The sequence below is a fragment of the Subtercola boreus genome (genome assembly GCF_003399635.1).
Taxonomy (GTDB): domain Bacteria; phylum Actinomycetota; class Actinomycetes; order Actinomycetales; family Microbacteriaceae; genus Subtercola; species Subtercola boreus_B.
Map to the genome: position 1 here is coordinate 56,388 of NZ_NBXB01000011.1, position 230,686 is coordinate 287,073.

A 230,686-nucleotide genomic window follows, 5' to 3' on the forward strand; every position below is an offset into this window, starting at 1 on the left:
GCATCGCGCCGTACACGATCACCGCGGCCATGGTCGAGCTGGAGTGCGAGCTCGGAAAGCTCAGTCTGCTCTTCGCTGCGGCGTGCACGAGAACCGGGCCCGCGGTGCTGCGCGGATACCCTCCGGGGCCGCTCAGCACGAAGGAACCGTCCGGATTCGCCACGGCCCCCGGGCGCGGACGGCGGACGAGCCGTTTGATGCCGGTCGAGGCGAACTGGGCGACGAGCACCGCGAGGGCGCTGAGCAGCCACAGCGCGGAGCGCGACGGATCCAGCACGGCCCCGAGGCCGCCGAGCAGCACCCAGCCGACAGAGTTCTCGCCGAAGAAGCCGTAGAGCCTGGCCGGGCCCACCAGCACACGGGCGAGCCGGGTGCGTTGCACCGCCGCGATGACAGCTATCTCGCGAGCACGGAGGGAGGGCATCCGATCACCTTATCTGCTGGCCTCCGGTGCTCAGACTGCCTAGGATGGGCACGGTGTGTCTCCAGCCCCATTCTGGGGGTGTGGCCGGGGCGCCGAAGGGAACCGATGTCTCTCGTTCTACCCACCGATGTCGAGGGTGTGCTGACCGGCCGCGCCCTCGGACGTTCGGCGATCTGGGTCAGCAGCGTCTTCCTCATGTCCACTTTCATTCTGGTGCTCGCCTCCGGTATCGCCGTACCCCAGTCCGGCGTGCCGCTCGCGCTCACCGGTCTCGCCGTGGCGGGGCTCGCCGTGGCGTGGGCGCTGCTCGTCTCCCACCCGTGGGCTGTGCTCGGGCTCATGTTGGTCGCCGGCCTCGGACTCTTCGTCTTCGCCTTTCAGGTCTCGCTCGATCTCGGTCCGTTCTGGAGATCCGATTCCATCGTCTTCACGATGCCGAAGATCGCCATCACGGTCGTGGGGGTCGCCGGCCGTTCGCTCCTCGCGAGCCTGCTGCGTTCGACCATAGGATTCGTACTCGCCTCGGCGGCGGTGCAGGTCGCCACCCGGATGAACGGGCTGGTGTTCGCGTTCGACCTGCCCTCCATCTGCATCTGGCTCGGGATCGTGGTGCTGATCGCGATGCTCTGGTATGGGCGGAGCCGCGCCACCCGAGGGGTCGGCACGATGCAGGCGGCCGCGGCCGTGGAGGAGCGCATCGCGGAGCGGAGCAGAGTGGCCGCCGAGGCGTCGGCTGTGCTCCGCGACACCGTGCACGACGATCTCCTGGCGCTGTCGCAGTCACCATCGGGCGCGCTTGTCGACGAGCACCGGGCGTTCCTGGCGAAGGACATCGCCTCCCTCGCCCACCCCGGTCTTCTCGTCGACGAGGTGATGAACCGGGGCATCGGCGACGCGGAGGCGCTCGAGGCGAGCGGGCTCACCCCGATCATCCGGTCCGCCGGCAACCGGGGGCTCCAGGTGGTCGTGAGCGGAGAGCCCCGCCTGCTGCTCGAACTCGATCCCCGGGTACGGGGCGAGATCCTCGGCGCCGCCGACCAGGCCCTCAGCAATGTGAGTCGTCATGCGGGTACCCTGTTCGCCGAGGTGGCCGTCGCTTCGGGCAGAGACAGTATCAACCTCGTCGTCACGGATTCGGGTCGTGGGTTCGCCGCCCGCGCGCGGAGCGGAACGCCGGGGCGCCCTGAGCTCTCGCTCCGGCGTCGCATAGAAGATGTCGACGGCACGGTTCAGGTCTGGTCGACACCGGGGCACGGGACATCCGTGCTGATGAGCGTTCCCCGGGCGCGCTGCGGCGCGGGCGGGTGAGTGCGTGGGGCGGAACCGCCCAGGAGATCGATCCGCTGAGTGGCATCACAGCACGGATCTTCGCGATGGCAGTCGGCTGTGTCGCTGTGATCTCGGCGACCGTGCTGACGGCTCTGAACCCGCAGGAGATCGGCTCACCGACCCTCATGCTGATGGGGTTCGCGGCCCTGGTCGCCGGATTCGCTCACCTCGTGTGGGCGGCCGACCCCTACCGCCGCACCGTCACGCGCGTGCGCTACCTCATCACCTATGGACTTGTGCTGGTGGCCGCCGTACTCGAGTCCTTCGCCCAGCTAGGGAGTGACACCGATGTGCGGAACGACTGGGGCCCGATCGTCGTCGCGCTCGTTCTGTTGGTCTCGGGTTCCTATCGGAGGCCGACCGAGATCGTGGTGTGCACGGTCCTTGCTGCACTCGTGGTCGCCGGTACGACGATCCAGCACTCGGGCACCGTCAGCCTGGGCGGGCTCATCGGTGCGACGACGATGTCGGGCACGCTCGTTGTGGCCCTCGGTGGTGGCGCGGCGATCTTCGCCGCTTCGCTCATCGCGGGTCTCCGGGTGGATCGTCGCCGCTCAGACGATGTGCGGCGCAATCGCAATGCGCGGGACCGCCGCCGAGCCATCGAGGAGTTCCTCGGCACCGACATCGAAGCGCTCCGGCGGGAGGTGCTGCCCTTCTTCCGAGACCTGAAGGTCAGGGATGCCCTGACTGATGGCGACCGCGCGCGAGCGGCCGAGCTCGCCCGCCTGCTGCGCTCCTCCCTGGCTCGCGGCCTCGCAGATGAGCCGCTGGAAGGACTCGTGGGGATGTTCGATGATCCCCTCCTGGTTGCGGCAGCGCTCAGCACCGAGCAGCGCACAGCTCTCCGCACCGTGCTCCTTCATTTCGCCAGCCAGCCCGGGCGGAGTGCGGGCGACCTCTCGCTGGTGCTCGGCCGCGGGGGAGCGGCAGGGGAAGCTGCAGGCGGCGCAGCAGGGGACGCAGCCGATCTGCCGGGCGAAGGGATGACCGGGGAACTCGTCGCCGCCTTCGGGGTCGAGCGCGGCCCGAGCACGGGAATCGCGCCCTTCGTGGGGCTCATGCAGCTCGCATTCCCGCGCGTCGACGCTCATCCGGCGCGAGACGCGATCGTGATCCGGTTCGACTTCTGATCGATTGGTGGGACCCTGGTGCGTGACGCCCGATTGCACACACGCCGTAGGCTTGAACTCGTCGATGACCGCTACTGTGAGGCTGAATTGTGACAACTCTCTCCATCCTGACCGTCTGTTCGGGCAACATCTGCCGTTCTCCCCTCGCCGAAGGACTGCTCCGGGAAGGGCTCCGCACGATCGACGGCGTGGAAATCGCCAGCGCCGGGAGCATCGCGCGGGACGGCGATGAGGTGACCCCCCAGATCCTCGAAATCGGCAACGATCACGGCATCGACCTGTCCGGGCACCTCGCACGGTACATGATCGAACCGTTCGTGGCTGAGGCCGACCTCCTCTTCGCGATGTCGCGTTCGCACCGTCGTTCAATCGTCGAGATGGTTCCGCGCAAGGTGGCGTCGACGTTCACGCTCCGCGAGTTCGCTCGGCTCGCCCAGCAGATCCCCGACGAAGAAGTGCTGGCTGTCGCCTCCCGCGAATCGTCGGTGCGGAATCGCCTGCGTGCCGCCATCACGCTCGCGGCTTCACGCCGTGGCCAGTCCGATCCGCCGCTGCACCCCGACGACGACGACATCGTCGACCCCTACCGGCGCGACGACGAGACCTACGCCCTCTCGGCCAGCCAACTGGTGCCGGCGGTCGACGCCGTGGCGCGATACCTGACGCTCGCCTCCCGGTCGTGACCGCCGGACGGGTAGCCGGTCTGTAACGAAACAGAAACACGCACGAGACTGGCGCGACGTTCTGCTGTGTCATCATTGGTCTCGAATGAGTGACCATTAAGGGTCACAATTTTTTCGAAAGGCTGACCACGTGGACCTTCGCGACTATCTCCGGGTTCTGCGAAAAGGCTGGATCATCATCCTTGCGCTCGTCCTGATGGGCGTAGCTCTGGGTTCGGTGTTCTCGCTGCTGAGCACGCCCATGTACCTGGCCTCGAGCAAGGTCTTCGTGTCCGTCCAGTCCGCCGGAACCGTGAGCGAACTCACCCAGGGCAGCAATTTCACCCAGAACCAGGTGAAGAGCTACGCCGACATCATCACCACACCAGCCGTGCTGCAGCCGGTCATCACCCAGCTGCAACTGCCCATCACCGCCGAGACACTGGCCAGCAGGGTCACCGCGAGCACCGCCACCGGCACCGTTGTCGTCGACATCGGCGTGAGCGACGGTTCGCCCCAGAGTGCCGCCGACATCGCCAACGCGATCGCTTCGAGCTTCGAGAAGGTCGTCAGTTCGATCGTGCCCGTCGATGCGACCGGCACGAGCCCCGTCAAGATCACCGTGCTGCAGCAGGCCCTGGTGCCCCTCGAACCCGCGACGCCCAACACGCGCCTGAACATCATCCTCGGCGGCGTCATCGGCCTCGTGCTCGGCCTGGTCGTATCGGTGCTCCGGCAGACCCTCGACACCAAGGTGCGGAACGAGCACGACGTCGAAGGCATCACCTCCGCGCCGATCCTCGGAGGCATCGCATTCGACCCGCGAACCGTCGAGCGGCCGTTGGTGGTGCAGGATGATCCGCGGAGCCCGCGCGCCGAGTCCTTCCGCACCCTCCGCACGAACCTGCAGTTCCTCGTGGCCCTCGACCGCCCGAAGAGCTACGTCATCACGTCATCGATCCCCGGTGAGGGCAAGAGCACGTCGTCGGCCAACCTCGCGATCGTCACCGCCTCGGCCGGAACCCGCACCATCATCATCGATGCCGACCTCCGGAAGCCCAAACTCGCGGAGTACCTCGGCCTCGAGGGCGGCGCGGGGTTGACCGACGTGCTGGTCGGTCGTGCGGAGGTGAGCGACGTCATGCAGCGCTGGGGGTCGCACGACCTCTTCGTCCTGCCTGCCGGCCGCATTCCGCCGAATCCGAGCGAACTGCTCGGCTCCAATGCGATGATCGCGCTCATCCAGAAGCTCGAGGCAGAGTTCGACCTGGTGCTCTTCGACGCGCCGCCCCTGCTGCCGGTGACCGATGCAGCGATCCTGGCCAAGCACACCGGGGGTGCGCTGCTCATGGTGGGCGCCGGGCGCGTGCACAAGGGGCAACTGAAAGGCGCCGTCGCGGCCCTCACCAATGTCGGATCGGGACTCGCAGGCATCGTCATGACGATGCTGCCCACCAAGGGGCCGGACTCCTACGGGTACGGTCGGTATGGGTACGGCTACGGTTATGGCTACGGTTTGGAGTTCGAGACGACGCCCGGTTCCGAGCGGAAGCGCCGGAAGGGCGCGGTCGCCCCACGTCACGAAGAGGGGTTCCTGCCGGTCAAGTGAACCTGACGGCCATCCGATCAGTGCGGTAGATTGGTTGCCGAAGAAGACTGCTGCGACACAACGATTTCCAGCCCGTGGGGGAGCATGATTTCCGAAGAAGTGCCGAGAGTGTCAGAGAGGGCGGAGAGGCCTCCCCGCGACTGGCGGATGGTCTATGCCTCGCGTCTGATCGTCAACGACCTGGTCGTGGTCATTGTCGCGGTCTTCGGTACCCAGGTGCTGTGGTTCGGTGCGAACCTGGTCAAGCCGACCGTGGTCGGCACCGCCAGCCTGGTGCTCAGCTACACCATCGTCTCGCTCGTGCTCATCGTGGCCTGGATGATGGTTCTCAGCATCTACGGCACCCGGGAATACCGGATCGTGGGAACCGGCTCCACCGAGTACAAGCAGATCGCCGACGCGACGCTCCGGCTGTTCGGTCTCGTCGCCATCGCCGCCTTCCTCACGCAGGTCGAGCTGGCGCGCGGCTACATCATCCTCTCCCTTCCCCTCGGGCTCTTCCTGCTGGTGCTGTCGCGGAGCATCTGGCGGCGCTGGCTCAGCCGGCAGCGCAAGGTCGGCCTGTTCAGTTCGAAGGTGCTCCTGGTGGGTTCCAGTGCGAGCGCCCTGCACATCGCGAGGGAACTCGCCCGCCAGCCCCAGGCCGGCTATCTGGTCGTCGGAGCCTGCGTGCCGAGCGGCCTGGTCGCCGACTACCTGCCGAACACCGACATCCCTGTCTTCGGGAACATCGACCACCTGAAGGCGGCGATGCTCACCTGCGGCGCCGACACCGTGGTGATCACCTCGAGCGACGAGTTGGCGCCGGAGAAGATCCGGGAACTCAGCTGGAGCCTCGAGCCGGGCAAACAGCACCTCGTCGTGGCGCCCTCCCTGACCGACATCGGTGGTCCGCGCATCCACACCCGTCCTGTGGCCGGGCTCCCCCTGATCCACGTCGAGACGCCGCGCTACCAGGGCGGCAAGCGATTCACGAAGCGCGCGACCGACATCGTGCTGTCATCCGTGCTCATTCTGGTTCTCTCACCGCTGCTGTTCGTCGTGGCCATGGGCGTGCGGTTGAGCACTCCGGGAGACGTCTTCTTCCGGCAGGAGCGGATCGGGCTGAACGGTGCTCCGTTCAAGATGCTCAAGTTCCGGTCGATGGTCGTCGATGCCGAATCGCGGTTGGCGGGGCTTGCGAGTGAGACGCGGACCGAGGGGAACAGCATCCTGTTCAAGATGGCCAACGATCCCCGGGTGACTCCGATCGGTCGATTCCTCCGGCGTTTCAGTCTCGACGAACTGCCCCAGCTCTTCAACGTCTTCGGCGGCAGCATGTCGGTCGTCGGCCCCCGGCCCCCGCTCCAGCGCGAAGTGGAACAGTACGAGAGCCACGTTCACCGGCGCTTCCTGGTCAAACCCGGGATCACCGGGCTCTGGCAGGTGAGCGGCCGCTCCGACCTCTCGTGGGAGGACTCGGTGCGGCTCGACCTCTACTACGTCGAGAACTGGTCCATGACGGGCGACCTGCTCATCCTGTGGAAGACCGCGCGGGCCGTACTGGCTTCTGAGGGAGCCTACTGAGCAGGCAGACGCCTGCTTCCACACTCACCCGCGCCACGTCGGTACCTCCAACTTCTCCACGACAACTCTGCTCACTACAATCGGGATGCCCACCTCGTGCTCCCAACGACGAAGGATATGTATATGAAGATGTCTGTTATCGGCTGCGGCTACCTGGGAGCGGTGCACGCCGCATGCATGGCGGAGCTCGGCCACGAGGTGGTCGGAATCGACGTCGACCAGTCGAAGATCGATGCGCTCGCCGCAGGCCAGGCCCCGTTCTTCGAACCGGGACTGCCCGAACTGCTGCGCTCGGCCACGGCCACGGGCCGTCTCTCCTTCTCGACGGATCCGGCTGCGGCCAAGGGATCGCAGGTCCACTTCGTGGCCGTCGGCACCCCGCAGAAGAAGGGTGAGAACGCCGCAGACCTGACGTACGTCGATGCTGCGGTCGATGGGCTCATCCCCTTCCTGTCGGAGGGTGACCTGGTCGTCGGCAAGTCGACGGTTCCGGTGGGCACGGCTGCTCGCCTGGCGGCGAAGGTGAAGGCGGGCGCTCCCGGCGCCGACCTCGCCTGGAACCCGGAGTTCCTCCGCGAGGGCTTTGCCGTCAAGGACACGATCTCGCCCGACCGCCTGGTCTACGGCCTGCCGGGCGGGGAGGGCCACGCGCACGCCAAGGCGCTGCTCGACGAGGTCTATGCGATCGCCCTCGGGAACGACACCCCTCTCGTCGTGACGGACTACGCCACGGCCGAACTGGTCAAGGTCTCCGCGAACGCCTTCTTGGCGACGAAGATCTCGTTCATCAACGCGATGGCCGAGATCGCGGAAGTGACAGGGGCAGACGTCACCCAGCTCGCCGATGCCATCGGTTTCGATTCGAGGATCGGCCGCAAGTTCCTGAACGCAGGCGTCGGCTTCGGCGGTGGATGCCTGCCCAAGGACATCCGGGCGTTCACGGCTCGCGCAGAGGAGCTCGGACGCGGAGAATCTGTCGCCTTCCTGAAGGAGGTCGACGCCATCAACCTCCGCCGTCGCCAGCGAGTGGTCGACCTCGTCGTCGAGTCTCTCGGCGGAAGCGTCTTCCAGAAGAAGGTCGCCGTGCTCGGCCTGTCGTTCAAGCCCGACTCGGATGACGTGCGCGACTCTCCCGCGCTCGATGTGGCCGTACAGCTGAACGGGCTCGGCGCCGATGTCATCGCCACCGATCCGGAATCGATCCGGAACGCCCAACGGCTTCACCCACAGCTCTCCTTCACCGAGAACACGGCCGACGCCCTCGCCGGTGCAGAAGCGGTTGTCATTCTGACCGAGTGGAAGGAATTCCGCGAGTTGGATCCGGCATGGGCCTTCGGCCTCGTCGAGAACGCGATCGTCATCGACGGCCGCAACTGCCTCGACATGGCTGCCTGGCGGGAGGCGGGCTGGACCTATCAGGGTCTTGGCCGCCCGTAGGCGGCAGGTGCGTCATGGCGCTGGTGCATTGAGCACGCGGAGAGTCAGGCCCCAGCGCCTCGGGCGAGGTCTGCGGGCGTGGCTGGCGATCATCTTCGCGGGGCTCCTGACAGTGGTCACCGGATGCTCGGGGTCGACGTTCATCATGCCTACCCCGACGGCGAGCGCCGGCGACACGGCCTACCTTCGCGGCGTGAACGTCTTCAGCCTCTACGCGAGCCGGTTCCAGAGCACGGACAGCGACTCGATCGGTGAACCCCAGTCGAGCTACGACTACCTGGCGTCCCGCGGGATCAAGCTCATCCGGCTCGCTGTGCCGTGGGAGAGGCTCCAGCCGATCAAGGGCTACAAGCTCGGTGCCGACGAGACGTTGACCCGTGAGCAACTCCTGGCCTCGCTCAAGGCGCCGATCGACAAGGTGTACCTGGCCAAGGTCGTCGACGAGGTCGAGAAGATCCAGACGGCCGGGATGGTGGCGATCGTCGACCTCCACGCGGGGTGCAAGTATCCCTCGAACCAGCGGAGCAACGCGAACAACCCGATCCTCCGCTGCGGCGACGGCATCACCACGGCCCAACTGAGTTCCGTCTGGAAGTCGCTCTCGACAGCGCTGAAAGACGAGCGCGGGGTGTTGGGCTACGACCTGGTCAACGAACCGAACACGAGCGAACTGCCCGGAGGCCTCCCCGCCTATGAGGCTCTCGCGCAGGCGCTTATCACGGTCATCCGTGACAACGGCGACTCGAAGATCATCTGGGTGCAGTCACCCGTCAACTCCAGCGACGCGATCACGGCCACCACCAAGGGGCCGACGGTCGTCGACCCCCTGAATGCCCTGGTCTTCTCCCAGCACTTCTACCCGTACGGCACAGCGCTCAAAGACCTCGCCTACACCCCTGAGTTCGACGCGTCGACCCTCAAACGCATCGACGGTTTCGGCATGTGGTGCAACACCTGGAAGGTGCGGTGCTCGATCGGGGAGATCGGCTGGCCCGGGGAGGACTCGGCTCCGACGGGCGGCGAGCTCGCCGGGTGGAACAGTCTCGGCGACAGGATGTACCAGCTCGCCGACTACTACCAGATGGATGTCACCTACTTCGAGGCGATGTCGTCGTACCACGAGCACCTCGTCGCCTACGACAGCGTGCACAACGACGACACGGACAAGCGGTTGTTCCCGCTTCCCGGCATCAACCAGGCCCACTCGCAGGCGGAGGTCATCGAAAGGCATCCGACCACCGGTGACATCGACCAGCAGCGGCTCGGTCGCCCGAACCTCAGCCCGATCAAGTAGCGGAACCGGGCCCTCGGGGGGCGTCTTCAGGCCTGCATGTCGGGCTTGAAGCCGGACTGAACCTCGCGGGTCGTGGGCCAGGTGGCGGCGATGCGTGCGGAGAGGTCGTCGTACGACCCGATGATCCGCGCCGGGTTGCCGCCGACGATCGAGCCCGCCGGAACCGACTTCGCCACGACCGAACCGGCCGCGACCACGCTTCGCGCCCCGATCTTCACGCCGGGGAGGATCGTCACGCGTGCGCCGATGAACACATCGTCACCGATCTCGATCCGAGCCAGCCAGAAGTGCCTCCTGCCCGCCTCGTTCCGCACCAGCCAGCCCGTTCCGTCATGGGTGATGAACAGCACACCGCTGCTGACGGTCACGCGGCTGCCAATCGTGATCAGCTCGTACTCCGAGCTGACCTCCATGGAGAGGATGCGGCACCCTTCCCCGATCTGCACGCCCATCTTCCTGCTGGCGTAGACCGGGCCGCGTGCCGCTGAGTAGAGGCGCCAGCGCCAGCGCTCGGTAACGCTCAGCTTCACGTCAGCACCTTCCGATCCCGGGAGTTCGCCGTCCAGGCGAGGGCCCCGATCACCGGCCACAGCACCGCGGGCGCGCCCTGGTTGGTGAAGTACGGGGCGATGAACGAGGCGATGACGAGTCCGATGAGAAGGGCGAGCAGGGGGATCGCGGCGCGGCCGAGGTCGCTCTTGCGTGCGCGGACCACGGAGGTGAAGAATCCGCCCAGCAGCAGCATGAGCAGGATGAAGCCGACCACTCCCGAGGCCGCCAGGGCTTTGATCCACTCCGACTCGGGAGCCGCCCAGGTCATCGAAGCAGGGAGGGTGGGCCAGGACGCGGAATCGTGCCACAGCCCCTGCCCCCAGCCGAAGACGGGCTGCTGGAGCCAGGTGGGGATGCCTTCGTTGAACCAGAGCACCAACCGGAACCCGATGGTCTGGGGGAGCCAGGCGAGTTCAGGCGGGATGTTCGCCGTCGTCGTCGCCTGTTTCTCGAGGCGGTCGGTGATCAGGGTGCCGAACACGCCCCAGGCGATTCCCGAACCGATCGTCAGCAGCACGATCAGTCGGCCACCGATACCGGCGACGTAGCCGGTGACGAGCACGACGACAGCCACGACCATGATCGAGGCGAAGGTCACCGTCGAGACGATTCCGAGCGAACCGATCGCGATGGTGATGAGAGCGAAGGGAGACAGCCGTCCCCGCTGGTTCTTGTCGATCACCAGCACCACACAGGCGACCGCGACGATGCAGCAGAGGTAGGCGCCGAGCGCCGTCCAGTGCCCGATCGTGCTCGTCGCCCGCACGGCCGCCCCGAGTTCGGTGCGGTTGATCAGCGCCGAACTGTTCGTCTGGGTCAGCAGGAAGTCCGACACCGGCTGGAAACCGGCCAGCTGGAGCACGCCGAGGATGGCGACCGGGATACCGGGCCAGGCGATTCCGATGAGAAGCCGGCGGAGACCGGCCAGGTTGTGGATGGCCAGACGTGCGGCGAGGTAGGCCGCGAAGTAGTAGAGGGCCGAGTTGGAGTACGCGGGGCTCGGATCGTGCCGCAGGGTGCTGGCATCGATGTTCTCGATCACCACCATCATCACCGCGTAGCCGAGGGCGATCCAGTCGAAGGCGCGGATCCGGAAGGTGCCGAGGGTGCCGGTCGGAATGATCAGGAACGCCAGCACCAGCGCCGCGACGAGGAACGCGCTGGACAGGTTCAGAGGGCCGACCTGCCAGATCAGCCCGACGGACGCGGCCGAGAGCCCGAGCAGGGATCCCAGGATGAGGGCGCCCGTCATCCTCGGTTCGACGGCGGGAGGCGGCGAAACCTCGCTCTGATTCATCCGCTGTTCGGAAGCTACGCTGATGTGGATCCCCCCTCACGAATCGGCCGGAGACCGGCACGCCCAGTGTATCAATGCCATCGACCGCCTGCGGCTAGGATGAACCGACGGAAACGGAGCGACATGGGGCTACCCCAAACAGCGGCACGAGGCGCGCTTGTGACACTGGTCGGGCAACTCTTCAAGTTCGTCGTGCAGATGGCGACGCTGGTCATCCTGGCGCGGCTGCTCACACCGGGCGACTACGGCGTGATCACCATGATCACCGCCATCACGGGCATCGCCCTGATCCTCGGCGACTTCGGGCTCTCGATGGCGGCCGTGCAAGCGAAGTCGCTGTCCCAGAAGCAGAAGAGCAACCTGTTCTGGATCAACTCCTCGATCGGGCTCCTCTCGGCGACCGCCGTCTTCTTCCTGGCCGGGCCGATCGCCGCCTTCTACAACGAGCCGGCCCTGGTCGGGCTCTCCCGGTTCCTGGCCATCACGTTCCTGATGAACGGTCTCACCACGCAGTTCAAGGCCGAACTGACCCGCAATCTCCGCTTCAAGGTGCTGTCGCTGGCCGAGGTGTCGGCCCAGGCCATCGGGCTGGCCGTCGCGGTCGTCTCCGCCCTGGCCGGGCTCGCGTACTGGGCCCTGGCGTTCCAGCAGGTGAGCATCGCGCTCGCGATCCTTGTCATCGTCGGCATCATGAGCAGGTGGCGTCCGAGCCTTCCCGCCCGCCGCTCCGAGATGCGGGGGCTGCTGAGCTTCGGCGCGAACACCATGGGTGTGCAGCTGATCACCTACATCAGTTCCAACGTCGACTCCGTGTCGCTCGGGCGTTTTTGGGGGTCGGTGGTGCTCGGACTCTACAACCGTGCCTTCCAGATCTTCGCGCTCCCGATGCAGCAGCTCGCCGCCCCCATGACGCGCGTGGCGCTCCCCGTGCTCTCGCGGATCGACAACCAGGACCAGTACCGCCGTTACGTCGAGCGGGCGCAGCTCATCTTGTCGTACGTGCTCATCGGGGCCTTCATGATGCTGGCGTCCCTCGGCTATCCGCTCTTCAGCATCCTCTTCGGCCCGCAATGGGTCTCCGCGGTGCCGATCTTCCAGATCCTGGCTCTCGGAGGCATCTTCCAGGCTCTCGCGTATGTCTACTACTGGATCTTCCTGTCGAAGGGCCTGACCTGGTTGCAGCTGCGGTTCAGCCTGATCGGGCGGGGAGTCATGGTCGTGCTGATCCTGCTGGGCGTGCCGTGGGGCGGCATCGGTGTGGCGGTCGGATATTCGCTCGGCCTCGTCGTGATCTGGGGCCTCTACTCGATCTTCGCCATCCGCCACGCCGACCTCAAGACAGGCCCGCTCATCCTCATCGCGGCCCGACCGGTGGCTGCCTTCACCGTGATGCTCGTGGCCGCGCAGACGGTGCAGTTCTTCTTCGGCAGCGAGTGGAACAGCTGGCTACTGCTCGGCGCAGAGATCGCCGTCTGTCTCCTGGTGATCGGAGCTGCGTGCCTCATCCCCGCCTACCGTCGAGACGTGATGACGCTCGCCAGCACCGCGCGCCTGCTCCGTGCCGACACGCGATGAGCCGACACCCGATGAGAGGAGGGGCCCTGAGGTGACGCGTGTTCTCCTGTCTGTGCACCACCCGTCCAGGAACCCGTACATCGGCCAGCTGGCCGATGAGATCGACGCGCTCGGCCAGGTGTACTACTTCAGCTGGGCCCGGGCGCTCTTCGGGCGGTTCGACGTGTTCCACGTGCACTGGGCCGAGTCCCTCTACACCTCGGGCGGGCGGGCGTCACGATTCCTGAAGCGCCTCCTCGTGCGGGCGTTCCTCCTCCGTCTGCGGATTCTGCGACGACCCGTCGTGACGACGATGCACAACCGCGGACTCCACGACGACCTCGCGCCCGCCGATCTGAGGATCTACGACCTGTTGCAGCGGAGCGTCACGCTCCGCATCTTCATGAACCCGGACGGCTCCGAACAGTGGCCGCTGACCGCGGTCATCCCGCACGGGGACTACCGGGTGCATCTGGGGTTTCCCTACAGCCCCCCGGTGGATTCTGGCACGACGGTTCTGCTCCAATGTGGTCAGCTCCGGCCGTACAAGAACATCTCCGAACTGGTCACGGCCTTCGGCGAGACGGACGACGAGCACCTCCGGCTGCTGATCGCCGGATCCGCGAGACCGAAATCGTACGCGGCGGAGCTCCAGGAGCTCGCCCAGGGCGACCCGAGGATCGCCATCGAGGAGGGATTCCTCGACGAACCTGTTCTCGCAGAGACCATCGCCTCGAGCGATCTCGTGGTTCTGCCCTACCCCGATCCCTACAACTCGGGTGCGCTCTTCATGGTGTTGTCCGTCGGGCGCCCCGTGCTCATCCGGTCGACGCCGGAGACGAGGCGGTTGGCCGCCGAGTTCGGTGAGGAGTGGGTGCTCACGTTCGAGGGCGGTCTCACCGGCAGCACCCTGGAGGAGGCGGCGCGGTCGGTTCGCGGGCACACCTACTCCACCTGGCCCGACATGTCCGGCCGGGCCTGGCCCGAGATCGGACGAGCCCACATGGCCGCCTACGAGAAGGCCCTGAACCGGCTCAGACCTGCACGAGCGAGAAGAGGACCTGCTTCATGACGACGCGTATCTTTGCGTGGAATCCCCGACCGTTCATCTTCAACGGCCGCCTCCGAAAGGTGCTGCCGCTCAAGCGCAAGAACCACGTGAACAACTTTGGAGACCTGCTCGGCCCGCTGATCGTCTCCGGGCTGCTCAAGGCTCGCGGCATGGGCGACCGGGTGGCAGCGGGCCGGGATCTGACCCTGTTCAGCATCGGTTCGGTGCTGCACTTCGCCCGTACGGGAGACGTCGTCTGGGGAACCGGTGTGAATGGCAAGGTCGAGCCGGGCGCGCACACCTTCACCGACCTCGATGTGCGCGCCGTCCGGGGTCCGTTGACGCGGTCGTTCCTTCTGGAGCGCGGGATCGACTGCCCTCCGGTGTACGGGGATCCGGGCCTTCTCGTTCCGAAGGTCATGCCGCACCTGGTCGAATTGGCGGGGGACAAGAAGTACGCCCTCACGGTCATCCCGAACCTCAACGATCTGCCGAGCTACGAGGCATCCGACAGCCTGGTGAGTCCGATCCTCCCCGTCGAGGCCGTTCTCGAGCGCATCGCCCAGAGCGAGCTCGTCGTCGGCTCGTCGCTTCACGCCATCATCGTGGCCGAGGCGCTCGGGGTTCCTGCCCGGCTTGTGGCGACCAGCCGGGAGAGCCCGTTCAAGTACGAGGACTACTACCGGGGTTCCGGTCGTACCGAGTTCGAGATGGCGGCCACCGTGGCCGACGCGGTGCGGCTCGGCGGGGAACAGCCGCTCGATTTCGACCCCGATCCGCTGATGCAGGCGTTCCCCTACGACCTCTGGGAGTGAGGCACGCCGGGCCCGCTCAGAGCTGTCGCCAGCCGGCACCGAGCCAGATCAGCTGCATGACCTTGCCGGGCGTCAGTGTGACGTCGGCGCCCGTGAGGGTGATCGTGTTGTAGCCAGAGACCCCGTTCTTCACGATGAGGTTCTTGCCGATCGTCGAGAGGTTTACGAGCACGAGCTGTTGGCCGAGATAGCGGCCGTTCCGCAGTTTGAAGAGCGTCGATTGGAACTCCACGGCGAACGAGATCACGATCGTCTGGTCGGGCGCGCGGGTGAAGGCGCCCGAGACGTAGTTCGCCCCGTTCGGTTCGTTCGTCGTCGTGCTCGTGTTCCAGAGGTAGTGGCCGCTGCTGTAGCCCTTCGACTCGTCTGTCGAATGCCAGCCGATCGTCGTCGTGCCGTCGAACCCGGTCGGGTTGAAGACGGGCCCCGCGTTGATCGGGCCGGGCGCGTAGTCCATCAACAGGTCGGGTATCACTGCCTTGCAGAGCGCCGTGGTGTTGGCGGCCCGGATGAAGTAGGCCAGGCGGTTCGCTGTCGCTGTCGATCCGGCCACGAGCGACACGCCCTGCGCCCGGAGAATGCAGCCGTTGCTCAGCGTGATCGGGATCAGCCTGGCTCCGGAGGTGTTCCTCCGAAAGTCGAAGAAGAGCCCCTGCACCGTCACGTCGCTGGCGTTGGCGATCAGGACGGCTCCGTCGTCGCTCACGGCGGGAGGCGCCCGGAACGTGATGGCGGTCATCTCCAACGTCACGAACTTCGCATAGAGCAGTTGCCCGCAGCCGTCTGTCTGCACATTCCGGATCGTGGTTCCGCGGGTCTCGGCTTTGTTCATCGTCGCGTTGATCGCTGTGCTCTTTATATTGCGGAGGGTCAGCCCATCCACAACATGCCCCCAGCTGTCGGTGACGGAGTCCTCTGTGTAGATCAGGATGCCGTCGTTGGTGCCCACGGCCTCGCCCGAGGTGACCCGGTGCTTTCTGCCCCGAAGACCGAAGCCCGCCGGCCCCGAGCCCGTCGCTGTGCAGTTCAGGAACTCCACCCCCTGCGAGGCCGAGTGCGTGTCCCACGTGATTCCCGAGGTGCCGTGACCGTGCGAATCGTGGATCTTGGTCTTGTAGGTGCGCCCGTACGCACCGACGTCGGTCGCACCGACGGCGACTCTCGCAGTGTCGTCTGTGTAGGCGTGCCGCACGTTCCGCATGATCGTGTTCGAAATGAACCCGAACGAACACGAGTTGTCGAGCACGCCGTAGCCGAGCCGGTTGGCATCGGGGTTGTTGGGCGCGTAGTCGAGCGTGCAGCCGTCGACCTGGTAGCCGTAGCAGCCCATCAGCTGGATGTGCTGGTTGGTGGCCAGAGAGACCTCGAGACCCGTGATGGTGGGCCTCACCATGTCCTTGAAGAGAACGGCCGTGGTGACCCAGGTGGTCAGTTTGCTGGCGTCGACGGTGATCCGGCCGCCGATGACGTGGCACGTGACCGGGTTCAGCAGGGACACCCTGAGGTTCTTCGAAAAGGTGTCGATGAGCTCTTCGCAGAGGGTGGTGATGGTCGTTCCGGATACGGACTCGACGACCAGGAACTGGCCCACCCGTGACTCGAGGCCGCCGCTGCCCGGGCGGGCGCCCGCGATGAGGTCGTCGGCGATGAGCTTGATCACATCGCCCTTCTGGTATGGCGCGGTTCCCGATCCGAGCACGACCTGCACCGTCCGCAATTCGCGGCCATCGATCGTCACGGTACCCGTCGTCGCGGAGGCGACCGGGTAGGTCGTGCCCCAGGAACCGCGGAAGTCGATGGCTCCCTCGGGCGGCGTCCCGTCGGGCTTCGCCACCAGCTGCAGCACGGCTGTCGTCAGGTCGAGGGTGATGGACTTGTTCCTGAGGTCGAGTCGGGTGTCCAGGAGGTAGGTGCCCGACGGCACGACCACCGTGGCCCCGTCGGGCGCGGCGTTGATCGCGCGCTTCAGGCCGAGGGAGCTGGAGGTCTTGCCCGTCGGATCGATGCCGACGAAGTTGTCGGGTGTGGCCAGCACGACGTGGTTGCGGAGCCGCGCCTCCGACGCGGCTCCGACGCTGTCCGCGGTGAGCGTGACGGCTCCGGTCAGCCCGTTGACGCTCGTCACGGTCGTCGCGGCTTCGGCGGTGGTCGACGGTGTGAGGACGGATCCGGCCGCTCCCGCCAGTCCGAGGCCACCCAGCGTCAGGATGGCGCGCCGTGATCGTGCGACGGTCACGTCGCCGGTAGTGCCTGATTCGTCTGTTCGGCGCATCTGCATACGGCGTCGGTCTGGTGAAGAGCGTGACGCCGCCCCCTTATGGGGGATAGCATACGCGGGAATGCGACAGGCCTTCTACCTGACTGACCCCAATGCTGCAACGAGGGCCGCCCCGCTGTACTCGGGCGAGAAATGGTGGAGCCAGTCGGTGAGCTCGACGGGCACCGGCACCGCGGCGGCCAGCTGCACCCCGTCGGCCAGATCGGAGACGCTCTGGCCGATGCAGAGCATCCCGGTGATGCCCGGCACGATCGCATCGGCCAGGCCCAGCGCCTTCGAGGAGGCGACGCTCGGGATGCCGACGGCAGCAGCTTCCACGAAGACGTTCCCGAAGCCCTCTGAGACCGACGGGAGCAGCACGACCGCATCGTCGGCGGCGCTGTCGTACCACGTCTCGACCCAGCCGTGCAGCACGAGCGGGATGCCCAGCTCCTCGGCCCGTTTCGAGATCGCGTCCCGCAGGGGACCATCACCGAAGTACTCTACGGCCACCGCGATGCCGCGCCTCCGCAGCTCGTCGGCGACCAGCAGAACGACCTCAGGCCTCTTCTGGTCGACGATCCTGGCCGGCACGGCGAGCGTCAGGCGTTTCGACCGGTCCAGCATCCCTCGTGATTCGCGAAGCGCCCGGCTCTTGTCGAGGTCGAGCTTTCCCGCGGCCGGGTTCGGAACCACGAAGACCCGGTCCGGATCCAGGCCGTAGCCGGCGATCGCCTCGGCGGCGACGGGATGGGAGATCGCGATGTAGCCGTCCGCACGGCGGTACAGATGCTTGGCCAGGAAGAGCTCCCGGCGGTACGACGCGCTGAGTGTGGTCCGGAGACCCGACTCGATGTTGCGCCCGCTGATCATCACGCGGGGCTTCTGGCGGAGAGTTGCCACCGCCAGCAGCGCGAGGATGTTCCAGTGCGGCATCAGGGAGATGATGGTGTCGAATCGCTCGCGCTCGATCAGGGAGCGGAACGCTGTGACGCGGGAGGGAAATGACCCGCTCGTGAGGCGCTCGACCCGATACGGCGTCGTCTCCGCACCCGTGGCGGCGGACTGGTGCGTGGTGACGACGGTCACGTCACAGTCGTGGTCGGTGAGGTAGGCCGCCCACTGGGTTGCAACGAACTCGGCCCCACCGCCGTGCAGCCGGGGAATGAGAATGGCGATCTTCGTGGGCACGTGGCTCTCCAGGTGTTCAGCTGCTGTAGGGCGGGAACCATTCGGGCATCGACGACGCCGATCCCCGTTCGGCGATGACTTTCGCGGGCGCTCCGGCCACGGTCACGCTGCTCGGCACGTCCTCGGTCACGACGGCATTGGCGCCGACGACCACCGAATCACCGACCGTGATGGCGCCGAACAGAACCGCTCCCGGACCGATGTAGACGTGGCTGCCGAGCTCGGGAACACCGCCCCGGTTCACCCCGATGTTCGTGCCGGAGTGGATGCGGCACCACGCCCCGACGCGGGCCCTGTCATTGACGACGATGCTGCCGAAATGGGCGATGGAGAGCCCGGGGCCGAAGACGCCTGGGGGGATGCTGATGCCCGTGTGCACGCTCAGTCTGGCCAGCCGCACCCGTTGGATCGAGTATCTGATCTTTCCTACGATCCCCGGCAGGGTGCGCAGGTATTCGGTGCGACGGAGTACCCGTTGGTAGTGCAGTTCCGGGTACTGGGGCACCAGGTAGAAGCGCCAGCGGTTCAGCCCGTGCGCCCGCAGGTCCCATTCGAGGAACCGGAGATAGTCCTGCCGTGACCGGATGGCGTTAGGCAGCTCGCTCTGCGACACGGTGAGCGTCAGAGCACCGGAGCCGCGAACGCGACCCGGGCCCACTCGTACTGGCGACGAAGTCCCTCTTCGAGGGGGACGGATGCCTTCCAGCCCAGCACCTCTTCGATGCTGTCCGTGCTGCCGCCGGTTCGGAACACGTCTCCGGCCACTCCGTCGATGTACTTCACATCGAGCGGCTTCTCGCTGATGGTTCCGAGAAGCGCGAGCACATTGTTCACGGAGATGTTGCTGCCACCCGCGACATTGAAGACGGATCCCTTCGGGGAGTCGACCAGTGCGGCCTTGACGTTCGCTTCGACGATGTCGTCGACGAAGGTGAAGTCCCTGATCTGCTCGCCGGTACCGAAGATCGTGATCTGCTCACCGCGCACGGCCGCCCGCACGAAGCGGGTGAAGGCCATGTCGGTGCGCTGCCGCGGACCGTAGACGGTGAAGTAGCGAAGCGACACCGTCGGAATGCCGAAGTTCTCCGCGTAGAGCGAGCAGAGGTGCTCCGCGGCGAGCTTCGTGACACCGTACGGGCTCATCGGCCGCGGCCGGTCCATCTCCAGCGTGGGGTAGCGCTCGGCGTTGCCGTAGACGGAGGAGGAGGAGGCGTAGACGAAACGCTTCAGCCCGCCGTTCTTCCGCGCCGCTTCGAGCAGTTTCTGGGTGGCCTCGATGTTGGCCGAGAGGTAGATCGAGAAGTCCGACCCCCACGATTTCCGTACCCCCGGCTGCCCGGCCTGGTGGAAGACGACGTCGATGCCCTCAAGGAGGTGATCGAGGTCGGCCACATTCAGGTCTTCCTCGATGAACGTGAAGCCGGGCGACTCCAGGGACTCGAGGTTCGCGCGCTTGATCTCGATCTCGTAGTAGTCCGAGAGGCAGTCGATGCCGACGACCTCGTGGCCCTCGGCGAGGAGCCGCTTTGCGAGGGTGCTTCCGACGAATCCGGCAACACCGGTGATGAACATCCTCATAGAGCATTCTCCTTGTCGAGAGTCGTCGAGCTGGTCGCCTTGCTGAAGAAGGTCTTCGCGATCAGGGTCGGGGCATCCTTGCCGGCCACGGCCGCGATAACGGTGTCGCGGTCGAGCCCGGCAGCGGCGATCACCTTCTCGGCGATCTGTAAAGGATCCCGTCCCGTGGTGAAGCCCGTGACACCGTCCTTGACCAGCGCCCCTGTGTCGCTGCCGTCTGTGACGACGGCCGGCAGGCCCGAGGCCATCGCCTCGACGAGCACGCGCGGGTAGCCTTCGTACCCGGCATGGGAGGTCATCAGGAAGAGCCCAGCGTGCGAGAGACGCTCGGCGACGTCATCGGGCGCCACCCGGCCGACCAGGGTGACCCGTTCGGCGACCTCGGCCGGAAGCGCGGCGATCACCGCCGTCACGTCGGCTTCGAGCGTTCCGGAACCCAGCAGGTCGAGGCGCCATGGCTCGTCCGGGTCGCGTTCGGCCAGGGCGGCCAGCACTCCGACAGCGAGGGCCGGGTCTTTGGGGACTTCGAGCCGGCCGACCCAGAGCAGGGTCTTCTCGTTCTCGTGGGTGCCGTTCTTCCTGATCAGCGCGGGGTCGTACCAGGTCGGGGAGAATACGGTGCGCGGGTTCCAGCGGTGCACGACCGCGGCGTACTCCTCGTTGAAGACGATCACCTTCGAAGCGTTCCGCACGACGGACTGCTCGAACTTCTTGTGGGCGGTGCCGAGAAAACGCCAGAACGAATCCGAGGTGCCGCCCGTCAAGCCGTCCTCTTGGGTGTGCACGCAGTAGGTCTGCGGGCCAGGCAGCAGCGAGCGCAGAACAAGGGCCGAATCCATCCGGTGCACCTGCACCATGTCCCGCTTCGGCAGGCGCCTGCGGTGACGGATGATCCCGGCGATGAGACGTACGGAGTGCGGGATCCGGCGGGCCTGGTCGGCGGGATCGAGCGAGACCACCGGAAGGAACCAGAACTCCTGCTCGCCGACCCGGTGACGTTCCCAGCGGCCGTTCTGCCGGCCGGCCGGCCCGTGGCCGGTGTCCACGCCGACGATGGCGACGATCTCGCCGACGGGGAGATACCGGCAGATCCCGCGGAGGCAGGTGTCGATGCCGCCGGGGGACGGGCGGGCGGGGTCGAACTGGTGCACGATCACCCGGTCGACGCGGGCGGGAGGTGCTGCGAAGTCTTGGAATGCCATGGCTCTGAGCTCCTACGGTCTGGATGGGGTCGTCGGTGAGACGCCGATAGTCGAGGCGGTTTCGAAGTTCTGTTCGTTCGAGCCCGAGAAGTCGAGGAGCCGGGCGAGCCCCCTGTCGGCCATTTCGACCGCGATCTGCGACTGGTGGTCGTCGACATGCTCCCCGTGCCGGGAGGAGCGCACAGCGAGAACGGGGAGTTTGCCGAGTTCGAGCATCTGCAGCAGAGATCCCACGCCGGCGTGGGAGACGACGACGTCGGCCTCGGAGGCCAACTGGGTCAGTTCGTGGAAGCCGAGCTCCGAATGGACATCGCCCGGGAGGTCGTCCCGCGTGGTCGCACCCAGTTGCCAGACCACGTCGTCTCCGGCGCGGAGGGAACGGAGGACAGCATCCACGGCACGGTCGAACCGGTACGGACGGATGGTTCCCAGTGTCACGAGGATCTTGCGACCGCCGTCCTGGCTCGTGCGGGTCTCGTGCGGTTCCCAGCCGTCGACGATGGAACCCTGGAAGGGCCACGACGTGGTGGCCCACGATTCGTACTGGCTGAGGGTGCGCACCCGGGGCGCCGCCCGCATGATGCGTCCGGTTGCAGACGGCCCTGTCGCCCGCGCCAGGCTCTCCACGAAGAAGGCCGGAGTTCCCCGCAGCGCGACATAGGGGAGAGCGAACGCCGCCACCGCGGCCCCGGTGCTGATGCAGGCGTCGAATTTCTCGGTCTTCAGGATCTCCCGCACCCGGCGCCAGGCGACGATGCTGCCGGCCACATCCCGGGGTGCGACGTAGTCGACGAAGCTCACGCGGCGATCGGCGAGCAGGGATTGGGCCTGGGGGGTGTCGAAGGTCACCCAGAGAGAATCCTCGTGGGAGGAGATGGCGTCATCGATCTTCAGAACCTCTGACAGATGGCCCCCAGCCGATGTCACCCACAGAATCTTCGAACGCCTTGGCAACGATTCAAAAATGCGAGACATCCTTTCCCCAGTGCCGCAATCGACAGATTCGTTCCTCGCCACACAATCTACCGTGCCGCACGCGGGAATGATTCGCAGGCGAATGGCAAGCCTGGCCCGATCGGCCGCCACGGCCATCCGGGGTATTAAGCTGTATAGGTGACTGACTCACCGAAACCTACGGACGTCGTACTGATCGGCGGCGGCATCATGAGCGCCACCCTGGGCGCCCTCCTCAAACTGCTCCAGCCCGACTGGTCCATCGCCGTGTACGAGAAGCTCGGCCATGTCGCCCTGGAGAGTTCCAATCCGTGGAACAACGCCGGCACCGGCCATGCCGCGCTCTGCGAGCTGAACTACATGCCACAGGCGGCAGACGGATCGGTCGAGACATCGAAGGCCGTCGCGATCAACGAACAGTTCCAGGTGAGCCGCCAGCTCTGGTCGTTCCTGGTCACGCAGGGGCTCATCAAAGACCCCGAGACGTTCATCAACGCGACGCCGCACATGACGTTCGTGCGCGGCGAGGACAACGTCGACTACCTCCGCCGGCGCTACGAGGCGCTGCTCAGCGAGCCGCTCTTCGCCGGCATCGAGTACAGCGACGATCCACAGGTGGTCTACGGCTGGGCGCCGCTGCTCATGCGCGACCGACGAAAAGACGAGCGGGTCGCCGCAACGCGGGTTCCCGCGGGCACCGACGTGGACTTCGGTTCCCTCACGCAGCAGTTGTTCGACTACATCACGGCCAATGGTGCGACGCTCAACACCGAGCACCAGGTGACCGGACTGAAGAAGCAGAAGGACGGCACCTGGAAGGTGGCGGTGCGTCACCTTGTCGGGGGAACCCCGAGCATCGTCAACGCCCGGTTCGTCTTCGTGGGCGCCGGCGGCGGCGCGCTGAACCTGCTGCAGAAGGCGGGCATCCCCGAGATCAGGGGCTTCGGGGGCTTCCCCATCAGCGGTGAGTTCCTGCGCACAGACAACCCGGCCGTCGTGCGTGAGCACCAGGCGAAGGTGTACGGCAAGGCGTCGGTCGGAGCCCCGCCCATGTCGGTTCCCCACCTCGACAAGCGCGTCGTCGACGGCGAGGCCTCCCTGCTGTTCGGCCCCTACGCCGGGTTCAGCCCGAAGTTCCTCAAGTCGGGCTCCTGGCTCGATCTGCCGCGCTCGATCCGCCTGCACAACCTCGGGCCGATGCTGGCCGTCGCCCGCGACAACCTCGATCTCATGAAGTACCTGATCGGTGAGGTGTTCGCGAGCCGCGCCAAGAAGATGGAGGCGCTCAGGGAGTTCATGCCGACCGCCGATCCAAAGGACTGGTACCTGATCACCGCCGGCCAGCGCGTACAGGTGATGAAGAAGGACGCGAAGAAGGGTGGGGTGCTGCAGTTCGGCACCGAGGTCATCACCGCCGCCGACGGCAGTATCGCCGGCCTCCTCGGAGCGTCGCCGGGTGCTTCGACAGCTGTGCCGATCATGCTCGACCTGATCGAGCGCTGCTTCCCCGCCGAGTACGCGGGCTGGGTTCCGCACCTGAAGAAGATGATTCCCTCCCTCGGCACCCTCCTGAACACCGCTCCGGCAAAGGCCGAGAAGGAGATCTCGGCGACGGCCGAGGTCCTGGGTATCTCCGTCTGACGACAGATTCCCGTCTGACCCAGTGTCCCCGTCTGGCGACACCCGCACCCTAGTTGCGCTCCGGATTGAGCCACGCCCCGAGATAGTGGGGTGAATCCGGGTCGGACTCGAGTTCGGCGGGGCAGGTTGCTGCCCGTTTCCGTAGCGCGAGCCAGCGGAGCCTCGGGTAGAGTTCCCGGGCGATCTCGTCGGGGAGCACGCCGAGCACGACCCGGTACGAGGTGTACCTGATCATCACCTGCACGACTCTGCGGCCGTCCTCCTTGGCAACGACCAGGCGGGCCCGCGCCATGCCCCCGAAGGTGCGTTGCGCATCGGCGATGCCCTCGATGCCGGGGATGTTGCGGGTGGCCGGAACGAAGATCGGACCCATGTCGTCCAGAATGGGCAGGCTCACCTGGGTGAGGTGCTGTCTGAGAGCCAAAGTGCCTCCAACGGTTGTCAGTCGTTTTCGCAGGAGGATTTGTGGCGCGTCAACCGCTGCGATCGGCTGACACCCCAAGGCTAGAGCTGCAAGGTTTCGTGAACGTGTCGTCGCGATGACAGTTTTCGCAGAATCCGCCCGAGCGGTCAGGATCGAGCGGCCTCGTTCTCGACCAGCCCGGCTCTGAGGAGGTCTTCGAGGAACGCCTCGACCTCCGGCGCGATCACGGAAGCGTCGACTTCGTGTCCGGCGGCGATCTCCTCGACCAGGCCGCGAGCCGATCGTGGACCCCGCCCGAGGCTCCGCCAGATGCCGACGCCCCCGCCGGTGAGTTCGAAGGGTCTGCAGTCCGGAGAGTCGAGGAGCAGCACGACGACGCCGGTGTTGTGCTCGACCTCCGCCGTGCCGGCCGCCCTCCGGAGCACCGTGTCGGCGGTGAGGGGAGGAACGGTCATCCGCGGGCCTTCCGGCGGGGGAGACCGGAGCGCCGGATCGTCGTGACGGCGCGCGGAACCTCGGACAGGCCCGTGCGCCAGCGCCGGAACCAACCGAGCATGACACCGTGCGGCCCGGGGGGGAGCTCGGGGTGCTGCGCGCGGAGGTCACTCGGCGCGGGAAGGAGTGCGCGCTGGGCGATCCTCACCCGCTGGGCGCCGTGGGCGTTGCGGAAGTCGAGCAGCCACGCTCCGACATTGCCGCTGGTGCTGGATTTGACGCGCCAGAGGGTCAACTCGTCACTCGGGTCGGCATCGGGAGCGATCTCCGCCCCGAGCAGGCGCAGGAAGGGTGCGGCGGTCTGCACGGCACCGAGTTCGGCGGCCCGGGCCACAAGGGTCTCGCACGCTGACGGAGACAGCGTCGCCACAGCGGCCTGCCGCAGACTCTCCAGCGTGTCGACGCGACCGGAGTGTTGGGTGAGCGGGTTCCGGAGCGAATGGAGCACGAGGATCAGGATGCCCGCCGCGATCCCGGGCGCGGCAACCGGCGCGTTCGCCTGCGACAGTTCGAGACGGTCGCTCCAGAGCGAATCGAACACCGCAGCCGGCTCACCGAGGAAACCCGGCCAGAACGAATGCAGATCCAGGTCGATGGGCCAGTCGTCGTGGATCATGGAGACGGAATGCGCCTCGACGATGCGCGGAACACGTCCAGCGGGCCGCTCGTACCAGCCGAAATGGGAGAGGTGCGCCGTCAGCTCGTCGAGCCGCCCCGGTTCGATCAGGAGATCCGCATCGGCAGAGACGCGTTCGGCCCGGAGCCCCAGCCGGCCGGCCAGCGGACCCTTGATAACCAGGGCACGAATACCGAGCGCGCGCGCGTGATGGCTCACCCAGGCCGAGGCGAGATCGACAGCGCTGGCGTTGTCGAGGGTGCTGACGACGCTCATAGGTCACGCGCGGACGCGGTCGATGCCCTCGGAGTCGATGGCCCAGCCGATGAAGTTGTGCACGATCTGCGATGTGGACAGGCTGATCTTCTGCGCGACGGCCTCGTGCACGGCGGTGGACTGCCGGAACGGGTCGGTGATGTCGTCGCCGGGGACGAGCCTGGCGACGCTCCGGATGCGGGAGAAGTCCTTCGTGCGGTCGCGGAGCATCCGCGCGATGTGCGGCGAACGACTGGTCAGGCTCTCGGCGACCTGGCGGTCGGTCGTGGCGAGGTCGTCGATGGTCTCCGGGAGGTCGACACTGGAGGTGGCCAGGAGCTTCGAGAACTCGGTCAGCGTGAAGGTGCGTTGCAGGGCTCGCGGGTATCGCTGCACGACCTCGTCCCGCTGGTCCCTGGTCATCGTCAGGATCAGGTCGCTGCTCGCGACGATGCCCGTGCGCAACTGGCGCGCCCGGAAGTCGTCGGGTGCTCCTCGATACCGGCGGGCCATCTGGGCGGCCGTCGCATCCATCGGCGACCCCACCACAGCGCCGAGGCCTCCGCTCGAGACCGCGACCGCACGGTGCAGGCCCGCTTCGCCGAGTCGTGACCTCGTCAGTACTTCGGCGAGGGGTGAGCGGCAGATGTTGCCCTGGCACACCATCACGATGTGGAACGGTTCGAATGCGAGGGTCGCGGATTCCGGTTCCGTCATGGCGCGGTGTTGTGTTCAGTCAGCTCGGACCGCGCGGCGCGGGGCGAGTCCGACTCGGAGACGGCGGGACCGGCCGGTCGGGCCGTGCTCTCGTCGTCGCCCTGCCGGCGTTCGAGGGGCGCGCCGCGGCGGGACTTCGACCGCACGGCGTCTGCGTACTCGGGTATGACGTGGGGGGCGCGGTCCTCGCCTGTCGCGTTCGACGAGTAGTAGTCGCCCTTGTACTGGTAGCCGTAGTACCCGTTCGCCGAACCCTTCCGGGGAACGCGGTTGAGGATCACTCCCAACGTGCGGCCATTCACCTTCTCGATGTTCTGCAGGGACTTGCGGAGGGCATCGATCGAAGTCTTGCCCACCGAGGCGACGATCAGGGCACCGTCGGTTCGCGCCGTGAGGATCGCGGCGTCGGTGACGGGAATGAGTGGAGGCGCATCGATCAGCACCATGGCATCGCGGGCGAGTTCGTTCAGCAGGGTGCGCATCGCCTTCGATCCGAGCAGTTCGCTCGGGTTCGGCGGGATGACGCCCGCACCCATGACGAACAGGTTGCCGGATTCCCCCCAGGGCTGAAGCACGTCTTCGATCTCGGCCCGGCCGACCAGCACGTCGGTCAGGCCGACCCCCGGCAGCAGGTCGAACGACTTGGCGACCGTCGGGCGACGGAGGTCGCCATCCACGACCACGACGCGCTGGCCGGATGCGGCGATGGTCGTCGCGAGGTTGGCGGTGATGGTCGACTTGCCGTCTCCGGCGAGGGAGCTGGTGACGACGATGATGCGCGGGGGATTGTCCACATCCATGAACTGCAGGTTGGTGCGGAGCTCCCGCATCGCTTCGGAGACGGCGTCGTCGTCGGTGCGCTTCGCCGTATAGTCTGACACGTTCATCTGGCTGACCAGGCGGTTCGTGTCGGTGAAGTTGCGGTCGAAGGGAACGGTTCCGACGACGGGCAGACCGAATTCCTTCTCGACGGCCGTGACCGAACGGATGCGGCGGTCGAGCGTGTTGCGGGTGAGCGCGTAGGCGATGCCGAGCGCGAAGCCGCCGAGGAGGCCGAGAAGGATGGCGAGCCGCGTGTCGGGTGATGTCGGAGACGTGGGGAGCACGGCGGAGTCGAGTGTCTGCAGGGTGACGATCGACGGACCGCTCGTCGTCGGGGCCGGAGCCGTCGTGCTCGGTTCGGCGGCGACTCCCGAGTTCTCGAGCGCCTTGACCTGCTCGATCATGCCGTCGACCCAGGTTTCGGCCAGGTCGCGGGCCTTCGCGGGAGTCGGGCCCTGGGCGGAGATCTGCAGCACGGCCGTGTCGCGGGGGTTGGTCACGGTGATGCTCGAGATCAGCGACTCGGGCGACGTCGTGAGCCCGAGCTTGTCGATGGCATAGGTCGCGACGGCGCGGGACTTCGCCACATTGAGATAGGACTTCACCCGCGATTTGGCGTAGTTGTCACCGACGAGCGCCGATCCGAGGTCAGTGCTCACACCGGTCGTGATGATGCCGCTCGCGTCTGCGGTGTAGACGCGAGGTTGGATGATCGCCCAGCCCGCACCGGCCCCGGCGCCCACGGCGATCAGCAGGACGATGCCGATCCAGTGGTTCCGCACGATCCGCAGATACGACGTCAATTCCATGGTGTCCCCTTGGACTGGTGTGGCCTGTGATGATCGAGATGATACACGCCCCTTCGGGGGGCTGCCTCCGGCATCGCCCTTCCTGCGCCCTCTCCTTTCGCTACTCCACTTCCGACAACACAACGTGCTGGCCGACGTCGTGCTGCTCGACAACGAACTCGGCAACGGCACCCGACCCCTGCGAAGGTCAGTTCGCTCGTGCCGCATGGAACGGGCATCGTCGTGCTGGGCAGCACGACCTACGCCCCGGCCATCCGGCGGGTCATGAACGCGGGAGCGCACTCCTTCGTTCTGAACGAGGACTCCCCGGAGACGATCGCCGAAGCGGTGGCGGCCGCGTCCCGCAACGAAGTCTTCGTTCCGGCGGCGGATGATCCGCGACGGTTGGATCCTGCCGTTGCGTTCCGGAGCCCTCGATCGAAACCCAGCCCTCTGCCGTCATACTGTGACTCATGACCGATGCCTTCCTGAGCCTGAACATCGTCAACGCCCCCGTCATCGTGACGATGACGGTCATCAGCATCGCCCTCGTGCTCTACCTGCTGATCCGCCGCCCGACCACGCGTTGGGTGCTCACGGCGTGCATCGGCGCCGTCTCCGGTGCACTGATCGGCGCCGTCACGATCCTCGTGACGGTCAACGTGATGGACCTCTTCGGAACTCGCCTCTCGCCGGTGGTCGACTGCTGGATCATCCTGACCTTCGCGGCCGTGGCGATCGCCATCGTGAACCTCTGGCTGACGCGCTGGTGGCGGAAGGTCATCGCCGCCGTCTCCATCCTCATCTTCGTGCTGACGGGCACGCTCGGCGTGAACGCGGCGTTCGGGCTCGACAAGACCGTGGCGGCGTTCCTCGGGGTGACGAACGCGAAACCGCTCGACACCGGCGCATCGTCGACCGGCAGGCCGACCGCCGACCCGAGCATCGATCCGGGCCTGCCGCTCTACGAGACGTGGAAGGCCCCGGCCGACCTCCCCGCGGCCGGTTCGCTCGGAACCGTCGACATCCCTAACACGGTCTCGGGGTTCCCCGCCCGCACGGCGCTCGCCTACGTGCCTCCGGCGGGACTGGTCGCGGCCAAGCCGAAACTGCCGGTGATCATCCAGTTGAACGGCCAGCCGGGAAGCCCTGGCCTCGACGACCCGAAGGTCATCCTCGACAAGCTCGCGGCAGCCGACAATGGACTCGGGCCGATCGTTGTGAACCCCGACCAGCTCGCCGACGATTCGAAGGACCCGATGTGCCTCGACACGTCGATGGGCAATGTCGAGACCTACATCATGAAGGATGTCGTGCCCTGGGTGAAGTCACACTTCGTTGTCTCGGACGACCCGAAGGACTGGACCATCCTGGGGTTCTCGAACGGTGGGATGTGCGCCGCCTACTTCGGCGCGAAGTACCCGCAGGTGTTCGGCAACTTCGTCGACATCTCGGGCGACGAATACCAGGGAGTGGATGACCGGTCGACCCTCTCGCGGGTCTTCAACGGTGACCAGGCCGCCTACGGGGCCGTCTGGCCGAAGACGATCATGTCGAAAACGACCTACCCGGATTCCGTCGGTGTCTTCGCCGTGGGCGCGAACGACCAGGAGGCGCTTGGCGGCGTCAAGAGAACCTACGACGCGGCCGTCGCTGCGGGCATCCACGCCACCTACACAGAGATCCCCGGCAGCAGCCACGACAACGTCGCGCTCGACGGCGGGCTGAGCCGCGGTTATGACGTGCTGTATCCGCGCTGGGGGCTCACGAAGCCCAGTTCGTAGCCGGGTGGCGGTGCGATAGCGTGTGAGCATGACGCACCTCGTCGAACTGACCTGCCTCGAGGTGCCGTTCGTGCTCCGCTTCGAGGGACTCGAGGCGCGCGACGCCCAGAGGGTGGCCGAAGTGTGGGAGTGGTGCGGGGGTTCGGTCGTCGAGACCGCTTCCCCCGGCCGCCAGAATGTGCGCGTGGTGCTCGACCCGGGGGGCCGGGCAGGGGCGGCCGGGCCGACTCGGGTTCCCCAGCCGGTTCCGGATGATCGACCCGACCTGGTCGCCCAGACCCTCCCGGAGCTCGAAGACCAGCTCGCCGGGCTCGTGACGCGCCTGGCGATCGACGCGCGGCGGAACGACCTCGTCATGCTGCACGCCGGGGCCGTCGCCGACCTGCAGACAGGCCGCGTGATCGCCTTCGTCGGGCCGTCCGGTCGGGGCAAGACGACCGCATCGATCGCGCTCGGCCGGGTCTTCGGCTACGTCACAGATGAGACTCTCGGCATCAACGACGACCTCACCGTTCTGCCCTACGGCAAACCCCTCTCGGTGAAGCAGCCGGCCCCCGCGCGCTGGAAGACCCAGGTCTCGCCGACCGCACTCGGCCTGCAGGCTCTCACCCGGCGGCCGCTGAGACTCGTCGGGGTCGTGATGCTCGATCGCCGGCCAGCCGAGCCCGGCGAGGTGCCGCCCGCCGTCCGCCCCCTCGGGTTCGCCGAGTCCGTGGGTGAACTCGTGCCCCAGGTGAGCTATCTCGCGGAGCGTGGTCGGCCGTTGCAACGACTGCGGTCGATCCTCGACAGCTGCGGCGGTCTCCGGCAGGTGAGTTACAGCGAGGCGGACACGCTCCCTGAGGTGTTCCGGCGGCTCTTCGCCGAGGCCGGACCGGAGACTCCTGCCTCGCCGACCGTCTTCCACACCGTGTTCGACGACGCGGTCAGGGACGGCGATTCGCTCGTGGTGCTGAAGGACCGCGTGGTGCGCGTGCTGAGCGGCATCGCCCCAACGCTCTTCGAGAACGCGATCGCGGGCTCGACGATAGAAGAACTGACCCGAGCGGTGGTCGACAGCCATGGCCTGCCGCCGTCGGGTGACGCCGACGAGCTTGTGGCGGCAGCGTTCGACGAGCTCGTCTCGGTCGGCCTGCTGCGGGCTGCGGGCAACCGGTGAGCGCCGAGTGAGCGCCCGGTGAGCGCCGAGACGCCGCAACCGGTCGGGTCGGCCGGGCCTGCCAGGCGAGGCCGTTCCGCCAGACCGTCCCGACCGGCGCGCTCGGGCATCCGGCGCATCACCGGCAGCTTCTGGTTCAACCTGCTCGCGGCCTTCGTGGTGCTCGCACTTGTGCAGGCGTTCCTCGTCAAGGTCTACTACGTGCCGTCCGGGTCGATGCAGCAGACGCTCTCGATCGGGGACAGGCTGCTGGTGGATCGGGTTTCGCTCGACTTCTCCGACCCGAAAGACGGCGACATCGTCGTGTTCACGGCATCGGATCTCTGGGGTGAGACCCCGGAGCAGCCCTCGAATCCGCTCCTCTACGCCGTGCGCTGGCTCGGCGGAATCGTCGGGGTGGGTCCCAACCTCGACCACACGCTGGTGAAACGGGTGATCGCCGGCCCCGGCCAGACGGTCTCGTGCTGCGACGCAGAGGGGCATCTGCTCGTCGACGGGCTGGCGGTCGACGAGCCGTACGTCTACGCCGACTATCCCTTCGCTCCGGGAAGCTTCGACTGCGGCAGCACTCCCGTCTCGATGCGCTGCTTCGGCGAGCTCACGGTGCCGGCGGGGCAGTACTTCGTGCTCGGCGACCACCGCTCGAACTCGAACGACTCGATCTTCGCGTGCCGGGGGCGGGATCCGACCAGCGCGTGCCTGAAGATGGTCGGCCGCGGGGACATCGTGGGCCGGGTGGCGGCCATCGTCTTCCCGCCGTCGGACTGGCGCGGCTTCTAGCTCGTGCTCGGCAGGCCGAGGTCGAAGGTGGCGGATGGCGTGGCCGGTACCCGTTTGCCGAACGAGAGCCCGAACCGGCTCGCCAGAGCCGCGATCCTGTCCGGAACGGCCTTGGGCTCGTCGAAGACTCGGAAATCGTCGCCAGCGGCAGTCTCCGGTGCCGGTTCGCGTCGGAATGGCAGCTCGAAGTTCGCCGCAGGGGCTCCGGCGTCGACGCTCGCCTCCGCCAGCGGGCTGAAAACGAGGTCGAGGCTCGTGGCCGACCCGCTTTCGACCTGCTTGAGAGGTGAGACGGGCGAGAGACCGAGCGTGAAGTCGGAGCCGGCCCCGGGCCGCGTGACGACAGCACCTGGTGCGGCTGCCCACGGCAGCACGAAGCCGGCCGCGATCGAGGCACCGGACGGTGCGCGCTCGGCCAACCCCGTGGCCATGCCCGGGCGGGTCGTCAGAGGGCCGCGGCTGCTGGGCGTCGACGGCGTGCGTCGGCTGCCGGGGAACGACTGCGTGCGGAGCCGGCGGAGGCGCCAGCGGGTGAAGACATAGGTGGCCACACCGAGCAGCAGGACCAATCCGGCGGCAACCCCCGCGATCACGTAGGGGAAGACGTCGCGCACGGCACCGGCCGACGGCGGCGGGTAGAAGGGCAGCTCGATGACGGGAGCGGGAGCGGCCGTCGCCGTGATCACGGGCGCGGGGGCCGGCGTCGGGGTCTCGGTCGGAACAGGGGTCGCCTCGCCAGAGTCCGACTCATCGGAGCCGGAGCCGGAGCCGGAGCCGGAGTCCGAGTTCGAGCCGGAGTCGGATTCGACGGGCGCCGGCGCCGGCTCCTGGGCCGGTGCCTCGGAGGGAACAGGATCGACGGGCACGGGCACGTCCGTCGCCGGGGCCGGCTCCTCGGTGGGAACCGGGTCCGTGGTCGGCACAGGATCGGTGGTCGGCACGGGGTCGGGTGTCGGCTCCGGGTCCGTGGTCGGCACGGGGTCCGGTGTCGGTGTGGGATCCCTGGTCGGCACGGGATCCGGAACCACCGGCGGAACCAGCACGGGGCCGGTCGTGTCGTCGGCGAGCGAGAAAGATGTGGGCACTGCCTGGGCCGTGGCGGCGGCGCCCCCCAGGATCAGGGCCGGGGAGAGTGCGCAGACGACCGCCGTGACCGCGGCCAGAGTGGCGGCGCGGCGGAGGGAAGAGTGACGGCGCATAGGTCCACCTTCCCATAGGTTCCTGTTGTCAATTGTAACTTTCTCAGACACCTGACATAGAATTCTCGCGCCGGGAGACCGTTTCTCGGCTCGCGCTGGCCAGGGGAAGCTGCCGGCTTCACCAGGAGAGGGCACCAGCCTGTGACTTTAGAGGGTTATTTTCGCGTCATCCGTAAAGGATGGGTGTTCATCGTCATCTTCGCTTTGCTCGGCATCGGTGCCGGCGCTGCGTTGGCAATCATCGCGACCCCCCAGTACCGCACCACGACGACGATGTATGTCTCGGTCGCTGTTTCGGACACACCGACGGCCGGCGATCTGACCTCGGGCAACAACTATGCCCAGGCAAAGGTCAAATCGTACGTGAGCATCATCACGAGCGCCTCCGTTCTCGACAAGGTCATCGCCGAGCTGAACCTCGACACGACGAGCAAGAGCCTCGCCGACCACCTGTCGGCAGCGTCTCCCGTCGGAACGGTGATCATCGAACTCACCGCGACGGACTCCGACCCGCAGACAGCGGCGAATCTGGCCAACGCCACCGCGCAGAGCTTCTCCGACGCCGTGGTGAACGAACTCGAGAAGCCTGCGGGCGGCGGGGCAAGCCTTGTCAAGGTGCGCGTGGTCGACCCCGCGCTCGTGCCCACGAGCCCCTCCAGCCCGAATGTGCCGCTCAACATCGCGCTCGGCCTGCTGGTCGGCCTCGTGCTCGGCCTCGGCGCCGCGTTCCTCCGCACGGCTCTCGACACCCGCGTTCACGGAGCACACGATGTCTCCAGCGTGACCGACGCACCCCTTCTCGGCGGGATCAGCTTCGACCCCGAGTCGAACAAGCACCCCCTGCTCGTGCACAGTGATCCGAGGAACCCGCGTGCAGAAGCCTTCCGGGCGCTCCGCACCAACCTCCGCTTCGTCAGCGCCGGATCTGCCAACCACTGTTTCGTCGTCACCTCCTCCATTGCCGGTGAGGGCAAGAGCACGACGGCGGCGAACCTCGCCCTCGCGCTGGCCGAGACCGGCGTGCGCGTCGTCATCATCGACGGCGACCTCCGAAAGCCCAAACTGGCGGAGTACATGGGCCTCGAAGGGGCAGTCGGCCTCACCGACGTTCTGATCGGCACCGTCCCGCTTGCCGACGTGCTGCAGCGCTGGGGCAACCGTGAGCTGTATGTGCTTCCGGCGGGCCGCGTTCCCCCGAACCCCAGTGAGCTGCTCGGCAGCGACGCGATGCACAACCTGCTCGAAGCGTTGAACGAGCAAGTCGACTACGTGATCATCGACGCCCCGCCGCTCCTCCCCGTCACCGACGGTGCCATCATCAGCAGCATGACCGCCGGTGCCGTCGTCGTTGCGGGATCGGGCAAGGTCAAGCGCACCGAGCTGGCCCGGGCGCTCAACTCGCTCACGAGCATCGACAGCAAGGTCGTGGGCGTCGTTCTCACGATGCTGCCGAACAAGGGACCGGACTCCTACAACAACGAGAAGTACGGCTACTACGGCGCAGGCCCCGTCGAGGAGGAGTCGGAGAACGCTCCGGCCCGCCGTCGTCGCGGTCGCAAGTAGGCCCATTCTGCACAAAATAGACTGGCTGGTGTGAACACACGGCCGGCTCGCGTCCTCCGCGGGCTGGCCGCCGCCATCTTCGCGGTGTTCGTCGCCATGCTCTCGCACCTCGCCGGTGGGGGCGGGTCTCCCGGTGCTGTCGGTGCCGCGCTGGCCCTCGCGTTCTCCGGCGTCGTCTGCGTGGCCCTCGCCGGTCAGTCGCTCTCCCTGCTGCGGCTCTCGATCTCGGTCGTGTGGAGCCAGGTCATCCTGCACACCCTGTTCACCGTCGGTGCAGCAAGCGGAGCGACGGTCGCCATGGGCACGATGCGGCACCATGGCGGGGGGTTGCTGATCGTCTCTGACGCCACCGGCGGTATCTCTGACGCCACCGGCGGTGCAATGGCGGGTGGCCGGGAACCGATGCTGCTGGGAGCCCTGGCTGCACAGCTGTGCTCCGGCATGTGGATCGCGCATCTCGGCGCCGCCCTCGTCACCATTCTGGCGCTGAGGCGGGGTGAGAGCGCCTTCTGGGGCCTCGTGGGCATCGCCGGCCTCCGTTTTCGGCGTCTGCTTCGACCTCTCTTCGTGGAACCGACTCCCGTCACAAGCGTCGACGGCACAGGGTCGTCGACTGCGCGCGATCACCACCGCGACCTGGGCGTGTTCCTGCAGAGCGTCTGGCGGCGTGGTCCTCCCGTGTGTGTGCATATCGCCCACTGATTCCACACGCAGAACATCGGTTGCGCCACGCGTTGCCGAGGAGAAGAAACCACGCATGAAGAAGATGTTCGTCCTGCGCGCCGGAACGGCTGCAGCAGCACTCCTGGTCGCGGTCGGGCTGGCCGCACTCCCCGCCGGCAGTGCCTCGGCGCACGACTTTCTCGTCAGCAGTTCGCCTGCTGCGGGTTCGACCGTCACGGCGCCACCCAGCAGCGTGAGCCTGACGTTCAACGACCTAGTGCTCGATCTGTCGGGTGACGGGTCGTCGTCGATCGTCGAAGTGACGGGGCCCGGTGCCACGACCACTCACTTCGAGACGGGATGCGCGAGCATCCTGGGCCGGACGGTGAGCGTGCCGGTTGCTCTGGGAGGTGCCGGGGTATACGCGCTGAGTTGGCAGATCGTCTCCTCCGACGGGCACCCGGTGAGCAATTCGATCACGTTCACGTATGCGCCGCCGGCGGGCGCGGTGGCGGCTGCGGGCACGGCGGCGGCGCCGGACTGCGGGCGTGCGGGCACCAGCACGCTCGGTGCGCTTCCATCGACGACCACCAGTGAGAGTGATGGCGCGGCAGGCTGGCTGATCCTCGCTGTCGCCGGAGGAATCGTGGTGCTTGCTGTGCTCGCGGTCGGCGCCGTGCTCCTCGTTGCGCGGCGCAGAGGGAAGTCGGAAGAAAAGTCGTGACCGGGGCAATCCGGTCTCACGGAGGCTCCGAATAACGTGCTGTAGGGCATCCGGTGACCAACTGCGATGGAAACCACCGCCCTGCATTTTCAGAGGCTGAGCGTTCTCTGCGGTCGACACCCCTCACCGCAGAGGGCGCTTAGTTTCGTTAACGGCTCTGCCGTGGTTCTGCAGCTTGCCAAAAATTCGAATGTATGTTCGACTGTTCCCATGAGATGGAGCGGCCAGCAACTCGGTGTCGAAAGCACCTCTGCGCTGCCCGGTCTGGCCCAGCTCGACAACCTGGTGCGCACCGTGACGACGCCCGAGTTCGCGGGAATCACGTTCCACGAGGTGATGGCGAAGTCGGCGCTGAACCAGGTACCCGGCCAGAGCCGCATGCCGTTCAGCTACACGATCAACCCCTACCGGGGCTGTACCCACGCGTGCACGTACTGCTTCGCGCGGCCGACCCACACGTACCTCGATCTCGACTCCGGGCAGGATTTCGACAACCAGATCGTCGTCAAGGTGAACGTCGCCGAGGTACTGGCCCGGGAGCTCGCGAAACCGTCCTGGGGGCGGCACCCCGTGGCGCTCGGAACGAACACCGATCCCTACCAGCGGGCGGAGGGGCGGTATCGGCTGATGCCCGGCATCATCCGCGCCCTCGCCGAATCGGGTACGCCGTTCTCGATCCTGACCAAGGGCACGTTGCTCCGGCGCGACCTTCCGCTGCTGGTCGAGGCCCAGCGCTCGGTGAGCGTCGACGTGGCGATGTCGATCGCCGTGTACGACGACGAGCTCCAGCAGTCCGTCGAGCCCGGCACCCCGTCGGCGAAGGCGCGGCTGGCCACCGTCCGCGCGGTTCGCGATGCCGGCATCGACTGTTCGGTCTTCGTGATGCCGGTGCTGCCCCACCTGACCGATACGACGACGCACCTCGACGGTGCACTGGCGCTGGTGAAGGAGGCGGGCGCGACGAGCGTGCTCCACTCTGCCCTGCACCTCAGGCCGGGCGTGAAGCCGTGGTTCCTCGAATGGCTGGGGCGCGAGCATCCGGAACTCATCGACTCCTACCGGTCGCTGTACCCCGGCACGAGCGCGTACGCACCCAAGGAGTACCGGCAGTGGCTCGGGCGACGCATCGCCCCGCTGGTGGCACGCCACGGGCTGGCACGAGGCGTGAAGGATCCGGCGACCGGCGGAGTGCGTTCGAAGGCCCTCGGGCTGCTGCCGCAGATGGATGACGAGCGCACGTTCGCGCCGCGGCGTCTTGGCGCCCCGGCAGCGGACGGCGCGGGGGCGGGTGCAGGCGCGGAGTCTGCCCCGACCCTGTTCTGACGACGCCTAAGGTGGTCTGGTGGCAAAACTCTACTTTCGGTACGGCGCGATGAACAGCGGCAAGAGCACGGCGCTGCTCCAGGCCGCCTACAACTACGAGGAGCGCGGACACCGCGTGCTCATTGCGAAACCGGCGGCCGACACGAAGGGTGACCTCTCGATCGTCTCGCGCCTGGGTGTCGTTCGCGACGTCGACTTCCTGGTGGCACCGCAGCAGGGTCTTCGCGATGTGTTCCTCGCGGAACGGGAGCGACTCCGTGAAGCCGGTGCGGGCGATGTCAGCTGCCTGCTGGTCGACGAGGCGCAGTTCCTCACGGCGGGGCAGGTCGACGACGCGCTCCGCATCGCCCTGATCGACGATGTGCCGGTGTTGGCGTACGGAATCCGTACCGACTTCCTGACGGCGGCCTTCCCGGGCAGCGGCCGGCTGCTCGAGGTCGCGCACAGCCTCGAAGAACTGAAGACGATCTGTCGCTGCGGTCGCAAGGCGACCTTCAATCCGAGGAAGGTCAACGGGCACTTCGTTTTCGACGGCGACCAAGTGGCGATCGACGGCGACGAGGTCACCTACGAGGCCCTCTGCGGCGTCTGCTACCTCGAGGAGAGCGACGGCCGCCTCTCGGCCTGACCCCCCGTCGGCCTGACCCGCCGCCGGCTTGCCACCCGGGTCGGACCCCGCGCCACAAATGAAAAGAGGAAGGCCCCGTGAGGTCTTCCTCTTTTCACTGTTTAGCAAATACTGCGGTCGGGGTAACAGGATTTGAACCTGCGACCTCGTCGTCCCGAACGACGCGCGCTACCAAGCTGCGCCATACCCCGATCGTCGCACTCACCGGCGTGAACCGGTTTGAACAACCTATCCAGAATAGCCGACTTTTCGAGGGTCCGCGACCTCGCTCAGCTGTCGGTGGCCGGCACCAGCGTCAGAAGGGTGGCTTCGGGCAGACAGGCGAAGCGCACAGGAGCGTAGATCGAGGTTCCGAGACCTGCGGAGACGTTCAGGAAGGCGGATCGCGCGCCGCGCCGCCAGACGCTCAACCCTTTCACCTGTTTGCGCGGGATGTCGCAGTTCGTCACCAGGGCGCCGAAGCCCGGCACGCAGACCTGGCCGCCGTGGGTGTGTCCGGCGAAAATCAGCTGGGCCCCGTTCGTCACGAACGAGTTGAGGATGCGCTGGTAGGGCGCATGCGCGACGCCGACGGTGAGTGTCGACGATCCGTCGGACGAATCGTCGTCGTTTTCGCGCAGACCCTCCAGCGAACCTGAGGCGGCTTCCAGCTTGTCGTACCCGCGGTGGGGGTCGTCGACTCCGAAGAACTCGATCCGGGTGCCGTTGACGGTCAGCGTCGTGGCGCTGTTGTCGAGATCGGCCCAGCCCAAGGAGGCGAACAGGGCGTGCTCGCGATCGATGTCGAGCCTCTGCACCTTATCGGGGCTCTTCGATGGGCCCACGAAGTAGCGGAGCGGATTCTTGAACGACGGCGCCCAGTAGTCGTTCGAGCCGTTGACGAAGACGCCGGGGACACCGCGGAACGGCTCCAGGGTGCCCGCCAGAGCGTCGTAGGCGTCGATGTGGCCCAGGTTGTCGCCCGTGTCGACGATCAGGTCTGGCTTCAGCCTCGCGAGGGCGCTCACCCACCGCTGCTTGCGGTGCTGGAACGGAGCGAGGTGGAGGTCGGAGAGGTGCAGCACCCGGATCGGGTCGGCACCCGGTGCGAGAACCGGCACGCTCACCCGTCGCAGGGTGAAGAGCTTCCGCTCTACCAGTGCGCCCCAGGCGACGGCGCCGAGGCCCGCGGCCGCGCCCAGGGCGAGGGCGGCCTTTACGGACATGCCACCAGCGTCACGTTCGTCGTGGACTGATTGTACGAACCCGCTCCCGGAGACTGGCTCACCACCGTGTTGGGTTTGCATGAAGCGTCGGTGCTCGCCTGCACCGTGACGTTCCAGCCCTGCCCCTTCAGCGCATTCGCGGCGGCTGCAGGAGCCTGGCCGGAGACGTCGGACAGAGGCTTCTGCTTGCCGTTGCTTGTGAACACGTCGATGACGGAGTTCTTCGAGGCGCTGCTGCCAGCCGCCGGATCGGTGCCGGAGACCTGCCCGGCCGTCTTGTCGGAGTCCTGCTGCCCGGCGTCGTTCGCGCTGAAGCCGGCGTTCTCGAGCTTCGAGATCGCTGCGTCGATGGAGAGGCCCGAGACATCCGGAACCGTCACCGTCTGAGCGTTGCTGAGGATGCGGGACGGTGCCGGGAAGGAATCTCCACCATACGAGTCACCAATCTGCTTGTAGAAGTCCTTCCACATGAACAGTCGCGACAGACCGCTGCCGACGTTGCCGCTGCCGGATCCTGCCACGGTCGTCTTCCGGATGGAGACGTCCCCGGTGACGTTGCCGACCCAGGATGCCGAGACCAGCTTGGTGGTGCCGCCGATCAGCCACACATCCTTCTCGTTCTCACTGGTACCGGTCTTGCCGAAGTGCGGGGTGCCGTCTAGCGGATTGCCGGGGGAGGCGGTTCCGTTCTGGATGACGGCCTGCATGGCATACAGGGCCGCAGACGCGATGGTCGGATCGATGGCCTGGGTGCAGCTCGTCTGCGGAGCCTGAACGTTGGCGCCGGTCGCATCCGTGATGCTCGTGATGGCGACCGGGGTGCAGAAGACACCCTTGTTGGCCACCCCGGCGTAGGCCGCGGCCATCGTCAGCGGGGCGATCTCGTTTCCACCGAGCACGATTCCGTAAGGACCGGTGATCAGCTCTCCGTCGTCAGCGCGGTGCACTCCCAGGGACTTCGCGACTTTGCCGATGTCACAGAGATCGAGTTTGGAGGCCATGTTCATGAACGCATTGTTGACGGAGTCCTGGAACTGGGAGAGCACGGTCGCACGCCCACCGGACTCGCCGGCGTCGTTACCCGCCACGTAGGGGCCGTCCAGCACCGGACCGCAGCTGTTCGTGAAGCTCCGCGACGTGAAGGTCTGGTTGTTGGCACCATTCACGATGTCGCCGAGGGAGTGCCCGGTCTGCAACCAGTCGATGATCGTGAACAGCTTGAACGACGAGCCGGGCTGGAAGCCCGTCGATCCGCCGTATTTGAAGTCGGTGTTGTAGTTGATCGCTGTCGACGTCGCCTGGTCGGAATTCGGGTCTTCGCTGTAGGTCTTGTTCTGCGCCATGGCGAGCACCTTGCCGGTGCCGGGTTCGACGGTCGTGAACGTGCCGCCGATGTCGAGCTTGTCGCTGGAGTACGGCACGTAGTTGTTCACCACGTCGAAGGCCTTCGATTGCAACTGCATGTCGAGGGTTGTGTAGATCTTGTAGCCGCCCGTGTTCAGGTTGTGCGAACGCTCCTCGGCGGTGGCCCCGAAGGTCGAATCCTGCTCGATGATGCGTTTGACATAATCGCAGAAGAACCCGGCGCCGTAGACGGCGGTCTGGCAGCCGGTCGACGGCTGGGTGATGTTCGGGGTGACCTCTGTGGCGACAGCCTCGTCGTATTGCGCCTGCGTGATCGTGTGCTCTTTGAGCATCGACGGCAGGATGTCCTTGTCGCGCCGCGCCTTGTTGTCTGCCGTGTGCGCTTCGTCGATGTCGATGCGGAGCGCCTCGGGCTCGTTCACGATCGCGATGAGGCTCGCGGCCTGCGGAAGCGTGAGGGCGTCGGCATTGACCCCGAAGTAGTACTGCGACGCGGCCTGGATCCCGTACACCCGCCCGCCGAACAGCGCGATGTTCATGTACCCGAGCAGGATGTCGTCTTTGCTGTACTCCTTCTCGAGGCCGATCGCGAGCTTAGCTTCCTTCAGCTTGCGGTCGGTCGTCTGGGCGGTGGCCTCTGCATAGGCGGCGGCCTGTGCGGCCGGATCCTGGATCGCCTCGGCCCGCTGCACGAGGATGTTCTTCACATACTGCTGCGAGATCGTCGAGGCGCCGGAACTGATGCCGCCGGACACAAAGTTGCCGACCAGGGCGCGGAAGGTGGACTGCACATCCACACCGCCGTGCACGTAGAACCGCGGATCCTCTGTCGAGACGAGGGCGTCCTTCGCGAACTGGGAGATCTGATTCCAGCCGACGGTCTGCCGGTTCTGCTCGTAGAACGAAGCGAGGAGCACATCGGAGCCGTCGGGGTTCTTCGCATAGACGCTGGAGGTCTGCGAGAGAGCATCGGGCTTGATGTAACTGGGGAGGTTCTCGAACACGCCGATAGAGTTGTTCGCGGCAAGACCGGTGATCGCGAGGGCCGGAGTGACCATGGCTGTGACGAGCACGCCGACCAGCGCGCTCATGCCCACAAGGCCAAGGAAGGCTCCGACCGCGCCGCTAACCTTACGTTTTGGGGCAGACATAGAGCGAAGCCTAAGTCACAAACCTGAGAAATTCGATATTGAGGAGATGCCCCGTGACCACATGGGAGTACGTGACCACCCCGCTGATGATCCACAACACAGCGGCCATTCTGAACAACTGGGGCTCTGACGGCTGGGAGCTCGTGCAGATCGTGACGAACGAACAGGGCGGCATCGTGGCGTACCTGAAGCGTCCGCTGCAGGGTTCGGAGCCCGCCGCTGCCGCCGCGTCGGCTGCCGCTGCGGCCGGATCGTGGAACGACGGCGCTGCATCCGGGCCCGACGGAACCGGCATTCCGGCCGCGCCCGGCCAGGACGAGACGGGTGCCGTTGGCTCGGGGGATGCCCGATGAGCGCGATCGCGGAACGCCTGGCCGAACTCGGCATCGAACTCCCCGCCGTGTCGCCGCCAGCAGGCGCGTACGTGCCGGCGGTCATCCACGGCGACCTCGTCTTCACGGCGGGCCAGCTGCCATTCGTCGACGGAGCGCTCGCTGTGACCGGTAAGGTCGGCGACGGCTCATCGCTGGTGGCACCGGATGTCGCCAAGTCCCTCGCCCGCACGGCGGCCATCAACGCGCTGGCGGCGGTGCAGAGCGTGCTCGGGTCGCTCGACCGGGTCACGCAGGTGGTGAAGGTGACCGGTTTCGTGTCGTCTGATCCGTCGTTCAGCGGCCAGCCCGGCGTGATCAACGGCGCATCGGAGCTGTTCGGCGAGGTCTTCGGCGACGCGGGCCTGCACGCGCGCTCCGCCGTGGGCGTGGCGGTGCTGCCGCTCGACTCGCCCGTCGAGGTGGAGCTCATCGTCGCGTTCGCGTAGCCCGCGCCCCGCCACCATCCCGGCCCGCGCCCGGCGCGCCACCTCGCCGGCCCGCGCCCGGCGCGCCACCTCGCCGGCCCGCGCCCGGCGCGCCGCCTCGGCACGGCGCGGTCATCCCGCCCGCGCTCTCCGTGTCGCAATTCAGGCACAGCGCGCCGCCGTCGACCATCTCGACGCCGGCCCCCCTTGTGCCTGAATTGGCGTAGGCCGGGTGGCCGGGCGGGCGACCCCTCCGGCGGCCGGTCATCCCACCAGGCGGTCAGCCCACCGGCCGGTCATCCCACCAGGCGGTCAGCCCGCGATGTTCGTGCTGATGATGGTCATTACTTGCGTGTCGGCGAGCGTCGTCGTGTCGCCGATCTCACGGCCTTCCGCAAGGTCGCGGAGCAGCCGCCGCATGATCTTGCCCGACCGGGTCTTCGGCAGCTCCGCCACGATGAACACCTGCTTCGGGCGGGCGATCGCGCCGATCTGCGAGGCCACGTGGCTCCGCAGCTCAGCAGCCAGGGCATCGGCCTCCTGCGCGAGATCGCCTATCTGCTCGACGCGCACGATCACGAACGCGACCACCGCCTGGCCGGTCGTCTCGTCGGCGGCCCCCACCACGGCGGCCTCTGCAACCCGTGGATGCGACACCAGCGACGACTCGATCTCCGCGGTGGAGAGCCGGTGGCCCGACACGTTCATCACGTCGTCCACGCGGCCGAGCAGCCAGATGTCGCCGTCCCTGTCGAGCCGGGCGCCGTCGCCCGCGAAGTACTTGCCCGGGAACGTGCTCCAGTACGTCTCGACGAAGCGGTCCGGGTCGCCCCAGATTCCGCGGAGCATCGCCGGCCACGGCTCGGAGACGACAAGAAGCCCACCGGAGTTCTTGCCGACAGGCGTGCCCGAATCATCCAGAACCTCGATGTGCAGCCCCGGCAACGGAACCTGTGCCGAACCCGGCTTCAACGTCGTGACGCCGGGCAGCGCAGAGACCATGATCGCTCCGGTCTCGGTCTGCCACCAGGTGTCGACCACGGGGGTCGTGCCGGCACCGATCACGTCGCGGTACCAGATCCAGGCCTCCGGATTGATCGGCTCGCCGACAGAACCGAGCAGGCGGAGGCTGGTCAGGTCGAACGCGTCGGGAATCTGCCGGCCGAGCTTCATGAAGGTGCGGATCGCCGTCGGTGCTGCATACAGGATGCTCACTTTGTACTTCTGGATGATCTCCCACCACCGGCCCGGGTGCGGGGCGTCGGGCGTGCCCTCGTAGACGACCTGCGTGGCGCCGTTCGCGAGCGGCCCGTAAACGACGTAGGTGTGGCCGGTGATCCATCCGACGTCGGCTGTCGACCAGTAGACGTCGCTCTCAGGGCGCAGGTCGAAGACGTTCTTGTGAGTGAAGGCTGCCTGCGTGAGGTAGCCACCGCTCGTGTGCAGGATGCCCTTCGGCTTGCCGGTGGTGCCGCTCGTGTAGAGGATGAACAGCGGTGTCTCTGCGGGGAACGGCTGCGCCACGTGTTCGGCGTCTGCTGCGGCGATCTCGTCGTGCCACCAAAGGTCTCGGCCCTCGAACCAGTCGATGTCGTTCTCGCCACGCTTGACGACGAGCACGTGTTCGACGGTGCTGGAACCGTCGCCGTCGATCGCGAGCGCGGCATCCACAGCAGGCTTGAGGGCTGAGACCTTGCCCTTCCGCCAGCCGCCGTCAGCGGTGATCACGAGTCGGGCGGCTGCGTCGTCGATACGGGCGCGGAGGCTCTCGGCGCTGAAGCCTCCGAAGACGACCGAGTGAATGGCGCCGATGCGCGCGACGGCGAGCATCGAGATGATGGCCTCGGGAATCATCGGCAGGTAGATCGCGACCCGGTCGCCTTCGCCGATGCCCAGGCTCTCCAGCGTATTGGCAGCCTTCTTGACCTCCGCGGTCAGTTCGGCGTAGGTGAACGTTCGGCTGTCGCCGGGTTCACCCTCCCAATTGAGAGCGATCCGGTCGCCATTGCCTGCTTCGACATGCCTGTCGAGGCAGTTGTGGGCGACGTTCAGCTCGCCGTCTTCGAACCAGGTCGCGAACGGCGCGTTGCTCCAGTCGAGCGTCTTGGTGAAGGGCTTATGCCAGTGCAACAGGTCGGCGGCCTGCTCGCCCCAGAAGGCGGGCCTGTCGCTGGATGCACGGTCGTAGAGCTCTGCCGACGCCACGGCGTTTTGGCGGAACGACTCGCTCGGCTCGAATCGTCTCGTTTCGTGCAGCAGATTGTCGATGCCGTTCGTCATGGTGCTCCTTTGCTCCGGGTACTCCTCGATTCTGTCGGAAAACGCGGATCGCGTCGCATCTCTTCCGCTTCGGAACAATTTTCGGCGTATTGCTGGGAATCGACTGAAACGGTTTGCGGCCATGTTTCGGTCGGGTAAACTTTTGTCTACCAAGCCGATTCTGACTTGGATGCAGCGCCATCATGATTCCCCCCAATCAGGCGCTGCTACGGCGGCACCTTTTCCCCCAATAGGTGCCGCCCCCTTCATTTAACCCGGGTGTTCGGAGCCGTTCGCGGTGCCGGATGTCTTGCACGCTCCCTCCACAGTGCGGTGGCGGAGGCAGTTGTCCACAGATCTCGCTGAATGCCGATCTGCCGGTTGCCGGTCTTTCTAGGATCGGCGCATGACAGTCACGACTGGGCGTTACATCGCCGCGAGAAGGGTGCGCCGCAGCGAGCATGCGGCGCCGGGCGCGGGTGGGCAGGCGGTTCCGGATGTCGCAACCGGGTCGTCCCTGCGGGCACCGTCTGCTGCTCCGGCGGTTCCGCGCGCCCGGGATTCCGCGGATCTCGCTGGGCCGGGTAGGCCGGGTGGGCCTGCCCGGTCTACCGTGTTGCTGACTCGATCCGGCACGGCGGCCAGCGCCGGGCCGCCGCTCGCCCGGGTCACGGAGGGTCTCGGTCCGCTGGAGAAGTTCGTGCGGGATCCCGAGGTGACCGACGTCTTCGTGAACGGTCCCGACGATCTCTGGATCGACAGGGGTGGAGGGCTGGTCAAGGTCGACGGGTGGTCGTGCCCGGGTGAACCCGAACTCCGCGAACTCGCCGTTCGCCTCGTAGCGCTCGGCGGGCGCCACATCGACGAGGCTTCCCCGTGCGTCGACGTGCGCCTCCACGACGGATTGCGCCTGCACGCCGTGCTGCCGCCGGTCTCCCCGCGCGGTACGCTCATCTCCCTGCGCATCCCCCGCACAGGTCTCCTGCACCTCGACGACCTCGCCGGAGCGGGATTCTTCACCCCGAACGGGGGTGCCGGCCCCGACTACCGGTCGATCGTCGACACCGCAGTCTGTGAACGCTCCAATGTTCTGGTCACCGGTGCGGGTGGTTCGGGCAAGACCACATTCCTCTCATCCCTGCTCGCTTCGGCGCCGCCCGAGGAACGAATCGTTGCCATCGAAGACGTCGCCGAGCTGAGGGTCGACCACCCTCACTTCGTGTCGCTCGAAGCGCGCCAGCCGAACCTCGAGGGAGCGGGCGGCATCAGCCTCGGACGACTGCTGCGAGAGGCACTCCGCATGCGGCCCGACAGGCTCGTGCTCGGTGAGTGTCGGGGGAGTGAGATCCGCGAGCTCCTGTCAGCGCTGAACACCGGCCACGACGGTGGTGCCGGCACGCTTCATGCGAACTCCCTGGCCGACGTGCCGGCCCGGCTCGAGGCGCTCGGCGCGCTCGCGGGGCTCACCCCGGAGGCGATGGCGCGCCAGGCGGTGAGCGCCATCGACGTGGTGCTGCACCTCGAACGAACGGGTGGCTACAGGCGCCTGGCTGAGGTCGGCGCCTTCATGCTCGATGATCGGGCTCGCCTCCAGGTGCGCCCCCTGGGCGGGGAATCGCTGGAGCGCTCGAAGCCCTTCGACGGTGTGGGGAACGGAGGCAGGCATGCCTGAGAGCGTTCGCCGGGCGCGATCCGCCGGCCGCGACCTGACCGCGGAAGTTGCGCAGGCTGTCCGGCCCGTCCGGCCTGGACGAGTTGCCCGTCGTGACCGGCCTGCGCTTGCCGCCCGACCTGACCGGCCTGCGCGGGCCGCCGTCCCTGATCGGCCCGAACGAGTTGCCCGACGTGACCGGCCTGCCAGGGCTGCCCAACGAGCCCGATCCGGTCGGCGATTCGGGTCGGCCGGCGCAAGCCACGTCGATGGAGTGGCCGCCGTCGTGCAGCGCCTGGCCGTGCTCCTCGAGGCGGGTGTCGCCCCGTCGAGTGCCTGGGGGTACCTGGTCGCCCCCGAGGGGTCGTCGGCCGGGAGGCCTGCGCCGGCTCGCTCGAAGACGGGAGCGCGGCACGCGATGGTGGTCCAGACGATCGCGCGAGCGGTGGGCCGTGGTGTGCCGGCTGACAGCGCGATCGCCGCGGCGGCCCGCGCAACAGATCCCCGCACCGCTCAGGCTTGGCTGGCGGTGGCCGCGGTCTGGCAAGTGGCGGCGGAATCTGGAGCCCCCATCGCACCCTGTCTTCGCGAAGTGGCATCGGCGCTCCGGGAGATCGGCGACAACCAGCGAGCCATAGAGGTCGCGCTCGCCGCCCCCGTGGCGACCGCCCGGCTCATGGGTGTGCTTCCGCTCGTCGCGCTCGGCCTCGGCGCCCTGCTCGGGTTCGACAGTCTCCGGATGCTCACAACGACCGTTCCCGGCCAGGTCTGTCTTGTCGCGGGCGTCGGCCTGCTCGTGATTTCCCGTGCATGGAATGCGCAGCTCGTCCGGGTCGCGGCGGCGAGACCGGTCGTGACCGGCCTCGCCGCGGAACTCACCGCCGTCGCAATGAGCGGAGGCGTGTCGGTCGATCGCGCCCAGCAGAGCGCAGGCGAGGCCCTCGAAGCGCATCGCCTGCTCGAACCCGGGGGCATGGCAGCCGTCGGCCAGGTGATCGAGCTCTCCCGGCGGGCAGGGGTTCCCGCGGCCGAACTGTTGCGGAGCGAAGCGCGGCACCAGAGGCGGGAGGCGCTGGCTCGGAGCCAGAAGGTCTCCGCCCGGCTGTCCGTGCGGCTCATGATCCCCCTGGGGCTGTGCGTCCTCCCCTCGTTCATGTTGCTCGGGGTCGCGCCGCTCCTGCTCGCGGTCGTCACCTCGACGTTCGGTTCGTGGTGAGCGTCGTGACATCGCGATACCGGTCCCCACCCCGCAGCCCACGCTCCACCTCGCCCACCTCGCCCGCCCCGCCCACCTCGCCCGCTCTCCCACCTCGCCCTCTCTCCCACACCCCCGACCCACTCACTTCCCCCGACCCACTCACTTCCCCCAGCCCATGCGCCACCCCATAACAAGAAAGAGGCATCCCATGCAACACACCACGATTCGCGAACCGCTCACTGGAGACAGTTCGACACCGGCGGGGGGCGGGTGGCGCCGACGACTGGCGCCAGTGCTCGACGACAGAGGATCGGCGACGGCCGAATACGCGATCGCCACCATGGCTGCCGTGGGATTCGCCGGCCTGCTGGTCGTCATCCTGCGGGGCGATGAGGTTCGATCGGCGCTCGCCGACATCATCCACCGGGCTCTCACTGTGGGGTCCTGACGTGAGCTGGGTTCCTGAGGTGCGCTGGGTTCCTGAGGTGCGCTGGGTTCCTGAGGTGCGCTGGCTCCGGGATGACCGGGGAACGGTCACCGCCGAGTTCGCGGTGGCGCTGCCCGCCGTGCTCCTGGTGCTGATGCTCGCTGTCGCTGCGCTCCAGGGCGCAGCCCTCCAGGTGCGCGTCGTCGATGCAGCGGCGGTCGCCGCTCGCACCCTCGCCCGGGGTGAAGCGGGCGGTGACGTCGAGGGCCGGCTGCACCAGCTTCTCGGGGAGTACTCCCTCGGCACCGTTAACGACGGGGACTTCGTGTGCGCCACGGTCTCGGCGCCCATCCGGTTCGGCGCGTTCGGGAGCGCTGGTTTCGAAGCGAGTGCCCGATCCTGCGCATTGGCGGGTGGCAAGTGAGAGCGGCGGCCAGACGCCTGATGGACGACGACCGCGGAGCAGGGTCGGCCCTGGCGCTCGCCGTCGTGGCCGCAGTGCTCGTGGTGACAGCGGGATTGATGGCCCTCGTGATCGCGTTCGCGGCCAGGCACCAGGCCCAGTCGGATGCCGATGCGTCGGCCCTGGCTGCGGCGGATGTCGCGTCGGGAGTGGTGGCCGGGGTGCCGTGCGAAGCTGCGGCGCGTGCTGCGGGCCTCGGTGGCAGCAGTCTTGTCGAATGCGCACTCACGGGCGGTGTCGCAACGGTTAGCGTCGGGAGGACAGTTCTGGGAGTCGAGGTGCGTGTGACGTCACGCGCAGGGCCGGGCCCCGTCGAGAGGCCGGGCCCTGCCGAGGGGCCGGGCCCGCTGCCTGCCGAGACCCGACCCCCGTGACGCCGAACGACGATCTAGGCGAAGACCGCCTGCACGAACCGGTACTCGACAGCGCTCGGGCGGCGGGTGGCTTCTGGGCCCTCGCCGAACTCGATTCCGCTTCCCCGGATATAGAGGTAGTGCTTCGAGGGGGAATCCGTCGGGATCTCGATCCTCGGCTGGGCCTCACCCCCCGGACTGAATTCCGTACTGATGGTCTTGCCTTCGAGCGGCCCGTCCACGAGCTTCGCTGTGTAGGTTCCGAATTGGGTTGCAGACACGATGGTCCACTCCTCTCCTTTGAGTTTCACCCTCCATACTCCTCCGCCGGGGCGCGGCCGCAAGGGGCAAGCTCACAGCCCCGTGCGCGATGAGCCCGAAGGGCAATTAGGTGAACACCGTCAGAGGGTGTGTATGGTGTGCCTGACGGGCCTCGTGTGCCCGTCGGCCACACGCTTCTTCTCACCAGAGACCCCGAAGCGTTGTCGGCAATCAGTTTCCAGTGTTCAGGGAGTGCCCGTGCCAGGCCCGAGAAAGCTCGTCATCGTCGAGTCGCCGACCAAAGTGAAGTCCATCGCCCAGTACCTCGGCGAGGGCTATGAGGTGCAGGCCTCCGTCGGTCACATCCGCGACCTCGTCGAGCCGAAGAACCTGCCGCCGGAGCTGAAGAAGGGCTCGCTCGGCAAATTCTCGGTCGACGTCGAGAACGGTTTCGCTCCGTACTACGTGGTCTCCGCCGAGAAGAAGAAGACGGTCGCCGAGCTGAAGAAAGCCCTGGCCAACGCCGACGAGCTCTACCTCGCAACTGATGAGGACCGCGAGGGCGAGGCCATCGCGTGGCACCTGCTCGAGGTGTTGAAGCCGAAGGTCCCCGTGCGGCGCATGGTGTTCCACGAGATCACCAAAGAGGCGATCGAGCACGCCCGCGACAACACGCGTGACATCGACGAGGCCCTCGTCGACGCGCAGGAGACCCGCCGCATCCTCGACCGCCTCTACGGCTACGAGATCTCGCCTGTACTCTGGCGGAAGGTCGGTCCGGGCCTCTCCGCGGGCCGCGTGCAGTCCGCCGCCACCCGCCTCGTCGTCGAGCGTGAGCGCGAGCGCCTGGCGTTCACTGCCGCGAGCTACTGGGACCTCAACGCCACTCTCGCCGACGCGGCATCCGGAGCAGGCGCGCAGTCCTTCGCCGCCCGGCTCGTGCGCGTCAACGGCGATCGCATCGCCACGGGCCGCGACTTCGACGAGTCCGGTCAGCTGAAGAGCAAGGCGACCATGCTGGGCGAGCCGCAGGCCCACGCTCTCGCCACTGCTCTCAAAGACCCGAGTGTGGGCATCCAGGTCGCCACCGTGGAGTCGAAGCCGTACACGCGCCGCCCCGCCGCGCCGTTCACGACCTCGACGTTGCAGCAGGAGGCCGCGCGAAAGCTCCGGTTCTCCGCCCGGCAGACCATGAGCGTTGCGCAGTCGCTCTACGAGAATGGCTACATCACCTACATGCGAACCGACTCACCGTCGCTGTCCCAGCAGGCGTTGAACGCGGCCCGCACGCAGGCGACGGCGCTGTATGGCGCGGAGACGGTTCCCGACAAGCCCCGGCTCTACTCCGGAAAGGGCAAGAACGCGCAGGAGGCCCACGAGGCCATCCGTCCGGCCGGCGAGACGTTCCGAACCCCGTCGCAGGTCGCGTCCACGCTCAGAGGCAACGACTTCAAGCTGTATGAACTCATCTGGAAGCGCACCGTCGCATCGCAGATGGCAGACGCCAAGGGTTCGACCGCTTCCGTGACGATCACGGCCGGCCCGACCCCTGTCGAAGGCCTCACCGCCTCGACGATCGCCGAATTCTCGGCCAGCGGCACCGTCATCACCTTCCGCGGCTTCATGCTCGCCTACGAGGAGAGTGTCGACGAGGAGCGGAACGCCTCCAACGAACCGACCGAGTCGAAGCTGCCGCCCCTCACTGCGGGCCAGACGCTGCGTGCGGTCGACGTCGAAGCCGCCGGGCACGAGACCAGTCCGCCTCCGCGCTACACGGAGGCGAGCCTCGTGAAGACGCTCGACGAACTCGGCATCGGCCGCCCCTCGACTTATGCGTCGATCATCTCGACCATCATCGACCGCGGCTACGTGACGCCGCGCGGCCAGGCGCTCGTTCCGAACTGGATCGCTTTTTCGGTGATCCGTCTGCTCGAGGAATTCTTCTCCGAGTTGGTGAACTATGAGTTCACGGCCGAACTCGAGAACGACCTCGACAAGATCGCGGGCGGGGAGGAAGACCGGGTCGATTGGCTCAACGGGTTCTACTTCGGCAACGACGACCACCGTGGCCTCCGCGACGTGATCGACAACCTGGGTGACATCGATGCCAAGGCGATCAACTCGATCGCCCTCTCCGACGAGATCACCCTCCGAATCGGAAAGTACGGCCCCTACCTCGAGGTTGCGGAGGATGACGGGGTCGACCTGGCCACGGGCGAGATCAAGACGCCGCGCCGCGTCAACATCCCGCCGGAGCTGGCGCCCGACGAGCTCACCCTCGACAAGGCCGAAGAACTCATCAACGCCCCCGTGGTGGTGGATCGCGTCATCGGTGTGAACCCGGAGAACGGCAAGAACGTCGTGGCAAAGGACGGCCGCTTCGGTCCCTACGTCACGGAGGTCGACCCCGAACTGACGGCCGAGCAGGAGGCTGCGGCCGCCGCGGAGTTGCTTGCTGCTGCCGCGCTTCTGGTGGAGCCCCCGGCGGCCGCCGCATCGACCGCCACGGCGGCTGCCGGCACGACGGCCAAGAAGACCGCCGCCAAGAAGACCGCCGCCAAGAAGACCGCCGTGAAGAAGGTCCCGGCCAAGGCCGCTGCAGTGAAGCCCCGCACGGCCTCGCTCTTCAAGTCGATGGACCTCGCAGCGATGGACATCGACACCGCCCTGAAGCTGCTGAGCCTGCCCCGCACGGTGGGCGAGGATCCGGAGTCGTCCGAACCGATCCTGGCCCAGAACGGCAAGTTCGGCCCCTACCTGAAGAAGGGTGTCGACACCCGCTCGCTCGACAACGAGGATCTGATCTTCGAGATCGACCTCCCCGGTGCGCTCGAGCTCTTCGCCCAGCCCAAATACGGGGCCAGGCGGGCATCCAGTGCCCTGAAGGACTTCGACGAGCCCGATCCCGAGAGCGGCAAGGCCATCAAGATCAAGGACGGCCGCTTCGGTGCCTACGTGACCGATGGGGTCACGAACGCCACCATTCCGAAGGCCGAATCGATCGAGGAGATCGACTTCGACCGCGCCGTGCAACTGCTCGCCGACAAGCGTGCGAAGGGGCCGGCGAAGCCGCGCACCACCACCAAGCGAGCGGCCAGCACGACCACCCGGAAGGCTCCCGCCCGAAAGGCTGCTCCCAAAAAGTGACCGATCTCGCCAAGCGCGGTCTTTTCGTCACCATCGAGGGTGGCGACGGGGCCGGCAAGTCCACCCAGGCGGCTCTGCTCGAGGAATGGATGGTCGCCGAAGGTCGTACGGTGCTCCGCACTCGCGAACCCGGCGGCACGGACTTCGGGCTCGAGGTGCGGGAGATCGTGCTGCACAGCCGCGGGCACATCACCGATCGCGCGGAGGCCCTGCTCTACGCTGCCGACCGGGCCCAGCACATCGCCACGAAGGTGCGGCCGGCGATCGAGCGAGGTGAGGTGGTCATCCAGGATCGCTACATCGACTCGTCGGTCGCCTACCAGGGAGCCGGCCGCGTGCTCGACGGCTCCGAGATCCGGCGGCTCTCCGAGTGGGCGACCGAGGGCCTGGCGCCCGATCTGACAATTCTCGTCGACCTCGACGAAGATCTGGCACGCGACCGGCTGAACATCGCGCAGAAACGATTCGACAGGCTCGAAGCGGAGAAGGACGACTTCCACAGGCGCGTCCGGGAGTCTTTCCTGTCGATCGCCAGGAAAGAGCCCGAACGGTTCCTCGTGGTTGACGGAGCCCTGCCCCCGCTCGAGATCTCAGCGCTGATCAGGGCCCGCCTTGCACCGCTTCTCTCCAGCCCCGGCAGGTAGGTTGTCTCTATGAGCGTGTGGGACGAACTGACCGGCCAGTCCGAGGCCATCGACGTGTTCCGCGATGCTGCCGGAAACGTCGGCGGGGCGATGACGCACTCCTGGCTCATCACCGGCCCGCCCGGTTCTGGCCGATCGAACCTCGCCTATGCCTTCGCCTCTGCGCTGCTCTGCCGCGACGGGGGCTGCGGCCACTGCCGCGACTGCCGGCAGGTCGCCGCGCGCACCCATCCCGATCTCGCAGTGCTCAGCACCGATCGCGTCATCATCTCGATCGAGGAGGTGCGCACCCTCGTGGCGAGTTCCCAGTTCTCACCGTCGGTCTCCCGATACCGGGTGATGGTCATCGAAGACGCCGACAGGATGGTCGAACGCACGTCGAACGTTCTGTTGAAGGCGCTCGAGGAGCCGCCCGAGCGCACGGTGTGGATTCTCTGCGCGCCGAGCGAGGCGGATCTGCTGCCGACCATTCGATCGCGGGTGCGTTCGGTGCGGCTGCGGGTGCCGAGCACCGACGATGTGGCTGCCCTCCTCGAACGGCGCGACGGCGTCACCCCGGAGACGGCAGAGCGCGCTGCCCGGGAGGCACAGAGCCACATCGGTATGGCGCATCGGCTCGCCACGAATGCAGACGCCCGCGCCAGGCGTGACGAGACGCTGTCGGTGGCCCTCGGCATCCAGAGCGTGCCCCAGGCCGTCATGGCTGCGGCTCGGCTGCTCGAGCTCGCGAAAGACGACGCGCTGGCCATCACCGACGAACGGGACGCCGAAGAACGCGAGAGCACGCTCCGGAGCCTCGGGGTCGAACCGGGCCAGGCCGTTCCATCCGGGCTCCGTTCACAGGTCAAACAGCTCGAAGACGACCAGAAGCGGCGAGCGACGAGAAGTCTCCGTGACGGGATCGACCGCATCCTCGTCGACCTGCTCTCGCTCTACCGAGACGTGCTGCTGCAACAGCTGGAGGCGCGGCTCGAGCCGATCAACGCGGCCATCCAGCGGGACATCGACGCGCTCGCGGCCCGCACCGAACCCGCCGACACGCTCGCCGTGATGGACGCCATCGCCGATGCGCGGCGCCGCATCACCCAGAACGTCACCCCCGCGCTCTCGCTCGAAGCGATGCTCATCACGGTCGCCCTGCCGGGCGCCGCACCACGAAAGGCCTACCCGTGACCGTTCTTCCCCGTGGCGTGCCAGGTGCCGCCCGCGCTCCGATCGCCCGTCGCTCCCGCCGCAGGCTGGTTGGCGTCATCGCTGTCGCCGCCTCTGCGGTCCTCGCTCTCTCGGGGTGCACCACGTGGTTCGCCGGATCGGCGAACACTGCAGACGGCGGCTCCGGTTCCGGTTTCTCGACCGGCGGCGCGTCGGCCGGTTCGTCGACGCCGACCGGTGAGCAGGTCGATGCCGACCTGAAGCCCTTCTACGACCAAGCTCTGGCCTGGAAATCGTGCGACAGCGGGTTCGAGTGCGCCACGGCGAGTGTTCCGATCGACTGGAGCAACCCGACCGGCGACACGATCGAGCTCGCCCTCATCAAACAGCCCGCCAAGAGCAGCACGCGCCAGGGCACCCTGTTCGTGAACCCGGGCGGCCCGGGGGTCTCCGCGCTCGACTTCGTGAAGGACAGCGTCGACTTCGCCGTCGACCCCGAAGTGCAGCAGCAGTACGACATCGTCGGATTCGATCCTCGCGGCGTCGGCGCTTCGAGCGCGGTGAAGTGCGTCACATCCGCCCAGATGGATTCGTACCTCTACGACATCGTGCCCGGAAAGCGCGGTTCTGCGGAATGGCTCTCCGGCGCGGCGGCGGTCGCCAAGAGCTTCGGATCGGGTTGCGCGTCGGACACCGGCGCACTCCTCGGGCACATCGACACGGAGAGCACAGTTCGCGATCTGGACGCGCTTCGCGCCTCGGTCGGCGACACCGGACTGAACTACCTCGGTTACTCCTACGGAACCTTCATCGGCAGTGAGTACGCGACGCTCTTTCCCGACAAGGTGCGTCGTATGACGATCGACGGGGTCGTCGACCCGACTTCGACCGGCTTCGCCTCGAGCATCGGACAGGCCAAGGGCTTCGAGGGCGCTCTCCGGGCGTACCTCGCCGACTGCCTTGACGGATCGAACTGTCCGTTCTCGGGATCGGTCGACACTGCGGCCAAGCAGGTTCAGACCCTGCTCAACGCCGTCGACACCACGCCCATCACGTCGTCTGACGGGCGAAAGCTCGGTTCGGCATCCCTGCTGACCGCGATCTTCTACCCGCTCTACACCCAGGACAGCTGGCCCTACCTCTCGCAGATGATCGCGCAGGTGAAGCAGGGCGACGCGACGCTCGCCTTCCAGCTGGCCGACGCCTACAACGGCCGGAAACCCGACGGCAGCTACCAGAACAACCAGACAGAAGCCTTCACGGCGATCAACTGCCTCGACTATCCGGCGGTGACGGATGCCGCCACCATCGCCTCGCAGAACGCCCAGCTCATCGCTGCCGCACCGACCTTCGGCCCCTGGTGGACCTATGGCGACGTCGGCTGCGCCAACTGGCCGGAGGCTGCGACGCGCACACCCGGCCCGGTGAGCTACGACGGATCCGCGACGATCCTCGTCGTCGGAACGACCGACGACCCCGCAACGCCCTACTCGGATGCGCTCGACGTGTCGAAGCAACTCGCGAAGTCGCAGCTCATCACCTACAAGGGTGAGGGCCATACCGCCTACGGAACATCCTCGTGCGTGCACGCGCTCGTCGACGACTACTTTCTGACCGGCACCGCGCCGACCAGCGACCCGCAGTGCACCACCTGACCCGGCGAAAAAGTTGCATTGTCTGCAATAATTGAGGGTGTGAGCACAATGACGAGTACAACAGAGGAGCCGGTCGAGCTGGGTCTTCGCGAGCGCAAACGGATCGCCACGAGCCGCAGCATCCAGCAGGCTGTTCTCGAACTCAGCCGGGACAGCGGTCTCGACAATGTGACCGTCGACGAGATCAGCAGGCGCGCCGACATCTCACCGCGCACGTTCTTCAACTACTTCTCGTCGAAGGAGGCAGCGGTTCTCGGCGAGTCCCCGTTCTCGCTCCCGCCGGCCGAGGTTGAGGCGTTCGTGCACGCCGGTCCCGAGGCGCCGATCTTCGAGGGCTTACTCGACATCATGCGTGCCATCGCGGACATCGACAGCCAGGACTTCGACATGCACCAGCTTCGAAAGCTGGTCATCCGTGACTATCCGCACCTGCTTGTGCAGAGAATCACGAGTATGCGCGAGTTCGAGATCGATCTCACCTCGGTGGTGGAACGGCGTTTGATCGAGGATGACCGGGTTGCTGCCTCGTCCGGTGAAAACCCTGATCAACAGCCGGTTGGTGAGCGTGCTCGGTTGATCGCCCTGGTGGCGATCGCCGCGATGCGGCACGCTTGGGCGTGGTGGGCGGAGAGCCCCGACGGGCAGACGATGTCGAGTCTGCTGAGTCGCTCGTTTCGCGAGTTGCGAACACTCCTATAAGCTTGCTTGCTGTGCCGGTGGAATCCGTCGGCCAGGCCGCCTTAGCTCAGTCGGTAGAGCGATTCACTCGTAATGAATAGGTCATCAGTTCGATTCTGATAGGCGGCCCCACGACGGAAGGCCCGGGAAACCGGGCCTTTTTCCGTCCGTGTAGATGTCGTCGCTGAAGATGAGGGAGAACGTGTGATGCCGAACGGACTGCGCTGGGGAATTCTTGCCACCGGGGGGATCGCTTCATCGTTCGCCACCGACCTGCAGGCGAACGGACTCCAGTTGACGGCGGTGGGCTCGCGCTCCCAACAGTCGGCGGACGAGTTCGCGGGTCGTTTCGGCGGTATCACGGCTCACGCGAGTTACGAACAACTCGTGGCCGACCCCGAGGTCGACGTGGTCTACGTGGCGACACCGCACCCGTTCCATGAGCAGAACGCATTGATGGCCATCGCCGCGGGCAAGCATGTGCTCGTCGAGAAGGCCTTCACCCTGAACGAACGGCAGGCCGAGACGATCGTCGAGGCCGCGCGCGAAGCAGGCGTCGTCGTGCTCGAAGCCATGTGGACCAGGTTCCTGCCGCACATGGTGCGCATCCGCGAAATCATCGCGGCCGGCACGCTCGGCGACGTGCGCACGGTGCTCGCCGACCACAATCAGAAGCTCCCCTCCGAACCGAACCACCGTCTGAACGCCCCGGAGCTCGGCGGTGGCGCACTGCTCGACCTTGCGATCTATCCGGTTTCGTTCGCCGTCGACGTGCTGGGTGTGCCGTCCGGCGTTCTGGCGAGCGCGAGCATGACGCCGACCGGCGTCGACCGACAGACTGCGATCATCCTCGAGCACGAAGGCGGGCGGCAGTCCGTGCTGCATGCCGCGCTCGACACGGCCGGACCGAACGTGGCCGCCGTGTTGGGAACGGACGCCCGGATCGAGATCGACCGCACGTGGTACATGCCGACGACCTTCCGCGTGATCGACCCGAAGCAGAACGTGCTCGAAGAGTTCGATCATCCTGTCACCAGCCGGGGCATGCAGTACCAGGCCTGGGAACTCGAGCGGGTGGTCGCCGCCGGTGAGCTCTCGAGCCCGCTTCTGCCGGGGTCGGAGAGTGTGGCGATCATGGGTGTGCTCGACGAGGTGCGTCGCCAGATCGGGCTGGTGTTCCCCGGGGAGTAGCCCCGCAGGGTGCGCTGATACAGTGACCGGATGCCGGGCCATTCCGCTTCGCAGAATCCGCGTCGGCGGCGGTGGCTTGTCGCCGGGGGGTGGAGCGCCCTCGTGGTGCTGGGCGCCGCATCGGTCGCGGGTGGAGCGGCTTTTGCTTCGGGTCGCGCCGATGTCTCCGTAACCGCTCCCGCCCTCTCTGGTGCGCCGACGCCAGCGCTGAGCCCGGTTCCCACGGCGACAGGGCCGGTTGTCGAGCGCCGGCCCCAGCCGACGACCGCTGCGGCGCCGGCCATCGTCCGCACGTGTTCCGTGGACGCTCTGGCTTCGGCTGGCGGCCTCGGCACGTTCCAGGGAACTGTTCGCGATGCATCAACCGGGAGCATCCTGTTCGATCGTGGTGGGGAGCAGTTCTCGCGCACAGCCAGCGTGATGAAGGTGCTGACCTCTGCGGCCGCGCTCGCCGTGCTCGGGCCGGATCATCGCGTCACGACCCGCGTGGTGCGGGGGGCCGCGGCGGGCGAAATCGTGCTGGTGGGCGGTGGCGACGTGACCCTCGCGAGCGGGGCCTCGAACATCTACAACGACAGCGCGTCGATGAATGACCTCGCAGCCCAGGTGAAGGCGGCCTGGTCGGATGACCCGTTGTCGAGTGGCAGCGCCATCTCCACGATCACCCTCGATGCCTCGATGTTCACCGGCGACACGTGGCAGCCGTCGTGGAACCGAATCGAGCAGACGGAGGGCTCCACCGCAGAAGTCGCTGCCCTCATGGTCGACGGTGATCGGGCCAACCCCTCGGCAGACACCTCGCCGCGGAGCGACGACCCGGTCGCGCGCGCCGGGCAGGCATTCCGGTCGGCGCTCGGCTCGCTCGCCTCCGGTGCACGGCTCACCGAAGGCACAGCGACCGCAGGAGCGACGACGCTCGGTTCGGTTCAGTCGGCTCCCGTGTCGACGATGGTGCAGGAGGCGGTGCTGCGCTCGGACAACACCGAGGCCGAGATGCTCGCCCGGCTGACTGCCATCACGCTGGGCGCCGGCTCGTCGTTCTCGGCTCTCCAGAGCGCGATTCCCGCTGCGCTCCGCGACGCGTACGGGCTCGATCCGGCGGGGCTCGTGATCGTGGACGGATCGGGCCTGAGCGACGACGACGCCGTGTCGACGCGGTACATCACGACGCTGATGGACAAGGTCAACGCACGGGAGGCCAACCTGGGCGTGCTTCTCGACGGGCTTCCCGTGGCGGACCAGACGGGCACGCTCTCCTACCGTTTCACGGGCGGGAACTCTGTGGTGAACGGCAAGGTGTTCGCCAAGACGGGCTCGATCGACTCGGGTAACATGCTCGCCGGAGTCGTCCACGCGGCCGACGGCTCGGTGCTCACGTTCGCCTTCTTCGCGCTCGGCAGCCAGCTCGGTTCGGGGCGGGAAGCCCTCGACGCACTCACGGTGGGCCTCTACACCTGCGGCAACGCTCTCTCGAACCACTGACCCGACCGCCATCCTGCGAACGGGGCACTGTGGGCGGGCCGGACGTAGGATTGTCTCGTCAACCAGCGGTGCACCTTCCCAGCTGCGCATCGCCCAGACGAGGAGTTCACCGTGACGAAAGCGCTGTTCATCATCGACGTGCAGAACGACTTCACCGAGGGCGGCGCGCTCGGTGTCGCCGGCGGGGGAGCGGTGGCCGCGCGTATCTCGGCGCTCCTGGCCGAGCATCCCCACACCTACGACCTGGTGATCGCCTCGCGTGACTGGCACGACGCCGACAATGACAACGGCGGCCACTTCGCGGCAACCGACGAACCCGACTTTGTGAACACCTGGCCCGTGCACTGCGTGGCGGGAACGCACGGCGCCGAGTACCACGGCGCCCTCACCGAGAAGTCGATCTCGTTCCACGTGCAAAAGGGCCAAGGGGAGCCGGCGTACTCGATCTACGAGGGCACCACCGAGGAGGGCGGCACCGTGCACCAGCTGCTCGACGAGCACGGAGTGACCGAGATCGACGTTGCCGGGCTCGCCACCGACTACTGCGTGCGTGCCTCTGCCCTCGACGCCATCGAGCACGGCCGCCATGTGCGCATCCTCACCGACCTGGTCGCGGGCGTCGACCCGCGCTCGAGCGAGGATGCTCTCGCGGAGCTCGGGCACGCGGGTGCCGAGCTCATCACCTCGGCATCGGTCGACGAGGAGTGAGTTCTTCAGGCATCCCGAACCTGATCGAGATCGACGACCTGGCTGACCTGCGGCTGGCCGACTACTCACACCAGACCGATGTGGCCCTCCGCAAGGCCCGGGGTGCTGAGCACGGCATCTACCTGGCCGAGTCGGCGCTGGTGCTGGAGCGCGCCGTACGCGCCGGACATGTGCCTCGTTCTGTTCTGGCCCTCGGAGGCTCGGTCGACGAAGCAGTGGCTGCGCTCGGACCGTTCGCCCAGACGACCCCGATCTTCGTAGGGCCGGGGGCACTGCTCGCCGAGCTGACCGGGTACATCCTGCACCGGGGAATCGTTGCGGCGATGAATCGCCCGCCGCTGGCCAGCGTGGACGACCTGCTGGCAGGTGCCGGGCTCGTTGTCGTTCTCGAAAACGTGGCAGACCCCACGAATGTGGGAGCGATCTTCCGCTCGGTGGCAGCCATCGGAGCTGACGCGGTTCTGGTGACCCCGCGCTGTTCCGACCCGTTCTATCGACGAGCGATCCGGGTGAGCATGGGCACCGTGCTGCAGGTGCCGTGGACACGCACAGGCGACTGGCCGGAACTCGGAGCGACCCTCCGCGGGGCAGGATTCGGTATCGCCGCCCTCGCTCTGGCCGAGGGTGCGGTCTCGCTCCGGGACTTCGCGGCACCGGATGCCCGGCCCGCCAGGCTCGCCCTGGTTCTCGGTGCCGAGGGAGACGGACTGACCGAGGAAGCGCTCGCTGCGGCAGACACTGTGGTGAGCATCCCCATGTCGCACGGTATCGACTCGCTGAACGTCGCCGCCGCCAGCGCGGTTGCACTCCGGGCGGTCTCCGGCTGATGCTCGTCGGGTTACCCCGGTGAAACCCGTTACCGTTAGAACGACCCATCTCGACCGAGGAGCCTGCCACACCATGGTGCCCGACCAGCCTGCGTTCGCCGACGCGCCGCCTGCCACGCCTGCCCCAGCGACCGACATCGCGCGCCCTACCGACATCGTGGGCGCTACCGACATCGGGCGCCTGACGATCCAGTGCGCCGACCAGCCGGGGATCGTCGCTGCGGTGGCCGGATTCCTCGCCGCCCACGGCGCCAACATCACAGAGCTCGGCCAGTTCTCGACCGACTCCGAGAACGGTGAATTCTTTCAGCGCACCGTCTTCCACTGCGAGAACGTGGCCGATCGCCTCGCCGAGTTCGACCGGGACTTCGCCGCGCAGGTCGGCAACCGGTTCGGTATGACCTACACCTTCACCAGCGTTGCTTCGCCGAAGCGTGTCGCCATCATGGTGTCGAAGTACGACCACTGCCTGCTCGAGCTGCTCTGGCGGAACAAGCGCGGCGACCTCGACATGGACATCACGCTGGTGATCTCGAATCATGAAGACCTCCGTGCCGACGCAGAGAGTTTCGGCGTTCCGTTCGTGCACATCCCGGTCTCACAGGCGACGAAGGCCGACGCGGAGGCCCGGCAGGTCGAGCTGCTTGCGGGCAACGTCGATCTTGTGGTCATGGCGCGATACATGCAGATCCTCTCTGCGGACTTTCTTGGCGCGGTCGGCTGCCCGGTCATCAACATCCACCATTCCTTTCTGCCCGCCTTCGCCGGTGCCGGCCCCTACCTCAAGGCGAAGGCGCGCGGGGTCAAGCTCATCGGGGCGACTGCCCACTACGCCACGGCCAACCTCGACGAGGGGCCGATCATCGAACAGGACGTGGTGAGGGTCAGCCACCGCGAGAGCGTGGGCGAGCTCGAACGGCGCGGCGCCGAGGTCGAACGGAGCGTTCTGGCCCGTGCTGTGCAGTGGCACTGTGAGGATCGCGTGATGACATACGGGAATTCCACCACCATCCTCTAGGCCTCCGGGTCGACGATGTTGCATCTGTGGAGAACTTCCAAGGAATCGTGAGTGTGAAGGAGAAGAACATGGCAGTAGCCGGAATCATCGACGGCCGGGCCGTGGCGGCACGGGTGCGCGAGCAGCTGAAGACCGACGTGGCGGAGTTCACGGCCCGCACGGGCATCCAGCCGGGCCTTGCCACCGTGCTGGTGGGCGGAGATCCCGCGTCCGAGGTATACGTGGCCAGCAAACGCAAGTCGTCGGCGGCGGCCGGCATGGCCGACCTCCACCAGCACCTGCCGGAGGATGCGACGCAGGCGGAGGTCGAGGAGTCGCTCAGGCAGCTCGCGGCGAATCACGCGGTGTCGGGCATCCTGCTGCAGCTGCCGGTGCCCGCCCATCTCGATGCAGCCTCGCTCATCGAGTTGATTCCGTTCGAGAAGGACGTCGACGGCCTGACCACGATGAGCGTCGGCCTCCTCGCCCAGGGGAAGCCCGGGCTTCGTCCGTGCACCCCCTCCGGCGTGATCGAGCTGCTGGACTCCTACGACGTGCCGATCGAGGGCGCGAGGGTCGTGGTGATCGGGCGTTCCGAGCTCGTCGGCCGGCCCGTCGCGCAGCTGCTGGTCAACCGCAACGCGACCGTGACGATCGCGCACTCGCGCACGAAAGATCTGGCGGCGGTGTGCCGCGAGGCGGACATCATCGTGGCGGCCGTCGGCGTGAAGGGCCTGGTCACGGGTGAGTTCGTGAAGCCCGGCGCGACCGTGATCGACGTGGGCATCCACCGCGGCGCTGAGGGACTGAGCGGCGACGCCGACTTCGCGTCGGTGTCGGAGGTGGCGGCACTGGTCACGCCCGTGCCCGGCGGTGTCGGCCCCATGACGATCGCTATGCTGCTCGCGAACACGCTCCGCGCGGCCGAGCTGCAGTACTCGCTCGCCGACTGACGCCTCGCTGCGCTCCGCCTCGCCGACTCGGCACCTGGTCTGCCCCACGGCCGTGGCGGCCGACGGGGGCGCACTGATTCAGGCAGGGAGGCCTGCCGCGTTCACATGTGGTCCGGCGGCCCGCGTCTCCTGAATTACGGCGCCTTGCGGGCGGCAGGGCAGCGGGGGATTGGATCGTGGCCGGGACCTCGGCTAGGTGCACCAATTCAGGCATGGAGGGTCACCGCGTTCGTATGCGGTCCGGCGGCTTGGATAACCTGAATTACTGTGCCGTGCGGGACCGGGCGGCGCGGGCGGCGCGGCGCGTCAGACGAGCAGCTGGCGTTTCGCGAGCTCGCGGTAGAGCGGCGTCGACTCCACGAGTTCGGAGTGGGTTCCCACGCCGACTACGCGGCCGTGGTCGAGCACGATGATGCGGTCGGAGTCCACGACCGTCGACAACCGGTGCGCGATCACGATCAGCGTGCGGTTCTCGGCCACCGCGTCGATGGCTTCGCGGAGCATCTGCTCGTTGAGACCGTCGAGGCTGGAGGTGGACTCGTCGAGCAGCAGGATCGGCGGCGCAGCCAGCAGGGCCCGCGCGATGGCGAGCCGCTGGCGTTCGCCGCCAGAGAGCATCACGCCCTCCTCCCCGACCGGGGCATCGAGCCCCTGTGGTGAGCGCTCGAGCACTTCGAGAAGGTTGACGGCGCCCAGCACCCGGATGCACTGCTCGTCGGTCGCGTCGGGCGTCGCGAGCAGAAGGTTCGAGCGGATGCTTCCAGCCAGCACGGGGGCATCCTGCTCGACGTAGCCGATCTGCGAGCGGAGTTCTTTGCGGTCGAGCGCCCGAATGTCCACCCCGCCGACGCGGATGACTCCCGCCGTCGCGTCGTAGAACCGCTCGATGAGCGCCAAGATGGTGCTCTTGCCGGCCCCCGACGGCCCGACGAGCGCAATGCGCTTGCCCCGGGGAACGCTGAAGCTCACCCCGCGCAGCACGGTCGTGCTCTGGATGCCCGGCGCGCCGGCCGCGCGCGAACCGAGGGTCGCGAGGGATTCCCGCGCACCGATCTCGCCCGCGACGGGTTCCCTCGCACCGAGTTCCCGCGCACTCAGCTCGCCCGTGGCGCCAGACGGGGCCGCCAGCTTGACGGTTCCCGGCCCGGAGAGCTCTCCCCGGGCATCCACCGCACCGTCGCCGGGCGCAGCGCGCTCTGCGTAGGAGAATTCGACACCCTCGAATTCGACGGCGAGCTCGACCGCCGACGGGTCGAACGCGCCAGCAGCCGCCCCCCGCACATGCAGTGGCACATCGTCGCGGTCGGTCTGGCCCTCGCCCGGCAGGTCGATGATCTCCTGGATGCGGCCAAGCGCGCCGAGCGCCGAGTTCACCGAGGTGAACGCCCCGAATGCCTGGCCGAGCGGCAGGATCATCAGGAACAGGAACAGGATGAACGACACCAGTGAGGCGATGGTGATGGCCCCGCTCGCCACCCGGTACCCGCCGACGCCGATCACGGTGAGGAAGGCGACCTGCATCGCGATGCCGGCGACAGGTACCACCAGGGCAGAGATCCTGGCGACCTGGATGCCCATCAGCCAGGCGCCCTCGGCGTCCTTCTCGACGGCGACCACCTCGCGCTCTGTGGCGTTGGCGGCGCGTACCGTGCGGACGGCGCTGATGGCCCGCTCGACGCTCGCAGCGAGGTCGCCGACCTTCTCCTGCGCCTTGCGGCTCGCGACCCGGATGCGGGCGGAGAGCAGCACTACCACCACGATCGACACACCGACGACGAGTACGGTCAGCCCGAGCAGAACCGGGTCGATGATCAGCATGGCGATCAGCGCCCCGACGAAGGTCAGGGAGCCGCCGATCGCCTCGACGAGACCCTGGGTGAGCACCGCGCGAAGCAGCGTGGTGTCAGACCCGACGCGGGAGACGAGGTCGCCGGTGCGTCGTACATCGAATTCGCGGATGGGCAGGTTGAGCATCCGCCGCACCAGCTTGCGCCTCGACGACAATACCACACCCTCACCGGTGCGCTGGAGGAGGTAGTGCTGGAAGCCGCTGATCAGCCCGGAGACGACGACGAGCGCGACCAACGCCCAGACCAGCCCCGAGAGGCTCTGGTTGTTCGTGACGAGGGTGATGACCTGGCTGACGAGGAGCGGTTGGGCGAGGCTCGCAGCCGCCCCCAGCACGCTCAGCACAATCACGAAGGCGAGCACCTTCTTGTGCTCGAAGAGGTAGGGGAGCAGGTCGCTGAACCGGGCCCGGGGGCCGTCGTCCTTGCTTCTGCGGCGGCCGCGGGGTTGTGCAGTATTCGTCATGGCTACTTTCGATCCCCTCAAGTTTAGGTCGCCCGCACGCAGAAGGGCGCCTCGGCCAGGGGATGACCGGGGCGCCCTTCGAGCGGTGAAGTGTGCGGGCTCAGCTCAGGTTGTCGTCGTACTCCACGTCGCGGGTCTCCTTGCTGAGGAACAGCGCGACCAGCGTGATCGCGGCCATCACTGCCAGGTACACCCCGACGAGCACCGGGCTCCCGGATGCTGCAGCCCACAGTGCCACGGCGACGAAGGGTGCGACGGCCGCACCGAGGATCGAGGCGAAGTTGTAGCTGATTGCCGAGCCGGTGTACCGCACGTTGGCGGGGAACAGCTCGGGCAGTACCGACGCCATCGGGCCGAACGTCAGCCCCATCAGGGTGAAGCCGATGATGAGGAGGGCCATCGTTCCGATGAAGCCGGCGCCGAAGAGCGGCACGAAGAGCAGGCCGAAGATGAGGATGCCGATCGTGGTGGCGATCAGCGTCAGGCGACGACCGTACTTCTCGGCCAGGGGCCCGGAGACGAGGGTGAAGATTCCGAAGAACACCACACCGACGATGAGCATGATCAGGAAGTCGGTGCGCGAGTATCCGAGACCGGGCGTAGCAGCGGTGGTGGCCGTGGTGCCGTAGGTGAGCGTGTACGTCGTCATCAGGTAGAAGAGCGTGTACGTGGCCAGCATGATGAACGTGCCGAGGATGAGCGGGCGCCAGCTCGACTTGAACACGCGGGCGACCGGGACCTTCGCGACCTCGCCGCTGTCGATGACCTTCTGGAAGGCCGGCGTCTCGACGAGCTTGAACCGCACGTAGAGGCCGACGATGACGAGCACAGCGCTGATCACGAAAGGGACGCGCCAGCCCCACGCGGCGAACGCGTCGGCCGACATGGTGAGGCTCAGCACGAGGAAGATGCCGTTGGCGAGGATGAAGCCGATCGGGGCGCCCATCTGCGGGAACGTTCCGTAGATCGCCCGCTTGCCCTTCGGGGCGTTCTCGGTGGCCAGCAGCGCAGCGCCGCTCCACTCGCCGCCGAGGCCGAGGCCCTGGGCGAAACGGAACAGCGTAAGGAGTAGCGGTGCCCAGATTCCGATCTGGGCATATGTCGGCAGAAGGCCGATCAGAACCGTCGCGATGCCCATGGTGAGGAGCGATGCGACCAGCGTCTTCTTGCGGCCGATCCGGTCACCGAAGTGCCCGAAGATGATCGAACCGATCGGCCGGGCGATGAACGCGATGCCGAATACGAGGAACGACGACAGGAGGCTGACGGTCGGGTTCGAGTTGTCGGGGAAGAACAGCTTCGGGAACACGAGCACCGCAGCCGTGCCGTACACATAGAAGTCGTAGAACTCGATCGAGGTTCCGATGAGGCTGGCGAGAATGACCCGGTTGCGAGTGTTGGCGGGGGCCGCGGGTGGGGCTGCGATCTGGGGCGAAGACATGACGGCTTTCAGACAGGGGAGACGGGGGCGCGTGCGCCGGGCACACGGAGATCACAGTGGGCGAGAGCGACGATCGGGCGCGAAGTCAACCACGGTGTGACGGGGAGTCGGTTGGTGAACCGCCCTCAAACCATACCGCGGTTGCGCCAACATGGCCTGCTGCCGTGAATCCTGCTCAGAGCGCGCGGAGCACCAGAGCGCGCGGATCACCAGAGCGCTCAGAGCGCTCAGAGCGCTCAGAGCGCGCGGAGCACCAGAGCGGTGGCGACCGCGGCCTCTGCGGCTTCGCGGCCCTTGTCCTCCTTCGAGCCGGGCAGTCCGGCTCTGTCGAGGCCCTGGGCCTCGTCGTCGAGGGTGAGAACGCCGAAGCCCACGGGCTTTCCCGTCAGCACGCTCACCTGCGTGAGGCCGCTGGTGGCGGCATCCGAAACGTATTCGAAGTGCGGTGTGCCGCCACGGATGATCACGCCGAGCGCCACGACCGCATCCGCTCCCGCCTCCAGCGCGGCGCGGCAGACGACCGGCAGCTCGAAGCTCCCGGGCACGTGGAGTTCGGTGACGTCGACCTTCGCCTCGGCGAGTGCGGCCCGTGCGCCGGCCAACAGGCCCTCGGTGATCTGCTGGTGCCAGCGGCCGGCGACGATGGTGACCTTGAGCCCTGTTCCGTCGAGGGGGGTGGTCGTGGGGGATCCGGCGCCGCTCATGGTCGGTGGCCTTTCTGTAGAGGAATGAGAGTGGGAGCGATGGTGCGACAGTAGCCGCGTCAGCCGCGTCAGCCTGGGAGGAGGTGTCCCATGCGATCACGCTTGGCGTCGAGGTAGCCGGCGTTCGATCCGCCGCGACCGACGATCAGCGGCTCGCGCTCCGCTACCGTGATGCCGAGCGCCTCGAGCTGGTGCACCTTGTCGGGGTTGTTGGTGAGCAGCCGCACGCGGTCGAGGCCGAGATCCAACAGGATCGCCGCCGCTGCGCCGTACTCGCGCCCGTCGACGGGCAGGCCCTGGGCGGTGTTGGCGTCGAGCGTGTCGAGGCCGTCCTCCTGCAGCCGGTAGGCCCGGAGTTTGTTGAGCAGCCCGATTCCCCGGCCTTCATGCCCGCGCAGGTATATGACGACCCCACCGCGTTCGGCGATCATGCTGAGTGCGGCATCCAGTTGCGGACCGCACTCGCACTTCAGCGAACCGAACGCTTCTCCGGTAAGGCACTCGGAGTGCACCCGGATGACGGCGCCCTCCGCCTGGGGATCCCCGGAGACGACAGCCAGATGATCCGTCTTCGTCTCGTTGTCGTGGTAAGCGCGGAACCGGAACGACCCGTGGATGGTCGGCACGACCGTCTCGACCTCGAACGTCACGCGGGCGAGCGCTGGCGCGACCAGGGCCGGCCCGATCTGATCGAGCCACTCGATGAGCGCCGCGATCGTGGTGACCGGCAGGCCTTCGCGTTCGCCGAGCTCCAGCAGTTCGGGCATCCGTGCCATCGAACCGTCATCGGAGACGATCTCGCCGATGACCCCTACGGGCACCAGCCCGGCGAGACGCAGCAGTTCGACCGACGCCTCCGTGTGCCCGGGACGCTGCCGCACGCCGCCGTCGACGGCAACGACGGGCAGCACGTGCCCGGGCCGGATGAAGCTCGCCGGCGTGGCCGCACCGTCAGCGAGCGCGCGGAGGGTGTGCGCACGATCGTGGGCGCTGATGCCCGTCGTCACACCCTCCGACGCGTCGACCGTGATCGCGTAGGCGGTGCGCCTGGCGTCCTGGTTCTGTTCGACCATGGGCGGCAGGCCGAGCTCTGCGGCGCGGGCGACGGTCATCGGCGCACAGAGGAAGCCGGAGGTGTGCCGCACCATCCAGGCGATCCACTCCGGAGTCGCCCGTTCGGCCGACAGGATCGCGTCGCCCTCGTTCTCCCGGTCTTCGTCGTCGGCGACGATCACGGGCCGGCCGGCGCGCAGCGCGTCGAGAACCTCGGGCATGCTCGACAGTGTCATCGTGCGCTCCTCACGGCCAGCAATCGCTCGACATGCCGGGCCAGGATGTCGGTCTCGATGTTCACGCGGTCGCCGACAGCGAGCGAGCCGAGGGTGGTCGCGGCCAGGGTCTCCGGGATGAGCGAGACCTCGAACCAGTGGTCGGCGGTGGGCTCCGGATGCCCGTGGGACCCATCGACGTTCGACACCGTGAGCGACACCCCCGCCACCGCGATCGACCCCTTGTCGACGACGAGAGCTGCGAGCTCATCGTCGAGGCTGAAGCGCAGCACGCTCCAGGACTCGCCGGGCGTGACCGCGAGCACGGTGCTCGTGCCGTCGATGTGGCCCTGCACGATATGCCCGCCGAGGCGGTCGCCGACCAGTGCAGCGCGTTCGAGATTCACCGTGTCGCCGGGCTGAAGGGCGCCGATCGTCGACATGTCGAGTGTCTGCTGCATCACGTCGGCGGTGAACGTCTCCGCGGTCTGCGCGACGACGGTGAGGCACACTCCGCTCACCGAGATGGAGTCGCCGTGCTTCGCGCCCTGCACGGCGAGGGGCGCCCGGAGAGTGATCCGGATGACGTCGGCGGAGGGTTCGAGGGCGAGCACTTCGCCCTTCTCTTCAATGATTCCGGTGAACACGGGTGGTCTCCTTCTGAGGGGCGGGCAGTGGTGGCGTGGGGGCGGGTGGGGTGCCGGGCGGTGCGGGCGGTGACAACTGTGCCGGCGGTGCGGGCGTGTCCGCCGGCGGTGCTGGTCGGGCGACGATCCGCACATCGGCACCGATCGTGTCGACGGAGTCGATGACCAGCCGCCGGGCATCCGGGAGCGACGGAACACCGAGGTCGCTGAGCGCGAGCCCGGGGCCACCGACCAGCACCGGCGCGAGGTAGACGACGAACTCGTCGACGAGCCCCGCCCGGACGAAGGCGCTGGCAAGGGTCGGGCCGCCCTCGACGAACACCGAGCGCACCCCGTTGTCGAAGAGGTCGTCGAGCACGGCGGGGAGGTCGTGGGTGTCGTAGTGCCGCAGGGGCTCCGGATGCCGCGCCAGCGCGCTCCCGGCGGGAATCGCCCTGGCGCCGATGACGACAGGCGCCGGTTGGTGGGGAAGCAGCGACCCGTCAGGGCTCCGCGCGGTGAGCTCCGGGTCGTCGGCCAGCACCGTTCCCGTGCCGACCACGATGGCGTCGACATGGCCCCGCCGCTTGTGCACGTCGTGCCGTGCATCCAAGCCGGTGATCCACTGGCTGGTGCCGTCGGCCGCCGCTGTTCGCCCGTCGAGGCTCGACGCCCACTTCAGGGTGACGAACGGCCTGCCGGTGCGAACGGCGCTCAGCCAGGGGCGGATGCTCTGCTCGACGTCGTCCTCGAGTAGGCCGGCGACGGCGCGTACCCCTCGGGATGCGAGAGAGGCGGCTCCGCCCGCGGAGGCGACCCCGGGGTCGCGGACCCCGAAGTACACCGCGGTCACGCCCGCGTCGGCTAGAGCCGTGCTGCACGGCCCCGTGCGACCGGTGTGGTTGCAGGGTTCCAGGGTGACGACGGCGGTGGCCCCGAGGGCGAGGCGCGGGTCGGCGAGGTTGGAGAGGGCATCCACCTCGGCGTGCGGTGTGCCCGCACCGCGGTGCCAGCCTTCGGCGAGGATCGTGCCGTCGGGAGCGAGCAGTACGGCGCCCACGCAGGGATTGACACCCCAGGCCGGCCCGTTCGCTGAGAGCAGGATGGCTCGGCGCATGGCGGCAGCCAGCACCGAGGCGGTCGGTGTCGCGGTCACGGGCGCCGCCGTGTGATCGGCCGGCGCCACCAGGCTGTCGGCCGCGCGCGCACCCGCACGCTCGGTGTCAGCTCGGCTCTCGCTCGGCAGGGGCATCCGGAATCCTCGTCAATGACGGTACCCGGGTGGCGCAGAACGCCCGTGAGTCGTCGGCAACGTCGACGACCACGCGTGCACCTCTCATCCGGACTCCTGGAGTCGCCGGCGAACCAGCAGCTCCATGACCGTCGGTTCCGGAATTACACCGGATCAGCACGGGACGGCCCCACGGTTGTGGTTTCGCTCTGCGCTCGCGGACTCTCACCGCCGGTTCGGATTCTCACCGACCCCGGGCACGATGATGGCAGTCTACTCCCCGCCTGCTGGGTGAGCCCCGGGAGGGTGCCGCCTGGGTCGGAGAGTTACAGCGTCGCGTCTTTGGGCGCGGCGAGCGCCTGGGACTTCGGGATGCGCCCGAGGCGGGAGGCGAACCCCCACGACGTGACCTTCGCCAGCGCCTCGATCACGATGCCGCTGGTCATCTTCGACTGGCCCTCGAGCCGCTCCACGAACGTGATCGGGAACTCCTTGACGTCGCCGCCCGAACGCTCCACGAGCCAGGCCAGCTCGATCTGGAAGCAGTAGCCCGCACTGTCGAGGCGCGAGAGGTCGAGGTTCCGAAGGGTCTCGGCGCTGAAACCCCGGTACCCCGAGGTGATGTCGTGCAGCTTCGACGAGAGCATGATGCGGGCATACGTCGTGCCCGAGCGGGAGATGAGCTTGCGGTACCACGGCCAGTTCTCGGTCTTGCCGCCCGGGATCCATCGTGCGCCGATGCCGAGGTTCGCCCCGTCGTCGAGGAGCTTCAGCAGGCGCGGCAATTCCTCGGGCTGATGGGAGCCGTCGGCATCCATCTCGATGATCTGCTCGTAGCCGTGCTCGAGCGCCCAGCCGAACCCGGCGACGTATGCCGTTCCGAGCCCGTTCTTGCCCGGGCGGTGCATGATGTTCACGCGCGGGTTGGTGGCCGCGATGGCGTCGACGATCTCCCCCGTACCGTCGGGCGAGTTGTCGTCGACCACGAGGATGTGCACCTCCGCGTCCGCGTTGAGGATGCGCTCGATCATCGCGGAGATGGTGTCTTTCTCGCGGTAGGTCGGCATGACGACGACAGCTCCAGGCAATGGGCTACCTTCCTTACGTGCTTCGCTCCGATCAGAGCAACCTCCCCACACTAACTCACCAGCATTGGCGCGGAAAATCCGGAGGAGGCCCTTCAATATACGACACAGCCTCCTAGTGTTGTGGTGTGAAGCCTGACAAATCCCTCCCATTGACAGGCGAGCGGCGACCGCGCGGTGCCGGTTCGGCCCGCGCTTCGGGCGGTACTCCGGGTGGATCCCCGGGTGGGTGGTGGGGCCGGTTCCGCGTGCGACGGATGAACGTGTCGGCGTTCTCGCCGGAGCGCTACGCCCGCCTCATTTTGTCGACCTCCCGCGTGCCCTTCCTGCAGGTCGTGAAGACGAGCGCCGCGGCCATCCTCGCGTGGATCGCGACGGCGCCCCTGCTGCAGGGGCAGATCCCGCTCTTCGCGGTGATCGCCGCGATTCTCGTGGTTCAGCCGAGCGTCAACCAGTCTTTCGGCAAGGCGCTGGAACGCTGCGTGGGCGTGGTCATCGGCGTCGTTCTCGCGTACTTCGTGGGGGTGGTATTCGGGTCGAATTCGTGGGCCGTGCTGCTGGCCGTCATCGTCGCCCTGATGCTCGCGTGGGCGCTCCGGCTGGGGCCGACCTCCTCGGTACAGATCCCGATCAGCGCGATGCTGGTGCTCGCGCTGGGGGCGACCGCGCCGGGATATGCCGTCAACCGCATCCTCGAGACCGTCATCGGGGCCCTCATCGGTGTGGGCGTGAACCTGCTCATCGTGCCACCGGTCGCTCTTCAGCCCGTGCACGAGGCTGTTGCGCGGCTGGGCAACGAGGTGAGCGGCATCCTGGACTCGCTCGCGCGCATCCTGAGCAGCCCGACCACTGCGAACGAGCGCACCACGATGCTGGTCGAGGCGCGGCTGCTGACACCGATGCGTGCCAAGGCGGCGGCGGCGCTCGCCGCGGGGGAGGAGAGCCTGAAGTACAACCCACGGCGTTCGGTGCACCGCGACCTGCTCGAGGCCGACGGCACGCTGCTGGCGATGCTCTCGATCCTCGTCACCCGCGTGGTGGGCATGGCCCGCGGAGTCGTCGACCACTACGACGAGAGCCTCCCCGAGGAGCCGCTCGTGGCGGAGGTGGTCTCCGAGTTGCGGCGCGCGTCGCACGACCTCCGGCTGGTCATCCAGAACGCGGACCTGCCGGGTGCAACGGGGCCATCGGTTCCGGTTCTGGATGATCTCCCCGCCCTCACCGCCCCGCTGACGATCGCCCGGCCGAGCAGCGAGCACTGGGTGCTGCTGGGGTTCCTGCTCGAAGACCTGCGCCGCATCCACGAGGAGCTGGTGGACGCGACGGCCGACGCGCCCCCCGAGGGCTGACGCCCCCCCGCCCCCGCCCCTCGCTCCCGAAGTCGGGCTGCCGGAGCGCATTCTGGAAGGCGCCCCCACATGGGACATCCGCGCGTGCGCGCCGGGGCGCGGAAGCGACAAACTGGCGCGAAACCGAAGTCGGGCGGGCGGGGCGCGTCAGGCGGGCGGGCGACGGTCGAACGACTTGAGGTGCGCGTCGGTCAGGGCCGCCATCTCCTCGTCGGTCAGGTCGTCGAGACCCTTCGCCTCCGTGCGGTCGTGCTTCGACCAGCGCACGAACAGCAGGATGAGGATGGGGATGTCCGCGATCTCGGCGATGAACCACAGCAGATCGCCCGAGAGCTGCTGGTCGCGGAGAGCGCTGGGGAACCAGCCGGGCACCGCCCCGAGCACCGGCCCGGCGTGGTCGAGGATCTGGTCGTTAAGCCGCAACAGGATGCCCGGGATGGCGTCGACGACCAGTTCGACGAAGGCCAGCATGAACTCGGCCGCGATGAAGAGGCTGGTGCGCACGACGACCAGCTCGGTGAGCGGCAGCACGAGGATCAGGCCGACCAGCGGCACCAGCACCGTGATGACGTCCTGCGCGACGGGGGAGGCCCGGAGACTTCCAGCGATGGGGGTCAGGAACACGGAGAAGGCGGCCAGGGCGAAGACGGGGCCGAACACCGCGTTGCCCATCACGCCGATGACCCGGGACTCCAGCACGCGTTCGAGCATCGCCCGGCCGCGCGGACTGCCGGCCAGGGCTTCACGGGCAAGGGCGACGGGCTTGCCGGTGGCGACGAGGCCGGGCACGGCGAACAGCAGCAGCGCGATGCGGGTCGTGAACGCGAACCGCAACTGCTGGGAGTAGACGCCGAGGAATCCGAACTCGATCACCGCGAACGATCCGAGTCCCAGCAGATAGAACCCGGCCGAACGCCGGAGCGACCAGTGCATCCCGCGCTTCGCGAGGCTCCGGATGCCCAGGCCGTACAGAACGCCCGCGATGACGATCACCGCCAGCCCGACAGGTTCGACCTGCCAGGCCGTCACGAAGTCAAGAATGTCAGGCGTGGCGTCTCCTCCGGTTCCCCCTCCATTATGCGCTCATCGAGACACCGAAAATTGTCGCTCTGAGGCGCGAATAGCGACAATTTTCGGGATCTCGATTGCCGAGGGAAGGGACGAGGCGGGATGGCGGCGGCGGGGCGGGAGGCGTGCGGGCGAGGCGGGGGTCAGACGAGGCGGTGGTCAGACGAGGCGGTAGCGCTGGCGGCGCAGGAAGCCGACACGGTCGTAGACCGTGGCGAGTGTCTGCTCGGCGACCTCGTTTGCACGGTCTGCCGCCGCCGAGAGGATGCGGTCGAGCTCGACCGGGTCGGCGAGCAGTTCGAGGGCCCGCTCCCGGATCGGCGACACGGTCTCGACGACCACCTCCGCGAGAGCCTTCTTCAGGTCACCGTAGCCGCGGCCCGCGTACTCGGCCTCCAGCGAGGCGATCGACTGGCCGCTGAGCACCGAGAAGACGGTCAAGAGGTTCGACACCCCGGGCTTCGCGGCCGGATCGAAGACGATCCCGCCGTCGGCGTCGGTCACGGCCCGCATGATCTTCTTCTTCGTCACCGACGGTTCGTCGAGCATCCAGATCACTCCGGCCTTCGACTCGGCCGACTTCGACATCTTCGAGCCCGGGTTTTGCAGGTCGAAGATCTTCGCGGTCTCTTTGAGGATGTAGGGCTCAGGCACAGCGAACGTGTCACCGAACCGGCCGTTGAAGCGGGTCGCGAGGTCGCGGGTGAGTTCGATGTGCTGACGCTGGTCTTCGCCCACCGGCACTTCGGCCGCCTGGTACAGCAGGATGTCGCCGGCCTGCAGGATCGGGTACGTGAACAACCCCACCGACGTCGTGTCGGTGCCCTGCTTGGCCGATTTGTCTTTGAACTGCGTCATGCGGGCAGCCTCGCCGAAGCCGGTGATCGTGTTCAGCACCCAGGCGAGCTCGGCGTGCGCGGGAACGTGCGACTGCACGAAGAGTGTCGAACGTGCCGGGTCGATTCCCGCCGCGATGTACTGCGCGACGGTGCGCCGCGTGTTCTCGCGAAGCTCTGCGGGATCCTGCGGCACCGTGATCGCGTGCAGGTCGGCGAGCATGTAGAAGGCTTCGTGCGACTCCTGCAGGGCCTTCCAGCTGAGCAGGGCGCCCACGTAGTTGCCGAGGTGGAGCGATTCGGCCGACGGCTGCATGCCGGACAGCAGGCGGGGCTTGGATGCCATGGGTTCAGTTCCTAACAAAGGGTTGGAGAAAGTCTAGGTGGCCCGCCGGATGGGACGGCAGGGTGTGCGCCGCAGCGGCGGGATGGGTGCTGCCGGTCGTGCGCCGCAGCGGCGGCGGCGCACCAGGGGTGTGCGGAGAAACGTGGTGCGCGGATCGCACCACATTCCGCAGCGCGGACCGCGTCAGATTGCGTAGTCAACGACGACAGGCGTGTGATCCGACCAGCGCTCGTCGTGCGCGGCAGCGCGGTCGACCGAGTAGTTCGTCACGCGGGCGGCGAGCTCGGGCGTCGCCATCTGGTAGTCGATGCGCCATCCGGTGTCGTTGTCGAAGGCCTGGCCGCGCCACGACCACCACGTGTAGGGGCCGTCGACCTCGCCGGCCTGCTCGCGCCCGATGTCGACCCAGCCGAGCCCTGGCCCGGTCGAGCCGTCGACGCCCTCGACGCTCGCGCCCGCCTCGCCGAAGAACCGGTCGAAGTACGCCCGCTCGCGAGGCAGGAAGCCGGCTCGCTTCACGTTGCCCTTCCAGTTGCGGATGTCGAGCGTCCTGTGGCCCACGTTCAGGTCGCCGACGACCACCGCGAGCGGCGAGTGCGCGGCGATCTCGGGCAGACGCGTCGCCATCCCGTCCAGGAACCGGTACTTCTCGACCTGCTTCGGCGTACCGTCTTCGCCCGAGTGCACGTAGGCGCTCACGACGGTGACGATCTGGCCGTTGACCTCGTAGTCGGCCTCGAGCCAGCGCCCGGCGCTGTCGAATTCGTCGTCGCCGATGGTGACCCGGTGGATGCTCGCAGCAGCCCTCGACGCGATGGCGACCCCTGCGCGACCCTTCGCCGTCGCGGCATCGTGCAGGATGTTCCACTCCGGCCCGAGCAGGCCCTCGATGTCCTCCGTGGCGGCGCGCACCTCCTGGATCGCGAGGATGTCGACGTCGCGGGCATCCAGCCACGCCCCCATGCCCTTGCGGAAAGCGGCCCGGATGCCATTGGTGTTGATCGACGCGATACGCAGATTTGTGGTGCCAGAACTCATACCCTCAGTTTAGAGGGAGCCCCCGACACGCTACTTTCGGGGCGGGGTGGCGGCCGCGGGGTCGATGGCGGGAGCGGCCTTCTCCGTGGCGAGTTCGCGGTCGATGTGCTTGAGCGACCGGCGGAGGTTCGTCTTGCGGAGCCCTCGAGCATCCGCAAGCTCCTCGGAGAGCTGCGCGTGCTTCGCCTCGAGCACCTGCCGGTGGGCATCCGCCTCCGTCTGCAGGGCCTCCTGCTCCTTCTGCTCAGGAGTCAGCTGCCGCGGGTCGATGCCGGCGTCGCTCATACTGATCGTGATCCACGAGGCCACGATCAGCACGACCTGGCAGATCAGGTTGAACCAGATCAGGATGCCGATGATCACGGCGAAGGAGGCCAGCAGCGGATTGGATGTCGCGCCGCCGAGCAGCGTCGAACCGAGCGCCTTCAGTATCCCCATCGCCGCGCCGCCGAGGGCCGCACCCGGCAGGAGCTGCCGGAACGGGATCGGCACGCCCGAGAGGATGCGGTAGATGCCGGCCAGCACGAGGGTGTCGAAGAAGAACACCACCACGAGGCCGATCACCCGGCCGACGATCTCGGCGAAGGGTGACGCGTGATCGAGTCCGACCAGGTCGTAGACGAACCCGAGCGCCGCCGTCGACGCGACGGTCATCGCCATGGAGACCAGCAGCACGACGGCGAACACGATCGCGAAGCCGAGATCCTTCACCTTCAGCAGGGCGAAGTTGGTGGTCGGCCCGGGCACGTTGAAGATCAGTCGGATCGCGCTCCGCATGGCACCCAGGAACCCGATGGCCGTGAAGATCAGCCCCGCGGCGGCGACAATCCCCGTCCAGCCGAGCACAGGAGACGCGGAGGTCAGCGCTTCCGGCTTGATCGCCCCGTTCTCGCCGATCAGCCCGGGAATGCCCGAATTGAGCTGGCTGATCAGGGCATCCTGCAAGCCGGGGTTGGAAGCCAGCGCGATGCCGAAGACCGAGAAGGTCACGGCCAATGCCGCGAAGATCGCGAAGACGGCCTGGTAGCTCATGCCCGACGCGAGCAGCGGACCGCCGTTGGTGCCGTAGTTCGTGAAGACCCGCACGGGCTTCGAGGCGACGATCTTCGCGATCAGACCAGCGATGCCGCCCTGCGGCTCCGAGGAGCGCCGGGCGGCATCATCCGTTGCGTCTTCGACGACGTCACTGGGCTTCGCGTCTTTCGTCGTGGTTGTGGTCACGAGCCCAGCCTAGATCGAATGGGTCAGCGCTTGCCGAACATGATGGCCTGCTTGACTTCTGCGATCGCCTGCGTGACCTGGATGCCGCGGGGGCAGGCCTCGGAGCAGTTGAAGGTGGTGCGGCAGCGCCACACACCCTCTTTGTCGTTCAGGATGTCGAGGCGCACGGAGGACGCCTCGTCGCGGGAGTCGAAGATGAAACGGTGCGCGTTCACGATCGCCGCGGGCCCGAAGTACTGCCCGTCGGTCCAGAACACTGGGCACGACGAGGTGCACGCGGCGCAGAGGATGCACTTCGTGGTGTCGTCGAAGCGCGCACGCTCGGTGGCCGACTGCAGGCGCTCCTTGTCGGGCTTCGACGAGGCCTGAAGGAACGGCTGCACTTCGCGGTAGGAGGCGAAGAACGGCTCCATGTCCACGACGAGGTCCTTCTCCAGAGGCAGGCCCTTGATGGCCTCCACGTAGATGGGCTTCGTGATGTCGAGGTCTTTCATCAGCGTCTTACAGGCGAGGCGGTTGCGGCCGTTGATGCGCATGGCATCCGATCCGCAGACGCCGTGCGCGCAGGAGCGACGGAAGGTCAGCGACCCGTCCTGTTCCCACTTGATCTTGTGCAGGGCATCCAGAACCCGGTCCGTCGGGTACAGCTCGACGTCGAAGTCCTGCCAGCGCGGCTCTTCGTCGACCTCGGGGTTGAACCGGCGCACCATCATGGTGACGGTGAAGGTGGGGATGGGCGCTTCGGCGGGTGCCGGAGGGGAATCCAGAGTTGCTGTACTCATCTTTTAGTACTTCCTCTCCATGGGCTGGTAGCGGGTGACCACTACCGGCTTGGTGTCCAGACGGATGTGGTCGCCGGCATCGGCGGAGTGCGCGTCACCGGTGAGGTAGGCCATCGTGTGCTTCATGTAGTTCTCGTCGTCGCGCAGCGGGTAGTCCTCGCGGAAGTGGCCGCCGCGGCTTTCCTTCCGAGACATTGCCGAGTAGACGGTGACCTCGGCGAGGTCGAGCAGGAACCCGAGCTCGATGGCCTCGAGGAGGTCGGTGTTGAACCGCTTCCCCTTGTCTTGCACCATGACGTTCTTGTAGCGCTCGCGGAGACCTGCGATCACCTTCGTGACCTCGATCAGGGAATCCTCGGTGCGGAACACCTGGGCGTTCCGGTCCATCGAGTCCTGCAGCTCTTTACGCATGTCGGACATGCGCTCGGTGCCGTCGGTGGTGCGGAGCATCTGCACCAGTTCGCGGATCGGCTTTGCGGGGTCATCCGGAAGCGGCACGAACTCCGCCGTCAGGGCGTACTCCACCGCGAAGTTGCCGGCGCGCTTGCCGAAGACGTTGATGTCGAGCAGGGAGTTGGTGCCGAGGCGGTTCGAGCCGTGAACCGAGACGCAGGCGCACTCGCCGGCAGCGTATAGTCCGGGAACCACGGTGGTGTTGTCGCTCAGAACCTCGGCCCTGACGTTGGTCGGGATGCCGCCCATCGCATAGTGCGCGGTGGGGAGCACCGGCACCGGCTCGGTGTATGGCTCGACGCCGAGGTAGGTGCGCGCGAACTCGGTGATGTCGGGCAGCTTGGCGTCGATGACAGCGGGCTCAAGGTGGGTGATGTCGAGGTAGACCCAGTCCTTGTTGGGGCCGCCGCCGCGGCCTTCGCGGATCTCGGTCGCCATGCACCGGGCGACGATGTCGCGGGGGGCGAGGTCTTTGATGGTGGGGGCGTAGCGCTCCATGAAGCGCTCGCCCTCGCTGTTGCGGAGGATCGCGCCCTCGCCGCGGGCCGCTTCGGAGAGCAGGATGCCGAGACCCGCCAGCCCCGTCGGGTGGAACTGGTAGAACTCCATGTCCTCCAGCGGCAGGCCCTTCCGCCAGATGATGCCGACCCCGTCACCGGTGAGGGTGTGGGCGTTCGAGGTGGTCTTGAAGATCTTGCCGAAGCCACCGGTCGCGAAGACGATCGACTTGCCCTGGAAGACGTGCAGCGCTCCGGTGGCGAGCTCGTAGGCGACCACACCGGCGGGACGCTTCTGGCCGTCGACGTCGACCATGATCAGGTCGAGCACGTAGTACTCGTTGAAGAAGTTGATGCCGTGCTTGACACAATTCTGGTAGAGCGTCTGGAGGATCATGTGACCGGTGCGGTCAGCCGCATAGCAGGCCCGGCGCACGGGGCTCTTGCCGTGGTCACGGGTATGGCCGCCGAAGCGGCGCTGGTCGATCTTGCCCTCCGGTGTGCGGTTGAAGGGCAGGCCCATGTTCTCGAGATCGTAGATCGCGTCGATGGCCTCCTTCGCCAGGATCTCGGCGGCATCCTGGTCGACCAGGTAGTCACCGCCCTTGACGGTGTCGAACGTGTGCCACTCCCAGTTGTCCTCTTCGACGTTGGCGAGGGCTGCAGCCATACCGCCCTGCGCCGCACCGGTGTGCGAGCGCGTGGGGTAGAGCTTCGAGATCACGGCCGTGTTCGCCTTGGGGCCGGCCTCGATGGCCGCGCGCATGCCTGCGCCGCCGGCGCCGACGATGACGACATCGTGCTGGTGGTAGGTGACGCCGTCAACGACGGTGCCGTCTGGGTAATCGGTCACTGGGATGCTTTCTGGTGGATCGTTACGGGACCGGGCAGAAGGAGAGAGCCTGGTCTGCCGGGATCAGAGTGCTGCAGGGGTCGAACGTGAAGACGACGAGCGTGCCGAGCACGATCAGCACGGCGGCTGCGACGAGCAGCGCACCGAGCAGGATGCGGCGGACCGTCGGGTTCGACGCGTAGTCGTTCACGATGGTGCGCATGCCGTTCGAGCCGTGGATCATGGCGAGCCAGAGCATCACGACGTCCCAGATCTGCCAGAACGGGGTGGCGTACTTGCCCGCGACGAAGGCGAAGTCGATGGCCTTAATGCCGTCGCCCTGCACGAGGTTCACGAACAGGTGGCCGAAGATCAGGATGATCAGCAGCACACCGGAGGCGCGCATGTAGATCCAGCCGTACTTTTCCCAGTTGACGCGGCCTTTCGAGGCGCGCTGCTGGGGCTGGCGGGGGGACTCGATGATCGTCGACATCAGTGGGGCTCCGTAAAGACGTTGTGGAGATGGATCGGGGCGAAGCCCAGTGTCCCGATGACCCAGACGGCGATGACGATCCAGAACATCAGGCGCTGGTACTTCGCGCCCTTGCTCCAGAAGTCGATGAGGATGATGCGGAGCCCGTTGAACGCGTGGAACATGATGGCGATCACCAGCGCGGTCTCACCGAGCCCCATGATCGGGTTCCTGTAGGTGCTCATGACCGCGTCGTAGGCGCCGGGCGAGACCCGGATCATCGCCGTGTCGAGCACGTGCACGAGCAGGAAGAAGTAGATGGCCACACCGGTGATCCGGTGGAGCACCCACGACCACATACCGGTGTTGCCGCGGTACAGGGTACCGGCCGGCCGTTTCGACGAGCTCCGGGCTGTGGTGAGCGTCGATACCGCTTCATTGGGCACGCGCAACCCCCTTTGGTTAAGGATGGGTTCGTGGCCCCGGGAACACTTCTGGAACGCACGAATTCTGTATCAGCATAATGTTCGCATCGTGAAATGTCTTGTTAGGAGAGCCTTACCCGACGCTGCGTAGTGGGTTCAAGTCTAGGCACGCCGATCACCGATTCGTAGTGCTTGACGAGCTCATCGCAGACGTTCGTCCACGTGCGGCCGAGCACGGCGCGCCGACCCGCCTCGCCGAAGCGCAGCCGCAGTGTCTCGCTCGCGACCAGATCCTCCACGAGCTGGCGGAGCTCTGCCGGATCCGCCGGGTCGTAGAGGTACCCGTCTGTGCCGTCGGCAACGAGGTCGATCGGCCCGCCGGCGCGGGGAGCGACCACCGGCAGACCGGCCGCGTGAGCCTCCTGCAGGGTCTGGCCGAACGTCTCCTCTGTACCGGTGTGCAGAAAGAGGTCGAAGGCCGCGTAGGCATCAGAGAGCGCCTCCCCGCCGAGCCGGCCGAGGAAGGTGACGGGCATCCCGTCTGTCGCCCGGGCGACGGATGCCTCGCTCGGACCGTCGCCGACGACGGCGAGATGGATGCCCGGCACCCCCCTGAGCTCGGCGAGCCGTTCCACCTGCTTCTCCGGTGCCAGGCGCCCGACGTATCCCACGACGACCTCGTCGCCGTTCGGGCGGAGCCGCTCCCGGAGCGCCACGGCCGAGGGCCGCGACCGGTTGTTCGGGTGGAACGCCTCGAGGTCGACACCACGGGCCCACCGCTTCAGTCTCGGAACGCCGATGCTCTGCAGATCATCCATCGACGCGCTTGAGGGCACGAGAGTGAGGTTCGCACCCTCGTGCACCCACTTCACGAACTTCCAGGTGAGCTTCGTCGCGGGCCCGAGATGGTTGCGTTTCGCGTAGCCGGCCATGTCGGTCTGGAAGATCGCCACCGAAGGGACGCCGAGCCGGTTCGCCGCGGCGATCGCCTGGGCGCCGAGGAAGAAGGGAGAGGCGGCGTGCACGACGTCCGGTTCGAACTGAGCGATGAGGCGCTGCACGAGCAGGTTCGGGAGCCCGACTGGGAAGCTGCGGTAGCGCGCGGCCGGCACCTCGAAGACCGGGAAGCCCCGGTAGTGCGACGGGGCGTGCGCCGCCGGGCAGATCACGATGGCGTCGTGGCCCTCCTGGGCGAGGTGATCGAGCACCTTGCAGACGCTGTTGGTTACTCCATTGACGGTGGGGAGGAAGCTTTCGGTCACGATTGCAACTCTCATGGCTTCCACGGTAGGAAGCGAGTGTGGCGTCCCCATGAATGCGGAGTGACTGCGGGGTGCACATGTGGCTATCGGTAAGGTGGGGCGCATGAGTGCACACAACGACCTGCTCGGGCGTTTCTACAGCGTCATCCCGGCCGGCGGAATCGGTTCGAGGCTCTGGCCGCTGTCGCGGGCGGATGCTCCCAAATTCCTGCACGACCTGAGCGGTTCGGGCCAGAGTCTGCTGCGCGACACCTGGGACCGGTTGGTGCCCCTCGCGGGCGAGCAGCGCATCATGGTCGTCACCGGCCGCGCCCACCGGGCCGCCGTAGAGCGGCAACTGCCCGCGCTCGCCGACGAGAATGTGGTGCTCGAGAGCGAACCCCGCGAGTCGACCGCGGCGATCGGACTGGCGGCGGCCATCCTGAACCGCCGGGAGCCGGGCGTGATCATCGGCTCGTTCGCGGCCGACCATGTGATCGGGCACCCCGAGCAGTTCCGCGACGTGGTGCGCGAGGCGATGATCACCGCCGACGCGGGCTACATCACCACCATCGGCATCATGCCCACCGAGCCCTCGATCGGGTTCGGCTACATCCACGCCGGCAAGCCGCTGGGTGTCGAGGGCGCCCCCGGGGCCATGTTCGTCGACAGCTTCGTCGAGAAGCCCGACCTGAAGACGGCCGAACGCTACGTCACGTCGGGCACGTACCTGTGGAACGCGGGGATGTTCATCTCCCGCGCCGATGTCCTGCTCGAGCAGATCGGCCGCTCACGGCCCGACATGCTCGCCGGCCTGATGGAGCTCGCAGAGGCCTGGGACACCCCGCGCCGAGGCGCCGTCGTCGACTACATCTGGCCGGAGCTCGAGAAGATCGCGATCGACTACACCGTCGCCGAGCCGAGTGCGAAGGAAGGCAAACTCGCCGTCGTGCCCGGAACGTTCAGCTGGGACGATGTGGGCGACTTCGCCTCGATCGCGAAGCTGCACTCGGGTGGCCGCAAGAGCGAGCTCGCCATCCTCGGCAAGAACGCGCGCATCCTCTCGGACTCCTCGAGCGGCGTCGTGGTCTCGAACAGCAACCGGGTCATCAGCCTGATCGGCGTGGAGGACATCATCGTGGTCGACACGCCCGATGCGCTGCTCGTCACCACGAGCGCACACGCGCAGCGGGTGAAGGCCGTCGTCGACGCGCTCCGCCTGTCGGGTTCGGGCGACGTGCTCTGACATTCCGATTGCGCAACGGCGCCGTCTGACGGCTTGGCCGACGGATAGGTTTGTTCCCATGAAGTCGACCACTCGCGCCGTTTCCGTTCTCGCCGTCGCTGCGTCTGTCGCCCTGGTGCTGGCCGGATGCTCGCCTGCCCCCGCGCCGTCGACCTCGTCGGCCAGCGCCTACTGCGCGCGCATGGTCACGAACTCGGGTGGTATCGATGACCGCTCGTTCAACCAGTCCAGCTGGGAGGGCCTCCAGAAAGCGGAGGCCGACCTCGGCATCACGGCCAAGGTGCTGGTGTCGACGAACGAGACCGACCTCGCTCCCAACGTGGAGCAGGCCGTGAACAGTGGCTGCGGCTTCGTGCTCACGGTGGGCTATGAACTCGCCGATGCGACGAGTGCCCAGGCGGCGTCGCATCCGTCGACCCACTTCGCGATCGTCGACGAGCAGGTGACCGCGCCGAACGTCAAATCGATCCTGTTCGACACGGCCGAGGCCTCCTACCTCGCGGGCTATCTCGCCGCCGGTGTGTCGAAGACGGGGAAGGTCGCGACCTTCGGCGGCGGCAACCAGCCGCCCGTCACTCTCTTCATGGACGGATTCGTCGACGGTGTCGCCGCCTACAACGCCGCACACGGAACGAGCGTGCTGGCCCTCGGCTGGGACAAGGCGGGCCAGGACGGCGTCTTCACCGGCGACTTCGAAGACGTCAACAAGGGCAAGACGGTGACACAGGCCTTCATCGACCAGGGCGCAGATGTGATCATGCCCGTCGCCGGCCAGGTCGGCGAGGGTGCCGCCGCAGCCGCTTCGGAGTCCGGCGGCGCCAAGATCATCTGGGTCGACAACGATGGGTACGACACCCTGCCGGCTGAGTACAAGCCGATTCTGCTCACGAGCGTCATGAAGAAGACCGGTGATGCTGTCGAACAGATCGTCGGAGACGACTCGAAGGGCACGTTCGACAGTGCCGCCTATATCGGCACCCTCGCCAACAGCGGCGTCGACCTCGCGCCCTACCACGACCTCGAGTCGAGCCTCCCGGCAGGGCTCGCCGACGAGGTGACTGCGTTGAAGGCGGACATCGTCTCGGGCAAAGTTGTTGTGACATCGCCCAGCCAGCCCCAGTAACGCGCGCCGAGGAGCGTTCCGCGCCTGATATCTGCGCCGAGCGCCAGATCCCGGCGTGAACATTTCAGCAGTATTAACGGGTCGCCACGTCTTTGTAACGCTTGCGCTCCAAAGCGACCCTGAGGCAAGACGGCGCTCATGACTTTGGGTAACGTGTATCCCCACAGCACCTGCGCCCCGTCCCGGGGCAACCTTTTGGAGGACATCTTGAGCAACACCAAACGCCGTCTGGTCTTCGGTGGCCTGGCCACCATCGCAACGGCAGCCCTGCTCGCCGGCTGCGCGTCGGCTCCGGCCACCTCGTCGTCGAGCGCACCGACCGCTTCGGCCGCCGCGAACTTCAAGCCCTGCATGGTCTCCGACCTCGGTGGCTTCGACGACAAGTCGTTCAACCAGCTGGGCGACGAGGGCCTGAAGGACGGCGCCGCAGCCGTCGGCGTGAAGGCGATCGAAGTGCAGTCGAACGCTGAGACCGACTACGCGCCGAACATCGACAGCTTGATCTCGCAGAACTGCACGCTCATCGTCACCGTCGGTTTTGCCCTCTCGGCTGCCACCGTGACGGCAGCGCTCGCGAACCCGACCGTCGACTTCGCCATCATCGACGACGCCGCCGACAACGACTTCAATGGCAAGACCGACGCGCCGAACATCAAGCCGATCCTCTTCAACACCGCACAGGCCGCCTTCCTCGCGGGCTACGCCTCGGCGAGCTACAGCAAGGCCGGCAAGGTCGCGACCTACGGCGGCATGAACTTCCCGACCGTCACCATCTTCATGGACGGCTTCGCCCAGGGCGTCGCGTACTACAACACGCAGAAGTCGAAGTCGATCCAGGTGCTCGGTTACGACCCGAAGAGCCCCGACTCGGCGACCTTCACCGGTGGCTTCGAGGCCAACGACACCGCCAAGACCACGGCGCAGAACTTCATCGACCAGGGTGCAGACGTCCTGCTGCCCGTGGGTGGACCCATCTTCCAGAGTGCCGGTGCCGCCATCACCGACTCCGGCAAGGATGTCGCCCTGCTCGGTGCCGACGCTGACGTGTTCGACACCTTCCCGACGTACGACAGCCTCTACTTCACCTCCGTGCTGAAGGGCATCAAGCAGGCCACCAGTGACGTCGTCAAGGCAGCGGCCACCGGCGGCACCTTCGACACCGCCGCCTACATCGGCGATCTGTCGAACGACGGTGTCGGCATCGCGCCGTTCCACAACTTCTCCAGCAAGGTCGACGGAGGCCTCCAGGGTGAACTCGACACCATCAAGGCAAGCATCATCTCGGGTTCCATTCCCGTGACGTCGTACCTCACCAAGTAGTACCCAGCCCGTTGCTGGCTCGGGTGGGGGAACCGGATACGTCCGGTTTCCCCACCCTCTTTTTAACCATCCGACCCACAGGTAGATTGAAACAATGAAGCTCGAACTGCGTGGTATCACAAAGCGTTTCGGTTCTCTCGTAGCCAACGACCACATCGACCTGGTGGTGAAGCCGGGGGAGATCCATGCCCTGCTCGGTGAGAACGGCGCGGGCAAGTCGACACTGATGAACGTGCTCTACGGCCTCTACCAAGCAGACGAGGGCGAGATCCTGCTCGACGACGTTGTGCAGCACTTCGCCGGCCCGGGCGATGCGATGGGCTCGGGCATCGGCATGGTGCACCAGCACTTCATGCTCATCCCCGTCTTCACGGTGGCCGAGAACGTGATGCTCGGCAACGAACAGACCAAGGCCGGCGGGCGGCTCGACCTCACAGCGGCCAGGGCCCGCGTGAAGGAGATCAGCGCGCGCTTCGGTTTCGACCTCGACCCCGACGCCCTGGTCGACGACCTCCCCGTCGGTGTCCAGCAGCGGGTCGAGATCATCAAGGCGCTCAGCCGCGACGCGAAGGTGCTGGTGTTCGACGAGCCGACTGCGGTGCTCACCCCGCAGGAGACCGACGAGTTGATGGTCATCATGGGCCAGCTCCGCGACGCGGGAACCTCGATCGTCTTCATCACCCACAAGCTCCGCGAGGTGCGGGAGATCGCGGATCGCATCACGATCATCCGGCTCGGCAAGGTGGTCGGCGAGGCCGAACCGACCGCGTCGAACGCCGAACTGGCCTCGCTCATGGTCGGCCGCGCAGTTGAGCTGACGGTGCACAAAGAACTCGCAAGGCCCGGCGACGCTGCCCTGGTCGTCGAGAACCTGTCGGTGGTGGATGCCGTCGGCCAGCTTGTGGTGAACAACGTCAGCTTCGAGGTGCACCGCGGAGAAGTCCTGGCGATCGCCGGTGTGCAGGGCAACGGCCAGACCGAGCTCAGCGAGGCGATCATCGGGCTGCAGGAGAAGGTGCTCGGCTCGATCACGCTCGACGGTCAGTCCCTCGTCGGCATGAGCGTCAACGGCGTGCTCGAGGCCGGGGTGGGCTTCGTTCCCGAAGACCGCAACCACGACGGTCTGGTCGGTGAGTTCACGATCGCCGAGAACCTGATGCTCGACCGGTCGAACACGGCACCGTTCGTGAAGCGCGGCACGCTGCAGCTGAACTATCTCAACCAGTTCGCCGAAGAGAAGACCCGCGAGTTCGATGTGCGTTCGCAGGGCATCCAGACCGCTGTCGGCCGCCTGTCGGGCGGGAACCAGCAGAAGGTCGTGCTCGCCCGGGAACTGAGCCGTGATCTCCGGCTGTTCGTGGCCGCCCAGCCGACCCGCGGCATCGACGTCGGCTCGATCGAATTCGTGCACAAGCGCATCGTCGAGACGCGCGACTCGGGAGTTCCCGTCATCGTCGTCTCGACCGAGCTCGACGAAGTCGTCGCGCTGGCCGACCGCATCGCGGTGATGTACCGCGGCAGCATCGTCGGGATCGTTCCCGGCAACACCTCACGCGACGTCCTCGGGCTGATGATGGCGGGCGAGGTACCCGATGTGATCACGACCGTCGAGACCGACACAATAGAAGGAGCGCTTCTGTGAGCGACACTGCAGTTGCCCCCACGCCGGCCCCCACCCCCGCGGCCGGCTCGTCGACCGGTTCCGCTCCGGCGCCGAAGTCGAACCAGGTCCTGCGGGACATCGCGGGTGGCAGCGTCGTCATCTCGATTCTCGCGGTGGTGCTGGCGCTGATCGTCGGCGGCATCCTGATCGCGCTGACCGACGAGAACGTCCAGGCGGCCTCCGGCTACTTCTTCTCCCGTCCCGGTGACACGATCAACGCCATCTGGGTGTCGGTCTCCGGAGCCTACGGCGCACTCTTCCAGGGCTCGGTCTACAACTTCGGGGCTCTCGACTTCGCCAAGGGCATCAAGCCGCTGACCGACACGCTCACCTTCGCGACGCCGCTGATCGTCGCCGGTCTCGGCGTGGGCCTCGCGTTCCGCGCGGGGATGTTCAACATCGGCGGCCAGGGGCAGATGCTCATCGCTGCGGCCGCCGCCGGCTGGGTGGGGTACTCCTTCCCGCTGCCCTACGGCCTCCACCTCGTGCTCGCCGTTCTGGCCGGCATCGCGGGTGGCGCGATCTGGGGCGGCATCGTCGGTCTGCTCAAGGCGCGAACGGGCGCGCACGAGGTGATCGTGACGATCATGCTGAACTACGTCGCCGTCTACCTCGTGTCATACATGCTCCGCACGCCCGGGCTGCTGCAGGCGCCGGGGTCGAACAACCCGAAGACGCCGGCGATGCTGCCGACGGCGGTGTACCCCGACCTGCTCGGGCCGGGCTACAACCTGCACGCGGGGCTGCTGGTCTCGATCGCCGCGACGGTGTTCGTCTGGTGGCTGCTCTCCCGTTCGAGCCTCGGCTTCAAGTTCCGTGCCGTCGGGATCAACCCGAACGCCGCGCGGGTCGCCGGTATCGACGTGAAGCGTTCCTACGTCACCGTGATGCTGCTCTCGGGTGGGCTGATCGGTCTTGCCGGTGTCGCCCAGGTGCTCGGCACCGTCACCACGGGGTTCTCCTCCGGCATCGACGCAGGGATCGGGTTCGACGCCATCACTGTGGCCTTGCTCGGGCGGTCCAAGCCGTGGGGCATCTTCGTGGCGGGCATCCTGTTCGGCGCGTTCAAAGCCGGCGGATTCTCGATGCAGGCCGGCCAGGGCATCCCCGTCGACATCGTGCTCGTCGTGCAGTCGCTCATCGTGCTGTTCATCGCCGCGCCGCCGCTCGTGCGGGCTGTCTTCCGGCTCCCGACGCCCGGCGTGGCAGTCAAGAAGAAACCGGTCGCACTCTCGAAGGCGGTGGCAGCGAAATGAGTTCACCCATCACCGGATCGGGCAACCTCGGAGTCGAAGTCGTGGACCCGGGCGCCGTCTCGTCGGCCACCCAGCACGAGCACCCCGACTCGTCGAAGGGCCTCGAAAAGACCATCGTGAAGAGTTGGAAGGCTCCGATCGGCTACGCCGTCTTCGCCCTGATCGCACTTCTGCTGTTCGTCATCCTCGGCCGAGACGGCTTGTCGACGTTTACGCTCTCGGGCGACAATGACCTCATTCAGTTGCCCGACGTGGTTGTGGTCGCTCGACCCACCGGTCTGATCGTGACCGTCCTGCTGGTTGTCATTGCGATCGTCGGCTTCCTGCTCGTCCGGGTCAATCGGCGCGTTCCGCTCTGGTTGACCGCCGTTCTCGGCGTGCTGTTCCTGTTCGGCTTCCTTGCCTGGGCCGACGCCGGGGCCTCGCTGCCGATCCAGGTGGCCGGGCTCCTCGTCGGATCGGTATCGCTCTCGGTACCTCTGATCTTCGGTGCACTGGGCGGAGTCATCTCCGAACGCGTGGGTGTGGTCAACGTCGCGATCGAAGGTCAGCTGCTCGCCGGCGCCTTCATGGCGGCAGTGGTCACGTCTGTCACCGGACTGCCGGTCCTGGGGCTCATCACAGCCGCGATAGCGGGCGCTCTCGTATCGTTCGTCCTGGCGGCATTCGCCATCAAGTACCTGGTCGACCAGGTCATCGTGGGTGTCGTGCTCAACGTGCTCGTGATCGGCCTCACGAACTTTCTCTTCTCGCAGGTGCTCTCGAAGAACGCCGAGATCTTGAACTCGCCGGTGCGTTTTGACCGCATCAACATCCCGTTGCTGAGCGAGATCCCGCTCATCGGTCCGACGCTGTTCCGGCAGACCATCATCGTCTACCTAATGTATATCGCTGTCGCTGTGGTGTTCTTCGCCTTATTCCACACCAAGTGGGGTCTGCGTGTGCGGGCAGTGGGCGAGCATCCACAGGCCGCCGACACTGTCGGCATCAACGTCAATGGAACACGCTTCTGGAATGTGATGCTCGCCGGTGCGATCACCGGGCTCGGTGGGGCATACTTCACCCTCGGCTCCGTGGGTGCATTCAACAAGGAGATGACGGCCGGCGCCGGCTACATCGCCCTCGCGGCGGTGATCTTCGGACAGTGGGACCCGATCAGAGCGACTCTTGCCGCGTTGCTGTTCGGTTTCGCCACCAACTTGCAGAGTTCGCTCGGCATCATCGGTTCGCCGGTGCCGTCGGAGTTCATGCTCATGCTTCCGTATGTGCTGACCATCTTCGCCGTGGCCGGGCTGGTGGGCCGCTCGCGGGGCCCTGCGGCATCCGGCAAACCCTACATAAAATCCTAGGAGCATCGTCATGTCCACAGCCCCGGTCGACTGGGATGCCCTGCGCGCCGTCGCGAACGAAGCAGCCATCCACGCCTACGTGCCGTACTCGCACTTCCCGGTCGGCGTGGCGGCGATCGTCGACGACGGGCGGATCATTTCCGGCGCGAACGTCGAGAACGCCTCCTACGGGCTGACACTCTGCGCCGAGTGCGCCTTGGTCTCGTCGCTGCACATGACCGGCGGCGGCAAGCTCGTCGCGTTCACCTGCGTCGACGGGCAGGGCGGCGCACTGATGCCGTGCGGCCGCTGCCGACAGCTGCTCTACGAACACTCGGCCGAGGGGATGCTGCTCGAGACGGTGTCGGGCATCCGCACCATCGACGAGGTGCTGCCCGATGCGTTCGGGCCGCGCACGCTGGTCGCGTACAGCGAGGCGACGGCCGGGTCCTGAGGCCGGCCCGTCCCGATCATCCACCACCACCCACACCTGGGAGCACCACATGAGCATCGAAGCCCACGACGTCGTCGACCTGATCCGCACCAAGCGTGACGGCGGGGCGTTGACGACCTCCCAGATCGACTGGATGATCGACGCCTACACCCGCGGCTACGTCGAAGACTCGCAGATGGCAGCCATGGCGATGGCGATCCTGCTGAACGGTATGGGGAGGTCGGAAATCCGCGACCTGACGCTGGCCATGATCGCGAGCGGCGAGACGATGAGTTTCGAGGGGCTCGGCAAGACCACCGTCGACAAGCACTCCACCGGCGGAGTGGGCGACAAGATCACCCTCCCGCTGATGCCGCTGGTGGCGTCGTTCGGGGTGGCGGTGCCGCAGCTCTCCGGTCGGGGCCTCGGGCACACCGGCGGAACGCTCGACAAGCTCGAGAGCATCCCGGGTTGGCGGGCAACGCTGTCGAACGAGGAGATGTTCGAGCAGTTGCGCTCGGTGGGTGGCGTCATCTGCGCGGCGGGCAGCGGCCTCGCGCCGGCCGACAAGAAGCTCTACGCCCTGCGGGACATCACGGGGACGGTCGAGGCGATACCGCTCATCGCGTCGTCGATCATGTCGAAGAAGATCGCCGAGGGGACCGCTGCGCTCGTTCTCGACGTGAAGTTCGGGTCGGGTGCGTTCATGCAGGACATCGTCAAATCGCGGGAACTCGCCCAGACAATGGTCGACCTCGGCAACGACGCCGGAGTGGTCACGTCGGCTCTGCTGACCGACATGCACCGGCCGCTCGGGCTGGCGATCGGCAACGCGAACGAGGTTCGCGAATCGGTCGAGGTGCTGGCCGGCGGCGGACCGGCCGACGTGGTGGAGCTGACGCTCGCGCTGGCCTCCGAGATGCTCGCTCTCGCCGGGCAGCCCGACGCGGATGTCGCGGGCGCGCTCGCCTCCGGGCAGGCGATGGACTCGTGGCGAGCCGTGATCCGCGCCCAGGGCGGGGATCCGGATGCCGCGCTGCCGGTCGCCCGCGAGACGCACACGGTGCTGGCTCCCACGTCGGGGGTGCTGCTCGAGCAGCTCGCGCTGCCGTTCGGTATCGCGGCCTGGCGGCTCGGCGCGGGGCGCGCCCGGGCCGAGGATCCCGTGCAGCACGCGGCGGGCATCGACCTGCACGCCAAGGCGGGCGACACCGTGGTGGCCGGTCAGCCCCTGTTCACGCTGAGCGCCGACGAGCCGTCCCGCTTCGAGCGGGCCCTCGAGGCGCTCGACGGCGCGTACGCCATCGGCCCTGCGTCGGAGTACGTGGACCGCGGCCCCCTCGTGGCGGAGCGCATCGCGCCCCGCTGACCCGCGGCGCTGCCGCGCCCCGGCGCCCGCGCCCGCGCAGCGTGCCTCACACTGACGAGCCATGGTGCGCCGTGCGCTACAACCTCTCGCTCGTCAATGACGCTGAGGTGAACGCCGCCACAGCCTCCCCCTCGCGCCCATACGGAGGGATCGAAGGGACGCAAATCGCGGCAATCCTCCACCTTTGGCGCGATATGGGTCCCTTCGCCCGGCTCGCGGGGGGCAGGCACGGGGGCGGCCGGGCGCAGGCTACTGCGCGGGGTCGCCGATGCGCTCGAGGGCCTCCGTCACGAGGGCCCAGAAGCGCGCGTGATCGAGTTTTACCGCGACCTGGGTGGTGCAGTCATCCGGAGCCGGCGCGCGGAAGTCCGCGACCGTCATGCCGAGCGTGAGCGTTCCGGTGAGTTCGATGTCGAGCGGCACGCGGCGGGTCGTCATGATGGTTGGGTCGATCACGTAGGCGACCGCGCACGGGTCGTGCACGGGGGGCGAGTCGAAGCCCTGGTGTTTGCGGTAGGTCTCGCCGAAGAACTCCAGCAGTTCGCCGACGAAGCGGGCCGGCGCGGTGTCGATGGCCGCGATGGCCGCCGCGACGGCCGGCGTTGCGAGCGCCTGGTGGGTGAGGTCAAGCCCCACCATCGTGAGCGGCCAGGCCTCGTTGAAGACGATGTGTGCGGCCTCCGGGTCGATGATGATGTTGAACTCGGAGGTCGCGCTCCAGTTGCCGCCCGCGTAGGCGCCGCCCATCAGCACGATCTCCCGCACGCGCGACGCGATGCGCGGCTCCTTCCGCACGGCCATCGCGATGTTCGTGAGGCCGGCGGTGGCCACGAGCGTGATCTCGCCGGACTCGTGCGCCATGATCGTGTCGATGATGAGGTCGATGGCGTGACGCGGGTCGAGGGTGATGGTCGGCTCGGGAAGTACGGGCCCGTCGAGCCCGGATTCGCCGTGGATGGTCTCGGCGACCTCGATCTTCCGCACGAGGGGCCGCGGGGCGCCGGCTGCGAACGGCACCCCGGTGATGCCGGCGACGCGCGCCACGGAGAGGGCGTTCCGCGTCACCTTGTCGAGCGTCTGGTTGCCGACGACCGTCGTGACGGCGACCAGTTCGACGTCAGGGTTGCCGTGCGCGAGCAGGATCGCAATGGCGTCGTCGTGCCCGGGGTCGCAGTCGAGGATGATCTTGCGCGGCATGGCTGGCCCTTCGGCATCGGGAAATGGATCTGGTCATCATATATGAAATGTGTCTTCATATATGAAAGGATGTGCGGCATGACCGATACGAGGAATGACGTCGACGCAGCATCCGGAGCCCGCAGAGTGGAGTGGATCCGGTCACGCATGCCCCTGCTCGCAAGGGCCCGGGAGGATTTCGCCCGAACCCGACCCTTCGAGGGCCACCGGATCGGGATGTCGCTGCACGTCGAGCCCAAGACGGCCGTTCTCGTCGAGACGCTTGCGGCGGGCGGTGCGGAGATCGTCGGCACCGGCAATCACGGCTCCACCCAGGACGACATCGTCGCCTACCTCAACGGCGTCGAGGTGGAGGGCCGCCGTCTTACGATCTTCGGCCGCCGCGACGACGACCTCGACGCGCACCACGCGAACGTCTCCCGTGTGCTCGACGCCCGGCCGAGCATCCTGCTCGACAACGGCGGGGATCTCGCGGCCGGGATCATCGCGCGCGGCGGCACCGCGAGCATCCTGGGTGGCACAGAGGAGACCACCTCGGGCGGCGACCGGCTGCGCACCGAACTCGCGGGCCAGGTGCCGTTCCCGGTGATCGTGATCAACGACAGCCTGCTGAAGCAGATCGGCGAGAACAAGCACGCGGTCGGCCAGTCGGTGGCGGAGAGCTTCATGCGCATCACGAACCTGATGGTGCCGGGGGCACGGTTCGTCGTGGTCGGTTACGGCTGGTGCGGGCGCGGAGTGGCGCATTACCTCCGTTCGCTCGGCGGCAAGGTGGCTGTCGCCGAGATCGACGAGTTGAAGGCGTTCGAGGCGGCGCTCGACGGGTTCCGGGTCTCGACGGCGGTCGATCTCGCGCCGTGGGCCGACGGGGTCATCACAGCGACAGGCCGCCCGGGCGTGGTCGGCGCGGAGGTCTTCGACCGGATGCACGACGGTGCGATCCTCGCCAACTGCGGCCACTTTCCGTGGGAGATCGACGTGCCGGCGCTCCTCGCGTCGAGCGTCTCGAGTCGCGCGGTCGACGAGGCGATCGACCGCATCGAGATGCCGGACGGACGTCACCTCGTGCTCCTCGCCCAGGGGCGCATGTTCAACCTGGCGGGGCGCTCGCCCAAGGGCAACTCGATCCAGTCCATGGATCTTGGCTTTCTGCTGCAGACCCTCTCGCTCGAGCGCATCGCCCTGGAAGCTGCTTCGGGGTCGCTCCCGGCGGGCGCCCAGCCGGTGCCGGATGACATCGAGCGCACGATTGCGCGCCGGATGCTCACCGCGATGTCGGCGTCGGAGTAGGGGAGGGCGGCGGATGCGCGGCACACGATCGCGCGCGGTGGATGACTCGGTGTCGGGCCCGGACTACGCTGTTCCGGCCCTCGACAAGGCGCTCGACGTTCTCGAGCTGCTGGCCGGCAGCGACACGGGGCTCAGCCAGGCGCAGATCGCCGCGGCGATCGGCCGGAGCGCCACGCAGATCTTCCGCGTGCTCACCCTGCTCGAGCGGCGCGGCTATCTCTACCGTGATGCGGGCTCGGGGCTCTATCTGCTCTCGACGATGCTGTTCGAGCTGGCGCACCGCCAGGAGCCTCTCCGCTCGCTGGTCGCCGCAGCCCTGCCCCCGATGCGGCGATTGGCCGACGAGACCCGCTCGTCGTGCAACCTCAGCGTTCTCGATGCCGGGCGGATGCGCGTGGTGGCGCAGGTCGTGAGCCCGAGCGACTTCGGGTTCCAGGTGCGTGTCGGGGCATTGTTCCCGGTCGAGACGACGGCGTCGGGGCTGGTTCAGCTCGCGTTCTCAAACGGGCGGGAAGCGGGCGCAGCCGCAAACGCAGCCGCAGCCGCAGCTGCAGACACTGTCTCCGGATCTCGGCCCGCTTTGGCCGAGATCCGGGCGAGAGGGTACCTCGAGCAGCCCGATGCGCTGCAGCCCGGCGTCACCGACATCGTGTTCCCGGTGTTCGGCAGTGCTCGCGCGTTCGGTCCCGCAGGCGGAGCTCTGCCGCGCCACGCGCTTGCCGTGCTCACCGTGCCCTACGTGGCGACGAGCTTCAGCGACCGCACCAGCGATTTCGTGCGGGAGCGTGCCGGCAACGCCGCCCGGGAGATCGCCGACTCCCTGCACGGCGGAGCCGCCTGATCCGTCGTTCCGTCGCCGCTGTCACACTGTTCCGATAGATTGTGTTCTGCTCGGTGCTCGCACCGGAACCGCAACGGGGCCTCACGCCTCGCACACCACAGGAGGAACCAGATGTCTGACAGAGGCGAAGAATATTTTCTGAGCGGAACCGACATCAGTATCAGTTCCCTGCCGAAGGTGTCGCTGCACGACCACCTCGATGGCGGCCTCCGCGCGGAGACGATCGTCGAGCTGGCCGACTCGATCGGTTTCGCCCTTCCGGCGTCCACTCCGGATGACCTGGCCGACTGGTTCGAGACGAGCGCGAGCTCGGGCTCGCTCGTCGACTATCTCAAGACGTTCGACGTGACGATCGCCGTCATGCAGAGCCGCGAGGGGCTCAGCCGGGTCGCCCGCGAATTCGTGCAGGATCTCGCCGCCGATGGCGTCGTCTACGGCGAGGTGCGCTGGGCTCCCGAGCAGCACCTCTCGACCGGGCTGACGCTCGACGAGACGGTCGAGGCGGTGCAGGCCGGCATCGAACAGGGCATCGACGATGCGCGGGCGGCCGGTCGAATCATCCGGATCGGGCAACTCGTGACCGCGATGCGCCACGCCGACCGTGCGATGGAGATCGCCGAGCTCGCCGTGCGGCACCGCGACCGCGGGGTCGTGGGCTTCGACATCGCCGGCGCCGAACTCGGCTTCCCCGCGGGCAACCACCGCGCTGCGTTCGACTACCTCGCCCAGCAGTTCTTCCCGGTGACGGTGCACGCCGGCGAGGCCGACGGGCTCGACAGCATCCGCGGTGCCCTGTTCGACGGGCGCGCGCTCCGGCTCGGGCACGGCGTGCGCCTCGCCGAAGACATCACCATCGAGCGTCAGGACGACGAGAGCACCTACGTGACGCTCGGCGGGCTCTCCCAGTGGGTGAAGGATCGCGAGATCGCGCTCGAGCTCTCGCCGTCGTCGAACCTGCAGACCGGAGCGGTGAGCCGCTGGGGCGACGACCTGGCCGATCATCCGTTCGACCTGCTCTACCAGCTCGGCTTCAAGGTGACGGTGAACACCGACAACAGGCTGATGAGCAACACGACAATCAGTCGTGAGCTGGCGCTCCTCTCAGACGTGTTCGACTACGACCTCACCGACCTCGAGACATTCCAGTTGAATGCTGCTGCGGCCACATTCCTTCCCCTCGAAGACCGTGAGGAGTTGGCTGACGTCATCTCCGAAGGTTTCGACGAAGCGTAGGCGTACCGGATGCTCGCCCTCCCCGACGCGGCAATCCTCCTCGGCCGAACAGCAGCCGACTGGAGAGGTGCTGTTCTGCTCGCGGGAGAGGCGTTGCAGGCCGCCGGCTTCGTGCAGCAGTCGTACGGGGCGCGGATGGTCGGCATGGTCGAGGAGTTCGGTGCCTACATCGTCATCGCGCCGGGGCTCGCCCTCGCTCATGCACGGCCCGGGCCCGACGTGCTGGCGTCGGGGATGTCGGTGGTGACGCTCGCGGAACCCGTGGTGTTCGGGCATCCGTACAACGACCCGGTGTCGATTGTGCTCGGGTTGGCCGTGATCACTGCCGATGAGCATGTGGCGGGTATCGCGGAACTGGCGAACGTGTTCAACGACCCGGCGGCTCTCGGCCGGCTCGGTGCGGCTCGGAGCGCGGCAGACGTGCGGGCGGTCTTCGAGGTTCCGGGAGTATCGTGACCGGTGGCAGACTCGACGAACACTGACGGAGAATGACATGAAGATCGTGGCGATCTGCGGGGCCGGCGTGGGTACGTCAGGGATTCTCAAGGTGAATGCCGAGCGGGCCCTGGCACGACTCGACATCGAGGCCGAGGTGACCGCCACCGATCTGGCCAGCGTCGCCGTCGCTGCGGCCGATGCGCAGGTGATCCTCACATCGCCGGAGTTCGTCGACCGGCTCGGCAAGACGAACGCCGATGTGATCGTGGTGCAGAACTACTTCGACCTCGACGAACTGACGGCGAAGCTCGAGGCCGCGCTCGGCTGACGGTCGCGGCGGGTCGCCTGCCGCACGGGCCGGCTGCGACAACGCGTCCCCATCGACCACCCGCGCAGCGACCGCTACCGGCCGAAACGCTCCGCCCGCTCGGCGAGCACGAGGTCGGCCGTGATCGCGCTCGCGGTGGCCTGGAGCGCTGGCAGGTACTTCTCGCGCACGGTGTCACTCGTGCCGGTCGACGCCGCCGTCGAGATGTTGATCGCCGCGACAACCGCGCCGCTCTCATCGCGGAGGGGCGCTGCGATCGAGCGGAGGCCCGGTTCGAGCTCCTGGTCGACCACTGTCCAGCCGGCGCTCCGCACCCTGTCGAGCTCCCTGATGAGGGCGCTCTCGGAGACGACGGTGCGTTCGGTCAGCGCCTGGAGCTTCACGTGGTGCAGGTAGTCGTCCAGGGCATCCGGTGCGAGACCGGCGAGCAGCACCCGGCCCATGGATGTCGCGTAGGCGGGCAGTCGTGTGCCGAGGTTGATGCCGACCGACATGATGCGGTGCGTCGGAACCCGCACCACGTAGACGATGTCGGCACCGTCGAGCACGGCCGCCGAAGTGGCTTCGCCGATCGCGTGGGAGAGTTCTTCGAGGTGCGGCTGGGCCACCTCGGGCAGCGTGATGCCCGAGAGGTAGCTGAAGCCGAGCTCGAGCACCTTCGCCGTGAGCGCGAAGTCCCGGCCGTCGCTTCGCACATAGCCGAGCTCGATCAGGGTCATCAGGAAGCGCCGGGTGGTCGCCCGGGTGAGCCCAGTGGCGCGGGAGATGTCGCTGAGCGTCATGCGCGGGGTGTCGCGGGAGAACACGCGGATGACACTCAGCCCCCGCGCGAGCGATTGTACGAATCCGCTGCTGGGGCCGGGGATTTCGTCTGTCACGAGACCAGCTCGCGCATGCCGGCCTCGAGGGCCCCGAGTCGGAGCGCCACAGACTTCTTGCGCTTCTCCAGCCTGCCCGAGGTGCTCGAGACGTCGATATAGACCTTGAGCTTCGGCTCTGTTCCGCTGGGGCGAACCATGATGCGCGATCCGTCGTCCATCCGGATGCGCAGGATGTCGCTCGGCGGAAGCTCCCCTGAACCCGCCGCAAGATCGTCGATGGCGGCCACGTCGATGCCGCCGATCGTCGTCGGCGGTACGGCGCGCAGCCGGCTCATCACGGTCTGGATGAGCGTGAGGTCGCTGACCCGCAGCGAGATCTGGGCCGAACCGAAGTGACCGAACTTCTCGCTGAAACGGTCGAGCTGGTCGTCGAGCGTGAAACCGTCGACTGCGAGGTCGCTCGCGAGAGCCAGCAGTGCCACAGCAGCGGAGATTCCGTCTTTGTCGCGAACGGTCTGCGGGTTGACGAGGTAGCCGAGGGCCTCCTCGTATCCGAAGATGAGCCCCGGCACGCGGGAGACCCACTTGAACCCGGTTAGCGTCTCCTGGAACCCCAGCCCATACGCCCGGGCGACGGCGGCGAGAGCGGGCGAGGAGACGACAGAGCAGGCCAGCGTGGGGCGCGGCATGTCACCGGGAGCCGACGACTTCCGGCCGCGCTCCGCCGCGTAGGCCTCGGCCGCCCGCCAGCCGAGAAGCGCTCCCACCTCGTTGCCGGTCAACCGGCGGAAGCCCGAGTCGGACCCCTTGTCGGGCATCGCGATGGCGAGCCGGTCGGCATCAGGGTCATTCGCGATGATGAGCTGCGCCCCGCCGGAACGAGCCGCCGCATACGCCAGGTCGAGGGCGCCGGGCTCCTCGGGGTTCGGGAATGCGACCGTGGGGAACCGGGCATCCGGCCGGATCTGCGCTGTCACAACGTCGGGCTCGATGTACCCTGCCGCACCGAGCACGCGCGAGAACGCCTCCCAGCCCACGCCGTGGAGCGCGGTGTAGACGACGCGCGGCTGCGCACCGATCTCCGCAGCCGGAAGCCAGCTCACAGCGGCTGTCTGGGTGACGTAGGCCTCGAAGACCGATTCCGGCGCGAGTTCGTACTCACTCGAACGGGGCAGCTCGGAGATCGGCCCGGCCGAGGCCACGCGCAGGATGTGGGCCTCGATCTCGGAGTCGACCGGCGCGATGATCTGCGACCCCTCGTCGGCGTCGCCGAGATACACCTTGTAGCCGTTGTCGTTCGGCGGATTGTGCGAGGCCGTGACCATGACGCCGGCACTCGTGCCCAGATGCCGCACGGCGAAGGCGACGAGCGGAGTCGGTAGCAGCCGCGGCAGCAGGATCGCCCGCACACCCGCCCCGGCGAGCAGCTCGGCGGAGTCGGTGGCGAAGACCTGGGAGTTCTTTCGCCCGTCGTAGCCCACCACCACCGACGGCACCTCACCCGGGGCTGCGCGTTCGAGCAGGAAGTCGGCGAGACCGCGCGCGGCCTGGGCCACGAGAACCCGGTTCATGCGGTTGGGGCCCGCCGCAATCGCACCGCGGAGCCCTGCCGTGCCGAAGGCCAGCCTGCCGTCGAAGCGGTCGGCGAGCTCGGCGACCGCCGTCTCGTCGCCGCCCTGCGCTGCCGTGACGAGCGCAGTCAGTTCGGCCCGGGTCTCCTCGTCGGGATCCTGCGCGATCCAGGCGTGTGCGGCGGTGGCGAGCTCGCCGCGCGCGCTCACAGGGCCGCCACGATGCGGGCGAGGAGGGCAGTGATGACCGGCTCGGCCTGCTGGCCGGCCTCGAGGACCTCTTTGTGCGAGAGCGGCGTCTTCTGGATGCCCGCCGCCAAGTTCGTGATCAGCGACATGCCGAGCACCTCCATGCCCGCCTCGCGGGCCGCGATCGCCTCGAGGGCGGTCGACATGCCCACGATGTGGCCGCCGATCGCCTTGGCCATCTGTACCTCGGCCGGGGTCTCGTAGTGGGGCCCGCGGAACTGCACGTAGACGCCCTCGTCGAGTTCGGCATCCACCGACCGGGCGACGTCGCGGAGGCGCTTCGAATAGAGATCGGTGAGGTCGATGAAGGTGGCGCCCTCGAGCGGCGAGTCGGCGGTGAGGTTGATGTGGTCGCTGATCAGCACCGGGCTGCCCGGCGTCCACGTCTCGCGGATTCCGCCGGCACCATTGGTGAGGATCATCACCTTCGCGCCCGTTGCTGCCGCCGTTCGCACGCTGTGCACCACCCGGCGGACGCCATGGCTCTCGTAGTAGTGGGTGCGCGCACCGATCACGAGTGCGTGCTTGCCGCCCGGCAGGCGCACCGATCGGAGCGAGCCGACGTGGCCGATCACGGCGGGCGCGCTGAAGCCGACGATCTCGGTGGCCGGGATCGTGGCGACGGTCTCACCGATGAGATCGGCCGCCTTCGCCCAGCCGCTGCCGAGCGTGAGGGCGATGTCGTGCTTCTCGATGCCGCTCTTCTCGGCGATCTGGCCGGCCGCCTCACGGGCGATGTCGAAGGGGCTCGAGTCCGGCTGGTCGAGGGGGTTCAGGGCTGCTGCAGAAGACATGTCTTTACTGTAGTTAACACAATCGTCATCTTCTGGGAGCAAACCGGAACCTGTGGAGTTTGTCGGCAGATGGGCGGCTGGGGAACAATGGACGCATGGCCTATGAATTCGAGCGCAAGCAGAGAATCACCGTTCTGGGCGGTGGGCCGGGCGGGTACGAAGCGGCCATCGCCGGAGCCCAGCTCGGTGGGGAAGTCACCCTGATCGAGCGGGTCGGGGTGGGCGGATCCGCCGTTCTCACCGACGTCGTGCCCTCGAAGACCCTGATCGCGACGGCCGAGGCAGCCAACGCGATCGGCGACGCGGCCGACCTAGGCGTGCAGTTCTTCGCCCGCACCGACGCGGGCCGGCCGATCCGTCCCGACGTCGCCGTGAACATCGCTGCCGTCAACAAGCGGCTGCTCGGGCTCGCGCGCCAGCAGTCCGAAGACATGAAGTCGACGCTCATCCGCTCGGGTGTGAAGATCGTGCAGGGCGAGGGCCGGCTCGATGGACCCGATGCCATCATCGTCTCGACCGGTGGCCCCGACGGTGTCGACTTCGATCGCATCGAGGGCGACACCACCGTGATCTCGGTGGGCGCCAGCCCGCGCCTGCTCGCGAGCGCCATGCCCGACGGCGAGCGCATCTTCACCTGGACGCAGCTCTACAACCTGCAGTCGATCCCCGAGCACCTCATCGTGGTCGGATCGGGCGTGACGGGCGCCGAGTTCGCCTCTGCCTACACCGCTCTCGGCTCCAAGGTGACCCTGATCTCGAGCCGCGACCAGGTGCTGCCGGGCGAGGATGCGGATGCCGCCGCGGTGATCGAGAACGTCTTCCGCCGGAACGGGATGACCGTGCTGTCGAAGTCGCGGGCCGACTCCGTGGTGCGTACGGAGAACGGCGTCATCGCGACGCTCTCCGACGGGCGTACCGTCGAAGGTTCGCACTGCCTGATGGCCGTCGGAGCGGTGCCCAACACAGCCGGTATCGGGCTCGAGGAGGCGGGCGTGCAGCTCACCGAGAGCGGACACATCCGCGTCAACCGAGTCGCCCGCACGAGCGTGCCGAGCATCTACGCGGCAGGGGACTGCACGACGTTCCTGCCGCTGGCCTCCGTCGCCTCGATGCAGGGGCGCACGGCGATGTTCCACGCGATGGGCGATGCGGTGAATCCGACCGAGATCAGGAACGTGGCGTCGAACATCTTCACGCAGCCCGAGATCGCGACCGTCGGCTGGACGCAGCGGCAGATCGAGGAGGGCATCGCGCAGGGCGACATCTACAAGCTGCCGCTCTCGGAGAACCCGCGGGCGAAGATGATGGGCATCAAGGACGGTTTCGTCAAGCTGTTCGCGCGCACCGGGTCGGGCACGGTCATCGGCGGCGTCATCGTGGCGCCCAAGGCCTCGGAGCTGATCTTCCCGATCGCGCTGGCCGTGGAGCACCGGCTCACGGTCGACCAGGTGTCGCGGGCGTTCACGGTCTACCCGTCGCTGACCGGGTCGATCACGGATGCCGCTCGCGCGATGCACATCGTTCTGTAGGGCTCCTCCGTCTTCTCGTCCACAGGGGCGGTGATGCCCGGGGTTGTGCACGCCGGTGGCGGGCGCGCTCTTTCGTGAACTATGCTCACGTTCGGGGGCGGGTGTCGTCGCCGTTCGACGGTCTGCATCGTCGAACGAAAGTCACCACGCCATGAAACTCCGGCTCCTCGCCGCCCTGCCCCTCGTCGCTGCTCTCCTCTCTGCGGGGATGCCCGCCGCCCAGGCTGCGCCCGACGTCACCGATCCGTTCGCCTCGCTTGCGGCGGGGTCGGAGCCCTCGCACATCCTCGTCGACGGCTCCGGCGACATCTACACGCTGAACACCGGCAACGAGTCGATCAGCAAGATCCACCCCGACGGTACGTTCGACGCGCACTTCCATGCTGAGTTCCCGTCGTTCTCGCAGCCGAACTCGTTCGCGACCGACGGCCACGGCTCCCTCTACGTGTCGAGCTACCTCGCGAGCACCGTCTGGCGGGTCGACGGCACAACGGGCACCATCAACGCTGCTTTCTCTGTGCGTCTCGGAACCGAACTCGACGGCCAACTTCCCCAATCCGTGACGGTCGACCTGTTCGGCAACATCTTCGTCGCCACCCACTCGCCCGCAGCTGTTGTGAAGCTCGCGCCCACCGGCGACGTGTTGGGGCGTTACGCGCTGGCCATCGGATCAGGGCCAGTCGACATCATGACCGACTGGGCAGGCTCGGTCTACACGGCGAACGCGGCCGACAGCACGATCTCCCGGGTCGCCTTCGACGGCGCCGGTGCCGCAACCGTGGACCGTCGCTTCGCCGTGCTCGACTCCGGGGCGATGCCGATCTCGGTCACCAGCAACAATCGGGGGCAGCTCTACACCGCGAATTCGGGAGACAACACGGTGAGCAGTATCGACCTCGCACTTCCGCCGGGCTCAGCTCCCGCGACGACGACACTGATGCCGCCGGATTCGTATCCCTACAACGTCACCTCCGACCGCCACGGGAATGTCTTCGTGACCAACCTCGGAACAGCCTCCGTCTCCCTGTTCGAGTCGACGGGTCGCTTCACCCCCGTCGTGGCACAGCTCTCGAGCGCCGAGACGCCGGAAGCAGCGGCCATCAGTGGATACGGCCAGCTCTACACGGCCAATGCGCTCTCGAGCACGGTCACCAGGTTCGGCCTGGGCCCGACCTTCGCCACGGCACCTGTCGCGTCGGCTCGGGTGGGAGACGCCTACAGCTCCGGTGTCACAGTCACCGGTCTCGATCCGATCACCTTCTCCGCCGTCGGCTTCCTCCCTCCCGGAATCGGGGTCGACGCAGGCACCGGCACCCTCGCCGGCACACCGACCACAGCCGGAACCTTCACCTTCGATCTCGTCGCTGCGAATGTTGCGGGTGCGACGGCTCAAACGGTATCGATCACGGTCGCGCCATCGCCCGGCAGCACAGGCTGCTGGTACTGGCGCGAGGCCTGCGGCCTCTAACGATCTGAATCGGCGGCCCCTTCGCCCGGTCGTCGAAGCCCCGGCCCAGGCTCACGCCCGTGCACAATTCAGGAGGAGAGCGCCACCGTCGAGCATGTGGGCCTGGCGGCGCAAATGTCCTGAATTGTGTGCGGGGCGGTCGCGCTACGCGAGCAGGCCGCGGATGTCATCCGCGGTAAGGGCGCTGCTGAAGACGGCGTCGTCGTCCATCACGGCGTCGAAGAGCTTCGACTTCTGCTCCTTCAGCGCCATGACCTTCTCCTCGATGGTGTCCTGGGCGACGAGGCGGTAGACGTTCACGCTCTTCGTCTGCCCGATGCGATGGGTGCGGTCGATCGCCTGCGACTCGGTGGCGGGATTCCACCAGGGGTCGAGCAGGAAGACGTAGTCGGCCTCGGTGAGGTTGAGTCCGAATCCGCCCGCCTTCAAGCTGATCAGGAAGACGGGGGCGGTACCCGATTTGAACGATTCGATGATCTTCGCGCGGTTGCGGGAGGAGCCGTCGAGATACTCGAAGGCGATGCCCGCTGCCGCCAGCCTCTCGGCGGCCAGCCCGAGGAACGAGGTGAACTGGCTGAAGATGAGGGCGCGGTGCCCCTCCGCCACGACATCGTCGAGCTGTTCGAGCAGGGCGTCGAGCTTGCTCGACGGGATCGACCGGTACTTCTCGTCGATGAGCGAGGCGTCGAGGCTCAGCATCCGGAGCAGAGTGAGCGAGCGGAACACGATGAACCGGTTCTTGTCGAGATCGTCCACCAGGCCGAGGAGTTTCTGTCGCTCCTTCTGAAAGAAGGTGTCGTAGAGCCGACGGTGCGCGGGGGAGAGGGCGATCTGAAGCACCTGCTCTTGCTTTGCCGGTAGCTCGGGGGCGACGAGCTGCTTGGTGCGCCGCATCATGAGCGGCCGGATGCGTCGCCGGAGCTTTGGCATCAGGGAGTCGTCGAGCATCCGTTCGATCGGGCGCACATACTCCTCCGTGAATCGGCTCGCCGCCGGGAAGAGCCCGGGTGCGACGATGTCGAAGAGCGACCACAGTTCCATCAGGTTGTTCTCGAGAGGAGTTCCCGTGATGGCCAACTTGAAGGGAGCGTCGAGTTCTTTGGCGCATTCGTGCAGCTTCGACATGTGGTTCTTGATGAACTGGGCCTCATCGAGGATCAGGCCCGACCATTCGACAGCGCGGTATGCGGAAGCGTCGAGCCGGAACAGCGTGTAGCTCGTCACAACGACGTGGGCTCCCACCGCGGCATCCGAAACGCTCTGCCGGCTCTTCGCCTGGGTCGACGTGATGCCCCGAACGAGCAGCCCCGGAGTGAAACGCGCGGCCTCGGCCAGCCAGTTGGACACGACAGACGTCGGCGCGACGACGAGAAAGGGCGGAGCATCCGGAGCCGCATTCCGCGCGTGCGCCAGCATCGCGAGCGTCTGGAGCGTCTTGCCGAGGCCCATGTCGTCGGCGAGCACGCCGCCGAGCCGCTGCTGCTCGAGGAACGCGAGCCACTGGAATCCCTCGACCTGGTAGGGGCGGAGTGTCGCCTGAACGCCCGGCGGCACTTCCGGCTTGGGGATGTCCGTCAGCTCGTTCAGCCCGGTGACCGCCTCCCGCCAGGCGACAGCCTGCACCGTGTCTTCGGCGAGTTCTTCAAACTCCGACCAGAGACTCGACTGGTAGCGGCTGATGCGCACGCCGGTCTCCCACTCGTCGAGGGTGTTCGCCTCGTCGAGCAGGTCGCGCAACCGGTCGAATACCGGATGATCGAGCGTCAGGTAGGTCTTGTCGACCATGAGGAGCTTCTTCTGGTTCTTCGCCAGCGCCTTGAAGAGCGGCCCGAACGGCACCTGGTAGCCGCCGACGTTCACCACGACGCCGAGGTCGAACCAGTCCCGCTTGTCGCTCTCGACGGTGGTGAACGTGAGCTCCGGCTCGCCCGTGAGTTCGCGATAGTCGGGCCGGCGTCCGACGACATCCACGCGCAGCCCGAGCAGGCCCTCCAGCCTCGGCAGAGTCTTGTCGGTGAAGATCGCCGCGTCGTAGCCGTGCAGCGCCAGACTGGGATTCAGCGGTTCGAGCGCGGCGACATCCAGGTCGCCGAACGCGTCGAGCGCCTCGATGGATGCGCCGTCGGGCTCGGCGGCGAGCACCTCCGTCACGCGGGCGAGCGTCTCGCGCTCCGTCGTGGGATCGCGAAGCACGGTGCTGGTGTCGTCGGGTCGGCTCTCACCGTCGGCATCCGGGTAGAGCGCCATCCGTGCCATCCGTGAACCCACCGCGTACTCCCAGCTCCAGTCGAGCGAGAGCACGTTCTTCGCGCGGAACCGTGCTGCAAGCACGAGCACCGGCGGAACCACCCCGGGCAGCTCCACAGAATCGTCGGGACTGTCGACGTCGATCGCGCGTCGCAGCCGCGGGAGAAAGTCTTCGACGAACTCCTCGACCTCATCGGGCGGCACCACGATGTCGGTGTTCCGGTCGAGCAGCCCCAGCGCCTGCTCGCTCAGCCCGTTCGGGACTGGCGCGATGTTCACGCGGAGCGCGGGCAGGAGCTCGTAGGTGTACACGCCGTGGGCGCCGATCGCCCCGACCGACTCGCGCGGCGATGCGCTGCCGTCGATCACGGCGACGGCGGCGAGCTGCAGCGCGCCCGCTGTTCCGCGGGTCGCGTCGAGTCGCACCGAGCCCTCGGATCCCCGGCTGATGACCGCGCTCTTCTTCGTGCCGAGAAGCGGAATCCCCAGCCTCGCGGCCTCGTCGAGTAGGTGCCAGAGCAGCGGGCTCGTGAACTCGTCGAGGTACAACCAGTCCGTCTCGTGCCCGGTGTAGAGCTCCCGCGTCGCCCGGTGCACCGCGGCGAACTGGGCGAACCAGCGCAGGTGCTCCGGCTCGAGGTTCAGCCGGTTCACTTGGTGCGTGAACGACGACCAAGTGACGTTCGCCTTGATGTATCCGCCGGAATCGGAGCGGATGACAGGCCGAACCCCCAGCCTCCGTGGCGGTTGCCCGATCGTGTCGTCGCGCGCCTTCGCCACCTGAGCGGGTCGCGACGCCGGCCCCCGCCACTGCTCCCGTGTGCGTGGGACGAATTCGCGCACCTCGAACTGCAGCCCCATGCGGGTGGGCGGTCTCGGTGTGCCGCCTCGCACGCGGCCCGCCGATCTGGTTCTGGATGTCGCGTCGGCACCGCCACCCGGCCGGCTCGCCGCACCCGCGGCACCGCCGACGATCGCGCGCCAATCCCCCTCGTCGACCTCGGGCTTGCGGATGACCGCGGGGGCCAGGCTCGGATACCACTCCGTCCCGCGATCCCATGCCATCGCGGCGTCGGCGTGACTCTCGACGTCGAGCAGCCCGGCGGTCGGCTCGGGCGAGGGATTCGGGGTCGGAGCCGAAGGCGATCCGCCTTCCTCCCCGTCGAGTGCGCGGAGTCGCCGGGCTCCGCCCTCGCCGACATCGGCCGGCAGGTGGGCCCGGGGTGCCGACAGCGCACCGTTCTCTGCATGGCCAAGGTCGCGGAGGTGTGCCTGGTTACTGCTCAACAGGGTCGCGGCGACGTGTTTGCAGTTGGTCTGCACCGGGCAGGAGCAGGTGGAGCTGAGCGGCAGCCAGTATCCGTTCGCCATGCGGGTGAGCCGCGCGCGGCAGAGGTACGGGAGGGGTCCGGTGCCCACGACCTCAGCTGCCAGGGCCCCGCCGCTGCCGGTGGGCGCTTCGTCGACAGCCTCTGGCGCTCTGCCGTCCTCCCCGGGCTCGGCGTCCGCACGGGCATCCGGTTTCCACCGCAGCCCGAGCACGGATTCGCCCCGTGCGTAGGCCCGGCCCCGGTCGTATGCTCCCCGGCCGACGAGTCGCACGATGTCGGCGGCGTCGACCAGCGGAAAGGCGGAAGACGGCATGTCCCCATGTTCTCACGCCCCGCCGACGCCGCCTCCTGCCTGCGGCTCACCGGTCAACTCACCACCACCCGTTCGGGCAGGGCGCAGGGGTGGGCGGCAGGGCGCGGGGGTGGTGGCAGCGCGTGAGGCGGGGGCTATGCCGCGCTGTCGGTGATCTCGAGCAGCCGGTGGCCCGACGAGACGGTCGCGCCGACCGCAGCATCGATCGACGTGACGGTGCCGTCTTTGTGGGCCTGGATGGGCTGCTCCATCTTCATCGCCTCGAGCACGAGGATCAGGTCGCCCTTGACGACCCTGTCGCCCTCGGCGACGGCGACCTTCACGATGGTGGCCTGCATGGGAGCCTTCACGGCGTTGCCGGTGGAGCTTCCACTCACCGACGAGCCCGCGCTCCGCCGGGGGGCGGCCCCGATGGTCTGGCTGCGGCCTCGCGATCCACCGGAGGCCGCTGCCATCAGGCGTTCGGGCAGCACGACTTCGATGCGCTTGCCGTCGACCTCGACCACGACCGTGTTGAGGGCGGGGGCAGGGGTGGCGGCATCCAGTGACCCGCTCCACGGCTCGATCGTGTTGTCGAACTCGGTCTCGATCCACCGGGTGTAGACGCCGAAGGGTGTGCCGGCGGCGGGTGCGAAGGCCGGGTCGCGCACGATGGCGCGGTGGAACGGCAGAACGGTGGGGAGCCCCGCGACCTCGAACTCGTCGAGCGCGCGCCGGGCGCGTTCGAGGGCCTCCTCGCGCGTGGCTCCCGTGACGATGAGCTTGGCGAGCAGCGAGTCGAACGAGCCGGAGATGACGTCGCCCGCCTGCACTCCGCTGTCGACGCGGATGCCCGGGCCGCCCGGCGCCTTGAAGACGTGCACCGGGCCGGGGCTCGGCAGGAATCCGCGACCGGCGTCTTCGCCGTTGATGCGGAACTCGAAGGAGTGCCCTCGGGGGGCGGGGTCGTCGTACCCGAGTACGCCGCCGGCGGCCAGCCGGAACTGCTCTCGCACGAGGTCGATGCCGGTGATCTCCTCGGAGACCGGATGCTCGACCTGCAGGCGCGTGTTCACCTCGAGGAACGAGACCGTGCCGTCGACCGCCACGAGGAACTCGCAGGTGCCTGCTCCGACGTAACCGACCTCCGTGAGGATCGCCTTCGAGGCGCGATACAACTCGGTGACCTGCGCCTCGCTGAGGAACGGCGCGGGGGCCTCCTCGACGAGCTTCTGGTGTCGCCGCTGCAGCGAGCAGTCGCGGGTCGACACGACCACGACGTTGCCGTGGGCGTCGGCGAGGCACTGGGTCTCGACGTGGCGCGGCCGGTCGAGGTACTTCTCGACGAAGCACTCGCCGCGGCCGAAGGCGGTGATCGCCTCGCGGGTCGCGGATTCGAAGAGCTCGGGGATCTCCTCGACGGTGCGCGCCACCTTCAGGCCGCGGCCGCCGCCGCCGAACGCAGCCTTGATGGCGACCGGCAGGCCGTGCTGGGCCACGAACTCGAGCACTTCGTCGGCTCCGGAGACCGGATCGAGCGTGCCGGGTGCGAGCGGTGCGCCGACGCGCTCGGCGATGTGCCGGGCCGACACCTTGTCGCCCAGCAGCTCGATGGCCGAGGGGGAGGGGCCGATCCAGATCAGCCCGGCGTCGATGACGGCCTGGGCGAAGGAGGCGTTCTCGGCGAGGAAGCCGTAGCCCGGATGCACGGCATCAGCGCCGGATCGCTTGGCGACCGAGAGGATCTTGTCGATCACGAGGTATGTTTCGGCGCTGGTGGTGCCACCGAGGGCATAGGCCTCGTCGGCGAGCTGCACGTGCAGGGCATCCCTGTCCTGGTCGGCGTAGACGGCGACGGAGCCGATTCCACTGTCTTTCGCTGCCCGGATCACGCGCACCGCGATCTCGCCGCGGTTGGCAATGAGGACTTTCGTAATTCGGGACATAGTCCCATAGCCTATTCGCCCGACGGGCTACCCCTTTGGCACGTGCCTACAAAAATGCGGGATCGAACGACGCGAACATCTACAACGAAGGTGCCGGCGGGGCGTTCCAGAGTTCTGTGATGCTGGTGTCGAACTGAGCCAGCAGGTCGCGAAGGGTCGGCAGCGACATCCCGATCACCGTCGACGGTGCGCCGCTGATGCTCCGGATGAACGGGGCGGCCATGCCGTCGATGGTGAAGGCCCCGGCGACCTCGAGTGGCTCCCCGGAGGCGACGTAGGCGTCGATCTCGGCGTCGGTGATGTCGGTGGCGAACTCGACGGTGGCGCTGGTGACGGCGCCCCGGCCGGGGACGGGCGCGATGGCCGCCGGGGCCGCCGCGACCGCCGGGGCCGCCGTCACTACCGGGGCATCTTGGGCCGCTGGGGCCGCTGTGCACAGCGACAGATCGCCGGAGAGTCGGTGGTCGATCATCCAGTGCCCGCTGTGCAGCACGCCGGAGCGTCCGCGCTGCCGTCGCCAGCGGTCGCGTGCGACATCGGGCAGGTGCGGCTTGCCGTAGATCACGCCGTCGAACTCGAAGGCCGAGTCCCCGCCCAGCACGAAGCCGTCGATCGGTTCTCCGCCGGGGGTCGCGCCCAGTACGGCCTCGGCCTTCAGCCGCGCAAGCAGCAGCACGAGCTCCTCTGCTTCCAGCGGGCGTCCCGAGGCCTCCTCGGCGGCCAGCACCGCGGCCTCCTCGTCGACGTGTGAGGGCAGAATGACCGGTTCGATGCCGATCTGGCGGAGGAGGGCGAGCCGGGCGGGCGAAGTCGAGGCGAGGTAGAGCCGCATGGATCGAGCCTAGCGACAGGTGCCCTGGCCTCGTGGCCGCTCCTCCACAGGGGCGTACCTCGTCGAGTTCTGCACAGGATGCCGCAGGCCAGCGACCGGCCAGTGTCATCTGTGTGACGCTTGATGCATGACAGACAAGCACAGCGCCGACGTCGAACTCGACGTCACGAACGTGGCCCACGGCGGGGTCTCCGTTGCACGGCTCGACGGCCGGGTGGTCTTCGTGGCCGACAGTCTTCCCGGCGAGCGGGTGCGGGCACGCATCTCCAGCGACGACCACTCCTCGTTCTGGCGGGCAGAGACCCTCGAGGTGCTCGAGGCCTCGCCGCACCGTCGTCCGCACATCTGGGCCGATGCCGCGCTCGATCGCGACCCGGCGAGGCGCGCCGGCGGAGCCGAGTTCGGCCACATCGCCCTGCCGTGGCAACGGGAGCTGAAGCGCCAGGTGCTGGTCGACTCGCTCGGCCGCTTCGGCAAGCTCGCCGACGACCACCCGGCTCGCGGCGTCGAGGTGGAAGCGATCGACGGCGACGACGCGGCGAACGGCCTCGGCTGGCGCACCCGCGTGAGCCTGCACGTCGATGACGACGGCATCGTCGGGCCCTACGCCGCGCGCTCCCACCGGGTCATCGCGGTCGACACCCTGCCTCTGGCGACCGCTGCCGTGGAGTACGCCTCGCCGCTGGATGAGCGGCTGCTCGGCGCCGAGCGCGTCGACGTGATCAGCGACGGGCGCCGCGGCGCGCGGGTCGTCGTGCGGGCGGAGGGCCGCACCGCGGGGGAAGGAACCCCGATCATCGAGCGGGTCGGCGACCGGGAGTTCCGGCTGGAGGAGCTCGGCTTCTGGCAGGTGCACCACGGAGCTGCCCAGACGCTCAGTGCGGGAGTCCGCGACCAGCTGTTCGAGGAGCTGTTCGACGCCGACGCCCCGAACCTCGACCTCTACGGCGGGGTGGGGCTGTTGGCGGCCGCTCTGGCACATCGGCCGGGAACCTCGACCCGGGTGGAGACTGTCGAGAGCGACCGCCGTGCCACCGCGAACGCCGAATTCAACCTGCGCGACCTGCCGAAGGCGACGGCGGTCACCGCGCGCGTCGAGCGTTATCTCACGGATCGCCTGAAGAACGCCTCATCGGCCGACCGGGCGGGCTTCAGCCGGGCCTCCGTGGTGCTCGACCCCCCGCGTGCCGGCGCCGGCAAGGCGGTCGTGCAGAGCCTGTTGCAGGTGCGGCCGGCCCAGTTGGTCTATGTGGCCTGCGACCCTGTCGCCTTCTCTCGGGATCTCGCACAGCTCACGGCGGGCGGGTACGAGCTCCGCAGTCTGCGGGCGTTCGACCTGTTCCCGCACACGCACCACGTCGAGGCACTCGCCGTGCTGACGCCAGCGTCATGAGCGGTGGGGCGGGGGCCTTCGGCGCTGGGTTCCCCTACGATTGCAGGAAACACGGGCAGCAGACGATGGCGACGAGGGGTGGGGCACGGTGAGTGATCCAGCGGCGCCCGTTCTGGTCGGAATCGTCGACGATCACGAGTCGGTGCTGCTCGGCATCCGGGCCGCCTGCCTCGACGAGGGCTACGACGTCGTCGGCTCCGGCGCGACGATGGATGCCCTCCTCGGCAGCCTCGCCGGAACCCGGGTAAACGTGGTCGTGATGGACCTGAGCCTCGGCGACGGCTCCAGCGTCACCGACAACGTTTTGCGCGCCCGGGCCGCCGGGGCCGCCGTGCTGGTGCACAGCATCGCCGACCGCACGGGGAGCATCCGCGAGGCGCTCGCCGCCGGTGCGGCGGGCGTGATCCCGAAGACCAGCGCGACGAAGATCGTGATGGCCGCCATTGCTAGCGTCGCGCGGGGCGAGGTTCTGAACAATCTCGAGTGGGCGAGCGCCATCGACGCCGACCGGGAGTTCGCCAAGGCCCAGCTCGGCCCGAGGGAGCAGCACGTGCTGCACCTCTACGCGTCGGGGCTGCCGCTCAAGGCCGTCGCCGCGCAACTCGGCATCGCCCCGTCGACCGCACGGGAGTACCTCGACAGGGTGCGGGCGAAGTACGTCGAGGTCGGGCGTCCGGCCCCGACGAAGGTCGACCTTCTGAGGCGGGCGGTCGAAGACGGGATCCTCGCCATCGACGATGTGAGCAATGTCGGTCGTTAGGGAGGCACCCGCCGCGCCGAAGGCCCCGGTTCTCCTCCGCGGTGCGATCAGCCGTGCGCGGGTCGAGTCCATCCTGGCCCGGGCGGCAGCGGTCTTCGCGCTACTCTTCGCGGTGCAGACGCTTCCCGCCGTCGGAGTGTCGTCGCAGTACCTGAGCCTCCCCTTCGCGATAAGCATCGCCGTCGTGCTCTTCGGCCTTCTTCTTGTCATCCTCGTCACCGCAGCGGTGAACGGGGCGAAGACGAACCCGACCCACATCGCCATGGGCATCTTCACGGTCGTCTACACGATCGCGCTCGCTCTGTGGCCGGCCGGCCTGCTGCGGGGAGCCTCGGAGCTCGCCGACCAGCCCTGGCTCTGGTATCTGATCACGATCGCGATGATCTTCGCCGACATCGTCTTCTCACCGCGCTGGGCCGCCCTCTTCATGGTGGATGTCACTGCGGTCTACGTGTTCATCCGCACCCAGCCGGCAGGCGGATCGGCTCCCGTCGCCCTGGCGTTGCTCGACGGTTTCTACGTCGTGCTGATCGGTGCATTTGCGCTGGCGACGATCACGGCGATCCGCGCTGCAGCCGACCGGGTCGATGCTGCGCAGGGGACCGCGATGGAGCAGTACACCCGCGCCGCCCGCAACCATGCGGCCGAGCTCGAACGGGCGAAGGTGGATGCCCTGGTACACGACACGGTGCTGAGCACCCTCATCGAGGCGGCGCGAGCGGAGACCCCCGCCCAGCGGCGTGCGGCCGTGCAGATGAGCCAGGCCGCCCTGGAGACACTGCAATCCGCGCCCGTCGCGTTCGATGTGGGCGTCGACGTGCCGGTGGCCCAGCTCTCGGAGCGGCTTGCCGACGCGGCGCGACTGCTGAGCCCGCGGATCGGCTTCCAGGTCATGCGCCTCGACGACGCCCACGTGCCGGGTGTGGTGGCCGAAGCGGTCTTCACCGCAGCCCAGCAGGCCCTGATCAACAGCCTCCAGCACGCTGGGGACGACGCCGACAACGTCATCCGCACGGTCGTTCTCGACAGCGACGTCTCGTCGGGCCTGACCGTGCAGATCTCGGACACCGGTCGCGGTTTCGACGGCTCCGTGGTGCCGGCCGCCCGCCTCGGCCTCCGCGTCTCCATCCGGGAGAGGATGCACACCGTGGGGGGACGGGTGCGGGTTCTCTCGGTGCCGGGCGGGGGAACCTCCATCGTGATCGAATGGGAGCCGTCGACGTGATCCTTCCCGCCCGCATCATCGTGCTCTCGCTGGCCGCCCTCTTCTCCGCGTACCACCTGGTGCTCGCCGTGTACTCGATCGGCACGCCGGCGTCACCGTGGCCGGTCGTGGCCGCGATGGTGCTCTACGCCGGCGTCACCGCGCTCAGTCTCTGGCCGACGGGCTCAGCTGTGATGCCGAGGTGGATGGCGGTGCTCTGCCTGGTCGTCGGCATCCTGATCACGGTGCTGGTGCTCTCCCAGCTCGACGGCGAGGTCACCAACGGGTATGCGACATGGTCCGTCGCGGCCGTGGGAACGCTGATGACCATCGTCACCGTTCGTCGCCGTGCCCTGTTCGGCTGGATCGGGATCGTCGTGCTCGGCGTCTCGATCCTGGCCTGGTCGGATCCCCTGCGGCTGACGACCACCGGGTGGATCGGGAGCGCTGTCTGGGTCGGTGTGGCCCACGCACTCACCCACGCGCTGAGCCGGGCATCCCGTGACACGACCCTGTTCGCCCGGGCCGAACTCGACGCTGCCGCCTGGCACGCGACACAGGAGGCCCAGCTGACGGAAGGCCGCCACCGCCTCGACAACATGAACCGCGTGGCGGGCCCCATGCTCCACCACATCGTCGACCTCGACGGCGTGATCAGCGCCGAGGACCGCCGGGAGTGTCTGCACCTGGAGGGGGCGATCCGTGACGAGATCCGGGGTCGGCACCTGCTGAACGAAGATGTGCGAACGGAGGTGCTCGCGGCGAGGCGACGCGGCATCGAGGTGACCCTGCTCGACGACGGGGGGCTCGAAGATCTCTCGGCGCGGGCGAGGGAACGCATCCACTCCCGGCTCGCCAACCAGATCTCCCGTTCACGGGCAGACCGACTCATCGTGCGAACCGGTGTCGATAGCACGACGGCGGCAGTGACGATCGTGGGGCTCCGGGTGGGCGACGACCCGGTTGCGGCAGTGCTCGGCAGCGATGGTGACGGCGACGAGGTGGCGGAGTGGCTCGAGATCCCAAAGGACGGACGAGAGAGGTGATGGAAGGGACGCTGCGACGTCCCGCCATCCAACCATGCGCCCCCCGGCGCCGGACAGGAATACTGGGGGCCGGCGAAACGCCAACCCCCAGCAGATTCCGAACCGCTGTCGTAACCCGAATACAACATCGGCTCGCCCCCAGACACTCGCCTACTTACCCTGAACGGCGAGCGCTGGCGGTGAAACTCGTAAGAGAAACACCAAGCACTTGTAATAGTGCCGCGGTGGCGTCTTCCTGCCTAGTCGGCACTTTGGGGGACAAGCATGGGGGACAACGGATGGACGGCCGGTGAACGACCGGGGGCGGCTCAGCCGTTCCAGCGACCGGGCCCCGGTTCCAGCTGGCTCCGGAGCGCGCGCTGGCTCCGCTGCCAGGCCGTCGTCCCGGCGGGCTCCTCCGTGCGGCGTGCTTCACCCTCCTCGGCGAGAAGCCCGCTCACCACGGCCGACACGGCCGCGATCTCGGCCGGGGTGGCGTTGCCGGTCGTCACGACGACGGGCGGGTTGCCGGCGGATTCCGGGGCGAGCCCCGTGTCGGGAGCCGCGCCACCCGGCTGCGGGTCGCTCACGAGCGAATCCCGTCGCCGAGGTCGGCACCCAGCAGGGCCGCTGCCGCCCTGGCCTGGAACACGGCCGTGTCGAGGTCGTCGCCCGTCACCGTGACGTGGCCGACCTTCCGGCCGGGCCGCGGCTCCTTGCCGTAGTTGTGGATCTTCGCCGACGGCTGGTCGGCGAGGGCGTGCGGGTACGCGTCTTCGAGCGTGCCGGTGACCGGCCCGCCGAGCACGTTCACCATGACGGTGACCGGTGCGCGGGTGCTCGTGTCGCCGAGTGGCAGGTCGAGCACCGCGCGGAGGTGCTGCTCGAACTGGCTGGTGACGCTTCCGTCGATCGACCAGTGCCCACTGTTGTGGGGGCGCATCGCGAGTTCGTTCACCAGGAGCCGGTCATCCGTCGTCTCGAACAGCTCGACGGCGAGCACGCCGGTCACGCCGAGCTCGGTGGAGATGAGGGTGGCGATGGATGCGGCGCTCTCCACCACTCGCGCACTCGCGCCCGGTGCCGGGGCGAACACTTCGCTGCAGACACCGCGGCGCTGCACCGTCTCGACGACAGGCCAGAGGGCGGTCTGCCCCGACGGGCGGCGCGCGACGAGCTGGGCGAGCTCGCGGCGGAAGTCGACGCGTTCCTCGGCGAGGAGCGCGCCCCCGCGGCCGTCTTCGCTCAGCGCGGTGAACCAGTCGGCGGCCTCGGCTGCATCAGCGACGAGGCGGACGCCCTTGCCGTCGTATCCACCGCGCGCCGTCTTGATGACGGCCTCGCCGCCGTGGTCGGCGATGAACTGGGCGAGTTCGTCTTCACTCCGCACCTCTGCCCAGTCGGGCATCGGTACGCCGAGTTCGCCGAGGCGCCTGCGCATCTGGAGTTTGTCCTGCGCGAAGCGCAGCGCATCCGGGCCGGGCTGCACAGAATGGCCCGCTGCGACGAGTTGTCTGAGAATCTGCTCAGGAACGTGCTCGTGGTCGAAAGTGACGACGTCGACGGACTCTGCGAACCGCAGAACGGTCGCAGCATCGCGGTAGTCGCCCACCTCCGTGGCCGCCAACCGGGCCGACGAGCCCTCTGTTTCCGCGAGAACGTCGAGTTCGAGGCCGAGATTCACCGCCGCCGGGATCATCATTCTGGCCAGCTGGCCCCCACCGATCACTCCTACGCGCACAGTCACCAGTCCACTGTACTGAAGCTGTGCACGTGGCGGGAGGTGACACAGAGTACCGGGTTTCCGAGAGGGCATCACCTATAGTTGTTAGCCAGAGACAATCATCGAAAAACAGCGGGCCGTTCGCATTCCTGACAGGGCGCCGCGGGAAAGCACACGGTTTGAACGGGTTGAAAAGACTGGTCGAGCGCGCCTGGAGCGGCTTCCTCACCTACGCCGTCAAGTTCGGCGTCGTCGGTTTCGCCGGCTTCCTCATCGACGTAGGGCTCTTCAACCTGCTGTTCCTCGGGGCGTTCGGCACCGGCCACTTCTTCGCGACCGCGATCGGCGCGAAGCTCATCAGCACCTCTGTCGCCATCGTCTTCAACTGGATCGGCAACCGGTACTGGACCTTCCGCGAGAACCGTCGGAAGAACGTCGGACTGGAGCTTGTCGAGTACGCCCTCGTCTCGATCGGCGGTCTCATCATCGCCGAAGCGTGCATCTGGTTCACTCACCATGTGCTCGGCCAGACGAGTGTGCTCGCCACCAACATCGCGGCGAACGTCGTGGGTCTCGCCCTCGGCACGGCCTTCCGTTTCGTGCTGTACCGCTACTGGGTGTATGGCGAACAACGGAGCGATGGCATGCAGAACCTGGCGGCGCTCGCCGCTGCCGAGCAGGAGAAGACCCTCGTCAACAGCTGAGCCGTCGTAGCTGAGCCGTCGTAGCTCAGCAGTCATAGCTCAGCAGTCGTAGCTCAGTCGCTGCCCCTCAGCCGAGCCCGTGGGCGTCGTCGCCGAGTTCGGTGAGCGCGCGAGCGACCAGGGCGGCGTCGGGCAGGTCGAGTGCGACCAGTGGATGTTCGGACCCTGAGTGGATCGTCACATCCCCCGACCGGAACAGAGCCTGCAGTCCGTGCCGGCGTACCGTGACATCGTGCCCGCGGAGCAGCGAGACCTCCTGCCGTTCGCGTGCCAGGAGCCCATGTACCCTGATCACCCGCCTCGTGGTGACAGTGGTGCGCCCGGTGAGCCAGCGGAGAGTCGGCAGCAGCCAGAAGAGCAGCGCCAGCAGGATCGCCGCCCCAAGCGCTCCGAGGTTCTGCCACTCCTCGGAGAAACGGCCGAGGAAGTAGCCGCACGCCCCCGCGAGGGCGATAAGTGCGAGTGACGGCCAGAACAGAGCCCTGCCGTGCCTGCGGTACCTCGCAACAACCCGTTCGGGCGGAGGCTCTGGGCGCAGCACCGCCGTGAAGTCGGCTGGAGGCTCCGCCTGCCACCGGTCTTCCGGCCATGAGGGCTGCGGGGGTTCCAGCCCTGCCGAGCCTGGCGGTTCCTTCCGGCGCACGGGGGTCAGTACCTCAGGTGGGTCACGTCGCCGGCGGAGACGACGAGGTCGCCGGATCCGTCGTCGCGCTTCACGATGAGGCGTCCGTTGACGTCGAGGGCGGTGGCGAGGCCGGTCTCGAAGACGCTGCCCGGGAGTTCGACCCGCACGGGCTGGCCGAGGGTGCCGCAGCGCGAGGCGACCACTGCGCCGATACCGCTGCCCGCAGCATCCCCGTTCGCGGCGGTGAGGGAACGGTAGAGGCGGATCAGCTCCGCGAGATAGGCCGACATCAAGTCGTCGCCCGTGAAGGCCGTCGTCGAGGCCCCGGCACCGATTCCCGCGGCGAGAGCGATCGAGGTCGCGGTGGGCACGGGCAGTTGCTCCTCCGTGAGAAAGAGGTTGACCCCCGCGCCGACAACCACGCCCGCGGCCCCCGGCAGCAGCTCCGACAGCACACCGCACACCTTCCGACCGTCGATGAGCACGTCGTTCGGCCACTTGACGACCGCGCGCGGGCCATCCACCACCGCGGCTCCCGCGCCGGCGCTCACCCCCGCGCGCGCCAGCAGGAGGTTCACGGCGCGGGCCATGGCGGCGCCGCCGAGGAGCGGAATCCAACCGAGCGATGACGGAGGCAGTGAACCCCCGGAGGCCAGCTCGGGGCGGAGCAGCACCGAGATCGCGAGGGACGTGCCGGGCGGGGCCGTCCACACGCGGCCAAGCCGCCCGCGACCCTCGGTCTGGTTGTCGGTGACGACCACGGAGAGGTCGGGGTAGGCCCTGGCATCCGCACCGCCCGCAGCGGCGACCAGCACCGAATTGGTCGAGCCAGCCTCGGCCAGCCAGTCGAGGCGGGGGACCAGCGCGCGACTGAGGGGAGCATCCATACTTCGACCCTAGGGCGCTCGGGGCAGGGAAACCTCTGGCAACACCGGGAGAATATGGAGGAATTCGTCAACGGCTCGCCCAAAGCGTTGGCCGGTAGAGTGAACTTCTGTGAGTGATGAAACAACTTCAGGGCCCGACATGTACACCACTGCCGGCAAACTGGTCGACCTCAAGAACCGCTACCACGAGGCCGTGACGCAGTCTGGCGAGGCCGCCATTGCCAAACAGCATGCCAAAGGCAAGAAGACGGCGCGCGAGCGGATCGAACAGTTGCTCGACCACGGTTCGTTCGTCGAGCTCGACGAGTTCGTGCGCCACCGTACGCACGCCTTCGGTATGGAGAAGAAACGCCCCTACGGTGACGCCGTCGTCACCGGCACCGGCACGATCCACGGCCGGCAGGTCGCCGTCTACGCACAGGACTTCACCATCTTCGGCGGGTCGCTCGGCGAGGTCGCCGGCGAGAAGATCATCAAGGTGATGGATCTCGCGCTGAAGACCGGTGTGCCGATCATCGGGATGCTCGACTCGGGTGGCGCGCGCATCCAGGAGGGTGTCGTGGCGCTCGGCAAGTACGGCGAGATCTTCCGGCGCAACACCCAGGCATCGGGCGTCATCCCGCAGATCTCGATCATCATGGGCCCGGCCGCGGGCGGCGCCGTGTACTCGCCCGCCCTCACCGACTTCGTGATCATGGTCGACAAGACCAGCCAGATGTTCGTCACCGGCCCCGACGTGATCAAGACCGTCACCGGCGAGGACGTCGGCATGGAGGAGCTCGGCGGCGCCCTGACGCACAACACCATCTCGGGCGTCTCGCACTACCTCGCGAGCGACGAGGACGACGCGCTCGACTACGTGCGCACGCTGCTCGGATTCCTGCCCGACAACAACCTGGCCGAGCTGCCGGTGTACGAGCACCTCGCGGAGCTCGAGATCACGGATGCCGACCACAAGCTGAACACGATCATCCCGGACAGCCCGAACCAGCCGTACGACATGCACACGATCATCGAGCACATCGTCGACAACGCGGACTTCCTCGAGGTTCAGCCGCTGTATGCGCCGAACATCCTGATCGGGTTCGCCCGGGTCGAGGGCCGCTCGGTTGGCATCATCGCGAACCAGCCGAACGCGATGGCGGGCACACTGAACATCGAGGCCGGCGAGAAGGCGGCCCGGTTCGTGCGCTTCTGCGACGCGTTCTCGATCCCGATCGTGACGCTGGTAGACGTTCCCGGATACCTCCCCGGAACCGACCAGGAGTGGACGGGCGTCATCCGCCGCGGCGCGAAGCTGCTCTACGCCTACGCCGAGGCGACCGTGCCGCTGATCACCGTGATCGTGCGGAAGGCGTACGGCGGGGCCTACATCGTGATGGGCTCGAAGCAGCTCGGCGCCGACCTCAACCTCGCCTGGCCCACGGCCGAGATCGCCGTGATGGGCGGGCAGGGTGCGGTGAACATCCTGTACCGCGGTGAGATCAAGCGTGCCGAGGATGCGGGCGAGGATGTCGCGGCGGTGCGAACCAAGCTCGCGAACGAGTACACCTACAACGTGGCATCGCCGTTCCTGGCGGCGGAGCGCGGCGAGCTCGACGGCGTGATCGAGCCTGCGGCCACCCGGGTCGCGATCGTGAAGGGCCTGCGGGCGCTCCGCACGAAGCGGGCGTCGCTGCCGGCGAAGAAGCACGGCAACATCCCGCTGTAACGGTTGCCGCAGGCGACAGGAGTCTCAGCATGACGTTCCAGGCGTACATCGACACGATCCGGGAGAAGACGGGCAAGGGTCCTGACGACTTCGTGGCCGAGGCCCGCGCGAAGGGGCTGCTCGACCCGTTCGCGAAGGCCAATGTCGTGCAGGCGTGGCTGGCCGAGGACTACGGGCTCGGCCCCGGCCACGGCATGGCGATCTACTCGGTGCTGCGGGATTCGCTGGCTCCCCGCCCGAGTGGCGACGAGCGTCTGGAAAAGGTCTTTGCGGGCACCAAGGCGCACTGGCGGCCGGTGTTCGACGCACTGGTCGCCCGGCTCGAAACGAGCGGGGCCCAGACATCCACGGCTGCGACCGACACGTATGTGAGCCTGTTGCGCGGCACGAAGAAGTTCGCTGTCGCCCAGTTCACGGCCCGCCGGTTCGATCTCGGGTTGAAGCTGAAGGGCGAGGAGGCGGGCGGCCGGTTCGAGGCATCCGGCTCGTGGAACTCGATGGTGACCCTGCGGGTGCGGCTCGCCTGCGCCGCAGAGCTCGACGACGAGGTCTTCGCGGCGCTCCGCCGCGCCTACGATGCGGCCTGAGCGCACGGGATCGGCCCGGTGGCGGCCCTGGGGGCGCGGTGGCGGCGGTGGGGCGCTGCCGGCGCGGCTCGGTAGGCTGGGAGCATGAGCAGTGAACAGCCCGTCGTCGGCGTCGTCATGGGGTCGGACTCCGACTTCTCGGTCATGGAAGGCGCCGTCGCCGTGCTGAAGGAGTTCGGCATCGCGCACGAGGTGCAGGTGGTCTCGGCCCACCGCACGCCCGAGAAGATGATCGACTACGGACGCACGGCGCGGGTGCGCGGGCTTCGGGTGATCATCGCCGGAGCCGGGGGCGCGGCGCACCTGCCCGGCATGCTCGCGGCCGTCACGACCCTGCCCGTGATCGGCGTGCCGGTGCCGCTGGCGCGGCTCGACGGAATGGATTCGCTGCTCTCGATCGTGCAGATGCCCGCCGGCATCCCCGTCGCCACAGTGTCGATCGGCGGGGCCACGAACGCGGGCCTCCTCGCGGTGCAGATCCTCGCGGCCGTCCCGTCGAGCGCGTCCGGCGGAGCCGCAACCCTCGTCGAGCGCCTCGACGCCTACCGCGCCACCCTCACGGCCACCGTCGAGCAGAAGAACGCCGCCCTCCAGTCCCGCCTGTAGCCTCGCGCCGGACGCCTCCGCCCTCACTCCGCTACGCCTCAGCTCACGTTTGTCGCTTCCGCGCCTGCGCGCGCACGCGCGGAAGCGACAATCGACAGCGAGAACGACAGCCCCCCGCGGACCCGCTGCCCTCGGCCGGCACCGCGCTCCAGTCCCGCCCCCTCACCCACCCCGCATCGATCGACTCGGGAGTTTCCGTCGCTCCGGGCGCCGGATGGCGACTGCAACTCCCCAGTCGATGACGTGAACGGGGCCGGGCAGAGCCGGGCGAGAGAGAGGAGCCGGTCAGAGGTCGGCGTGCAGCTGCCAGACCTTCTCGGCGGAGTCGCGCCAGCTGTAGGCGCGGGCGCGGTCGAGTCCGACGATGCGGAGGCGCCGGGCGAGGGCGTCGTCGGTCACCACGCGGCTGATCGCCTCGGCAAGGCGGGCAGGGAGGCCCGCCGCGTCATCCCGTGGCACGACGATGCTCGCGTCGTCGGCGACCTCGAGCAGGGCGGGCACGTCGGTGTGGATGACCGGGGTGCCGAAGTGCAGCGCCTCGATGATCGGCAGGCCGAAGCCCTCAGCCATGCTCGGGTACACGAAGACCGTGGCCCGCGAGATGACGAGTGCGAGGTCTTCGTCGCTCACGAAGCCGAGGATGTGCAACCGGTTCGCGGCCAGCCCCGCCGAGGCGGCGACGGCTTCGACATCCAGGTCGCCCCAGCCCTTCGGGCCCGCAATCACGAGCGGCAGATCCGGAGCGTCGTCCCTGGCGAGGGCCGCGATGAGGGAGGCGAGGCCCTTCCGCGGCTCGAGGGTGCCAACTGCCAGCACGTAGGAGTCGGGCAGTCCGAGGGCTGCCGCATGGGCATCCGCGTCGGCCGGCACGCGCAGGGAAGAACTCACGGCACCGCCGATGACCCGCACGCGCTCGCCGAAGTTCACGTAGCGGGCGAGTTCCTGGGCGACGGCGTGGGTGGGCACGACGACCGCGTCGGCGTACTTGCGCGCGCGCTTCGCCATCGCCTTGTGCCAGGCCACGCCATGGGAGGTGAGGGTCTGCGGATGCGTCCACGGAACCACATCGTGGATCGTGACGGCGATCTGGTCGCCGGGCTGGTGCAGTTGATCGTGTTTGGTGAGCGGGGCGAGCAGGGAGGTCGCGTGCACCATGCCGCGACTCTGGCCGGTGAGCATGCCGTGCTGCCAGGCCGCGGAGAGCTCGCGACGGCCGAGCGAGGTGCGCGTGACACCCGTGAGACCGGGCAAACGGGTCTTCAGCTCGTCGACCGAGGCGGGTGGATGCGCGGCTACGATGGCCTCGACGAAGCAGTCCCTCGGTGCCGTCGTGATGAGTTCCCGGGTGAGCTCTTCGGTGTAGCGGCCGATGCCACCGGGAACGGGGCTCAGGATCTGGTCGACGACGACCCGAAGCGTTGCCATGTGTCTCCAAAAGTTCCCGAAACCGCTGCAGCGTGCAGCGCCTCACCCCAACTCCGCATGGGTTCGATCCCCGCTCGGGACCACGCGTCGTGCCCGAGTACGGAATACGCGGGCCGCGGGGCGGGGCGAACAAACTGCGAACTGTCTGTCGGCTGAACCTTATCAGGGTCGATTCCGAGTTCCCCGAACAGAGCCTGTGTGAAAGCGAACCACGATGTCTCGCCGGAGTTCGTGGCGTGGTATATGCCCGGTTCGGCATGGGAACGCACCCCGGACTGCGCAGCGTCTGCGAGGCGAAGCAGGTGGGCTGCGACATCCACCGTCCAGGTCGGCTGGCCGAACTGGTCTGTCACCACGCTCACCGTGTCGCGCCCGGCGATCAGCTTCAGCATTGTCTTCGGGAAGTTCGAGCCGCTGCTGCCGTAGAGCCACGCCGTGCGCACCACGTAGCCGCCCGACGGATGCTCGTGGAGCACCCTCCGCTCGCCTTCGGCCTTGGTGCGACCGTACGCCGAGAGCGGGCTGTAGGGAGCGTCTTCCGGGTAGGGCGAGGTGGCCGACCCGTCGAATACGTAGTCGGTCGACACGTGGATGATCGTGGCTCCGCTCGCGCGGGCTGCAGCGGCGGCGTTGCCGGCGCCGATCGCGTTGACGTCGAACGCCTCGTGCTCGAACTCCTCCGCGTCGTCTACCCTGGTGTACGCGGCCAGGTTGAACACCACATCGTGGCCGGCCACCGCGCGGAGCACGGCGACGGCGTCGGTCACATCGAGATCGGCGCGACCGAGCGCTGTCACGTCGGCCCCGCGAGCGGCGAGCGCGGCCTGCAGGTCGAGGCCGAGCATCCCGCTCGCCCCGGTGATGAGGTAGCGCGGCCCAGCGGGGGCCGGCGCGGCTGCCGGTGCGGTTGCCGACGCGGCTGCGGTTGCGGTTGCCGACGCGGCTGCTGCTGCCGCTGCGGTTGCGGCTTCCGGCGCGGTCCCGCTCATCGAGCGAGTGCGGCGCGGGCCTTCAGCGGTTCCCACCAGGCGCGGTTGTTGCGGTACCAGGCGACGACGTCACCGAGGCCCTGCTCGAACGGGATGAGCGGCTCGTAGCCGAGCTCCCGGGAGATCTTCGAGCAGTCCACCGAGTAGCGGAGGTCGTGGCCCTTGCGGTCTTCGACATGGTCGACGTACGACCAGTCGGTGCCGGTCGCCTCGAGCAGCAGGTTCGTCAGCTCGACGTTCGAGAGCTCCGTTCCGCCGCCGATGTTGTAGATCTCGCCCGGGCGGCCGCCCACCAGCACCATCGCGATGGCGCGGGTGTGGTCGTCGACGTGCAGCCAGTCGCGGATGTTCTCACCGGTGCCGTAGAGCGGAACGTGCTTGCCGTCGATGAGGTTCGTGACGAAGAGCGGGATGACCTTCTCGGGAAAGTGGAAGGGCCCGTAGTTGTTCGAGCACCGCGTGATCGACACGTTCATGCCGTGTGTGCGGTAGTAGGACCGTACGAGCAGGTCACTGCCGGCCTTCGAGGCCGAGTACGGGGAGTTCGGTTCGAGGATGTTCGTCTCGGGCCAGGAGCCCTCGGGGATGGTGCCGTAGACCTCGTCGGTCGAGACGTGCACGAAGCGCGCCAGGCCGCTGCGGAGCCCGGCATCCAGCAGCTGCTGCGTGCCGAGCACGTTGGTCTCCACGAAGATCGAGGCGTTGTCGACGGAGCGGTCGACGTGCGACTCTGCGGCGAAGTGCACGACGGCGTCGATGCCGGGGAACAGCCGGTCGAGGAGGTCTGCGTCGCGGATATCGCCCTGCACGAACGAATAGCGCGGGGAGTCGCTCACCGACGCCAGGTTCTCGAGGTTTCCCGAGTACGTCAGGGCGTCGAGAACGACGACCTCCGCACCCTCCAACCCCGGATAGCTGTCTTTGAGGACGCGTCGAACGAAGTTCGAGCCGATGAATCCAGCACCGCCGGTTACGAGTATCTTCACGTCGGCATTCTATGGCAGCGGCTCGCCGTTAGAATTCCAAGGTGCAGATTCGAGAGCTCAGCATCCCCGATTCCTACGAGATAACCCCCGTGCAACACGCCGACGACCGTGGGCTGTTCTTCGAGTGGTACCGCTTCGATCGACTGGAGGAGACGATCGGTCACCCGCTCACCCTCCGGCAGGCGAATGTGTCCGTCTCGCGCAAGGGCGTGGTGCGCGGCATCCACTTCGCCGACGTGCCGCTCGGCCAGGCCAAGTTCGTCACGGCGACGCACGGCGCAGTGCTCGACTACGTGATCGACTTGCGCGTGGGTTCGCCGACGTTCGGACGCTGGGATGCGGTGCTGCTCGATTCCGAGCATCACCGTTCGGTCTATATCGCCGAGGGGCTGGGGCACGCCTTCGTGGCGCTGACGGATGACGCCACAGTGAGCTACCTGGTGACCGACACGTTCAACGCCCTGAAGGAGCACGCGATCAACCCCCTCGACCCCGACCTCGCCCTGGCATTCCCGCCCGAGGCCGGGGAGCCGGTGCTCTCGCCGAAGGATCTCCAGGCGCCGTCGCTGGCCGAGGCGCTGGCGAGCGGCCTCCTGACCAGCTACGACGATGCGAGGGCGCACTACGCGTCGCTCGGCAGGGCGGACGCCTGATGCGCGGCATCATCCTGGCGGGCGGTTCGGGTACCCGGCTCTGGCCGATCACCCGCGGCATCAGCAAGCAGCTCATGCCGATCTACGACAAACCGATGATCTACTACCCCCTCTCGACACTGATGCTCGCCGGCATCCGGGAGATCCTGATCATCACGACGCCGGAGTACTCCGACCAGTTCCGGTCGCTGCTCGGCGACGGCTCCGAACTCGGAATCCGCCTCGAATACGCGGTGCAGGAATCCCCCGACGGCCTCGCGCAGGCATTCCTCATAGGCGAGGAGTTCATCGGGGACGAGAGCGTGGCGCTCGTGCTCGGCGACAACATCTTCCACGGACAGGGGTTCGGCGAGTCGATGCGCGAGCACACCGACGTCGACGGTGCCCTCGTCTTCGCGGCGCACGTGTCGAACCCCCGGGCGTACGGCGTGGTCGAGTTCGACGACGACAACGTCGCGGTGTCGATCGAGGAGAAGCCCGAGCATCCGAAGTCCAACTTCGCTGTGCCCGGGCTCTACTTCTACGACAACACCATCGTGGAGGTCGCGCGTTCCATCCGCCCGAGCGCCCGCGGCGAGCTCGAGATCACGGCGGTCAACGCCCACTACCTCGACGCGGGAACCCTCCGCGTGCAGGTGCTCGACCGCAGCACGGCGTGGCTCGACACGGGCACATTCGAGTCGATGTTGCAGGCCACGGAGTTCGTGCGGGTCGTCGAAGACCGGCAGGGTTACAAGATCGGCTGCATCGAGGAGGTCGCCTGGAATGCCGGCTGGATCACCGACAGTGACCTGGCACGCCTGGCGCAGCCGCTCATGAAGAGCGGCTACGGCGTCTACCTGCAGAACCTGCTGACGCAGTAGCGCCGTCCGGCCGGCATCAGGGCACCGGCCGGGCACCCGGCCCGGCTGGCGCCTCGCGCGCTCAGGGCAGGGTCACCGGCGGCTGCCGGCGGGAGCCTTCCTTCAGGCGGATCTTGAGCAGGATCCAGAGCGCCTCGACGCCGTCCCACGCGGTGATCTTCTTGCCCTCGGCGCGCGTGCGGGCCTTGTAGGAGATCGGCACCTCGTAGGGGCGATAGCCGCGGGCCAGGAGCTTGCCGGTGATCTCCGCCTCCATGCCGAAACCGTTCGACGTGATCTTCAACGACCGGTAGAGCTCGGTCGGCATGAGCTTGTAGCAGGTCTCCACATCGCTGACGTACGCGTTGAAGATGACGTTCGTGAACAGGTTCACGCCGCGGTTGCCGATGACGTACCAGTAGGAGTAAGAGGTGTGGCTGCCGAAGGTGCGGGTGCCGTAGACGATCCTCGCCTCGCCGTCGAGGATCGGCTGGAGGAGCCCGGGGATCTCGGAGGGCCTGTACTCCTCGTCGGCGTCGCAGATAATCAGGTGGTCACCGGTCGCGAGCGAAGCGGCCTTGCGGATCGCCGCGCCCTTGCCCTGGTTCCGCGGCTGGTGGAAGACCGTCACGCGCTGATCGTCGATGGCGTCGAGGATCGAGGCGGTCAGGTCGACGCTGCCATCGTTCACGATGACGAATTCGACCTCGACGTCGGCCTGCCATTCGATGGCGAGCACCTTGTCGAGCACCTTCTGGAGGGTCGCCTGCTCGTTGTAGACAGGCATGAGCACAGAGAGTTTCACTTGGTGTTCCCGTGGGTTCTGAACCAGTCGATGGTTCGGGTGAGGCCCTCCACGACATCGACCCGCGGGTTCCAGGACAGGAGTTCCTGGGCCTTGGTGATGTCGGGTTGCCGACGCTCCGGGTCGTCGACAGGGCGTGGGTGGAATTCGATGGTGGAGGAACTGCCGGTGAGCTGGATGACCAGCTGGGCGATCTCGAGCAGGCTCTGTTCGTGCGGGTTGCCGATGTTGATCGGCCCCGTCTCGTGGCTCGCGGCCAGGGCCAGGATGCCGTCGACCTGATCGTCGATGAAGCAGAGCGACCGGGTCTGGAGGCCGTCGCCGTGAAGCGGAATGGGGGCGCCGGAGAGAGCGGCCTTCACGAAGGCGGGAACCGCGCGGCCGTCGTCGGGGTCCATCCGCGGACCGTAGGTGTTGAACAGCCGCACCACGCCGATGTCGACACCGTGCGTGCGGTGGAAGGCGAAGGAGATCGCCTCGGCGTAGCGCTTCGCCTCGTCGTAGACGCTCCGGGGCCCTGTCGAGGAGACATTGCCCCAGTACTCCTCGGTCTGCGGGTGAACCGACGGGTCGCCGTACACCTCGGAGGTGGAGGAGAGGATGAAGCGGGCTCCGTCGCGCTCCGCGATGCGGAGCAGCGCCTCGGTGACGATCGACCCGGCATGCATGGTCTCGATCGGATGCGCGAGGTACCGGGGCGGCGACGCGGGAGAGGCGAAGTGCAGCACGAGGTCGAACGTCGCGTCGATGGATCCGGCGTCTTCGGCCTTCATATGGAGGAAGGTCAGACGGGGGTGCTCTGCGAGGTGCGCGAGGTTGCTGTCGAAACCGGTGATCAGGTTGTCGACGACAGTGACTTCCCAGCCCTCGCTGAGCAACCTGTCGGTCAGGTGGGAGCCGACGAATCCGGCACCGCCCGCTATCAGGGCTTTGGAAGGCATGGGGAATGGCCCTTTCTCGAAGACGAATGACGGTAACGTGTCTACGGTTCCGCCAACCACCTAGAGGACTCTACCGTGCCGCCTGCCCCCTCGCGCGCTGCGCTCACACGTACGGCGATCGTCGGCCTGGCCGCGGTGATGTCCGGAATCGGCAGCTATGTGCTGCTGGTGCTGCTGCGCGACGCGAGCGACGCCGAGTACGCGAACTTCGCTGTCTTCTGGTCGATGACCGTCACGATCGGCCTGGGATTCTTCTATCCGGTGGAGCAGGAGACCTCCCGTTCGATCGCTGGCGCGACGCACGGCACGCGCGGCGGGATGGTGCGGCTGGTCTTCCTGGTGGGCGGCGGAGTCGCCGTGTTCACCTCGCTTGCCGCTCTCGCACTCTTCAGCCCGGCGGGCCTGTCGTACATCGGCAGCCCGTGGCTCGTGCTGGCCCTGATCGCGTCGTTCCTCGCCTACGCCGTGCAGTTCCCCGCACGTGGCCTCCTCTCCGGCAGCCACCTCACGACGCGGTACTCGGCGATCATCGCCGTCGAGGGTGTGCTTCGGGTCGGCCTCCCCGTTCTCATCGTCGCGCTCGGGATGGCCGGGGCGGTCTCCTTCGCGTTCGTCGTGCCGATCGCCACCCTCGTCTCCGTGCTGCCCGCCTTCATCAGGCGCCGCCACTCGTGGAAGGGGCTCGACCGGCTTCCCGTCGGCCAGTTCCTCGGCCGGCTGGCGCGGCTGATCGGCGCGGCCCTGTCGATCCAGCTGATCCTCAACAGCGGCCCACTGATCGCGAAGCTGGTCGGCGGCACCGACGCGATCGCCCTGACAGGCGAGATCCTCGTCTGCCTGTCGATCGCGCGCATCCCGGTCTTCGCCTACCAGGTGCTTCAGATCCTCTACCTGCCGCGGGTCGCCAGCGCCTGGCGGAACGGCGACACCCGGCAGGCCAGCCGCACGGTGCTGGTCGCGGTCGGTGCAGCGGTGGCGGCGGCGATCGTGCTGGTGCTCGGGATGCTGCTGCTCGGCCCGTTCATCCTGAACCTGTTCTTCGCGGGCAAGGTGCTCTCCTCGTTCGGCATCATCCTCGTCTCGGGAGGTGTGGGCATCTTCCTGATCGCCCTCGTCGTGTCTGACGGGTCGCTCGCGCTCGGTCGGCACACGCTCGTCATCCGCTCCTGGGTGATCGGTGCGGTCGCGGCCGTCGTGCCGGTGCTCCTCCTCAGCGATCCGCTCCTCCGCGTGACGAGCCCGCTGATCGTGGGATCGTTCGTGGCCGCGGTGCAGCTCGGGATCGGCCTGGCCCGCACGGTGCGCTCGAGCAGGGCCGACGGCCCACCGGCCGTACCGGCTGCAGCAGACGACCCGGTCGAACGGGTCGCCTGAGGCTCAGCCCCTCTGGATGCTCCCCAGGATGTCGAGCATCGTCGCGTGGATGCCTGCGGGAAGCGGGGTGAGCTCCCGCTCGTCGAGGTCGGCCCAGACCACCGAGCGGAGCCGCAGGTCGAGGGCCTGCATCGAGATGGTGGGGGAGCTGCCCAGCATGATGTGGGGCTTTCGCCGGGTGAGCGACTGGAAGTGACCGATCAGGGCGCCGACGGTCACGGCCTCACCGCTGGCGAGGATCTTGGTGATGTTCAGGGAGGGCGCGGGCGTGGATGCTGGTGCGCCGGGGCCCGATCCGGAGCCTGCGCCGAGTGCGACGAGCCGTTCGAGGGCGTCGAGGATGAGCTCGGCGCAGTCGTCGACGTAGATGTAGTCGCGCACGGTGTCGAGGGGAACGAAGATCGACGCGGGAGTGGGCGAGAACTGCGCCTTGGCGAGAACGGAGATCAGCCCCTGCATCTTGCTGAGCTTCTGGCCGGGCCCGTAGAGGTTGGCTATCCGGCCCTTCAGCACGGCCGTGCCGCTGCGCTCGTGGAAGGCGTCGAGGGCCCGCTCCATGGCCAGCTTCGTCTCGCCGTAGGGCGACAACGGCACCGGCAGCGTCTGTTCGGTGTAGGGCGGGGTTGCCGAGCCGCCGTAGAGACCGCCGGCCGACGATGCGAGGAACACCGACCCGCGGGACGCGACACCGTGCTCGGCGGCTGCCGAGGCGACCAGGTCGAGCACTGCTTCGAACTGGGCCAGCTCCGCCACGAACTGCTCCCGGGAGGTTCCGATGACGCCGGCGCCGGCCGCCCAGATGAGGCACCAGCCGTCGGTGCCGCCCCGGTCGTCGGCCAGAGCGCCGAACCACGAATCCAGCAACGCGGCGCTGGTCTCGCTCACGCCCTGCCGATCCGACCAGTCGAGCGACGGCGACGGTACGATCCGCCAGTCGGCCCGCGCCCCGGCAGCGGTGGTGAGGGCTCGGCCGAGCAGGCCTCCCGAGCCGACGATCCAGGTGGTGAGGGTCATTCCGGGAGACGCACGTGGCCCAGCGACTCCGTGGCTACCGCCCGGTGGGCCCGGCCCAGCGGGCCGAGCGCGGGATCCGTCGTGATGAGGTACGGCGGCTTTCCCATGGCCATGTTCACGTTGATGCCGATGTACTCCGCGATCACCCCGAGGGAGAACAGGATCGCTCCCGTGCCGAGCAGCACCACGACGATCGTCGAGGCCCAGCCATCGGGAACGGTGGAGGTCGTCAGCCTGGCGAGCAGGATGTAGACGGCCACGAAGATGCCGACGACCGCGAACAGCACCCCGAGGAAGCTCACGATGCGCAGGCCACGGGTGCCGCTGGTGAGCACCATGCGCCAGAAGTGGCCGAAGAGCCGGCGTGCGGAATAGCCGGAGGGGCGGTCGCCCTCGGCCCGCAGGGTGACCGGGGCTGTGCTGACCTTGCCGGCGATCCAGCTCATGGCGATGTCGAGGTAGACGCCCGAGCCCGAGTACGCCGCAACGCTCCGCGCGACACTGCCGAGGATGAGGCGGAAGCTCTGGAAGCTGCTGGCGTTGCCGCCCCCGGCGAGCCGGCTGAGCACGATCTTCGCCCCCACGGAGGCGGTGTTCCGAAGCCAGCCGTGCGGCGGCGGGTTGACCGGTTTGGCGTAGACGACCGAGGCCTGCTCGGTGAGAGCGGTGTCGAGCAGCACGGGGATGTCGGCGGGGTCGTGCTGCCCGTCTTCGTCGAGGGTCACGATCCACTCGCTGCCGGCCGAGGCCATGCCAGCGAGTGTTGCGGCGTGCTGGCCGGAGTTCTTGCTGAGCCAGACGGCACGGACGAACGGATGCTCGACGGTGAGATCGCGGATGACGGCGGCCGAGTCATCCGGACCGTTGTCGAAGACGAGGAGGGTCTCCTTCACGACCCAGGGGTAGCCGGCCGGGGAGACCTGCACGCTCGTGAGCGGGGCGATCTCGGCCATCAGCGCGGCAAGGGTGCGCTCCCCCTGGTAGACGGGGACGACGATCGAGATCTCGTGTGGCTTCTGGTCGCCGGATTCCGTCTCGTGTCTCACGGTGGATGACTTTATCACCGTTGCGCTCTCAGTCGCCGAGCAACGCCCCGACCGCCTGTTCCTCGATGCGGAGGTCGGAGAGACGCACGACGGGAGGCGCTGCAGCCGACCCGGCGGCGACCGTCACCTCGACGGGCTGGTCTCCCGGCTGCACCGTGAGGGACTGGGTGACGTCGACGGCGCCGTCCGGCCCCGCGACGACCGACTGCGAGCTTCCGTCGGGGAAGGAGACGACAGCGGTCGCGCCGGGCGCTGTGGGAAGGGTCAGCGTGAACGAGACGGTCACCGCACGGGCATCCGGCCGATCGTTCAGCAACGTGAAGCGCGGGGAGACCGTGTCGGCCTCGCCCGCGGTCAGGTCGGAGGTCGACGTGGGGCGGAAGCCCGGCAGCAGGCTGAGGTCGACGGGGTCGGTCACTCGGGCCTCGATCTCGGCCAGCTGGTCGGGCGTGTACTCGGCGGCCAGCGCCCGCCGCTCGGAGCGCAGGTCGAAGAACTGCCAGTGGCCGTCGGAACTGGTCGACTCGGGGGCTCCCAGGGTCGCCGACAGCTCGGCCGACAGCGCCGCGCCCTTGTCGTCGAAAGCCCAGGTGTCGATCAGGATGCCCGACATGCCGGAGGCGGCGGCGAGCTTCACCAGCTGGGGCCCGGGCTGCTCGGAGACGGCGTACGGCCAGTCCGACTGCGGCCGGCCCTTGATGCCGCCGGCGCTCCAGTTCAGCGTCGTCGTGTGCAGGAACGGGATGATCTCGTCGCTGGTGACCAGCCCGTTGCTCGCGAGGTTCTCGGGGAACGGGATGTACGGCAGCTGGAACACGTCCGAGCCGGCCGGCAGCTCCTGCTGGAGTGCGGAGAAGAAGGTCTCGTCCGCGGTGTAGCTCGCGGTGATGCCGGGGTAGTCGGAGGCCACGGCGGGGGTCTGGTCGTAGTAGCCGACGCCGAGCACGCCGACGGAGACGACCCCGACGGTGACGAAGGCGACGACCTTCGGGAACTTCAGCCGCCGGAACGCCCACGTGAGTAGGAGCTGGAGCGCCAACCCGAAGGCCACGAGGCAGAGGGCGGCGATGACGATCGACATCCGGTTCCAGCCGCGGAGCGCGGTGGTGAAGAACGAGATGAGCGTCGACAGGCCGCCGATGGTGGAGAAGAGGAAGGCGACCAGGGTGAGCAGCGAGACGTAGCGGATGGTCTCGACGTGGCCGGCTGCGATCGTGGCAGGCCCGGTGGGCTCGCCGGCCGTGCGGCGGCGGTGCGCGATGACCATGTAGGCCACCACGAGCAGCGAGATGACGAGGCCGAGAGCCCCGATGAGCCCCAGTGCGGGCTGCTCGGAGGGCAGCGGGAACGTGCGGTCGTAGAACGCCCGCAGGTCGCTGAGGGCGGTGATGCGATTGCCGGCCCAGGGCAGCAGCAGCTGCGAGAGTTTGAGGGCGTAGACCTCGGAGTCGTCGGCGTTTCGGAAGAAGCCGCCGGGGTTCGGACCGTTGACCCAGCCGAAGATTACATCGGGGGCCATGTTGATGAGCATCACGACGACGGTTACGACACCGATGCCGGCTGCGCCCATGAACCTTCGCCAGCTGTGGTCCCGCACGAGCACGAAGGCGGCGGTGAAGACCAGCAGGATGATGAAGAAGACGCCGTAATAGGTCGACGAGGTCGCCAGCAGTGCGACGGCCACCACCGCGAAGGCCCCCCGGCCGGTGAGGAAGCCGAGAAGGCGGTACCGGGAGGGGCGGGATGTCCAGAGCGATTCGCCGCGCAGCAGGAAGATGAGCAGTCCGAGCCCGAGCGGCACGCAGTAGTACGACGCCAGGAACAGGTGCGATTCGCCGCGGATGAAGTGGTACGGCGCGAGGGCGTACAGCACCGACAGCGCCACGGCGAGCGGTGGCCACATGCGGCAGACGCGGAAGAACCAGTACGCCGCGAGGGCGGCGAGGATGAAGCCGAGGAAGTAGTACATGTTCAGAACGACGGGCCAGTGGCCGGAGAACAGGCCGAGAACCTTCGCGGCGATCATGTGCAGGTTGTCGGCCACCGGGAAGTCGTTGTAGTTCTGGCCCCACGGAGCCCCGAGATTCGGGTTGTGCTCGTACCAGCCCTGCTCGAGCGTGGTCTTGAAGTGGTCGGCGGTGGCCAGGGCGTCACCGGTGTACAGCCACGGCACACCGAGTTTCGCGCGGCTGAGGTCGAGCGCGAAGTAGGTGAAGAACGCGGTGACGCCGGCGGTCAGCAGGTACCACGGCACAGCCGACTTCGAGAGCCAGGCCCACGCGGTGTCTCGTCTACTCATCGATCGTGTTCATCCTTCGGCGAAGCCACAGGTAGGCGAAGCGTCGGATGCGCGCCATCAGCCAGGCGCGGGCGTTGCCCACCGTGACGTCGAACGCGGAGATGACCGACGGATGCTCCGCCCGGAGCCAGCGGTGGAATCCCGCCGCCTGCGCCGACTGTTCATGCACCAGCCGCACGCTCCACTGCGAGTCACTGATGCGGAACGCCGCCAGCGGCTCCACCACGGCGCGGAAGTCGCCCTCGAGCAGCACCCGGGCATACGTGGTCTCGTCGATCAGGTAGGGGAACTGCGAATCCCAGAGGCCGACCTTCACGAGTGTCTCGCGGCGCACCAGCACGCAGGCCGGCTCGCCGAAGATGTTGCTGCCCACCACCACGGTGCGACGCACGGCCTCCGCCCCGCGAACGGTTCCGGTGATGCCCGCGAGGCCGCGGCGCGGAACCACGACGACGCCCCGGGCATCCACGATGTCCCTCGTCGACGCGACGAGGGTGACCTCCGGGTGCTCCTCGATGGCGGCGACCTGCACCTCGAGCGAGCGCGGGTACAGGATGTCGTCACCGCAGACGAGCTTCAGGTACTCCCCGCTCGCCGCCTCGGTGACGCGGTTCCAGTTGCGGAGGGCCCCGCCTCCTGCCTCGGTGTCGAGCACCGTGATGCGCGAGTCGGAGCTGTACTTCTCGATGATGGCCTTGGTGCCGTCTGTCGACGAGTGATCGGCGATGATCAGCTCGAAGTCGGTGAACGACTGGGCGAGGATCGATTCGATCGTCGCCGCGATGTAGTCCTCGTTGTTGTAGGCCGGCACGACCACAGATACTTTTGGTGACATTGGCTTCCACTATACGAGAGATCGTCGAGTCAGCCTGTGAACTCCAAGCGGCGCGGTGAGTCGGCCGGGCCGAACCCCCCGAGTGGGGCTAGCCTCGACGGTGACCTGCAGGGCCGGGGGCGATTCACGCTGCCCGGCGTGAGACGAGGGGACCGATCGGTATCGCTAACGGTGAACGTCGTTCGACGTGGTGGATCTGGGTCGTCGTGGCAATCGTGGTTCTGGCGGCGCTCGGCGGAACGGCCTGGCTGCTTCTGGCCCGGGGCGGAACGGATGTTGCGAGCCCGACCTCCTCGGCCACCCCGACAGTGACGCCCACTCCCACGAGCACTCCCACCCGCACCGCGCTGCCGACATCGACGCCGACACCGACGAGCACGCCCACCGTGACGCCGAGCCCCACCCCGACCCCCACACCCTCGGTCACGACGCCTCCCGCACCGCCGGCGCCGCCCGCGGCCACCCCGTTCATCTCCTTCGCCGCCTGGGACGTGCAGCAGAACGGGATCTCCGTGAGCGCCACCGTGCCGGGCCTCGTCGAAACAGGCGGAACGTGCACCATCACCGCCACGTTCCAGTCGCAGAGCGTCTCGCAGAGTTTCCCCGCCAGCCCCTCCGCCGATTCGACCGAGTGCGGGTCGAACATCCTGACGTCCCCGGAGTTCAGCACCGGCGCCTGGACCGTCGTCGTCGTGTACTCGTCGGCGGAATCGAGCGGCACCTCACCCGGCCAGGAGGTCGACGTTCCGTGAGTGACTCCCCGAGCATCCACCACCGAAGCCGCCTCAGGCGGGCTATCGGCACCCTCGTCACGGTGGTCGTGCTCGCCGCGGGCCTGACAGCTGTGGGGCAGACCCTGCAGCCGGAGTCGGCCGCGGCGCTCAGCGGGTCGTCGTTCGACCCCGGCAACATCATCAGCGACGCGACCTTCTTCGACTCGACCACGATGAGCGAGAGTGCGGTGCAGGGCTTCCTCACTGACCACGGATCGAGCTGCATCACGTCGGGCGGCTCGACCTGCCTGAAGGACTTCTCGAGCGCCACGAACTCGCGGGCCGCCTCTGCCTACTGCTCGGCCTACACCGGGCGGAGCTCCGAGACGGCCGCACAGATCATCGTGCGCGTGGGAGTGGCGTGCAGCATCAACCCGCAGGTGATCCTCGTCATGCTCCAGAAGGAGCAGGGGCTCGTCGACGCCCGGTCGACGACGGCCGGCCAGTACCGGTCGGCGCTCGGTTACGGCTGCCCCGACACGGCAGCCTGCGACGCCACCTACTACGGCTTCTTCAACCAGGTCTACTCGGCGGCCAGCCAGTTCCAGCGCTACGCGAAGAACAGCACCTCGTGGAGCTACCAGCCGGGCCGCACCAACAACATCCTCTACAACCCGAACGCCTCGTGCGGATCGGCGCCGGTGTTCATCCAGAACCAGGCGACGGCGAACCTCTACATCTACACGCCGTACCAGCCGAATGCCGCTGCCCTGGCGAATCTCGGCGGCACGGGCGACGCCTGTTCGGCCTACGGCAATCGCAACTTCTGGGTCTACTTCACCACGTGGTTCGGCGACCCGACGGGCGGCGGCCTCCGCTCGCCGTCGTTCGAGGGCGGCTCGGCCGGCTGGGGCCCCGGCAACGGCGCGGTGAACCAGGTCGCCTACAAGGATCCCGCCATCGCCCAGAACGGATCCTGGTTCTTCGCTTCGAACACGACCGTGCCGGGCCGCTCAATCGCCCAGAACGTGCAGCGCACGGTCGAGGTGGGTGGCCAGGCCACCGCCACCATCTGGCTGCGGTCGGCGACAAGTGAGGCGGCCACGGGCAGGGTGGCGCTCTGGGGGATCGGGGGAACGACAGAGGGCGGCTCCACGTCGTACTCCGTCGGGAACACCTGGCAACAGGTGACGGTGAAGCTCCCCGTTCGCCAGTCCGCCCACCAGACGGTGCGGCTCGAGGTCTACATGGACTCCACCTCGACGACCCTCTTCATGGACAACGCGACCCTGGTCTTCGGCCAGGCCCCTCCGCTGAAGGAGTTGCTCTCCGCACCCGGTTTCGAGAATTCCCTCGGCGGCTGGGTGAAGGGCAACGGCGAGATGAACCAGGCGATCTACAACGATCCGTCCGCCAGCCACTCCGGATCGTGGTTCGGGGCCGTGAACACAGGCACGCCGGGCCGCTCCATCGCCCAGCAGGTTCCCGTCGCCACCTCCGCAGGCGGGCGCTACACGTTCTCGATCTGGGTGCGCGCGGCCCTTCCCGGGTCGACGTACTCCGGACGCCTCGCGCTCTGGGGCCTCGGCGGATCGGCTCCCGTCGTCTCGACCCGGGACTTCATGGCGACCTCGAAGTGGACCAGGGTGTCGGTGACCACCGACATCCCCCCGAGCTCGGTCACCACGCTGAAGCCCGAGGTCTACCTGCAGCAGACCTCCAACACGCTCTACCTCGACGACGGATCGCTCAGCCGCAACATCCTGACCGCCGGATCGTTCGAGGACGGCTCGTTCAGCGGCTGGGGCGTGGGCAACGGCTCGATCAACACCGCGGTCTACAGCTCGGCGGCCTCGGGTGTCTCCGCGCAGAACGGCTCGTACTTCCTCGCTACCAACACCGGCACGGCCGGCAGCTCGCTGAAACAGGATGTCGCGCGGAACACCATCGTCGGTGACTCCTACACGGCCCAGGTCTGGGTGCGCCCGGCCGATCCCACGAAGACCTTCAGCGGCACCCTGGCGCTCTGGGGGCTCGGCGGCACCACGGAGGTCCAGGCATCCCCGTTCACGGCCAGCGGCTCGGGCTGGACGCACGTCTACGTCACGCTGCCGCTCGCGGCGGAGCACCAGAGCCTCCGCTTCGAGCTCTACGAGAACACGACGGGCGGAACGCTGTGGGTCGACGGAGCACTACTGTACTGACGATGACGATTCCCCTTCCCGCCCTGCCCGCCGGCCCTGTCTCCGGCCGACCCCTCCTCCGTCGCCCCGCGGCAGCGGTGGCGGTCGTGGGCGGCGTGGGCCTCCACATCTGGCTGCAATGGTCGTACCTCTTCGCGCAGGCCGACTTCGCCTGGAGCTCCTTCCGCAACTACTTCCCCGGCGACCAGCTCTCGTACATGTCGATGGTCACCAATGCCGCCGACGGCCGGCTCGCCGGCGTGGAGCCGTTCACCAACTCGGGCACCAACACCTATCCGCACCTCTATTACAACGTCATCGGCACCCTCGCGCGCCTGGTGGGGCTGAACCCGCTGCAGGCCTGGTCGGTCGGCGGTTTCCTGGTGCAGGCGATCCTGATTGCGGCGATCGGTACAGCGATCTATCTGGTCAGTCGGCGCTGGTGGCTTCCGCTGATCGCGCCGGTGCCGTTCGTGCTCGGCACCTTCGCGAATGCGATCTCGGCCGGCGGCTGGTACACGAACATGGCCTCCCACGCGGTGCTCTGGGGGCCCTTCGGCGTCTTCTACACGCTGAACGGCGAGACGGTCGCGCTCTCGCTAGGGGCCATCGGCATCCTCACTGCGCTCGTCACGTTTCTGCGGGTGCGTTCGCGCGTCGGCAGCGTGGTGCTCTACTCGGTGGCGGCCGCCTTCGTGGGGCTCACCGCGAACGTGCAGACCTACGGATTCCTCGCCAGCGCCTACCTCGCCCTGTTCGCCGTCTCGGCCTACGTGCTGGCCACACGCCGGCGGGTCTGGATGATCGCCCTCTCGCTGGCGCTCATCGTTCTGGTGTTCGCGGTGGGCACCTCGATCGCGTCGACGTTCGGGCCTCTGGCGACGCTGGCCTTCGGCGCAGTCCCTGCGCTGCCGGCGCTCGTCTCGCTCGTGGTGCGGTTCCGGTTCAGGGCACTCGTGCCGCTGCTTGCGCTCGCGGCCGCGGCGTCCCCACAGATCATCGCCACGATGCTCGGTATCGTCTCCAAAGACCCGTTCCTCACCTACCGGGTCGCCTCGTCGGTCGACCTGGGCGTGGATGCCCGGGGCATCCTCGGCGCGGGCGCGCTGCTGCTGCCGCTGCTGGGCATCCTGGCGGCGGGCATCCATCGGCGGAACGCGCTCTGGATCGCGTTCCCGGTGGCATCGATCGCAGCGTGGGCGCTCACCTCGACCAACGACATCTGGGGGGCGAACCAGGAACCGTACCGGTTCTGGCTCGACACGTTCTGCCTGGTCTCGTTCGTGACGGTGCCGATGGCCGCGATGGTGGGTGTCTCCTACCTGCGGTTGCCGAGACGGGGGGCCGTGGGTGTCGCCGCCTCTGCTGCCGCCGCCGCCCCTGCTGCCGCCGGGCTCCGCGCTCCGCGCTCCGCGGTCTCCGTCGTGGTCGCCGGAGTCGTCGTCATCGTCTGCATCGCCGCCGCGGGCATCTCCGCCGTCGACTTCCGCACCTTCCGGAACCTCGCGGGCCTCCACACCTTCATCGACTACAACACCCCGAGGTATCGCGCGATCGGGGAGCTGGGGCAGGAGGTGCCGAAGTCGGGCGCCGGCCTCGTGAATCCCGACGCCTGCATCGATGTGGAGGGTCTCAAGATCGTCTCCGACGGCGCCCCGGTCGCCACCTTCAACGAGGGCATGGCCTGGCCGACCGACTACGCGGCAGTACGGAACGTGAACGCCGACCGGGTGAACGGATTCCAGATCGCCACCGGCGCCACGGCTGCCGACGTGAAGTGGGTGCTGACCGACAGTGCATGCACCCCGTTCGACTGGGGCACCTACTACGCGAAGGAGCTGACGTTCGTCGACTCCCGCAGTTACCCCACGGCGGCCGGCGACGCCACGATCACGCTCTGGGCCTTCACGCCCTGACGCTTCACTCCCTGAGCATGATTCGCGACATCCACCCGGCTCACGCCGTGAAGTACTCCCACACCTCGTCGGCGTACGACTTCCACGACCGGTAGTCGTTGCCCGCGAGGTCGCGCTTCTTGCCCTCGAGCACCGAGGGATCGGTCAGCACCGAGTGCAGGGCGGCCTCGAGCGCTTCGTCGGAGTGCGGGTCGACACCGATGACGCCGCCGTAGTGCGCCGCGATCTCGGCCATGCTGCCGAGATCTGAAGCGATGACGGGCGTTCCCGCCCGGAGCGACTCCACGATGGGGAGCCCGAAGCCCTCGTGGAACGAGGTGAAGATCGACACCGTGGCCAGGCGATAGCTCGCCCCGAGGATGTGATCCGACGCGTTCGAGAGAACGGTCAGGGGCCAGCCCTCGTCCTGCAGGTGCTGGCTGAGTTGATCGAAGGGCGCGCTGTTCCACGAGCCCGCACCGATCATCACGAGCTGGAACTGTTCTCCACGGGTCCAGAGGGCGCGGGCCGCCTGCAGCACGGAGAGATGGTTCTTTCGTGGTTCGTGGCTGCCGACCACGAGCACGACCGGCAGGTCACTGAGTTCGAGTTCCGCCTTGACGGCGGCGAGGTCCACCTCCGAGGGAGCGGCGGAGTCGCCTCCCAGGAAGACGGTGCGAACATCCGGACCCGTGCGACCCGACGAGGGGAGCATCTTCTTCCAGGCGTCGAATTCGTCAGCGGTGGACTGGGAGATCGCGGCCACCCTGTCGGCGTAGGCGACAGCGTCCAGATAGAGCGGGAAGTGGGCGGCCATGGCGCCCGCGGCCGTCTCACCCGAGGTGAGCGGAACGCAGTCGTAGCCGATGAAGGCCAGCTTCGAGGAGGCGAACTCGCCGAGGGCGAGAAAACGCTCAGCGCGCTCGGAATCGGCGGAGAGCTCGGGGACGAACACCCTGCCGCCGTTCGGAATGACGATTCGTTCACGGGCGGGCGCGAGCGACACGATCGCCTCTTCGTCGTCTCCCCTCATCCGAGCCTCTTCGCGCGGGGTGAGGCGGCGGAGGCCCTTGCGGCTCTCTGTCCACGCCACGAGAACGACCTCGTGCTCCTGGGCCCACAGCCCCACGGTCTCCCGCACGACGCGCTGGATGCCCGACATGACGCGGGTGCTGCTCGTGTTGTGCACGTCGATGACGATGGCGTCGGTGAGGATCTCGACCTCGGCGCTCAGGCCGAAGATGCTCGAGTCCGCGCGTTCGCCAAGGCCGCGGAGTGCCTCGCCCGCGCCGTTCAGCGTCGCGTTCCGCTGGAAGACGACAAGCTCCTCCTCGGTGGGGAGTTCGCCGCGGAGGGTGCTCCAGACGAGCCACAGGTCGTCCCAGCGGCCGCCGGCGTCGATGGCTGCCTGGAGGGAGGCCGCGAGTGCGTCCTGCACCTCGCCGGCACTCGCCTCGGCGGGAGCAGGGGTACCGAGAGCCTCGAGCAGTGCCCGGAGGTTCGACGATTCTGAGAGTTTCACTTCTGTGTTCCTGTCGGCTTCTGTGCGGCGCCGGCCCATGCGGCTGGGGCCGATGCGGCGGGCGCCGAGACGACCTTCCAGACGTCTGCCGAGTACGCCTCCCAGGTGCTGTCGTCCCGCGCCTCGATCTCGTCGTGGAGGCGTTCGAGCAGGGCATCGTCGGTGAGGAGCGCGCGCATGCCGTCGACGATCGACCGGTCGTCGCGGGGGTCGGCGGTGACGCATCCACCGCCGGCGGCGATCTCTGCCGTGCTGCCGTACTCGGTGGCGAGGGCGGGTGTGCCGACCGCCAGGGATTCGGCGATGGGCAGGCCGTAGCCCTCCTGCAACGAGATGAACACGCTGAACCGGGCGCGCCGGTAGGCGGCGGCAAGTGCGTGCTCGTCGACATCGCGACGGAGCTCGATCTGCCGGCCCTGGTCGCGGAGCGCAGCGACGGCATCCGGGATGTCCGTGTAGAGCCTGTCGCCTCGGCCGCCGAGCAGCACGAGCGAGAACTCCAGCCCTTCGCGCCAGAGGATCTCGCTCGCGAAGATCACGGCGAGCTGGTTCTTGCGCGGCTCGTTGCTGCCGACCGAGAGCACAACGGGCAGCGAGGCCTCGGCAGGCGGTTCACCGTCGTCGGCCGGGATGTGCTCGATCGGCAGGTGCAGGGTGCTCACCTCGAACCCGGGCAGCCCCTGTGTGGCGAGGGCCTCGCTGAAGCCGATGAATTCCGATGCGGTCGCGTTCGAGATCGCGAGGATCTCGTCGACGTACTTGATCGTCGAGAGATAGGAGACGAAGAGCCCGCTGAGCCCACGGTGCACGAGATGCCCGCTCGAGACAGGGATGGTGTCGTAGCCGATGGCGACGGTGCGGTTCGGGGAGAATCTGGTGAGCGCGGCGAGCGAATCCGTTCCCCGGCCGACCGGCACCTCGGGGAAGAAGACCGTGGTCTGCCAGGGGACGACGAGCTCGGCGGCGGTCTCGTCGGGTTCTGTCTTCTCGTCGTCGCGGTGACGGTCGTCGTCGCCCTGCCAGTCGAGCACGCGTGCCGACTCCTCGGCCGACAGGGTGCGGAGTGCCGCGCCGTCGTCGGTCAGGGCGGCGAGCTGGAAGCGTTCGCGGCCGGCCCAGCGCGACACGGTCTGCCGGGTCACCCGCTGGATTCCCGAGTTGAAGCCGAACTTCGCCGTCTGGTCGGTGAAGACCACCGGTTCCGTGCTGACCAGCCTGATCGTACGGAGCTGGGCGTGGTAGCGGAGCGTCCACACGGCACTGTGGTTCAGGATGCGCTGGGCGGCAGAGGAGCCGCTCACACCCACGATGTCGCGGGCGAGCCCGAAGAGCATCTGCTGGTCGGGAAAGCATCCACTGACCGCGATGACCAGCAGCCACAGCTCGGCCTTCGAGCCGGAGCCCTGCACCTGTTGCACGAGCTCGCTCAGCACACGCTCGAGCGGCAGCGCCCGGAGCTCGGCCGCGCCCGAGTGCGGCAGGAGCGCCGGGGCGACGGTTCGCACGCGCTGCTCGAAGGCCTGCCGACCGTGGTCGACGCCCGACGTCACGCGCGCCTGCCGGGGGAAGAGGATTCTGCGCTGCTGGCGGAGGAGGGCAACCCGTTCCCGCGCACGCACAGCCCGGATGGGCCGGGTCACCCGCCAGCTGAAACTCGCCTGCAGTTCCTGGGCCGAGGGGCCGTCGAGATCGCCGGCCGCATGTAGCCCCTGGATCCAGGCGTCGACCTGGGAGGCGGCGATGAGGTGTGCTCCGCTGAGAGCGGAGGGGGAGGTGGCACTGGCCTGGTCTGTACTCGGCATATCGCAGTCATCCTATTACAAGGCTCCGGCGTCAGACTGCGCGTTCCGGGCGGTCTGGGGTCAGAACAGCGACCACGGATAGTACATCACGTCGAACGTGATCGGGAAGGTGTAGATGGCGTAACCGGCATGCACCGCACGAGTGAAAGGCGGTAGGTCGGTGGCGACTTGCATCCGTGTGTCGTTCTCGTTGTTCTCGAGCACAACCACCGTGATCTCGTCGCCCTGCAGGGCCCGTTGCTGGTAGGGCGGATACCGGTCGTTCGTCAGCCCGGCCGCCGTCACGCGCTCCTCGGTCGCCGCGGTCAGGGAGTAGGCGACCCAGTAGTCGGCGTAGACCGCGGCGAGGTTCTGGTCTTCGAGGTACTGCCCGAGCGATCGGATGTCGCCGACGATGTAGCGGCTCTGGGTTCCGAAGGAGAGGTTCGGGAACAGGCTCTCGACCTGCACGACGGTGAGCGTTGCCACGAGCAGCATCGCGGTGATCCCGGCCACGAGCCGGTACCGGATGCGCATCACGAGCCATGCAACGGCGACTGCCAGCGACGGCAGCACGAAGACGGTGTAGCGGTAGTCGCTCGGGCCGAGGGTCGTGCCCGCGCCGACGACCACCACGATGACGGCGAGCACCGTTCCGGCCAGCAGGGCGGCGACCCAGACGTTCCGGCCCAGCACCGCGAGCACAGCGAGCAGAGCGAGCAGGGCGAGGCAGATCGCAGCCGTCAGGTAGCCGACCACGGTGCCCTGGAGGCCGAAGATGCTCGGCATGGTGCTGGTGAACAGGGTGGCGAAGCTCCGAAGCCCGGGGTGAGTGCCGTCGCTCTTCGGGGCAAGCGCGTTGAGGGAGTTCGCGAACATCACCAGCCACGGCAGGGCACCGACGATCGCCGCGGCGATGCCGACCAGGATGCGGTACCAGTGCCGTCTGCTTCGCACCAGAAGGATGAGCACACCGGGTATTGCGAGAGCCGCCCCCATGGGCGACTGCCAGAAGGCGAGGCCCGCGGCGAGTCCCACGAGCGCCCACTGCAGCAGGGGTCGGCGTACCGGCTGCCGGAGCGCCAGTGCCGTGGCACCGAGGCCGAGAACGAGGCTCGGGCCATAGAAACCCGGTTCGCTGATCGAGATGCGCAGGGTGTAGAAGCCTGAGAACCAGTACAGGATGGCGGCGACATTCCCCACGAGCGGGCTGAACGCCTTCGTGGCGATGAACCGCAGCACCAGCACGCCTCCGACGAAGAAGAGCATCGCGACCACGGAGAGCACTTCGATGTGCGCCCCGACGATGGCCATCACGCCGCCCGCGACGAGTTGCAGCAGCGTTCCGCCGTAGGTCTGGCCCCAGAAGAAGAAGGTCAGGTCCCCATCGGAGATGTCCTTCGCCATCAGGTAGACGATGGCGTTGTCGGAGTCGACGTAGAAGGCGGGGGTGAAGACGAGGAGAAGGCGCAGCAGGAATCCGGCCGCGAGGAGCACCCAGAAGGCGATGCCCGCGATCCGCAGGCCGCGCTCGGCCACGGAGGGTGAACGCTCCGTCAGGCCACTCGTAGTCGTGTCACGCTCCGTCGCGTCACTCGTAGTCGTGACCCGCTCGGCCACGCCGTTCCCCGTCGATTCGGCCGTTGTGTCGCTCATCCTCGTATCCTTCCGGCAGCGGCGCGGGCACCGAGACCCACCCGGAGCGCCACCCGGAGCGGCAGCTGGTACCAGCGGTGGTACCGCTTCGCGAGATAGAGGTATGCGCTGTGGTGGTGCGCGCTCAGCATGGCAGCCGAGACCCGCTGGGTGCTGGTGCCTCCGGTGTGCTGGACGGTGGCGGTGGGGGCGTAGAGTACCCGGCGCCCCGCGTTGCCGAGGCGCTCACCGAGGTCGACGTCTTCGAAGTACATGAAGAAGCGGTCGTCGAACCCACCCACCTGTTCGAAGGCATCGCGACGCACCAGCATGCAGGATCCCGAGAGCCAGCCCGATTCGATCGGCTCTGTGCCGCTCGTCTTCGACTTGTCAGCCCGGAGGTACCGCTTCGACCAGGGGTTCTGGGGCCAGACCCGGTGGAACACCGCGTGGCCGGCGCCCGAGGTGAGCGAGGGCACATCGCGGGCCGACGGATAGATGCTGCCGTCGTCGTTCGTCACCCGGGGGCCGACGGCGCCGATCGTGTCGTCGGCCCGGATCACGGCGAGCAGCTCGTCGATGCTGCCCGGTTCGAAGACCACGTCGGGATTGGTGACGAGGATGAAGCGGGCCTCGGCCGCGAGGCTCTGGGCAGCGAAGTTGACCGCGCCGCCGTAGCCCAGGTTCCTGCCCGGGGAGAGGATCCGTGCGGCGGAGGGAGCGGTCGCCGTCGTCAGATCGTCGCCCGGGGCGTTGTTCACCACGATCAGGTCGAGAGGCTCCGAGCTCGCTGCAGAAGTCGAGGCGAGGCAGGTGAGCACGTCGTCTCCCGAGAAGTAGCTCACGGTCACGAGAGCCACCTGCGCCGCGGGCGAGGGGGAAGGCGAGGCGGCGGGCGAGGGGCGATCCGATGCGGTCCCTGAGGCGTTCACGAGGCCACCGCCACCCGGTACGCCTCGACATGCCGCGAGGCGCAGGCCGCCCAGGTGAACTCTGCCGCACGAGCTGCTCCCGCGACCGCCAGACGGGCGCGTTCCGCCGGGTCGGCGAGCAGCTGCCGGATGCCGCGGCCGATGCTCGCGGAGTCGACGTCCGTGTACCGCACGGCGTCTCCGCCCACTTCGGGCAGCGAGAGACGGCGGGTGGTGAGCACGGCCGATCCGCTCGCCATCGCCTCGAGCACGGGCAGGCCGAACCCCTCGCCGAGGCTCGGGTAGGCCGTCAGGAGGGAACCGCCGAGCAGGGCCCGGAGCTGTTCGAGGGTCAGGTAGCCGAGCATCCGCACGTCGACTCCGGCGGCGACCGCGTCGGAGACGGCGGCGGGAACGGAGTCGTCCCAGCCGCTGCCACCCGCGAGCAGGAGCGCGGGGCGGGACGCGGCCGGCGTGTCGCGCACAGCCTCCGTGAACCCCTGCACCAGCGCCCGCACGTTCTTCCGGGGTTCGAGGGTGCCGAGGAAGGCGACCCAGCCGGCGGCGACCGGCGGAACCAGGCTCGCCTCGAAGGCTTCCAACTCGGCGACTGCCGGTGGGTGGAAGATCGTGCTGTCGTAGCCGAGCGGCGCATCGACCACACTCCGGGGCGAGGCATGGGTGATCCGCAGGTACTCATCGGCGGTGGCGCGGCTCGGTGTGACGACGGTGACGCCCAGCAGGCGGGCCGCCCTGATCCAGCTGCGGAAGAAGACCCGCTTCACGCGGCCGTGCACCTCGGGGGCGGTGAAAAAGGTGAGGTCGTGCACCGTCACCACCCGCTTCCGCCTCGTGAAGAGGGGGAACGTGTAGTGCGGAGAGTGGATGATCGCCGCCCCTGCCCGGCGCGCGAGCCCGGGCAGCACCAGCTGTTCCCAGACGAGGCGACCGGATGCCCGCCCACCCCAGCCCGCGATCTCGATCACCCGCGTGACCCCGGCGGCCGCGAAGGCCGACCTGTCCCGCGGCTGGCAGACGACAGCGAGGGGCACGCCCGAGCGCACCAGTTCGACCACGACGTTCTCGACGTAACGGCCGACGCCCCCGCGATCGACGGGGATGGCTGTGGCATCGAAGAGCACACGGAGCGAGGCGGCGCCCGGCACGGAGGTCGTCACCCGGGTCACGCGTCGAGGAGCTCGAGGTCGTGCTCGACCATCCGCGCCACCAGGGTCTCGAAGTCGACCGACGGCGACCAGCCGAGGGCGTCCCGGGCACGGCTCGCATCGCCGAGCTGCTCGGCGGGGTCGACGGGACGAACGAACGCCGGGTTCACGCTGACGAGCGACGACCAGTCGTCGATGCCGACCCGGGCGAATGCGGCATCCAGAAAATCGGAGATCGTGTGCGAGACGCCGGTGGCGACGATGAAGTCGCCCGCCTCCGGTGCCGCCACGGCGAGCCGCATGGCCTCGACGTAGTCGGGTGCCCAGCCCCAGTCGCGCCGGGCGTCGAGGTTGCCCAGTTCGAGGCCCTCCTGCAGGCCCCGGCTGATCCGTGCCACGCTCGCCGTGATCTTCCGCGTGACGAACGCCTCGGGGCGGCGGGGTGACTCGTGGTTGTAGAGGATCGTGTTCGACGCATGCAGTCCCCGCCCGCGGAAGACGCCCACAGAGAGGTGCGCGTACGCCTTCGAGGCGCCGTAGGGAGAGGAGGGCCTGATCGCCGTGGTCTCCCGTTGCGGTGTCTCGGCGACCTGCCCGAAGATCTCGGCACTCGACGCGTGCAGTACCCGCACCGGATGCCCGTGCTCCTCCTGCAGGCGGTGAGCGGCGTCGAGCAACCGCACGACGACCTGCCCGTTGATCGCACCGGTCATCACCGGGTCGTTCCACGACGCGGCCACCGAGGAGACTGCGGCGAGCGAGTAGAGCTCGTCGGGCCTGACGTCACGAAGAAGGGACTCCAGGGCATCCGGGGCCAGCAGGTCGACGGAGTGCAGCCTCAGGTTCGCGGGGGAGCCGAGCGCCGCCAGGTTCTCCTCTGTGCTGTTCCTGACGATGCCGTGAACCTCGTACCCGTCGGCAAGCAGGGACTCGGCGAGGTACGAGCCGTCCTGCCCTGAGATTCCGGTGACGAGTGCGACGGGCACTTCGGCCTACAGCCCGGCGAGAGCTTTTTGCTCGACGACGTCGTTCTCGACCATCATCGTGACGAGCTCCGCGAAGCCGACCTTGGGCTTCCAGCCGAGCTTCGACTCCGCCTTGGCGCTCGACCCGATGAGCAGGTCGACCTCTGCCGGGCGCATGAACTCGGGGTTCTGCACGACGTACTTCTCCCAGTCGGTGATGCCGACGACGCTGAAGGCCTTCTCGAGCAGCTCCTTGATGGAGTGCGTCTCGCCGGTGGAGATGACGTAGTCGTCGGCCTCTTCCTGCTGGAGCATCAGCCACATCGCCTCGACGTAGTCGCCGGCGAAGCCCCAGTCGCGGCGCGCGTCGAGGTTGCCGAGCACGATGTTCTCCTGGAGGCCGAGCGAGATGCGGGCGACGGCCTGCGACACCTTGCGGGTGACGAACTCCGGGCCGCGACGGGGCGACTCGTGGTTGAACAGCACACCGGAGGAGGCGTGCATGCCGTACGACTCGCGGTAGTTGATGGTCATGTAGTGGCCGAAGACCTTGGCGACGCCGTAGGGCGAGCGCGGCCAGAGGAGGGTGTCCTCATCCTGCGGCACCTGCTGCACCTTGCCGAACATCTCGCTGGAGGAGGCCTGGTAGAAGCGCACCTTGCGGGGATCGTCACCCGAATAGAGGCGAACGGCCTCGAGCGCGTTCAGCACACCCTTCGCGGTGACCTCGGTGGTGAGCGACGCGTTCTCCCACGAATACGCGACGAACGAGATGGCGCCGAGGTTGTAGAACTCGTCGGGCTTCGCGGCCTCGAGGGCACGGATCAGGCTCGACAGGTCGGTGAGGTCACCGGTGAGCACCTTGATGCCGGGCAGCGTTGCCTCGACAAGGGCGCGCTTGGGGTTGTTCTGGCCCCGGATGAGGCCGTACACCTCGTACCCCTTCGACAGGAGGAGTTCTCCGAGGTAGAGGCCGTCCTGGCCGGTGATTCCGGTGATGAGAGCGCGGGGCATGTTTCCTCGTTGTTCGTTCGGGGGCGTCTGCGACAGCTCATAGTAGCGTCGCCGAGTCATCGACTAGTATTCCATGGTGCACCCAGACCCCGAGGCAGGCAGGCCGCCCTCCGGCGGCAGATCGGTGCCTGTGGGCACCCAGACCGCCGCTGTGGATGCCCGGCTGCGGCAGATCGCGCCACACCTCGGCCTCTCCTTCAGCCCGACCGATCCTCTGGCGGGCAGGACCCACCCGGCCGGCGAACTGGCCGCGGCAGTGGCCCAGGCCGTGCGAACCTCTCTGAAAGATGCCGATGTCTGGCTGGCGATCGTGGGGTTCACCGCGACCTTCCCGACGCTCGACGAGCACGCATCTGTGCGCCGGGCGCTGGCGCTCGCAGACCCCGGCGACGCCTTCGGAGTGCTCACAGCCCTGCTCGATGCGCTGGCGCCGATCATCCGCCGCACCCTCGCGCCGGAGGCCGAGATCGAGCTCGTCACCGACACGGTGCTCATTGATGCGAACTTCAGCGGGCGGAGCGACCACAACACCGGCGTGCAGCGGGTACTGCGGGAGACCGTCTCCCGGTGGAACCCCGAGCGCGAGCTGACCCTCGCCTGCTGGAACGAGCGCGGAACCGGGATGCGGCGCCTCGTCGGCCACGAGATCGACCGTGTTCTCGACTGGGCAACCCATTCGAGTCTCCCCGCGGCGGAGCGGGCCGCCCTGCACGCCGCCTCGGAGGGGTCGGCCGAGCACCGGGCCGCGCGCAGCGTGATCGTGGTTCCGCTCCGCTCGGTGATCGTCGAGATCGAGGTCTCCCAGCTCGAGACCGCCGCGCCGCTCGCGGCTCTCGCAGCCGTCTCGGGCAACCGGGTCGCGGTCGTCGGGCACGACGCGATCCCGATCGTGAGTGCCCAGAGCCAGCCCACCGGGGAGATCGAGCGCTTCGCCCGGTTCCTCACTGTGGTGAAGCATTCGAGTCGGGTGGCGGGCGTGAGCGCATCGGCGGCCACCGAGTACAGCGGCTTCGTCGATGCGGTACGCGCGCAGGGCATAGAGGGGCCGAGCGTCGTCGCCGTGCCGCTCGCGATGAACCCGCCGACAGCGGCCGCGCGGGCCGTGGCGCTCGAGCCCGCCGCCGGCTCCGCGGCAGATCTCACCGAGCTGCCGCTGGTTCTCGTCGTCGGCAGCCAGGAGCCACGCAAGAACCACAGTCCCATCGTGTTCGCGGCCGGGCGGCTGTGGGCCGAGGGCATCCGGTTCCGCATCCGGTTCATCGGTGGCGGCAGCGCGCCGGGCATCGCGAGACTCGACCGCGAGGTGCGGGCTGTCGAGCAGCTCGGTCTCAGCGTCGAGGTGCTGAGGGATGCGAGCGATGCCGTGCTGCTCGACTCCTACCGGGAAGCCCGCTTCACCGTGTTCCCCTCCCTCCACGAGGGGTTCGGTCTGCCCGTGGCCGAATCACTCGCCCTCGGCGTGCCCGTGATCACCTCGAACCACGGCAGCCTCGCGGAGATGGCGGAGGGTGGCGGCTGCCTCACGGTCGACCCCCGCGACGACGAGGCGATCGAGAACGCCATGAGGACGCTGCTCGTCGAGCAGGAGTTCTACGAGCGGTTGCGGCAGCAGGCGGTGTCGCGCACGTTCCGCAGCTGGAACGAGTACGCCGCCGAGCTCTGGCGGCAGCTGGTCGAGCCGGTGCAGCAGCAGCTCGCTGCCGATGCGGTGGCTCTGATTGATGCGGTGGCTCTGGATGATGCGGTGGCTCTGGATGCGCGGGCCACTGCCGCGCATCCAGAGACCGTCGACACCTCCGAGGTCTCACCGGCCGCGCTGCAGCTCGCCCTGGCGGGCTGGTTCCACGCGGTGCGGGCCGAACTCGCCGCCGAGAAGGCGCGGCAGAACTCCCCGGCCGCGAAGGTGCGGAAGGTCGGCGCGCTCGCCCGATTCTTCGTGGCCCGTTCCCGCGAGATGGGTGTCGCACCCGCCACGCGCGCCGCGGTGAAGATCGTCAGGCGCCGTCTCATTCGAGGCTGATTCCCCGGTTCGGCTTGCTACAGTGGGGCATTCGCGGGGGGAGCCGGTGCACTGCGCCCGAATCCACGCCCGCTGTGAACCTGCCAGCCGAGCACCAGGAGTGACCCATCACCGCATCTCTCGCGCCCTCCGCGCCGGGTGAGCGCCGTTCCCGGCGTCGCCGGAAGTGGTCGACCCGCCGCCGCGTCGTGGCCATCGTGCTCATCGTCCTGATCAGCCTCATCGTGGCGCTCGCCTGCATCGGTGGGTGGGTCGCCTACCAGGCCGTGCAGGCGAAGGACTCCCTCGAGCGGGCCCAGGGCACCGTGGCGACGCTGCAGACCGACCTCACCTCGCTCGACGTGGCGACTCTGGATGTCTCGGCGCTGACCGCCTCAGCCGACTCCTTCGCCTCCGACGTGAGCGAGGCGCGCCAGCACACCAACGACCCGCTGTTCAAGCTGGCCGAGAAGGTGCCGATGGTCGGCCCGAACCTCACCGCCGTGCGCCAGCTCACCGACTCGCTCGACCAGCTCAGCACCGATGCGCTGCTACCGATCGTCGATTTCGGCAAGACCCTGACCCCCGCTGCCCTGAAGCCCGTCAACGGAGCGTTCAACGTCGAGCTGCTGCGAAACGGCGACACCGCCCTCGCGAACGCCGACACGGCGATCTCCGCCGCCAGCGCGAGCCTCGCCTCCATCGACACGACCGACACCGTCGGCCAGATCGGTTCGGCCAAGACCACCCTCACCTCGGCGCTCGGCAAGGCGCAGGATCAGATCGTGAAGGCTCGCGGCACGCTGTCGACGGCTGAGGGCATCCTCGGCATGAACGGCACCCGGCACTACGTGCTGGCGTTCCTGAACAATGCCGAGTCGACCGGCCTGGGCGGTGGCCCGGCCTCGCTCTCCATGCTCACCGTAGACAACGGAGCGTTCGCGATCACCGACCAGGCCTCGAGCCGCGACTTCCCGCAGACCGACGGTCCGGTCATCCCGGTCGACGCCGGCCTCCGGGGAATCTACGGCCAGGGCATCAACGAGACTCTCAACTGGTCGACGAGCCGGCCCGACTTCCCGACCGCGGGCAACCTGATCAAGTCGTGGTGGGAGAAGTACCGGGGCGGAACCGTCGACGGAGTCATCTCCATCGATCCGATCGCCCTCTCCGACATGCTCGCTGTGACGGGGCCGGTGAAGCTGAAATCCGGTGAGGAGATCAATTCTGGGAACGCCGTCTCGCTCCTGCTGCACGACATCTACCTGCGTTTCGAGCCCTCGGAGATCCAGTCCGGCACCGATGCCTTCTTCAAGGAGGCCGCCACGACCATCTTCAGTGGCATCACGTCGACCTCGGCCGCACCCGATGTGCTGATCACCGGGGTCAACAAGGCCATCGATGCCGGCGACCTGATGGCGTGGAGCGCGAACCCCGACGAGCAGAAGCTGCTTGCGGGCGCGAAGATCTCGGGCGTGATGCCCACGGACAACACGAAGTCGACGCTGACCGGCACGTTCTTCCGGGATGTGACGGTGTCGAAGACCGACTACTGGCTCGAGACGACCGTGAACCTGCAGACCGATGTGTGCACGAACCCGAACAACCCCACGTTCACCCAGACGATCACCCTGCACTCGACGATTACCAAGGAGGAGGCCTCGACGATCGCCCCCTTCATCGTCGGCGACAACTTCGGCGGGCGGAAGTTCAGCACCGAGGTCTACGGCTACGGACCCGTCGGGGCCACCATCACCAACACGCAGGTGGGCGACTCGAGCGTGGGTGGCTCCGCGAGATCCTCCTCCGACGATCTCGGCCGACCGGTCGGGCGCGCCATCGTCGACCTGGCTCCGGGCCAGACGAACACGGTCACCTTCACCTACGCCGGCGCGGCAGGCACCTACGGCGCACCCGCCCTGCAGACCACGCCCATGATCAACGCCACCGCGGCCACGATCGACGCGGCCGGTTGCAAGTAGGATGTGCGAGTGACTGAGCCCACTTCGACCCAGACGGCTCCCCGGGGCAGGATCGCACGCCTGGCACACGCCTTCTGGGACAAACTGCTGCGCTACGCGCTGAAGTTCGGCGTCGTGGGCGGCATCGGCTTCGTCGTAGACTTCGCCATCTTCAACTGGTTGCGGGTCGGCGGACTCGGGGAGGCGCACTTCCTCTCCGGCCCCATCGGCGCCAAAGTGGCGGCTGTGGCTGTGGCGACCATCGTCACCTGGTTCGGCAACCGCTACTGGACGTTCCGGGAGCACCGCCGCAAGAACTACGTCCGCGAGCTGTTCGAGTTCGCCGTCGTGGCCGTCTCGGGTCTCCTGATCAACCTGCTCTGCCTCTGGGTCTCGCACTACGTGCTCGGCTTCACCTCGCTGCTCGCCGACAACATCTCGGGCAACTTCATCGGTACCGCTCTCGCGACGCTGTTCCGGTTCATGCTCTACCGCTACTGGGTGTTCGGGCATCACCGCTCGGGCACAGTCGTGGGTGCAGAGGAGCAGGCCCAGGCGGGAGCCTCGGCCCTCTTCGAGAGCGACGAGCTCGCAGCGGCCGACGCCCGCTCGAAGAAGCCGTGAGCACCGCCGCCCTCCTCGGTCGCCTCGATGCGCTCGCCGAAGCGATCGGCGCCACCGTGGCTGTCACAGGCGTCCCTGCCTACCTCGACGCAGTCTCCGAGGTCGTCGGCACCGATACCGAACTGCTCTGGCTGGCGCACACGGCGATCAGCGGGGAGTTCCCCGAGTCGGCCGCCTTCGAGGACTTCCGCCGGGCTGCACGCCTCACGGGAACGCGCCAGGCGCTGGATGCCGTGGTGACCCGTGCCGGCCGGAGGCTCGCACCCCACCGCGGCATCGCCATCCGGATCGTGCAGCACGCGGTCGTCGTCGACGTGCACCACACCGCACGCACCGGGCTCGCCACGGGCATCCAGCGCGTGGTGCGCCAGACGATCGTGGAGTGGTCGAAGCAGCGCGAGATCGAGCTGGTGGGCTGGGATGCCCGCTACCTCGGCCTTCGCGCGCTCACCGCGCCCGAGCGGCAGAACGCGCTGTACGGATCGGTTCCCGACATCCCGAAGTCCCGGGAGCGGGTGCTGACGATCCCGTTCCGGTGCACCTACATCCTTCCAGAGCTCGCGATCGAAGACGACCGCACCTCCCGCCTGTCGTGTTTCGCCGAGTTCTCGGGCAACACCACGAACGTCATCGGCTTCGACTGCGTGCCGCTCACCTCGTCGGAGACGGTGGGCGGTGGAATGTCTGCTGCCTTCGCGAAGAATCTCGCGGCCATCGCGCACTTCGACCGCATCTCCACCATCTCCCGCGCTGCGGCGACGGAATACGGAGGCTGGCGGCGGATGCTCGCTGGCGCCGGACTCCGGGGGCCCGAGATCGAACCCCTGCTGCTGCCGAGCGTCGCCGAGGAGGTCTCTCCGGCCGACTTCGAGCGCGCCCGCGCCGAGCTCCTGCGGGGTGACGCCCCCCTCGTGGTGTGCGTCGGGAGCCACGAACCGCGGAAGAACCACCTCGCCGTTCTCGCCGCCGCCGAGCGGCTCTGGCGGGACGGTGTGCGCTTCCAGCTGGTCTTCATCGGGGGCAACGGATGGCACGGGGAGGAGTTCAAGGCCGTGCTCGCCCGGCTCGCCGCATCCGGCCGACCCGTCAGGGCGATCTCCGCCATCTCGGATCCGCTCCTCTGGAGTGCCTACCGGCTGGCGCGGGTGACCGTGTTCCCGTCGCTGAACGAGGGTTTCGGGCTGCCCGTCGGGGAGTCGCTCTCGGCCGGCACCCCGGTGGTCACGAGCGAGTACGGAAGCATGAGGGAGATCGCCTCGGGCGGCGGGGCCATCTTCGTCGATCCCCGCGACGACGACGACGTCTGGCGCGGAATCAGGGCCGGACTCCTCGACGACGATCTGCACGCACGCCTGGTCGCCGACACGGCGCACCTCTCCGGCCGCGGCTGGTCGGACTATGCCGACGAGCTCTGGGATTTCTTCGTGCACACACCGGCCTGACCGGCCCTTTCCCCGGCAGGGCAACGCCCAGCCCCGAACGCGTAGTATTTACCGGTGGGATGCGCCTGACGTCCTGCGGTACGTGAGGAGATGTATGGCAACCCAAGCCGAAGTGAGGGCTCTGCGGCTGTCTGAGCTGCCCTTCGAGACGTCGGTCAACGCCGGCCCCAAGTACGTCGGCGGGTTCTTCACGGCCATCAAGGAGATCGCCTCCCACCGGGAGCTGCTCGATCTCCTGATCCGGCGCGAGTTGAAGTCGCGGTACAAGGACTCCTCGCTCGGCTTCGTCTGGAGCCTGATCAAGCCGCTCGTGCAGCTGCTCATCTACTACGTGTTCATCGGCCAGGTGCTCGGAGCCGCCAAGGGCGTGGCCGACTTTGCCATCTTCGTCTTCGCCGGTCTCACGCTCTGGGGGCTCTACAGTGAGACGATCGCCACCGGCACAGCGTCGATCGTCTCGAACGGCGGGCTGATCAAGAAGGTCTACCTGCCGCGGGAGATCTTCCCGCTGGCGGCGACAGGGTCGGCGATCTTCAACTTCCTGGTGCAGATGGTGGTGCTGCTCGCAGCGATCGTCGTGCTCGGGCAGTTCCCGATCTCGCTGAACCTGCTCTACGTGCCCGCTGCCTTCGTGATCGTGCTCATCTGGGGCGTGGCCTTCGCCGTGCTGCTGTCGGCGCTGAACGTGTACCTCCGTGACATCCAGTACTTGGTCGAGGTCGTGATGCTGCTGCTGTTCTGGGCCTCGCCGATCGTCTACTCATGGGGCTTCGTCGTCGCCGCGGTCAAGAACCACACCTGGTTGCTCGAGGTGTACCTGCTGAACCCGATCTCCCTGAGTATCCTCGCGTTCCAGCGCGGACTCTGGCAGGCCGGCAGCCAGACGCGGGTGCTCGAAGGCAAAGAGGTCCCCCCGCAGGACTGGCCCGCCTACATGGATCTCCGCCTCCTCGGGGCGGCCGTCGTGGGCCTCATCGTTCTGTTCATCGCCCAGCGCATCTTCTCCCGCCTGCAGGGCAACTTCGCCCAGGAGATCTGATGCCGTCACAATCCGATCCCCGCGTGCTCGCCAAGGCCCCCACCGTCGTTCGCGCGACCGGTGTCTCGAAGCGCTTCGTCATCCGCAAGGAGAAGTCGCTGAAGGAACGCATCGTGAACTTCGGGCGGTCGCAGAAGCACAAAGACGACTTCTGGGCCCTCCGCAACGTGTCCTTCGAGATCAAGGCCGGAACGACGATCGGGCTCGTCGGGGCCAACGGATCGGGTAAGAGCACACTGCTGAAGGTGCTCGGCGGAATCATCCAGCCGAACGACGGCACCGTCGAACGCCGCGGGCGGCTCGCCGCGCTGCTGGAGCTCGGCGCCGGATTCCACCCCGATCTCACCGGCCGGGAGAACGTCTACCTGAACAGCTCGATCCTCGGGCTCAGCCGCAAGCAGACCGACGAGTACTTCCAGTCGATCGTCGACTTCAGCGAGATCGAGGAGTTCATCGACACGCAGGTCAAGTTCTACTCCTCGGGCATGTACGTGCGGCTGGCCTTCGCCATCGCGGTGCATGTCGACCCCGACATCCTGCTGGTCGACGAGGTGCTGGCGGTCGGTGACGAGCCGTTCCAGGCGAAGTGCATGAACAAGATCCGCCAGTTCCAGGCCGAGGGTCGGACGATCATCCTGGTGAGCCACTCCGCGGGCCAGATCGAAGACCTCTGCGACCGGGTCGTCGTGCTCTCGCACGGCAACGTGGTGTTCGACGGGGATGCCGCCGGCGGGCTGCTGGCGCTCCGCGAGTCGTTCGAGCACTGAGGCACCGCGCCCCACCAGAACAGCGCGACGGGCTGTTCTGGGCAGGTGCGTCAGCTGCGGTGCAGGCGGGAGCGCACTCCGCGGAGCGGCTTCGTGACCCGCCAGGAGAGCGTCTGCTGCAGGTCGGCGACCAGTTGGCCGAGTTCTGCCTCGTGCTCGCGGCTGCGGGCGAGCTCCGCCTCGACGGTTGCGACCCGGGCGGCGGCCGCCGCCCGGCGCGTCGCCTCACTGTGCAGGCGCTCCGCCGTCGTCGCCACCTCGGCGAGCGCCTCGGCGAGGTCGTTCTGCAGATCCAGCTGCCGGATCGGCGTGTACGCGTCGAGGATGCCCGCCGGGTACTCGAGGTCGGCCTTCAGCTCCCCTGCACGCTCCGACGCCACGTAGAAGCGCGACAGTCCGTCGAAGAAGCAGAACTCGTAGCCGGCCCGCTCGACGATGCCGCTCCAGCCCTCGTGCACCCGTTTGGTGCTCATCGGCGCCGTGGCCTCGATCACCAGCACCCAGGGGCGGAAGCGGGTGAAGTCGAGGGAGGCGAGCACCTGGGCTTCGGCGCCCTCGGTGTCGATGCTCAGGAAGTGCAGGTCGCGCTCGGCCAGGCCGGCCTGCTCGATCGCGTGATCGAGCGAGATGACGGGCACCTCGATGTCCCGCACGGAGAAGCCCGACTGCGCATGGTCGGCGCTGATGCCGTCGATCAGTGTCGAGAGGCCCGTGCCTTCGATGAGGTGCAGCTGCATCGTCTCATCGGCGCTGTCGCTGGCGACGGCCTCGAAGACCGTGTCCCGGGGTCGTTCCGCCCGGAAGGCCGCCGCGTACGCGGGATTCGGCTCGACCGCGATGCCCGACCAGCCGGCGTCATAGAACTTCCGCGTGACCGAGTCGTCGGTCGGATCGTTCGCGCCGACATCCAGGTACACGCCTCCCTCGACGTGCCCGAGAGCCCTCCACAGCACGATGTCCTCGCCGTTCTGGGCGAATGACACGTTGAGATCTGGCACGGGGGTCCTTTCCGACGGCGGGCAACACTGAACGACGCCATCCGACCCTATCGGGTCGCGCCTCGGTGTCAGCGGAGCGCGCGCGGGGGAGGCCCGAGAGGCAGCGGATCGAGCTTCACCTTCGTGGCCAGCAGCGCCAGCAGCAGGAAGTTGCCCTCCAGGAGCAGACGGCTCTCGGTGAGGCTCTGGATGACCAGGGCCGTGAGCAGCAGCAGCGGCAGCAGCGAGATGGCCTGGAAGGGCGTCGGCGCTCCGACAACGGGCGACGGCGGATCCACGGCCATCCACCAGGAACGCACGGTCGTGGCGGCGATCAGGCAGCCGAACACGAACAGGCCGACGACGCCGAGTTGCAGGAAGATGTCGATCCACGCGTTGTGCGCCTGGAGGTACACCGTGCCGTCCTGCACGATCAGGTTCTTGAAGGGCTCGACCCAGGGCGCCCAATAGCTGATCCAGCCCCAGCCGCCCCACGGATGCTGCCACGCCAGATCGACGACCGTGTCCCAGATCGCGAGCCGGCCGGTGAGGTTGTCGCTTCGGCCGATCAGGGGGAAGAAGACGTCGGCCAGGCGGATGCTCAGAACGGCGAGGATCACCACCCCGGCGATTCCGAACGGGTAGACGACCAGCCGTCTCTCGACCGGCACCCGGCGGATGAGGAGGGCCACCACCAGCACGAAACCGACGGCGATCGTCGCCATCAGCACGGTCGCCGACCGGGTCAGCCCGTGTTCGAGCAGGGCGAGCGCGATCCAGACGGCCGAGGACACCGGTCGCCTGGTCTTCTCCACCCACTCGATCGCGAAGACGATCAGGGCGAGCAGCACGAGGAAGGCGAGCAGATTGCGGTTGCCCACGATGCCCTGGATGGGGCCGCCCCTAGCAGCGAGGAGGTGCTCCACTGAAAATCGGGTGGCACTCCCTGGCCGCCGGAGATCAGCCAGATGGCGCCGACCGGGTGCCCGACGAAGACGGCCACGAACAGCTCGAAGACGATCGAGAGGCCGAGCAGCCACCGGAGAGCCGTGCCGAGGGCCCGGAGGATCTCGAGCCAGGAGAGCGTGACGGCGATGAAGACCCCCGCCACGGCCGTCACGAGCTGCGCCGTGGCACCCAGGGCGGTCGCGCCGGTGTACTGCGACCAGACGATGCTCACCGCACAGAGCACGAGGAAGGCGGCGAGCGGCTTGGAGTACCGTATCCACGGAACAGCGCGGCCACGGGTCGTCCGCACCAGCACGACACCGCTCGCCACGGAGAGCCCGACGACGAGCACGATGAACGCCGGCCAGCCGAGCAGGCTCTGCCAGGCATCCGCTCCCAGCGCGGTGAAGAGCACGAAGCCCGCGAGTCGGATGCGGCCGACCGGAGAGGGTGCCGGGTCGACGACGACCGGCACCCGGTGGGTGGGCACTCCCTGCAGGGGATCGGTTCGGGGCGTCGAGGTCATCAGGCCCCAAGGTTAGCCAGCGACCTCCCGGCAAACTCCTGAGAAAGGGGCCTTACGGCCCCAATCGTTATCAGGCCGTCACCCAGGCCCGGGCCCGAGCGTCACACGAAGGCGGCGAACCCGGTGATCTTCCGGCCGACGATCAACGTGTTCATCTCGCGCGTGCCCTCGTAGGAGTAGAGCGCCTCCGCGTCGGCGAAATGGCGGGCCACGTCGTACTCGAGCACGATGCCGTTGCCGCCGAGGGCTTCACGGCACCACGCCACCGTCTCCCGCATGCGCGACGTGGCATATGCCTTGGCCAGCGCCGAATGCTCGTCGCGCTGGGTGCCGGCATCCAGCATCTTCGACACCTGCACGACCATGCCGAGGCTCGCCGTGATGTTGCCGAGGCTCTTCACGAGCAGGTCCTGCACGAGCTGGTGCGATCCGATCGGCTTGCCGAACTGCACCCGCTGCTTGGTGTAGCGCACGGCAGCGTCGTACGCGCCGATCGAGTTGCCGACCGCGGCCCAGGCCACCTCCGCGCGGGTCAGCCGCAGCACGGCCGCCGTGTCGCGGAAGCTGTTGCCGTTCTGCAGCCGCATCGACTCGGGCACCCGCACGTTCTCCAGGGTGATGTCGGCGTTCTGCACGATGCGGAGCGACTGCTTGCCCTCGATCTTCGTGGCGGTGTAGCCGGGTGTATCGGTCTTGACGATGAAGCCCTTCACCTGGCCGTCTTCGGCCGACTTCGCCCAGATGATCGTGATGTCGCTGAAGGTGGCGTTGCCGATCCAGCGCTTCGAGCCGTTCAGGATCCAGTCGCCCGTCGCCTCGTCGCGCGTCGCGACCGTTCGGAGTCCCTGGGCCGAGTCGGAGCCCGAGTCGGGCTCGGTCAGCCCGAACGCTCCGACGACGTCGCCCTTCGCCATCTGCGGCAGCCATTCGGCCTTCTGCTCCTCGGAGCCGGCGACGCTGATCGAGCCCATGGCGAGCCCGTTGTGCACGCCCACGTGGGTGGCGACCGACGCGTCGATGCGCGCCAGCTCGAGGGCGACGAAACCGCGGAAGACGGCGGAGTTCTCGAACGTCTTCGTCTCTTTCCACGCGAACTCGTAGAGCCCGAGCTCGGCGAGCCGCTTGATGACCTGGTGCGGGAACTCCGCCTTCTCCCAGAGGTCGTTCACGATCGGCTTGACCTCGGCCTCGAGATACTCGCGGAGGGCCGCGAGCCGCTCCTTCTCCTCGTCGCTGAGGGCGTCGGAGTAGCCGAAGAAGTCGCTGGCCAGAGGCTCGAAAGTCATCGTGTGATCATCCATTCGTGTTCATCGTACAGAGTCCACTTCACCGTGGAATCAGCCGCCAGCCTACGTCGGAGCCCGGCACCGTCAAACCCAGTTGGTAGTTTGGTCCAACACCTGAGTCGGAAGGCCACGCCATGTTCGTCCCCATCTCCAACACCCCCCGCGACTATGCCTGGGGCTCGGCGAGTGCGATCAGCGACCTCCTGGGCACCAGGCCGACGGGCCGACCCGAGGCCGAGCTCTGGCTCGGTGCGCATCCGTCGTCGCCGAGTGTGATCGACGAGCCCGCCCTCGCCGGCGGGGCCACGAACCTGGCCGAGTGGATCGCGAACGACCCGCACGGGTCATCCGGAGCCCACGGCCAGCTGCCCTACTTGCTGAAGATCCTCGCCGCCGGTGGGCCGCTCTCGCTCCAGGCGCACCCGACCCTGGCGCGCGCCAAGGAGGGTTTCGCCCGCGAGAACGCTGCCAGAGTGCCCCTCGACGCGCCGAACCGCAACTACAAAGATCCGCTGCACAAGCCCGAGGTCATCTACGCGCTGAGTGACACGTTCGAGGCGCTCTGCGGCTTTCGTTCGCTCGGCGAGATCCGCGCCATCGTCGCTGAGCTGCAGGCAGCGGATGCCGCGTCGGTCGTTCCCGAACCCGAACTGCTCGGCGCGCTCGTCTCTCGCCTCGGCGGTGACACGGCCGAGGCGCTCGAGACCAGCGTGGAATGGCTGCTGTCGGGCAGCGGTGAGGTGGCGGCGCTCGTCGACCACGTGACCGCGCTGGCCGGGAGTCTTCGGAGCGAGGCGTTCGGCCCGGCGTTCTCGACCGTGCGGGAGCTCGCTCTGGACTACCCGGGCGACCCCGGCGTCGTGCTGTCCCTGCTGCTGAACCGCGTCACGCTGGCGCGGGGCGAGGCGTTGTTCCTGCCGGCCGGCAACATCCACGCCTACCTCAAGGGGCTCGGGGTGGAGCTGATGGCGGCCTCGGACAACGTGCTCCGCGGCGGGCTGACGCCCAAGTACATCGACGTTCCCGAGCTGCTCGGAGTGCTTCAGTTCGAGTCTCTCCCCGTGCCCTACCTCCGGCCAGGGCATCCGTCGGCCGGTGTCGAGGAGTTCCAGCCCGACGTGACCGACTTCGTGCTCGTGCGGGTCGCGCTCGGCGTGCAGGCCTCTGCCGCGAGCACGGCGGCCGGGGGGGACCCTGCTCCGGATGGCCGTCCCGCGCCCTCCCGCTACCTGCCGCTCGGCCCGGCCATCGTGATCGCGACCGCCGGGAGCGTCACTGTGTCGTCGGCCGGCGTAAGCGTCGACGTCGCCCGCGGCTCGGCGTTCTACATCACCCCCGACGAGGGCGAACTCACGTTCACCGGCTCGGGCGAGCTGTTCCTCGCGGCCCCCGGCGCCCGCGCCTAGCTGTTCCTCGCGGCCCCCGGCGCCGCCCTCGCCCCCCGGCGCCGCCCCCAGCGCCGCCCTCGCCCCCCGGCGCCGCCACCGCGCGCGTGCCGTTTTCAGGCAGGGCGCGGCGGCATCCACCATTCCGACACGGCCTCGCCCCTGACCTGAATTGCGGCACTCAGGCCGGCGGGCGGCGGGCAGGCAGTCGGCAGGCGGGCGGCAGGCGGGCGGCAGGCGCGGGTCACGCGGCGCGGGGCACGGGTCACGCTTGTCAGGCGGGTTGGCGCGCGAGCTGCCCGAAGGTTCGCCGGTAGGCCGCGGGGGTGGTCTGCAGCACCTTCACGAAGTGGTGCCGCATGACGGCGGCCGATCCGAAACCGGTCTCGGCGGCGACCCGGTCGAGGCCGAGGTCCGACTCTTCGAGCAGCAGTTGGGCCCGCAGGAGGCGCTGCCGGTTCAGCCACGCCGCCGGAGTGGTGCCGAGGTCTGCCCGGAACCGCCGGGCGAAGGTGCGGGGGGACATGAGGGCCCGACGCGCGAGCTCCTCCACCGGCAGCTCCTGGTCGAGGTTGTCGATCATCCACTCGGTCACGGCCGCGAAGGAGTCGCTCCGCACGGGCGGCAGGGGTGCGGCGATGTACTGGGACTGGCCGCCGGAGCGCTGCGGGGGCACGACCATCCGCCGGGCCACGACATTGGCGCTCGCGGCACCGAGCTCGGTGCGCACGAGATGCAGGCACGCGTCGATGCCCGCGGCGGTGCCGGCTCCCGTGATGACACGGCGGTCCTCGACGAAGAGCACGTCGGGGTCGACAGCGGTGCCGGGGTATTCCCGCGCCAGGCGCTCGGCGTGCATCCAGTGCGTCGTCACGGCCCGACCCTCGAGGATGCCCGCCGCGGCCAGCACGAAGGCACCGCTGCAGACGCTCAGGATCCACGCGCCGCGCGCCTCTGCCTCCTGCAGCACCCGCACGACCTCGGGGTGCACCGGATCGCCGATCGCGTGCGCCGCGACCGCGATCAGGTCTGCATCGGCGCAGCACTCGAGCCCCTCGGAGATGACCATGTCGTAGCCCAGGCTGGTGGGAACGGGGCCGGGTTCGGGGGTCGCGATGTGGAAGTCGAAGCTCGGGCCACCCATGTCGCTGCGGTCGATGCCGAACACCTCGCACACGACGCCGAACTCGAACGGGGCGACGTGCGGCAGCGCGAGGAGCACGATCTTCTGGAGCATGATGGCAGCTTATCGACACCTGAGCAGATCGTGCCACTCCGTCTGTTCAGTTGCCGGCTGACGCCCGAAGTGGGGCCAGACACGCTGGGCGCGGCGAACCTTTAATCCACAGTTGAGGGTTTACGATCTGCGACTTGACGTGAGCGAACTACACCGGTGTAATTATGGCTAGGGGTTTTCGGCAAGACCCGGCAGGTCGGGGTCTGTCAGAAAGGAGAGCGTGATATGTCGCAAGCAGAGTTCCGCTCAGAACAGACCAGCAGCGCGCCAGCGGGCAGCGCACCGGCCAACGATGCCTCCGCGGCGCCGTTCGGCTCGGCGCAGTTCCACCCGCTGAGGCGACCGAGCGGGGTGCCCGACGACTGGTTCGTCGACCCGGTCCTCCTCGGTGTTCCCGGCGTGCGGCAGGTCGATGACAATCCCTACGTCGACGACAACCCCCTGGCATGGCAGACCGACTCGCTCTGCGCGCAGACCGATCCCGAGGCCTTCTTTCCGGAGAAGGGTGGATCGACCAGAGACGCCAAACGCATCTGCCAGACCTGCGAGGTCAAGTCGCAGTGCCTTGAATACGCGCTGCAGAACGACGAACGCTTCGGAATCTGGGGTGGCCTCTCCGAGCGTGAGCGGCGGAAGCTCCGCAAGCAGGCCGGCTAGCAGAACAGCTGGTGCGAGGCCCACCGTACGCCTCCCAGCCAACCAGCAGGGCCTGCACAGGCTCGGGGCCTATTTTCGGGGCGCGCCGGTCAGGCAACGGGCCAGAGTCACGCCCATCCCTAGTGTCTAAGGGATGCAAGCCCGAGTCACTGCCATTCTTGTCGCCCACAACGGGGCCGACCGGCTTCCGCGCACCCTGGATGCGCTGAGAGGCCAGACCCGGCAGCCCGATTCTCTGGTGGTCGTGGATGTCGCATCGAACGACGACTCGGCAGCCCTGCTCACGGCGATGCAGCCGAACGGCTTCCTCTCCTCCTCCACCCGCCTGTCCTTCGGAACCGCCATTTCGCATGCGCTCGGCGTGGTCAGCCCGCCGCAGTCGGAAGACGAGTGGCTCTGGCTGCTCGCACACGACAGTGCTCCCGCTCCGGATGCCCTCGCCGCCCTTCTGGGGGCGGTCGAGGTGAATCCCTCCGTCGCCGCGGCGGGCCCGAAGCAGATGGAGTGGGACAACCCCTCGTTCATTGCCGGGTTCGGTGAGTCCATCACCCGCTACGGTGCCAGCGTGCAACTCGTCGAACGCGAACTCGACCAGGGCCAGCACGACCGGATGAGCGACGTTCTCGGCGTCGGAGCCGCCGGTCTGCTGGTGCGGCACAGTGTCTGGAACGAGCTCGGCGGGTTCGACCCTGCACTGCCGACCGCCGACAACGCCCTCGACTTCTCGATCCGCGTGCGTCTCGCGGGTCACCGCGTGATCACGGTGCCCGACGCGCGCGTCTCGACGAGCGGCGACGGTTACAGCGGTCCCGGAACCTCCGCCAGGGGTGGTGAGCGCCGTCACCGCCAGGCCGTCCGCCGCGCGGCCCAGCTGCACCGCCGGCTCGTCTATGCACCGGCGTTCGCGGTGCTGTTCCACTGGCTGAGCCTCGTGCCGCTCGCCGTGGCCCGCACGTTCTTCCAGGTGCTCCGCAAGCAACCGGGTGCGGTCGCCGGTGAGTTCGCAGCGGCCTTCCGCACAGCGTTCAGCGGCCGGGTCGGTGAAGCCCGGCGCAGGATCCGTTCCACCCGCAAGGTGGGCTGGAGTGCCATCAACCCCCTGCGGATCGCCAGCGCCGAAGTGCGCCGTCGCAACGCGCTCCTGCGGGAACTCGCGCTCTCTCGAGCGCGGGGTGCCCGCGGTGCCCACGAGGAGCTCCAGTTCTTCACCGGCGGCGGCGCCGCGATCGTGGTCGCAGCCGCGGTTGTCAGTGCCGTGCTGTTCTTCCCGCTGTTCCGGGCGCAGGCGCTCGTCGGCGGGGCGTTCCTGCCGCTCTCCGGCACCCCCGGCGGGCTCTGGGCGAACATCGGCTACGGCTGGCGTGATCTCGGCCTCGGCTTCGTGGGAGCATCCGATCCCCTTACCTACCTCCTCTCGATCTTCGGGTCGATCACGTTCTGGTCGCCCTCGATCGCCCTGGTCGTGCTGTATGTCCTCGCACTGCCCCTGGCCGCGTTGGCGGCATGGTTCTGCGCGGCGAAACTGACCACCCGGCAGGGCCTCCGGGTGTTCGCGGCGATCCTCTGGACCATCGCACCGCCCTTCCTCGCCTCACTCGACGCCGGTGCGCTCGGCGCGATCCTTGCCCATCTGCTTCTGCCCTGGCTGATTCTGGCCGCACTCTCGGCAGCCCGTTCCTGGTCGGCGTCGGCGATCGCCTCGCTCCTCTTCGCGGCGACCGTGGCCGCGGCGCCGTCGCTCTGGCCCGCGCTCCTCGTTCTCTGGCTCGGTGCGGTGCTGTTCTCGCGGCGCGCCGTCGCGCGGTACATCGGCATCCCGATCCCGGCCCTCGTGCTCGTGGTTCCGCTGGCCGCCGAGCAGTTCATGCGCGGTACGCCCCTCGCCTTCTTCGCGGATCCCGGCACCCCGGCGGCCCACGGATCGGTGAGCCTCCTCGACCTGTTGATCGGCCTGCCGGAGTCCGGCATCGGCGGTTGGTCGGACATCGGATCGACCGTGGGCATCGATGCCCCGACCGTCGAACTCGTGGCCGCCATCCTGTTGCTCCCGCTCGCGCTGATCGCTCTCGTCGCCCTCTTCCTGCCGCGACCCGGGCGTGCGGTCGTCGGCGTGGCGATCGCGATCGTCGGATTCGCGACCGCATTCGCGTCGACGCTGATCACGGTGGCGTCGAACGGCCAGGATTCCATCTCGGTCTGGCCCGCCCCCGGGCAGAGCCTCTACTGGCTCGGAATCGTCGGCGCCGCCGTGGCCGGGCTCTCGACGTTCACGCGCCTCGCGAGCATCCCCTCCGTCATCGCCGCCTTGGCCATCGCGGTGCTCGCGGTGCCTCTCGCCACCTCGATGCTCTTCGGTACGAGTTCGGTGCGGGCCTCGACGGGTGACGCCCTGCCGGCCTTCGTGACGGCGGAGGCGGCGGGCAATCTCCGCGTGGGCACGCTCGTGCTCACCCCGCTCGCCTCGGGAGCCCTGGCCGCGGCCGTCGTGCACGGAAGAGGTTCGACGCTCGACGCACAGTCGACGCTCGACTCCACGCGCACCGGCCTGAGCGCCAGCGAATCGCAGCTCGCCGATCTCGTCGGCAACCTCGCCTCGCGAAGCGGCACCGACGCCAGCGTCGAACTCGCCCGCCTCGGGGTCGAGTTCATCGTGCTGTCGCCGGCCACAGGCACCGTCTCCGCAGACGGCGCGGCGGCATCCCCGACCGCGGATGCCGCGGCTGTCGTCGTGCGTGCCGCGAGCTCCTTCGACGCCAACGCCTCACTCACCCCGATCGGGCAGACCTTCGCCGGTGAACTCTGGCAGATCACCGGCACCCCTGGGTTCTCAGCCCTGCCGGCCCCGGAGCCCACGAACACCGGCACCTCAACGGGGCTCCTGATCCTGATCGTGCAGGCGATCGTCTTCGGCCTGGTGCTGCTGTTGGCACTGCCCGCGGGGCGCCTCGAGGCCCACGGCCCGCGCGCCGTCACGGCGGTCGACGATGTGCCCGAACCGGTGTTCATCGACGAGGAGGAGCTCGGGCGGGTCGAAGCCGAGCGGGCCGAAGCCGAGCGGGCCGAAGCCGAGCGGGTCCGGCGCGACGACGAGCTCGTGCTGGCGTCGGGACAGGCCGCACCGGATGAGTCGGCCGCCGCTTCATCGCCCGCCGCATCCTCGACCGCCGCACCGTCCGCGGTTCCGCCGCCGCCGTCCTCGCCGTCCAGCCCCTCAACTTCTTCGGAGGTGAACCGTGGCGAGTAAGTCGTCCGTCATCCGCACCGGTCTCCGGATCGTGACCAGCGTCATCGTCGTCGCGGCCGGCGTCGCTGCCGTCACCGCGGCGGCCACCGTGCCGTGGCCCTCGGTGAGCACCGGCGTTCCGAGCGTCACCGTCACCCCTGTGGCATCCGACCAGACACGCGCCTGCCCGGGCCCCTTCGTGACCGTGCCGACCGACGCCGGGGGCGGCTCGTCGAGCCTTGCGTCCCCAGGCGGCGGCTTCGCGATCTGGACCGGCAGCTCCCCGTCCGGTACCTCCGTCACCACCACCGACCTGGCCGCGCCTGACTCGCCCGGTTCCGACGCGAAGCCGCAGAAGCTGACCGCACCGGGCGGCGACGGCATCCTGATCGCAGGCAGCCAGTCCGAGCAGCAGTTCACCGGCGGCGACCTCATCGGGCTCGCCACCTCGGCGTGCGCGGAACCGGTGGCCGACAGCTGGCTCGCCGCAGGATCCACGACCACGGGACGCTCGAGCGTGATCGTGCTCAGCAACCCCACGGATGTCGCGGCCACCGTGAACCTCGCGATCTTCAGCGAGGCGGGCCCCGTGCCCGCCCCTGGCGCGAGCGGCATCGTCGTTCCCGCGAACACGCAGAAGTCGCTCACGCTCGCCGGTCTCGCACCCGATGCCCTCTCCCCGGTCATCCACGTGACTGCCACCGGCGGACAGGTCTACGCCACGCTGCAGCAGAGCATCGTGCGGAGCCTCGACCCGGGCGGAGTGGATGTCGCAGGCCCAACCGAGGCCCCGTCGACCAGCCACACCATCGCCGGCATGCAGATCGTCAGCACGAGCGCCATCGCTGAGCGTGCAGCCGACCCGGCCTCGAGCGACCTGCCGGCGGCCCTCCGGGTCTATGTTCCGGGCTCCGCGGGCGCTGCCGTCGCGGTGACCTTCAAGAGCGAGACGCTCGGCGTGCCCGACGTCACGGCGAGCTACAGCGCCCTTGCCGGGGTCGTCACCGACTTCCCCTTCCCATCGCTGCCCGACGACACCTACAGCGTCACCGTGACCTCCGACCAGCCGGTCGTGGTCGGGTCCCGTTCGTCGGTCGTCAGCGGCGGAACCGACTTCGCCTGGTACCCGGCCAGCCCGGCGATCGGCGGCACCTTTCTCTTCGCCACGACCGTGGGGCCGAACCCGCTCCTCATGCTCGCCAACTCGCAGGGCACCGACGCCGCGGTGACCCTCACCCCCGCCGGCGGCGCTCCGGTCACCGCCACGGTGTCGGGCAACTCGGCCTCGGGCATCCCGCTCCAGACGTCGACCACGTACACCGTGACGACCAGCGCTCCGCTCTCGGCCGGTGTCGGCTACCTCGGTGACGGGCTGATCTCGGCCTGCACGATCAGCCCGCCGAGCCCGCTGGCGTCACCGGTCACGGTGTACCCCGGCGGCTGAGCCCGTTCGCTGCCCCAGCCGTTCGGGGGTGGTCCACGCCGTCTCGGCCGCCAGCTCTAGAAGTGCCGGTACCTGTCGGGTGCCAGGTCCCACGGGTCTTTGCCGAGCAGCTCGGCCACGGCCCGGAACACGCAGCTCTCGATCACCATCCGTTTGTGCAGCTCGTCGTCGCGGTGGAGCTTCGACATGCGCTGGATCGGCAGGCGGAACAGGATGATGCGCCGCCCGATCACACTCCATCGGGCCACGGGCGCGCCCTCGGCGGGCATCCCGAGCGGAATCGCGCCGATCTCGAACCGCACATCGGCGAGCTCATCGGGCCAGACGCCCTTGAGGTAGTCGGCCGTGGAGGCGACCGTCATCTCGAACAGGTCGATGCGGGTGCGGAGCGGGGGAAGGTGCGGGCCGGTGACAGACGAGCGCAGGGTTCGGCCGTGGCGGTTGCGGAACCGTGCCGAGGAGGTCTTCGCTGAACCGGAGCGCCGTGAACGAGGCATGCACCAAGCTTACGGCGCGGCACCCGGGGGCCGGGGCATCCGGCGACGTACTCTGGCAGAGATGAACACCAGAACCTGCTCGCGTGCGGCGTGTGAGAGTGAACCCGTCTCGACTCTGACCTACGTCTATGCCGACTCGATGGCGGTGCTCGGCCCCCTGAGCCTCGAACACGAGCCGGGCAGCTACGACCTCTGCGTGCGGCACACCCGATCCATGTCCGCGCCGAAAGGCTGGCAGGTCGTGCGGTACGTCTCGGTGGGCAACGAGTCCTGAGCAGAGGGCCCGCCCTGCGGGCGGCGCCGCAGAATCTCGAGCGTGACGTTCGACGTAGGCTACGAGTCCTGAGCACAGGGCCCGCCCTGCGGGCGCCGCAGAACCTCGGGCGCGACGTTCGGCGTAGGCTCAGCGACATCCAGTGCGCAAGCCCCGCGCGGATCGGGCAGCCCACAGGGTTGCGCGCGATAATGGGAGTATGACTTCTGCTCCCACCGTTGCGCCTGGTGCGCCCGTCGCCGCTTCGCCCGCCGTCACCGCACTTCCGTTCAAGGTTCGCGACCTCACGCTCGCCGAGTCCGGCCGCCACCAGATCCGCCTCGCCGAGAACGAGATGCCCGGGCTGATGGCGCTCCGTTCGGAGTTCGCCGAAGCCCAGCCGCTCGCCGGCGCGCGCATCATGGGGTCGCTTCACATGACCGTGCAGACCGCCGTTCTGATCGAGACCCTCGTCGACCTGGGTGCGCAGGTGCGCTGGGTGAGCTGCAACATCTTCTCGACGCAGGATGAAGCGGCCGCCGCCATCGTCGTCGGGCGCACGGGCACGCCCGATGCGCCCGCCGGCGTGCCGGTCTTCGCGTGGAAGGGCGAGACCCTCGAGGAGTACTGGTGGTGCACCGACCAGGCCTTCGACTGGAGTGCCGAAGCCGCCGCTCTCGGCGCTTCGTTCACCGGCCCCAACATGATCCTCGACGATGGCGGTGACGCGACGATGCTCGTGCACAAGGGTCGCGAGTTCGAGCTGGCGGGCGCGGTTCCGGATGCTCAGCCGACCGACTCGTACGAATACACTGTCGTGCTCGACCTCCTGCGCCGCTCGCTCGCCACGTCGACCGACCGTTGGGGCACGATCGCCGACGAGATCGGCGGAGTCACCGAGGAGACCACCACCGGTGTGCACCGCCTCTACGAGCTGGCCGCTGCCGGTGAACTCCGCTTCCCAGCCATCAACGTGAACGACTCGGTCACGAAGTCGAAGTTCGACAACAAGTACGGCATCCGCCACTCCCTGCCGGACGGACTCAACCGTGCCACCGACGTGCTGATCGGCGGCAAGGTCGTCTTCGTCGTCGGCTACGGCGACGTCGGCAAGGGTGCGGCCGAGGCCCTCAAGGGCCAGGGTGCGCGCGTGATCGTCAGTGAGATCGACCCCATCAACGCCCTGCAGGCCGCGATGGACGGTTTCCAGGTCGCTCGCATCGAGACGGTTCTCGACCAGGTGGACATCTTCGTGACCACCACCGGCAACCAGCACGTCATCACCGTCGACCACATCCTCGGCATGAAGCATCTCGCGATCGTCTCGAACGTCGGCCACTTCGACGACGAGATCGACATCGCGGGCCTCGAGCGCGTCGCTGGCGCCGAGAAGGTCGAGATCAAGCCGCAGGTGCACGAGTGGCGCCTGCCGAACGGCCGCTCGGTGCTCGTTCTGTCGGAGGGTCGTCTGATGAACCTCGGCAACGCCACCGGCCACCCCAGCTTCGTCATGAGCAACTCGTTCACGAACCAGGTGCTGGCGCAGATCGAGTTGTTCGTTCGCCCCGAGAACTACCCCGTCGGCGTCTACGTGCTGCCGAAGATCCTCGACGAGAAGGTCGCGCGCCTGCACCTCGACGCCCTCGGCGTGGAGCTCACCGAACTCACCCCCGCGCAGGCCGCCTACATCGGTGTGCCCGTCGACGGCCCCTACAAAGTGGACCACTACCGCTACTGACCCCTGGCGGGTAACGCGACGCTCGCGCGCCGCGCGACCTGCCTCAATTCAGGAGGAGCGGGGAGCTACGCAGCCACCGTCGATGGCAGCTCGTATGGCCTGAATACGTGCTCGGTGTCGACCGACCGGTTCGGGATCAGCGGTCGGGGAACCCATGCGGCCGGCCCGTCAGGGCCGGCGCGAGCCGCTCGAGCCGCGACGCCTCCAGCGCGAGACCGCTCGCCTCGCGCTCCCGACGGAGTGCCGCCATGCCGAGCAGCAGCACCTCGGGCGGCACAGGGGGCACGGGGGAGACGAACGGGGCCGCCTCGGCGGCAAGAGCCGCAGCGTGGCGGGAACGAGCATCCGGAACCATGCGCGGCGACTCCGCGAGGAACTGCGCGATGCGCCGGGAGAGCCGGTCGGGGAGGCGCGCGACGTCGGCGACGGCCGCCCACGCGACGAGCCCGGGCGGCAGCGGCTGTGCGTGCGACACGAGGTGCGGCACCCGCTCGTGCTGGCTGTAGGTTCCGGCGAGCAGGTCCCCGAGCCGTTTCGCGCGCGGGTTCAGCAGCGAGACCAGGATGGCGAGGCCGCCGAACGTGCCGTAGATCTCGAGCACGCCGGTGAGCGAGCGGATGAGGGCGTGCCGGAGCGAGATGGATCCGCCGTCGTCCCGCACCACCCGCGCACCGATCGCCAGCTTTCCGACCGAACGGCCGTGCGTCAGCGTCTCGACGACGGTCGGCACCACCACGACCGCGAAGACGACGCTCGACAGGATGATCGCCTGCGAGATCGCGTCATCCGCCCCCGTCGCCGCCTGCCAGATGCTCGTGAGCAGACCCGCCAGCAGAACCAGCAGCACCGAGAGCAGCACATCGATCATGGTGCCGGCGGCCCGCAGGATGAAGCTCGCGGGGCGCACGTCGAGCGCAACGGCCTCGCCGGTGACGAGTACCTCGTCGTCGTAGTCGAGCGAGTTCGCCCAGGCGACGGGGCGGAGGATCGGCGCTGCCATGGCTATCATCTAAGCAGATGGACCTCGACGCCTACGCTGCCGCCCATCGAGCCGACTGGGATCGCCTCGATGACCTCGGGCGACGCCGCGCGTACTCGGGGGCCGAGGCCGACGAGCTGATCGAGCGTTACCAGTCCGGTGCGACCGACCTGTCCGCTCTCAAGACGGCCGCCGGATCCACCGTCGCGGGCGACCGGCTCTCGGTCTCGCTCTCCCGGGCGCGGCTCCGTTTCACCGCGTCGAGTGGCAACGCCCTCAGGCAGCTGCCGGCGTTCTTCGCCCTGCAGCTGCCCGCCGCGCTCTACCGGCTGCGCTGGATCGTACTCGCCGTCGCCCTCGTGACCATCGTCGTCAGCTCTCTCTACGCGATCTGGGCGCTCAACGACCCGCGGGTGCTGGCGAACTTCGGCAGTGATGCCGACCTGCGGAAGGTGGCGGAGCAGGACTTCGTCGGCTACTACTCCGAGAACCCGTCCGCCTCGTTCACCGGCCAGGTCTGGACCAACAATGCCTGGCTCGCCGCCCAGTGCGTGGCGTTCGGCATCATCGGCGTCTACGTTCCCTACCTGTTGCTGCAGAACGCCCTGAACCTCGGGGTCAATGCCGCGGTGCTGTTCCACTTCGGGCATGCCGACGTGTTCTTCCAGTACATCCTGCCGCACGGGATGCTCGAACTCACGGCGATCTTCGTGGCTGCCGCGGCGGGCCTCCGCATCTTCTGGGCCTGGATCGCGCCGGGCGCCCGCACCCGCGGAGAGGCGCTCGCCGCCGACGGCCGCGCCCTGTTCACGGTCGCGATCGGGCTCGTGTTCGTGCTGCTCGTCTCCGGCATCATCGAGGGTTTCGTGACGCCGTCGCCGCTGCCGTGGCCGATCAAGCTGGCGATTGGCGCAGTGGCGCTCGCGGCCTTCCTCTTCTACATGATCTGGGTCGGCGGGCGCGCCCACCGCGGAGGCGAGACCGGCGACCTCGAGGAGTTCGACAGGGGCGCCCAGCGCCTCGTCGCAACCTGACCGTCTCGCCCCCCGCGCCCCGTGCCCCCGTGCCCCGTGCCCCCCTCCGCGTCGGCGCGGATTCCGCGCCGAGAGGACGCAAAATGCTGGAATGAACCGCCGAAGCCGCACTTTGCGTCCTCTCGACGCACCGTGAGGCGCAGGCGGGGCGAGGCGGGGCGGGGCGAGGCGGGGAACGGAAGGAGCGGGCCGAGAGGGGAGGGAGCAGGATGAGGGGCAGCGCGGGCGTCAGAGCCGCCCGGCGGCCTTCAGCGCGAGGTACCGGTCGGCGACCGCCGCCGGGAGGTCGGCGGGCGAGCCCGTCACCACCTCCGCACCCTGTTGGCGGGCCGCGGCCGACACCCGCGCGATATCCAGAAGCGCGCGCTCCGCGGACGCAGCCGTATACGTCTGCTCGAGGTCTGCTCGCTGGCCCACCCGTTCGAACGTGCCATGGTCGGTGACCGACGCGACCAGCACGGTGTGCCGCTGGGTCAGCTGCGGCAGCACGGAGAGGAGGCCCCGGGAGGATCCGGGCGTCTCGAGCGAGGTCAGCAGCACCACGAGGGCGCGCTGGTTCGTGATCTCGCGCACACGCGCCGGAACCGCCGACCAGTCTGTCTCGAGCAACTCGGGGTCGACAGAGGCGAGGGCATCGACCATCCGCGAGAGGAGCTCCGCCCCCGTCTGGCCCTGCACGCGGGCACGCACCCGGCGATCCCACGCGATGACGTCGATGCGGTCCCCGGCGCGGCTCGCCAATGCCGCCAGCAGCAGCGCGGCCTCGAAGGCCGTGTCGAGCCTCGGTTCGTCATCGATCCGCGCGGCACTCGTCCGCCCGGAGTCGATCACGATCACCACCCGACGGTCACGTTCGGGTCGCCAGGTGCGCACCACGAGTTCGTCGCGGCGGGCCGTCGCGCGCCAGTCGATGGAACGTACATCGTCGCCCCGCACGTACTCCCGCAGCGAGTCGAATTCGGTTCCCTGCCCCCTGATCATCACGCTGGTGCGGCCGTCCAGCTCCCTCAGCCGGGCGAGGCGGCTGGGCAGGTGTCGCCGGGAATGGAACGGCGGCAGAACGCGGATCCGCCCCGGGGCGGTGACATTCGCCTGCCGCGCCCAGAGCCCGAGCGGACCGAACGAACGGATGGCCACCTCCTCGACGCGGCGTTCACCCCGTCGGAACGGGCGGAGCTCAGCGCTCACCATCCGCCGCTCACCGGCCGGAAGGTGCACGGCGAACCGTGTCGTCACCGCGCCGGCCGAGGGCTGCCAGGCGTCGCGCACGGTTCCGCGGAGGGCACGCCGACCGCCGTTCGTGAGGTAGAGGTCGCTCCTCGCCGGTTGCCCGAGCCGCACCCGCAGGGGCAGATCGCGTTCGATGCTCACGCGCCGCGGGGAGCCCGCGAGCAGCAGATCGACGATGCCGAGCAGCACCGCAAGTGCGAGCCATCCGCCGAGCGCCTCGAACGCGAGCCCGTAGGCCTGCCCGAGCAGCACGACCGGCACGGCGCCGAGCGCGAGCAGCAGCACGAACCGCCCCGAGACGGCCATCAGCGACACCCGCCCCTCAGACCGAGCACATGCCGGCTGTGCTGCCGGGCATCCACCGCACCAGCGTCCTTCATCAGATCGGCACCTGCACCTGCGACAGAACACCGCGGAGGATCGTGTCGACCGACACCCCCTCGAGCTCCGCCTCCGGTCGCAACTGGATGCGGTGCCGGAACACCGGCAGCACCATCGCCTGCACGTGGTCGGGAGTGATCGACGAGAAACCGTTCAGCCAGGCCCACGCCTTCGCGGAGGCGAGCAGCGCCGTGCTTCCGCGCGGGCTCACGCCGAGCTTCACTGACGGGCTCTGCCGTGTGGCGCGGGCGAGGTCCACGGTGTAGGCGAGCACATCGGGCGCCGCACCGACCCTGGCGGCCGCCGCCTGCGCCTGGTGCAGCTGTGCCGCACCGAGCACGGGGCGGACGCCCGCGGCGGCAAGGTCCCGCGGGTTGAAGCCAGCCGCGTGCCGGGCCAGCACCTGGATCTCGACGTCGCGTTCGGGGATCTCGAGCGTGAGTTTCAGCAAAAACCGGTCGAGCTGAGCCTCGGGCAGCATGTAGGTTCCCTCGTACTCGATCGGGTTCATCGTCGCCGCCACCAGGAACGGGTCGGGCAGCGGGCGAGACATTCCGTCGACACTGACCTGGCGTTCCTCCATCGCCTCCAGCAGGGCCGACTGCGTCTTCGGGGGTGTGCGGTTGATCTCGTCGGCGAGCAGGATGTTCGTGAAGACCGGCCCGTCCCGAAACTGGAATTCGCCCGAACGCGCGTCGTACACGAGCGAACCGGTGACGTCGCCCGGCATCAGGTCGGGCGTGAACTGCACCCGTTTCGTGTCGAGGCTGAGCGCAGCCGAGAGCGAGCGCACGAGCAGCGTCTTCGCGACACCCGGCACACCTTCGAGAAGCACGTGCCCCCGCGCGAGCAGCGCGATGAGCAGCCCGGTGACCGCGCCGTCCTGCCCCACGACGGCTTTTCCGACCTCGGTGCGCACCCGGAGGAGCGCCTGCCGGAGTTCGTCGTCGGATGCCCGGGGTGCCGCGCTCGGCGCCGGATCGGTGTTCGCTGCTGGTGTCTGGTTCGGCGGGATGTCGCTCATGACCGGCTTCCTGTGGGAGGTGAGGGGGGAGAAGGTGGGGAGGGGGGAGCGGGTGGGGAGGCTGGCGGTGCGGAGCGGGGCGTGCGCCCGACAGCGACTTGTACGCGGCGTTCGACCATCGACAGCTGGTGCGAGAGGTCGAGCAGCTCGGCGTCGGTTCGCGGGAGCCGGTTCACGAGAATTCCGGCCAGGTCGCCAGGCAGCAGTCCGGTCGCGGCCGCGACGGCGTCCACGACCTCGGGCAGCGCGGCGGAACGGGGGAGTCCGAGCAGCCCGGAGAGCCTCGTCACGGTGCCGATCCGCAGAGCATCCAGAGCCCGGGTTCGCGCGTTCGAGCGCGCATAGAGCCGTGCCCGGCCCATGACGGTCTCAGAGCCGCGCACGATCACCGGCAGGTTCTCGACCACCACGGGCCCGAGCCTGCGGCCCCGCCAGAGCGCCGCGGCCAGGAACACCACGACCAGGAGCAGAACGAGCGGGGTGACCCAGCCGGGCGTCAGGGCGCCGAGGCTCGGGGGGCCTGTCTGGGGAAGGTCGGCCGCAGAGGGCAGGTACCAGATGAGGTGGTCGGTGCCGCCGAGGAGGCCCAGCGCCAGGCTCGCGTTGCCGGCCTCGAGGGTGTGTTCGTTCGTCAGGACTCCGGATGCCCCGAGCACTGTCACGACGGAGTCACCCCGTTGCTCCTGTACAAGTGAGAAGCCGCCGTCACCGGCCGGGAAGCATTCGGCACCGGCACCGGATTCGCTGCTGCCGGCGTCAGCGCTGCCGGATCCTCCCTCGAACCGGTATCCGCTCCCCGACGTCGAGATCGTGCCTGCGCGTTCGGCCACGGGCAGTGCGCAGTCGGCGTCAGCGACGGAGGGAGTACCGACCACACCAGTCACCGAGACGCCGGGCGCGAGGGCGTCGAGCGTGAAGATGTCCGGTTGGACGAGCACGATCCGGCCACCGAGCGCGGCGAGGTCTGCCGCGCGGTCCACGGGCAGGAAGCTGTTCGGGTCGTAGATGAGCACAGTCGGGTCGCCGCCCGCACCGCCCGCGCTGCCCGCACCGCCCGCACCGCCCGCACCGTCCGCGCCGCCGCCCGCGCGGGCGTCGGCCACCGCGCGCACCGCCGCATCGAGCGTGTCCGCCGTCGTCACCGTCACACCCTGCTGGCCGAGCACCTCGGCGACCGCCTTCGAGCCGGTCGGAGCTGCGCTCGTCGTCGACAGGTCGGAGCCGCCCTCCGCGCCGGAGACACCGCGGATGAGCAGCAGCACCAGGCTCGCGATCACGATGAAGACGCCGGCACCCAGCCAGAACGACCATCGCCGGAAGAAGACTCGCACAGTGGGCGTCGATGACGGCGACGGGCCGGGCGTCACCGACGACGGCGGGGCGGTCGCAGCCGCCTTCAGCACGGTCACCGGGCGCCGATCCGCTCGCGCCCAGCCGGAACCGCATCCCGCAGCGTCGCCTCGAGTGCGACCAGCTGCTCGTACGATTCCCGGGTTCCGGATGTCCCCAGGTACCGCACCTCGTCGAACACTCTCGCAGCCGACGCCAGCCGCCTCGCTTCGCCCGGGTACGACGCGGCCGCGCGCGCGGCGACGTCCTGCGCCGTGCTGCCCGGATCGATGCGGATGACCGTGCGTTCCGCCTGTCGCCGGGCAAGGGAACGGTAGAGCTCCTCGATCGCCGTGCGATAGTCGCCCGACCGGGCCGCTCTCACCGCGGACGCCCGCAACTCGGCCGAGCTCCGCCGGTCATCCGACCCGAACAGGGAACGCAACTCCACGGGGGCCGAGCGGTTCCGCCGGGGACGCCCGAAGATGATGAAGGCCACCACGATGAGCGCGACCAGAACGATTGTCGCGAGCACCGGGAGGATGCCGCCGAAGTCGCCGCCCGACGGCAGCACCAGGCTGTTGAGCCAGTGCTCCACCGCCGATGCGGCCTGGTCGAGCCAGGTGGGTTTCGCGGACTGGTATTCGGGCTTGGCGAGCTCCCCCTGGAGGAGCTGGCGGGCATCCGGAGCCGACGGATCGACCGGTACGTCGCCGAGAAGGAACACGACGGGGCCGCCCTCAGGCCCGCCCGGCAACCCGGAACAGATCCTCGTCAGCGCCTCGGTGACCGCTCTCCCGGGCCTCGACGAACCGGATCAGTTCGAGATCGAGCCCCTCCTTGCGGATGCGGAGGTCGACGTAGATGACCGACACTGTCGCCGCCTGGACCACGGAGCTGATCGCGCCGAACACGAGCTGGACGACGCCGATCACCAGGTAGAGCCCGCCGATCAGCAGCACGTCGGACGGGAAGCCCGAACCATCCGTGCCGTTCGGTGCGAGCACTCCGACGCCGAGCCCGAAGATCAGGCTGATCGGCTGAACGACCACCTGCGACGCCACAGACACGATCGCGCCGACGAGCCACTCGGTGCCGAGCGTCCGCCAGAAGAAGCGGTCGGTCAGCCGCCACGACCGGGCGATCGCCCCGCGAACCCCGGCCCGTTCGAGCACGATGATGCAGGGCACGAGCGACAGCTTCGTCGTGAGCCAGGCTGCCAGCACCGCGATGGCGAGGAAGGCGAGGATGCCGAACACCACCGCCAGCACGGCCCCGACCGTGCCGAGGAACGTGAGCAGCACGATCACGCCGACCACGGCGCCCAGAACGATGACCACCACGGCGGCCTGCAGAAGCGTCCAGAGGGCGAGCGGCCAGATGCGGCGCGCGGCGGCTCGCCAGAGTTCGCCCAGCCGGCGCTTCTCGCCGAGGATCTCCCGCGACACTTCGATGACCAGGATGCTCTGCAGCAGGGCGCTCGTGATCAGGGCGACGGCCAGCGGAATCAGGGTGCTCAGCAGCACGATCGCCGTCGACCCGGCCTGGATGGAGTCGTAGTCGGCCGCCGACGCGGAATCCACCCGCGTGAAGGCGAGCAGCACGGCGCCACCCACGATCAGCGCGGTGACGAGACCGATCGTGAACTGGATGATCAGGGCGCTGCCGAGCGTCGCCCGAGGGTTTCGGCGGAGCACCTGGAACGGCGCACCGAGCAGGGTGCCGAAGCTGAGGGGTCGGAGCGGCACGAGCCCCGGCTTCGGCGGCGGCGCCCACTGCTGCTGCCCCGGCTGCCCCGGGTACTGCTGCTGCCCCGGGTGCTGCCCCGGCAGGGGCTGCGGAGGGTACGGCAGGGGGGACTGTCGACTGACAGTCGGAGGCGCTTCGACAGGCGGAACCCCCGCCGCCCGTCCATCGTTGTTGTCGCTCACCGGTCAATGCTCGCACACCGCACAGCGAGCATCCCGGTCGGAAAGGGCGCCCGAGGGCCCCGGCGGGGCCCGCTCGCGACAAAAACTCACTTGAGCGACGAGGTGACGTCGTCCACCCGGTGCCCGGAGGGGACTGCCTCGCAGCCCTCCCCGGGCCCGCTCGACTATCCTGATCAGCATGGATGCTCGCATACTCGTGGTCGACGACGACCCCGCGCTCGCCGAGATGATCGGCATCGTGCTGCAGACCGAGGGTTTCGAGCCGATCTTCTGCGCCGACGGCTCCGAAGCGCTCGCCGCGTTCCAGCAGTCGAAGCCCGAACTGGTGCTGCTCGACCTGATGCTGCCCGGGCTCGACGGCATCGAGGTGTGCGCCCAGATCCGGGGGGAGTCGGGGGTACCGATCATCATGCTCACCGCGAAGTCCGACACGATGGATGTGGTGAAGGGGCTCGAGTCCGGCGCCGACGACTACATCGTCAAGCCGTTCAACCCGAAGGAACTGGTGGCGCGCATCCGCACCAGGCTGAGGCAGAACCCCGTGAACGCGCCCACCAGCGGGGTACTCCGGATCGGCGACCTCGAGCTCGACATCGAGGGCCACGAGGTTCGGCGGGGCGCCGGGCGCATCAACCTCACCCCGCTCGAGTTCGACCTGCTCCAGGCGCTCTCCTCCAAACCCCAGCAGGTCTTCACCCGCGAGATGCTGCTCGAGCAGGTCTGGGGCTACCACTACAAGGCCGACACGAGGCTCGTGAATGTGCACGTGCAGCGGCTGCGGGCGAAGGTCGAGGAAGACCCCGACAACCCCCGCATCGTCATGACGGTGCGGGGTGTCGGTTACCGGGCCGGCGCCGTCATCTGACGTGACGGCTCCCTGACGTGACGGCGGCGGATGCCCGGCTGGGCCGGAGCCACATCGGACCCTTCCTCGCGAGGGAGTGGCGCGCCTGGCCGCGTCAGTTGCGGGGCGCCTGGCGGCAGTCGCTGCAGTTCCGCACGATCGTCATCACCATCGGCTTGACGACGGTCGCCCTGCTCGGCGCGGGCATCTACACCTCGGTCAGCATCGGCAACGACCTGTTCCATTCGCGCCTGAACCAGGTGCTCGCCGACTCCAACCAGGCGGCGCAGGCCGCCCAGACCATCTTCGACGCCTCCGATTCCACGTCGGAGACCTCGGTGAGCACACTGCTGAATTCTGCGCAGTCGAAGATCACATCATCCTCGTCGTCGCGCCTCATCGCCATCCTCACCGCGCCGGGCAACGACCAGGGCACCACCTCGTTCCTGCCGTTCGCGAGCCCCGCCCTGAACGCCAAGGGCCTGATCTCCGACTCGCTGAAGGGCGAGGTCACCGGCGGCGACGGAACCCAGACCCAGTACTGGCAGTCCGTGGCGCTGCCGAACAGCACCGGCGGCACCGACCCGGGCATCATCGTGGGTACCCCGCTCACCATCCCGAGCGCCGGCCAGTACCAGCTCTACCTCGGCTACAACCTCGCCGACGCCGGCCAGACCCTCAGCTTCGTGCAGCAGACGCTCTGGATCGCCGGCCTCCTGCTCACCCTTCTGATCGCTGTGGTGGCCTGGGTGATCGTGCGGCTGGTTATCGAGCCGATCCGCATCACGGCCGAGACCAGCGAGCAGCTCGCTGCGGGCCGACTGGAGGTGCGCATCCCCGAGAAGGGTGACGACATCCTCGCCACGCTGGCGCGCTCCTTCAACGGCATGGCCGACAGCATGCAGGGGCAGATCACGCAGCTCGCAGAACTCTCCCAACTGCAGCAGAGATTCGTATCGGATGTCTCGCACGAACTCCGCACGCCCCTGACGACCATCAGACTGGCCGGTGACATGCTCTACGACCAACGCGACACCTTCGAACCGGCGATCGGTCGCACCGCGGAGCTGCTGCACACCCAGACGGTGCGTTTCGAGATGCTGCTCGGCGATCTGCTCGAGATCAGCCGGTTCGACGCCGGATCGGCCGACCTGAACGTCGAATCGACCAACCTCGTGCGCCTGGCAGAGGACGCGGTCGACCAGATGCAGCCGCTGGCCGCCTCGACGGGCTCCGAGATCCGCGTCTTCGCCCCCGGCGGCTACGTGGAGGTCGAACTCGACGCGAGCCGCATCCGGCGCATCCTGACCAACCTGCTCGGCAATGCGATCGAGCACGGCGAAGGCCGGCCGATCGTGGTCTCGGTCGACAGCAACGTGTCGTCCATCGCCGTCGCGGTGCGCGACTACGGCATCGGCATGAGCCCCGAGGAGGCCGAGCGCGTGTTCGAACGGTTCTGGCGGGCGGACCCCTCCCGAAAGCGCACCATCGGTGGCACGGGCCTCGGCCTCGCGATCTCGCTCGAAGACGCAGCCCTCCACCGGGGTGCGCTCGAGGTGTGGTCCGAGAGCGGTGCCGGCAGCTGCTTCCGCCTCACGCTGCCGCGCATCCACGGGCACTCCGCCGGAACGTCGCCGCTTCCGCTGCCGCCCGATGATGCAGGGCACTCGTTCGGGGAGACCCGGTGAGGGCCGGGCGCCTGCGGGTGACAGCGGTGCTGGCGGTGGCCGCCGCCGCCGTTCTCGCGATCTCCGGATGCACGGGCATCCCCGACGCCGGGGGAGTGCACGCCCAGCCCGCGAGTTCGGCACCCGACGACATCGACGTGATCCTGCTTCCGCCGGGGCCGGTGCCGGATGCGAACCAGACGCAGATACTGAACGGCTTCCTGCAGGCCGCGGCGAGCCCCCAGAACGACTACGCGGTCGCCCGGAGTTTTCTGTCCACGGGCTTCGAGAAGCAGTGGGATCCGAACGCGGGCGTTCTGATCGACGCGGGCCAACTCTCCTTCACCACCCAGTCCGACACCGCGATGAGCGTCAGCGTCACTCCGCAGGCCGAGGTGGACGGCATGGGGGACTACGTCGAGAACTCGTCGACCGCCGCCGTCACCATCCCGTTCCAGTTCACCCAGGAGAACGGCCAGTGGCGCATCAACCTGGCCAACCCGGGCATCATCCTCGAACAGACACGGTTCAACCAGGTGTTCAGTTCGCACTCCCTCTATTTCTACGATCCGACGTACACCTACCTGGTTCCGGATGTGCGGTGGTTCCCCAAAGACGAGACGACCGGCACGCGCGTGGTGAAGGCCCTCCTCGCGGGCCCGACGCCGTGGCTCGGGCAGGGCGCTATCGTCACCGCCTTCCCGGACGGCACTGAGACGTCGTCGGTTGTGGTGTCGTCGGGCAAGGCGAACGTCGACCTGTCGAACCAGGTGCTCACCCAGACGCCGGAGGCGCAGCAGCGGATGCAGGCGCAGCTCGACGCCTCGCTCGGGTCGGTGGCGTCTGTCGCCGCGGTCGCGATCACTGTGAACCAGGCCCTGCTCACCATTCCCGCGGGCGTGGCGCCGGTGTTCGCGCCACGGGTCGATTCGAAGGCGCTCGTGCTGCAGTCGGGAGCCTTCGGCTACCTCAGCAGCAGCGCGCTCGTGCCGATCCCGACAGTGAGCGACAAGGTGCAGGCGCTCGCCCCTCTCTCTGTGACCTCGTCGTCGAAGGTGCTGGCGGTCGGTACCACGACTGGCGTGTTCGCCGTGCAGTCGGGCGACAACCAGCCGGTGCTGGTCGACAGTCGGCCGGGGCTGCTGGCGCCGACGCTCGACCCGTCCGGTTACGTGTGGACCGTTCCCGCCGGCACACCGGAGGCGGTGCAGGCCTACGGCAGTGACGGTTCCGTGCATCCGGTGGCGGTCGACTGGGATGGAGCCTCCTCCATCGTGTCGCTGGATGTCTCCCGCGACGGCACGCGGGCGCTGGCGTTCACCCTCACCGACGGCGTGCCACGGCTGATCGTGGCCGCGATCATCCGCAACTCGTCCGGTGCGCCCGAGAGGCTGGGCGATCCGGTGACTCTCGCGTCGGGCTCAGGAACACCCCTCGACGCAACCTGGGTCGACTCGTCGAACGTCGCGTCGCTCACCGTGACGTCCGGCGGTGACGACCGGGTGGTTCTGCAGGAGATCGGCGGTATGAGCTCGCCGCTCGGCATTCCGACGAACGGTGCTTCACTCGCGGGGTCGAACGACGTGACCGGGCTCTGGCTGCTGACCTCGACGGGTGAGCTGCAGCAGCAGCGCGGAAGTGGCTGGCAGACCACGGCGAAGTCGGTCTCGCTCCTCGCCACGCAGACCTGATCCGTGGCGCTTTGCGTCTCCTCCACAGGCGCGGGCCAGGGGGCGTTCTCCACTGATCGCGCGGATGCTCGTTTCCCTCGCCGGTGCGAGCGGAAGAGTGGGGGCCATGAACCCCCACACATTCCCCTTCCTGGAGACCACCGTCGGCCGGGCGCTCGCAGCAGCCGTCGCGGTGATCCTGCCGACCGAGTGCGTCGGGTGCGGCGCACGTGACCGCGCGCTCTGCGCGGTGTGCAGCGAGACGATCGGGGCGTCGCCGCCACCCTCGGCGGCCCCGTCACCCGCATCGGCTTGGCAATCCTCGCCCGGCGCCCGGTCGTGCGAGCTCGTCATCGAGGCGCTTCAGGAGCCGCCTCTCCGGGTGTGGGCGGGCGTGCCGTACGGCACCGTGGTGAGTTCGGCGCTCTCGGCTTTCAAGGAGGCAGGGCGTACCGATGCGGCCCGTCCGCTGGCCCGGGTGCTCGAGTCGTCGATTCTGGATGCGCGAACCGACCTCGAGGGCCGGCTGCCCCCGGGCGCGGTGCTCGAACTCACGGTCGCGCCGTCGTCCCGCGCCGCGTTCCGTCGGCGTGGCTACCACCCGGTGGAGCTCCTCGCGGTGCGGGCGCGCGGAGCGCTCCCAATTGCGCGGACGCTCCGGGTCGCCCGGCCTGTCGCCGACCAGGCCGGACTCGGCAGAGAGGCGCGGAGGGCGAATCTCAACGGATCCCTGGAGGTTCGGAGCAAGCTCTCAGGGGCGCTCGACGGGCGCCATTTCCTGGTCGTCGACGATGTCACCACGACCGGTTCCACGCTCGTGGAATGCCGCAGGGCGCTGGAATCAGTGGGCGCGACGGTGTGGGGTGCGGCGACGCTCGCCTACACGCCGAAGCACCACGGAGCATCCACCGTGCGTCCGGTGGGCGAACGGGAGGGGCAGATGGGATGAACGGATGACACGGGGTGCTGAAGACGACTACGGTGGGGGAAAAGGCGCGGAAGAACTCGCTTTGGTCCCAGGGCGGCACGTCTTTTTGAGACTAGGAGATTGCCATGGAGATCAACATCACGGGCCGAAACCTAGGGATCACCGATCGATTCCGGAGCTACGCGACCGAGAAGGCCGACAAGGTCTCACACCTCGCCGATCGGGCACTCGCCCTCGAGATCAAGGTGTGCCGGCACAGTTCTGCGAACACCTCCGGTGGAGACGACCGGGTCGAGCTCACCCTCATCGGGCCCGGGCCGATCGTCCGGGCGGAGAGTGCGGGCAGCGACAAATACGTGGCCTTCGATCTCGCGATCGCCAAGCTCCTCGAACGGATCCGACGCGCGAAGGACCGCAAGAAGGTGCACCGTGGACAGCACCGGCCGGTCTCGCTCCGAGAGGCGTCGATCACCGACTTCAATCTCACCGACCTGAAACCTGCCGAAGCCGAGGTGCTCGCCCAGGTGAGCACCGGAGCCGTGCAGACGGTGCCGGCCGCGGTCGGCACGGCAGAGTCCGAGTCGGTGGATCCGGCCGAGGAGGCCTGGTCGCCGGTCGTCATCCGCACGAAGGTCTTCGCGGCGGCCCCCATGACGGTCGACGACGCGCTCTACCTGATGGAGCTCGTCGGTCACGACTTCTACCTCTTCGTCGACTCCGAATCCGGAAGGCCGAGTGTGGTCTACCGCCGGAAGGGCTGGGACTACGGAGTGATCGGGCTCGACGACAGCGCGTCGGCGCTGCTCGTGGATGCCCGGCAGGCTGAAGGAGTTCTCGCCTAGGGAGTTCTCCCGCAGTATGGGAGATGAACCGGGGGTGCGGCGCTGAGGCGCCGCACCCCCGGCGTTCGTTATACAGACCCTCAGGTACGACAACTAGTATTGCTATGATTACCGGCTGGATCATGGCTGGTTCGGTAGGAGATTCAACGTGGCTTCAGTTTTGGAAAAGGTCCTTCGTGTCGGCGAGGGCCGGGTGCTTCGGCGCCTCGAGAACTACGCGAAGGCGATCAACGCCCTCGAAGAGGACTTCACGCACCTCACAGACGAGGAGCTGAAAGACGAGACGCCGAGGCTCCGCGAGCGTTTCCAAGACGGCGAGAGCCTCGACCACCTCCTTCCGGAGGCATTCGCCGCTGTGCGCGAGGCCTCGAGGCGAACCCTGGGCCTCCGGCACTTCGACGTTCAGCTCATGGGTGGCGCGGCCCTTCACCTCGGCAACATCGCCGAGATGAAGACCGGTGAGGGCAAGACGCTCGTCGCCACGCTTCCGGCCTACCTGAACGCGATCGCCGGCAAGGGCGTGCACATCGTCACGGTGAACGACTACCTCGCCAACTACCAGAGCGAACTGATGGGCCGCGTCTTCCGTGCCCTGGGCATGACGACAGGCGTCATCCTCTCGGGACAGACCCCGCCCGAACGCCGCGACCAGTACGCAGCCGACATCACCTACGGCACCAACAACGAGTTCGGTTTCGACTACCTGCGAGACAACATGGCGTGGCAGGCGAGCGACATGGTGCAGCGGGGCCACAACTTCGCGATCGTCGACGAGGTCGACAGCATCCTGATCGACGAGGCGCGCACGCCGCTGATCATCTCCGGGCCCGCCTCGGGGGAGGCGAACCGCTGGTTCACCGAGTTCGCATCGATCTCGACCCGCCTCACGGCCGGCGACGATTACGAGGTCGACGAGAAGAAGCGCACCGTGGGCATCCTCGAGCCCGGTATCGAGAAGGTCGAGGACTACCTCGGTATCGACAACCTGTACGAATCCGCCAACACGCCCCTGATCTCGTTCCTCAACAACTCGTTGAAGGCGTCGGCCCTGTTCAAGAAGGACAAGGACTATGTCGTCATGAACGGCGAGGTGCTGATCGTCGACGAGCACACCGGTCGCATCCTGGCCGGGCGCCGCTACAACGAGGGCATCCACCAGGCGATCGAAGCCAAGGAGGGCGTGGTCGTCAAGGCCGAGAACCAGACGCTCGCCACGGTGACTCTGCAGAACTACTTCCGTCTCTACGACAAGCTCGCGGGCATGACCGGTACGGCCGAAACTGAGGCCGCCGAGTTCATGAGCACCTACAAGCTCGGCGTCGTCGCCATCCCGACGAACCGCCCGATGCAGCGGAAGGACCAGTCCGACCTGGTCTACAAGAACGAGCAGGCCAAGTTCGAGCAGGTCGTCGAGGACATCGTCGAACGTCACGCGACCGGCCAGCCTGTGCTGGTCGGAACGACGAGCGTCGAGAAGAGCGAGTACCTCTCGCGCCTCCTGGCCAAGAAGGGCGTGCGGCACGAGGTGCTGAACGCCAAGAACCACGCGAGGGAAGCCGCGATCATCGCCCAGGCCGGTCGGCTCGGCGCGGTCACCGTGGCCACGAACATGGCAGGGCGCGGCACCGACATCATGCTCGGTGGCAACACCGAGTTCCTGGCCGTGACGGAGATGAACTCCCGGGGCCTCAGCCCGGTCGACACCCCCGACGAGTACGAGGCCGCGTGGGACGACGTCTTCGCCGAGGTCAAGTCGGGCGTCGAGGAGGAGGCCGAGAAGGTCGTCGAGGCCGGCGGTCTCTATGTGCTCGGCACCGAGCGTCACGAGTCGCGCCGCATCGACAACCAGCTGCGCGGTCGGAGCGGTCGCCAGGGCGACCCGGGCGAGAGCCGGTTCTACCTCTCGCTGACCGACGACCTCATGCGCCTGTTCAACGCCGGAGCCGCAGAGAGCCTGATGGGTCGGGGCAACGTGCCCGACGACCTGGCGATCGAGTCGAAGGTGGTTTCGCGCGCCATCCGCAGCGCCCAGTCGCAGGTCGAGGGCCGGAACGCCGAGATCCGCAAGAACGTGCTGAAGTACGACGACGTTCTGAATCGGCAGCGCGAGGCCATCTACGGCGACCGCCGCCACATCCTCGAGGGTGACGACCTGCACGAGCGTGCGCAGAAGTTCCTGAAGGACGTCGTCGAAGACGTGCTCGAGACCCACGCGGGCGAGGGCAACGGCGACGACTGGGACTTCGACGCCATGTGGACCGAGCTCAAGACGCTCTACCCGGTGTCGATCTCGATCGACGAGGTCGTGGCAGAAGCCGGCAGCCGTGGCAAGATCAGCCGGGAGTTCGTCGGCAGGGAGATCCTGTCCGATGCGCAGATCGCCTACCAGAACCGCGAGGCGACGCTCGGCGAGGCCGCGATGCGCGAGCTCGAGCGACGCGTGGTGCTCACCGTCATCGACCGCCGCTGGCGAGACCACCTCTACGAGATGGACTACCTCAAAGACGGAATCGGCCTGCGGGCGATGGCGCAGCGTGATCCGCTCGTCGAGTACCAGCGCGAGGGCTTTGCGCTCTTCCAGCAGATGATGGGCCAGATCCGCGAGGAGGCCGTGGGCTTCCTGTTCAACCTCGAGGTCGAGGTGAACACACCGGCGGGCTCCGTGGATGCGCCGAGTGTGCAGGCCAAGGGTCTCGAGAGCGGCAACGCCAGCGTGGAGCAGCTCAGCTACACGGCGCCGAGCGACTCGGGCGGAGTCGAGGTGCGCAACCAGCGCGGGCAGCTCGAGCAGGCCGCAACGGCCCTGGCCCAGCGCGCAGAGGCCGAGGGCAACCCGCTCGCGCCCGGGTCGACGCCAGTGCCTCCTGCGGCGAAGAACCCGCCTCGTGGCCAGGCTCCGCGGAGCCAGCCCACCACCACCGGAGCCTTCGGCCAGAAGGCGCCGGTCGGCGCGCCCCCCGCGGCAAACCGTGCCGAGCGTCGAGGCCAGGGCAAGAAGAAGTAGCGACCTGCCCGAACACCAGCGACAGAGCCCCGCCGCGCACATGCGCGGGCGGGGCTCTGTCGCTCCGGGCGTGTCAAGACCCGCAGCTCAGAGCACGTTGATCGCGCTCGCCCGCCACCTCGTCTCCAACCGTTCGAGGCGGAGCGCGACGGCTCGAGTCCTCGCCTTGCCGTGAACGATGACCACCCCCTCGATGACGCCGGGCACCGGCTCGCTGTGCACCGTTCTGCCGATCGTGAAGGTCGGCCTGATCAGCCGCTCGCCCTTCACCTGCCGCGCCCGGGCGGAGAGCACCACGCGCTGCATCAGATGGTGGTACACATCTTCGGAGACCCAGCGGGCGACCTGGTCGAGGTCGCGCACCCCCGCCAGCACCTCCAGGACGCACAGTGTCAGGCTCTCGAGGATGCTCTGCGCCTCGGTGAACGGCTGATCGGTGTCGAGGATGTCGACGACTGCGGGGAACGAAATCATGGTGTGCGGCTCCAGTGGATTTGGCCGAACGGCACACGACAGCTGGGTCTGCTGGCGGGAACCGCGACGACTGAACATTTATCAGGTTCGGGTGTTGTCATGAAAGCAGGGGAACCCACAGGTGTCCAGAGCGGCCTCTGCTCTGTGGAAAGAAAGCGCTGAGGCTCGACCCTGTGGAGGACGCGCGACGTCGCAGAGCACCCAGCCGGGGAGCCGTAGGCTAGGGGCGTGTCAACATTGAGCGATCTCGTCCTCGCGCAGGGCAATTCCACCGAAGCCGACGTCGAGTGGCTTCATCTGCTCGTCGGTGACTGGCAGCTTCTCGCCGACCTGGCCTTCGCGGACATCGTGCTGTGGGTTCCGTCGAAGGACGGCAGCTTCGTCGCGGTGGCGCATGCACGGCCATCCAGCTCGGCGACTCTCTTCTATCGCGACTTCGTCGGCCAGGCCGTCAAAGCCGAATGGCGGAAACAGGTCACCGACGCCTTCGAGAGCGCCCAGATCGTCGACACCGCGGCTCCCGACTGGTACGAGGAGACGCCGACCCGCGTGCGGGCCGTGCCGGTGCTCCGGCGGCTGTCCCACACCGAGATGAAGACGACAGACAACCCGATCGCGGTCGTCACGCGGCACACGAACCTCAGCGAGGCGCGAACGCCGAGCCGCCAGGAGCTCACCTTCAACGAGTGCGCCAACGATCTCTTCGCGATGATCGCTGCGGGGGACTTCCCCGACCTCGGTGCACCCACAGGTCCACGCAGGGGTGCGCCCCGGGCATCCGACGGCCTCATCCGGCTGGACGCGGACGGCATGGTGACCTTCGCGAGCCCCAACGGTCTGTCGGCGTTCAACCGCATGGGCTACAGCGAAGAACTCGAGGGCCAGTCGCTGGCCGAGGTGACGACGATCCTCCTGAACGGCACACTGGTCGTCGATGAGTCGCTTCCGCTCGTGGTCACGGGCCGGGCGCCCTGGCGCACAGACATCGACGCGAAGGGCGTGACCGTGTCTCTCCGCGCGATCCCTCTCCGCACCCGCGGCCAGCGGTTCGGCGCGATCGTGCTGTGCCGCGACGTCACCGAGCTGCGCCACGACGAGCGTGAGCTGATCACGAAGGATGCGACCATCCGGGAGATCCACCACCGGGTGAAGAACAACCTCCAGACGGTCGCGTCGCTCCTGCGCATCCAGGCCCGTCGCACCCACTCCGACGACGCGAAGGATGCCCTCTCGCAGGCCATGCGCCGCGTCGCCGCCATCGCGGTCGTGCACGACACGCTCTCGGAGGGTCTCAGCCAGAAGGTCGACTTCGACGTGGTCTTCGAGCGTGTGCTCATGCTCGTCACCGAGGTCGCCTCGGCCCACAACACCACCGTGCATCCGAAGTTCAGCGGCAGCTTCGGCGTGCTGCCGAGTGAGTACGCGACTCCGCTCGCGCTGGCTCTCACGGAACTCGTGACCAACGCGGTCGAACATGGGCTCGCCGGCCAGGAGGGTCAGGTCGAGATCGTCGCCTCACGGTCGGAGGAGACGCTCACCGTCGAGGTGCGGGACACCGGATCCGGTCTGCCGGAGGGCAAGGTCGGTTCGGGGCTCGGCACCCAGATCGTGCGCACCCTCATCCAGGGCGAACTGGGCGGGATCATCGACTGGCACACCATGGTGGGCAGCGGAACAGTCGTGACGATCGAGATCCCGTTCCGCTGGCTGAAGAAGCGCTGAAACCCTCCACCCGCCGACTGTGACCGGGCGGAGGGAGGGTTCCGGAGGCTGACCGGGGTTCAGCCTTTTGTCGTGAGACCTAGGAGGCGCGGCGTGCGCGGGCGGCGCGGCGCTTCAGAGCGCGGCGCTCGTCTTCGCTGAGGCCACCCCAGACGCCGGAGTCCTGGCCGGTCTCGAGTGCGTACTGCAGGCAGACCTCGGTGACGGTGCATCGGGCGCAGACGGCTTTCGCCTTGTCGATCTGGTCGACTGCCGGGCCGGTATTGCCGACGGGGAAGAAGAGCTCGGGGTCTGCAGTCAGGCATGCGGCCTTGTCGCGCCAATCCATGCGGGGTACTCCTTTGGGGTAATGCGTATGCCTCGGTCGATCGACCTAAGATTCGGGTTCAGACGACGAGCAGCGGGAGAAGACGCGAACTGTGGGTGAACCACGGCACGTCAAGACCAGCATCGGGTGCATAGGGATTACTCTCACGTCGCACCCCCACGACATTGTGAGCAACAATCGACCTCAAATATGGTCGCATACTGGTAGAGGCAAATCAAGGATTTTCTGGGTTGTGGAGATATGAGCGATCAGTCAGACGTGCGCGGAGCGGGATCTGACGAGCATCCGGAAGCCCCGTTCAGGCGGCCCGTGCTGCTTGTGCTACTCGCCGTGCTTCTGCTCGTGGAGGCCCTCGCGGTGCTCGCAATCGGTGCCTGGTTGATCGCCGAACTCGGTCTCTCCGAGCCCGCGTCGTATGCCACCGCGATCGCCCTCGTCGTGCTGGTGCTGGCGGCGGGCGTCTGGGTGCTCTCCATCGCGATCGGGGTCTACCGGCTGAGGCCGTGGACGCGCGGCGCGGCGCTGACCTGGCAGATCCTGCAGGTGATTGTGGCGATCTGCATCTTCCAGGGGCTGTTCGCCGAACCGGTCGACGGATGGCCGTTGCTGGTGGTCTCGCTTCTCGGCGTCGCCCTGCTGCTGTCGCCCTCGGTGGTTGCAGCCACCCGCCGCCAGGATTAGGCGTCGATCTTCAGCTTCTTACGGAGCGACGCGACATGGCCGGTCGCCTTCACGTTGTAGAGCGGCAGGCTGACGGCACCGTTCTCGTCGACCACGAACGTCGAACGCAGCACCCCCGTGACGGTCTTGCCGTAGAGCGACTTCTCGCCGTACGCCGCATACGCCTTGTGCACAGCGAGGTCGGGGTCGGAGAGCAGCGGGAAGTTGAGGCCCTGCGCCTCAGCGAAACCCTTGAGCACAGCGGGGGAGTCCTTCGAGATTCCGAGCACCTGGTATCCGGCGCCCTTCAGCGAGTTGATGTTGTCGCGGAAGTCGCAGGCTTCCGTTGTGCACCCCGGCGTGTTGGCGGCCGGGTAGAAGTAGACGACGACCTTCTGGCCGCGGAGACCGGAGAGCGAGACATCCGCCCCGTTCTCGTCGGGCAGCGTGAAGTCGGGAGCCTCGAGGCCGGCGGTCAGTCGTTCGGAAGTGTCGCTCACGGTGCGTCTCTTTCGTGGTCGTGGGGTCCCGTTCGCGGGCCCGCCAGACTCATGCTAGTGTTTGTCCTCGGTCGGGTTCACATCGGCCGGCCATGCACCTCTAGCTCAATTGGCAGAGCAACTGACTCTTAATCAGTGGGTTCCGGGTTCAAGTCCCGGGGGGTGCACCATGAGCGTGGAAAACGCGCACACTCAGACTGTGCCAAGTGTGCACGAGCAGCTAAGCTGAGTTCATGTCGATCACACACCTGACGATCACTCCCGAGGACGTGCGCACGAGCACGTCGGAATCGGGTCTGCGCCCAGCCTGGTTGGAAGAGGTTGCGGCCTACGTTCAGCAGGCCGCAGCCGATGGTGCCACGGTGACGCTGACGTCGAAGCAACGGATGCTGACGCCCGAACAGGTAGCCGACGCGATGGGGGTCTCCCGCTCGACAATCTCCCGCAAGATTAAGGCGGGCGAGATCCAAGCGGTGAAAGTCGGCAATCGCAACCGAGTGCCGTACGAAGAGTTCGAGCGGTTCTGGGGCAAGACGATGGGCGCCATGGGCTCTGCGCCAACTGCGGCGGTGCTCGCAAGCCCGCATAGCTCATAGTGCCAGGCGCTGGCTCAGCACACTCCCTGTTCGAGAGATCGACACCCCGACACACGGGACAGACGCGCCAGTGCGGGATGATCGTCTTATAGTGGGAGAGCTGCCGCCAAGTATGCACACCCCGACGGTCAAAGGAGACCGCAATGACACAGACCGAGATCCTTCGAGCGACCGATCCTCACGCAGGCCTCAAGCGGGCCGTCACCGTGGGCGGGTTGTCCCTTCTCAGCACCGTCACGGCGATTCTCGTTGTCGTAGCCTTCGTGCACTGAGATACGGTGTTCTCATGAATGAGAGCGCTTCCACAGATATCCCCGTGACCGCCGGCGACGCCGACTACCGGGACGGCGGGCTGCGGTTCCCCGCGGACTTCACCTTCGGTTCGGCAACGGCGTCGTACCAGATCGAGGGTGCCTTCGACGAAGACGGGCGCGGCCCGTCCATCTGGGACACCTTCAGCAAGACCCCCGGCAAGGTCTTCAACGGGGACACCGGCGACGTCGCCGACGACCACTACCACCGGCTCGACGAAGACCTCGACCTGATGGCATCGCTGAACCTGCAGGCCTACCGGTTCTCGATCGCGTGGCCACGGATCCAGCCCACCGGGCGCGGGCCGGCGAACCAGGCCGGCCTCGACTTCTACGGCCGGCTCATCGACGGTCTGCTCGCCCGCGGGATCAAGCCCGTGGCGACGCTCTACCACTGGGACCTGCCGCAAGCCCTCGAGGACGAGGGCGGCTGGCTCTCGCGATCCACGTCCGAGGCGTTCGCCGACTACGCACGCATCGTGGGCGAAGCGTTCGGTGACCGCGTGCACACCTGGACGACCATGAACGAGCCGTGGTGCTCGGCATATCTCGGCTACGGATCCGGCGCCCACGCCCCGGGGATCATGTCCGCAGAGGGCGCCCTGAAGGCCGTTCACCACCTGAATCTCGGCCACGGGCTGGCGGTGCTGGCGCTCCGCGAGGTCGTCACGAACGATCCGCAGTTCTCGATCACCCTGAACCTGCACAGCATCCGCGGCCACGGCCCCACCGGCGCGGAGGCGGCGCGCCAGATCAGCGCCCTCGCGAACCGCGCCTTCACCGGACCGCTCCTGAAGGGTGCCTACCCCGACGACCTGCTCGACGACACGAAGGACGTCACCGACTGGTCGTTCGTCAAGGACGGCGACCTTCCGGTCATCAACCAGCCGATCGATGTGCTGGGCGTCAACTACTACTCGACCGTGACCGTCACGGTGTGGGACGGTGTGAGCCCCCGCGAGAGTGCCGACGGTCACCAGAACGTGGGCGGTTCGCCTTGGCCGGGTGCCGAGCGCGTCGAATTCCTGGTGCAGCCCGGGCCGTACACCGAGATGGGCTGGAACATCGACCCGTCGGGCCTCCTCGACCTGCTGACGTCTCTCCGCGACGAGTTCCCGGACCAGGCGCTCATGATCACCGAGAACGGGGCGGCCTTCGCCGACACGGTGACGGATGGCGCAGTGCACGACGATCTGCGGATCGACTACCTCCGCCGGCACGTCACCGCGGCGCACCGGGCGATCGAAGCGGGAGTCGACCTGCGGGGCTACTTCGTCTGGTCGCTGATGGACAACTTCGAGTGGAGCCTCGGCTACTCCAAGCGGTTCGGCATCGTTCGCGTCGACTACGACACGCTCGAGCGGCTGCCGAAGGACAGCGCGCACTGGTACGCGGCTTTAGCGGGCACCAACGTCATTCCCGCGTGACGCGCAGGTAAATTCCCCGGCCGCCCTCTGGTCTGCCGACGAGGGCCGACGTATGCTCGGGGCATGGGGATCGTCCGGGGAATCGGGTCAGGGGGCCGGCGCGCCAGGCTGCGCCTTCACCGGAATGTGCAGCTGAGCGTCTGCCTGGTCGTCGCTGTGGCCGGCACTGCCACGCTCTGCGGCCTGGCGCTCGATCGCACCGCTCCGCGCCAGCCCGCCGTTCAGGCATCAGTCGATGTGGCGGCGACGGCGGGTGCGGTGCCGGATGCCGGAGTGGGTGGCGCGGGGGGTTCCTCGACCGCTCTGCAGTCCGAGGCCGGGGCGGCGAGTGGTTCGACCGGCGCGGGTTCGGGAGCCGCTGCTGTGCCCTCCGGTGTTGTCGATACTGCTGGTGGCGGGCAGGATGCCGCACCGTCCGCCAGCGGGTCGACGACGGCCTCGGGATTCTCGGCCACCGACTTCACCTCAGGCGCCGGCTCGGACAGCGGAGCGGGAAGCGCGGATTCCGGATCCGCGGGGGAGGCGACACCGGGCGACGGAGCCCTGCCGGAGCCGGTGTCCGCCGATCCTCAGCCCGCCGATCCCGCTCCCGCCGACCCTGCACCGGCCGACCCTGCACCGTCTGATCCCGGCGCCTCCGACCCGCTCCCCTTCGATCCCGCACCGGCCGAGCCTGTGCCGGCCGACCCGCTCCCGTTCGATCCGGCGCCGCCGTCAGATCCGGCACCGCAATCGGACCCGGCGCCGGTCGACCCCGCACCCTCGGCGGTCTCGCCGACCGATCCGGTGGCCTGAACCGCGTCGCCTCACGCGGCCTCCCGGCGCCGTGATCTAGGGTGAGCACATGAGTCAGTTGATCGGCACCCTCGTCATTCTCGGAGCATCCGGAGACCTATCGGCACGGCTGCTGTTGCCCGGCCTCGCACAGCTGTTGACCTCCGAACCCGACCGCCGCCTGACCCTCATCGGAGCCGGCGCCGAAGCCTGGACCGATGAGGAGTGGCACAAGGTCGTCACCACCTCCTTCGCAGAAGTGAATGCCTCGGGCGAGACGGTCGCGGGCATCCTGAAGGACTCGCACTATTTCCAGGCCGACGTCACGAAACCGGATGACCTGCAGAAGATCCTCGATGCCTGCGACGGCGTGCCCGCGATCTATTTCGCGCTGCCACCGGCCGTCGCGGCGCTGGCCTGTGAGGCTCTGGCCTCGGTGAAGCGGCCCGACGGTCTCACCCTCGCCCTCGAGAAGCCGTTCGGCACCGACGAGCAGAGCGCGATCGCCCTGAACGAACTGCTGCTGAAGCTGGTGCCCGAGGAGCAGGTGCACCGGGTCGACCACTTCCTCGGACGCTCCACTGTGCTGAACCTTCTGGGCCTCCGTTTCGCGAACCGCATCTTCGAGCCGGTCTGGAATGCCGAGCACATCGAGAAGATCGAGATCATCTACGACGAGCAGCTGGCGCTCGAGGGCCGCGCGCGCTACTACGACAAGGCGGGTGCGCTGGTCGACATGATCCAGAGCCATCTGTTGCAGGTGATGGCGGTCGTGGCGATGGAGCCGCCGTCGACACTGCAGTCGAACGACCTGCGCGACGCCAAGCAGCTCGTGCTGCGGGCGACACAGGTCTGGCAGGGAGACGCGATCGCGGCGTCCAGGCGCGCCCGGTACACGTCGGGGGAGGTGCAGGGGCGGCAGCTGCCGTCGTACGTCGACGAGACGGGCGTCGACCCGAGCCGTGAGACCGAGACGCTGGCCGAGGTCACCTTCGAGGTGAACACGTGGCGCTGGGCGGGCATCCCGTTCACGTTGCGCTCGGGCAAGGCGCTGGCGGAGCGGCGCCGTGAGATCGTGATCACGTTCCGGCCGGCGAGGCAGCTGCCGGTGGGGCTGAAAGGGCACAACGACCCCACGGTGCTGCGCGTGTTCCTGGCACCGGATGAGATGTCGCTCGAGATCAACATCAACGGCCCGGGCGACCCATACGAGCTGGAACGCATCAGCCTCGACGCGCACTTCGGCGACGGGCAGCTGCTGGCGTACCGCGAGGTGCTGGCGGGCATCCTCGACGGCGACTCATCGCTGTCGGTGCGCGGCGACTCCGCGGTCGAGGGCTGGCGCATCGTGGCACCCATCGTCGAGGCGTGGAAGCACGACGAGGTGCCGATCGACGACTACCGCGCCGGCACAGAGGGCCCGACCTTCTGGCCGCGGATCTGAGGTCTGGCGGGCACGGGGCCGCCTGGCTGGCACGAGGCGCCTTTCGCCCGTCGCCAATTCAGGCTGGATGTCCGGCGGAGGCCCATCTGGGCCCCGTGTCGCGCCTGACCTGAATAAGGACCGGGGTGTGGCGCTTTTCGCCGCGCAGAGCAGTCGGTCAGCGGCCGGCTTCGACCAGGTGGGTGCGGACGGCCGCGACGGGCGCGGGAAGTGCGATCTCGCCGGTCTCGTCGAGAACGGTGAGAGCCGCGGCGAGATCGGCAGAGACGGGCACGGCGACGATCGGCGCAAGCGGCGGTGCGAGCGTCGCCGCCGCGGGTGCGAGTTCAGGTGCGGGTGCGGGTGCGGGTGCGGGTGCGCTCAGCGTTGCGACCGGCACCGAGGTGACAACAAGCGCGGCGTGGTCGGCCTCAACCGCGAAGGGCAGAGCGGCGTGGCTCCCGACGCGAACGTCGACAGGAGCCTCAGCCGGGGCGACGAGGGGGTGTGCCGGCAGCGCGCGGGTCTCCGCGAACGCCGAGGTGGCGGCCACGAAGGAACCCCCGAGCGGCGCGGGCGCGACCAGCGGCACGGCCTGGTGGTTGATGAGGGTGCTGACGATGTCATGGGCGACCGAGGAGGCGAGCATCGTGTGGAAGATATCGTCGGTGTCGCTGTTCGCCCGCCGGGTGATCGCGTAGGAACCCAGGGGGCCGAAGTTCGCGTGGAGCGTCTGGTTCACCAGTTCGTAGAGCCGCTCTGACGACATCGGGCTCTGCACCGCCTGAGCCTCGAGCCGGGCTCGTTCCGCTCGTGCCTTGCGCCGCCAACCAATCATCATGAGCCCTTCTCACCGCACCGTTCCCCCAAGTGTGGCTGCTCCGCCGCCCGATCGCCGTCGGGACACGCCGGAAGGCAGGTTCAGGCCCCGCTACTTCTCGTTCAGCTCGCGGGCTTCGCGGTCATCCTGCTGCACACTGCCCACGGCCAGCGCCACGGTGAGGGCCCAGCTGACCCACATGAGCACGAGGCGCCAGTCGCGGGGCCCCCGTCGGGTGGTCTGGATCACGGCGAAGCCGCTCGCGATCGCGCCGATGATGCTGCTGTTGAAGATGAACTTGCGCATGACACCAACCTACTTGTTCGAGGCGTCCCTTGCCCGAGCCTTGACAGCCTTCCTGTCGGCCTTCTCGACCTTCTTCTGCGTGCGCTTCTTCAGCGGCTTCGGCGTCTGCTCCCAGGCCTCCTGTCGGCCGAACGCGAGCGTCTCCCTGAGCATCCGGAGCCGTTCCTCCTCAGTCTTCGCCTTGCGGGTGTTCACCTCGGCGACGACGCTGCCGTCCCAATCGTTCGCCGAGAGGAACGCGAGTACCTCCTGCACCGGCTGCCCGCCGTACCCCGGCAGGAGGTGTTCGTCGAAGACCCGGCCCTCATCGAGCGAACCCGATCCGTCGCAGAGGTGCACGTGCCGCAGGCGCGGTCCGAGCGCTTCGGCCATCTCGAGCGAGTCGCGACCCGACAGGGCCGCGTGTGAGAAGTCGAGGGTGACGGCGGCGCAGTCCATCACCACCGGGTCCCAGCCGGGGGAGTAGGCCGCAAGGCTCGAGCCCTTGACCTTCCAGGGGAACATGTTCTCGACCGCGATCTCGACGCCGTAGGTCTCGGTCGTCTCCTGCACGATGCGGAGGAAGTTCTCTGCGTACCCCGACTGCCAGCGGAACGGTGGATGCACGACCACCGCGCTCGCACCGACCGCTCTGGCGAGGTCGGCCGACTTCTCGAGCTTCACCTTCGGATCCCTGCCCCAGACGAAGTGCGTGAGCAGCAGCACCGGGGCGTGGATCGAGAGGATCGGCATCCCGTACTTCTCGCTGAGAGCGAGCAGGGTGTCGGGGGACTGGGTGACCTCATCGCGGGTGACCATGACTTCGACGCCGTCATAACCCGCCAGGCTCGCAAAACGGAAGCCCTCTTCGACCCCCAGCGGATAGACGCACGAAGTGCTCATGCCGATTCGGATCATGGGGCTGACGATAGTCGCCCGACCTGAACACTGCGCCAGTTCTCGGCGATCCTCCGCGAAATTTGTGGCGGCTGGTACCGTAAAGAATGACCGCCCGCGGGCATCCTCCCGCCGACAATCGAACGGATCCTGTCATCTCCTCTGCCAGCGCATCGGCGCGAACCGGCCAGTACGACCTCGTCGTGGTCTCCAATCGACTGCCTGTCGACAAAGTGATCGCCGACGACGGCACCGAGACCTGGCGCGGCTCGCCCGGGGGCCTCGTCACGGCGCTCGAACCGATCATGCGTGCCAGCGAAGGCGCCTGGGTCGGCTGGGCGGGGGTCGCCGACGACGCTTCGGAACCCTTCGAACACGACGGCATCTCGATCGTCCCCGTGACACTCAGTGCCGACGAGGTCGAGCTCTACTACGAAGGTTTCTCGAACGACACCCTCTGGCCGCTCTACCACGACGTGATCGCCCCGCCCACGTACCACCGGGACTGGTGGGAGTCGTACCTCGAGGTGAACCAGCGATTCGCGGATGCGGCGGCCACCGCGGCCGCCGACGGGGCCACGGTGTGGGTGCAGGACTACCAGCTGCAGCTCGTTCCGAAAATGCTGCGGGAGATCCGCCCCGACCTCGTGATCGGCTTCTTCAATCACATTCCGTTTCCGGCATACGGGATCTTCTCGCAGCTGCCATGGCGCACCCAGATCATCGAGGGCCTGCTCGGGGCCGATGTCATCGGCTTCCAGCGAGTGGCGGATGCCGGCAACTTCAGCCGCGCGGTGCGCCGCCTCCTGGGGTTCTCGACCAAGGGCACCACCATCGAGGTGCCGATCGTGGACGCCGCCGAGGTCGAGGGTCGACCGAACCGCACGCGCGTCTCCCGCCGGGGGCACCACGTGCGAACGGTCACGGCCCGCGCGTTCCCGATCTCCATCGACACCGAGAGTTTCGTCGAACTCGCCCACCGGCCCGACGTGCAGGCCCGCGCGAAGGAGATCCGGCAGGAGCTCGGAAATCCCGACGTGGTGATGCTCGGCGTCGACAGGCTCGATTACACCAAGGGCATCGGCCACCGGCTGAAGGCCTACGGCGAGCTGCTCGAAGACGGCAAGATCGACGTCGCGCACGCCAGTCTCATCCAGGTGGCCAGCCCCAGCCGCGAGCGGGTCAAGACGTACATGCAGCTCAGGGATGAGATCGAACTCACCGTCGGGCGGATCAACGGCGACTTCTCGACCATCAGCCATTCGGCGATCAGCTACTTGCACCAGGGCCGGCCCCGCGAGGAGATGGCGGCGCTCTACCTCGCCGCCGACATCATGCTCGTCACGGCCCTCCGCGACGGTATGAACCTGGTCGCGAAGGAGTATGTCGCCTCCCGGTTCGACAATGGCGGCGTGCTGGTGCTGAGCGAGTTCGCGGGAGCCGCCGACGAGCTGAAGCAGGCGCTGCTCGTCAACCCGCACGACATCCATGGCCTGAAGGAGGCGATCATGAAGGCGATCGCCATGCCGCAGAGTGAGAGATCCCGGCGCATGCGCGCCCTCCGCAAGCGGGTGATCGAGTTCGATGTCGCGAGATGGTCGAAGTCCTTCCTCGACGAGCTCGCCGATCTGACGCACGCCCGGAGCGCGAGCGAGGCCTCCGATGCGGCCGACGCTCTGTCTGACGCGGCCGACGACGAGGCCAAGGCCAACGCGTCGTCGAGTGTGCGAACGGCCCGCACGGCCCAACCGGATGCCCGGGCGAATCCGACTGGCACCGAGAATCCGACCGGCACCGTGAATCCAGTCGGCGCCGAAGCGGGTGAACCCCAGAAGTGAGCGGCATCATCGACGCAGAGACCGACGAACTCGTCGCGAAGCTCACGGAGCTCGCCGAGACCCGGCAGTTGCTCATCGCCCTCGACTTCGACGGCACGCTGGCGCCCGAAGTGGATGACCCCCAGCACGCTCGCGCCCTGCCCGAGGCCCGCGCCGCGGTGCTGAGACTGCTCGCCCTCCCCGCCACGCGGGTCGCCCTCATCTCGGGCCGCGCCATGGAGAGCCTCGAGCACGTGGCGAACCTGCCGGATTCCGTGCTGCTGGTCGGGTCGCACGGCGTCGAGTTCCGGCTCGACACCCCCGACGCGACGGTCGACCTCGACACGGCCGAGCTCGAACAGGTGGATGTGCTGAGCGAGCTGCTCGAAGACGTCGCGGCGGGCCTCGACCAGGTCTGGATCGAGCCGAAGCCCGCGGGCTTCGCCCTGCACACCCGGCTCGCGACCGAGCGGGACTCCCGCATCGCCCACCTTCAGGCGCTCAGCGAGACCCGCGCGGAGATCGCCGGGCTCACCGTTCGCGAAGGCAAGAACGTTCTCGAGTTCTCGGTGCGGAGCGCTACGAAGGGTGAGGCCCTGCTGCACCTGAAGGAGTACGCCAAGGCGACGGCTGTGCTCTACGCGGGCGACGACGTCACCGACGAGGATGCCTTCGCGGTGCTCGACTCGCGCGACTTCGGGTTGAAGAGCGGGCCGGGAAAGACGATCGCCGAGTTCCGGGTGGCCGATCCGCGCGAGGTGGCCGGCGTGCTCACGCTGCTCGCCGACCTGCGGGCGAAGGCGTTCGAGTCCGGTGCGCCCGGCCGGGCCTGATCCGCGACGCTGCCTGGTCCGAGACACTGCCTGATCGCAATACTGCCCGATCCGCGCACGGCACTCGGCATCGACGGGCTCCCCGCCGCGGTGCTCCTCGGAACGGATCGGAGAGTCGCCGCAGGCCCCGTGCTCGGGCCCGACGAGATCGAAGCCCTGGTCGGCGGTATCGGCGAGGCGCTGGCCCAGAACGGCTGGGCCGACCGCCAAAAAGTGCTCGTTCGAGGTTCTAAACTCGTAACATGCCCGAAATAGACATGAAGCCGCGTTCGCGCGTCGTCACCGACGGAATCGAAGCCACGACCTCACGCGGAATGCTCCGTGCGGTCGGTATGGGCGACGCCGACTGGGACAAGCCGCAGATCGGCATTGCGAGCTCATGGAACGAGATCACCCCCTGCAACCTGTCGCTCGACAGGCTCGCGCAGGCCTCCAAGGAGGGTGTGCACTCGGGCGGGGGATACCCCCTGCAGTTCGGCACCATCTCCGTCTCCGACGGCATCTCGATGGGCCACGAGGGCATGCACTTCTCGCTCGTCTCGCGTGAGGTCATCGCCGACAGCGTCGAGACCGTCATGCAGGCCGAGCGCCTCGACGGCAGCGTGTTGCTGGCCGGCTGCGACAAGTCGCTGCCCGGCATGCTGATGGCCGCGGCCCGCCTCGACCTCGCGAGCGTGTTCCTCTACGCCGGCTCGATCGCGCCGGGCTGGGTCAAGCTCAGCGACGGCACCGAGAAGGACATCACGATCATCGACTCCTTCGAGGCCGTCGGCGGCGTCAAGGCCGGCACGATGAGCGTCGAGGATGCCAAGCGCATCGAGTGCGCCTTTGCCCCGGGCGAGGGTGCCTGCGGAGGCATGTACACCGCCAACACGATGGCCTCCGTCGCCGAGGCCCTCGGCATGAGCCTGCCGGGCAGCGCGTCGCCGGCATCGGCCGACCGCCGCCGCGACTTCTTCGCGCACCGCTCGGGCGAGGCCGTCGTGAACATGCTTCGCCTGGGCATCACGACCCGCGACATCCTCACCAAAGACGCGTTCGAGAACGCGATCGCCGTCGCCATGGCCCTCGGTGGATCGACAAACGTCATCCTGCACCTGCTCGCGATCGCCTACGAGGCCGAGGTCGACCTCACGATCGACGACTTCAACCGCATCGGTGATACGATCCCGCATCTCGCCGACATGAAGCCGTTCGGCAAATATGTGATGAACGACCTCGACCGGCAGGGCGGACTCCCGGTGCTGATGAAGGCGCTGCTGGATGCCGGACTGATGCACGGCGACGCGCTCACCGTCACGGGCAAGACCCTCGCCGAGAATCTCGCGGAGATCAATCCGCCGACGCTCGACGGCAAGGTGCTCCGCACGCTCGACAACCCGATCCACCCCACGGGCGGCCTCACCGTGTTGAAGGGCACGCTGGCCCCCGAGGGCGGCGTCGTCAAGACCGCCGGATTCGACGCGAGTGTGTTCGAGGGCCCCGCGAAGGTCTTCGAGCGTGAGCGCGCGGCGATGGATGCGCTCACCAACGGTGAGATCCAGCACGGCGACGTGGTGGTCATCCGCTACGAGGGTCCGAAGGGCGGCCCCGGCATGCGGGAGATGCTCGCGATCACCGCGGCCATCAAGGGCGCCGGGCTCGGCAAAGATGTACTACTCTTGACAGACGGCAGATTCTCAGGCGGCACAACCGGCCTGTGTATCGGCCACATAGCACCCGAAGCGGTCGACGCAGGTCCGATTGCCTTCGTGCGCGATGGTGATCTGATTCGGGTCGATATCGCAGCTCGCTCGCTCGACCTACTCGTCGAACCCGCAGAGCTCGCAGCCCGCCGTGACGGCTGGGCTCCGCTCCCCCCGCGCTATACCCGTGGCGTCCTGGCCAAATACTCGAAGCTCGTGCATTCAGCTGCAGAAGGCGCGATCACCGGGTAAGGCACCTCCGTCCGGTCCAACCGCCCCCGTCTCCGGGCGCACAGGCCGGTCACCATCGTCAAAGGATCCCCTCTTATGTCCACGGAATCACTTCCCGTGCCGTCCAACCTCCGAACTCCCGGCCGCCCCGCGGCGGCCAGAGTCGAGCCCGAGATCCTCACCGGATCGGGAGCGATACTCCGCTCGCTCGAGCTGTTGGGGGTGAAAGACGTCTTCGGCCTCCCCGGGGGCGCGATCATCCCGTTCTACGACGAACTGATGGCATCGACGGCCATCCGCCACATCCTGGTGCGCCACGAGCAGGGTGCCGGTCACGCTGCCGAGGGCTACGCCTCCTCCACCGGCAAGGTCGGCGTCGCGATCGCGACATCCGGTCCCGGTGCGACGAACCTGGTCACGGCGATCGCCGACGCCTACATGGACTCGGTGCCGACGCTCTTCATCACCGGCCAGATCTTCTCGCACCTGATCGGAACCGACGGCTTCCAGGAGGTCGACATCGTCGGAATCACGATGCCGATCACAAAGCACTCCTTCCTGGTGCGGGACGCCGCGGACATCCCGGCCACGCTCGCCGCCGCCCACCTCATCGCCTCCACCGGTCGCCCCGGCCCGGTGCTCGTCGACATCACGAAGGACGCGCAGCAGAACTCCGCGCCGTTCGTCTGGCCGTCGAAGGTCGACCTGCCCGGCTACCGTCCCGTCGTGAAGGCGCACGGCAAGCAGATCCAGGCCGCCGCGTCGCTGTTGGCCGTTGCGAAGCGCCCGGTGTTCTACGTCGGTGGTGGTGTCATCCGGGCATCCGCGTCAGCCGAACTGCTGAAGCTCGCAGAACTCACCGGCGTGCCCGTCGTCACCACGCTGATGGCGCGTGGGGCGTTCCCCGACTCGCACCCGCAGGCGCTCGGGATGCCCGGTATGCACGGCACGGTGCCCGCCGTGCTGGCGCTTCAGGAGAGCGACCTGCTCATCTCCCTCGGTGCGCGGTTCGACGACCGGGTGACCGGCAAGGTGAGCGAGTTCGCGCCCGACGCCAAGGTCGTGCACGTCGACATCGATCCCGCCGAGATCTCGAAGATCCGCCTGGCCGATGTGCCGATCGTGGGCGACGCGCGCGACGTCATCGTCGACCTCACCGCGGCCTACGCCGACGCTGTCGCGTCCGCGGTCGAGGTGGGTGCCGGTAAGCCCGACATCTCCGAGTGGTGGGCGCGCCTGAACGATCTGAAGAAGCAGTTTCCGCTCGGCTACGACGAGCCCGACGACGGCCTCATCTCTCCGCAGTACGTGATCGAACGCATCGGCCAGATCACCGGCCCCGAGGGCATCTACGCCTCGGGAGTCGGCCAGCACCAGATGTGGGCGGCGCAGTTCATCAAGTACGAACGCCCCAACGCGTGGCTGAACTCCGGCGGCGCCGGCACCATGGGCTACGGCGTGCCCGCTGCGATGGGTGCCAAGGTGGCTAACCCCGACCGCACGGTCTGGGCGATCGACGGTGACGGCTGCTTTCAGATGACCAACCAGGAGCTCGCGACCTGCACGATCAACAACATCCCGATCAAGGTCGCGATCATCAACAACTCCTCCCTCGGCATGGTGCGCCAGTGGCAGACGCTGTTCTACGACGGCCGTCACTCGTTCACCGACCTGAACACCGGGGACGGCACGATCATGATCCCGGACTTCGTGAAGCTGGCCGACGCCTACGGTGCCCTCGGCATCCGGGTCACGAAGAAAGAAGACGTCGACGCTGCCATCAAGCTGGCGATCGAGACCAACGACCGGCCCGTCGTCATCGACTTCGTGGTGAGCCGCGACTCGATGGTCTGGCCGATGGTTCCCCAGGGAGTCGGGAACTCGTCGGTGCAGTACGCCCGCGAGCACGCCCCCGAGTGGGAAGAGGAGTAGACCCGTGAGCCACGTCCTGTCACTGCTTGTCGAAGACAAACCGGGTCTGCTGACCCGCGTCGCCGGCCTGTTCGCCCGCCGCGGCTTCAACATCGAGTCTCTCGCGGTCGGTGCGAGCGAGATCGAGGGTCTCTCCCGCATCACCGTTGTCGTCGACGTCGAGGAACTGCCGCTCGAGCAGGTCACCAAGCAGCTCAACAAGCTCGTCAACGTGATCAAGATCGTCGAGCTCGACCCCAACCAGTCGGTGCAGCGCGAACACCTCCTCATCAAGGTGAAGGTCGACAACGTCACCCGGTCGCAGGTGCTCGAAGCGGTCACGCTCTTCAGGGCGCGGGTTGTGGATGTCGCGACCGATGCCCTCGTCATCGAGGTCACCGGCGACAGTGGCAAGACCACCGCGTTCCTCCGTGTGCTCGAGCCGTACGGCATCAAGGAGATGGCCCAGTCGGGCCTCCTCGCGATCGGCCGCGGCAGCAAGTCGATCACCGAGCGCGTCTATAAAAATTGACTGCTCGAAAGAACTGACCCGGCGGCTTCCCGCCGCCGCCCCCTTTTCCCCCGCATCCCGAACCACCCGTCAACAAACAAGGAGCAAGAACTCAAGTGACTGAAATCTTCTACGACGCAGACGCCGACCTGTCGCTCATCCAGGCGAAGAAGGTGGCGGTCGTCGGTTACGGCTCGCAGGGCCACGCCCACGCGCTGAACCTCCGCGACTCCGGTGTCGAGGTCGTCGTCGCCCTCAAGGAGGGTTCGGCATCCAAGGCCAAGGCCGAAGAGGCCGGCTTCCAGGTGCTCTCCGTCGCCGACGCCACCGCCTGGGCCGACGTGGTCGTCATCCTCGCACCCGACCAGCACCAGCGCGGCATCTACAAGAACGACATCGCCCCGAACCTGAAGCCCGGCACCGCGCTGGTCTTCGGCCACGGCTTCAACATCCGCTTCGGCTACATCGAGGCACCCGAGGGCACCGACATCCTGCTCGTCGCCCCCAAGGGACCGGGCCACACCGTGCGCCGCGAGTTCGAGGCGGGGCGCGGCGTTCCCGTCATCGTCGCGGTCGAAGAGGATGCATCGGGATCAGCCTGGGCGCTCGCCTGGTCGTACGCCCGTGCCATCGGCGGCCTCCGTGCCGGCGGCATCAAGACCACGTTCACCGAAGAGACCGAGACCGACCTGTTCGGCGAGCAGGCCGTTCTCTGCGGTGGCACCTCGCAGCTGGTGCAGTACGGCTTCGAGACGCTGATCGAGGCCGGCTACCAGCCCCAGATCGCGTACTTCGAGGTTCTGCACGAGCTGAAGCTGATCGTCGACCTCATGTGGGAGGGTGGCATCGCCAAGCAGCGCTGGTCGGTCTCCGACACCGCGGAGTACGGCGACTACGTCTCCGGCCCGCGCGTCATCACCCCCGACGTCAAGGAGAACATGAAGGCCGTTCTCGCCGACATCCAGAGCGGCGCGTTCGCCGCCCGCTTCATCGCCGACCAGGACGCCGGAGCACCCGAGTTCCTGGCCCTCCGCGAGAAGGGTGCCCAGCACCCCATCGAGGAGACCGGCCGCGAACTGCGCGCGCTGTTCGCGTGGAAGCAGACTGACGCGGACTACACCGAAGGATCAGCTGCGCGCTGATCCTTCGGTGCCGCTTGCGCGGTGCTGTGCTTGTAGGTGCGCCGGCCCCTGGCCGTCGCATGGCGAAGGGCAGCGCTGCGCGCTGACCTCGGTGCAGTCCGCAATGCGGACGCTGTGCTTGTCGGATGCGCCGGCCCCTGGCCGTCGCAAGGCGAAGGATCAGCGGCGCGCTGATCGAACGCGGCGGGTGCCCTCAACGGGCATCCGTTCCCGACGCGGCGGAGCCCTCGCGCCGCAAGCGCACGCCGCCCCCGGTTGCGGGTTTCGGACCCCCCCACCCCGTGTGGCGGGGGATCCGTCGTTGTTGGGGTACGCAGAGCGCCCTTGTCCGACGCTCCGCCGTGGGCCAGCCCTTCGTCGCGTCTCATTGGTGCGCGCTACGGAATGCGCTGGAGCAATCCATCTCGTATGCGCCGACGATCGACCCAGCGCATTCCGTGGGCCGCTCCGGCGGGCGGCCTCGGCGGGGGTCAGGGGTGGTGCACCGCGTTCGTGAGGATGCGGGCGTTCGTCAGGGCCGTGCCGACGGCCTGGTCGAGCTCGGTGAAGACGTCGGCGGAGCGGGCCACGCCGATCGCGCCGCCGAGCATCCCGGCTCCGGATGACCGGCCGAGGCGTGCGATGAGCTCTCCGTTCTGCTCGAAGAACTCAAGGCGGTACTCCAGCCGTTGCTTCTCGCGGCCGGCGAACGCCCCGAGCAGGGCGGTCGTCGTGGCGCTGCCGCGCGTCACATCCCAGCCGCCGAGCGGAGACGTCGCCACCTCGAAACCCTGCGACCGCAGCGCGTCGGCCAGCACCTGGCGGCCGCGTCATGGTCACCGGCGATGAAGTAGTCGACTGCGCTCATGCCGCCATCCTAGTGACGGCGAGCCCGTCGACCACGGGCTCCGCGCGACGGGCGCGCGACGGGTGCGTGATGGCGCGCGGGTTTGTGGGCGGGAGTCGGGGCTGCCGGTAATCTGGAACCATGGCACGCGATCCCGACGACGACGCACTCAGCTGGGGCGACGAGAACGACCCCACCTATGCCGCCCCCCATCCCGAGGCCCTCGACGAGGACGACCTCGAGGAAGACATTCCCATCGTCGACGCGTTCAGCTCGTCGGCACCCGCTCCGCCACTCGCGCCGCTCTCGCCCCACGCATCGAGCCGCGCTGTCGCGGTCGAGTCGCTCGGCGAAGCATCCGCCCAGCATCCGGCCCCGGCGACCACCCCGGCGGCCCCGGCAACCACGTCCGTCGCCCCGACAATGACGTCCGCCCCTGAGGCAGCAGCCACCGCCCCGACCCGCACCGTCGAGGAGGAGGCGGACGCCGCAGAAGACGCAGCCGCCGAACGTGACCTCGCCGCGGCCGAGAAGGAGGCCGAGCCGCTCAGTTCCGCCGGGCTCATCGCCTTCGGGCTCTTCGGCGGAATCTTCCTGTTGTACACGGTCGGCTGGCTCGTGACGTTCATCCGCAATCCCGTGGCCGACACCTCGCTGGCCGGGATCGTGCAGTCCGCGCAGAACATCCTCGCCATCGCGGCGCCGGCGCTCTGGCTCATCGTCACGCTGCTGGTCGGCGCGAAGAGGCGCGTTCCGGTGCGGGTGGTCTGGCTCCTCATCGGCGTCGTCGTGCTGCTTCCCTGGCCCTTTCTGACGGGATACTGAACCTGTGACTTCTGAATCCGCACAGTCTGGCGCCGGCCGGCCTTCTCTTCGGAAGCCTGCCCGGCCCGGCACGGCCACCTCCGGGCCGACGAAGAACGCGCGCCCGACCAAGCGCGTGCGCGGCCGCGCCGGCTGGATCGTCGCCATCGTCTTCGCGTTCCTGTACGCGCTCGACGCCTTCCAGGGCCTCTCGAACCTGATCGGTCTTACGCAGTCGTTCGCCAGCGTGGATGTCGCGATGCCCGGCAACGCGGTCTTCACGCTGGTCGGGCTGATCGTCGTGCCGATCCTCGTCTATGCGCTCATCCTGTGGGGCACCCGCCGGCTTCGGGCAGGATCCGCCCTGCTCGTGTTCCTGGTCGGCTTCGCGGTCGTCGCCGTCATCACGCTCGACCTGCAGAGCCTCTACCGCAGCATCGTGCCGTTCGTCATCTGAGCCTCCGCCCACAATTCAGGAGAGAGGCGCCGCCAGCCCGCATTCCGACGCGGCGACCCACTATGCCTGAATTGTGCACGGATGGCGCGCACCCAGGTATCCGGCGCCCGAGCGCGCCAGCCCAGCCCCGGGCATCCGGAGCCCCGCCCCTCAGCCCAGCCCGGCGAACAGCACCAGCGCGATCAGCAGCACCTGACCCGCCGCCCGCGGCACCAGCGGGATCGCCAGCGCCCCGAACTTCTCACGCCGCCCGGCCGCATACGCGTTCGCCGGGAACACCGCCACGAGGAACACCGCGAGCGCCACGGCAGCCGCCAGACGGAGCACTGGCACGAGCAGCCCGATCCCGCCCGCCACCTCGCAGAGCCCCGTCAGGTACACGAGCGCACGCGGGTTCAGGATGCCCGGCCGCCGCATCGCGGGCGGGATCATCGCGGCCATGGTGCGCACCGACGACGGCACGAAGTGGTTCAGCCCCATCAGCAGGAACACGGCCGCCAGTACGATCGTCACAACGAGATGGATGACGCTGTGTGTCCCGGATTCCATGCTCCCATTCTGCAGGCACTAAAGTTGAGGGGCTACGTCGCCCGCGAGCCCGCCGCCGGCGCTTCACCGTAAGGAATCCCTTCGTGTCAAAACCGGTCGTGCTGATCGCAGAAGAACTTTCCCCCGCCACCGTCGAGGCCCTCGGCCCCGACTTCGACGTGGTCAACATCGACGGCACGGACCGCCCCGCACTGCTCGCGGCGCTCGCCACGGCAGACGCGATCCTGGTGCGCTCGGCGACGAAGGTCGACGAGGAGGCCATCGCCGCGGCTCCGTCGCTGAAGGTCATCGCGCGCGCCGGTGTCGGCCTCGACAACGTCGACATCAAGGCCGCGACCACCGCCGGCGTGATGGTCGTCAACGCCCCCACGTCGAACATCGTCTCGGCCGCCGAGCTCACGGTGGGACACATCCTGAGCCTTGCACGGCACATTCCCGCGGCGCACAGTGCGCTCGCCCAGGGCCAGTGGAAGCGTTCGAAGTACACCGGCACCGAGATCTTCGAGAAGACGGTCGGCATCATCGGCCTCGGCCGGATCGGCGCGCTGATCACGGCCCGCATGCAGGCGTTCGGCACGAACGTCGTCGCCTACGACCCCTACATCACGTCGGCCCGCGCCCAGCAGCTCGGCGTCACCCTGCTGACTCTGGATGAACTGCTCGCCCAGAGCGACTTCATCACGATCCACATGCCGAAGACGCCCGAGACGACCGGCATGATCAGCGACGAGCAGCTCGCGCTGATGAAGCCGACCGCCTACATCGTGAACGTCGCGCGCGGCGGGCTCATCGATGAGGACGCGCTGTTCCGCGCGCTGACCTCCGGCGTGATCGCGGGCGCCGGTCTCGACGTGTTCGTCAGCGAACCGCCCACCGACCACAAACTGCTCGGCCTCGAGAATGTCGTCGTCACCCCGCACCTCGGTGCGTCGACCGACGAGGCACAGGAGAAGGCCGGTGTCTCCGTCGCGAAGTCGGTGCGGCTCGCGCTGTCGGGCGAATTGGTTCCGGATGCCGTGAATGTCGCCGGCGGAGTGATCGACCCCTCGGTGCGACCGGGTATCGCCCTCGTCGAGAAGCTCGGCCAGGTGTTCGCCGGTCTCGCGGGCAGCCCGCTGACGTCGGTGGATGTCGTCATCCGCGGAGAGATCGCCGCCTTCGACGTGAGCGTGCTGAAGCTCGCCGCACTCAAGGGCATCTTCACCAATGTGGTCAGTGAGACCGTGTCGTATGTGAACGCTCCGTTGCTCGCCGAGCAGCGCGGGGTCACGGTCCGCCTGATCACGGATGCGGTCTCCGAGGAGTACCGCAACGTCATCTCGCTCACAGGCGCCCTCAGCGACGGATCGCAGATCTCGGTCTCGGGTACGCTCACCGGCACGAAGCAGATCGAGAAGATCGTGGAGATCAACGGCTACGACGTGGAGGTTCCGTTCGCGGAGCACCTGCTCGTGATGATCTACGACGACCGCCCCGGCATCGTCGCGGTGTACGGCAAGGAGTTCGGCGACGCATCCATCAACATCGCCGGCATGCAGATCGCGCGCACGGCTGCGGGCGGCAAGGCCCTCAGCGTGCTGACGATCGACTCGCCGGCGCCCGAGGAGCTCATGGAGCGCCTGCGCGTCGCGATCGCGGCCGACGTGCTGACCGAGATCGACATCACCGACTGAGTCGCGCGACGCTCGGGCGTGCGATGGTGGCGCAGTCGGCGGTCAGGCGCGGGCGCGCGCCGCGACCAGGGTGTTGACGAGGGCGATGACCTCGTCCATGTCGTCGCTCTTCGGGTCGAGCTCGCCGAGCCCGCCGGGGAGCAGCGCGGAGTTGTAGTACAGGCCGTCGCCGATCAGCATGATGGTGCGGGCGAGGGCCCGGTCGCCCACGACCTCGACGATCACGTCGAACCAGGAGACCTGCATCTCCTTGAGGGCGTCGCGCGCCTGCGGGTGCGAACCCTGCGCCAGACGTGTGGTCGCGATGATCGCGCGGTCGAGGTCGCTCTCGAGGTTGAGCGAGCTGCGGAGGAAGTAGTCGATCGGCCCCGTCTCCGCCGTGCGGATGCGCTCTACATCGACCTCGACGAGCTCGACCAGCCGCGCCAGCAGCCCCTCGACCAGAGCGTCCTTCGAGCCGAAGTGGTAGAGCAGCCCGCCCTTACTGACCCCGGCCTCCGCGGCGGTCGCCTCGAGGGTGGCCGCCCGTTCGCCCTGCGAGATCAGGATGCTCTCGAACGCATCGAGCACCCGGTCGCGGGCGGAGGGGGCTGGCGCTGAGGCTGGCGGCGCGGAAGGCATGTGCCCATCGTACCGGCTTGCCACTGTACCGGCTGGACGGTATACTGAAGCCACAACCCGAACGCATCCGACACCGGATGCCCGGGCAACGCCTTCAGCCAGAAACGAATCATGACCAGCTACACCCGCCCCATCGGCCTGCCCTCGCACTCCGGCAAGGGCCTCGGTGCAGCCGAACCCGCCGACCTCCGGGTCGGCCGCCGTGGCTGGCTCGCGCTCGCCGTGCTCATGCTGCCGGTGCTGCTCATCTCCGTCGACAACACGGTGCTGAGCTTTGCACTGCCGATCATCTCCGAGACCCTGCAGCCGACCGCGACCGCGCAGCTCTGGATCATCGACACCTACCCGCTCGTGCTCGCCGGCCTTCTTGTCGCGATGGGTAACCTCGGCGACAGGGTCGGCCGCCGCAAGCTGCTGATGATCGGTGCTGTCGGCTTCGGCGTGCTCTCCATCGTCGCCGCCTTCGCTCCGACCGCAGAAGCATTGATCGTCTGCCGCGGAGCGCTCGCGTTCTTCGGTGCCATGCTCATGCCGTCGACTCTCTCGCTTCTCCGCAGCATCTTCGCCGACCGTCGCCAGCGCCGCCTCGCGATCGCCATCTGGTCTGCGGGATTCGCCGCGGGCGCCGCCCTCGGCCCGATCGTCGGTGGCGTGCTGCTGCAGCACTTCTGGTGGGGCAGCGTGTTCCTCATCGCCGTGCCCGTGCTGGTCCCTCTGCTGGTGCTCGGCCCGTTCCTCCTCCCCGAGTCGAAGGATCCGAACCCGGGCCGCCTCGACCTCATCGGCATCGGACTCTCGATGGTGATGCTCGTGCCCGTCGTCTTCGCCATCAAGTCGGTTGCAACCGAGGGCGCGAGCTGGAGCGATCTCGGGCTTGTCGCGCTCAGCGCCCTGGCGGGCATCCTGTTCGTGCGCCGCCAGCTCGCCTCACCGAACCCGATGCTCGACATGCGGCTGTTCCGGGTGGGTGCGTTCAGCGGTGCGGTGCTCGTGAACCTGCTGAGCGTCGTCGCGCTGGTGGGCTTTCTGTTCTTCGTCTCGCAGCACCTGCAGCTGGTGCTGGCGATGCAGCCGATCGATGCAGCTCTCGCCCTCGTCCCCGGTCTCATCGTGATGGTCGTGGCCGGCCTTGCCGTCGTGCCGCTGGTGCGTTGGGTGCGTCCGAACCTCGTCGTGGCCGGAGGGCTCGTGCTCTCGGCGACCGCGTACATCATCGTGATGCTCACCGGCCAGAACGCCACGGCGACCACTCTCGCGATCGCCTTCGTGGTGCTCGCGATCGGGATCGGGGCGGCGGAGACGATCTCGAACGACCTGATCATCTCCGTGGTGCCCGAGCACAAGGCCGGGGCAGCCTCCGCGGTCTCCGAGACGGCCTACGAGCTCGGTGCGGTGCTCGGCACCGCCGTGCTCGGGAGCATCCTGACCGCCTTCTACCGGTCGAGCCTGGTGTTGCCGGCCGGCCTCTCCGAATCGCAGGCGACGGCTTCGACCGAGACCCTCGGCGGCGCGGTGAGCGTGGCCGGCGACCTGCCGTACAGTCTCGGACAGGCGCTGCTGCACTCGGCCCGCGAAGCCTTCGACAGCGGAGTGGTCGTGACCAGCGGCATCGGTGCGGCCCTGATGGTGGCGGCCACCGTGCTCGCGCTCATCACCCTGCGGAAGGCGCGCGGCTAGCCACCCCGCCTCCCGCCCGGCGGCGGGTTGTACTGTGGAGGAATCAATCCCGACCCAGTGCTGGAGCCGCCATGTCTCGCGTCATTCGTCTTGCCGTCATTCCCGGGGACGGCATCGGCCCCGAGGTCGTCGCTGAGGCGCTGAAGGTTCTCGACGCGGTCGCACCGGGCGCCGGCGTGACGATCGAGAAGACGCCGTTCGAGCTGGGTGCTGCCCGCTTTCTCGCCACCGGCGATGTGCTCACCGACGACGACCTGGCGTCGATCGCCTCGCACGACGCCATCCTGCTCGGAGCGGTCGGCGGCGTGCCCGGCGACCCGCGCCTGAAGGATGCGAACATCGAGCGCGGGCTGCTGTTGAAGCTGCGCTTCGCCCTCGACCACTACGTGAACCTCCGGCCTACCACGATCTTCCCCGGTGTGGTCAGCCCGCTCGCGAACCCCGGAGACGTCGACTTCGTCGTCGTGCGCGAGGGCACCGAGGGCCCGTACGTCGGCAACGGCGGTGCGATCCGTGTCGGCACACCGCACGAGATCGCGAACGAAGTGTCGGTCAACACGGCGTTCGGCGTGGAACGTGTCGTGCGATTCGCCTTCGACCTCGCGAACAGCAGGCCGCGCAAGAAACTCACGCTGGTGCACAAGAACAACGTGCTCGTCTTCAGCGGCAACCTCTGGATGCGCACAGTCAACGCCGTGGCCACCGAGTACCCCGACGTGGCCGTCGACTACCTGCACGTGGATGCCGCGACGATCTTCTTCGTGACGAATCCTGCTACGCTTGACACCATCGTCACGGACAACCTCTTCGGCGACATCCTGACCGATCTGGCCGGCGCAATCAGCGGTGGCATCGGTATGGCCTCCTCGGGAAACATCAACCCGACGGGCGCCTTCCCCAGCATGTTCGAGCCGGTTCACGGTTCCGCTCCCGACATCGCAGGCCAGCAGATCGCCGACCCGACGGCCGCGATCCTCTCCGTCGCCCTCCTCCTCGACCAGCAGGGTCTGCCCGAGGCGGCAACGAGGATCCGCACCGCCGTCACCAGCGATCTCGCGGGCCGAACCGCCACCTCCGGCCGCCGCACAACCGCCGAAGTGGGCGACGCCATCGTCAATCTGCTCAGTTCAGAGCTCGTTTCCCAGGAGACAACATCATGACTGCCACGGCCCCTGCCGCCACATCCTTTCCGCTGAAGTTCGCGCTCACCCCGTCGACGGATGCCCGCGCAGAGCTCGAGCGCGAGGCGATCCTCGCCGACCCCGGTTTCGGCAAGCACTTCACCGACCACATGGTCTCGATCGAGTGGACGCTCGACGGCGGCTGGCACGACGCTCAGGTGCTGCCCTACGGCCCGATCTCGCTCGACCCCGCGGCATCCGTGCTGCACTATGCCCAGGAGATCTTCGAGGGCCTGAAGGCATACCGTCACGCCGACGGCTCGATCCACACGTTCAGGCCCGAGGCGAATGCGGCCCGCCTGCAACGGTCGGCCCAGCGGCTCGCGCTGCCGGAACTCTCGACCGAGGACTTCATCGAGTCGCTGAAGCAGCTCGTCGCGGTCGACGGATCCTGGGTGCCCGACGCCGCCGAGACGAGCCTCTACCTCCGCCCGTTCATGTTCGCGACCGAGAGCTTCCTCGGTGTGCGTTCGGCGCAGAAGGTCGGCTACTACCTCATCGCGTCCCCTGCCGGTGCGTACTTCTCGAACGGTGTGGCACCCGTGAACATCTGGCTTTCGGCTGACTACAACCGGGCAGGGCGGGGAGGCATGGGCGCCGCCAAGACGGGCGGCAACTACGCCTCCTCCCTGCTTCCGCAGGAGCTCGCCTATGAGAAGGGCTGCGCGCAGGTGCTGTTCCTCGACTCGCAGGAGGGCAAGTACCTCGAGGAGCTCGGTGGCATGAACCTGTTCCTCGTCTACAAGGACGGCACGTTGGTCACGCCAGAATCCGACAGCATCCTCTCGGGGATCACCCGCGACAGCATCATGACGCTGGCGCGTGACCGCGGACACAACGTCGAGTACCGCAGGGTGGAGATCGAGGAGTGGAAAGCCGGTGCGGCATCCGGCGACATCGTCGAGGTGTTCGCCTGCGGCACGGCGGCGGTCATCACGCCCGTCGCGCAGCTGCTCGCCGACGACTTCGCGCTCGGTTCGGCGGATGCCCCCGCCGGGGAGCTCACGATGTCGCTCCGGCAGGAGCTGACCGACATCCAGTACGGCCGCATCCCCGACACGCACAATTGGCTGACCCGCCTCGACGGCTAGGCTTGCCAGCGTGAAGATTGCGCGATTCAGCACAGGCGAAGACCCCCGGTACGGCATCATCGACGGCGACGAGATCGTGGTGCTGCAGGGCGATCCGATGTTCCAGGGGTTCGTCACGACCGAGGAGCGTGTGCCGCTCGCCACCGCGAAGCTGCTGGCCCCGGTCATCCCGCGCTCGAAGGTGGTCGCAGTCGGCAAGAACTACGCTGATCACGCGAAAGAGATGGGCGGGGTGGTGCCGGAGCGGCCGCTGCTGTTCCTGAAGCCGAACACGTCGGTGATCGGCACCGGCGACATGATCGTGCTGCCGCCGGACAGCCAGCAGATCGAGCACGAGGCGGAGTTGGCGATCGTGATCGGCAGCGTGGCGAAGAACGTGCGGGCGCAAGATTTCGCTGATGTGATCTTCGGCTACACGATCGCGAACGACGTGACGGCCCGCGACCTGCAGAAGCTCGACGGCCAGTGGGCCAGGGCGAAGGGGTTCGACACGTTCTGCCCGCTCGGCCCCTACATCGAGACCGAGTTCAACTGGCGGGATGCCTTGATCGAGGCTCGCGTCGACGGGGAGCTTCGCCAGGAGGGCAACCTCTCTGAGATGATCTTCACCGTTCCCGAGATCGTCGCATACGCCTCGCGCGCCTTCACACTGCTGCCGGGCGACGTGATCCTCACGGGTACGCCCGCCGGGGTCTCACCGTTCACCTCGGGCCAGACGGTCGACATCTCGATCGCCGGCCTCGGTACCCTCTCGAACCGGGCTCGCTGAGCGCTCGTCGCCCACCGTGCACACGTTCCGCGCACGTTTGTCGCTTCCGCGCCTGCGCGCGCATCGGCGTAAGCGACAAACCGTAGCGGAACCCGCGGGGCGCGGGGCGGCGACGGCGCGGGGCGGCGACGGCTGGGCGCGGGCGGTCAGGCCTGGATGACCGCGATCACGTTGCCCGCCGGGTCACGGAACCATGCGATGTCGGGCCCGTTTCCCCGCATGATGCCCTTCTCGTCGACCGGCATCCCGCCCCCCGCGTAGATGTTCGTGTCGACGCCGCGGCTCCGCAGGTCATCCACCGCAGTGTCGATGTTCGGCACGGGGAAGTTCAGCATCGTGTACGACGCCGGCTCGTGATTCGGCTTGGGGTAGGCGAGCACGGTGCCGCCGCTCGCCAGGTGCAGTTCGATGAACCCCATGGCGTTGTCGGTCACGGTGAGGCCGAGTGTCTCGCCGTAGAATCGTCGTGCTGCGGGGATGTCGTCGACGGAGAATCCGCTGAAGGCGCCGGTCGTGGTGAACATGTGCACTCCTCGCTGAAAAGATAATGTGTACAATGTCAACAATCGCATGCGACAGTCGTGTTGTCTAGGGGAGTGGCCGGTGAGTGGTCAGCTGAACGCAGGTGAGGCGACCGGTTCGGCGCGAACGACCTACCGTCACGGTGATCTACGCGGGTCCTTGGTCGGTGCGGGAGTCGAGATGGCCCAGCTGGGCGGGCCCGACGCCGTCGTGCTCCGAGAGGCCACCCGCCGCGCAGGCGTCTCACCGAACGCCGCCTACCGCCACTTCGCCGACAGGGGGGCGCTGCTGCGAGCCGTGTCCGACATCGCCCAGGGGCGGGCCGCAGACGCCATGGAGGTCGAGGTCGCTTGCGTGAGCGGAGCATCGGGCACCGGAGACGCGGCGACGGATGCCCGGGCCATGCTCCGCGCGGTCGGCACCGGCTACCTCGCCTTCGCCCGCGACGAGCCCGGACTGTTCCGCACCGCCTTCTCGGTGCCCGACCAGCTCGCCAACAGCTTCGATGCAGCCAAGGCCGGTGCGGCCGGGCGCACCCCGTTCCAGATCCTCAGCGCGGCGCTCGACGCCTGGGCCGCGGCCGGGATTCTCCCACCCGAGCGTCGGGCGAACGCGGAGCTCTACGCGTGGTCGGCCGTACACGGTCTCGGGATGCTCGTGATCGACGGCCCGCTCCGGGGCCTCAGCGCGCAGATGATCGACGGCGCGACCGCGCGGGTGCTCGACATGGTGGAACGCGGGCTCTGAGTCGAAGCCCGCGCCCCAACGCGGGCCCTGAGCCGAAGCCCGCGCCCAGCACGGCCGTGCCTCCGCACCGTAGAATTGGCAGCAGTATGCCATCTACAGAACTCCCTCCCTTCTCCACGGCCACCGGCACCGACGTGCGCGTGCGGTTCTGCCCGTCGCCGACCGGAACCCCACACGTCGGGCTGATCCGCACCGCCCTCTTCAACTGGGCGTACGCCAGGCACAACGGCGGAAAACTTGTCTTTCGCATCGAAGACACCGACGCCGCCCGCGACTCCGAGGAGAGCTACGAGCAGCTGCTCGACGGTCTCCGCTGGCTCCGCATCGACTGGGACGAGGGCATCGACGTCGGCGGGCCGAACGGCCCCTACCGCCAGTCCCAGCGCTCCGGCATCTACCTCGACCTCATCGAGAAACTGAAGGCGAGCGGACACCTCTACGAGAGCTACTCGACAGCCGAGGAGATAGACGCCCGGAACGCCGCGGCGGGACGTGCAAAGCAGCTCGGCTACGACAACTTTGACCGCGGGCTGACCGAGGCCGAGCGCCAGGCCTTCCGCGACGAGGGTCGCATGCCGGCCTTACGTCTGCGAGTCCCCGACACCGATCTGAGCTTCGATGACCTGGTTCGGGGTGAGATCACCTTCCCGGCCGGCTCGTTCGTCGACTTCGTCGTCGTGCGCCCGAATGGCGCCCCGCTCTACACGTTCGTGAACCCCGTCGACGATGCGCTGATGGGTATCACGCACGTGCTGCGGGGCGAAGACCTCCTCTCGTCCACACCCCGCCAGATCGCGCTCTACAGTGCATTGGTCGAGATCGGCGTCACCACGTTCATCCCGCGCTTCGGCCACCTGCCCTATGTGATGGGCGACGGCAACAAGAAGCTGAGCAAGCGCGATCCTGAGGCGAACCTGTTCCACCACCGGGACCGCGGTTTCATCCCCGAAGGTCTCGTCAACTACCTGGCGCTGCTCGGCTGGTCGCTCACCCACGACCGCGACGTGTTCTCGATCGACGAGATGGTCGCCGCCTTCGACGTTGTCGACGTGAACCCGAACCCTGCCCGGTTCGACCTGAAGAAGGCCGAATCGATCAACGGCGACCACATCCGGCTGCTCGCCGTCGAGGACTTCGCAGCACGTACCCTTCCGTACCTGGAGTCCGCGGGCATCCTGACGCTGCCGGCGACGGATGCGCAACTCGCCACCCTCGCAGAGGCAGCCCCGCTCGTGCAGGAGCGCATGGCGCTGCTGGGGGAGGCGCCGGCGATGCTCGGGTTCCTGTTTGAGACGGCCGCTTCGCTCGACTACCAGCCGGATGCCCTGGCCACCCTGCCCGAGAACTCGGGTGTGATCCTGGCCGCGGCCGTCGGTGCCCTTGAGCTGATCGAGCTCTCGGAGTTCACGCACGAGCGCATCAAGGACGATCTCGCAGCAGCTCTGATCGAGGGCCTCGGCCTCAAGCCGCGGATCGCCTACGGCCCCCTCCGGGTGGCGCTCTCGGGTCGCAAGATCTCGCCGCCGCTGTTCGAGTCGATGCAGATCCTCGGCAAGGAGGAGACGCTCGCGCGGCTCGTGCGCCTCTCGGCGATGCACGCCGGCGCGGGTGCCGGCGCGGGTGCGGCGGGCGGTTCGGGTGCGGGTGCGGGTGCGACGGGCGGTTCGGGTACGGGTGCGGCGGGCGGTTCGCCGTCGGCTCCGGATGCTGCGGCTCACGCGTCATAACGATGGGACGACTGATCCGTTCCGACGCGGTCGCCGCCGCCGTCGGTGAGATAACAGAGGCGGCGCTCGCAGCTGCCCGCACGCAGGCGGCTGATGCTGCCGCGACCGCAGCTGCCGAGCCCCCTGCGAAACCGCCCGTCGTCACCTTCGGGCCCGCGAAGAGCGCCCGCCGACACGGCCCCGCGTCGGGGCTCCTTCCCGATCGGGCATCCGGAGCCGACGGCTCGTCGCCCGCCGCGGACGACCGCCTGACTGCAGAACCCGACCCGGACGAGGTGTTCGACGTGGTCATCATCGGCGCCGGCCCCGCCGGGCTGAGCGCCGGCCTGAACCTCGTGCGCGCACGGCGGCGCGTGCTGATGCTCGACAGCAACCGACCCCGGCACTCGGCCACGCTCCGTTCGCACGGCTTCCTCACCCGCGACGGTGTCTCGCCGCTCGAACTCCGGAAGCTCGGCCGCGAGGAGTTCGAGCACTACCCGGAGGCCAGCTTCCACCAGGCGCTGGTCACGGGCATCGAGCGCATGGAGGAGCCCTCCGCCACACCCACCACCACGACACCCACCCCCGCAGCACCCACCCCTCCCGGGGGCGAACTCTTCGTCGTACGCTCGAAGGGCATCCGCGGTTCGGGCGACCGCACCGCGACGACCCGTGCGGTGCTCATCGCCACCGGGCTCTCCGAGACGCTGCCGGCCCTTCCGGGCATCCGTACCTACTACGGAACCGACCTGCACAGCTGCACCGAGTGCGACGGATACGAGCAGTCCGACGCGCCCCTCGCCCTAATCGGCGAGACCGACGACCTCGCCGAGCGCGCGCTGCTGCTCTCTCAGTGGTCCAACGACCTGATCGTGTTCACGAACGGGGTCGCCGAGCTCGACGCGGGCGACGAAGCGGCTCTGGATGCCCGGGGCATCGGCGTCGAACGACGCCCGATCGCGAGCATCGAGGGTGACCGCGGCGGTATGACAGGCGTGGCGCTCGCAGACGGATCGGTCATCCTGAGGAGCGGCGGCTTCATCCGCCCGGTGTGGACGCCCGCGCTCGACTACGTCGGCATGCTCGGCGTCGCCACCGACGATGACGGCCTGCTCGTGACGGATCCGCTCGGCCGCACGTCAGTGCCCGGTGTGTTCGCGGCGGGCGACTCGACCCCGCCCGGTGCGCAGCAGCTCGTCGTCGCCGCGGGCGAGGGCGCCAAGGTGGCTGCGGCGATCAACCGCCACCTGATGGGCATCCTCTAGCTCTAGCTGTAGCTGTAGCTGTAGCTGTAGCTGTAGCTGTAGCTCCAGCCTCCGCCTGGCGGCCTGACCGCGACAGCTGTCCTGCACGCCGCTCCCGCCGAATGCACCGCCGGAACGGACACGGTTCCAGTAATCCGCCGCCGTATCTGGCGAGGATACGCAGAATGGTGTCCGTTCCGCCTGCTGCGGGCCGAAGCGAGCCTGCAGCAGATCCCACTGCTCGCTTGGTGAACGTCCGCGCACGAATTGCTTGCTGCGAGAGGCTCGCCTGCGCCACACTGGGCGCACGGGCGTTCGGGGGAGCCCACCACCCGACAGGAGACGCACCATGACCATTCTCAGCCCGTACATCGGCTTCAGGGGCGACGCCCGCGCGGCGCTCGACTTCTACCAGAACGTGTTCGGTGGGGAGATCATCCGGAGCACCTTCGGCGAAATGCACGCGAGTGAGGATCCGGCCGAGGCCGACCTGATCATGCACTCGCAGCTCACGACGCCCGGCGGGCTCACGCTGATGGCGTCGGACACGCCGAAGTCCATGCCGTACAACCCCGGCGACACCATCTCGGTGTCCCTGTCGGGCGGACCGGCCGACGAGGCCGAACTCACCGGGTTCTGGCAGGCGCTCTCGGGCGACGGCGGCACCGTGACCGTGCCGCTGATGAAGGCGCCCTGGGGCGATCAGTTCGGCATGTGCGCCGACCGGTTCGGCATCAACTGGCTGGTGAACATCGCTGGCGCATGACCGGCGGCTGGATGCCCGGGGTGTGGATGCCCGGTGCCTCGGTTTTGGCAGAGGGCGAACGTAGGCTAAAGTAGACCGTCGGCCCGAGATCGTGGGGCCACGCCCTTGGGGTATGGTGTAATTGGCAACACGGAAGATTCTGATTCTTTTGTTCTTGGTTCGAGTCCAGGTACCCCAGCGCTTGTATTTCAAGAAAGGCCCGGTGATCCCGGGTCTTTTTTTGTTGCCTCGCGTGACGCGATCTTCTGCCCGGTCGCAACGGCCCGAAGGGCCTGGGCGCACGGCGGGTAGAAGCCCCCGGTCTCGCGGCGTCACGCTGCGTCACCTCCCGACATGTTCGGCGTTCCGGCGTGCCGCGCGCATAGTGTTGCGGCCATCGACCGGAAGGAACACCGTGACCCTCACGAATGACGCACCCACCGCAGCATCCCGTGCCGCCAGCGCGGCCGACACGACCAGCACCACGGCCAGCGCCGCGGCCAACGCAGCCGGGCTCACCGACCGCTGGCGGGGCGCCGCCCGCCCCGAGACCAGCGCCGACTGGATCGCCAGGGCCGGGGAGGTGGCCGACATCCTGCGCATCGATGCTCTCGAACGGGACCGCGAGGGCGCGGCCCCGCACGCCGAGGTGGCGCTGTTGAAGGCCTCCGGCCTGGTCACGCTCCTCGGCCCGGCAGCGTTCGGCGGCGGTGGGCAGACGTGGGAGACGGCCTACACGGTGATCCGCACGGTCGCCCGCGGCGACGGATCCATCGGCCAGCTGCTCGGCTACCACTACCTGTGGGCGTGGGCCGCGCGGCTCGTGGCAACGGAGGAGCAGATCGCCGCCGTCGAGCAGCTCTACACCGAGAACACCCTGTTGTTCGGGGGAGCCGTCAACCCGCGCGACTCCGACCTCACCATCGTCGAAGACGGCGACCAGCTCGTCTTCACCGGCCACAAGTCCTTCTCGACCGGCGGTGTCGTCAGCGACCTGACCGTGCTCGAAGGAGTGCTGCAGGGCACGGAGACGCACATCTTCGCGATCGTGCCGACCGACCAGCCCGGCATCGTGTTCGGAAACGACTGGGACAGCCTCGGCCAGCGGCTCACCGAGTCGGGGTCGGTCGAGATCCGCGACGTGCGCGTGGACTGGGCGTCCGCGGCCGGCTTCGTCGGCAGGGTCTTCCAGCCGCTCGTCTACAACACGCTGAACGTGCCGACCATCCAGCTGGTCTTCGCGAACTTCTACCAGGGTATCGCTGAGGGTGCGCTGCAGGCGGCATCGGCGTACACCCGCACGAACTCACGGGCCTGGCCGTACGGCGGCGACAACAAGCAGCGCGCCAGCGAGGAGGCGTACGTGCTCGACGGCTACGGCGAACTGGCCTCGAAGCTGTGGGCGGATGAGGCACTTCTCGATGCCGTCGGTCGCGAGATCAGCGAGGTGCTGCACGCGCCACGCGAGGAGCTCACCGAGCGTCGGCGCGGCGAGATCGCCGTGCGAATCGCCGCGGCGAAACTGCGGATCATCGAAGACGGGCTCGAGACCGCGACGAAGGTCTTCGAGCTGACGGGTGCCCGGGCATCCGCGAGTTCCGTCGGGCTCGACATCTTCTGGCGGAACCTCCGCACGCACAGCCTGCACGACCCGGTGGCGTACAAGAAGCGCGAGGTCGGCCAGTATGTGCTGCTGAACGAGGTTCCCGAGCCCAGCTGGTACACCTGATCCTCGGGAAGCGAGGCATCTCGTAAACTGGGAGGGATGAGACTCCTCCTGATCAGACACGGCCAGACGCTTGACAATGTGAACGGCGCCATCGGTGCCGTCGTACCCGGGCCAGGGCTCACGGAGCTCGGCCAGAAGCAGGCGGCGGCCATCCCCGCGGCGCTGTCGGGTGAACGCCTGGCAGCGATCTACGTGTCGACGATGAAGCGCACCCACGAGACGGCGCGGCCGCTCGCGAACGAGCGCGGGCTCGAGGTGCGACAGGTCGAGGGGCTCGAGGAGATCACCTCCGGAGACCTGGAGCAGCGATCCGACGAAGAGGCGATCACGATCTACATGTCCACGGTCTTCTCGTGGTGGACGAGCCTCGACGGGCGGATCCCGGGCGGGGAGGACGGCCACGAGTTCTACCGGCGGTACACCGGGGCGATCGCGGGCATTGCTGCCGAGCATCCGGATTCCACCGTCGCGGTCTTCAGCCACGGGGCGGCGATCCGGGCGTGGAGTTCCTACGCCGCAGCCAACATCGACCCCGACTTCAGTCGCACCCACCCGCTGCACAACACGGCGGTCGTGGTGCTCGAGGGTTCACCCACCGACGGCTGGAATGTCACCTACTGGGCCGGAGAGCCGATCGGTGGCGCCCAGCTCGAAGACGTGCTCGCCCCTGACCCGACGGCTGACGCGCTCGGCGACTAGTACCAGCCGCGCTCGGCGACTAGTACCAGCCGGCTGACTGGCTGTGCGCCCAGGCACCGCACGGGGTGCCATAGCGGCCCGCGATGTAGCCGAGGCCCCAGGTGATCTGCGTGGCCGGGTTCGTGGCCCAGTCGGCGCCCGCACTGGCCATCTTGCTGCCCGGGAGAGCCTGCGGAATACCCGTCGCACCCGACCCCGCGTTGTAGGCGTTGACGCGCCAGCCCGACTCGCGGTTCCAGAGGGAGACGAGGCACGAGTACTGGTCGTCACCCATTCCGCGGTCGGCGAGCATCGCCTTCGCGATGGCCTGGGCCGAACCGGGGTTCGGAGTCGCTGCGGCGGGCGCACCCGAACTGCTGCTCGAGGACGACGACGACGATGACGACGAGGATGAGCTCGACGCGTTCTGCGCGGCCGTCTTGGCGGCGAGATCTGCTGCGGCCTTGGCTGCGGCAGCAGCTGCAACAGCCGCCTTCTGCGCGGCGAGCACGGCGGGATCGGTGGCGATGTAGTCGTCACGCTGGGCGGCAATGGCTCCAGCGGCCTGGCCGTCGAAGCTCTGGCCGACGGCCATCGCGTTCTGCGTGGGGGTGAAGGCGAAGGATGCGTTCTGCATCGTGGAGGCGTTTGCGAAAGGAATGGCCACTGTGCCGGCAAGGCCCAGTGCGCAACTCACGGCGAGGGCCTGTACCAGGCGGCGACGCACGGTTCCGTTCAGCAAATTCATCCAGTTATCCTCTGTTTCGATCACGAATGCGTAACGACCCTACCCCGCCTTGCTTCACAACTCAATGCGCGAGGGGTCAGGGAGTGGCGGTGGGGGTCCGTGTCGAGCCGTTCGCAGGCTGGTCGGCAGAACCCGGAAGGGCCTTCAAGTAGGTGAGCGTGCCGAGCTGCGCCCCGTACATCGACCGGATCACCATCGTCGGCCCGTCGAGCACGGCCGACGAGGCGAGGTTCAGCCAGGTCACGACACCCTCACAGGTGCGGCTCGTGATCGCGAGCTTGCCGAACGAGACGGAGCCGTCTTCGGCGAACCGCCAGGTGCTCGTGAAGTCGTTGCAGCCGTCGTTGCCCTTCACCGTGCCGTCGTCGTTCATCGTGAGTTGCAGGAGCCGGTCGCGCCCCGGTTCGGTGTTCGTCCAGAGACCGACCACCACGGTGGTTCCGCGGGCGACGGCCTTCTCGGTCATGGTGCGCTTGTGCACCTTCACCAGTTCGCTGCCGTCGTGGCCCACCAGGGTGAGGTCGCTGCCGTCGAAGCGTGCCGAGACCGAATCGATCAGGAAGAGAGGGAGGTGTGCGCCGTCACAGTAGATCTGCGTCTGCGGTCCCGACGTCGTGGTGAGCACGCCCGCCAGGTCCATCGACCAGGTGCCCGTGGAGTCGTTGCAGCCGTCGGAGCCCGTCCAGGAGCCGTCCCGCTCGAAGGTGAGGAAGGGCTGGTCGGGCGACGAGTAGGTGTCCGCGATGATCCAGGTGCCGGGGAGGGTGCTCGTCGACGCGGGCGTGTACTGCGGAGCATCCGGAACCGGCGTGGCGGGCGCGGAACAGCCCGTCACGGCGAGGGCGACAGCGCCCACGACGGCCAGTGCGAGGAGTCGGATGGTCGGCACAGTCTTCTTTCGTTTCGTTCTGCACCCCCCACGATACTGAACGTGGCTGTCGGATGACCGGGCTTGTGTCAGCTCGAGAGCGCGATGCCGAGCAGCACAGCGAGTTGCAGAACGGTCAGCGTGTACGAGATGTAGAAGCCCGCGGTGGCGATCCCTGCCCCGGATGCACCGGTCCGGGCGATCTGCCGGAGTGACAGGTGCGAGAACAGGATGCCCACCGGCGACGCGAGCACGCCGAACAGCAGCGCCATGCCGGCGAGGAAGTTCGAACCGACATCGGGGTCGGTGGCCGCTGCTGCCCGCCGGGTCTGGCGGTAGCCGAGAACCGCCAGAGGAGCCAGAACGAGCAGGCACAGCGCGAAGACGAGGATCGCGGAGGTGGCGGGGGTCACGAGCAGACTGTAGCGGTTCGAGGTGAACGGGCCTCCGGCCCCCGCCCCCGCCTCACAGGTCCAGCGTGTCGCCCGGCGCCAGCGGGAAGAACTCGCCGCCGCCCTGCTCGGTCGCCCACTGGAGGCGTTCGTTCCCGATACCCTTGCCGGCCGCCGAGAGCGTCATCTCGTGCGTCGGGAACGCGCGTTTCGGTGCCACGGCCAGAACGAAGTCCATCGCGTCGCCGATCTTCAGCCACGGTGCGCCGACCGGCGCGGCCAGCACGTCGACATCGACACCCGGAACCGTGTACGAGTCACCAGGGTAATAGAGAGTGTCGTTGACGAGCACACCGACGTTGTCGATGACCGGCAGGGTCTCGTGGATGACCGCGTGCTTCTCACCGAAGAACCGCAGGGTGAACGGCTCGACCGTCACCTCGTCGCCCGCCCGGACGACGGTGATGTCGAAGTCGGGCGCAGCCGCAGCAACACCCGACGGCGCGAAGACCGGGATGCCGGGGTTCTGGCCGAGGATGCGGTTCAGCTGGTCGGCGTTCCAGTGGTCGCCGTGTTCGTGGGTGATCACGATCGCGACTGTGCCCGTGGCGTCGGCCAGCGGCGCGGTGAACCCGCCGGGATCGACGACCAGCTTTCGTCCGGACTTCTCGAGCAACAGGGTGGCGTGTTCCAACTTCGTGAGTCTCATATTCGGTAGCCAACACCTCAGCGGACGCTGCTGCAAGTCGGCGCGCTCCGCGCGGCATGGATGACCGGGGTGAGCGATAATCGGGAGGTGTCCGAATCCCAGAGCCGGCGACTCGTGGTCGCGATCAATCCGACAGCATCGTTCGGGAGCACCAGCGGCCTCGGTGCGCGCGTCGTCGAGGAGCTGCGCCGGGACGGGCACGACATCACCGAACTGCGCGCGCAGGACTTCGGGTCTCTGACGGCTGCGGCACGGTCGGCCCTCGCCGATCATCCGGATGCCCTCATCGTGGTGGGCGGCGACGGCATGGTCAGCCTCGGCGTGAATCTCGTGGGAGGCACGTCGACTCCGCTCGGCATCGTGCCCACCGGCACGGGAAACGATTCGGCGCTGGGCCTCGGCATCCCGCTCGAGTTCGACGCGGCCCTCGCTGCACTCCGGTCGGCGCTCCTCAGGGAGCCCCGCACCATCGACCTCGGCTACCTCAGCCACGCGGGCGGCGAGCTCTGGTTCGCCTCCGCGCTGTCTGCGGGCTTCGATGCTCGGGTCAACGAGCGGGCGAACCACATGAAGCGGCCGCGCGGTGCCTCCCGCTACACGATCGCGCTGCTCATCGAGCTGCTGCGGCTCCGTTCCCGCCGGTACACGCTCGAGGTCGACGGGCAGACGCGAACCGTCGACTCGGTACTGCTCGCCGTCGCCAATAACCGCTCGATCGGCGGCGGCATGCTGATAGCTCCGGATGCCCGGCTCGACGACGGCCTGCTCGACCTGTTCATCGTGGCCCCGCTCTCCCGGGTGCGGTTCCTGAGGCTGTTCCCGAAGGTGTTCAAGGGCACCCACGCCGGTCTGCCGGTCGTGTCACTGTCGCACGTTTCGTCGGTGACGGTCTCGGAGGCGTCGGGTGACATCGTGGCGTACGCCGACGGCGAGCGGGTCGGCCCGCTGCCGGTGACCGTCTCGGTGCGCCCGGGCGCGCTCCGCGTGCTGGCGTAGCCCCGCTCGCCCGCCCCGAGCGCCCCGGCGCCCCGGCACCCTCCCCCGGGAGCGGCAACGGCGTGCGCAATTCAGGCGTAGCGTGCCGGCAGGCAGCATCTCGACGCGGCATGGTTCCTGTCCTGAGTTGCGTACGGGGCGGCGGTCACGGGCCGGCGCCGGGCGCGCGGGCGATGAGCACCGATCCGAGACCGATGCGGAACACGGTCTGGGCGAGTACGGCAGTGGGAGTGGGCGGTGAGGCGGGCACGGCGGTCTCCTTCAGGAAGCAGACTGCTCCTCCCACTCTGCGACCTCCAGATTTCTCGCGTGTGAGCAAGACCACGGCGTCACCTCACTACGGCGTCACCTCCAGGTCGAAGGTCAGCACCTCACCCGTGTCGGAATCGGTGACGCTCACGCTGGTTCCGCCGACAGCGAGCGGCTGGATGCCCGGATTGAACGTCGCGCTCCCGTCATCCTTTCCGGCGACGAACTCGGCCACCTTGGGGTCGGAGACCGAACCCGTCCAGACCGTGACCTTCACGTCGCCGCTCTCGAGCACGACCACGTTGTCCAGGGGAACGGTGACAGTGCTGCCGTCGATGGAGGAGAGGTCGGCGATGACCGGGGCGACGACCCCTGAACCGGCGTTGCCGTTGCCGTTGGCGTTGCTGCCGCCGCCCTGGTCTCCGGTCTGGCCACCGGTGCGACCGTTGTCGCCATCCGAGCCGCCGGTGAACGTGCATCCGGTGACCGCGAGCCCCGCCAGGGCGACGGTGACCCCGGTTCGAAGGAGCCTCGAATGGTGCATGCGCATGCCGACTCCCTCGCCGAACGGCGCCGAATTGGCGGCCACCCTGAACGTATGGCATACTCATTGAGTTGTCTATTCGGCCCCATCGTTTAGCGGCCTAGGACATCGCCCTCTCACGGCGGTAACACCGGTTCGAATCCGGTTGGGGTCACATCGAATCAGCTGACAAGCCCGGTTCCCCTGTAAAAGAGGGAACCGGGCTTTTTTTGTCTGTTTAGTGCCCGAGGTGCACGACATCGACGATGCTGAGGAGTTCATCCGGATTCATGGTTGCGTCAGCGCGGCGGAGAGCGTCGAAGTACACGGGCTTGTCGCTCCAGTCGAAGATCTGGTTTCCCGTCATGGCCAACAACAGAACATCGGCATAGAGCCGGGTGACACGACCATTGCCGTCAGTGAACGGATGGATCTTCACCAGGTGGTGGTGAGCGCCCATCGCAATGAATTCGGGGGCGAGTCCGACCTCATCGCCGTGTTCGATCTGCCAGGTGAGTTGGTCGAGCTCACTGTAGAGCGCCTCGCGGATGTTCTCGGGCGCGACGCCGATACTGAGCTCTCGTGACCGGATCATCCCTGCCCATGCCCAGATGCTTCCGTAACATGCGGCATGGATGTCGATCAGCGCGTACGGTGACGTGAGATCGGCAGCGGTCAATTCGCCGGAACTGATGCCGGCATAAAGCTGGTTGCGGGCGTCGGTGAGGGCCTGGGCCTCGGCGGCGTACAGTTCAGCTTTCGAGCTAAAGCTCACGCCGGGAACGAACGCCCCCCCGTCTTCGGGATCGACGGGGGTGTCGTTGTACGGGCTCAGGAATTCAGCCAACCGAGCGGGGGGAATGCGACTTCAGCACACGCACCAGGTTGCCGGTACTGATGATTCGGATGATGGGTTCACGGTCGGGTAGCCGGCCTTCGATCTTCATCGTTTTCATTGTCGATTCGATGATCGTCTGGTTGAGGCGCTCAGCGCTGACTATTGTCTTCGGCGTCATTGTGCTCCCTTCTCCGCTATCCAGTGGGGCCGTGTTATCTACAAGCTGATTCTAGCTTCGCGAATAAAATTCGTCCGGTCTCGTTCGCTGCTGACTTTCAGCGGCCGAGCTCCGCGTCGGTCACGTGCTCGAGCCAGACGGTGGTCGCCGCGGGGCCGTCAGCCGACTCGAGCATGGCGATGTGCTCCATGAAGCCGTCGGCGGGGGCGGCGTGGAAGCGATCTTCGCCCGGCGGCGTGTAGAGCGTCTCGCCGGTACGCACCTCGATGATGTTGCCTTCGCGGCCGCCGAAGCCGGCCGTGCCCTGGGTGATGCGAAGGTACTGCCCGCGGGCGTGCGAGTGCCAGGCGGTGCGGGCGCCGGGGGCGAAGCGGACGGTGGCCACGGTCATCCGCTGGTCTGCTTCGTGGGGTGCGGCGATCACGTCGAGCCACACGTCCCCGGCGAACTGCTCGGGTGGATTCTTGACGGTGGGCCCCTGGGGTTCGATGTTCATGGTTCTCCTTCGTGTCTGCAACCCCCCGCTAGGCCGAGCCGATCGGCGGAGGGAGGCACTGGCACACCCCGTGACGGCCCAGCTCTCGGGAAGACGGCCTAGCTCTCGTGAACATGTGGAGCCGCACATCCGCCACCTCGTTCTGCACGCCGCCGCTGACCGTCATCTCAGGCAGCACGTCCATAATGGAGTGATCGATTCCGTGGCCTGAACGGCCCGCCGGCACAGGATCCAGAAGGAGCATCGACGCGATGGCAGGACTCAGCCTCTCCAAAGGCACCAATCTCTCGCTCACGAAGACCAGCCCGGGGCTGACGATTGCGACAGTAGGTCTCGGTTGGGATCCGCGCACCACAGCCGGCGAGCAGTTCGACCTGGATGCCTCCGCCATGCTGGTGGCGGCGAACGGCAAGATCCGGTCGAGTGACGACTTCATCTTCTACAACCAGATGTCGACGCCCGACGGCTCCGTCGTGCACCAAGGCGACAACCGCACGGGCGAGGGCGACGGCGACGACGAGCAGATCGTGATCGACCTCGCCGCGGTCGCCCCGGACGTGGAACGGATCATCATCGCGGTCTCGATCCACGACGCAGACAACCGTCGCCAGAACTTCGGCCAGGTGCGTTCCGCCTTCTGCCGGGTGCTCGACCAGGACCTGGAGGAGATCGTGCGCTACGACCTCACCGAAGACGCGGCGCGCGAGACGGCGATGCTCTTCGCGGAGATCTACCGCAACAACGGCGAATGGAAGTTCCGTGCCGTCGGTCAGGGCTACGAGACCGGCCTCGCCGGCATCGCGAAGGACTTCGGCGTCCCCCTGGACTGACCCCGGTCTCCTCCGGGTCACCACTTCTCGTTGATGACGCGGAGCCAGGCGCGGAACGCCGGCCAGCGGCCGTGCAGGGCGTAGGCCACGCCGACGAGCGCGAGCAGCGGGAACACCGCGGTGCTGAACCGCACTCCGACGAGGGCGATCTCCTGGACCGGCACGAAGAGCAGCGCCAGCCCCACGGCCCAGACGACGGGCACCGGCAGGAGCACCCACCGCGCCGGCCCGTGCAGGATGCCCGCCCGCACGATGGCGACGGCAGCGACCGCGGAGGCGACGAGCCCCAGGATGCCGACCGACTGGAACACCCAGCCGCCGAAGATCGCTGCGGGAGTGCCCGCCGCAGCCACAACCGCTGACGGGTCGGAGGCGACCGGGGTCACGATGCCTGCGATTCCGAGCACGAGGTCGTGGATGCCGAAGACGAACAGCGCCACCCGCCCCACGCCGGAGTCGCCGACGATGCTGCGCTCGCCGGGCACGCCGAAGGCGAGGATGCCACAGGCGACGGCGAACACCATCCACACCACCAGCTGCGCGCCGGGGATGCGCGGCCAGCCCGGATCGATGGTGCCGACCAGCGGGTAGAGCATGGCCAGCACGATGCCGAGCCCGCCGAGGAGGGTGGTGCGGGCCGTGCCTGTGACGCCGGCCGAGCTGGCGGCGCGGATGCCCTGCGGTGCTTCTCGGCTCACAACGTGCTCCCTCGTGTCGACCCTGACGCCCCCAGCGTAGGGGATCGAGGGCCGGGCGCGGAGGGCGGCCGCCGCTCGGGGCTACGCTGTCGCGGCGCGGGGGCAGCCGGCCGGGCGGCGACGCGCCCGCGCGAATGCCGCAACGCCTTCGGCGAAAGGGCGGGGCAGGGAACGGAGCAGGTGGGATCCTTCCTGGGTCGTCGGATGACCGGGGCGAGCGTCATCCGGAGCGAGGGCGCGCGCCGCAGACGGCCCGGCAGCCTCAGCCGCGCAGGCCTTCGCCGGTCGCGCGGATGCTATCGAGTTCGTCCTGCAGCTCGCGCTTCGCGGGATCCGGCGCTGGATCGGGCGCCGGCGCGGAGGCGGGCGTCGACGCCGACTCGGTGTCGGTGTGGGCGTCGGTGTTGGTGTCGGTTTCGGTCGGCTCGGGGTCTGTCATCGGAGTTCCTCTCGTCGCGGGCGGCGCGAAAGCCGCATTCGCACCACGCTACGCCGCATCGCGACAGCATCGCAGGGGGGTTGCACGGCAGCCGGCCGAGCTCAGCTCAGCGCGCCGTCGCGTACAGCGTCGCGTCTGACGGCTCGAACGAGAACCAGACGCTCGACCCCGGCGTGACGTCGAGGTCGGCGACCAGTGCTGGGGCGACATCCGCTGCCAGGTCGTCGGTGCCGAGGCGCACCAGATCGCCGCGGGGTTCGAGATCACGCACCACGCGTCGCAGGGAGTTCGCGGTGCCAGCGGGACGTTCGCCTGAGACGCGGATGCCCGACGGCCGGATCGCAGCCGTGCAGGCGGTGCCGGGCGTGACGCCCGTCGGCCCGGGCAGCTGCAACTCGTCGCCGGCTGCCGTGCGCATCCCTCGGGCGGTCCGGATGCCCGCCAGCACGTTCAGCCCGGCGATCCCGGCCGTGAAGGGGTCCCGCGGTTGCTCGAGCACGCTGCGGGTGGGGCCGTCTTCGACGACGTGCCCCCTGTCGATGACGATCACGCGGTCGGCGAGGGTGAAGGCGTCGAGCACGTCGTGCGTGACGATGATGGCCGTGCGGGATTCGAGAACGCGGCGGAGCATCCGGCGGATCGCGGGCGCGACGGCCACATCGAGGGCGGCCATCGGCTCGTCGAGGAGCAGCAGCCGTGGTTCCGCGGCGAGGGCGCGTGCCACCGCGATTCGTTGAGCCTGGCCGCCGGAGAGCTGCGCGGGCTTGCGGGTCTCGAACTCCGAGGCATCCACCTCGGCCAGCCACCGCCTGGCGGTGCGAAAAGCGTCCGCGCGTTTCACGC

General features: G+C 68.0%; 208 protein-coding genes, 5 tRNA genes, 2 pseudogenes and 1 riboswitch (2 of these 216 only partly in view). Of the genes and pseudogenes, 119 read left to right on the plus strand and 96 right to left on the minus strand.

Translation table 11 applies throughout. The annotated features are described in order from the left end of the window. Positions 1-424, minus strand: the 5' portion of a protein-coding gene (locus tag B7R22_RS02805; RefSeq protein WP_116410293.1) for a phosphatase PAP2 family protein. 149 nt of this gene lie to the left of the window's left edge; 424 of the gene's 573 nt are visible here — the first part of the coding sequence; its start codon is at positions 422-424; its stop codon lies off the left edge, out of view. Between the two features lie 105 nt (positions 425-529). Here B7R22_RS02805 and B7R22_RS02810 point away from each other — a divergent pair, with 105 nt between their 5' ends. The 7 genes from B7R22_RS02810 (at position 530) to B7R22_RS02840 (ending at position 9,454) form a co-directional block, all read left to right on the plus strand. Next, positions 530-1,732 carry a sensor histidine kinase gene (locus tag B7R22_RS02810; protein ID WP_116410294.1) on the plus strand — a complete coding sequence of 401 codons (1,203 nt, stop codon included), beginning with the start codon at positions 530-532 and terminating at the stop codon, positions 1,730-1,732. Further along, on the plus strand, positions 1,729-2,886 hold the full coding sequence (locus B7R22_RS02815; RefSeq protein ID WP_116410295.1) for a hypothetical protein: 1,158 nt from the start codon (positions 1,729-1,731) through the stop codon (positions 2,884-2,886). Before B7R22_RS02810 ends, B7R22_RS02815 begins: the two co-directional genes overlap by 4 nt. Before the next feature lie 89 nt (positions 2,887-2,975). Then, entirely contained in the window at positions 2,976-3,569 is a 594-nt protein-coding gene (locus B7R22_RS02820; RefSeq protein WP_172582172.1) for a low molecular weight phosphatase family protein, read from the plus strand. A gap of 130 nt (positions 3,570-3,699) precedes the next feature. After that, complete coding sequence (locus tag B7R22_RS02825; protein WP_116410297.1) at positions 3,700-5,157, plus strand: polysaccharide biosynthesis tyrosine autokinase; 1,458 nt, start codon at positions 3,700-3,702, stop codon at positions 5,155-5,157. A gap of 84 nt (positions 5,158-5,241) precedes the next feature. Beyond that, on the plus strand, positions 5,242-6,723 hold the full coding sequence (locus tag B7R22_RS02830) for a sugar transferase (protein WP_116410298.1): 1,482 nt from the start codon (positions 5,242-5,244) through the stop codon (positions 6,721-6,723). A 123-nt stretch (positions 6,724-6,846) separates the two neighbouring features. Continuing rightward, positions 6,847-8,160, plus strand: coding sequence for a UDP-glucose dehydrogenase family protein (locus tag B7R22_RS02835; RefSeq protein WP_116410299.1), 1,314 nt, complete (start codon positions 6,847-6,849; stop codon positions 8,158-8,160). Between the two features lie 28 nt (positions 8,161-8,188). After that, complete coding sequence (locus tag B7R22_RS02840) at positions 8,189-9,454, plus strand: glycoside hydrolase family 5 protein (protein ID WP_116410300.1); 1,266 nt, start codon at positions 8,189-8,191, stop codon at positions 9,452-9,454. 119 nt (positions 9,455-9,573) lie between these two features. Here B7R22_RS02840 and B7R22_RS20410 read toward each other — a convergent pair. Together B7R22_RS20410 and B7R22_RS02850 are read right to left on the minus strand one after the other, a co-directional pair. Then, positions 9,574-9,726: pseudogene (locus B7R22_RS20410) on the minus strand (DapH/DapD/GlmU-related protein); the annotation flags it as partial. A 254-nt stretch (positions 9,727-9,980) separates the two neighbouring features. Further along, positions 9,981-11,303, minus strand: coding sequence for a hypothetical protein (locus B7R22_RS02850; RefSeq protein ID WP_116410302.1), 1,323 nt, complete (start codon positions 11,301-11,303; stop codon positions 9,981-9,983). Between the two features lie 123 nt (positions 11,304-11,426). Here B7R22_RS02850 and B7R22_RS02855 point away from each other — a divergent pair, with 123 nt between their 5' ends. From B7R22_RS02855 to B7R22_RS02865, 3 genes are read left to right on the plus strand one after another with little or no spacing between them, the layout of a single operon-like run. Continuing rightward, positions 11,427-12,878: a lipopolysaccharide biosynthesis protein gene (locus tag B7R22_RS02855; RefSeq protein ID WP_172582173.1), complete on the plus strand. Its 1,452-nt coding sequence runs from the start codon at positions 11,427-11,429 to the stop codon at positions 12,876-12,878. A gap of 31 nt (positions 12,879-12,909) precedes the next feature. Continuing rightward, positions 12,910-13,929 (plus strand): glycosyltransferase, encoded by a 1,020-nt coding sequence (locus tag B7R22_RS02860; protein ID WP_116410304.1) that lies wholly within the window; start codon positions 12,910-12,912, stop codon positions 13,927-13,929. Further along, positions 13,926-14,723: a polysaccharide pyruvyl transferase family protein gene (locus B7R22_RS02865; RefSeq protein ID WP_116410305.1), complete on the plus strand. Its 798-nt coding sequence runs from the start codon at positions 13,926-13,928 to the stop codon at positions 14,721-14,723. Before B7R22_RS02860 ends, B7R22_RS02865 begins: the two co-directional genes overlap by 4 nt. A gap of 16 nt (positions 14,724-14,739) precedes the next feature. On the opposite strand, the gene B7R22_RS02870 is transcribed toward B7R22_RS02865, so the two are convergent. The 6 genes from B7R22_RS02870 to B7R22_RS02895 form a co-directional block, all read right to left on the minus strand. Continuing rightward, a complete protein-coding gene (locus tag B7R22_RS02870; protein WP_147305278.1) occupies positions 14,740-16,959 on the minus strand; it encodes a hypothetical protein in 2,220 nt (739 codons plus the stop codon). Positions 16,960-17,076: 117 nt separating this feature from the next. Then, the gene (locus tag B7R22_RS02875; RefSeq protein WP_116410307.1) at positions 17,077-18,171 is read right to left on the minus strand and encodes a glycosyltransferase; all 1,095 of its coding nucleotides are present in this window, start codon (positions 18,169-18,171) and stop codon (positions 17,077-17,079) included. 16 nt (positions 18,172-18,187) lie between these two features. Beyond that, positions 18,188-18,784 carry a serine O-acetyltransferase gene (locus tag B7R22_RS02880; RefSeq protein WP_172582174.1) on the minus strand — a complete coding sequence of 199 codons (597 nt, stop codon included), beginning with the start codon at positions 18,782-18,784 and terminating at the stop codon, positions 18,188-18,190. Between the two features lie 8 nt (positions 18,785-18,792). Then, entirely contained in the window at positions 18,793-19,749 is a 957-nt protein-coding gene (locus B7R22_RS02885; protein WP_116410309.1) for an NAD-dependent epimerase/dehydratase family protein, read from the minus strand. Next, positions 19,746-20,951, minus strand: a complete 1,206-nt coding sequence (locus tag B7R22_RS02890; RefSeq protein ID WP_116410310.1) for a glycosyltransferase family 4 protein — start codon at positions 20,949-20,951, stop codon at positions 19,746-19,748. Before B7R22_RS02890 ends, B7R22_RS02885 begins: the two co-directional genes overlap by 4 nt. A gap of 12 nt (positions 20,952-20,963) precedes the next feature. Next, a complete protein-coding gene (locus tag B7R22_RS02895) occupies positions 20,964-21,878 on the minus strand; it encodes a glycosyltransferase (protein ID WP_172582175.1) in 915 nt (304 codons plus the stop codon). A gap of 186 nt (positions 21,879-22,064) precedes the next feature. Here B7R22_RS02895 and B7R22_RS02900 point away from each other — a divergent pair, with 186 nt between their 5' ends. After that, entirely contained in the window at positions 22,065-23,546 is a 1,482-nt protein-coding gene (locus tag B7R22_RS02900; RefSeq protein WP_116410312.1) for a malate:quinone oxidoreductase, read from the plus strand. A 49-nt stretch (positions 23,547-23,595) separates the two neighbouring features. Here B7R22_RS02900 and B7R22_RS02905 read toward each other — a convergent pair whose 3' ends face one another. The 5 genes from B7R22_RS02905 to B7R22_RS02925 form a co-directional block, all read right to left on the minus strand. Beyond that, positions 23,596-23,970, minus strand: coding sequence for a hypothetical protein (locus B7R22_RS02905; protein WP_116410313.1), 375 nt, complete (start codon positions 23,968-23,970; stop codon positions 23,596-23,598). A gap of 146 nt (positions 23,971-24,116) precedes the next feature. Further along, entirely contained in the window at positions 24,117-24,425 is a 309-nt protein-coding gene (locus B7R22_RS02910; protein WP_116410314.1) for a PqqD family protein, read from the minus strand. Beyond that, the gene (locus tag B7R22_RS02915) at positions 24,422-25,357 is read right to left on the minus strand and encodes a hypothetical protein (RefSeq protein WP_116410315.1); all 936 of its coding nucleotides are present in this window, start codon (positions 25,355-25,357) and stop codon (positions 24,422-24,424) included. Before B7R22_RS02915 ends, B7R22_RS02910 begins: the two co-directional genes overlap by 4 nt. A gap of 3 nt (positions 25,358-25,360) precedes the next feature. Beyond that, entirely contained in the window at positions 25,361-26,053 is a 693-nt protein-coding gene (locus tag B7R22_RS02920) for a hypothetical protein (RefSeq protein ID WP_116410316.1), read from the minus strand. After that, on the minus strand, positions 26,050-27,684 hold the full coding sequence (locus B7R22_RS02925; RefSeq protein ID WP_172582176.1) for a polysaccharide biosynthesis tyrosine autokinase: 1,635 nt from the start codon (positions 27,682-27,684) through the stop codon (positions 26,050-26,052). Before B7R22_RS02925 ends, B7R22_RS02920 begins: the two co-directional genes overlap by 4 nt. 198 nt (positions 27,685-27,882) lie before the next feature. On the opposite strand from B7R22_RS02925, the gene B7R22_RS02930 reads away from it, so the two are divergent. Genes B7R22_RS02930 through lepB form a run of 4 tightly spaced genes read left to right on the plus strand, consistent with a single transcriptional unit; the run spans position 27,883 to position 31,386 of the window. Further along, on the plus strand, positions 27,883-28,140 hold the full coding sequence (locus B7R22_RS02930; protein ID WP_147305279.1) for a response regulator transcription factor: 258 nt from the start codon (positions 27,883-27,885) through the stop codon (positions 28,138-28,140). Continuing rightward, positions 28,137-29,447, plus strand: a complete 1,311-nt coding sequence (locus tag B7R22_RS02935) for an alpha/beta hydrolase (protein ID WP_116410319.1) — start codon at positions 28,137-28,139, stop codon at positions 29,445-29,447. Before B7R22_RS02930 ends, B7R22_RS02935 begins: the two co-directional genes overlap by 4 nt. A gap of 28 nt (positions 29,448-29,475) precedes the next feature. Then, a complete protein-coding gene (locus B7R22_RS02940; RefSeq protein WP_147305280.1) occupies positions 29,476-30,606 on the plus strand; it encodes a hypothetical protein in 1,131 nt (376 codons plus the stop codon). Between the two features lie 18 nt (positions 30,607-30,624). Next, positions 30,625-31,386: a signal peptidase I gene (gene lepB, locus B7R22_RS02945; RefSeq protein WP_116410321.1), complete on the plus strand. Its 762-nt coding sequence runs from the start codon at positions 30,625-30,627 to the stop codon at positions 31,384-31,386. Here the strand turns inward: lepB and B7R22_RS02950 are convergent. Continuing rightward, positions 31,383-32,585 carry a hypothetical protein gene (locus tag B7R22_RS02950; protein ID WP_116410322.1) on the minus strand — a complete coding sequence of 401 codons (1,203 nt, stop codon included), beginning with the start codon at positions 32,583-32,585 and terminating at the stop codon, positions 31,383-31,385. The genes lepB and B7R22_RS02950 overlap by 4 nt on opposite strands. A 141-nt stretch (positions 32,586-32,726) precedes the next feature. Here B7R22_RS02950 and B7R22_RS02955 point away from each other — a divergent pair, with 141 nt between their 5' ends. The 5 genes from B7R22_RS02955 to B7R22_RS02975 all read left to right on the plus strand — a co-directional run bounded on the left by B7R22_RS02955 (position 32,727) and on the right by B7R22_RS02975 (position 37,486). After that, on the plus strand, positions 32,727-34,148 hold the full coding sequence (locus B7R22_RS02955) for a polysaccharide biosynthesis tyrosine autokinase (protein ID WP_116410323.1): 1,422 nt from the start codon (positions 32,727-32,729) through the stop codon (positions 34,146-34,148). 30 nt (positions 34,149-34,178) lie between these two features. Further along, positions 34,179-34,850, plus strand: coding sequence for a hypothetical protein (locus tag B7R22_RS02960; RefSeq protein ID WP_116410324.1), 672 nt, complete (start codon positions 34,179-34,181; stop codon positions 34,848-34,850). A 55-nt stretch (positions 34,851-34,905) separates the two neighbouring features. Then, a complete protein-coding gene (locus tag B7R22_RS02965; protein WP_116410325.1) occupies positions 34,906-35,535 on the plus strand; it encodes a copper resistance CopC family protein in 630 nt (209 codons plus the stop codon). A gap of 210 nt (positions 35,536-35,745) precedes the next feature. Then, the gene (locus B7R22_RS02970) at positions 35,746-36,858 is read left to right on the plus strand and encodes an Rv2578c family radical SAM protein (protein ID WP_116410326.1); all 1,113 of its coding nucleotides are present in this window, start codon (positions 35,746-35,748) and stop codon (positions 36,856-36,858) included. 19 nt (positions 36,859-36,877) lie between these two features. Then, the gene (locus B7R22_RS02975) at positions 36,878-37,486 is read left to right on the plus strand and encodes a thymidine kinase (RefSeq protein WP_116410327.1); all 609 of its coding nucleotides are present in this window, start codon (positions 36,878-36,880) and stop codon (positions 37,484-37,486) included. A 117-nt stretch (positions 37,487-37,603) separates the two neighbouring features. Here B7R22_RS02975 and B7R22_RS02980 read toward each other — a convergent pair. From B7R22_RS02980 to B7R22_RS02990, 3 genes are all read right to left on the minus strand, one after another. Further along, a tRNA-Pro gene (locus B7R22_RS02980) sits at positions 37,604-37,677 on the minus strand. Between the two features lie 78 nt (positions 37,678-37,755). Next, the gene (locus tag B7R22_RS02985) at positions 37,756-38,691 is read right to left on the minus strand and encodes a metallophosphoesterase (protein ID WP_116410328.1); all 936 of its coding nucleotides are present in this window, start codon (positions 38,689-38,691) and stop codon (positions 37,756-37,758) included. Then, on the minus strand, positions 38,682-41,207 hold the full coding sequence (locus tag B7R22_RS02990) for a transglycosylase domain-containing protein (RefSeq protein ID WP_116410329.1): 2,526 nt from the start codon (positions 41,205-41,207) through the stop codon (positions 38,682-38,684). Before B7R22_RS02990 ends, B7R22_RS02985 begins: the two co-directional genes overlap by 10 nt. 53 nt (positions 41,208-41,260) lie before the next feature. Between B7R22_RS02990 and B7R22_RS20415 the strand changes: the two genes are divergently transcribed. After that, positions 41,261-41,560 (plus strand): hypothetical protein, encoded by a 300-nt coding sequence (locus B7R22_RS20415; protein WP_437184130.1) that lies wholly within the window; start codon positions 41,261-41,263, stop codon positions 41,558-41,560. Then, entirely contained in the window at positions 41,557-42,027 is a 471-nt protein-coding gene (locus B7R22_RS03000; RefSeq protein ID WP_116410330.1) for a RidA family protein, read from the plus strand. Before B7R22_RS20415 ends, B7R22_RS03000 begins: the two co-directional genes overlap by 4 nt. 291 nt (positions 42,028-42,318) lie before the next feature. Here B7R22_RS03000 and acs read toward each other — a convergent pair whose 3' ends face one another. Then, positions 42,319-44,286, minus strand: coding sequence for an acetate--CoA ligase (acs, locus tag B7R22_RS03005; RefSeq protein WP_116410331.1), 1,968 nt, complete (start codon positions 44,284-44,286; stop codon positions 42,319-42,321). Positions 44,287-44,671: 385 nt separating this feature from the next. Between acs and B7R22_RS03010 the strand changes: the two genes are divergently transcribed. The 5 genes from B7R22_RS03010 (at position 44,672) to B7R22_RS03030 (ending at position 48,378) form a co-directional block, all read left to right on the plus strand. Beyond that, complete coding sequence (locus tag B7R22_RS03010; protein WP_116410332.1) at positions 44,672-45,937, plus strand: TadA family conjugal transfer-associated ATPase; 1,266 nt, start codon at positions 44,672-44,674, stop codon at positions 45,935-45,937. A gap of 253 nt (positions 45,938-46,190) precedes the next feature. Further along, positions 46,191-47,132 (plus strand): type II secretion system F family protein, encoded by a 942-nt coding sequence (locus B7R22_RS03015; protein WP_116410333.1) that lies wholly within the window; start codon positions 46,191-46,193, stop codon positions 47,130-47,132. A gap of 265 nt (positions 47,133-47,397) precedes the next feature. Beyond that, positions 47,398-47,562 carry a DUF4244 domain-containing protein gene (locus B7R22_RS03020; protein WP_253258867.1) on the plus strand — a complete coding sequence of 55 codons (165 nt, stop codon included), beginning with the start codon at positions 47,398-47,400 and terminating at the stop codon, positions 47,560-47,562. Between the two features lies 1 nt (position 47,563). After that, positions 47,564-47,965, plus strand: a complete 402-nt coding sequence (locus B7R22_RS03025) for a TadE family type IV pilus minor pilin (RefSeq protein WP_116410335.1) — start codon at positions 47,564-47,566, stop codon at positions 47,963-47,965. 20 nt (positions 47,966-47,985) lie between these two features. Next, entirely contained in the window at positions 47,986-48,378 is a 393-nt protein-coding gene (locus tag B7R22_RS03030) for an Rv3654c family TadE-like protein (protein WP_116410336.1), read from the plus strand. 14 nt (positions 48,379-48,392) lie between these two features. On the opposite strand, the gene B7R22_RS03035 is transcribed toward B7R22_RS03030, so the two are convergent. Then, entirely contained in the window at positions 48,393-48,668 is a 276-nt protein-coding gene (locus tag B7R22_RS03035) for a hypothetical protein (RefSeq protein WP_253258844.1), read from the minus strand. 208 nt (positions 48,669-48,876) lie between these two features. On the opposite strand from B7R22_RS03035, the gene topA reads away from it, so the two are divergent. From topA to folD, 12 genes are all read left to right on the plus strand, one after another. Then, the gene (topA, locus tag B7R22_RS03040; RefSeq protein WP_116410543.1) at positions 48,877-51,765 is read left to right on the plus strand and encodes a type I DNA topoisomerase; all 2,889 of its coding nucleotides are present in this window, start codon (positions 48,877-48,879) and stop codon (positions 51,763-51,765) included. Continuing rightward, positions 51,762-52,409, plus strand: coding sequence for a dTMP kinase (gene tmk, locus B7R22_RS03045; RefSeq protein WP_116410337.1), 648 nt, complete (start codon positions 51,762-51,764; stop codon positions 52,407-52,409). Before topA ends, tmk begins: the two co-directional genes overlap by 4 nt. A gap of 9 nt (positions 52,410-52,418) precedes the next feature. Then, positions 52,419-53,582 carry a DNA polymerase III subunit delta' gene (locus tag B7R22_RS03050; RefSeq protein WP_116410338.1) on the plus strand — a complete coding sequence of 388 codons (1,164 nt, stop codon included), beginning with the start codon at positions 52,419-52,421 and terminating at the stop codon, positions 53,580-53,582. After that, positions 53,579-55,216 carry an alpha/beta hydrolase gene (locus tag B7R22_RS03055; RefSeq protein WP_253258845.1) on the plus strand — a complete coding sequence of 546 codons (1,638 nt, stop codon included), beginning with the start codon at positions 53,579-53,581 and terminating at the stop codon, positions 55,214-55,216. The genes B7R22_RS03050 and B7R22_RS03055 overlap by 4 nt, the downstream gene beginning before the upstream one ends. A gap of 48 nt (positions 55,217-55,264) precedes the next feature. Next, positions 55,265-55,915 carry a TetR/AcrR family transcriptional regulator gene (locus B7R22_RS03060; RefSeq protein WP_147305281.1) on the plus strand — a complete coding sequence of 217 codons (651 nt, stop codon included), beginning with the start codon at positions 55,265-55,267 and terminating at the stop codon, positions 55,913-55,915. Positions 55,916-55,950: 35 nt separating this feature from the next. Next, positions 55,951-56,026: transfer RNA gene (locus B7R22_RS03065), tRNA-Thr, on the plus strand. Positions 56,027-56,101: 75 nt separating this feature from the next. Further along, positions 56,102-57,085 (plus strand): Gfo/Idh/MocA family protein, encoded by a 984-nt coding sequence (locus tag B7R22_RS03070; RefSeq protein WP_116410340.1) that lies wholly within the window; start codon positions 56,102-56,104, stop codon positions 57,083-57,085. A gap of 30 nt (positions 57,086-57,115) precedes the next feature. Next, on the plus strand, positions 57,116-58,567 hold the full coding sequence (locus B7R22_RS03075) for a D-alanyl-D-alanine carboxypeptidase/D-alanyl-D-alanine-endopeptidase (RefSeq protein WP_116410341.1): 1,452 nt from the start codon (positions 57,116-57,118) through the stop codon (positions 58,565-58,567). Positions 58,568-58,678: 111 nt separating this feature from the next. Next, positions 58,679-59,275 carry an isochorismatase family protein gene (locus B7R22_RS03080; RefSeq protein WP_116410342.1) on the plus strand — a complete coding sequence of 199 codons (597 nt, stop codon included), beginning with the start codon at positions 58,679-58,681 and terminating at the stop codon, positions 59,273-59,275. Further along, entirely contained in the window at positions 59,272-60,102 is an 831-nt protein-coding gene (locus tag B7R22_RS03085) for a TrmH family RNA methyltransferase (protein ID WP_437184131.1), read from the plus strand. Before B7R22_RS03080 ends, B7R22_RS03085 begins: the two co-directional genes overlap by 4 nt. Before the next feature lie 157 nt (positions 60,103-60,259). Next, positions 60,260-61,120: a formyltetrahydrofolate deformylase gene (gene purU / locus B7R22_RS03090; protein ID WP_437184133.1), complete on the plus strand. Its 861-nt coding sequence runs from the start codon at positions 60,260-60,262 to the stop codon at positions 61,118-61,120. 68 nt (positions 61,121-61,188) lie between these two features. Continuing rightward, on the plus strand, positions 61,189-62,052 hold the full coding sequence (gene folD, locus B7R22_RS03095; RefSeq protein WP_116410546.1) for a bifunctional methylenetetrahydrofolate dehydrogenase/methenyltetrahydrofolate cyclohydrolase FolD: 864 nt from the start codon (positions 61,189-61,191) through the stop codon (positions 62,050-62,052). Between the two features lie 306 nt (positions 62,053-62,358). Here folD and B7R22_RS03100 read toward each other — a convergent pair whose 3' ends face one another. The 7 genes from B7R22_RS03100 to B7R22_RS03130 form a co-directional block, all read right to left on the minus strand. Next, entirely contained in the window at positions 62,359-64,365 is a 2,007-nt protein-coding gene (locus B7R22_RS03100; RefSeq protein WP_116410344.1) for an ABC transporter ATP-binding protein, read from the minus strand. A gap of 100 nt (positions 64,366-64,465) precedes the next feature. Next, the gene (locus B7R22_RS03105) at positions 64,466-65,806 is read right to left on the minus strand and encodes an MFS transporter (protein WP_116410345.1); all 1,341 of its coding nucleotides are present in this window, start codon (positions 65,804-65,806) and stop codon (positions 64,466-64,468) included. A 236-nt stretch (positions 65,807-66,042) separates the two neighbouring features. Then, positions 66,043-66,510, minus strand: a complete 468-nt coding sequence (gene ribH / locus B7R22_RS03110; RefSeq protein WP_116410346.1) for a 6,7-dimethyl-8-ribityllumazine synthase — start codon at positions 66,508-66,510, stop codon at positions 66,043-66,045. Positions 66,511-66,578: 68 nt separating this feature from the next. Continuing rightward, on the minus strand, positions 66,579-67,799 hold the full coding sequence (gene ribA, locus B7R22_RS03115; RefSeq protein WP_116410347.1) for a GTP cyclohydrolase II: 1,221 nt from the start codon (positions 67,797-67,799) through the stop codon (positions 66,579-66,581). After that, complete coding sequence (locus tag B7R22_RS03120) at positions 67,796-68,425, minus strand: riboflavin synthase (RefSeq protein WP_116410348.1); 630 nt, start codon at positions 68,423-68,425, stop codon at positions 67,796-67,798. The genes ribA and B7R22_RS03120 overlap by 4 nt, the downstream gene beginning before the upstream one ends. Beyond that, positions 68,406-69,521, minus strand: a complete 1,116-nt coding sequence (gene ribD / locus B7R22_RS03125; RefSeq protein WP_116410547.1) for a bifunctional diaminohydroxyphosphoribosylaminopyrimidine deaminase/5-amino-6-(5-phosphoribosylamino)uracil reductase RibD — start codon at positions 69,519-69,521, stop codon at positions 68,406-68,408. The genes B7R22_RS03120 and ribD overlap by 20 nt, the downstream gene beginning before the upstream one ends. A gap of 207 nt (positions 69,522-69,728) precedes the next feature. Continuing rightward, positions 69,729-69,899: riboswitch (FMN riboswitch) on the minus strand. Between the two features lie 62 nt (positions 69,900-69,961). Continuing rightward, entirely contained in the window at positions 69,962-70,723 is a 762-nt protein-coding gene (locus tag B7R22_RS03130) for a polyprenol monophosphomannose synthase (protein ID WP_253258846.1), read from the minus strand. Positions 70,724-70,848: 125 nt separating this feature from the next. On the opposite strand from B7R22_RS03130, the gene B7R22_RS03135 reads away from it, so the two are divergent. After that, positions 70,849-72,069: an FUSC family protein gene (locus B7R22_RS03135; protein ID WP_253258847.1), complete on the plus strand. Its 1,221-nt coding sequence runs from the start codon at positions 70,849-70,851 to the stop codon at positions 72,067-72,069. A 147-nt stretch (positions 72,070-72,216) separates the two neighbouring features. On the opposite strand, the gene B7R22_RS03140 is transcribed toward B7R22_RS03135, so the two are convergent. The 9 genes from B7R22_RS03140 to B7R22_RS03180 form a co-directional block, all read right to left on the minus strand. Then, a complete protein-coding gene (locus tag B7R22_RS03140; RefSeq protein ID WP_253258848.1) occupies positions 72,217-73,098 on the minus strand; it encodes a cytochrome c oxidase assembly protein in 882 nt (293 codons plus the stop codon). A 198-nt stretch (positions 73,099-73,296) separates the two neighbouring features. After that, positions 73,297-74,319, minus strand: coding sequence for a tryptophan--tRNA ligase (trpS, locus tag B7R22_RS03145; RefSeq protein WP_116410351.1), 1,023 nt, complete (start codon positions 74,317-74,319; stop codon positions 73,297-73,299). A gap of 183 nt (positions 74,320-74,502) precedes the next feature. Beyond that, positions 74,503-75,357, minus strand: a complete 855-nt coding sequence (locus B7R22_RS03150; protein ID WP_116410352.1) for an exodeoxyribonuclease III — start codon at positions 75,355-75,357, stop codon at positions 74,503-74,505. A gap of 30 nt (positions 75,358-75,387) precedes the next feature. After that, entirely contained in the window at positions 75,388-76,578 is a 1,191-nt protein-coding gene (locus B7R22_RS03155; protein ID WP_116410353.1) for a YihY/virulence factor BrkB family protein, read from the minus strand. Between the two features lie 23 nt (positions 76,579-76,601). Beyond that, on the minus strand, positions 76,602-77,360 hold the full coding sequence (locus B7R22_RS03160; RefSeq protein ID WP_116410354.1) for a succinate dehydrogenase iron-sulfur subunit: 759 nt from the start codon (positions 77,358-77,360) through the stop codon (positions 76,602-76,604). A 3-nt stretch (positions 77,361-77,363) separates the two neighbouring features. Next, positions 77,364-79,163: a succinate dehydrogenase flavoprotein subunit gene (gene sdhA, locus B7R22_RS03165; RefSeq protein ID WP_116410355.1), complete on the minus strand. Its 1,800-nt coding sequence runs from the start codon at positions 79,161-79,163 to the stop codon at positions 77,364-77,366. Between the two features lie 22 nt (positions 79,164-79,185). Then, positions 79,186-79,635, minus strand: coding sequence for a succinate dehydrogenase hydrophobic membrane anchor subunit (locus tag B7R22_RS03170; RefSeq protein ID WP_116410356.1), 450 nt, complete (start codon positions 79,633-79,635; stop codon positions 79,186-79,188). Then, positions 79,635-80,060, minus strand: coding sequence for a succinate dehydrogenase, cytochrome b556 subunit (sdhC, locus tag B7R22_RS03175; RefSeq protein ID WP_301182588.1), 426 nt, complete (start codon positions 80,058-80,060; stop codon positions 79,635-79,637). The genes B7R22_RS03170 and sdhC overlap by 1 nt, the downstream gene beginning before the upstream one ends. A 101-nt stretch (positions 80,061-80,161) precedes the next feature. Then, a complete protein-coding gene (locus tag B7R22_RS03180) occupies positions 80,162-81,316 on the minus strand; it encodes a glycosyltransferase family 4 protein (RefSeq protein ID WP_116410357.1) in 1,155 nt (384 codons plus the stop codon). Between the two features lie 88 nt (positions 81,317-81,404). Between B7R22_RS03180 and B7R22_RS03185 the strand changes: the two genes are divergently transcribed. The 8 genes from B7R22_RS03185 (at position 81,405) to B7R22_RS03220 (ending at position 91,018) form a co-directional block, all read left to right on the plus strand. Continuing rightward, complete coding sequence (locus B7R22_RS03185) at positions 81,405-82,526, plus strand: mannose-1-phosphate guanylyltransferase (protein ID WP_116410358.1); 1,122 nt, start codon at positions 81,405-81,407, stop codon at positions 82,524-82,526. Positions 82,527-82,584: 58 nt separating this feature from the next. Continuing rightward, on the plus strand, positions 82,585-83,649 hold the full coding sequence (locus B7R22_RS03190) for a BMP family lipoprotein (protein WP_116410359.1): 1,065 nt from the start codon (positions 82,585-82,587) through the stop codon (positions 83,647-83,649). Positions 83,650-83,856: 207 nt separating this feature from the next. Then, positions 83,857-84,969 (plus strand): BMP family lipoprotein, encoded by a 1,113-nt coding sequence (locus tag B7R22_RS03195; RefSeq protein WP_253258849.1) that lies wholly within the window; start codon positions 83,857-83,859, stop codon positions 84,967-84,969. A gap of 94 nt (positions 84,970-85,063) precedes the next feature. Next, the gene (locus B7R22_RS03200; protein ID WP_116410361.1) at positions 85,064-86,611 is read left to right on the plus strand and encodes an ABC transporter ATP-binding protein; all 1,548 of its coding nucleotides are present in this window, start codon (positions 85,064-85,066) and stop codon (positions 86,609-86,611) included. Next, the gene (locus B7R22_RS03205) at positions 86,608-87,888 is read left to right on the plus strand and encodes an ABC transporter permease (protein ID WP_116410362.1); all 1,281 of its coding nucleotides are present in this window, start codon (positions 86,608-86,610) and stop codon (positions 87,886-87,888) included. The genes B7R22_RS03200 and B7R22_RS03205 overlap by 4 nt, the downstream gene beginning before the upstream one ends. Further along, positions 87,885-89,237: an ABC transporter permease gene (locus tag B7R22_RS03210; RefSeq protein WP_116410363.1), complete on the plus strand. Its 1,353-nt coding sequence runs from the start codon at positions 87,885-87,887 to the stop codon at positions 89,235-89,237. The genes B7R22_RS03205 and B7R22_RS03210 overlap by 4 nt, the downstream gene beginning before the upstream one ends. A gap of 10 nt (positions 89,238-89,247) precedes the next feature. Beyond that, positions 89,248-89,670 carry a cytidine deaminase gene (locus B7R22_RS03215; protein ID WP_116410364.1) on the plus strand — a complete coding sequence of 141 codons (423 nt, stop codon included), beginning with the start codon at positions 89,248-89,250 and terminating at the stop codon, positions 89,668-89,670. Positions 89,671-89,719: 49 nt separating this feature from the next. Then, the gene (locus tag B7R22_RS03220) at positions 89,720-91,018 is read left to right on the plus strand and encodes a thymidine phosphorylase (RefSeq protein WP_116410365.1); all 1,299 of its coding nucleotides are present in this window, start codon (positions 89,720-89,722) and stop codon (positions 91,016-91,018) included. A gap of 249 nt (positions 91,019-91,267) precedes the next feature. Here B7R22_RS03220 and B7R22_RS03225 read toward each other — a convergent pair whose 3' ends face one another. Next, entirely contained in the window at positions 91,268-92,215 is a 948-nt protein-coding gene (locus tag B7R22_RS03225; protein WP_116410366.1) for a nucleoside hydrolase, read from the minus strand. Positions 92,216-92,293: 78 nt separating this feature from the next. Between B7R22_RS03225 and B7R22_RS03230 the strand changes: the two genes are divergently transcribed. The 5 genes from B7R22_RS03230 to B7R22_RS03250 all read left to right on the plus strand — a co-directional run bounded on the left by B7R22_RS03230 (position 92,294) and on the right by B7R22_RS03250 (position 96,345). Beyond that, entirely contained in the window at positions 92,294-93,505 is a 1,212-nt protein-coding gene (locus B7R22_RS03230; protein ID WP_116410367.1) for an adenosylhomocysteinase, read from the plus strand. A 13-nt stretch (positions 93,506-93,518) separates the two neighbouring features. Beyond that, on the plus strand, positions 93,519-94,346 hold the full coding sequence (locus B7R22_RS03235) for an IclR family transcriptional regulator (protein WP_116410368.1): 828 nt from the start codon (positions 93,519-93,521) through the stop codon (positions 94,344-94,346). A 111-nt stretch (positions 94,347-94,457) separates the two neighbouring features. Continuing rightward, positions 94,458-95,579, plus strand: a complete 1,122-nt coding sequence (locus B7R22_RS03240) for an adenosine deaminase (protein ID WP_116410369.1) — start codon at positions 94,458-94,460, stop codon at positions 95,577-95,579. A gap of 9 nt (positions 95,580-95,588) precedes the next feature. Continuing rightward, complete coding sequence (locus B7R22_RS03245) at positions 95,589-96,035, plus strand: PTS sugar transporter subunit IIA (protein ID WP_116410370.1); 447 nt, start codon at positions 95,589-95,591, stop codon at positions 96,033-96,035. A 37-nt stretch (positions 96,036-96,072) separates the two neighbouring features. Next, positions 96,073-96,345: a PTS sugar transporter subunit IIB gene (locus B7R22_RS03250; RefSeq protein ID WP_116410371.1), complete on the plus strand. Its 273-nt coding sequence runs from the start codon at positions 96,073-96,075 to the stop codon at positions 96,343-96,345. A 74-nt stretch (positions 96,346-96,419) separates the two neighbouring features. Here B7R22_RS03250 and B7R22_RS03255 read toward each other — a convergent pair whose 3' ends face one another. The 3 genes from B7R22_RS03255 to B7R22_RS03265 are packed head-to-tail and all read right to left on the minus strand — an operon-like array spanning position 96,420 to position 99,780. After that, the gene (locus tag B7R22_RS03255) at positions 96,420-97,223 is read right to left on the minus strand and encodes an IclR family transcriptional regulator domain-containing protein (protein WP_116410372.1); all 804 of its coding nucleotides are present in this window, start codon (positions 97,221-97,223) and stop codon (positions 96,420-96,422) included. Then, the gene (locus B7R22_RS03260; RefSeq protein ID WP_116410373.1) at positions 97,220-98,947 is read right to left on the minus strand and encodes a phospho-sugar mutase; all 1,728 of its coding nucleotides are present in this window, start codon (positions 98,945-98,947) and stop codon (positions 97,220-97,222) included. Before B7R22_RS03260 ends, B7R22_RS03255 begins: the two co-directional genes overlap by 4 nt. Beyond that, positions 98,944-99,780 carry a purine-nucleoside phosphorylase gene (locus B7R22_RS03265; RefSeq protein ID WP_116410374.1) on the minus strand — a complete coding sequence of 279 codons (837 nt, stop codon included), beginning with the start codon at positions 99,778-99,780 and terminating at the stop codon, positions 98,944-98,946. Before B7R22_RS03265 ends, B7R22_RS03260 begins: the two co-directional genes overlap by 4 nt. Before the next feature lie 95 nt (positions 99,781-99,875). Here B7R22_RS03265 and B7R22_RS03270 point away from each other — a divergent pair, with 95 nt between their 5' ends. Together B7R22_RS03270 and B7R22_RS03275 are read left to right on the plus strand one after the other, a co-directional pair. Next, complete coding sequence (locus B7R22_RS03270; RefSeq protein WP_116410375.1) at positions 99,876-101,309, plus strand: NAD(P)H-quinone dehydrogenase; 1,434 nt, start codon at positions 99,876-99,878, stop codon at positions 101,307-101,309. A gap of 151 nt (positions 101,310-101,460) precedes the next feature. Next, complete coding sequence (locus B7R22_RS03275; RefSeq protein ID WP_116410376.1) at positions 101,461-102,777, plus strand: putative Ig domain-containing protein; 1,317 nt, start codon at positions 101,461-101,463, stop codon at positions 102,775-102,777. Positions 102,778-102,921: 144 nt separating this feature from the next. Here the strand turns inward: B7R22_RS03275 and B7R22_RS03280 are convergent, their stop codons facing one another. The 3 genes from B7R22_RS03280 to B7R22_RS03290 all read right to left on the minus strand — a co-directional run bounded on the left by B7R22_RS03280 (position 102,922) and on the right by B7R22_RS03290 (position 109,425). Then, positions 102,922-106,668 (minus strand): DEAD/DEAH box helicase, encoded by a 3,747-nt coding sequence (locus B7R22_RS03280; RefSeq protein WP_116410377.1) that lies wholly within the window; start codon positions 106,666-106,668, stop codon positions 102,922-102,924. Positions 106,669-106,802: 134 nt separating this feature from the next. Then, positions 106,803-108,593 carry an acetyl/propionyl/methylcrotonyl-CoA carboxylase subunit alpha gene (locus B7R22_RS03285; protein ID WP_116410378.1) on the minus strand — a complete coding sequence of 597 codons (1,791 nt, stop codon included), beginning with the start codon at positions 108,591-108,593 and terminating at the stop codon, positions 106,803-106,805. A gap of 79 nt (positions 108,594-108,672) precedes the next feature. Then, positions 108,673-109,425, minus strand: coding sequence for a Maf family protein (locus B7R22_RS03290; protein WP_116410379.1), 753 nt, complete (start codon positions 109,423-109,425; stop codon positions 108,673-108,675). Between the two features lie 127 nt (positions 109,426-109,552). Here B7R22_RS03290 and B7R22_RS03295 point away from each other — a divergent pair, with 127 nt between their 5' ends. The 4 genes from B7R22_RS03295 to B7R22_RS03310 all read left to right on the plus strand — a co-directional run bounded on the left by B7R22_RS03295 (position 109,553) and on the right by B7R22_RS03310 (position 113,828). Then, positions 109,553-110,818 carry a class I SAM-dependent RNA methyltransferase gene (locus B7R22_RS03295; RefSeq protein ID WP_116410380.1) on the plus strand — a complete coding sequence of 422 codons (1,266 nt, stop codon included), beginning with the start codon at positions 109,553-109,555 and terminating at the stop codon, positions 110,816-110,818. A gap of 88 nt (positions 110,819-110,906) precedes the next feature. Continuing rightward, positions 110,907-111,578 (plus strand): response regulator, encoded by a 672-nt coding sequence (locus B7R22_RS03300; RefSeq protein ID WP_116410381.1) that lies wholly within the window; start codon positions 110,907-110,909, stop codon positions 111,576-111,578. Further along, on the plus strand, positions 111,565-112,803 hold the full coding sequence (locus B7R22_RS03305; RefSeq protein ID WP_116410382.1) for a sensor histidine kinase: 1,239 nt from the start codon (positions 111,565-111,567) through the stop codon (positions 112,801-112,803). Before B7R22_RS03300 ends, B7R22_RS03305 begins: the two co-directional genes overlap by 14 nt. Then, on the plus strand, positions 112,785-113,828 hold the full coding sequence (locus B7R22_RS03310; protein ID WP_253258850.1) for a hypothetical protein: 1,044 nt from the start codon (positions 112,785-112,787) through the stop codon (positions 113,826-113,828). Before B7R22_RS03305 ends, B7R22_RS03310 begins: the two co-directional genes overlap by 19 nt. A 308-nt stretch (positions 113,829-114,136) precedes the next feature. On the opposite strand, the gene B7R22_RS03315 is transcribed toward B7R22_RS03310, so the two are convergent. Both B7R22_RS03315 and B7R22_RS03320 read right to left on the minus strand, forming a co-directional pair. After that, positions 114,137-114,397, minus strand: a complete 261-nt coding sequence (locus tag B7R22_RS03315; RefSeq protein WP_253258851.1) for an acyl-CoA carboxylase subunit epsilon — start codon at positions 114,395-114,397, stop codon at positions 114,137-114,139. After that, positions 114,394-115,554: a 5-(carboxyamino)imidazole ribonucleotide synthase gene (locus B7R22_RS03320; RefSeq protein WP_253258852.1), complete on the minus strand. Its 1,161-nt coding sequence runs from the start codon at positions 115,552-115,554 to the stop codon at positions 114,394-114,396. The genes B7R22_RS03315 and B7R22_RS03320 overlap by 4 nt, the downstream gene beginning before the upstream one ends. Positions 115,555-115,709: 155 nt before the next feature. Here B7R22_RS03320 and B7R22_RS03325 point away from each other — a divergent pair, with 155 nt between their 5' ends. Further along, positions 115,710-116,234: a GtrA family protein gene (locus B7R22_RS03325; RefSeq protein WP_172582178.1), complete on the plus strand. Its 525-nt coding sequence runs from the start codon at positions 115,710-115,712 to the stop codon at positions 116,232-116,234. Between the two features lie 67 nt (positions 116,235-116,301). Here the strand turns inward: B7R22_RS03325 and B7R22_RS03330 are convergent, their stop codons facing one another. Together B7R22_RS03330 and B7R22_RS03335 are read right to left on the minus strand one after the other, a co-directional pair. Continuing rightward, positions 116,302-116,775, minus strand: coding sequence for a PH domain-containing protein (locus B7R22_RS03330; RefSeq protein WP_172582179.1), 474 nt, complete (start codon positions 116,773-116,775; stop codon positions 116,302-116,304). A gap of 107 nt (positions 116,776-116,882) precedes the next feature. Beyond that, on the minus strand, positions 116,883-117,746 hold the full coding sequence (locus tag B7R22_RS03335) for a biotin--[acetyl-CoA-carboxylase] ligase (RefSeq protein ID WP_116410385.1): 864 nt from the start codon (positions 117,744-117,746) through the stop codon (positions 116,883-116,885). Between the two features lie 139 nt (positions 117,747-117,885). Here B7R22_RS03335 and B7R22_RS03340 point away from each other — a divergent pair, with 139 nt between their 5' ends. The 3 genes from B7R22_RS03340 to purE all read left to right on the plus strand — a co-directional run bounded on the left by B7R22_RS03340 (position 117,886) and on the right by purE (position 120,650). Continuing rightward, positions 117,886-119,457, plus strand: a complete 1,572-nt coding sequence (locus B7R22_RS03340; RefSeq protein WP_116410386.1) for an acyl-CoA carboxylase subunit beta — start codon at positions 117,886-117,888, stop codon at positions 119,455-119,457. A gap of 29 nt (positions 119,458-119,486) precedes the next feature. After that, positions 119,487-120,044, plus strand: a complete 558-nt coding sequence (locus B7R22_RS03345) for a DUF4287 domain-containing protein (protein WP_116410387.1) — start codon at positions 119,487-119,489, stop codon at positions 120,042-120,044. A gap of 84 nt (positions 120,045-120,128) precedes the next feature. After that, on the plus strand, positions 120,129-120,650 hold the full coding sequence (purE, locus tag B7R22_RS03350; RefSeq protein WP_116410388.1) for a 5-(carboxyamino)imidazole ribonucleotide mutase: 522 nt from the start codon (positions 120,129-120,131) through the stop codon (positions 120,648-120,650). Between the two features lie 285 nt (positions 120,651-120,935). On the opposite strand, the gene B7R22_RS03355 is transcribed toward purE, so the two are convergent. Genes B7R22_RS03355 through rfbB form a run of 3 tightly spaced genes read right to left on the minus strand, consistent with a single transcriptional unit; the run spans position 120,936 to position 124,050 of the window. Beyond that, positions 120,936-122,075, minus strand: coding sequence for a glycosyltransferase family 4 protein (locus B7R22_RS03355; protein ID WP_116410389.1), 1,140 nt, complete (start codon positions 122,073-122,075; stop codon positions 120,936-120,938). Next, the gene (gene rfbD, locus B7R22_RS03360; RefSeq protein WP_116410390.1) at positions 122,039-123,064 is read right to left on the minus strand and encodes a dTDP-4-dehydrorhamnose reductase; all 1,026 of its coding nucleotides are present in this window, start codon (positions 123,062-123,064) and stop codon (positions 122,039-122,041) included. The genes B7R22_RS03355 and rfbD overlap by 37 nt, the downstream gene beginning before the upstream one ends. Next, the gene (gene rfbB, locus B7R22_RS03365; protein ID WP_116410391.1) at positions 123,061-124,050 is read right to left on the minus strand and encodes a dTDP-glucose 4,6-dehydratase; all 990 of its coding nucleotides are present in this window, start codon (positions 124,048-124,050) and stop codon (positions 123,061-123,063) included. The genes rfbD and rfbB overlap by 4 nt, the downstream gene beginning before the upstream one ends. A gap of 41 nt (positions 124,051-124,091) precedes the next feature. Between rfbB and B7R22_RS03370 the strand changes: the two genes are divergently transcribed. Continuing rightward, entirely contained in the window at positions 124,092-124,703 is a 612-nt protein-coding gene (locus B7R22_RS03370) for a dTDP-4-dehydrorhamnose 3,5-epimerase family protein (protein ID WP_116410392.1), read from the plus strand. Then, positions 124,703-125,566 carry a glucose-1-phosphate thymidylyltransferase RfbA gene (gene rfbA, locus B7R22_RS03375; RefSeq protein WP_116410393.1) on the plus strand — a complete coding sequence of 288 codons (864 nt, stop codon included), beginning with the start codon at positions 124,703-124,705 and terminating at the stop codon, positions 125,564-125,566. Before B7R22_RS03370 ends, rfbA begins: the two co-directional genes overlap by 1 nt. Positions 125,567-125,627: 61 nt before the next feature. Here the strand turns inward: rfbA and B7R22_RS03380 are convergent, their stop codons facing one another. Both B7R22_RS03380 and B7R22_RS03385 read right to left on the minus strand, forming a co-directional pair. Then, positions 125,628-126,332: a glycosyltransferase family 2 protein gene (locus tag B7R22_RS03380; RefSeq protein ID WP_216363378.1), complete on the minus strand. Its 705-nt coding sequence runs from the start codon at positions 126,330-126,332 to the stop codon at positions 125,628-125,630. 14 nt (positions 126,333-126,346) lie between these two features. Continuing rightward, a complete protein-coding gene (locus B7R22_RS03385) occupies positions 126,347-127,291 on the minus strand; it encodes a UDP-glucuronic acid decarboxylase family protein (protein ID WP_116410395.1) in 945 nt (314 codons plus the stop codon). 75 nt (positions 127,292-127,366) lie between these two features. Between B7R22_RS03385 and B7R22_RS03390 the strand changes: the two genes are divergently transcribed. Continuing rightward, positions 127,367-128,665 (plus strand): hypothetical protein, encoded by a 1,299-nt coding sequence (locus B7R22_RS03390; protein ID WP_116410396.1) that lies wholly within the window; start codon positions 127,367-127,369, stop codon positions 128,663-128,665. Between the two features lie 3 nt (positions 128,666-128,668). Here the strand turns inward: B7R22_RS03390 and B7R22_RS03395 are convergent, their stop codons facing one another. The 4 genes from B7R22_RS03395 to B7R22_RS03410 are packed head-to-tail and all read right to left on the minus strand — an operon-like array spanning position 128,669 to position 133,859. Then, positions 128,669-129,679 (minus strand): NAD-dependent epimerase/dehydratase family protein, encoded by a 1,011-nt coding sequence (locus B7R22_RS03395; protein WP_116410397.1) that lies wholly within the window; start codon positions 129,677-129,679, stop codon positions 128,669-128,671. Continuing rightward, a complete protein-coding gene (locus tag B7R22_RS03400; RefSeq protein ID WP_253258853.1) occupies positions 129,676-130,725 on the minus strand; it encodes a glycosyltransferase in 1,050 nt (349 codons plus the stop codon). Before B7R22_RS03400 ends, B7R22_RS03395 begins: the two co-directional genes overlap by 4 nt. Before the next feature lie 28 nt (positions 130,726-130,753). Then, entirely contained in the window at positions 130,754-133,024 is a 2,271-nt protein-coding gene (locus B7R22_RS03405) for a hypothetical protein (protein ID WP_116410398.1), read from the minus strand. Then, entirely contained in the window at positions 133,017-133,859 is an 843-nt protein-coding gene (locus tag B7R22_RS03410) for a glycosyltransferase (protein WP_116410399.1), read from the minus strand. Before B7R22_RS03410 ends, B7R22_RS03405 begins: the two co-directional genes overlap by 8 nt. A gap of 206 nt (positions 133,860-134,065) precedes the next feature. On the opposite strand from B7R22_RS03410, the gene B7R22_RS03415 reads away from it, so the two are divergent. Genes B7R22_RS03415 through B7R22_RS03425 form a run of 3 tightly spaced genes read left to right on the plus strand, consistent with a single transcriptional unit; the run spans position 134,066 to position 138,671 of the window. Beyond that, on the plus strand, positions 134,066-134,611 hold the full coding sequence (locus B7R22_RS03415; protein ID WP_116410400.1) for a hypothetical protein: 546 nt from the start codon (positions 134,066-134,068) through the stop codon (positions 134,609-134,611). After that, positions 134,608-136,776: a carbohydrate binding domain-containing protein gene (locus B7R22_RS03420; protein ID WP_116410401.1), complete on the plus strand. Its 2,169-nt coding sequence runs from the start codon at positions 134,608-134,610 to the stop codon at positions 136,774-136,776. Before B7R22_RS03415 ends, B7R22_RS03420 begins: the two co-directional genes overlap by 4 nt. A 2-nt stretch (positions 136,777-136,778) precedes the next feature. Beyond that, positions 136,779-138,671, plus strand: a complete 1,893-nt coding sequence (locus B7R22_RS03425; RefSeq protein ID WP_116410402.1) for a DUF3488 domain-containing protein — start codon at positions 136,779-136,781, stop codon at positions 138,669-138,671. Positions 138,672-138,711: 40 nt separating this feature from the next. On the opposite strand, the gene B7R22_RS03430 is transcribed toward B7R22_RS03425, so the two are convergent. From B7R22_RS03430 to B7R22_RS03460, 7 genes are all read right to left on the minus strand, one after another. Further along, positions 138,712-140,172 carry a glycosyltransferase family 4 protein gene (locus B7R22_RS03430; RefSeq protein ID WP_172582180.1) on the minus strand — a complete coding sequence of 487 codons (1,461 nt, stop codon included), beginning with the start codon at positions 140,170-140,172 and terminating at the stop codon, positions 138,712-138,714. After that, complete coding sequence (locus B7R22_RS03435) at positions 140,169-141,974, minus strand: glycosyltransferase (RefSeq protein WP_116410404.1); 1,806 nt, start codon at positions 141,972-141,974, stop codon at positions 140,169-140,171. The genes B7R22_RS03430 and B7R22_RS03435 overlap by 4 nt, the downstream gene beginning before the upstream one ends. 60 nt (positions 141,975-142,034) lie before the next feature. Further along, positions 142,035-143,609, minus strand: a complete 1,575-nt coding sequence (locus tag B7R22_RS03440; RefSeq protein ID WP_116410405.1) for a hypothetical protein — start codon at positions 143,607-143,609, stop codon at positions 142,035-142,037. After that, positions 143,606-144,439 carry a glycosyltransferase family 2 protein gene (locus B7R22_RS03445; RefSeq protein ID WP_253258854.1) on the minus strand — a complete coding sequence of 278 codons (834 nt, stop codon included), beginning with the start codon at positions 144,437-144,439 and terminating at the stop codon, positions 143,606-143,608. Before B7R22_RS03445 ends, B7R22_RS03440 begins: the two co-directional genes overlap by 4 nt. Positions 144,440-144,516: 77 nt before the next feature. Then, complete coding sequence (locus B7R22_RS03450) at positions 144,517-145,686, minus strand: glycosyltransferase family 4 protein (protein ID WP_253258855.1); 1,170 nt, start codon at positions 145,684-145,686, stop codon at positions 144,517-144,519. Beyond that, a complete protein-coding gene (locus tag B7R22_RS03455) occupies positions 145,683-146,651 on the minus strand; it encodes a GDP-mannose 4,6-dehydratase (protein ID WP_116410406.1) in 969 nt (322 codons plus the stop codon). The genes B7R22_RS03450 and B7R22_RS03455 overlap by 4 nt, the downstream gene beginning before the upstream one ends. Positions 146,652-146,657: 6 nt before the next feature. After that, positions 146,658-147,644 (minus strand): GDP-mannose 4,6-dehydratase, encoded by a 987-nt coding sequence (locus B7R22_RS03460; RefSeq protein WP_116410407.1) that lies wholly within the window; start codon positions 147,642-147,644, stop codon positions 146,658-146,660. Between the two features lie 73 nt (positions 147,645-147,717). Between B7R22_RS03460 and B7R22_RS03465 the strand changes: the two genes are divergently transcribed. The 6 genes and pseudogenes from B7R22_RS03465 to B7R22_RS03490 all read left to right on the plus strand — a co-directional run. After that, positions 147,718-149,664: a glycosyltransferase gene (locus B7R22_RS03465; RefSeq protein ID WP_116410408.1), complete on the plus strand. Its 1,947-nt coding sequence runs from the start codon at positions 147,718-147,720 to the stop codon at positions 149,662-149,664. A gap of 188 nt (positions 149,665-149,852) precedes the next feature. Beyond that, positions 149,853-151,625: a DUF4012 domain-containing protein gene (locus B7R22_RS03470; RefSeq protein ID WP_116410409.1), complete on the plus strand. Its 1,773-nt coding sequence runs from the start codon at positions 149,853-149,855 to the stop codon at positions 151,623-151,625. A gap of 9 nt (positions 151,626-151,634) precedes the next feature. After that, complete coding sequence (locus B7R22_RS03475) at positions 151,635-152,228, plus strand: GtrA family protein (protein ID WP_253258856.1); 594 nt, start codon at positions 151,635-151,637, stop codon at positions 152,226-152,228. Then, positions 152,225-153,670, plus strand: a complete 1,446-nt coding sequence (locus B7R22_RS03480) for a glycosyltransferase (RefSeq protein ID WP_116410410.1) — start codon at positions 152,225-152,227, stop codon at positions 153,668-153,670. The genes B7R22_RS03475 and B7R22_RS03480 overlap by 4 nt, the downstream gene beginning before the upstream one ends. A gap of 94 nt (positions 153,671-153,764) precedes the next feature. Further along, positions 153,765-154,709: an ABC transporter permease gene (locus B7R22_RS03485; RefSeq protein WP_116410411.1), complete on the plus strand. Its 945-nt coding sequence runs from the start codon at positions 153,765-153,767 to the stop codon at positions 154,707-154,709. Beyond that, a pseudogene (locus B7R22_RS03490) lies at positions 154,709-155,470 on the plus strand (ABC transporter ATP-binding protein); the annotation flags it as partial. The gene B7R22_RS03485 and the pseudogene B7R22_RS03490, both read left to right, overlap by 1 nt. A 56-nt stretch (positions 155,471-155,526) precedes the next feature. On the opposite strand, the gene B7R22_RS03495 reads toward B7R22_RS03490, so the two are convergent. From B7R22_RS03495 to B7R22_RS03510, 4 genes are all read right to left on the minus strand, one after another. Then, a complete protein-coding gene (locus B7R22_RS03495) occupies positions 155,527-156,474 on the minus strand; it encodes an FkbM family methyltransferase (protein ID WP_172582182.1) in 948 nt (315 codons plus the stop codon). A gap of 68 nt (positions 156,475-156,542) precedes the next feature. After that, entirely contained in the window at positions 156,543-157,334 is a 792-nt protein-coding gene (locus B7R22_RS19045) for an O-antigen ligase family protein (protein WP_172582183.1), read from the minus strand. Next, the gene (locus B7R22_RS19050; RefSeq protein ID WP_172582184.1) at positions 157,289-157,927 is read right to left on the minus strand and encodes a hypothetical protein; all 639 of its coding nucleotides are present in this window, start codon (positions 157,925-157,927) and stop codon (positions 157,289-157,291) included. Before B7R22_RS19050 ends, B7R22_RS19045 begins: the two co-directional genes overlap by 46 nt. 101 nt (positions 157,928-158,028) lie before the next feature. Then, positions 158,029-159,213 carry an acyl-CoA dehydrogenase family protein gene (locus B7R22_RS03510; RefSeq protein WP_116410557.1) on the minus strand — a complete coding sequence of 395 codons (1,185 nt, stop codon included), beginning with the start codon at positions 159,211-159,213 and terminating at the stop codon, positions 158,029-158,031. A gap of 134 nt (positions 159,214-159,347) precedes the next feature. Here B7R22_RS03510 and manA point away from each other — a divergent pair, with 134 nt between their 5' ends. After that, positions 159,348-160,619, plus strand: a complete 1,272-nt coding sequence (gene manA / locus B7R22_RS03515) for a mannose-6-phosphate isomerase, class I (RefSeq protein ID WP_116410416.1) — start codon at positions 159,348-159,350, stop codon at positions 160,617-160,619. Positions 160,620-160,872: 253 nt separating this feature from the next. On the opposite strand, the gene B7R22_RS03520 is transcribed toward manA, so the two are convergent. Next, positions 160,873-161,835, minus strand: coding sequence for a GlxA family transcriptional regulator (locus tag B7R22_RS03520; RefSeq protein WP_116410417.1), 963 nt, complete (start codon positions 161,833-161,835; stop codon positions 160,873-160,875). Between the two features lie 333 nt (positions 161,836-162,168). Here B7R22_RS03520 and B7R22_RS19055 point away from each other — a divergent pair, with 333 nt between their 5' ends. The 3 genes from B7R22_RS19055 (at position 162,169) to B7R22_RS03535 (ending at position 167,159) form a co-directional block, all read left to right on the plus strand. Next, positions 162,169-162,492 (plus strand): WhiB family transcriptional regulator, encoded by a 324-nt coding sequence (locus B7R22_RS19055; protein WP_301182589.1) that lies wholly within the window; start codon positions 162,169-162,171, stop codon positions 162,490-162,492. A gap of 133 nt (positions 162,493-162,625) precedes the next feature. Beyond that, the gene (locus B7R22_RS03530; protein ID WP_116410419.1) at positions 162,626-165,736 is read left to right on the plus strand and encodes a glycosyltransferase family 2 protein; all 3,111 of its coding nucleotides are present in this window, start codon (positions 162,626-162,628) and stop codon (positions 165,734-165,736) included. Continuing rightward, positions 165,726-167,159, plus strand: a complete 1,434-nt coding sequence (locus tag B7R22_RS03535; RefSeq protein ID WP_116410420.1) for a DUF5719 family protein — start codon at positions 165,726-165,728, stop codon at positions 167,157-167,159. The genes B7R22_RS03530 and B7R22_RS03535 overlap by 11 nt, the downstream gene beginning before the upstream one ends. Positions 167,160-167,215: 56 nt before the next feature. On the opposite strand, the gene B7R22_RS03540 is transcribed toward B7R22_RS03535, so the two are convergent. After that, complete coding sequence (locus B7R22_RS03540) at positions 167,216-167,656, minus strand: metallopeptidase family protein (RefSeq protein WP_116410421.1); 441 nt, start codon at positions 167,654-167,656, stop codon at positions 167,216-167,218. A 61-nt stretch (positions 167,657-167,717) separates the two neighbouring features. Between B7R22_RS03540 and B7R22_RS03545 the strand changes: the two genes are divergently transcribed. Both B7R22_RS03545 and ahcY read left to right on the plus strand, forming a co-directional pair. Continuing rightward, positions 167,718-167,930, plus strand: a complete 213-nt coding sequence (locus B7R22_RS03545) for a DUF3499 family protein (RefSeq protein WP_116410422.1) — start codon at positions 167,718-167,720, stop codon at positions 167,928-167,930. A gap of 199 nt (positions 167,931-168,129) precedes the next feature. Further along, complete coding sequence (ahcY, locus tag B7R22_RS03550; RefSeq protein WP_116410423.1) at positions 168,130-169,647, plus strand: adenosylhomocysteinase; 1,518 nt, start codon at positions 168,130-168,132, stop codon at positions 169,645-169,647. Between the two features lie 136 nt (positions 169,648-169,783). Here the strand turns inward: ahcY and B7R22_RS03555 are convergent, their stop codons facing one another. Further along, the gene (locus B7R22_RS03555; protein WP_116410424.1) at positions 169,784-170,647 is read right to left on the minus strand and encodes an RDD family protein; all 864 of its coding nucleotides are present in this window, start codon (positions 170,645-170,647) and stop codon (positions 169,784-169,786) included. Positions 170,648-170,664: 17 nt separating this feature from the next. Between B7R22_RS03555 and B7R22_RS03560 the strand changes: the two genes are divergently transcribed. After that, positions 170,665-171,660 carry a stage II sporulation protein M gene (locus B7R22_RS03560; RefSeq protein WP_116410425.1) on the plus strand — a complete coding sequence of 332 codons (996 nt, stop codon included), beginning with the start codon at positions 170,665-170,667 and terminating at the stop codon, positions 171,658-171,660. A gap of 228 nt (positions 171,661-171,888) precedes the next feature. Here B7R22_RS03560 and B7R22_RS03565 read toward each other — a convergent pair whose 3' ends face one another. The 5 genes from B7R22_RS03565 to B7R22_RS19060 form a co-directional block, all read right to left on the minus strand. Further along, positions 171,889-173,196 (minus strand): DUF58 domain-containing protein, encoded by a 1,308-nt coding sequence (locus B7R22_RS03565; RefSeq protein WP_116410558.1) that lies wholly within the window; start codon positions 173,194-173,196, stop codon positions 171,889-171,891. 73 nt (positions 173,197-173,269) lie between these two features. Next, positions 173,270-174,295 (minus strand): AAA family ATPase, encoded by a 1,026-nt coding sequence (locus B7R22_RS03570; RefSeq protein ID WP_116410426.1) that lies wholly within the window; start codon positions 174,293-174,295, stop codon positions 173,270-173,272. Continuing rightward, entirely contained in the window at positions 174,292-175,704 is a 1,413-nt protein-coding gene (locus tag B7R22_RS03575) for a DUF4350 domain-containing protein (RefSeq protein ID WP_116410427.1), read from the minus strand. Before B7R22_RS03575 ends, B7R22_RS03570 begins: the two co-directional genes overlap by 4 nt. Beyond that, a complete protein-coding gene (locus B7R22_RS03580; protein WP_253258857.1) occupies positions 175,701-176,381 on the minus strand; it encodes a DUF4129 domain-containing protein in 681 nt (226 codons plus the stop codon). The genes B7R22_RS03575 and B7R22_RS03580 overlap by 4 nt, the downstream gene beginning before the upstream one ends. Beyond that, positions 176,365-177,555, minus strand: coding sequence for a hypothetical protein (locus tag B7R22_RS19060; RefSeq protein WP_172582185.1), 1,191 nt, complete (start codon positions 177,553-177,555; stop codon positions 176,365-176,367). Before B7R22_RS19060 ends, B7R22_RS03580 begins: the two co-directional genes overlap by 17 nt. A 178-nt stretch (positions 177,556-177,733) precedes the next feature. On the opposite strand from B7R22_RS19060, the gene mtrA reads away from it, so the two are divergent. From mtrA to secA, 6 genes are all read left to right on the plus strand, one after another. Next, a complete protein-coding gene (gene mtrA, locus B7R22_RS03595; RefSeq protein WP_116410429.1) occupies positions 177,734-178,420 on the plus strand; it encodes an MtrAB system response regulator MtrA in 687 nt (228 codons plus the stop codon). Between the two features lie 17 nt (positions 178,421-178,437). Continuing rightward, positions 178,438-180,087 carry an MtrAB system histidine kinase MtrB gene (mtrB, locus tag B7R22_RS03600; protein WP_253258858.1) on the plus strand — a complete coding sequence of 550 codons (1,650 nt, stop codon included), beginning with the start codon at positions 178,438-178,440 and terminating at the stop codon, positions 180,085-180,087. Beyond that, on the plus strand, positions 180,084-181,757 hold the full coding sequence (locus B7R22_RS03605) for an LpqB family beta-propeller domain-containing protein (RefSeq protein ID WP_147305284.1): 1,674 nt from the start codon (positions 180,084-180,086) through the stop codon (positions 181,755-181,757). The genes mtrB and B7R22_RS03605 overlap by 4 nt, the downstream gene beginning before the upstream one ends. 106 nt (positions 181,758-181,863) lie before the next feature. Beyond that, a complete protein-coding gene (locus B7R22_RS03610; protein ID WP_172582186.1) occupies positions 181,864-182,685 on the plus strand; it encodes a ComF family protein in 822 nt (273 codons plus the stop codon). A gap of 104 nt (positions 182,686-182,789) precedes the next feature. Continuing rightward, complete coding sequence (gene hpf / locus B7R22_RS03615; RefSeq protein ID WP_116410432.1) at positions 182,790-183,506, plus strand: ribosome hibernation-promoting factor, HPF/YfiA family; 717 nt, start codon at positions 182,790-182,792, stop codon at positions 183,504-183,506. Between the two features lie 148 nt (positions 183,507-183,654). Beyond that, positions 183,655-186,510 carry a preprotein translocase subunit SecA gene (gene secA, locus B7R22_RS03620; RefSeq protein WP_116410433.1) on the plus strand — a complete coding sequence of 952 codons (2,856 nt, stop codon included), beginning with the start codon at positions 183,655-183,657 and terminating at the stop codon, positions 186,508-186,510. 87 nt (positions 186,511-186,597) lie between these two features. On the opposite strand, the gene B7R22_RS03625 is transcribed toward secA, so the two are convergent. Beyond that, the gene (locus B7R22_RS03625) at positions 186,598-186,984 is read right to left on the minus strand and encodes an Rv3235 family protein (RefSeq protein ID WP_116410434.1); all 387 of its coding nucleotides are present in this window, start codon (positions 186,982-186,984) and stop codon (positions 186,598-186,600) included. 228 nt (positions 186,985-187,212) lie between these two features. Between B7R22_RS03625 and B7R22_RS03630 the strand changes: the two genes are divergently transcribed. Further along, entirely contained in the window at positions 187,213-188,706 is a 1,494-nt protein-coding gene (locus B7R22_RS03630) for a sensor histidine kinase (RefSeq protein ID WP_116410435.1), read from the plus strand. A gap of 79 nt (positions 188,707-188,785) precedes the next feature. Here the strand turns inward: B7R22_RS03630 and B7R22_RS03635 are convergent, their stop codons facing one another. Further along, the gene (locus B7R22_RS03635) at positions 188,786-189,034 is read right to left on the minus strand and encodes a WhiB family transcriptional regulator (protein WP_055808652.1); all 249 of its coding nucleotides are present in this window, start codon (positions 189,032-189,034) and stop codon (positions 188,786-188,788) included. Positions 189,035-189,274: 240 nt separating this feature from the next. On the opposite strand from B7R22_RS03635, the gene B7R22_RS03640 reads away from it, so the two are divergent. Continuing rightward, a complete protein-coding gene (locus tag B7R22_RS03640; RefSeq protein WP_116410436.1) occupies positions 189,275-189,715 on the plus strand; it encodes a hypothetical protein in 441 nt (146 codons plus the stop codon). Here B7R22_RS03640 and bcp read toward each other — a convergent pair. Further along, complete coding sequence (gene bcp, locus B7R22_RS03645; protein WP_116410437.1) at positions 189,712-190,194, minus strand: thioredoxin-dependent thiol peroxidase; 483 nt, start codon at positions 190,192-190,194, stop codon at positions 189,712-189,714. The genes B7R22_RS03640 and bcp overlap by 4 nt on opposite strands. Positions 190,195-190,288: 94 nt before the next feature. On the opposite strand from bcp, the gene B7R22_RS03650 reads away from it, so the two are divergent. The 6 genes from B7R22_RS03650 to B7R22_RS03670 all read left to right on the plus strand — a co-directional run bounded on the left by B7R22_RS03650 (position 190,289) and on the right by B7R22_RS03670 (position 194,746). Beyond that, positions 190,289-190,364: transfer RNA gene (locus B7R22_RS03650), tRNA-Lys, on the plus strand. Between the two features lie 63 nt (positions 190,365-190,427). Next, a complete protein-coding gene (locus B7R22_RS03655) occupies positions 190,428-190,790 on the plus strand; it encodes a helix-turn-helix domain-containing protein (protein WP_116410438.1) in 363 nt (120 codons plus the stop codon). A gap of 143 nt (positions 190,791-190,933) precedes the next feature. Continuing rightward, complete coding sequence (locus B7R22_RS20045; RefSeq protein WP_301182550.1) at positions 190,934-191,062, plus strand: hypothetical protein; 129 nt, start codon at positions 190,934-190,936, stop codon at positions 191,060-191,062. 14 nt (positions 191,063-191,076) lie between these two features. After that, positions 191,077-192,528, plus strand: coding sequence for a GH1 family beta-glucosidase (locus B7R22_RS03660; protein WP_116410439.1), 1,452 nt, complete (start codon positions 191,077-191,079; stop codon positions 192,526-192,528). Positions 192,529-192,591: 63 nt separating this feature from the next. After that, positions 192,592-193,323 carry a hypothetical protein gene (locus B7R22_RS19065; protein ID WP_172582187.1) on the plus strand — a complete coding sequence of 244 codons (732 nt, stop codon included), beginning with the start codon at positions 192,592-192,594 and terminating at the stop codon, positions 193,321-193,323. 49 nt (positions 193,324-193,372) lie between these two features. After that, positions 193,373-194,746, plus strand: coding sequence for a glucose-6-phosphate dehydrogenase (locus B7R22_RS03670; protein ID WP_116410441.1), 1,374 nt, complete (start codon positions 193,373-193,375; stop codon positions 194,744-194,746). Positions 194,747-194,903: 157 nt separating this feature from the next. Here the strand turns inward: B7R22_RS03670 and B7R22_RS03675 are convergent, their stop codons facing one another. The 3 genes from B7R22_RS03675 to B7R22_RS03685 all read right to left on the minus strand — a co-directional run bounded on the left by B7R22_RS03675 (position 194,904) and on the right by B7R22_RS03685 (position 196,748). Then, positions 194,904-195,566: a hypothetical protein gene (locus B7R22_RS03675; RefSeq protein WP_116410442.1), complete on the minus strand. Its 663-nt coding sequence runs from the start codon at positions 195,564-195,566 to the stop codon at positions 194,904-194,906. Between the two features lie 90 nt (positions 195,567-195,656). Continuing rightward, positions 195,657-195,851, minus strand: coding sequence for a hypothetical protein (locus B7R22_RS03680; protein WP_116282051.1), 195 nt, complete (start codon positions 195,849-195,851; stop codon positions 195,657-195,659). A 9-nt stretch (positions 195,852-195,860) separates the two neighbouring features. Continuing rightward, positions 195,861-196,748 (minus strand): sugar phosphate isomerase/epimerase family protein, encoded by an 888-nt coding sequence (locus B7R22_RS03685; protein ID WP_116410443.1) that lies wholly within the window; start codon positions 196,746-196,748, stop codon positions 195,861-195,863. Between the two features lie 86 nt (positions 196,749-196,834). Here B7R22_RS03685 and B7R22_RS03690 point away from each other — a divergent pair, with 86 nt between their 5' ends. The 6 genes from B7R22_RS03690 (at position 196,835) to ilvC (ending at position 204,857) form a co-directional block, all read left to right on the plus strand. Then, positions 196,835-198,565, plus strand: coding sequence for an alpha,alpha-trehalose-phosphate synthase (UDP-forming) (locus tag B7R22_RS03690; protein ID WP_116410444.1), 1,731 nt, complete (start codon positions 196,835-196,837; stop codon positions 198,563-198,565). After that, on the plus strand, positions 198,562-199,377 hold the full coding sequence (gene otsB, locus B7R22_RS03695; protein ID WP_116410445.1) for a trehalose-phosphatase: 816 nt from the start codon (positions 198,562-198,564) through the stop codon (positions 199,375-199,377). Before B7R22_RS03690 ends, otsB begins: the two co-directional genes overlap by 4 nt. 242 nt (positions 199,378-199,619) lie before the next feature. Beyond that, positions 199,620-201,314, plus strand: a complete 1,695-nt coding sequence (gene ilvD, locus B7R22_RS03700) for a dihydroxy-acid dehydratase (protein WP_116410446.1) — start codon at positions 199,620-199,622, stop codon at positions 201,312-201,314. A gap of 75 nt (positions 201,315-201,389) precedes the next feature. Next, positions 201,390-203,225: an acetolactate synthase large subunit gene (locus B7R22_RS03705; protein WP_116410447.1), complete on the plus strand. Its 1,836-nt coding sequence runs from the start codon at positions 201,390-201,392 to the stop codon at positions 203,223-203,225. Between the two features lie 4 nt (positions 203,226-203,229). Beyond that, positions 203,230-203,736: an acetolactate synthase small subunit gene (ilvN, locus tag B7R22_RS03710; RefSeq protein WP_116282058.1), complete on the plus strand. Its 507-nt coding sequence runs from the start codon at positions 203,230-203,232 to the stop codon at positions 203,734-203,736. Between the two features lie 95 nt (positions 203,737-203,831). Continuing rightward, on the plus strand, positions 203,832-204,857 hold the full coding sequence (gene ilvC / locus B7R22_RS03715; protein WP_116410448.1) for a ketol-acid reductoisomerase: 1,026 nt from the start codon (positions 203,832-203,834) through the stop codon (positions 204,855-204,857). A gap of 470 nt (positions 204,858-205,327) precedes the next feature. On the opposite strand, the gene B7R22_RS03720 is transcribed toward ilvC, so the two are convergent. After that, a complete protein-coding gene (locus B7R22_RS03720; protein ID WP_147305286.1) occupies positions 205,328-205,618 on the minus strand; it encodes a hypothetical protein in 291 nt (96 codons plus the stop codon). A gap of 206 nt (positions 205,619-205,824) precedes the next feature. Here B7R22_RS03720 and B7R22_RS03725 point away from each other — a divergent pair, with 206 nt between their 5' ends. Both B7R22_RS03725 and B7R22_RS03730 read left to right on the plus strand, forming a co-directional pair. After that, entirely contained in the window at positions 205,825-206,508 is a 684-nt protein-coding gene (locus B7R22_RS03725; RefSeq protein ID WP_116410450.1) for a hypothetical protein, read from the plus strand. 4 nt (positions 206,509-206,512) lie between these two features. Further along, the gene (locus B7R22_RS03730; protein WP_147305287.1) at positions 206,513-206,944 is read left to right on the plus strand and encodes a hypothetical protein; all 432 of its coding nucleotides are present in this window, start codon (positions 206,513-206,515) and stop codon (positions 206,942-206,944) included. Between the two features lie 150 nt (positions 206,945-207,094). Here the strand turns inward: B7R22_RS03730 and B7R22_RS03735 are convergent, their stop codons facing one another. Next, positions 207,095-207,493 (minus strand): DoxX family protein, encoded by a 399-nt coding sequence (locus B7R22_RS03735; RefSeq protein WP_116410452.1) that lies wholly within the window; start codon positions 207,491-207,493, stop codon positions 207,095-207,097. An 83-nt stretch (positions 207,494-207,576) separates the two neighbouring features. Between B7R22_RS03735 and serA the strand changes: the two genes are divergently transcribed. Next, positions 207,577-209,166, plus strand: a complete 1,590-nt coding sequence (gene serA / locus B7R22_RS03740) for a phosphoglycerate dehydrogenase (RefSeq protein ID WP_116410453.1) — start codon at positions 207,577-207,579, stop codon at positions 209,164-209,166. A gap of 42 nt (positions 209,167-209,208) precedes the next feature. Here the strand turns inward: serA and B7R22_RS03745 are convergent, their stop codons facing one another. Further along, positions 209,209-209,787 carry a TetR/AcrR family transcriptional regulator gene (locus tag B7R22_RS03745; protein ID WP_116410454.1) on the minus strand — a complete coding sequence of 193 codons (579 nt, stop codon included), beginning with the start codon at positions 209,785-209,787 and terminating at the stop codon, positions 209,209-209,211. A gap of 111 nt (positions 209,788-209,898) precedes the next feature. Here B7R22_RS03745 and B7R22_RS03750 point away from each other — a divergent pair, with 111 nt between their 5' ends. The 4 genes from B7R22_RS03750 to B7R22_RS03765 all read left to right on the plus strand — a co-directional run bounded on the left by B7R22_RS03750 (position 209,899) and on the right by B7R22_RS03765 (position 214,505). Beyond that, positions 209,899-211,464: an MFS transporter gene (locus B7R22_RS03750; RefSeq protein WP_172582188.1), complete on the plus strand. Its 1,566-nt coding sequence runs from the start codon at positions 209,899-209,901 to the stop codon at positions 211,462-211,464. 71 nt (positions 211,465-211,535) lie between these two features. After that, entirely contained in the window at positions 211,536-212,624 is a 1,089-nt protein-coding gene (locus B7R22_RS03755; RefSeq protein WP_116410455.1) for a 3-isopropylmalate dehydrogenase, read from the plus strand. Then, positions 212,621-213,736: a branched-chain amino acid aminotransferase gene (locus B7R22_RS03760; RefSeq protein WP_116410456.1), complete on the plus strand. Its 1,116-nt coding sequence runs from the start codon at positions 212,621-212,623 to the stop codon at positions 213,734-213,736. Before B7R22_RS03755 ends, B7R22_RS03760 begins: the two co-directional genes overlap by 4 nt. A 10-nt stretch (positions 213,737-213,746) precedes the next feature. Next, entirely contained in the window at positions 213,747-214,505 is a 759-nt protein-coding gene (locus B7R22_RS03765; RefSeq protein ID WP_116410457.1) for a fumarylacetoacetate hydrolase family protein, read from the plus strand. Positions 214,506-214,651: 146 nt separating this feature from the next. Here the strand turns inward: B7R22_RS03765 and B7R22_RS03770 are convergent, their stop codons facing one another. Next, positions 214,652-215,029, minus strand: a complete 378-nt coding sequence (locus tag B7R22_RS03770; protein WP_116410458.1) for a VOC family protein — start codon at positions 215,027-215,029, stop codon at positions 214,652-214,654. A 79-nt stretch (positions 215,030-215,108) separates the two neighbouring features. On the opposite strand from B7R22_RS03770, the gene B7R22_RS03775 reads away from it, so the two are divergent. From B7R22_RS03775 to B7R22_RS03805, 7 genes are all read left to right on the plus strand, one after another. Then, complete coding sequence (locus tag B7R22_RS03775) at positions 215,109-215,774, plus strand: TetR/AcrR family transcriptional regulator (protein ID WP_253258859.1); 666 nt, start codon at positions 215,109-215,111, stop codon at positions 215,772-215,774. 86 nt (positions 215,775-215,860) lie between these two features. Continuing rightward, positions 215,861-217,501 (plus strand): glutamate--tRNA ligase, encoded by a 1,641-nt coding sequence (gene gltX / locus B7R22_RS03780; RefSeq protein WP_116410459.1) that lies wholly within the window; start codon positions 215,861-215,863, stop codon positions 217,499-217,501. A 2-nt stretch (positions 217,502-217,503) separates the two neighbouring features. Continuing rightward, on the plus strand, positions 217,504-218,748 hold the full coding sequence (locus B7R22_RS03785) for an NAD(P)/FAD-dependent oxidoreductase (RefSeq protein WP_116410460.1): 1,245 nt from the start codon (positions 217,504-217,506) through the stop codon (positions 218,746-218,748). A gap of 328 nt (positions 218,749-219,076) precedes the next feature. Continuing rightward, positions 219,077-219,493, plus strand: a complete 417-nt coding sequence (locus B7R22_RS03790) for a VOC family protein (protein ID WP_116410461.1) — start codon at positions 219,077-219,079, stop codon at positions 219,491-219,493. 106 nt (positions 219,494-219,599) lie between these two features. Beyond that, a tRNA-Gln gene (locus B7R22_RS03795) sits at positions 219,600-219,671 on the plus strand. Positions 219,672-219,887: 216 nt separating this feature from the next. Next, positions 219,888-221,201 (plus strand): acyl-CoA dehydrogenase family protein, encoded by a 1,314-nt coding sequence (locus B7R22_RS03800; RefSeq protein WP_116410462.1) that lies wholly within the window; start codon positions 219,888-219,890, stop codon positions 221,199-221,201. Between the two features lie 36 nt (positions 221,202-221,237). Next, complete coding sequence (locus B7R22_RS03805; RefSeq protein WP_116410463.1) at positions 221,238-221,900, plus strand: histidine phosphatase family protein; 663 nt, start codon at positions 221,238-221,240, stop codon at positions 221,898-221,900. Between the two features lie 19 nt (positions 221,901-221,919). On the opposite strand, the gene B7R22_RS19660 is transcribed toward B7R22_RS03805, so the two are convergent. The 4 genes from B7R22_RS19660 to B7R22_RS03830 form a co-directional block, all read right to left on the minus strand. After that, positions 221,920-222,627, minus strand: coding sequence for a lytic transglycosylase domain-containing protein (locus B7R22_RS19660; RefSeq protein WP_116410464.1), 708 nt, complete (start codon positions 222,625-222,627; stop codon positions 221,920-221,922). Between the two features lie 76 nt (positions 222,628-222,703). Beyond that, the gene (locus B7R22_RS19070) at positions 222,704-223,516 is read right to left on the minus strand and encodes an META domain-containing protein (RefSeq protein WP_172582189.1); all 813 of its coding nucleotides are present in this window, start codon (positions 223,514-223,516) and stop codon (positions 222,704-222,706) included. Positions 223,517-223,584: 68 nt separating this feature from the next. After that, positions 223,585-223,908, minus strand: coding sequence for a DUF4190 domain-containing protein (locus B7R22_RS03825; protein ID WP_116410465.1), 324 nt, complete (start codon positions 223,906-223,908; stop codon positions 223,585-223,587). A gap of 52 nt (positions 223,909-223,960) precedes the next feature. After that, positions 223,961-224,596: an MBL fold metallo-hydrolase gene (locus B7R22_RS03830; RefSeq protein WP_116410466.1), complete on the minus strand. Its 636-nt coding sequence runs from the start codon at positions 224,594-224,596 to the stop codon at positions 223,961-223,963. An 87-nt stretch (positions 224,597-224,683) separates the two neighbouring features. On the opposite strand from B7R22_RS03830, the gene B7R22_RS03835 reads away from it, so the two are divergent. Continuing rightward, positions 224,684-225,592 (plus strand): diacylglycerol/lipid kinase family protein, encoded by a 909-nt coding sequence (locus B7R22_RS03835; protein WP_253258860.1) that lies wholly within the window; start codon positions 224,684-224,686, stop codon positions 225,590-225,592. 337 nt (positions 225,593-225,929) lie between these two features. On the opposite strand, the gene B7R22_RS03840 is transcribed toward B7R22_RS03835, so the two are convergent. Then, the gene (locus B7R22_RS03840; protein WP_147305288.1) at positions 225,930-226,391 is read right to left on the minus strand and encodes a hypothetical protein; all 462 of its coding nucleotides are present in this window, start codon (positions 226,389-226,391) and stop codon (positions 225,930-225,932) included. Between the two features lie 75 nt (positions 226,392-226,466). Here B7R22_RS03840 and B7R22_RS03845 point away from each other — a divergent pair. Beyond that, positions 226,467-226,539 (plus strand) — tRNA-Glu (locus B7R22_RS03845). 63 nt (positions 226,540-226,602) lie between these two features. Here B7R22_RS03845 and B7R22_RS03850 read toward each other — a convergent pair. The 3 genes from B7R22_RS03850 to B7R22_RS03855 form a co-directional block, all read right to left on the minus strand. Then, the gene (locus tag B7R22_RS03850) at positions 226,603-227,211 is read right to left on the minus strand and encodes a Fic family protein (protein WP_172582190.1); all 609 of its coding nucleotides are present in this window, start codon (positions 227,209-227,211) and stop codon (positions 226,603-226,605) included. Continuing rightward, on the minus strand, positions 227,204-227,380 hold the full coding sequence (locus B7R22_RS19075) for a hypothetical protein (RefSeq protein WP_172582191.1): 177 nt from the start codon (positions 227,378-227,380) through the stop codon (positions 227,204-227,206). Before B7R22_RS19075 ends, B7R22_RS03850 begins: the two co-directional genes overlap by 8 nt. 97 nt (positions 227,381-227,477) lie before the next feature. Further along, positions 227,478-227,876 carry a cupin domain-containing protein gene (locus tag B7R22_RS03855; RefSeq protein ID WP_116410470.1) on the minus strand — a complete coding sequence of 133 codons (399 nt, stop codon included), beginning with the start codon at positions 227,874-227,876 and terminating at the stop codon, positions 227,478-227,480. A gap of 251 nt (positions 227,877-228,127) precedes the next feature. Here B7R22_RS03855 and B7R22_RS03865 point away from each other — a divergent pair, with 251 nt between their 5' ends. Next, complete coding sequence (locus B7R22_RS03865) at positions 228,128-228,706, plus strand: TerD family protein (protein ID WP_147305289.1); 579 nt, start codon at positions 228,128-228,130, stop codon at positions 228,704-228,706. Positions 228,707-228,723: 17 nt separating this feature from the next. Here B7R22_RS03865 and B7R22_RS03870 read toward each other — a convergent pair whose 3' ends face one another. From B7R22_RS03870 to B7R22_RS03875, 3 genes are all read right to left on the minus strand, one after another. Continuing rightward, positions 228,724-229,404: a hypothetical protein gene (locus tag B7R22_RS03870; RefSeq protein ID WP_116410473.1), complete on the minus strand. Its 681-nt coding sequence runs from the start codon at positions 229,402-229,404 to the stop codon at positions 228,724-228,726. A gap of 262 nt (positions 229,405-229,666) precedes the next feature. Further along, complete coding sequence (locus B7R22_RS19080; protein ID WP_172582192.1) at positions 229,667-229,843, minus strand: hypothetical protein; 177 nt, start codon at positions 229,841-229,843, stop codon at positions 229,667-229,669. 106 nt (positions 229,844-229,949) lie between these two features. Then, positions 229,950-230,686, minus strand: partial view of a sulfate/molybdate ABC transporter ATP-binding protein gene (locus tag B7R22_RS03875; protein ID WP_116410474.1) — the 3' portion only. It continues 304 nt past the right edge of the window; the window shows 737 of its 1,041 coding nt (coding positions 305-1,041); its start codon lies beyond the right edge, outside the window; its stop codon occupies positions 229,950-229,952.

What these genes read in the sequence shown, in the direction of transcription:
- B7R22_RS03460 (WP_116410407.1), bottom strand. Translation starts at nt 147,644, where the DNA reads ATGCCCCGCGCTCTCATCACCGGAATCACCGGCCAGGACGGCCTCTAC.
- ribD (WP_116410547.1), bottom strand. Translation starts at nt 69,521, where the DNA reads ATGCGCCGAGCCATCCTGCTCTCAGCGAACGGGCCGGCCTGGGGTGTC.
- B7R22_RS03750 (WP_172582188.1), top strand. Translation starts at nt 209,899, where the DNA reads ATGACCAGCTACACCCGCCCCATCGGCCTGCCCTCGCACTCCGGCAAG.
- B7R22_RS03230 (WP_116410367.1), top strand. Translation starts at nt 92,294, where the DNA reads ATGACCGATACGAGGAATGACGTCGACGCAGCATCCGGAGCCCGCAGA.
- B7R22_RS03425 (WP_116410402.1), top strand. Translation starts at nt 136,779, where the DNA reads ATGACGATTCCCCTTCCCGCCCTGCCCGCCGGCCCTGTCTCCGGCCGA.
- folD (WP_116410546.1), top strand. Translation starts at nt 61,189, where the DNA reads ATGGCAGTAGCCGGAATCATCGACGGCCGGGCCGTGGCGGCACGGGTG.
- B7R22_RS03670 (WP_116410441.1), top strand. Translation starts at nt 193,373, where the DNA reads ATGAGTCAGTTGATCGGCACCCTCGTCATTCTCGGAGCATCCGGAGAC.
- B7R22_RS03185 (WP_116410358.1), top strand. Translation starts at nt 81,405, where the DNA reads ATGAGTGCACACAACGACCTGCTCGGGCGTTTCTACAGCGTCATCCCG.
- B7R22_RS02850 (WP_116410302.1), bottom strand. Translation starts at nt 11,303, where the DNA reads ATGAATCAGAGCGAGGTTTCGCCGCCTCCCGCCGTCGAACCGAGGATG.
- B7R22_RS03050 (WP_116410338.1), top strand. Translation starts at nt 52,419, where the DNA reads ATGAGCGTGTGGGACGAACTGACCGGCCAGTCCGAGGCCATCGACGTG.
- B7R22_RS19050 (WP_172582184.1), bottom strand. Translation starts at nt 157,927, where the DNA reads ATGACCTCGACGCCCCGAACCGATCCCCTGCAGGGAGTGCCCACCCAC.
- B7R22_RS03435 (WP_116410404.1), bottom strand. Translation starts at nt 141,974, where the DNA reads ATGCCGAGTACAGACCAGGCCAGTGCCACCTCCCCCTCCGCTCTCAGC.
- B7R22_RS03655 (WP_116410438.1), top strand. Translation starts at nt 190,428, where the DNA reads ATGTCGATCACACACCTGACGATCACTCCCGAGGACGTGCGCACGAGC.
- B7R22_RS03840 (WP_147305288.1), bottom strand. Translation starts at nt 226,391, where the DNA reads ATGCGCATGCACCATTCGAGGCTCCTTCGAACCGGGGTCACCGTCGCC.
- B7R22_RS03790 (WP_116410461.1), top strand. Translation starts at nt 219,077, where the DNA reads ATGACCATTCTCAGCCCGTACATCGGCTTCAGGGGCGACGCCCGCGCG.
- B7R22_RS03640 (WP_116410436.1), top strand. Translation starts at nt 189,275, where the DNA reads ATGAGCGATCAGTCAGACGTGCGCGGAGCGGGATCTGACGAGCATCCG.
- B7R22_RS02985 (WP_116410328.1), bottom strand. Translation starts at nt 38,691, where the DNA reads ATGTCCGTAAAGGCCGCCCTCGCCCTGGGCGCGGCCGCGGGCCTCGGC.
- ribA (WP_116410347.1), bottom strand. Translation starts at nt 67,799, where the DNA reads ATGACACTGTCGAGCATGCCCGAGGTTCTCGACGCGCTGCGCGCCGGC.
- B7R22_RS03635 (WP_055808652.1), bottom strand. Translation starts at nt 189,034, where the DNA reads ATGGATTGGCGCGACAAGGCCGCATGCCTGACTGCAGACCCCGAGCTC.
- B7R22_RS03075 (WP_116410341.1), top strand. Translation starts at nt 57,116, where the DNA reads ATGCCGGGCCATTCCGCTTCGCAGAATCCGCGTCGGCGGCGGTGGCTT.
- B7R22_RS03345 (WP_116410387.1), top strand. Translation starts at nt 119,487, where the DNA reads ATGACGTTCCAGGCGTACATCGACACGATCCGGGAGAAGACGGGCAAG.
- B7R22_RS02965 (WP_116410325.1), top strand. Translation starts at nt 34,906, where the DNA reads ATGAAGAAGATGTTCGTCCTGCGCGCCGGAACGGCTGCAGCAGCACTC.
- B7R22_RS03510 (WP_116410557.1), bottom strand. Translation starts at nt 159,213, where the DNA reads ATGACTTTCGAGCCTCTGGCCAGCGACTTCTTCGGCTACTCCGACGCC.
- B7R22_RS02990 (WP_116410329.1), bottom strand. Translation starts at nt 41,207, where the DNA reads ATGTCTGCCCCAAAACGTAAGGTTAGCGGCGCGGTCGGAGCCTTCCTT.
- trpS (WP_116410351.1), bottom strand. Translation starts at nt 74,319, where the DNA reads ATGGCATCCAAGCCCCGCCTGCTGTCCGGCATGCAGCCGTCGGCCGAA.
- B7R22_RS03660 (WP_116410439.1), top strand. Translation starts at nt 191,077, where the DNA reads ATGAATGAGAGCGCTTCCACAGATATCCCCGTGACCGCCGGCGACGCC.
- B7R22_RS02940 (WP_147305280.1), top strand. Translation starts at nt 29,476, where the DNA reads ATGACGCACCTCGTCGAACTGACCTGCCTCGAGGTGCCGTTCGTGCTC.
- mtrA (WP_116410429.1), top strand. Translation starts at nt 177,734, where the DNA reads ATGGATGCTCGCATACTCGTGGTCGACGACGACCCCGCGCTCGCCGAG.
- B7R22_RS03290 (WP_116410379.1), bottom strand. Translation starts at nt 109,425, where the DNA reads ATGCGGCTCTACCTCGCCTCGACTTCGCCCGCCCGGCTCGCCCTCCTC.
- rfbA (WP_116410393.1), top strand. Translation starts at nt 124,703, where the DNA reads ATGCGCGGCATCATCCTGGCGGGCGGTTCGGGTACCCGGCTCTGGCCG.
- B7R22_RS02835 (WP_116410299.1), top strand. Translation starts at nt 6,847, where the DNA reads ATGAAGATGTCTGTTATCGGCTGCGGCTACCTGGGAGCGGTGCACGCC.
- B7R22_RS03410 (WP_116410399.1), bottom strand. Translation starts at nt 133,859, where the DNA reads ATGTCACCAAAAGTATCTGTGGTCGTGCCGGCCTACAACAACGAGGAC.
- B7R22_RS03675 (WP_116410442.1), bottom strand. Translation starts at nt 195,566, where the DNA reads ATGATGATTGGTTGGCGGCGCAAGGCACGAGCGGAACGAGCCCGGCTC.
- B7R22_RS03830 (WP_116410466.1), bottom strand. Translation starts at nt 224,596, where the DNA reads ATGAGACTCACGAAGTTGGAACACGCCACCCTGTTGCTCGAGAAGTCC.
- B7R22_RS03485 (WP_116410411.1), top strand. Translation starts at nt 153,765, where the DNA reads ATGGCAACCCAAGCCGAAGTGAGGGCTCTGCGGCTGTCTGAGCTGCCC.
- B7R22_RS03100 (WP_116410344.1), bottom strand. Translation starts at nt 64,365, where the DNA reads ATGACGAATACTGCACAACCCCGCGGCCGCCGCAGAAGCAAGGACGAC.
- B7R22_RS03250 (WP_116410371.1), top strand. Translation starts at nt 96,073, where the DNA reads ATGAAGATCGTGGCGATCTGCGGGGCCGGCGTGGGTACGTCAGGGATT.
- B7R22_RS03275 (WP_116410376.1), top strand. Translation starts at nt 101,461, where the DNA reads ATGAAACTCCGGCTCCTCGCCGCCCTGCCCCTCGTCGCTGCTCTCCTC.
- B7R22_RS03210 (WP_116410363.1), top strand. Translation starts at nt 87,885, where the DNA reads ATGAGTTCACCCATCACCGGATCGGGCAACCTCGGAGTCGAAGTCGTG.
- B7R22_RS03310 (WP_253258850.1), top strand. Translation starts at nt 112,785, where the DNA reads ATGGGAGCCGTCGACGTGATCCTTCCCGCCCGCATCATCGTGCTCTCG.
- purE (WP_116410388.1), top strand. Translation starts at nt 120,129, where the DNA reads ATGAGCAGTGAACAGCCCGTCGTCGGCGTCGTCATGGGGTCGGACTCC.
- ilvD (WP_116410446.1), top strand. Translation starts at nt 199,620, where the DNA reads ATGCCCGAAATAGACATGAAGCCGCGTTCGCGCGTCGTCACCGACGGA.
- manA (WP_116410416.1), top strand. Translation starts at nt 159,348, where the DNA reads ATGTTCGTCCCCATCTCCAACACCCCCCGCGACTATGCCTGGGGCTCG.
- B7R22_RS03105 (WP_116410345.1), bottom strand. Translation starts at nt 65,806, where the DNA reads ATGTCTTCGCCCCAGATCGCAGCCCCACCCGCGGCCCCCGCCAACACT.
- B7R22_RS02810 (WP_116410294.1), top strand. Translation starts at nt 530, where the DNA reads ATGTCTCTCGTTCTACCCACCGATGTCGAGGGTGTGCTGACCGGCCGC.
- B7R22_RS03220 (WP_116410365.1), top strand. Translation starts at nt 89,720, where the DNA reads ATGAGCATCGAAGCCCACGACGTCGTCGACCTGATCCGCACCAAGCGT.
- B7R22_RS03560 (WP_116410425.1), top strand. Translation starts at nt 170,665, where the DNA reads ATGGACCTCGACGCCTACGCTGCCGCCCATCGAGCCGACTGGGATCGC.
- B7R22_RS19080 (WP_172582192.1), bottom strand. Translation starts at nt 229,843, where the DNA reads ATGACAGACCCCGAGCCGACCGAAACCGACACCAACACCGACGCCCAC.
- B7R22_RS19075 (WP_172582191.1), bottom strand. Translation starts at nt 227,380, where the DNA reads ATGACGCCGAAGACAATAGTCAGCGCTGAGCGCCTCAACCAGACGATC.
- B7R22_RS02950 (WP_116410322.1), bottom strand. Translation starts at nt 32,585, where the DNA reads ATGCGCCGTCACTCTTCCCTCCGCCGCGCCGCCACTCTGGCCGCGGTC.
- B7R22_RS03270 (WP_116410375.1), top strand. Translation starts at nt 99,876, where the DNA reads ATGGCCTATGAATTCGAGCGCAAGCAGAGAATCACCGTTCTGGGCGGT.
- B7R22_RS03060 (WP_147305281.1), top strand. Translation starts at nt 55,265, where the DNA reads ATGACGAGTACAACAGAGGAGCCGGTCGAGCTGGGTCTTCGCGAGCGC.
- B7R22_RS03755 (WP_116410455.1), top strand. Translation starts at nt 211,536, where the DNA reads ATGTCTCGCGTCATTCGTCTTGCCGTCATTCCCGGGGACGGCATCGGC.
- B7R22_RS03520 (WP_116410417.1), bottom strand. Translation starts at nt 161,835, where the DNA reads ATGCTCCAGAAGATCGTGCTCCTCGCGCTGCCGCACGTCGCCCCGTTC.
- B7R22_RS03265 (WP_116410374.1), bottom strand. Translation starts at nt 99,780, where the DNA reads ATGTCTTCTGCAGCAGCCCTGAACCCCCTCGACCAGCCGGACTCGAGC.
- B7R22_RS03030 (WP_116410336.1), top strand. Translation starts at nt 47,986, where the DNA reads ATGGACGACGACCGCGGAGCAGGGTCGGCCCTGGCGCTCGCCGTCGTG.
- B7R22_RS02935 (WP_116410319.1), top strand. Translation starts at nt 28,137, where the DNA reads ATGACCGATGCCTTCCTGAGCCTGAACATCGTCAACGCCCCCGTCATC.
- B7R22_RS03395 (WP_116410397.1), bottom strand. Translation starts at nt 129,679, where the DNA reads ATGACCCTCACCACCTGGATCGTCGGCTCGGGAGGCCTGCTCGGCCGA.
- B7R22_RS03565 (WP_116410558.1), bottom strand. Translation starts at nt 173,196, where the DNA reads ATGGCCGTCTCGGGGCGGTTCGTGCTGCTGCTCGCGCTCGGCGCCGTG.
- B7R22_RS02855 (WP_172582173.1), top strand. Translation starts at nt 11,427, where the DNA reads ATGGGGCTACCCCAAACAGCGGCACGAGGCGCGCTTGTGACACTGGTC.
- B7R22_RS03355 (WP_116410389.1), bottom strand. Translation starts at nt 122,075, where the DNA reads ATGGCAACGCTTCGGGTCGTCGTCGACCAGATCCTGAGCCCCGTTCCC.
- B7R22_RS02830 (WP_116410298.1), top strand. Translation starts at nt 5,242, where the DNA reads ATGATTTCCGAAGAAGTGCCGAGAGTGTCAGAGAGGGCGGAGAGGCCT.
- B7R22_RS03170 (WP_116410356.1), bottom strand. Translation starts at nt 79,635, where the DNA reads ATGTCGACGATCATCGAGTCCCCCCGCCAGCCCCAGCAGCGCGCCTCG.
- B7R22_RS03540 (WP_116410421.1), bottom strand. Translation starts at nt 167,656, where the DNA reads ATGCCTCGTTCACGGCGCTCCGGTTCAGCGAAGACCTCCTCGGCACGG.
- B7R22_RS03215 (WP_116410364.1), top strand. Translation starts at nt 89,248, where the DNA reads ATGTCCACAGCCCCGGTCGACTGGGATGCCCTGCGCGCCGTCGCGAAC.
- B7R22_RS02915 (WP_116410315.1), bottom strand. Translation starts at nt 25,357, where the DNA reads ATGAGCGTCGTCAGCACCCTCGACAACGCCAGCGCTGTCGATCTCGCC.
- B7R22_RS03070 (WP_116410340.1), top strand. Translation starts at nt 56,102, where the DNA reads ATGCCGAACGGACTGCGCTGGGGAATTCTTGCCACCGGGGGGATCGCT.
- B7R22_RS03865 (WP_147305289.1), top strand. Translation starts at nt 228,128, where the DNA reads ATGGCAGGACTCAGCCTCTCCAAAGGCACCAATCTCTCGCTCACGAAG.
- gltX (WP_116410459.1), top strand. Translation starts at nt 215,861, where the DNA reads ATGCCATCTACAGAACTCCCTCCCTTCTCCACGGCCACCGGCACCGAC.
- B7R22_RS03735 (WP_116410452.1), bottom strand. Translation starts at nt 207,493, where the DNA reads ATGGAATCCGGGACACACAGCGTCATCCATCTCGTTGTGACGATCGTA.
- B7R22_RS03625 (WP_116410434.1), bottom strand. Translation starts at nt 186,984, where the DNA reads ATGATTTCGTTCCCCGCAGTCGTCGACATCCTCGACACCGATCAGCCG.
- B7R22_RS02865 (WP_116410305.1), top strand. Translation starts at nt 13,926, where the DNA reads ATGACGACGCGTATCTTTGCGTGGAATCCCCGACCGTTCATCTTCAAC.
- B7R22_RS03405 (WP_116410398.1), bottom strand. Translation starts at nt 133,024, where the DNA reads ATGAGTAGACGAGACACCGCGTGGGCCTGGCTCTCGAAGTCGGCTGTG.
- B7R22_RS03785 (WP_116410460.1), top strand. Translation starts at nt 217,504, where the DNA reads ATGGGACGACTGATCCGTTCCGACGCGGTCGCCGCCGCCGTCGGTGAG.
- B7R22_RS03530 (WP_116410419.1), top strand. Translation starts at nt 162,626, where the DNA reads ATGCAAGCCCGAGTCACTGCCATTCTTGTCGCCCACAACGGGGCCGAC.
- hpf (WP_116410432.1), top strand. Translation starts at nt 182,790, where the DNA reads ATGGAGATCAACATCACGGGCCGAAACCTAGGGATCACCGATCGATTC.
- B7R22_RS03280 (WP_116410377.1), bottom strand. Translation starts at nt 106,668, where the DNA reads ATGCCGTCTTCCGCCTTTCCGCTGGTCGACGCCGCCGACATCGTGCGA.
- ribH (WP_116410346.1), bottom strand. Translation starts at nt 66,510, where the DNA reads ATGAGCGGCGCCGGATCCCCCACGACCACCCCCCTCGACGGAACAGGG.
- ahcY (WP_116410423.1), top strand. Translation starts at nt 168,130, where the DNA reads ATGACTTCTGCTCCCACCGTTGCGCCTGGTGCGCCCGTCGCCGCTTCG.
- B7R22_RS03690 (WP_116410444.1), top strand. Translation starts at nt 196,835, where the DNA reads ATGACCGCCCGCGGGCATCCTCCCGCCGACAATCGAACGGATCCTGTC.
- B7R22_RS03160 (WP_116410354.1), bottom strand. Translation starts at nt 77,360, where the DNA reads ATGAGTACAGCAACTCTGGATTCCCCTCCGGCACCCGCCGAAGCGCCC.
- B7R22_RS02885 (WP_116410309.1), bottom strand. Translation starts at nt 19,749, where the DNA reads ATGAGGATGTTCATCACCGGTGTTGCCGGATTCGTCGGAAGCACCCTC.
- B7R22_RS03245 (WP_116410370.1), top strand. Translation starts at nt 95,589, where the DNA reads ATGCTCGCCCTCCCCGACGCGGCAATCCTCCTCGGCCGAACAGCAGCC.
- B7R22_RS02920 (WP_116410316.1), bottom strand. Translation starts at nt 26,053, where the DNA reads ATGACGGAACCGGAATCCGCGACCCTCGCATTCGAACCGTTCCACATC.
- B7R22_RS03745 (WP_116410454.1), bottom strand. Translation starts at nt 209,787, where the DNA reads ATGCCTTCCGCGCCGCCAGCCTCAGCGCCAGCCCCCTCCGCCCGCGAC.
- B7R22_RS20045 (WP_301182550.1), top strand. Translation starts at nt 190,934, where the DNA reads ATGACACAGACCGAGATCCTTCGAGCGACCGATCCTCACGCAGGCCTC.
- B7R22_RS03705 (WP_116410447.1), top strand. Translation starts at nt 201,390, where the DNA reads ATGTCCACGGAATCACTTCCCGTGCCGTCCAACCTCCGAACTCCCGGC.
- B7R22_RS03285 (WP_116410378.1), bottom strand. Translation starts at nt 108,593, where the DNA reads ATGTCCCGAATTACGAAAGTCCTCATTGCCAACCGCGGCGAGATCGCG.
- B7R22_RS02970 (WP_116410326.1), top strand. Translation starts at nt 35,746, where the DNA reads ATGAGATGGAGCGGCCAGCAACTCGGTGTCGAAAGCACCTCTGCGCTG.
- B7R22_RS03200 (WP_116410361.1), top strand. Translation starts at nt 85,064, where the DNA reads ATGAAGCTCGAACTGCGTGGTATCACAAAGCGTTTCGGTTCTCTCGTA.
- B7R22_RS19065 (WP_172582187.1), top strand. Translation starts at nt 192,592, where the DNA reads ATGGGGATCGTCCGGGGAATCGGGTCAGGGGGCCGGCGCGCCAGGCTG.
- B7R22_RS03340 (WP_116410386.1), top strand. Translation starts at nt 117,886, where the DNA reads ATGTACACCACTGCCGGCAAACTGGTCGACCTCAAGAACCGCTACCAC.
- B7R22_RS03680 (WP_116282051.1), bottom strand. Translation starts at nt 195,851, where the DNA reads ATGCGCAAGTTCATCTTCAACAGCAGCATCATCGGCGCGATCGCGAGC.
- B7R22_RS03305 (WP_116410382.1), top strand. Translation starts at nt 111,565, where the DNA reads ATGTCGGTCGTTAGGGAGGCACCCGCCGCGCCGAAGGCCCCGGTTCTC.
- B7R22_RS03855 (WP_116410470.1), bottom strand. Translation starts at nt 227,876, where the DNA reads ATGAACATCGAACCCCAGGGGCCCACCGTCAAGAATCCACCCGAGCAG.
- B7R22_RS02890 (WP_116410310.1), bottom strand. Translation starts at nt 20,951, where the DNA reads ATGGCATTCCAAGACTTCGCAGCACCTCCCGCCCGCGTCGACCGGGTG.
- B7R22_RS19660 (WP_116410464.1), bottom strand. Translation starts at nt 222,627, where the DNA reads ATGAATTTGCTGAACGGAACCGTGCGTCGCCGCCTGGTACAGGCCCTC.
- B7R22_RS03335 (WP_116410385.1), bottom strand. Translation starts at nt 117,746, where the DNA reads ATGGATGCTCCCCTCAGTCGCGCGCTGGTCCCCCGCCTCGACTGGCTG.
- B7R22_RS03190 (WP_116410359.1), top strand. Translation starts at nt 82,585, where the DNA reads ATGAAGTCGACCACTCGCGCCGTTTCCGTTCTCGCCGTCGCTGCGTCT.
- B7R22_RS03385 (WP_116410395.1), bottom strand. Translation starts at nt 127,291, where the DNA reads ATGCCTTCCAAAGCCCTGATAGCGGGCGGTGCCGGATTCGTCGGCTCC.
- B7R22_RS02925 (WP_172582176.1), bottom strand. Translation starts at nt 27,684, where the DNA reads ATGGAATTGACGTCGTATCTGCGGATCGTGCGGAACCACTGGATCGGC.
- B7R22_RS03610 (WP_172582186.1), top strand. Translation starts at nt 181,864, where the DNA reads ATGAACCCCCACACATTCCCCTTCCTGGAGACCACCGTCGGCCGGGCG.
- B7R22_RS03240 (WP_116410369.1), top strand. Translation starts at nt 94,458, where the DNA reads ATGTCTGACAGAGGCGAAGAATATTTTCTGAGCGGAACCGACATCAGT.
- B7R22_RS03000 (WP_116410330.1), top strand. Translation starts at nt 41,557, where the DNA reads ATGAGCGCGATCGCGGAACGCCTGGCCGAACTCGGCATCGAACTCCCC.
- B7R22_RS03465 (WP_116410408.1), top strand. Translation starts at nt 147,718, where the DNA reads ATGGTGCACCCAGACCCCGAGGCAGGCAGGCCGCCCTCCGGCGGCAGA.
- B7R22_RS03225 (WP_116410366.1), bottom strand. Translation starts at nt 92,215, where the DNA reads ATGCCGCGCAAGATCATCCTCGACTGCGACCCCGGGCACGACGACGCC.
- B7R22_RS03725 (WP_116410450.1), top strand. Translation starts at nt 205,825, where the DNA reads ATGGCACGCGATCCCGACGACGACGCACTCAGCTGGGGCGACGAGAAC.
- B7R22_RS02910 (WP_116410314.1), bottom strand. Translation starts at nt 24,425, where the DNA reads ATGACCGTTCCTCCCCTCACCGCCGACACGGTGCTCCGGAGGGCGGCC.
- B7R22_RS03770 (WP_116410458.1), bottom strand. Translation starts at nt 215,029, where the DNA reads ATGTTCACCACGACCGGCGCCTTCAGCGGATTCTCCGTCGACGACATC.
- B7R22_RS03180 (WP_116410357.1), bottom strand. Translation starts at nt 81,316, where the DNA reads ATGAGAGTTGCAATCGTGACCGAAAGCTTCCTCCCCACCGTCAATGGA.
- B7R22_RS03685 (WP_116410443.1), bottom strand. Translation starts at nt 196,748, where the DNA reads ATGATCCGAATCGGCATGAGCACTTCGTGCGTCTATCCGCTGGGGGTC.
- B7R22_RS03805 (WP_116410463.1), top strand. Translation starts at nt 221,238, where the DNA reads ATGAGACTCCTCCTGATCAGACACGGCCAGACGCTTGACAATGTGAAC.
- B7R22_RS03570 (WP_116410426.1), bottom strand. Translation starts at nt 174,295, where the DNA reads ATGAGCGACATCCCGCCGAACCAGACACCAGCAGCGAACACCGATCCG.
- B7R22_RS03150 (WP_116410352.1), bottom strand. Translation starts at nt 75,357, where the DNA reads ATGAGTTCTGGCACCACAAATCTGCGTATCGCGTCGATCAACACCAAT.
- B7R22_RS03295 (WP_116410380.1), top strand. Translation starts at nt 109,553, where the DNA reads ATGACAGACAAGCACAGCGCCGACGTCGAACTCGACGTCACGAACGTG.
- B7R22_RS03235 (WP_116410368.1), top strand. Translation starts at nt 93,519, where the DNA reads ATGCGCGGCACACGATCGCGCGCGGTGGATGACTCGGTGTCGGGCCCG.
- B7R22_RS03760 (WP_116410456.1), top strand. Translation starts at nt 212,621, where the DNA reads ATGACTGCCACGGCCCCTGCCGCCACATCCTTTCCGCTGAAGTTCGCG.
- B7R22_RS03555 (WP_116410424.1), bottom strand. Translation starts at nt 170,647, where the DNA reads ATGGCAGCGCCGATCCTCCGCCCCGTCGCCTGGGCGAACTCGCTCGAC.
- B7R22_RS03440 (WP_116410405.1), bottom strand. Translation starts at nt 143,609, where the DNA reads ATGAGCGACACAACGGCCGAATCGACGGGGAACGGCGTGGCCGAGCGG.
- B7R22_RS03380 (WP_216363378.1), bottom strand. Translation starts at nt 126,332, where the DNA reads ATGCCTGTCTACAACGAGCAGGCGACCCTCCAGAAGGTGCTCGACAAG.
- acs (WP_116410331.1), bottom strand. Translation starts at nt 44,286, where the DNA reads ATGACGAACGGCATCGACAATCTGCTGCACGAAACGAGACGATTCGAG.
- rfbD (WP_116410390.1), bottom strand. Translation starts at nt 123,064, where the DNA reads ATGAGCGGGACCGCGCCGGAAGCCGCAACCGCAGCGGCAGCAGCAGCC.
- B7R22_RS03010 (WP_116410332.1), top strand. Translation starts at nt 44,672, where the DNA reads ATGACAGTCACGACTGGGCGTTACATCGCCGCGAGAAGGGTGCGCCGC.
- B7R22_RS03545 (WP_116410422.1), top strand. Translation starts at nt 167,718, where the DNA reads ATGAACACCAGAACCTGCTCGCGTGCGGCGTGTGAGAGTGAACCCGTC.